This is a genomic window from Planctomycetia bacterium, assembly GCA_015075745.1.
Taxonomy (GTDB): domain Bacteria; phylum Planctomycetota; class Phycisphaerae; order UBA1845; family UTPLA1; genus UTPLA1.
The window spans coordinates 1-230,686 of the sequence record JABTTW010000001.1; the positions used below are offsets into that span (position 1 = coordinate 1).

The following is a 230,686-nucleotide window of genomic DNA, read 5'->3' on the forward strand; positions in this document are numbered from 1 at the left end:
GAGTCCGTTAGGCTTCCCGCATTGAACGCAATACGCTCCTTGGCAGCCACCGACTCGTCCACGAATAATTCAAACGGCAGGAGAGGCGGCCCGAACGGAGGCACGCTGCCGGGCACCAGGCCGGTCAATTCCATGAGCTCTTCCCGGGTCGCGAATCGCACTTTTTTGACGGCGCACAGCCTTCGTACGGCATCAGAATCCAGCTTGGCAGCAGCGCTCAGCACGAACAGCCTGAATACGTCGCCTGTCTTAATAAGCAGGGCCTTGCCGCCGATCCGAATGTCCTCTCCCCGGGCCTCGGCCGATGCCTCGGAGGTCAGCGTCGGCCCGTGAGAGGCTGTGCGGTAGGTCACGGCCTGCTCATCGAGAAGGCCACGGATTCTGTCGAACAACGACTCTCTCAACTCAGTCCCCGCAATCGAACCCGATCGACTCGCTTTATTCGCAGCGATAAAAGCACCGACTCGCGGAAATACGCAAACACGCGAACGTGATAATAAAGCAACATCAGCGGTAACAGCCATAATGTCTGGAGGGTAGACTTACCCTTTCGTGTCCGTTCGTTAAACCCGATGGCGGCAATCGAGGCTGCAATGAACACCAACGGAGTCCACCGGGCAGGTCCAGTCGTCAACGCCAAGGGAGCCGTGATGTATGCGAATAGGAGCGGCAGGATGTCGACTCGCGGTGGAAGGCGATACTTGTGCACGAGAAAGGCGGCGGCTTTTCCCCCGGCCAGGGCATGCCGAAAGAAACTCATCCGATCATAAGCGTGCACATGCATCACCGTTGCTTCCGGCACGACGCGCATTCGGCGTCCCTGAGCGCGAAACATGAGAAACAGGCTCTCTTCATCGCACACCGGTGAATCGACCGACTCGCCGCGCAACTGGGATCGCCATTGTCCGTCCTCATCGAACCCATGTCCTGCTAACAGGGCTCGGCGCACCGCCATATTGCCGCCTACCAGTCGCGGTGCATCGCCGCGTCCATGCACCCGGCAGGTGCCTGCGAGCGCCAGTTCATACACGTTTTCCGGCGGTGGCTCCGTGACGAGACCCGTCACGGCCGCGACATCGTCCGCGTCGAACCCGGCGACGAGTTTTTCCAGCCAATCCGCCTCGGCAATGCAGTCGCTGTCGAGGAATGCAACAATCTCGCCGCGGGCCTCCTTTATTCCGCGATTCCGGGCGGCGTTCGCGCCGGCGTGCCGCTCGTTACGCAGCCATCGCAGCCGAAGCGACGGTCGATCGTTCGAGAATGACGTCAGCATCTCAATGGTGTTGTCGGTCGAGCAGTCGTCGACGACGATGACCTCGAAGTCGGTGAAGGTCTGTTCCGCAAGTGCCGCCAGACATCGCGATAGAATCGTACGTCGATTACAGGTCGGGATGACAACACTGACCATCGGAATCTGATCCCTCGGCGGTGCGTCTACGATTGACCCCGCTGGTCGAAATGGCCGTGGAGCCGGCCGGCTTCTTTGACGATAATGAAAGCCGGCGATTCGGTAAACCGTTGCCACCCAATCGGCGCATCATGTAATCGGAGCAAACACGTGCATCGCCGATCCTACAGGCACTGGACCCCGCGATATCTCGTCGATCGACTTCGCCTGGAATTCTACGAGCGCCTTCATCCCGACCATCCCTGGCTGACGAAATCAGCAAACGCGATTCTGCAAAGCCAATTACAGAACGACTTTGTCGGCCTGGAATTCGGTTCGGGCCGCAGCACGCTGTGGCTGGCCCGCCGGGTTCGATTCCTGACCAGCATTGAACATGACCCGGTATGGTTCCAGAAAGTCTCCGCAATCCTCGCGGCGAATGATATCTCCAACGTCGCGCATCTGCTCAAGGAGGTCGATCGTTGCGAGCAGGAGGCCGCGACGACCGGCTACCTGCGAGTCCTCGATGACTTCGCCGCCGAAAGCCTCGACTTCGTCCTCGTCGACGGCGTGTACCGCGCGGCCTGTGCCAACGAAGCGATCGACAAACTCCGTCCCGGCAGAATGATGATCATCGACAACATAAACTGGTACCTCCCGTGCGACTCTCATGCTCCCAACAGCCGCCGGCCGGCACAAGGCCCGGTCAGCGATGATTGGGCTCGGTTTGAGCATCGCGTCTCGACATGGCGACGGGATTGGACGACCAGCGGCGTGACCGACACCGCGATTTTCTACAAACCCTGATTAACCAGCGACTCACGGCGCAGCCGATGCCGCGGACTCAGACAGGTCCAGCCGCGAAATTACCCACGGTCGCTGGAGCCAGTACTCCGCGACATGCCCGACCGTCCACTCGATCGGGCAATTCATGGGAAAGAAGAAAGTGACCCCGCGCTTCAGAAACAACTCCCGCCGTCGCGGCCACGGCGTCTGAGGCGCGATCATCTCCTGCACATCCTCAAATCTCGCCTGCATATCCGGCACGCCATTGCTGGCGCTGATCGAGACGACAACGTGGCAGTCATACACCTGTACCAGGTCCATGCCTTCCAACGGGTCGGCGATGATGATCGCGCCGGGCGGAACATGCGCCGCCAGAAAATCGCGCAATTGTCGCATCCGATATAGATAGCCGAGTCGTTCCTCGGCCGGTTTCGCCGCTGCTTTGATCGTCTCCGACCACGTGAGCGGCGACTCGTGTCGGGCGTAGAGCAATCCAGCAGGCAGTGCGAGGAGGCTAAGGAGCGAGCACAAGAACCGTCGCTTGATGAGCGGCTCGATGCGTAGTACGAATGCCGGAATAACCAGCGCGCAATACCCCACGATGAAAAATGCGTCCAGCCGCTCAACCACCCACGCCTCGCCCGCCTTTTGAATGAGAAACGAACAGACCAGCGGTATCACCAGCAGCAGCGCGCAGATTCCCATCGGGACCAGCACCACCCACGCCTCCCGCCTGCGCCCGCCCGAGACAATCAAAACGCCCGCGGCGGCAAACACCATAGCGCCGGGAACGCCGCCAAAGGCATCAAGCACCGCGGATGGGCTTCGCGTCAGCGTACCGTCTTCGCGCGTCACGAATCCCGCCGGCACGGGCGGCGCCGCTGCTCCGTCGGTAGGCGGAGCGCCCATCTTCGTCGTCCAGCGCGTGACCGCAACAAATGGCAGACCAACCAACAACGTCAAACCGATGACGACAAACCGTCGCCCGACAGGTTCCTTCCGCATCACAGCAAACATCCATCGTCCGGCAAAAAGTGGTCCAAGCGTCATGACCGCGAAGACCGAGTAAAGCCCGTGAGTCTGCCCCATGACCAGGGCCGCCGCCGCCATCTTGATCGCAATGTGATTGCCGCGTTGCGACTTAAGCGATTGAGCGGCGAATCCCAGCATCATCGGCAGGAGCCAGAAGGGCGCGAGTTGGTTCGGATAGATGGCCCACGAAGTCGGCCCGCGTGCCGCGACGCAGAACAACGCCGCGGTCCATGCAGCCCACCTGCTTCCAAAGACTCGCCACGCAAGATAATACGCGCCGGACGCGCAAAGAAGCTTGCCCCACGCCAAACTGACGAACCACGCGCCAAATGCATCCGTCCCGAAAAGCTTCGCGCAAGCAGCATACAAGGCGTGGATGATATTCGTGTGATACAGCGGGAAGAAAAACGGCTCCGCCATGTAGGGGTCGGTGTTGGACAAGCCGTGGTCCAGCAGGAATCGAATTCTCGCCAGGTGCACCTTGGCATCGCCCCCAAGAAAAGCCCCCATCCGCAGGCCGATGACCGCATCAGCAATGACGATGAGCGCCTCCAGGCGGATGACGCCAGCGCAAAGCCTGCCGATCTCCCGCCACGCGCCCCCACGACTCAGGTCAATGATCCCCCATGCGATCATTGCGACGATGACCGCGCAAAGCACGACAACCGGCGCATGCAGGACGTAGCACAAGATCGTTACCGGCGATAAGACCGCAAGCACCGCCAGGAATGACACGGCAATGACGCCGAGCAAACCCGCGTCGGCTTCCTCCCGGTCCACGCGACGCACAATCGCATAGCCCGGCAGGCAAAGCAGCGGCCAGAAGAGCAGCGAAAGATACATTTACGCACCGCTCCCCGTACGATGCGCCTTTGAGGTTAGCAAGTAGGCGACCACACCCTGCACCATGCCGATGCCCCGCCAGATCGACCTCAGGAAACCAATCGGAACAAACGCCAGGTATCGAACGTTCCGCATCCGCCCGAACAGTCGCATAGCCAGGGGCAGTTGAAGTGCGGCCAGTCCCCCGGCGAGCCCCACGGGTATCGTCCAATAGCGATCAGTCGCCAGCAGCGGCAGGCAGGCGAGCATCAAGATGGCCAGCGGCGGCTGCGCATGATCCACCCATGTGCTGTAGTCGTCGCCCATGGCCGTATGGCGATGGGCAATGTGCAGGAAAACTCGCCAGTAGCCATGATGCCGCTGAGAACGGAGATACCGCGACAGCCTTTTCGGATGAAAGTGCCGAACCAGCGAACGCGGCTCAAAGCGCAGTTCATTCCCCGCCGCCGCCACGCGATACGACAGTTCCGCATCCTCCGCACCCGGCGAACCGCGGCCGTTGAATCGGCCCTCGTCGAACCCCCCGACCTGCTCGAGCACATTGCGCCGATAAATGACGTTGAACCCCCCGAGAAAATTCACCCGTGACGACATACGTGCATGCCGCAGCATGATCTCCTCATGGATCACACAGGCCAACAGCGACTCTGGGCACATGTTGCCGTAACTGCCGCCGACACCGCCGACCCGCGGATCGGAAAGGTGCGGAAGGAGCAGGTCCAGCGCGTCCGGCCTCGCGACACAGTCCGAGTCAATAAACCAGACCAGCGGCGTCGTCGCCGCCCGCCAGCCGACGTTCCTCGCGGCGCCCGGGCCTCCGCCCGAACCGGTCAGGACCCTCACAGGGAATTCGCCCGCGATGCGAGCGCTCGCATCGGTCGAGTCGTCGTCGACGAAGATAATCTCCTGCAGATTACAGCGGCCCGCCTGCAAAATGGTGATGACGGCCTCAAGGCAGTCGTGCAACGTGCCTGCGCAATTTCGACCGGGAATGACAAGAGTGACAGCGTCTTCGTCCACCATGTACGGAATGTAATCAGTTCGCGGGGTCCTGCAATCGCGTGAGCGTCTCCAGGCTCCTGAGCGCGGGAACGTATTCGGGGTTGATGGCCAGCGATGCTCGATATGCGTCGATCGCCTCGGGAATCCGACCTTCTGTTTGCAGGGTCCAACCCAGACCGTAATAGGCGGCGAAATGCGACGGGTCGTTTCGAACGGCAGCGCGATAGGCGTCGATGGCATCAGGTCGGCGGCTCACCTTGGCGAGCGTGTTTGCCAGATTGAAGTATGCCTTCGCCATGACGGCAGGCGGCGTGGACGGCTTGGCCAACTGGATGCCGTCTTGATACTCGGCAATCGCCTCGTCGTGGCGGATCATGCGCGTCAGCGCATTGCCGGTGACGATATATGCCTCGATCTCCCCGGGGTCGATCGACTTCGCGGTGGCCAGTGCGTCAATGGCCTCCTGATCGCGCCCGGCCTCGTAATACCCGTTTCCCTGATTGAATGCCGTTGTCCACGACTCCGGCTGCAATTCCGCGACCTTGCCATACTCCTGCGCCGCCTCAAGGCTGCGACCTAGCTTGTGCAGCGTCTGCGCCAGGTTGGAGCGTGCCTTGGTATCGTTCGGCACGAGGCGAATCGCTGCCTCAAAATGCGGTATGGCCTTCTCGTATTCTCCCGATGCGTAGTATGCGACCCCAAGGTTGTTTCGCGCACGGGAATGCTCGGGAAAGCGGCTCACAACCGAAGACCACATGCCGATCGAATCGTGATAGTCCTGATTCCTTGAATAACTCCGCGCTCCGAGAGCTGCCGCGACGATAAGAAGCGTCCCGACGGCGATGGGTCGCGCGGCCGACGGAATTAAGAGGCCCGCCTGGCACAATCGCCCGAGAATCCATCGCGCTCCAATCACGAAGAGAACCGACACCGATGCCAGCGAAAGGTACATCCGGTGCTCGAAGATAACATCCTTAAGCGGAACGAAAGAAGAAGTCGGCAGAAGCACCAGAAAGAACCACACCAACACAAACCCCAGAGCCGGCCTCCGCAGGAACAGGACCACCGAGCTAACGAGGAGTGCAATGACGATGGTGATTGACCCGATCGCTTCGCCGGGTGAACTCACGACGGGCCATTGATAATCCAGGCACAGCGCATCCGGCCAAATGGCGAGACTGAGGTAATGAAGGATCACGCCGGGCTGGGTGAGCAGATATTGAGTCGGCGTCATGCCGGCAATAGAGAACCCGACAGTCTGTTTTGCATCAGGCTCGCCTGCGAACACGCCGTGAAAGACGCCTGTCCCCAAAAGGATGAGCCACGTCGCCCCAAGCGCCAGATGCAGCCATCCGCGCCGCCGCACAACGTCCCGCCAGCTGTCCGCCAAAAACGCGCGGTCATAGAGCACCGCCGCCGCCGGCGCAGTTACCATCACCGGTTTGCACACCATTCCCAATGCGCAGGCGGCGACCGTCGCAATCGCCCAGCCGGTCCGGCGCGCCGAGGTGGCAGAGCGAACCAGACAATAGAGCATCAGCAGGTAGAACAGCCCCACCATCGACTCGCTGCGCTGGATGATGTACGTCACACTTTCGGTCTGGATCGGGTGGACTCCCCACAGCAGTGCGATGGCAAATGCGGTCCATAGCGTGGAGTCTGGCGCACGCAGACTGTCGTTGGATGCCGGGTCGCCAACGCCTGAGGACTTGTTTTTGACGAGCGCGATGCTCCGCCGAACGAGACCGAATAGGACAAGTGTCGCCAGGACGTGAATGACGAGATTCACTGCATGGTATCCATGCGGCTCCAGTTGGCCGATGGCATGATTCAGCGCGAACGAAATATCGACCAGCGGGCGTGCCGAGTGAATCGCGTCACTAAAGGAGTACGAGCCCTTTGACTGCGAGGCCGCGACGATAAGGTTGTCGTCCAGCAGCATGGCCCCGTCAAAGCTGTTGACGTAGCAGGCGATGACTGCAAGCGCCAGCCCGACGGACGCGACGAGCTGCAGCCGTTTGCCGTCATTTACTGATTGAGACTGCAAGCCTTGATCCTCGCGCGGTCCCATCGACTTAGTCGATGCCATCATGCACGAGGAGTGTACGTCTCGTAACATGGATTTGCACCCCCAGGGCCCCACCACTTCGATGTGGATTCGCGCGTTTGGGTGCGGTAGCATCAGGTGCCGACTACTCACATGACGTTCGTCCGAGAATTGCAAGAACCATGCACAAGAATTCGGAGAATCCTGCCGGTCGCCGACCAGAAACGGGAGATGTCTCGGTCTTCGTCGTCGTCCCGGCCTACAACGAATCCGAAGTGGTCGGCCAGGTCGTCGAATCGCTCAAGCGAGACTACCCCAATGTAGTGGTCGTCGATGACGGCTCCACAGACCAAACGCGTGAAGCTGCCAAGGCCGCCGGTGCCATCGTCCTGCGCCACGTGATCAACCGGGGCCAGGGCGCGGCGATTCAGACCGGCATCGAGTTTTCTCTTCTTTCCGGTGCCAGCCACATCGTGACATTCGACGCCGACGGCCAGCACGATGTGGCGGACATCGCCCGGCTGCTGGAGCCCATTCTTCGGGGCGATTGCGAGATCGCGATGGGCTCGCGCTTTCTCGGCGAGGCGATCGATCTTCCCGCATCGAGACGGATGACCTTGAAGCTGGGCGTCCTCTTCACCAGATTCACCAGCGGCGTCAATCTGTCGGATGTTCACAACGGACTGCGTGCCTTCTCTCGAATGGCGGCCGAGCGAATCCACATCCGGCTCGACGGCATGGCCCACGCGAGCGAGCTGATCGATCTCATTCACCGCAGCGGTCTGCCCTACAGAGAAGTTCCCGTCACCATTCGCTATACCGAGTACTCGCGCGCAAAAGGGCAGTCCACCCGTGGCGCGTTACGAATCGCCTGGCATTATCTGCTCGGAAGGGTTGTACGATGAATGGATATCAAATCATCGCCGTCAGCATCCTCGGTCTGTTACTCCTGATCAGCCTCACGGCCATGTTCCGCGGCTGGGCCACGAGGCGTGAGGGCGCTGCATGGTCCGCGATTTTTCTCGCTGCGATCGTGGCCACCATCAGGCCGCAAATCACCCAGGACATCGCCAACGCCCTCGATATCGACCGCGGCGCGGACCTCGTCTTTTACTGCGGTGTCCTGGTCATGATGGTGGGCTTCTGGATGACCTACCTTCGCATGCGCCGTCTCCGCCGAGACGTCACGCTCCTGGTTCGCCACATCGCCATTCTCGAGGCACGCGGGTCGCTTGCCCCCGTTGATCGTCCATCGCCTGACGGCCCATAAGCCGGGAATCGCAGGTTTCCCATAAGCCTTGCCACGCTTCCCTTTTACATCTATATCTGTGCGTCGCGGTCGAGCGTTCGACCGCCTGTTTTGGCACTGGAACTCCATTCCATGACAACCGCCGCCATGAAGCCTCCCGCCGTTCAAACTCCCATCCCGCTGCTCGATCTCAAGGGGCAGTACGCTCCCATCCGAGAAGAGATACGCAGGGCCATCGACGCCGTCTGCGATTCTCAGCGTTTCATCGGCGGCCCTGAGGTGGTTGCCTGTGAGGAGGCCATCGCCGCCTACTGTGGCTGCAAGTACGCCATTGGAATGAGCAGCGGTACCGACGCGCTGTTGTGCAGCATGATGGCCATGGGCATCGGGCCGGGTGATGAGGTTGTCGTGCCGTCCTTCACCTTCTTCGCCACGGCCGGCTGCGTGAGCCGACTCGGCGCCAAGCCCGTCTTTGTCGATGTCGATCCTGACACCTGCAACACAACGGCGGACTACATCGCGAAGGCGATCACCCCGCGAACAAAGCTCATCATCCCGGTGCATCTCTTCGGCCAGTGCGCGGACATGGACCCGATTATGGCCCTGGGCAAGTCTCGCAATATCCCCGTCATGGAGGACGCCGCTCAGTCGATTGGCGCCACGTACAAGGGCAGGCAGGCTTGTTCGATGGGCGACGTCGGCACGCTCTCGTTTTTCCCCAGCAAAAATCTCGGCGCTTTTGGCGATGCCGGCATGGTTTGCACCAACAGGTCCGACCTCGCCGATCGCATCCGCATGTTCCGCGACCATGGCGCATCCCCGAAGTACTACCACAAGTGGATCGGCGGCAATTTCCGGCTCGATGCCCTCCAGGCCGCCGTGGTGCGGATCAAGCTGCAGTATCTGTCCGGCTGGTCGAAGCAGCGCGGCGAAAACGCCTGCCGATATGGTGGGCTCTTCGCGGGGAGCGTGGTTCGGCCGCCCGTCATCAATGAGTCGAACATCTCCATCTTCAATCAGTACTGCATTCGCGTGCCCCGGCGCGACGAGCTGCGCAAGCACCTCGACGCCCATGGCATCGGCAACGAAGTCTATTACCCCGTCCCGCTTCACATGCAGGAGTGTTTCGCCTCCCTGGGCGGCAAGCCCGGCGACTGTCCAAACGCCGAGGCGGCGGCCCGTGACATCCTGGCCATTCCGATTTACCCGGAGCTCACCACCGAGCAGCAGGAGCGCGTGGCGGCGACCATTCTCGATTTCTATAAGTCCGGGGCCTGAGGAGCTGCCTTGACGTTGACTGCCGGCTCGACGGTTGACCTGCTCAAGGCCTACTGCTGGCCGCTCGCGGTTGCGCTGGCCGTTACTCTCGCTGTCTGCCCTCTCGTGAAGCGCATCGCCATCAAGCTGGAACTTTACGATCGTCCCGATGGCGGCCTCAAGCCGCATCAGGTTCCAATTCCCTACCTCGGCGGTGTGGCCATGTACGTCGGCTGGGCCGCGGCCCTTGCGGTAACGTACGCATTGGTCCCCGAGGTGCGAAAGACGCTCCCGTGGATCATGATCGCCGGGACGGTTCTCATGCTCACCGGCCTGATTGACGACATCCGTCACCTCTCGCCAAAAGTCCGTTTGCTGATTCAGGCCGGCATGGCCGCCATGCTCGTCTACGGCGGCATCGGGCGTCACGTGTCACGAGCCCTGCTTGTGCCGATTCAATCCATTGCGCCGGACCTGTTTCTTTCCGAGCCGTTTGTCGCGGCGGTCAGCGTCGGCGTCTGCATATTTGCGCTGGCCGGCGCCATGAATGCGACCAATTTTATAGATGGTCTGGACGGCCTTTGCGGCGGCATCCTGGCCATTGCCTCCGTCGGGCTGGCCCTGGTGAGCCTCGTCGTGCATCGGCTGGACCCCTCGCATGATCCCAGCGCCGCCGTCCGCTTCGCCCTTTGCGCCGGCGTGCTCGGCGCGTGCCTTGGTTTCCTCCACTACAACTTCAATCCGGCGTCCATCTTCATGGGCGACAGCGGCTCGCTCCTGCTGGGCTTCAACGTGGCTGTGCTCCTGCTCCTGCTCGCCGAGCAGCCCCATCACGCCGGTTATGCGACATGGCGCTGGCTCGATGCAGGTCTGATCGTCTTTGCGTTTCCGGTTCTCGATACAGCCGTCGCAATCACGCGGCGATGGCTGCGCGGCCGTCCGCTGTTCGTCGGCGATCGCAGCCACCTGTACGATCAATTGCGCGATCGCGGCCTATCCGTGCGCCGGACCGTGTTGACCTGCTATGCGATCGGCCTCATCTTTGCATTGCTCGGTCCGGCCATCTCGCGTTTGCCGGCGATTCTCCTCTTCGCGGTCCTCATTGGGATTCCCTCGGCGGCCGGTATTCTCTGCAGGCAGTTCGGACTGCTCCGCGTGGACGACACGGCCTCACGTTCGGCGGCCGCCCGGCACGGTGATTCGCGCTCGGGGTTGTGACCCTCGCGGGTTTTGGGCTACAATCCGGCGGCCAGGGTCGGTGTTCCGATTGGGCTGCCCGCGGCGATCGGGCGAAAGGAAGCGCTGCCGTGACCAGCAATGTTGCCTCACTTCGCAGGCGTCTCTCCGAGAATTTCAAAAAGGTCAGGGATCGTATCTCCGCGGCCTGCGAGCGAGCCCGGCGCAGTCCCGACGACGTCCAACTCATCGCCGTTACCAAATCCGTTGATATTGAAGTCATCCGCCAGGTGCTTGAGCTCGGCACCATCGACATCGGCGAGAGCCGGCCCCAGCAGCTCAACCAGCGCGCCGGCATGATGCACGAATTCATCGAGCGTCGGGCCGTTCTGGGTGGGAGGAGAGAGGGCCCGCCCGCAAGGCCGCGCTGGCACATGATCGGCCACCTCCAGCGCAACAAGGTCAAGCTTGTCGTCCCCTGGGCGGAGATGATCCACAGCGTTGACAGCCTTCGTCTTGCCGAGGATCTCCATCTGCAGGCGACGAGGCTCGGCCGGGTCGTCGACATCCTATTGCAGGTGAACACCACCGGTGAACGCTCCAAGTTCGGCGTGGCCGTCGGCGCGGCGCCGCATCTGACTGAACACCTTGCCGCGTGGCCGGGCGTTCGACTGTGTGGTCTCATGACCATGGCTCCGCTCGATTCGACCCCCGAGGAACTTCGTCTGGCCTTTTCCCGGCTCAAGGACATCTTCGAAGACATGCGCGGCGACCGATATGTCGGACCGGCGTTTGAGCATCTATCCATGGGGATGAGTAACGATTTCGAGTACGCCATTGAGGCCGGCGCCACCATGGTTCGGATCGGCAGCCTCCTCTTCGAGGGGATGACATCTTCGGTTGCGGACAAGGATGATGACGACGAGTGAGTATTCTCGATCGCGATTTGTTTGAGCTCTGGCGTCTCCTTCTCGGCATCCTTTGCGGGACTTACGCCACCGTGGTAACGGCTCGATCTCTCTGGGGATGGGTCGTTCATCTTTCCGTTCCCGGCCGCCACACCACGGTCATGCGCAATTACGTCCTTGTCCTACTGCTTCGACTTCGACCGGGCCGATTCGCCGGCGAACTGCTTCAAATCGGCGGACTCTGTATGATCCTCATCATCCTCTTGCGATATCACGCCTGAGCCGATGCAATCCCCTTGTGCCGGGCGGTTTCCGGCATTGGAGAAACCTCCCGCATGTTGACCGTCCTCTGGTTCTGGCTCGGCTTGACGCTTGTGACCGGCATTGTCTGGTTGATCCGCCACATCCAACTCAGCAAGGCGGCCCGGGTGATGCCCCCGCTGGATTCGTCGATGTATCCGGGCAAGCCGGCGTCGACGCCCACTGTCAGCTTTCTCGTCGCCGCGAAGGACGAGGAAGCGAACATTGAGGCCTGCCTTCGCTCGATGGCCGAGCAGGACTATCCCCAGCTCGAACTCATCGCGGTCAACGATCGCAGCACCGACCAGACCGGACAAATCATGCAGCGCATCGCGGCCGAGACCGGGCGACTGACGGCGCTCAACGTCACGGCGATTCGCGACGGGTGGTTCGGCAAGAACAATGCGATGCGCGAGGGCGTCGAGTGTGCCACGGGTGAGTGGCTCTGCTTTACGGATGCGGACTGCGTGCAGGTTTCGCGTCGGTCACTTTCGATCGCCATGAGTTATGCCCTTGAAAAGAACGCCGATTTTCTGAGCGTGCTGCCGGCCCACGAGACGGGAAGCTTCATGGAGAGCGTGATCCAGCCGGCGTGCAGCGGGATCATGATGATCTGGTTCAACCCGCTGCGGGTGAACAATCCGCGTCGTAAGACGGCGTATGCCAATGGGGCTTTCATGCTCATGAAGCGCTCCTGTTACGAGGCCATCGGCGGCCACGACGCGGTCAAGACCGAGCTGAACGAAGACATGCACATGGCCCGCATCGCGAAGGAGCGCGGGCTGCGGCTGCGTGTCGTGTCCAACGTCGATCTGTACACGGTGCGGATGTACGACGGCTTCAAGCAGACCATCGCCGGGTGGAGCCGCATCTTTTTCGGCTGCTTCGGGACGCTGGGGCGGCTGGTGGCGACGGGGGCGGCGGTCTTCGTGTTCAGCCTGGTGCCGTGGATCAGCCTTGCGGCTGCGGCGGCGCTGGCGCCTGGGGCGAGCGGTGAGATGGCCGGGCCTTTGTCATCCGTCCTATGGGCTTCCATCGCGGTCTGTCTCCTGCAATGGTCCGTCATGTTTCGCTTTTATCGCCTCAACCGGCTGAACCCCGCCTACGCCATCGCCTATCCGATCGGCGCGGCGGTGGGGCTTTACGCCGTGTATGGGGCGATCCGCCGGCTGGGCGGGAAGCGCGCCATCACCTGGCGCGGCACCACCTACCGGAGCAACCGCCTTGACACAGTGCAGGCTGAAACGCGCCTCGAACAGCCGGTTGGGTGAGACACTTCGATTGACGCATTTTCTTCCTCGTTCGGCGCTATCCGGCGGCCGGGATTCTCCACAAGACCAAGGTGACAATAGGCGAAAAAAGGGGCCGAGGGACTGAGGGGCCAAGGTGTCGAGGGGTCGTGGATGAAGACAAGGGCGCTGATCGCGCGCAACTCTTGCAAAATTGAAGGTGACATACGGTGACACACGCGATTTTTTTCGTTTGCAACTCTTGTGGCGGGCATGTGTTGGGGCGCTTCGCATTTCCGGCGGTTTTGCGTGAAAACGCGCAAGGTGAAACACGACCGGTGTATGCCCGAACAGGCGCGGAAAGTCTCGGGGAATTTCGTTTGTAAGTCCTTGAAAAATGTGCCGGGAAGGTGACACAAGAAGGGGCCAAGGTGTCGAGGTGCCAAGGGGCCGAGAGTGATGCAAGGGGCTGCGGGGCCGAGGGACTTTTTCTTGCGTGTTCATCGCGAGCGTCTCTGCGGGGCGTGGATGGATTGAGCTCCATTCGTTAATCCTTGCTCCGCGCCCGCGCGGGAGGACGCCGTTCCGCTCGACCAAAGGGCCCAAGCGGCCTGGGTATTTCGCCCGGAGGGCGCACGATGGTTGCCAGTGACTTGAGTCACTGGTAAAAAGTCGCCTCTTTATTTCCCCGCCCGGAGGTCGGACGAGGCCAGCGATGCCGACCGCGTACACACAGAACTATTACCATCTCGTCTTCAGCACCAAGGGCCGGTCAAACTACATCAAGCTGGAACTGGAAGCGCGCTTGTACGCGTTCGTCGGCGGGATCGTCCGCGACCTGCGGTGTCAGCTTCTTGGCATCAACGGAATGCCCGACCACGTCCATCTGCTCATTCGCTACCGCGCGGACCTGTCGATTTCGGATTTGGTTCGCCACATCAAGGGGCGATCATCGAAATGGATACATGAGACCTTCCCCGCCTATGCCGATTTCTCGTGGCAGGAGGGTTACGGCGGTTTTACCGTCAGCCGGTCCGCCGTGCCGGAGGTTGAGGCCTACATCGCCCGACAAAAGGATCATCACCAGCGGCAGAGTTTCAATGACGAGTTTCTCGAACTCCTCTGGCGACACGGAATCGAGTTCGACGAGAATGAAGTCTTCCGGTGATCGTCGTCCGCCCTGCCGGGCGGTGGGGAAAAAAAGAAGGGGGTGGTGGTTGGGCTCGTTGACCAGTGGCTGAAGCCACTCGCTACCATCGTGCGCCCTACCGGGCGTGGGGCGTATTCGTTGGCTTGGATAGCCCATGAACTGCTGAGCGCGATCGCGCTTCAGACATTGTCCTGTTGTTCAATTGCGGCAGCGATGTGTCGGGCGAAGGATTGAAAGTCGCATGCCGCGATAATCCGCCTTGATGGGAGCCAGCCACTTTGTACGCCGACGATCCAATAGGCCATACCCTCCCGCCCGCGCCGGATCCCGAGCACCGGACCACCGCTCATTCCCCGTATATTTTGTCCAATTGCACTCCACATAGGAGAAGATTCACTTATGAGTAATCTTCCACAAAACCGGGGATTGGATGTACGCAATTCATCTGGAATATCTGTTACTTTTTCCAAGTGAATCACGTATGTAGTTTGTGTTAGCATAGTTGACCTGTCGCCGCATGCCTCAAGGGACACTGTATTTGCTGCGGTTCCGATCATCACATATGCCTCGAACTCGTCTGGCCAGGTTTTTTGAAAGTGTTCTTCTCCTATGGCTACCACGCCGTTTGCGGAGATCAGGTCAACATAGTTCTCACGCAATTGAATAAGGCCATAATCAAGCCCCTCTCCACGCAGACAGTATTTCGGCGCGTCATCGAACGCGAACGGTACAAAGTGCCGGTCGACTGCTTCCGTGGACCATCCATCCCAAAGTCGAAAACTGTCTATCTGAATCCCACTTCTTCGCTCTTCTTCGATCTCGTCCAGGACATGGCCAGCCGTAACAAGAAACCAATACCGCCTAGTTCGCATTACGAACGCGGAGCAAACGCATGCCTGAGCCAATCCACCTCGAGTTCGGCTGATTTCGGGAGAATGTGCGTAGTAGGAAAAATGAAATGTTTCACTCAAAGTGAGACAAATTGCCTTTCGGAATTAAGGATGGTTTCCTCTGCCTGGTAGGGCAGTCGTTTTTGTCGCAGTTTCAAGTTCTCCTGCTTTCGCAGTTCCCTGGCCGTTTTTAATTTCCGGCGTCGCTCGGCCAGGAGCGGCTCCGGATCACCTCGATAATAGTCCACCGGCCGCAGATAGTTCAGGCTGCTGTGCAGCCGGTGGTGATTGTAATGGTCGATGACGCCGTCGATGACAGCCTCGGCGGCGGCGAAGTCGGCAGTCTCCAGCACTTCCAACGCCTCATCAATCTTCTCGCCAATGGTCCGGTTGCACCGCTCGATTTCAGCATTGTCGGTCGGCGTGTGCGGCCGGATCAGATGATGTCCCACGTCCATGGCGTCCAGGGTCTGGGCGAACTCCCGGGCGATGTAGCAGGAGCCGTGGTCGCTCTGGATGGTCGGGCGAATACCGGCGGGAAGCTTTCCAATGGCCGTGGCCGCGGCGATCGCGACGCTGCGACCATCCATGAAGCGCAGGAGTTCGTGATGCACGATGTAGCGCGAATACACGTCCAGAAATGCCAGCAAGTAAAAGTTCCGCAGCCCAACCTTCACATAGCGGAGGTCGGTCTGCCACTGTTCGTTGGGTCGGGTCGGCCGGTCGCCCCGACCGACGCCTTTTCTCTTACCCCGGGGAACCCAGCGGCACACCAGATTCTCTTCACCCAGGACGCGATAGACCGTCGAGGGACTGAGCGCGACCACGTTTTCATCCAACATTTTCCAGGCCAATTCGCGGTGTCGCAGGTCTGCGTGGCTCAGGGCATAGTCGATGATCTTCTGCCGTTCACAGAGCAGAATTTCAAACAGCGACCCTGATGCAGCGCGGGCCGTCGGCGCGGAGGCCCCATCGCCGGCTCTGGTGAGCCATCGGTGGTAGGTGGCCGGGGCGATCTCCAGATGGCGGAGGATTCGCCGCAGGGGCCATCGGATGCGCTGCTTTGTCTGCGTCACCACTGCTTGCACCTCGCGCTGGAGTTCTGTCGGAAGCTGGGCATGGTCGCTTAGTCCGAGAGCGTTTTTTTTAGTTCGAGGTTCTCGGCGATCACCTCGGCGATGACGCTCTTCATCCGCGTATTCTCGGCGGCCATCTTTTCGATCTTGGGGTCCGGCCCACCGTCTTTGGTCTTGCGGGCGAAGACGCTGTCCGCCGACTTCATCAGGGCCTTGCGCCACTGATAGACCAGGTTGGGCGAGAGACCCTCGCGGCGGCAGATCTCCGCCAGCTTGGCGTCGGAGTTCATGGACTCCAGCACAATGCGGAGCTTGTCCGCCGGCTTCCAGCTACGACGTGGCTTACGATTGGACACGGTACGTTCCTCCGTGCGACCAAACCTGCTGCCCTCTCCAACAAGGCCTCCCCGCGGAGGGGAAGAAGCTCAAGGAGGGGGAGTCTGAGGGGGAACCTGCGAAGCTGGTTCTCCCTCAGGGGACTCGGAGCATCCATCACTATACCGGAAGTGCCGACTGTCTCATTTGGCGTGAAACACTACAGAAAACGGAACATAGTGGCGCTGAGCGAATAAGGCCGCACCGTTTATTTCATCAATTGAAATTGGCAGCATAGGGCACATATTACCAACCGGTGGTTCAATTGTCGTCGATGAAAGCGGTGCAATTTGAAGGGCTGGATAATTCGACCCAATTGGAAAATAGGCGACATGATGCAGTCTCTCGATTCCAAATCAAACACGCAGAAGGCGCGGACGCTGAGCAATAATTCATACATGGAGCCCAATCTGGCCAAAGCCCATGAGGTGCCGCGCGATGAACGAGAATTCACTGACCACGGGCCTGCGCCGCGCGGCTACGAGCCAGCGCCCTTTCAGGGCTGACAGGAATCCGCCTACAGCCTACCGCCTCATGCCCCGGGCCTTCCGAATTTCGACGTTTCGACGTTTCGATTTTTCGCCGTTTCCGCCCAAAAACCGCCGGAAAATCGAAGCGCCCCAACACGTGCCCGGGGCAGGATTTGCGAGCGATTCGCGAGGGCTTGTGTCACCTTATGTCACCTTCGATTATGCACGACTTGCGCGCGGCCATGGTGCTTGTCTTCACCCTGGACCCCTCTGCCCCTTTTTCCCCTTATGTCACCTTCGATTTCGCACGACTTGCGCGCGAGAAACGCAATTGTCTCCACCCTCGGCACCTTGGCCCCTCAGTCCCTCGACCCCTTTTTTCGCCTATTGTCACCTTCCATCCGCGGCCCTTCGTTCCGTTTGCACAGCGCCGGAAACTGCTATACTGCCGGTCCTTAGGAAGTTCGACGAGACGTGTTCACCCCACAGGCGGTCCTATGGCGAAGTTTGAACCCATCCTGCTGAAAAACCGCGGCGTCGAGGGAATTCGCACCCTGAAGACCTATCGCGAGCGCGGCGGATATGCCCGAGCCGAAAAGGCCCTCAAGAACTACAAGCCCGACGAGATTGTCGAGATCGTCAAGGCCAGCAATCTTCGCGGCCGCGGCGGCGCCGGCTTCCCGGCCGGCATGAAGTGGTCCTTTTTACCAGCCGACCGCAAGGTCACCTACCTGTGCATCAACGCCGACGAGTCCGAGCCGGGCACCTTCTGCAATCGCGTCCTGATGGAGGAAGACCCGCACCAGCTATTGGAAGGCATCATCATCGCCGGCTACGCGACGCGGACGACCGTCGCCTACATCTACATGCGCGTGGAGTTCCACGAGCAGTTCCACATCCTGCAAAAGGCCCTCGACGAGGCCTACGCCGCGGGCCTGTTCGGCAAGAACCTGTTCGGCACCGGCTACGACCTGGAGTGTTACATCCATCGCGGGGCCGGGGCCTACATCTGCGGCGAAGAGACCGGCCTGATCGAGAGCCTGGAGGGCAAGCGCGGTTGGCCGCGGATCAAGCCGCCGTTTCCGGCTATTGAAGGATTGTTCCATCGCCCCACCGTGGTCAACAACGTCGAGACGATCTGCTGCGTGCCGCACATCATCGAACGCGGCGCCGACTGGTTTAAGTCCATCGGTTGTGAAGGCTCGGCCGGCTCCAAGCTTTATACGGTGAGCGGCCCGGTCAAGCGGCCCGGTTGTTTTGAAGCGCCGCTGGGGCTGACCTGCCGCGAGCTGATCTTCGGCGACGACTACGGCGGGGGCATGGTCGACGGCAAGCGCATCAAGGGCTGCATTCCCGGCGGCTTGTCAGTGGGTGTCCTGACCGAGGCCGAGCTCGATTGCAAACTCGACTTCGACGACGTACGCAAATACGGCCTGCTCGGGCTGGGCACCGCCGGCGCGATCGTCATCCCGCACGATGCCGACATCCGGCAGGTCCTGGCCAACATCGCCCGATTTTACTCGTACGAAAGCTGCGGTCAGTGCACCCAGTGCCGAGAAGGCACCAGTTGGATGCACAAGATCGCCCTGCGCATCGCCCTGGGCGCGGGGCGCATCTCCGATCTCGACTTGATCTGCGAAGTGACCCGCAACATGGGCATGATGCCGGGGCTGTCGATCTGCGGTTTACCTGACGGAGCGGCGTTTCCGATTCGCACCATCGTCGAGAAGTTCCGCGACGAGTTCGAGCAGCACATCCGCCGCCAGGAACCCGGGCGCGTCGAGACCGTCCTCAAACGGCTGAACCCCTCGGTTTATGAACTGCCGATCCTCGGACAGTACGGCCACGCCGTCACGGGGTAGTCGTTGCGCGTCTGCCGTCGAGGACTTGCTGAACGTAGCCCGAGATGGTCGCCACCTTGGCCCGCCAGGTCTCTTTTCTCATCGCCGCCGCCCTCGCCTCGACGGCCTCGAGCGTGCTGGAAGTGACAGCGCGCTGGCACTCCGTGACGAAGTCCCCCGGGCTCCGGGCGATCCGAACCCAATCCCGATAAGCCTCCACCTCCGGCAGCGGCGTCGACACCACCGGCAATCCGGCGGCCAGATACTCGCGCAGCTTGATCGGGTTCACCGCGCGGGTGAGCTCGTTGGCCCGAAACGGAATCATGCCGACATCAAATCCGGCGGCATAAGCGGGAAGCCGGGCGTAAGGACGACGCCCGAGCATGTGTACATTCGGCAGCGCGGCAAGAACTCCCGTATCGACCAAAGACTCACCGATGAGAACAATCGACCACTCCGGCCGGGCACGCGCCACGCGCGCGATCAGGTCGAGATCGATCCAGTCCTGAATCATTCCCCAGAAACCGACAATCGGTCGCGGTAGCTGCGCGATGTCCGCCGGAACGGTCTGTTCCGATGCGGATGCGAAGTGATCGAAATCAACCCCGTGCGTCACCAGCACCGTCTCGTTGCAAAGGCCGCGCTTGGCGTCGTAAAGGGATTGAGAAGTGGTGATCGTCAGATCGGCGCGGCCGGCCAGCTCCGCCTCGGCGCGAAGAATCGCCGCCTTGTCGTAACCGGCGAACTCGCTGAACTCATCGACGCAGTAATAGACAAGGCACTCTTCATCGAAGCGCCCGGCGAGATAGTCGACATCCGGAGCAAAGCTCCACAGTTGCACCGGCGCGGAAGGCAGAGTCCGCAGCACGGCCCGAATCTGCCGGGTGAGCAGCTCCTTGTTGAGGTGCAGCGCCGCGCGACTGGCCGGCAGCGGGATAACGAGCGGCGTCACGACGGTGATGTTGTCGGCCACGCGGCGCGGCCCCCGTACAACCTGCGTGAGCTTTCCGGCGATCGCCCGCGCATCGGCCACGGCGACACGCGGACGGCGAGAACCGTGGTAGTTGACCCAGATGACGCGATTGCGCTCCGCGAGGAGTTTCATCACGTGATGTTTGCTGGTGGGGTCATACCACCAGTTACTGGCGATGCAGATGATGTTGCGATCGGCGATCATTCATTACCCGGAGTGCGAGGCGAATCGCGTTTCAATACGCCATTGAATACATCGACGCATTCCTCGGCGACCTGTTGCCATGTCCGCTTCCCCCCTGTCTCCGCAATTCGGGCGCGATCCCACGATCGGCTCAGGGCGTCGACGATGCAGGGCTCCAGTTCCGTGCCGGCCTGCTGGTTGACCAGTAGCCCGAGCGAGGGATCAACCACGATTTCACGGTTGCCGCCGACATCGGTGGCGACGACCGGGCAGCCGCAGGCCAGGGCCTCGGCAATCGCGTTGCACCAGCCCTCGGACCGACTGGCTAGGACGAACAGGTCGGCGGCATTGAGCATCATGGCCACCTGCTCGGGCGGGATTCGCCCGGCGAGCGTGATATGGTCGGCCATGTTGAGCGAGACGATCTGGCGATTGAGCCGCCATTCGTAGTCCGGCTCACCCGCCGAGCCGCCGACGAGAACGAGCCTGGCGTCGCCGATCTGACGTCGAACGGCCGGCCAGATTGAGACAAGCCGGTGGAATCCCTTTAGCTCCTGAAGATGTCCCACGGAGACGCAGACCTTCGCCCCGGCGGGCCAACCCAGGGCCATTCGTGCATGTGGGGCGGGCTGATTGTCGTCCTGATCCTGGTCGATACGGTGAAAAGCGGCGGAGTCGATTCCGTTGGGGATGACGGCGATGTCGAGCGGCCTGCCGGCGACCTCGTTCGCCAGGTCGGCCAGCGATTGGGAGACGGCGATCAAGGCGTCTGCGCCGTGCAGCATCTCGACGATCCGCTCACGCTTGCGATCGTCCTTTATCTGGCTGACCAACTTGCCACGCAGGGTACAGACGAACGGGATGCCCAGTCGCTTTGCCGCGCGAAAGGCCCCCACTCCATCGGGCCACTCGAAATGGGCATCAATGATTCCAATGGTGCGCTGATCCGTGATTTGATTCAGGGCGGAGACCAGGGCGGATTCATAGAATTTTGCGTCCCAGTGCTTGGCCAGCTTCGGAAAGTAGAACATGCGCGGCTGCCAAAGCGGCGGCTTTCGCGCGTTGTCTATCTCGGTCGGCACTTTCGTGGGGCGGATCAATGGAAACCACGGTTGCGGGGCGATGACGCACACGCGCGTCCTCTCGGCGATCGCCTGCAAACGACGCTCCACAAAAACACCGAGCGTCGGGTGTGCCGCGTTGGGGTAACAGAGCGTCGTGGAAACGACCAGCATGTCGGACAAGATAGTATCCGCGCCTCAAACCGCCAAGTTGCGCAAGTAGACAACGTAGGCAGCGTTTTTTTTGGAGCGGCGAGACAGATTTCGGCGGGTCGCTTATAATCCCGGCCTTCACACGATTCTTTAACTGCGCGTGTCTTGAGTTCTTTCGGGATTCGCACTGTTTGGAGTAACGAATTGATTCCGACGCGATGCATCAGGTCGCTCACATATCGTAGAACGGAGTTCACATCCGCCGGATCGCGCCGATTTCGCCAGAATGTCATGCCCGGCGCGATACTGAGACGCCTTTCGGATGTGACTTCGGGATTTGGCTTGTTGAGGAGCGTTCAAGAAAGTCTCAAATCCTGCATCGCTGCGGTCATTCTCCTTACATCCTTTTCGATTGCGTCCGGGCAGCAGCCGACCACGAACAGTTCGGTCACTCCGACGGCCCAGCCTGATGAAATCAGGGAACTGCCGCTTGAGTTGCGATACAAGACGGTCCCGAGCACGGAGGCGGAGATCGCCAAGGCCGTCGCTGAGGTCCGGGCCAGTTTAGAAGCGCTTGCCCCCACGACGCAGCCCGCCACGTCTCAGCCGACAACGCAGCCGGACGCCGACCCCGAATCTCAACTTGATGGGTGGCGCCTGGAGCATTGGTCGAGGATGCAAGAGTTCCTGGGGCAGCTTACGGAACTCGACACGCAAACGACGGCCCTCCGGCTCATGTCGCAAGACGAGGAGGTTCAGCGACTTACGGAGACGCTGGCCGAATACAAGCGCAAGCTTGGCGAGGTTGAGAGTCGCTCGCTGCCGGACGAAATCACCGATGACGATGTGGCCAAGGCGAAATCGGAATACGAGGAGTACAACCAGAGCATTGATGCGCTGAACGGCACGCTGACTCAACAGGAAACCTTGCTCCGCGAGGGATTCATCGCGCAGCGGGCAAAGATCAGCGAAGATCTCAAGGCGGCCGCCACACGACTTGAGAAACTCGAGACCACCTTCGAAGTGGATATGAAGGCGGCGGACACGGATCTGACTCGCAAGATCGTTGAGACCCGTCGCCGAACCGTTGCCGCCCGTGTCGCCGCGCTGGAAACGGCCCGGGCCGGGGTGGAATTGAAGGAGAAGCGGACCCAGCAGGAATTGGGTCAAAACAAGCTGAAGCGCGACGCGATGGCTCCCTTCGTGGTCGCGCTGCGCGAGCGAATGAATGCGCTGATTGAGGCCAAGAGTCGCAGCAGCGCGGACCGTCTTCGGGCGAGGATTGAAGACCCAACGGTTCCACCGCTTAAGAAGGTGTTCTATCAAATACAGTTGCTTCGCGATGAGACCATCGCGACGCTGCAAAAGGATTACGCCAACAACATCAAGGATCGGTTTCGGCAGAGCTCGCTCACCATGCGCGAGAGCATGGTCAATCGCGACAAGCAGTACTGGGAAGATTTTCGGGATTCACTTTCGCGACGCTCCTCCTCTGAAGTGCTGTCGGCCTACCAAGAAGCCGGCGGCGAGTTGAATCAGGCACAGCGCGATCTTTCGACGTTTCAAGGATTGCTGGATCTGAGTATTTCGGAAGGCCGTCATATCGAGCTGTTCAGCACGAGAGTCAACGACTCGTACCGGGAGCTATCCGCTGAATTTGACAAGCTCAAAGCGGACTCGATGGACGTCGAAACGATCAAGCGTCAGCAGGAAATCGACCAGGTTCGATTGGACCTCCGGAACGCGGTCGACGGAATCCTCAAGGAAGAGGAGGAACTCATCGATCGGCTTCGTACCGCGGTCACGCTTACACAGGAAAACGCTGCCCTTTGGGAGGAGGCCGAAAGCAAACTTTATTGGGTGCATCTGATCACACGAGGACCGACCATCGTTGACCCCGGTACCCTCAAGGCCGCCCGCGCCGAAGCGAAAGACCTCTTCGAGAGCCGACTCACCGGCAAGCTCGATGAGGTCAGCCGGTTGGTTCGGCGGCGGCTCGAAGTCATCACAATTGTCGATTGGCTGGTGCTGGCCCTTTCGATTTGCGCGTCTCTTTATCTCGGTGTCGCGGGAATCTCCCGCTGTCAGGCGTTGGTGAACCGCGGCCTTGGTGACGCTTCAGCCGGAGCCACATCCGAGGAATCGGCACAGGCGATGACCTTTGCCAGACGACTTCGCTACCATTGCGCCCGTGTGGCGAGGGCCATGCTGCCCGCGGTGATCATCTCCGTTCTGATCATCATATTTGCGTCGGCCATCGACCTGACCGGGGGGCCTTACAACCTCGCGCGAGCCATCGCCGTCATCATCAGCGGCACGGCCATCAGCTTTGGGATTCTCAATGGCGCGTTCAAGGCGCCGAAGCCACGTTATCGCCTGGTTCCGTGCAGCAGAACAGTTGCGCGACATTACCGTCGTAATGGATATGCCCTCGCCCTGCTCGCCCTTTTTCTGCTCGGTCCCGCCATCCTGCTTCGGGCGATGGAACTTGCGCCGTTGACGGTTGAGCTGCTCCCGGGTTGGTTTGTGTTTGTGGCGACTGCGCTGGCCATCGTTTTTCTGGTTCGACGGGAAACGGTGCTCAACGTCCTTCCACGTGCGGAGCGCGGGCGTCTCGCGGGCACGGTGACATTGCTTCGGGCCGCGCATCCGTTCCTCGTGCTGTTGTCGCTGGCGCTACTCGGCATGCACTTGATTGGGTATAAGGCCCTTGCGATTTACATCACGGTCGGACTTTCTTCAACCATTGCCCTGATTATTCTGGCGACACTCGTATATTACCTGACCGAGGAATTTTCCCGGTGGGCTGCAGATCATTTCGCCAAGATTCGCCCGACAACTCCGACTTCGGAGGAGCAGAGCGCAAAACCCGACGAGGCTCCAAGTCTTACGGAAGCAGCGTCCTCAGCGGACACGCAGAAGCAGCAATTGAAAACATCCGCCTTCACCCGAGCCTTCGTCGGCGTGGTCCGATGGCTGCTCGCGGCCGTAGTGATCGTCGCCTCTTTGAGCATTTGGGGCGTTCGCCCGTATGAATTAAAGCAGCTATTGGACCTGGAGTTGTGGAGTCAGGGTGATCAGAACGTCACGTTGTGGCGTGTGGTCGGCTCGCTGGCAGCACTGCTGCTGACGATCGTCTTTTCCCGCACACTGCGCCAAACGCTTAATTCTCAGTTTTATCCGCACCATCCGGCCATCGATCGCGGCGCCCAGGCGGCGATCAATACCCTCCTGCATTATGTGATGATTGTGATCGGCATCTATGTGGCGCTTCAGACTCTGCGGCTCGACTTCGGCGCGCTCGCGGTGCTTTTCGGCGGATTGGGTCTTGGAATCGGTCTCGGCCTTCAGCCGCTGATCGTGAATTTCATCAGCGGCCTTTTCATGCTCTTTGAGCGGCATGTCAAGGTTGGAGACGTTGTGATCGTCCATGACAAACTCGGCGAAGTCACCAAGGTCAGCATGAGGTCAACGACGATCCGTACGCCGGACGGGATTTACATGATTGTCCCCAACGGCGAGTTCATCAATCAGAAGGTCGAAAACTGGACGCTGTACAACAAACCGATCCGCGGCATCGTCGAGGTGGGCGTCGCCTACGCCGTCAATCCTCGCCGGGTCAAAGACCTTCTTCTCGAGATTGCCTTTGCCGAAGCGAAGGTGCTGATGGAACCGCCGCCGGACGCACACTTTACTAAATTCGGCGACAACAGTCTTAACTTTTCCCTTGCCTGCTGGTTTCCGAATCCGGCAGAACGCTGGGCCGGCATGCTTGCCTTGAGATATACGATTACGGAACGATTCCGAGAGGAAGGCATCGACATTCCGTTCCCGCAGCGCACGCTTAGCTTGATCAGCGGCGAACCTCTTCGGGTATCGATCTCGCCGCCTGCGCAGGACGCGAGAACGCAACCGTCATCGCCAAGTCCAACGACCGGGTCTTGATGTCGATCCCGATCGATATCAAGTTTGGGAAGCGCTTATCTATCGCGGCGAGCGCGTGAGTGCGGCCTAATTCTTTCGCTTCGAGGGTACCTTAGTTGCTCTTGGATTGGGAGATTTCGTAGATGGGGATCTTCTTGTCGTAAGACGCGAGCCTTTTTCGAAAAGTCGCAAGGGAAGTTGTCAGGCCGATTCTCGATGCCAGCTTAATGGCATCCTGCTGGATCTTGGAAGCACGAGAATAATTACCGGCAGTTGAATAGGCCGCGGCGAGGGTGTCGAGCAACTCGGGATCCCGGTATCCGGTGGATTCACATGCCTTCGTCGCCCAGGCGACGGCTTCTTCGCCATTCCTGGCCGACTCGTCATTCGGCGCTGCGAGTGCCCATGCAAGGGCATTGGCCAACAGGGGCGAATCAGGATTGTTCTTCAGGCCCTCACGGAGTAATTCCTGAGTCTCCTTGTAGCGTTTTGCGTCCATCAGATCGATCGCCCATGCGAGATAAGCCAACTCAAAACTGGGCGTGGCCGTCACTAATTGGCGCCATTCGGACGCCGCCGCCTGCTTGTCCCCGGCGGCACTGAGCGTTGAAGCCAGGATGTGGCGAACGCCGGGCGCGTCGGGGCTGGACATTGCGTGCTCGCGGAGGAGCGCGACGACCTTGGGCTCGCCATGCTTGTGATCGATCAAGCCGACCTGGGCAATCCGCTCGGCCTCGCGATAGGCGCCGTATGCCGCAAACCTGGCTGCGTTGGCGGCAATGAGTTCCAAGTGTGCCGCGCAGGCCTTTGATGCGTCGCTGATCCCGGCCGTTTCGAAGGCGTGGGCGAGCTCCGTCAATTGACTGAGCTGCAAATGCTGGCTGACTTGAGAGGTGGCGACTTCTGCGCGACGCTGATCGGCGAGCAGGCGGATCAGTTGCCAAACGTAGTCTCGCGGACCGGACTGATCCTTACCGGAAAGATCGCGCCAACGCCGGTACTCCTTGACGGCAACGTCATATTTCTTGATGCATACCATTGCCTGGGACAACCGCAGGTGCAACTCGGGGATGTTGGGCTGGGCTTTGACGAGCCCCTCGTAGTATCGGCCGGCATCCGAACACCGCCCCATCTGCAAGAGCAAGTGGCCGTACAACATGGACGCGCGGACATCATTGGCATTGCCGCTGAGGATGTCGCGGAGAAGCTGCTCGGCCTCGGAATAATTACCGAGGCGCGACAGGGCCTGGGCAAGATCGACGATAGTATTGAGGTGGTATGGGTTCTTTTCCAGTACGGCGCGGTATTCCTGCACCGCCTCGGCGAATCTTCCCTTTGCGGTGAGCAAGACCCCCAGGGCGTGACGAGTACTTACATCCGCGCTGTTGCGCTGCGTGGCGTTTCTCAGCAAGACGATTCCGTCGTCGATGCGACCGGCCCGCGAAAGCCGTTCCGCAAGCACCAGCAGGTCTTCTCCACCGGGCGCTTTTCCAAGCAGGTCCACCAGCAGAGGGTCGTTGGCCAGGGGCGCTTTGGCGCCGGCGCGCTCCAGCTCCAGAAAGCTCTCGGCGTGGGCATCCTCGCCGGTCGCCTTCAGTAGTCTCGCCATCGCGCCATTCGCCGCGGCGTAGTTCAGGCTCAGTCGCAACGACTGTGCCAGATGGGTGCGAGCGGCTGAATAATCCTTTGACGCCAGGGCGCATTCTCCGAGCCCCAGGTGAGCTCGGGCATCATTCGGCGATACTTCAATCGCGCGATGATAGAGGTCCTGTGCACGCGCCGGATCGCTGCTTCGCACGAGATCGGCGAGCTCGATCAGGATCGGCGCGTATTGGGGGTCCACCTTCAGCGCAGATTCAAAAGCGAGTTTCGCCAGGTCTTGATCGTAGGCCTCAAGGGCCGCCAAACCGAGGTAGTAGCACCAGCGAAGGGAACTCGGATCCAACTCTTTGGCTTTTTTGAAACATGGGATTGCGGCGAGATGGGAATCCGCGGCGTAATAGAGCATTCCCAATTCGCCCAGTAATTCGGGCTTATCTGGCGAGGCACACGCCGCGGTGTAGGCCGCCTCAATATCGGTACGAAGCGCGGCTGGAAGGCCGATGAGATCAATGCGCGGAATTTCTTTTGCCGCAGGTGAAAGCGTCTCGGGATCAGGAAGGGATACCTCCGCATTCGTATCCGGGCGCCTATCGGGCGGCTTGGGTACAGTGGACCGTGCCGGACTCGGATCATCGGAGACATCCTTGGGGACGGACCGGGGAACGACGGGAGCAGAATCCGTAGTCGAAGGGGCCGGCCGATCTTCATTTTGCACAACGTCCCTTGCTGAGCCGGTTTCGGCGGTATCCTGCGACTTGGCCGTACTGGGCGCCGCAACCGGGGCCTGCGATGCCTGGGGGGTGTCCGATTCCGGTACCTTTGAGCGATCGCAGGCGAGACCTGGCAATAGGAGGCCGATCGCCATTAACAATCGGCATTTGCTGATACATAAGGATTTACAAACTCTGGTCATTTGATACGCACCGCGAGGTACCCCCCAGACATCCGCCTAATCTGAAACAGGAAGCGATAATAACGTGTTACAACCAAAGCCGGAACGCCCCGGTGATCGGAAATCGTGCAATCCGCCTCTGGCCCCCCTTCCGGGCAGCCGGTCCCGGTTGGGACCTCAAAAACGCCCCTTTCGGGACGGCTGTGAAATTTTTTGGAAAAAGAGAAGAAAGCACTCGAAACCCTTGAACTGCACAGTTAGTTCTGTTAAGCTCGCTTTCTGCGTGGAGGAAGGTAGCGCAACGGCGCTCTTCATGCATTGAGCCGACGTTTCATAGCTTTGATCAGTTCTTGCTATTGGATCGTCCTCAAGACTCGAACGTCGTAGAAATTGATGCAAATGGCCTTTTGGCTGTATGTGCAGCATGGCTTTGCATGAAGTGGGAAGGACTGGGTCACTCGACATAGGAGTAAGGAAGATGCAGAAGAAGACGATCATTGGATTAGCTCTGGTAGGCGCGATCGCCCTAACCAGTGTTCCGGCGATGGCTGATGTTGTTTGCCCGGATCAGACACCGAAGGTTTACGTGGTTCGCCCGACCCCTTCGGTCACGATTCCTGACAACAACCCAGCGGGTGGTAACGTATCGATCATGGTTCCCAATGACGATCCGGCCTGTCCGTTGATCTGGGACCTCAACGTTGACGTCATCGTCCGCCACACTTGGCAGGGCGACCTCCGGCTCACGCTGACGGGGCCGGGCGGCCAGCAGGTCGTTCTCATGGATCGCCCTGGTTACTCGGGAAGCGGCTTCGGCTTCTCGAACAACAACCTCGGTAATCCGGCCGCGCAGACCCCGTTCATCTTCGACGATGAAGCGGCTCTGGTTTATGACACCGGTTCGGCCGGCACGAACGTCAACAACCCGGTCGGCAGCTGGCGCCCCGAGAACCCGCTGAGCGGTTTCGACCAGCTCCCGAAGGCCGGTCTGTGGACCCTGAACATCACCGACAATGCCGGTGGTGATACGGGCTTCATCGATCAGTTCTCGCTGCACTTCGTGAACAAGGTTCCCGAGCCGGCTTCGCTGGCCCTGCTTGGCTTCGGCGCTCTGGCCCTCATTCGCCGCCGCCGGTAAGTCGCTCGGTTGGAATCTGACGTCGGACTTGCTCTGACGTGACAATTCAGTAGCTATCAAGGCCTCGGTGGAAACCCACCGAGGCCTTTCTATTTCCTGAGTCTCGGATCCGGAGGGATCTCGGCGCCTGAAGCGACCCATTTGGCTCACCGGAGAGCCGTGCCCGGCCCTTGGCTTATCGGGGTGCTCTTTCGCGTCGGACTGACCTGTTGAATTCGCTCCTGCGGCGATGTGACGCTCTCCAAAGCGTTTTATGGCGATTAAGTGCCATGCACCGCCCGTTTCGACTCCAATTCAATCAAACGGCAAAGAGGCCCTGAATTGCTTTGGAGCATGCCGCTGTCTGGACCCGTCGGCCGTTCTGCGGCAGCGGCCCCCACGCAAAAAATCCGGCGCTATTCGCTTGCACTGATTGTCGACGGGCGGTATATTAGTTGACTGTTCAACTAATAGGTCTCATATGCCCGAGGAACACATCAGTACGAAGGAACGAATCGTCCTTGCGGCGAGGGAGCTTTTTCACACGCAGGGATACCACGCCACGAGCATGGCGGAGATTCTGAAGAAGGCGGAGGCCAACAGCGGGAGCCTTTACTACTACTTCAAATCCAAGAACGAGCTACTCCTGGCGGTGCTGGGGTGGTACGAGCAAATGCTCCATCCGATGGTCATGGACCCCGCGTTTGCCATTTCAGAGGACCCGATCGAGCGCGTGTTCGCGGTGCTGGCCGGATACCGGGAAATGCTGCTGATGACGGAATGCACCGTTGGATGCCCCATTGGCAATCTTGCGTTGGAACTGACTGAGTGCGAGCCGGAAGTCCGAGCCAAAATCGAATTGAATTTCTCCAATTGGTGCAAGGCGATCGAAAACTGTCTTCGGGAAGCGGCGGATCGGCTTCCGCGGGACATCGATTTCGAGCGGATGTCACGATTCGTCTTGACGGTGATGGAGGGCGGGATCATGCAGGCCCGCGGCCATCGCGATGTCAAGCGTTACGACGACTCTGTGGCACAGTTGCGGGATTACTTCGATCGCCTGCAAGCCAAAAGTGCGGCCTGAAACGTGTTCAAGAAGTGAGTGAGCCGGGCGACGGCGAAGCGGTCCGTCGGATGTAATCATGAAAGGGAAATGCGATGAGTCGGAAATCGATGAAGTGGCAACGCGTGGCGATCTGCCTCACGGGGATCGGGTGGTCGGCAGCCGCACAGGCCGGCGAGCCTCGAATGATCCGGAAGGATGTCGAGGTCAAAGGCACGGCGGAACAGGTCTTCAAACTATGGACGACGCCGGAGGGGATTGCCAAATTCTTCTCGCCCGAATCGAAAATCGAGCTGAGGCTCGGCGGGGCATATGACCTTTACATGAGCATGGAGGAGCCCGACAAGCAGGGGAAGCGCGGGGCCGAAGGTTCGCGGATATTGGGCTACATCGAAAACGAGATGCTGGCATTCGACTGGACGTTTCCCCCCGCCGTTGAGAGCCTTCGCTACGCCGGCGAGAAGACGCAGGTCGTGCTTCGCTTCATCGACCTGGGTAACGGCCGAGTTCGCGTCAAGCTCGTGCAGCACGGCTGGGGCGAGGGGGCCGAATGGGACAAGGGGTTTGAGTATTTCGACGCCGCGTGGGGCCATGTCCTTCGACAATTGAAGGAGTATAAGGACGCGAATCACTCGGCGGCGGACGCCTCGACAGCGAAGTCGAAGACATGGGATGACCGGCACGTGACGATCACTTCGACGGACAGCCCTATCAAGCGGCAGGAATTCGAGATGAACGTGCCGGTGGCGGTTGAGGATGTCTGGAACCTGCTGGCGACGACCGAAGGCTTCAAGATGCTCGGTGCGAAGGAGCCGCTGGTCGAATTGAAGCCCGGCGGGGCCTATTCGTTCTGGCCAGGGGCGCCGAACAAGGTCCTGTCTTTCATTCCCGGCGAGATGCTGTGCACGAGCGGCAGCGCGCCGCCCGAGTTTCCCAACGTGCGCAAGGGCGGCACTTGGAGCGCTTATTACTTCGAGTCCCTCGGGGCGGGCAAGACGAAGTTGCGCCTCTCATGCACCGGCTGGCGTCCCGGAGAGAAGGAATGGGACGACGCCTATGACTACTTCCTCAAGAACAACCCTGTGTTTCTGAACAGCGTGTATGGATTGCTGGTCAAGAACGCGGCACAAGCTAATTCGGCTAAGTGAACATGGAATCGTTTTGATTCCTTGCACGAAATGGATCGGGATGATGCGATGAAACGACAGCTTCTTCTCATTGGCACTATCACGTTCGCCGGACTCGTCGGCGGCCCGCTCCAGGTCAGTCATGCCGGTGATCCTGTCGGCAATGCGCTGCGAAGCGAGGGAATCGTCGATGCGCCGATCGAGGCCGTTTGGGATGCGTTCACCACGAAGGAAGGCATTGAGTCGTGGATGGTCCCGCACGCGGAGATTGACCTTCGCGTGGGCGGGAAGATGCGCACCACTTATGACCCGAATGGCGTGATCGGCGATGACAGCACAATTGAAAACACCATTCTCAGCTTCGATCCGCCGCACATGCTGTCGATCAAGGCGACCAAACCGCCGGCCAATTTCCCGATGAAGGAGGCGATCAAGAACATGTGGTCGGTGATCTATCTCGACCCCGTGGATTCGAAGCGAACGCGGATCACGGTCGTCGGCATGGGCTATGGCGACGACGAGGCCTCGCAGACACTTCGCAAGCACTTCGACGCGGGAAATACCTGGACGATCAATAAGTTGCAGGAGCGGTTTGGAAAGGCGCCCGCGACGCAGCCGGTCGACATCTCCGGCCTGCTGCCGGACAAGACTCACTTGCAGCGGCCGGTGTCTGCCTCGTCGGCGGCGAACTCACATGGGGCGGATGATGACCTGTTCGCTTCGTATCTGGCCCACATTGCAGCGGCGAGCGCCGCTCTTGTGGCAGGTCAGGTCGCGGAGGTCGATCGATGGCTCAGCAGCGCACCGTCTAGATTCCGTAACTGGGAATGGCGCTATCTCAAAGCGGCCATGGATCAGAGCGTCCGCACAAGTGTGGATCAGGGAGCGGCCGTCATGTCTGTGGCAATCAGCCCGGACGGCAAGCTGCTGGCCGAGGCGCTCGCGGATGGGACGACGATTCTGCGCGATGCCGAATCGTGGAAGGAGCTTCGCCGGGTCAAGACGAATGAGAAGTCACTTTGGCATGTCGCCTTCAGCCGGGACGGCCGGCGCATTGCCGCTTCATCGTCTGACGGGGCTGCTCGAGTCTATGAGGTTGAGACCGGGGAACTGGTTCGCGAGCTTAAGCACGAGAAGACGCAGGTGTACTCCGCGTCATTCAGCCCGGACGGCGAGCGACTGGCGACTTCCATGCTCAGCTATGTCAAGGTTTGGAACCTCGAGACCGGCGAGAAAATTCACACGCTCAAGGGACATGTCGAGCGTCCTCCGGTTCCGTGCGTGACGTACAGCCCGGACGGCAAGCTGCTTGCCTCGGCCTCGTGGGACAACAACGTGATTATCTGGGACGCCGAAACCGGAGCTGAGCTGCACAAGCTGGGTCCGGGCTACGGCGGCGCCAAGTACACGCCCTACAACGCCGTGGTCTTCAGCCCGGACGGGAAGGAGCTTTGCGCGTGCAGCGGGAACAAGGCGATCACGACATGGAGCGTGTCGGACAGTAAGCAGATCAACCAATGGGAGGCGCACGATCAGACGATCTACGCCGTAGCTTACAGCCGTGACGGGTCGCACATCGCGTCGACCGGGGCCGACGGGCGAATCAGGCTCTGGAATTCGAAGACCGGGGCGATTGAGTTTGAGGCGATCGGCCACCGCGACGTTGTCCGCTCTTTGGCGTTCGGCGCGGACGACCGAACGCTGGTATCTGCCGGGGCCGATCAGCGGATCAAGCAGTGGGCTATTAAGGACCAGCCGCCGTCCGCCATTAAGTGCGCCAAAGGTGTTTGGGGCTCTCCCTTCTGCACGGATGGGAAACGAATCGCGACCGCATCGTCGGATATGAGCGTAAGGGTCTGGGACCTGTCCAATGGGAAAGAACTGGCGTCGTTCATCAACCTGCCCGAGCAGGCGACGAGCGCCGCGTTCAGTCCGGACGGCAAGCGGCTGGCCGGTGTGACGAACGATCCGACGGTGCTCATCTGGAATCTTGAGACGCAGGAGCTGATTCACGAACTCAAGGGACATACAAAAGGAAATCCGTGCGTCATCTGGAATTCAAAAGGCGATCGCATCGCCACGGCGTCGTACGACGGCACGATTCGTGTGTGGGACCCGGATCGCGGAGAAACGATTCTCGTGATCGATAAGAAGGAGGCGGGATCGTACCGCATCGCATTCTCGCCCGACGACAGCTTGATCGCCGCCGCGGGCAATGACGGCATTGTTTATCTCTGGGATGCCAAGAGCGGCGAGGAGAAAGCGGCGATGAAAGGCCATTCGGCGAAATTGTTCTCAGTGTGCTTCAGCCGCGATGGTTTATTGCTGGCCTCTGCCGGAAACGACAGGGCTATCCGCATCTGGGATGTGAAGTCCCGGGAATGCCTGCACACGATGACAGGACACGCGCGAGAAATCTGCGGGCTGGCCTTCTCGGGGGACGGCTCTCGGCTGGGTTCAGCCTCATACGACCAGACGGTTCGACTTTGGGATGTGAGGCGAGGCGTCTGCGTTGCGAAGTTGATCGACTCGGGGGAATCCGCCTATGCGCTGGAATTCGGCCCGGACGGGACGCAACTGGCGGCAACTTTCGTGGATGGGACGGTTCGATTGCTGGACACGGTATCGACGGCCGATCGGCAGGCCGGTGGGAATGATGTGATTTCGGCGCGGACGTCGGGTCCATAGATTGCAAAGCCCTGGCGGACGAAGAGCGGAATCGGAAGTGACGAGTAAAGATTCTGAGGAGAATGCCATGAGCACAGTGAATCAAGGTAACGGAGCAATGGTCAAGTACACGGCGATCGGGACGGTGCTTCAGATCGCTATGGTCGTCGGCGGACACTACAACGAATTCATCCGCATGAACATTTTTGCCCCGGGCGGCATGGCGATCTCCATGCTCTTTGGCGCGCTGTGGGCGAAGTCCGCGGCGACATCGAAGGGCGGAGGATTCGTCGGCGGGGCAGTGGTCGGTGGGCTCTGCGCAATCATCGGCATCGCGGCATCCGTTGCGCTGGGCGACACGGAGGCGGCGGTGCTGGCCTTTGGAACACTCGGTTCGGCGGTCACGGGCGGGCTGGGCGGCCTGGCGGTCTTGGCGATTTCCGGAAAGCGTGCGGCCCCGGCAGCGTGACGCAATCCCGGCGCAATCATAGGATTCGCGGCGACGGTCGGTAATGCGTCATGCTGCTTACGATTCACCAGAGCGCTTCGGGAATTTGACGTGTTGGACGGCTAATGACTGTGCGTGAGCCTTGCATGGGACGCCGTCAAAATCGGGTTGCTAACTATGCGGCAGGTTGCATTGACCGGGATAAACCGTTGGGCGGCACGGAGTAAGCGCTTGTCGTGTTTTTACAATCGCTATGCCCGAGGAGTGTTGTTAGAATACCGGGCTCGGCGGGCAAGAAAACACCTGACATTTAGGAGACAAATCGGATGAAGACCAAATTGTAATTTCACTGTGATCGTCGCATCGGCGGTGGCGATGTTCAGTCAATCGGCGGTTTCCGAGGACAAGCCGGGCGGCGCGCCGGACCCGGAAATGATGAAGCAGATGATGGAAGGGATGAAGCGCTGGATCGAGACGACCAAGCCCGGCAAGCATCACAAGGTGCTCGATTCCCACGCTGGAACGTGGGACGTCACGTTCCGCATGTGGATGGACCCGTCGGCGCCGCCCATGGAGACGAAGGGCGTGTCCGAGGTGAAGTGGATCATGGGCAAGCGGTTCCTTCTCGAAGAATACAAGGGCGAGATGCTCATGCCTGATGAGACGGGCATGCAGATGAAGAAAGTCCCTTACGAAGGCATGGGCACGCTGGGGTACGACGTTTATCGCAACATGTACACTGGCACGTGGCTGTCGAATCTTCAGACAAACGTGCTGACCATGAACGGCAGCATGGAGCCGGGCAGCAAGGTACTTCGAATGTTCGGCGAGATGGATGAGCCGATGCTGAATGTCATCGGTCGAACGGTCAAGTATGTGACGACCATCAAAGACAAGGACACGCGGATGTTCGAGTGCTTCGATCTTCATGCCTCTGACACACACCGGGTCTTTGAGATCGAGTACAAGCGCAAGAAATAGGCAAACCGCGAAGGAGCCGACCTACGGGCAAGGACGCCTTGCATTTGAAACGATGAAGTTGCACAGAACCTATTTACATGAAAGGAAGAAACATGGCAGGCAAGGTAAACCCGATTCCAGAGGGATTTAACTCGGTCACGCCTCACATCGTCGTGAAGGGCGCCAAGGCGGCGATGGAGTTTTACAAGAAGGCCTTCGGCGCGGAGGAAGTCATGTGCATTCCCGCGCCGGACGGCTCGGTCATGCATGCCGAGATCCAACTTGGGAATTCGCGCGTCATGATCGCGGAAGAGAACCCGCAGATGGGCTGTCAGTCACCCAAGAGCCTCGGGGGCTCGCCGATCACGGTTCATCTTTACGTCAATGACGTCGATTCGGTGGTGAATCAGGCGGTGAAGGCGGGGGCAACGTCGGTCATGCCCATTACCGACATGTTCTGGGGCGACCGGTACGGCATGGTTACCGATCCGTTCGGTCACAAGTGGTCAGTGGCGACGCATACGGAAGACCTGACTCCGGAGCAGATCGGCGAGCGGATGGCCAAGGCCTTCGCCGGCGGCGGTTGCGGCGCATAAAACCGGACGAAAGTCCGACGATAACATTCAAAGCCCCGGGCAATCGCCTGGGGCTTTCTTTTGGCGCCTCGCCCCTACCGACGCAGAGCCCGGCGACGGCGGCGGCGCACAACGATTTGAGTACCGCGCTCAAAAATCGGTGGAAGACGAGGGACTGCTGACGTAGGCTTGTCCTGTGGCGAGGGCGAATGACACTCGTAGTGTTGCCGGGTAGCGAGATACGGGCATGGCGACAAGGTCGAATCAGAAATCCGCAAAGGCGCGACCCACGCAGCGCGAAATGCTCCGCGCATTCTCGCGCGGCGACGCATCGTACGACGGCATCTTCTTTACGGCCGTTCGAACCACCAGCATATTCTGCCGGCCCTCTTGCCCGGCGAAGAAGCCGCTTGCCAAGAATATTGAGTTCTTTGCGACTGCGAAGGATGCCCTGTTTGCCGGGTATCGTCCGTGCAAGCGATGCCGCCCGATGGACACCAACGGCCGTCCGCCGGAATGGGTGCGCAAGCTCTTCCTGCGTGTCGAGTCGCAGCCGGATGAGCGGATTCGCGATCAGGACCTTCGCGGCATGTCCATCGACCCCGCACGAGCCAGACGCTATTTCCAGGAGAATTACGGCATGACTTTTCAGGCGTACGATCGGGCCCGCAGACTGGGACGGGCATTCGCGGCGATTCGCGAAGGCGGCGATCTGACTGATGTCGCCATCGGGTCGGGCTTCGACTCCCCCAGCGGGTTCCGAGACGCGTATGTCCGGGCCTTCGGCAAGCCGCCGGGCCGCAGTCGAATGAGTACCAAGAATTGCATTGTCACGGCGATGATTGAGAGCCCGGTGGGTCCACTGCTTGCCGGGGCGACGGATTCGGCGGTGTGCCTTTTGGAGTTCTCCGATCGGCGGATGCTCGAGGCGCAGATGACGACGCTGCGAAAACGATTTGCGAGGCCGATCGTGCCGGGAAAGAATCGGTTGCTGACGACTCTACGGAGCGAGCTGGACCGGTATTTCGAGGGCACACTCAAGAAGTTTTCAGCACCGTTGGAGTACCCCGGAACGGCGTTTCAGTGCAAGGTATGGGGCGAGCTCCTGAAGATACCCTACGGTGAGACCATATCTTACGAAACGCTCGCGCGACGCGTCGGGAGCACAGGCGCACAGCGTGCGGTGGGCACGGCGAACGGCGCGAATCGCATCGCCATTATTATTCCGTGTCACCGGGTCGTGAATAAGGACGGGAAGCTCGGGGGATACGGCGGGGGCTTGTGGCGAAAGCAGCATCTTTTGGAATTGGAGAAGGCTGCCGTGGTCGGCCGTGAGCCCCTGCTCTTCGAATCTGCGATGGCAAAGGCCTGAAAAAAACGTCTTCCTATCGCCGCAAACCATCCCTGCTGAACCGCGCGCTGCCTGCGTTCGTAGCACTGAAAACCGGAGGCGAAATGCCCTTGTCTAGCGGTGCGCGATTCCATCGTGTGCACGATTCACGGAGTACAGCCATGTGCCCCCTTGGCGGCACTCGCAGACGTGCCCTATCATGGCATCAAGGTACGTCGTTGGCTTTTTCGTTGAAAGTGATGTGCTGATTTGATGACGGATTCAAGCGGCCTTCCCGCACCGCGCCTACTGAAGGTGATCCTGGCGTTTCTTGCCATTTATGTCATCTGGGGCTCCACCTACCTGGGGATCAAGTTCTGCCTGGAGACGATCGATTCGGTGTTTCTGATGCCGGGCGTTCGGTTCGCGACCGCGGGCGCCATTCTTTACGCGTGGGCGCGAAGGGGCTCGACAGCGCCGACGCTCCTTCACTGGCGGAATGCGACCATCATCGGCGGAGCGCTTCTATTCATCGCGAACGGGGCCGTGGTCTGGGCGGAGACGCGCGTTGCCAGCGGCCTGACGGCACTCCTGATCGCGGTTGTCCCGATGTGCATGGTCCTGATGAATTGGCTTCGCCGAGGCGGCAATCCGCCGACACCGATGGTCATCGCCGGACTGATTCTCGGTCTAATCGGGATCGGTGTGCTGACCGGGCCTGACAGTTTCGCGGGCGGCAAGCGCGTGGACCTTCTGGGCGCCGGGGGCTTGATGCTGGCGTGCGTTGTGTGGAGCGCAGGCTCGCTCTTCTCAAAGAATGCCGCACGGCCGAGCTCGCCTTACCTGACCGCGGCGATGCAGATGATCGCCGGGGGGGCGCTGCATCTGGTGACCGGCACGGTCGTCGGTGAGTGGTCGCGGGTGAACTTTGCGACGATCTCGCCCAAGTCCATTGCCGCGCTGATCTATCTGATCGTGTTCGGCTCGATCGTCGCATTCACGGCGTATATGTGGCTGATGCAGGTCAGCGACCCGGCGCGCGTGGCGACGTACGCTTACGTTAATCCAGTCGTCGCAGTGCTGCTCGGCTGGGGGTTTGCGGGCGAATCGCTGAGCGCGCGAACGTTCATCGCTACGGGGATCATCGTGACCGCTGTTGCATTCATCACGCGAGCGCAAGTTAAGAGGTCAACGAGCGATGCAGAGACGGTAAGTCCGAATGCCGCAGAATCGGTAGAGAGCAATAGATCAGAGTCCCGGGACATCGTCGCCTCCGCTGCGGCGTGCGCCAGTTCATGTGATTGATTTTCAGCTCCTGCGCCTGTTCCAGGCCGGATTGCGCTTGCGAATTCTCCAATTTCGACTAGAATCCGTATAGATAGAACTTTTTGACGCCCGCGCTTACGGCAATACATACGCCGATCGCCGGCAGACTGAATCACAGGGCTCGGATCGAATTCATTCGGGGTCAGGCCTGCCCTATATTTGTGCGACATCGTTGCCGGATCGCCATATGGCCATCAATAAGGCCGGTCGTTGAAGAGGGCTTGACCCATGAACCGATGAGGCTTCCGGCAGAGAGAAGCCAATTGGCCCGAAACACCGGAGTCGGACCATGACACAAATCCAATTACCGCAAGCCGGCGGCGGCATCCAGTCACCCCAACGGGTGAAGTATGTCCGCGACATCGACAAGATTCCAAACATTCCGTCGCGCGAGCGCGAGAAACTCAAGCGCGTGGCCGAGCGATATGTCTTTCGGGCCAACGATTATTACCTCGGCCTGATCAACTGGGACGATCCGGATGATCCGATCAAGCAGTTGATTATTCCCCGTGAAGAGGAATTGAGCGACTGGGGCAAGCTCGACGCCAGCAACGAGGCCGCCGTCACGATTACGCGGGGCGTACAGCACAAGTACCCGCACACGGTTTTGCTTCTATGTAACGAGGTGTGCGGGGCTTACTGCCGCTACTGTTTTCGCAAGCGGCTGTTCATGGATGAGAACGACGAGGTCACCAACGACGTCTCCGAAGGCATCCGCTACATTGCCTCGAATCCAAATGTCACGAATGTCCTCCTGACCGGCGGCGACCCCCTGCTGATGAGCACGCGCCGGCTGACGGAGATCATCGAGGCACTGCGGGCCATCGATCATGTGCGGATCATCCGTATCGGATCGAAGATGCCCGCGTTCGATCCCTGGCGTCTGACGAATGATGCCGCGCTGCAGGCACTCCTCCGAAAGCACTCCCTGCCAAGAAAGCGCATCTATCTGATGGCGCACTTCGATCACCCGCGTGAATTGACTGATGACGCGGTGAATGGGATCGACTGTTTTATCAAATGCGGCGTCATCTGCGTGAATCAGTGTCCGCTGATCAAAGGGATCAATGACGACCCGATGGTCCTGGCGGATATGTATCGCGAGCTTTCCTGGATCGGCTGCCCGCCCTATTACCTGTTCCAGGGCCGGCCGACGGCAGGCAATGAGCCATACGAAGTGCCGATCGTGCGCGGCTGGAACATCTTCCGCGAGGCGCTTCGACACGGCTCAGGGCTCGCGCGGCGTGCGCGTTATGTGATGTCACACGAGACCGGCAAGGTCGAGATCATGGCCGTGGACGAAAAGCATATATACCTGCGGTATCTGCGGGCCAAGGATGCGAGCAACCGCGGCAAGTACATGGTTTACCAGCGCAACGACGATGCCTATTGGCTTGATCAGCTTGAGCCGGCCGAGGGGATGGATGCGCCGCGATTCCCTCCGGAATCTATTCCGAGTGAAATGGACGGTCCTGAGTGACCCTGAGGAGACCTGACCCATGAAACCTCGAGAAGTCGCCAAATGGATCAGTGAAGAGCATTCCCATGTTAAAGAACAGATGTTTCAGCTTCGCAAGTCGCTCGCCATCCCGCCTGAGACGGGTCGCGCCGCCTGGCTTCCTGACCTGCGGAAGTGCTTTCAGCGACTGGCGACACATTTGAATCAACACATGGAGCTTGAAGAATCCGGCGGCTATATGCAGGAGATTCTTCAGCTCCGTCCTACGCTGACAAGAGAAGTTGAGCGGCTCTCCCACGAACACGTCGAGATGAGGCGGTTAATTGAGCAAATCGACGCGGCCCTGGGGGAGCTCGGACCGAAGGACGCGCTTTTGATTCGCCATGCCATCGCCCGCATCGGGATGTTTCTCGCCTATGTCGACCAGCATAAGACCGAGGAGGAACACCTCGTGATGGCGGTCTTCACGAACGATATCGGCGTGGGTGACTAGCCCATATGTCAGGCGGGCCGGTTTGGCGGCGATTCCTTCGATAGAGGCGTCGCCGAGCTGGCGCTGCCTAAAAAAATCCGGCCCACAGGATGCGTCGAGCGCGTTATCATTGTGCTCGGCAAGCGGTATACATCGACACCGCCCCGGAGAGTGCCCAGTTCATGGATAACGGAAAGCCGGTCAGCCTTAATCTGAACGTTCGCGGCATGGGCCAGTCGGCGACCTTAGCCATCAAAGACAAGTGTCGGGAGCTCCGCCGCCTGGGTCGATCGGTCTATGATTTCGGTTTGGGCCAGTCGCCATTTCCCGTGCCGCCGTCCGTGGTTGAGGCCTTGCGGCTCGCCGCGCCCGAGAAAGACTATCTTCCGGTCAAGGGACTGCCCACTCTTCGCGAGGCCGTCGCCGACTATCACCTTCGCAAAGATCAAATTGAGTTTCACCCGGACGACGTCATTGTCGGACCGGGCTCTAAGGAGCTGATGTTCATTCTTCAGCTCGTTTATTACGGCGAGATTCTGCTGGTTCCGCCATGCTGGGTATCGTATTGGCCGCAGGCTCGCATCATCGGTCGGCGCATCAGCCTGATCCACGCGTCGCATGCGGCACGATGGCGGCTGACTGCAGAGCAACTGGACAAATCGCTGGACATCGTCGGTGATGATCATCGGCCTCGCCTGCTCGTTCTCAACTATCCGAGTAATCCGACCGGTCAAACGTACTCGCCCGATGAATTGAAGGAAATCGCCGAGGTCTGTCGGAACTACAGCATCATCGTGCTTTCCGATGAGATTTACGGGCAACTGCACTTCAAGGGAGAGCATGTTTCGATCGGCCGATACTATCCCGAGGGCACGGTCGTTAGTTCGGGCCTCTCCAAGTGGTGTGGGGCGGGCGGCTGGCGGCTCGGGACATTTGCGTTTCCGAAGGACCTTTCCTGGCTGGTGAACGCCATCGCGGCGGTGGCCAGTGAAACTTATACCTCCGTCAGCGCACCCATCCAGTATGCCGCCGTGACGGCTTTTCATTGCGGCGTGGACATTGAGCGCTACCTCTGGCACGCCCGGAGATTGCTCGCAGAGATTGCTCGTCGCAGCGTCGCGATACTTCAGGATTCGGGCATCCAGGTCTTTGCGCCGGCTGGTGGGTTTTACCTTTGGCTGGACTTTTCCCGGGTCGCGGCCGAACTCGCCGAGCGCGGTATCAAGGACGGTACGACGCTCTGCGATCGCATTGTCGCCGAAACCGGCGTTGCCATTCTTCCCGGGGCAGCATTCGGCCGTGCGCGGTCGGACATGTCTGCGCGGCTCGCGTTTGTGGACTTCGATGGCGCCAAGGCCCTGGCGGCATCTGAGACGATTCCGCTGGATCAACCGCTTCCGGATGAGATGATCGAGCGGCAGTGCGGGCATCTCTTTGAGGGCATGCGCCGACTCGCCTCATGGACTCGCGAGGACGCCGCGGTCCCCGAGCCGACGGGCTCGACTTCTCGAGAAGCTCACTGATCACACCACCTGCCATGATCCGATCCACGGAGCATCGGGCTACTTCCCCTTCGGCCAGCGAATCGCGTTGCGTTCATTGATCTGGTAGATCAGCACGCGCCCTGCCTCAAGGAGTTGTTCCAGCGACTCCGCGATGAAGAGTACATCCTGGAACACGTCGATCCTAAACGGCTGGGCGATCACTTCGGCAAGTCGAAACGGCCTTCGCTCGACCTTGTCGGAAAGGCAGTGCGCCGCCTCGCCGGGTGATGAGAGCAAGCCCGACCCGAGCAGCCGGGTCTCGCCGCCCTCGCGGATGAGTCCAAACTCAATCGTGAACCAGAAAAGCCGGGTCATCTCGGTCAGATCCTGATCGGTGGTGATGGCGTCGTGAATATCGCCGAAGTGCTGCATGAGGCGACCGTATGCCGGGTCGGCCATGAGGGCCACGTGACCGAAGACATCGTGGAAGATGTCCGGTTCCTCGACGTAGTCCATGGAATCGGCGCTGCGGATGCCGATGGTCGTCGGGTAATTTCGATCCCGAAGACATTGGAAAAAATAGCGAGCATCGAGGTAGCCGGGCACAGCCGCGGCCCTCCAGCCGGTTATCGGGGCGATGCGGTCGTTGATGTCCGACAGTCGCGGGAGGCGTTGGAAGTCCAGCTTGATCTGGTCGAGTCCCCGGTAGAACTGTGAGCAGGCCTTGCCGCACAGAGCCGCCTCCTGCCGGCGACAAAGCGCCTGCCACACTTCGTGATTCTCGGGGGTGTATGAATCAGGGTCTTGCTGAATGAACAGGTTCTTGAGTTTCATAAGAGGATTTCCCTTGCTGGTTGTGGGTAATCAATGGCAATAAAAAAGCCCGCCGGACCGGGCGGGCTTACACGACTTGAAATGCGCGTCTCTGGTCTCTTACCAGACGGGTAGCCCGCCGGAATATCGTGGATAACGATAATAGAGATAGGACGCGTGGGAATTCATATCAGCCTACTCTAGCAAGCCGATATTTAGAATGTCAAGCTTTACAGCTATTACTTGGCGAGAATGTGTGCGAAGCGATACGATATTGGATTCGCCCGAATAAGAGAGGACCTGCTTGCGTAGCCTGCTTCTTGTCATTGCCCTGACGCTCCTGCTCGCACTACTTGCCCCCGCCCATCAGAGCGCTGGGCTTGAGGCACGCGTGACCTCCATGGCGTTGCCGGGACGATCCCAGGAGCCCGCAGTGCTGGCCACGATGTACCACCGTTTCGTGTCATCGGAAGAATACGGCGGGCTTTCAGGCGACGAGCGCATCTACTCCATCGGTACGGACCAATTCGAGGCGCAGCTTGCAGAACTTCGTCACTGCGGGATTCGCAGCTTGTCGCTAGCGGAGGTTCTCGATCACGCGACAGGCCGTATGCCCGTGACCGTTGCCTCGGTATTCTTAACGATTGATGACGGGAACCGAAGCGTATTGACGCTCGCCCAGCCGCTCCTGATGAAATACGGCATGAGGGCGACGCTGTTTATCACGACAGACGCGTCGGCATGTGTATTCGATCCGGACCGGCCGGATCAGGCCCGGTTGTCGCGCGAGGAAATCCAGCGGCTTGATCCGATGGTGTTTGATGTCGGCGCGCACGGCACCACACATCGCCCCTTGAGAGAGCTGACTGATTCAGAACTCATGGGGGAGTTAACGACTTCCCGGGGTAAGCTGGAGCGATGGCTCGGCAGGCCGGTTCGCAGCATGGCGGTTCCCGGAAACTGGTATGACGAACGGGTGCTGCAATTCGCCCGCAGTGCCGGGTACGAGGCTGTCTTTACGTCTGACAAGGGCCTGATTGTTGAAGGAAGTGATATGTATCGCCTTCCGAGGTTCACGGTCCAGGGGTACAAGAAACTGGAGGGGTTTCGGCGGTTGATCGCCCGAGCGATGAATGTCTCGTTGCCTGGAAACGACCAGTTATCCTCATCTTCTCAATGAACCTGCCCGTCATCCTTCCCAAGATTAAGACGCAGCAGTGGGGCTGCCATGGCTGCACGAATTGCTGCCGCGAGTTGGTCGTACATCTGACGCCGCGCGACCGGCGCGAGATTGACCGACAGGAATGGGGCGACAAGATTGCCGGTCCGGCCTATGTCAAACTGGGCGGCGAATACGTCCTGAATCATGCGCCCCACGGGGCCTGCGTCTTTCTCGATGAGGCCGGGAAGTGCCGCATTCACGCGGCCCATGGCTCGGAGGCCAAGCCCCTGGCCTGTCAGCTCTATCCCTTTTCGCTCCATCGCGCGGGAACGGCAATTCGGGCCAGTCTTCGATTTGACTGCCCATCAGCCGGACGGAATCAGGGCGACAAGATTTCCACGCATGGTCGAGAAGTGAAGCGCCTGGCGAGGGAGCTCGACGAAGCTGCACCGCTCATGTTCGCCGGTAGCCCCCCCGCTACGCTACTGAACAAAGATCGAACCCTCAGTTCAGCGGAGGAAGACGCCCTGTTGGAACGGCTCGACGAGTGGCTTCGAGATACCAACGTCCCGTTCGCCCGTCGACTGGTCGGTTTGGCGTCGATCACCGAGACGCTCGCCACTGCGAAGCTGGGCGGGTTCGACGAGGACCGGTTTGTCGAGTTGATGTCGCTCCTTTTCGACGACTTGCCGGCGGCTGTCGACGAGATCCACTCCGGTCCGCTGCCGCCCCCCACCGCAAGACAAATACGACTCCTGCGGATGACGATCTTCGCTCATTGCGAATTCCTTCGATTTGAACAGGCACGCCAGGGATTCTTCGCGAGCATTCGATATCGCTGGGGACAATTGGGTCGTGCGCGGAGATTCGCTTCCGGCGACGGCAAGATTCCCGGGCTCTGGGAGAAGTGCCGGAAAGTGCAACACGCCGACATTTCACCCTTGTCGAAGCTGCCGCTCCAGAAAGACGCTGACGAGCTGTTGACGCGGTATCTTCGCGCTCGGTTGGCGGGGCGTACGGCGTTCGGCGCGGGCTATTACGGTTTGAGTTTCATCGACGGGATGCGTGCCCTATTGCTGGCGATTTGCGGCGCTGGTTGGCTTGCGTCCTACGCGACCTTTCAGCGGGAGAAAAAAGTTCGCGACGTCGAGGATTTCGTGCGCGCTGTTGCCGTGGTAGACCGGAATGCGGGGCGCTCGCCGGAGTTGGGAGCACGGACGGCGATTCTACGCGGCCGATACCTATCGGCGGATCAGGGAATCATCCGACTCATTCTGGCCAACTTCCCATAGGAGAACCACGAGGTGCGACGAGCAGCGAGTGTGCGGTCGTTACTTCGACTTGGGTGACGAAGCAGCCCGATCTGCATCACGGGCGATCGTATCGGGGCTCGGCTGGGTCGGGGCGTAATCGGCGCGAAGCGCCTGAGTGATGATGATTTCGACGCGGCGGTTGGCGGATCGGCGCATGTCGTCAAAGGTCTGACTGACGACCGGCTCATAGGCTCCGGCGGTTGATAGGCGAAAGGCGCGTGGATCTACGCCTGCCTCGACGAGGCGATTTCTCACGGCCCGTGCCCTGGCGTATCCGAGGTCTAGCGGATCCTTGAAGCCGGAATCCAACGGAAGCGGTTCGTTGGTGGCGTGGCCGCGAATCTCGATTTTATTACTCTTTCCGATCAGCTCGGGGGCGATTTTGGTCAGGATGGCGTCGGCCTCCGGCTCAATTTTGGCACTGAAGGCGCCGAAGGCGATGGGGCCTCCGACGACGACCTCGACGCCATCTCGAACCGCCTTCACCCTCGAATACTTTCCATCTATTCCAGGCTCGTCGCTGAATCCCTCGTTCTTGGGTTTGTCAGGCGGAATCAGACTCTGAAGTCGTACCAGGAGTGACTTGAAATCGACCTCATCATCCGGGAACCAGCCCGTCTGACCGGGTGCGCCGAGGGCCTCGCGGATCGACTCGATCGCGGTCATGAACATCTTGTCCTGCTTGTCAAAGTTGGCGAACGCCGCGAGCAGAATGAAAAAGCAGAGCAGGAGCGTCATCATGTCGCCATATGTGACGACCCATTCCGGCGCGCCCTGAGGCGATTCTTTTTTCTTCAGTGCCATGGGTAATTCACTACGACGCCTTGGCGGCGTTCATGCGAGCTCGCTGCTTCGGTTCGAGGAATGCGGCCAGCTTCATTTCCAGCACGCGCGGGTTGTCGCCCGCCTGAATGCCGAGGATGCCGGCCTGCGCAATGGTCAGCGACATCATTTCGTGCGAGTGGCGAAGATTGAGCTTGTCGGCCATGGGCAGACACAGCATGTTGGCGAAGATGGCGCCGTAGAGAGTCGTCAAAATGGCGACGGCCATACCGGGACCGATGGCCTTGGGGTCGTCCATGTTCTGAAGCATGATGACCAGTCCGATGAGGGTACCGATCATGCCGTAGGCCGGGCCGTACTTGCCGAGCAGGTCGATCACCTGCTTGCCCTCGCCATGGCGCATGTCGATGGCGTCCATCTCGAATTGCAACAGCGTCTGGACGGTTGCGGCGTCGGTGCCGTCGACGATCATCTGAAGCCCATTTGCCACGAAGGGATCCTTGATCTGCTCGACTTGCGATTGCAGCGCGAGGATGCCTTCGCGACGGGCAGTCTCAGCGAGACCGACGAGCGTCTTGATGAGGACCTCGGACTGCTCAAGCTTCATGAAGAAGGCGTTCTTGAGAATGTGAATGCACGCCAGGAAGCGTTCCAATCTTACGGAAAGCAGCGTGGTGCTGATGCCTCCACCGATGACGAGGACGACCGAGGGCGTGTCCCAAAAGCCTGCGACATTTCCGCCGGTGCCGCTGACCAGCGACCATCCGAAGAGCCCCAGGCTCGCAATGAAGCCAATAAGTGTTGCAAGGTCCAAGGAACGCCCCCTCTAGGACTGATACGACGCAGGTGTCGTTTCTTTCGGCCGTGGACCTGTTGAACAAGTCCGCGGAATTGTGCTTCTAATCGGTCCATTCCCGTCTCAGGTAAAGCTTCGCCCTTGCGAGCCTGCGGGCGGGCTGTTCACTCAAACGGCCGACCGATAAACTGTCGCTGAATGCAAGACTGCCCAAATGACTCACCTCGCGCCCTGAGTTCACCCATAAATCGACCTTCGATGGCGGCGCTTCTTGCGCCAGTGGGCATCGTTCTTGTCGCGCTGGCGGTGAGGTTGCCGTTATTGGACGCGCCGGGATTCATGCACGATCAGGAGCAGTTCATCATCTGGGCATATGTGGCCCAGGAAGAAGGACTTTCGGGCGTTTACAACTTTGTCGAGACCACCGGCGGACCGAGGCGGCTTTCGAATTATCCGCCCGTTCAAATCTACATCTGTCGAGCTCTAGCCGCGTTATATCCAACTGTGGCAGGTCGGCCGCTTGATGCCGAGGTAATCACGAGCGTCAGCCAGCGGACTCGGACGACAGAGGCGCGGGCGGCGTACACGCTCTTCAAATGGCCGGCGGTGATGGCGGATGTGGCGTGCGCGTTACTCTTGTTTTACGGCATTCGCAGGCGTACGACGGTGTCGTTTGCGGCACTTGTCGGCCTGACATTTGCGCTGTTGCCGAATGTCTGGCACAATTCGGCCGTTTGGGGTGCAGTGGATTCATTACCAGTTGTGTTCTTACTAGCAGCGCTGGAATGCTTCACTCGGAAGCGCCCGGGATGGATGGGTGTTTTTGCCGCACTGGCGGTTCTTACCAAGCCACAGTCCACCATCTTTATCCCTGTCTTCATCATACTTGCTCTCAAGGACAATCCTTTGCATAGGGCACGATCGCTCGGCTCCGGAGCACTCGCGGCCCTGATCACTGCCTCGGTGATAGTTATTCCATTCCATGGGGCACTTGACGGGGTGTGGGATGCATATGTTGGCGCGCCCGGTTTTTATCCACTTACTCATCTGAATGGGTTTTCGGCGTGGTTCCTCGGCGCGCCGCTTCTTGAATCACACCTCCAGGATAACCTGTTGGAATACTACGTGCGCGACGACCTGGGATTGATCGCATCAATTACGGCGCGACAGTTGGGCCTGATTGCCTTCCTCGCCATCGGCAGCTTTGCCCTCTACCGACTCTGGGTCCGCGGCACCGACTCATGCGCCATGCGATGGTATGTGCCGATTATCCCGCTTGGCTTTTTTGTGTGCTCGACCCAGATGCATGAGCGTTACCTGTATCCCGTCGTTGCCATGTGGGCGTGGTCGGCGATGCCGACGTGGCGATGGTTGGGAGGGTTTTGCGCCGTGAGCTTTGCCGCGGCCGTCAATGTCCTTTGGGTCTGGATTGGCCCGTTCGACAACGAGGCAGTCCAGGGCTTGTCGCAAGCCCTGCATCGCCCCTGGCTCGGTATGTCGCCGGGGACGATCTGCGCCGGTCTGCTCGTCTGGATTTTGCTATGGATGGTAGTATGGGAAATTCGCCGTATGATGAAGCCTCGCGCGGCAGCGCCTGTGCCGGGCTGAACCCTGTCACACCATGATGCATAGAGCATTGACACTCCTGCAGGATGAATCACTTCGGCGGGAAGTCTTCAGGCACGCGGTGGAGGCATATCCGCGAGAATGCTGTGGAATGATCCACGACTCGGGCGAACCGCGAAAATGCGAGAATGCCATCGACCGGTTACATGCAAGGGATCCCGAATCATTTCCGAGGACCTCGGCCGACGGATATGCCTTCGACTTCGGCGACCTTCGTTTTCTCGTCGAGTCGTTGGCCTCGGCCGATCCTGTGCGGATTATCTATCACTCACATCCCGACGGTGACACGGCCTTCAGCGCGGCGGACCGGGAAGCGGCGATGCCCGACGGCATCGCGATTTATCCCCAACTGGCGCATTTGGTAGTTGCGGTAAGTCACGAAGGCGTGCGCGAAGCGAAGCTCTACGCCTACCTGGACGACGACTATCGCGAAGTGTTTCAGTGGCCCGCCGTTGGCGTCAGCCCTTGAGCAAGCCGGTTTCGTGGTTGAACTGCTCGATTTGCTTATCCCACTCGTGAACTTGGTCGAACGTCTCGGTCCAGAAGTCGGGATCCCACAAGCGACGCAGGTCTTCGACGCTCCGCTGCTGCTGCTCCACCCAGGTGAAGTATTTGAAGTTGTGCAGGGCCTTGCGGTCGAAGTAACTCAGTTCTCGGATGTGCTCCACCGCCGCGCCCCGCAGGTATCGCTCGTAGTGCCGGGCAGCGTGCATTTCGGTATATGCGCCGCGCTGCTGCCGGTATTCCTCCATTCGGCTGCCGTAAAGCTCCATCGAGTCCGTCAGGGGAACGAAGATGACGTCCCGCGCATCCATCTCGAACATCTTCGCCGCCTTGATCGCCGCGAGCATGTTGCAGATGCCGGAAATGCCGACCAGCGGCAACGATTTGATGACTTGTGTGGGAACGCCCTCCTTGCTGAGCAACTGCCGGCCCGCAGGCTCGTTAAAGAGTCGCATAAGCTCAATGCAGGCCTCGTCATCGATCGCGGCGATGACGTCTGTATTGCGCACGTTGTGAATCCACGGAATGTGCTTGTCGCCGATGCCTTCGATGCGGTGGCCGCCGAAGCCGCATTGCAGCAGAGTCGGACACTGCAACGCCTCGGTGGCGACGACGCGGATGCTTGGCGAAATCGTGCGGAGGAAGTCCCCCGCCGCGATCGTTCCCGCCGAGCCGGTCGAGGAGATGAAACCTGACAGGCGGTCGCGTGGTCCGGCGATGCGCCGAAAGACTTCTTCGATGATGCCGCCGGTGACGTGATAGTGCCAGCAGGCGTTTCCGAACTCCTCGAACTGGTTGAAGATGACGCAGTCCGGCCGGGTGCGCTTTATCTCCCAGCACTTGTCGTAGATTTCCTTGACGTTTGACTCGCAGCCGGGCGTGGCGATGACCTCTGCGCCGATCTTGTGCAGCCAGTCGAAGCGCTCGCGGCTCATCTCCTCCGGAAGGATGCCGACAGCGTGGCAGCCAAGCAGGGCGCAGTCGAAGGCTCCGCCGCGACAATAGTTGCCGGTGGACGGCCAGACGGCCTTCTGCGCCGTGATGTCGAATTCGCCGGACACCAGTCGCGGCGCGATGCAGCCGAAGGCCGCCCCGACCTTGTGGGCACCCGTCGGAAACCACTTGCCGACGATGCCGACCATGCGCGCGGGAACGCCGGTGAGGCTGGCGGGAAACTCGATCCAGTTGCCATCGTTGTAGAGGCCGCCCTTTTCGACCGGCTCGTTCTTCCAGGTAATGCGGAAGAGATTGATCGGGTCCACGTCCCAGAGGCCGACGCCCTTGAGGCGATCTTTGATCTTCTGTTGAATCTTTGCGGGATCGCGCATCTGGGCGAAGGTGGGAATGATGACACCGCGTTCGCGACAGCGGGCGATGGAATTCTTAAGGACGGCTTGGTTGGCTGGCATGGAGTCTTCCCCAACGATTCGAATTTATTAGAGTCAAGCCCAGTATTGGAGCGGATTGGTGAAGGATTGAAAAGAGCCGGACTACCGGCCGGGCCGCTGGGGCCATCCACCATGCTTGGCGACAAACCGCATCATGCTGCGGAAGTGATGCCACCCCGCGGCGGAAAGCGGATTGCCGCTGGAGCGGCGGTGGGCGTGGATGCACTCGATGCCAGGGGCGAGGACCACGCGCCGGCCGCTCTGCCACGTACGCAAACACAAGTCAACATCCTCAAAGTAGAGAAAGAACCGCTCGTCGAAGATTCCACCGGACTCGCAGTCCGCCCTTCGAAGAAACATCGCCCCGCCGAGGCCCCAATCGACATCGACCGGCTCCGAATTCGCCGGCAGCGAGGTGAGTTCCTCGCAAAGATACCGCCGAAAAAACTCAGGCCGCCAGCCGAGGGCGCGGAATGGGGATCGCGCGTACAGCACGACCAGCCAGGTGTAGAACCGCCGAACCGACGGCTGCACCCGACCATCGGCGTAAAAGAGTCGGGGCAAAACGATGCCGACATCCGGGTGAGACTTCAGCAGGGCTACAGCGGAATCGAGGGCATGTGCAGTCACCTGCAAGTCGGGATTGGCGAGCATGATGAACTCGCCCTTCGACGCGCGAAATGCACGATTGATCCCGGCGGCGAAGCCGGGATTGTCGGCATCAAGCACGGTGACGGCCAGATCGTTTCCCGGGAAGCTCAGATGCTGCGACGGCGAATTATTGGTGACGATCAACTCGATCGGCTCGGCGGACCGATGTGCGCGCAGCGACTCGACGAGTTGCGCGAGATCCTCGGCGGAGTGGTAATTCACGGTGAGCACGCTGATCATCGTGGGCCCCCACCACGCCGCCGCGAGCGCACGTGAAGTCCCCACCAGTCAGTTTCCAGTCGCGATGCAAGCTGTTCATCGCTGATCCGCGATAATTCAGAAATCGCGCGACGCTTCCTGAGGATGTGCCCGACCTGTGCGAATGATGCGAACTTGCCGCAGACGTACGCCGGGCCGACGCCCTGGATAATCTTGCGGCCGCACTGCAGGACAAGGAAAAGAATATGCGCGGGCAGGTATCGCCTGCGAAGTCGGCGTGGCATGTTTGCCCACCAGACAACCTCCGCGTTCCTCGCCGAGTTGAAGTGATATCGCCAGCCTCTGGGACTATACGACGAACTCAGGTGGTGATAGCAGATCGACTTCGGCGCGAAGACGCAGCGGTATCCGGCCCGGGTCAGGCGGAACCCGAGGTCGACGTCCTCGTAGTAGCTTTGAAATGATTCGTCGAGGAAGCCGACCTGCGCCACAACCCCCCGCCGGTAAAAGGCCGATACGCCCGATGGGCTGAACGCGTCGGGCGGCAGCCGCTCTGCGTCGGCGCGCGTACCAAGATGCCCCCGCTTCATGGCCCCGCCCACCACTGAATAGACATCGCCCGCCGTGTCGACGATGTCAGGCTCGCCGGCCAACAGGGTCAGCGACGCAACCGCTCCGACATCCGGCACATCGAATGGGCGAAGACCCTCGGCAAGCCAGTTTGGATCGAGGTGAGTGTCGTTGTTCAGCAGCACGACATACGGTGTCTTCGCGGCACGGAGGCCGACGTTGCACGTTCCGGCGAAGCCCCGATTCACCCGATTGACGAGAACCTGGACCGTCGGCCAGTTGGTGTGCAGATATTCGACGCTACCGTCGGAGGACGCGTCATCCACGACAATGGTCTCGAACCGCTTCTCCGCCTGATCGGCGAGGGACTGCATGAGTCGCGGCAGGAACGACAGGCCGTTGTAGTTTGGGATGATGACGGTGGCGATGGAGTCGGACATGGGTTCTTTGCTGCACGCCGTCCTGTACGAAAAGCCGGCAACGACCGGCATCGGCAATATAATGCCACCCGCGGCAGGATGCGATTACGAGGGCAGGTCCGACGCGCCGGCTGGAGATTCCACGATCTAGCCGTTAGATTCCTCGGTTATGGCGATACGCTGGATCATCGTGGGCCTCCTGACGGCCTGGGCCGCCGGCTGCACCGACTCCGACGGGAATCGCATCACCATGCAACAATGGTGGAATGGGGGATCGGCGTCTTCGGCTCCAACGTCAGAAGAGGCGGACTCGGCTCGTGCCGTGGGTGAGAGGTCGCCGGAGGAATCTCGCACCGCATCGGATTCAGACCAAGCCCGTCACAGCAAGGAAATGCCGACCAAATCGACGAAGTCCGCGCCACGGCGCCCCCCGCCCGGCGCGATCTTCGCCGATACTCTGCCGATTCATGGCGAGACGATTCGCGTCGGGGACATCCTCGAACCGATCCAGCCGAAACTGGAGAAGATGGCCACGGAGCTTCCCGCCCAGGCTTACTACCAGCGCGCGGCGGATATCGTGCGATTGCAGATCGTGGAAAACGTCGCCCAGCAGCTCATCTGGCGGCGGGCATCGGCCCAGATCAACGACGATATCAAGCCGCAATTGGAAAAGGCGATTGACAAGACTGAGAAGGACCGCATCAATCGCGAGTTTCAGGGAAGAGAGACGCTCTATGAGCAATTTCTCTCGAAACACGGTAAGACACGAACGGACGTGCGGGAGCGGCTTCGCAGGGCCATCGTGATTGACAGTTATCTGCGCGATCGGCTGCTTCCCATGGTACCGCAGCCCCGGCGCAGCGAGCTTCTGGAGTATTACGAGTCGCATCGTGCGGAATTCAGCAGGCCCGAACAACGTGAGATGTGGCTCATCGAAGTGCCGGTCGAGGCATTTCTTGACTTTCGCAAGCCAGTCTCACGCGCCGACGAGCAGGAAGCCACGCGGAAAGCGCGCGAGAAGATTGAACAGGCTGCTGCCGCCCTGGCGCGCGGCGACGCCTTCGACGTGGTCGCCCGGGAGTATTCCATGGGCCCGCACCGCGAGGACGGCGGGGCCTGGGGTTCCATCACCGCCGCTTCGGACAATTCGCGCAGCCCGCTTCAAGGAAGATGGGCCGAACCCTCGCGGAAGCTCTTTGAGCTTTCACCGGGCGGCACGAGTGAGATCGTCGAGGCGGACAAGTGCTTTTTCATCGTGCGCACGGGCGAGATCAAGCCGGGCAAAAACGCGTCGTTTCAGGAGGCCCAGCCGCACATCGTTGACAGCCTGAAGCAGCAGCGCTTCGCCCACCTTCGCGCCGACTTTCTTCAGAAGGAGCTGGACAGCGCGACGATTGGTTCGCTCGATGACTTCATGCGGATGGTGATGGACGCCATCCCACCGTCCACGGACAAGACGGCCCGACTCGAACGCGGCATGAAACGCTGACCGCCGCCAACTTTACCGCTTACGCCTGACCGAACAGCACGTCCTGCATGTCGTAAAGACCCGGTTGCTTCCCGGCGATCCACGCCGCCGCGCGGAGTGCGCCGCCGGCAAACGTATCGCGCGAATGAGCCGAATGACTGATTGAAATGGTCTCACCCAACGCCCCGAAAGAGATTGTGTGCTCGCCGACTGTGTCGCCGATTCGCAGGGCGTGCATGCCGATCTCGCCGGCCTTGCGCTCTCCGGTGTTTCCCTGTCTACCGTGCACCACATTACCAGGCTCTTTGCCCGCATCGGCGCGACCGGCTTTGACCGCGTCTCGGATCGCCAGCGCCGTGCCGCTGGGGGCATCCACCTTGAAGCGGTGATGGGCCTCGATGATCTCGATGTCGTACGAATCATCGAGCGCCGCGGCTGCCTGTCGAACGAGCCGAAGCATGAGGTTCACGCCCACGCTCATATTCGCGGCTTTGAGGATCGGGATGGATTTGGCTGCACTGCGGAGCTTTGACATCGCCGGTTCATCGTGCCCTGTCGTGCCAATTACGAGGGCTCGGCGAGTTTCCTGACAGACTCCAATCCACTGGATCGTTCCCGCCGGGCTGGAAAAATCGATTAACACGTCGAATTCTCCGGGCGGCGCGATCGTAATGGCAAGGCCCAACTGACCGATTCCCGCCAGTTCTCCAGCGTCGCGCCCGAGCAGGTCTGAGCCCGGCGATTCCAGGGCTCCGACCAAGTTGAATGCCGTATCCGCACAAGCCAGGGCGATGATACGCCGGCCCATTCTGCCGGCCGCGCCTGCTATTGCTATCTTCGTTGCCATTCGCCGCCTCCTGCGCTTTCGACTCGTCAATTAGGCGCGCTCTTCAATGATTGCGCAAATCGCCTCAAGATCGTCAGCGACCTTTATTGGCTGATTGGCCAGCCGCCCCAATTGTGCGCCGGCTGACTCGTCCTTCATGGTCAGACCGGTGTGGTAACCGACGGTCGCCCCCGGGTCCTTCAGGCCGTGGCCCGTCAGGATGCAAACCACGCGGGCATCCCGGTCAACGACGCCGCGAGAAACGAGTTGACGTAGGCCGGCAAGCGACGCGGCACTCGCTGGTTCACATCCATAGCCGCATCGTCCGATCCGGGCCTTTTCCTCGAGAATCTGCTCGTCCGACACCTCGCACACGATACCGTCCATGGCCTCGATGGCCCGCAGCGCCTTGGGAAGGTTCACCGGCCGCGCAATCTCAATGGCGGTCGCCACTGTCTGGGCCTTCTTCCCGGATTTGGTCAGTTCGTCGTAGAGTCCTTCGACGGCAGGTTGCTCCCAGTGGCCCCGATTCCACTTGAGGCCCCGGCGCGTAACCAGTTCGTTGAGTGTGTTAGCCCCCGTCGCATTAACGACGGCCAACTGCGGTATTCTGGTGATGAGTCCGAGTTCCTTGAGCTCAATGAATGCCTTGCCGAAAGCGCTGGTGTTCCCGAGGTTGCCGCCGGGAACAACGATCCAATCCGGCACATCCCAGCCCAGGCCTTCCAGGACGCGATACATGATCGCCTTCTGCCCTTCGAGGCGAAACGGATTGATTGAGTTCATCAGATAGAGCCCGAGCCGGTCGGCGACCTCGCGAATCCGCTTCATGCAGGCGTCGAAGTCGCCCTCGATCTGCAGGGTGAGCGCGCCGGAGTCGAGGGCCTGCGAGAGCTTGCCATAGGCGATTTTGCCGGCTCCCACGAAGACAATGGCGCGCATCGGTCGCCCGTCCGGAAGGCTCGTGAGCGCGGCGTACATGGCCAGGCTGGCGCTTGTATTCCCCGTGGAGGCGCAGGCCACGCGACCTCGTCCTAGACGGCGTGCCATCGTGAACGCCGCGGCCATGCCGTTGTCCTTGAAGCTGCCGGACGGATTCATGCCCTCGTATTGGAAAAAGACGCGACCGGCGGCGAGCGGCAGATCGAGCGCCGCGACCTTCGGAGCCTGAAGAAGCGTCTGACCCTCGCCAATGGTCACCAAATCCGCATCGCCCGCTAACGGGAGCAACTCGCGGAAACGCCAGACTCCCGAGAAATCAAGCGGCTGGTCCCGGCGAGCCCACCGCTCGGAAAAAAAACGGAGCGTTCCGGGAACTGGAAGTTTGTCCCAGTCATAAACGACGTCCAGCAACGATCCACAGGATCGGCAGGCGTATGCGACCTCATCGAGTGTGTACGTGGCCGCACACTCGGGCCGGATGCACCGGAGATGAGCAGTCTCGGTCATGGGAGCGATGTTATCCGCCCATCGCGACATTGTTTAGCCCTGATGCCCGACCTCGCAAAATGCACAGATATGGGAGGCAGACTCACGCCGTGCGACTTGAATGGTTGTGTGGAATTCCCATAGACTAGATCATGGCCTTGGACGGGTTCTCCGATTCAGGCCCGGTGAGAGGACGCCGAAGTCCATAGATTCACTGATTTTGGGACCGTCGGTCGATCTTTCAACAGGCCGAGCCGTCCGGAGTTAGCTCATGCGATGCCGATTGGCCCGTTTTCTTTCCGTCTGCTTCATATCCATTCTTGCCTGTAACGGAATTGCCACGGCCGAAAACGGTCCAATACTCGTGGACGGCGAACTGGTATATCCCGAGGGCGGGCATGTTCCGAGGTCCCTGACGGAAGCCGAGCAGCAATACATGGCGACTCATCCTTCGGCCGCCCCGCGCGCGGTCACACCGCCTCCGGAGGGCCCGATCCATTGTGTCGCCGAGTATGAGCCGATGGAAGGCATTCTGATCGCCTGGGAGAACGCCACCAACGGCATCGACACGATCCTGAAAAACATGGCGCTTCAGATCACCACCAACGCCGCTTCCGGCGGGGCGAAGGTCTATTGCGTCGTGGACACCGCAGGCGAACAGACTTCCGTGAACTCTGCTCTTTCCTCGTGGGGCGTCAACATGAGCAAGGTGTCGTTCGTCGTCCGCACGACCGACACCATCTGGATCCGCGATTACGGCCCGCGCTACATCTACCTCGGGCAGTGCCGAGCGATCATCGATCATGACTACAACCGCCCCAGGCCGAACGACGACGCCCTGCCGTCTTATTTCTCCTCCATCAAGAAGCATGCGTATTACGAACACCAGCTCATCCACGGCGGCGGCAATTATCACCTCGACGCCAACGACCGCTCGTATGCAACTGAGCTGATTTGGAACGAGAACCCCGGTCTGACGCATACACAGGTGCACGATATCTGGCAGGACTACCAGAACGTCGATACCCATATCTTCCCCCCCTTTCCGACCAGCATCGACTCGACGCAGCATCTTGACATGTGGATGCAGGTGATCGCAGACGACAAGGTCATCATCAGCGATTGGCCCAACAACGTCGGCTCTACGCAGGATGTGATTTGCGACAACGCCGCCACCTACATGGCCGGCCGGGGCTACACGGTCATTCGCGTCCCAGCCCGCAGCGTCAGCGGCACGCACTACACGTACACCAACGTCGTAATGTGCAACGATTTGGTCCTTGTCCCCTCCTACACGAACGCAACCGTCTCCCCGCACAATTCACAGGCGCTCGCGGCTTGGCAGTCGGCCCTGCCCGGCAAGACGATCGTGCAAATCAATTGTCAAGCCATCGTAACATTGGCCGGAGTGATGCACTGCATCGTCATGCACGTCCCGGTCAACCTCGGCGGCACGAACCCGACAGCCTATCTCCAGTCGCTGCGCGGTCCTGAAACGCTGACTCCCGGCCAGATGGCGGAAATCAAGTGGATCAGCGACGACGATGTCGGCGCTGTTGAGGCAGACATTCTGTTGTCAACGAACGGGGGCGCAAGCTACGACACCATCATCGCTTCGGCGACAGCGGACGACGGATCGTTCATGTGGACCGTGCCGAACGTCTATACGAATCAGGCGAGGATTCGCGTCGTCGTTCGCGATGCCGTTTTCAAGACGGGCCAAGACCAGAGCGAGGCAGACCTGATCATCGACGGCGCCGCCATGCCCGGCGACTTGAACTGTGATGTCGTTCTGGACTTGGACGACGTTCCGCCGTTTACGACGGCCTTGATCGACGCAGGGGCGTTTACCGAGTGCAATATCGACGCGGCGGACATGAACGGGGACACAAACTTCGACGGCGCCGACATCGCCCCGTTCGTGGACGCGCTGCTGGCCCCCTGATCGCGCAAACGATCAGTACGGTGGATGACAAGAGCAGGCGCCCTCGCCATCGTCGCAATTGACACTTTCAACTTCTGCAATGTTCGTTTCGAGCCACTGCGGTTCAGGAAATCTGATGAGCGGCGGCGACATGAGCCCGTCCGTAAACATCTGAATGTCGGCGCCATCAAGCAGACTATCGCCGTTTGCATCGAAGCTCAGTGCGTTCGGGCCAGGATCGAGCATCTCCGAGACGAAGGCGGCAACCATTGCGATCTCTGGGGGATTCTGAGGATCGCCGCCAACGCCCGGACCCAGCGTGAAGGGCTGCGAGTAAAGAGTCCCAAACTCGTTGGATATCTCGGCCCGCACATAGACGGCGGTTTCCGGCAGAGTAGTGAGGTTTAACACGGACGACTCGGACACCACGGCGCCGTTGCTGATCCACTTCACGGAGCCCGGCGTAGAGATCGTGATGATGCTCTGCGATTGAACGGAGATAGAATTGATAACGGGAAACTGGCGCTTGACGATACCGATGTCCTTTATGGCAAAAAAGGCGCCTCGTGTCAGGGCGTCCCGATACTCTTGCAGGCTCCAATCTCGCACCATGACAAGAGTCTTGCCGCTGTCTTTCACCTCGCGATATTGCCCATTGTTGTTCCATTGTGGGCCGTACCAATCGTTCGCCGCAATTCCCCAGATAAGCGTCGATCTGTTTTGCAATAGAGAGTCCCAAACCGAGAGAATTCTCGCGTTGCCGTTGTAGGTGCTCCCCCCACTGGCGTATGAATAAGCAAGGTAGGCACTGTATATCTCGATCCCGGAATACCCAGACAACGCATAGTAGTATGAGGGCGTTGGCAGGTTAATGGGGTGAGCAATGAATGCCATCCCACCATTGTTTCTGATCAGATCAATACATTCCTGAGCATTTGCATAGTGCCACGGCTCCCGTTGGGCGTAATAGGCGGGCTCCCACTTCGCGATGTAGGTCGTGAGAAACGGTGAGGTAATGTGGTCGTAGCCTACCTCCTCTGCATTTGGAATCAGCGTTCTTAAGTTTTGACATGTGGCAAGGAACGCCTCATCGGAATTGTAGTTGGGGAGATAGTCCGATAGAGGCCAACGCCTCCACTGCCAGGCGCTTCCCTGATAGGAGCCCAATACCCCCGAATAATGCATCACGCTTACCGCGTTATATCCAGCCGCGTCGTATGCTCGATAGTTCGATTCGGTCGTATAGACGTGGTCGTGCTGCTGCGACAGGGATCGATGGTTTTTCGTCCAATCCACGGCACCGTACGGATTATATGTAACGACCAAGTCAGCTTGCGCTGTCTGAAACATGTAGACCAAAACTCCAAACCCGATGGACCAAACAGCCAGACGCATGAAATCCTCCCTTGATTTCGTCCGTTTGAACTGACTCGTACCCGTCATTCGCGCGCTTGCGGCGCTTGTCTCGAACGTCGCTCAAGATGGGAAAGCCACTCGGCAACGCGACGGGCGCTCTCCGCCACCTTACCAGCTAATTCTCGGCTGGATCCGGGCTATTCTGCGTCCCCCGATGGGATGATTGGTGGATGGGGCGCGACGAGTCACCCGTTCGGGTGATGTTGAGCGGCATTGTCGCCGGGAGAATCCCGCCGAGCTGACCAAAGCCGTGCCAAGTCGACGCGCCTGTGCAGGCGAAGCTTACTTAGGATATGCGATAGATGCGTTTTGATGGTATTTTCGGATACAAACAACGCCTTGGCGATCTGGGAGTTGGTCAGTCCTTCGCTAACGAGCCGGGCTACCTCAAGCTCACGGGCGCTTAGTGGCGATTCGGGCGGCATGACCGCCGAATCAATGGCGGCGAGGTTTAACACCGTCCTGGTGAGGTGATCCGAGGCCGTCTGCTTGTCGACAAAAGCGTCCGCGCCGCATCGCCTGGCAATCTGCTCCGTGACATCAGCCGAGCCGGTAAAAACGACAATCTTGGCAGTCGCACACATCCCCTTCGTCGAAATAATGGTATCGGCCCCCTTCGAATCCGGCAGTCGAAGATCGAGGACGATGATATCCGGCGTTTGTTGCTGCAGGATGACTCGCAACTCCTGAAGACTGCGGGCGCGGCCCACGACCTCAATCTCGCGGGAGACCGCAAGTACCCTTTCGAGGGCTTCAATGACGATTGCATGATCATCCACGAGTATGACGCGGACAGTTCTCATCCCACTCCCTCGAATTCTGCCCGGAGGACCGCTCCGCGCGATTTGACAGGGCTAAATGATAACCGCCCTCCCTGCTGTTCAACAATCTGGGTCAGGCGAGACAGGCCGTGGCCATGCCGAACCGGCGCTGCGAACTTTGCCCCGTCGTCCGAAAGCGTGCAAATCGTTCGGCCATTCTCCTTGGTGATGTGAAGGATGATCTTGCGAGCCTTGGTCGCATGCTTCGCGACATTATTCAGCCCCTCGCGCACAAACATTTCAATGACGCGCCATCGCTCGTCCGACAGCTCCAAATCGGCGGCGATTTCAACGTCAGAATCCCCAAGCCATCGCTCCGACAGCACGGAACGAACGGCGTCCGGCCCGGGCGGCAGCGGATTACATAGAATCTCGGTGATCTCCCGAGCCTGCTTTCCCGCCACTCGAATCAAGTCCTTGATCTCTCGCAGCTCTCCTTCTGATGGATCGTTGGTGGCTGCGGCGTGCTGAATAATGGCGGCGGTCCTCAGGTCTATCGCCGCGAGAGTCTGCACATAGGTGTCATGGAGATGATCGGAAACACGGAGCCGTTCGGCGGCGGCGGCCGACCGAACCAGCGACTCCGAAAGATCGATTCTAAGAAGCGCAGAGGCAGCCCGATCGCAGCAAAGCCGCAAGACGGAATCCTCTGTACGCGCCAACGCCGATTGTCGCCAAACCCTCAGCGTCCCGAATGACCGGCCGCCCGCGCTGAGAACCACGGTGTCCTGCAGCGGTGACTGATCGATTTCGCCAAAATCGATGCTCTCGCCATCTGACAATGTTACGCTGGCCCCATCGGGGCGCAACCTCGCCATGATGACTTCCAACAGTGTCTCGCAAGCCGATCTCGGCGTCCTCGAATCTGAGAGCCTTCTGCCGATTTCCTCAAGTGAGGCCAGAATCAACGATTGCCTGGACTGATATGTTCCAATTGTTGAAAGGACGCCCGCAACACCAAACAAGAACCCCGTTCGCACGATAAAGATCGCTTTGTCGAGCGGTTCAGCCTGGGGAATAAAGGCAATCAGACAATGTGCCAGCAGTCCCAGGAGCGCCGTTGTCCAGGGCAACAATCGTTGACCGCTGGTTGCCGATGCGACGACAGCAATCACCAGCCAAAGCGTAAACGGACTCTGGTAACCTTCCGTGCCAAGGATGAGTCCTGCACCGAACAGTACATCAAGCACGGCCGCCGCACGGTACCACCTTTCAACGTCTAAATAGTCGGCCCTCAAGGCCAGATACATCAAACCCGCGTAGGCGACGAGCAGAACTGACGCCGATAGCGCCGACTTGTGTGAGGCAAGCGTCTGTAGCGCGGGAAGAGCCCAATCCAAAACAACGACGATAAGACTTGCCGCCGCAAGGAACAGGCGAACAATTGCCACATGAACGGCCATTGCCTGTTCTGCGGCGAGCCCGGATTGTGGTCTCGTATCCAAGTCAGAGACTCAACGGTTCAAGCCCTACGCGGCGCTCGCGCCTTCGTTTTCCGCGGAGAGGCTATTTCACGATGTGCCTATTCGCAAGTAATCCCTCGAACCGTCCTATGCAGGATTGAATTAAAGCGGCCCTTTTTCCCGACGCGTGCGAACGCCATTGCAGACCACATGTAATAGAGGACAATCGCCGATTATGCCGTCGCGTGAATGGACTCGGTTGCTTCCAGTCGCAGATTGCCGCCAGGGCTGCGCCCGATTCGTCGCCGTCGGCGACTTTGAACTTGCGGTCTTCAGGCTTTCAGACCCGGATCGATTTGTGGTCACGCCGAACAGTTGCCCGCACGCCGGCGGCAACCTCGCGGCAGGAGAGGTCGCGGATGGGAAAGTAACGTGCCCCTGGCATCATTGGGAATTCGACCTGGCATCCGGTCATTGCACCCTCTCCGAATCAGTCTCGCTGATTCGCTACGAGACCTGTATTGAAGATGGGGTGCTCTATGCAAAGCTTCCGGTCTGACCGAAGGCGGACGCGGAACCAGACGAAGGCGATGCGACTGCGGCTTTCGTCAATCTCCGGGACTGTCGTGTCGTCAGGACGCGGCCTTTGCTTCGCCGGCCGCCGTTGCATAGGCCTTGCTGCCCAGTTCGAGCGCGACGAGTTTCTTCTTGTCGCGTAGATAGAGCTTCGCTCCCACGAGCGTCGGCACGGTCCACGAGACGCGATCCAGCACTTTCGCCTGCGCAAGGATATCAAACTTTTCCGGCGTGGCCTCGACCAGTCCAAGCTTGCCGTCCTCGTCGAGCAGAATGAATTTGTCCCCCGCCATCAGCAGTGTGGACTTTGAGAAGCCACGCTTTCGATAAGCCATGTCGCCCGTCTTCGCATTCACCGCGAAAAAAAGGCCCGGCCCCTGCCCGCCGGTCGAGGTGTAGATGTAGTCGCCAACGCGGATCGCGTTGCTGTGATGCACGGCCACCTTTCGATTCGCCCAGACTTCCTCAACTTCAAACTTGCCGTCCTTTTTGGAAAGCTTGAGTCCCTTGCTGCCCGCAGTGTCGACCGAGGTAATGAAGACCATGTGATCGTCACCGATAATCGGCTGACAAATATTCTGGCCCCACCGATTCTTGTGCTCAAAGCTCCACAGCAGCTTCCCGTTCTTGGGGTTGATGGCGATCACTTCCGAAGCCATGAAGCAGACCAGATGCTCTTCACCATCGACCTTGATGAGCTTGGGGGAGGAATAACTGTTATCGAAGTCCAGCCCCTTCCAGACTTCCTTTCCCGTTTTCTTGTCAAAAGCGACGATCGAATGACCCTTGCCGCCGACGAGGGCGATCGCCGTGTCGCCATAGACAAAGACGCTCGACGAGTAACCGTGATTCAGGAAGTTACCCTTGTACTCTTCCCAGAGATCGTGCGACCACAGGATTTTCCCGTCTTTCATATTCAGGCAGTGCATCTTTCCCGATACACCAATCGTATAGATCCGATCACCGTCGATCGTCGGCGTGCCGCGCGGGCCTTCGCCGAATTCCCTGACATGCCCCTCGCGTGGCGGCGAGTCGTATCCCTGCTGCCAGATCGTCTTGCCGTCCTTCGAATTGATCGCCAAGACCGATTCCTTGTCGCCCTCGCGGCCCATGGTGTAGAGCACATCGCCATCCATGACGATACCGGAGTAACCCTCGCACAAGTCGCGGCTCCAAAGTTGCTTCGGTCCTTCGTCAGGCCACTCCATGGCCAGCGTTCCGCAACTCGCCTTGAAGTCCTGCGCCGGGCCGCCGAACTGGCCCCATTGTCCGTTCGCAGGGCTGGCCACCAACGCTACCGCTGTAAGTGCTCCCATGGAAATCAAAGTCTTCGTCGTCATTTGGATTCTCTCTTTATGGGTTGAAAATGCTTCGTGGGGCGGCCTCGGGCAACTTTAACCAGCTTCAGCGCCGCTGGTCCAATCGCCGTTATCGATCGCCAAACCCTCCGCTCCGGCTCGCAACTTCCACATGCTAAACGATTGGCCGGATCGCGCCTAACTCCCATACCCGACTGAATGGCGGTTTGCTGTGTCTTTCCTTCTTCAATCCTGTCAATACTTTGGATTAGTTGCCCGCCAGGACCGCGAAGAGTGATACCCCCATTGAGTCTGACCATTTTATCGTCCGACTTGACCAGCCCGGTATTCACGCCAAACTGCCCTCATGAGCGAAACCCCCGCAACCGCGTCCAACCGGCCCCTGGCCATCTTGCTGATCGTTTGCTTAACGGTCTGGCTGATTCGCAGCGGAGGCGGATGCGATCCCGCACTCTACGAGCAAAGCGTCAAGCCCGGCATCAACGCAGACTATGCCAACCCGGACATCCCCCAATGGATGGGCCGATTCGAAAGCGAAAGCCGGGAGATCTACAAAGCTCGGCATGAGATCGTCGGCGATTGCCGCATTGCTGAAGGCGATGTTTTGGCCGATATCGGCGCTGGAACGGGCCTATTTACCCTCCTGTTCGCCAGAGCCGTCGGTCAAGATGGAAAGGTGATGGCGGTCGACATCGTTCCCGAGTTTCTCGACCTCATCCAACAACGCGCAAGCGATGAGTCGATCACCAATGTGTCGACCGTTCTCTGTACAGAGCGATCGGTCGAGCTTCCACCCAACTCGATCGACCTCGCCTTCACCAGCGACACGTACCATCACTTCGAGTACCCGCGCAGCACGCTCGCCTCCATCTATCGGGCGTTGAAACCCGGTGGGGTATTCATTGTGATCGACTTCGAACGCATCGAAGGCAAGAGCCGAGACTGGATTCTTGGGCACGTCCGCGCCGGCCGGGAGACGGTGATTGATGAGATTACTTCAGCAGGATTCGAATTGGAGCAGTCCCCGCCGGCGCCATACCTCGCCGAGAACTATTTCCTTCGCTTCAAGAAGCCCTGAGATCCAGACTAGTAGATGCCAAATTAGCGAGTGGTCAGTCCGACCGCGCGCAGATCACCTGGAACGAGAGCTGTTCCAATTGAACGGCGAGATCGACGGCTGAAACCGCCACGTCAGCGGGCACATTCAGGTTCACTGGTGCGAAGTTGAGCAGCCCCTTCACGCCGGCGGCCACGAGCTTCTCGGCCACCGATTGAGCCGCTTCGGCCGGGACCGCCACGATCGCCAGCCGCACCTGACGCTCTTCCACGACTCGGCCGATTTCCTGCATGGAAAGAACCTGCAAGCCCGGCACGCCCGACACCGGCCTGCCGACCTTGGACGGGTCGTCATCGAAGACGGCTGACAACTTGAAGCCCTTGCGCGCGAAACCCCGATAGGCGGAGAGTGCCATGCCGAGGTTACCCGCTCCAACAAGAATGACGTTCCAGGTGCGATCTGTACCTAGGATGCGGCGTATTTCTGAAGTCAGCTCGTTGACGTCGTAGCCGATCCCCGGCTGGCCGAATTGCCCAAAATAGGCCAGGTCCTTGCGAATCTGCGTAGGAGTGACGCGCAATGCCGCGCCCAGCTGCTTGGACGAGACGGTTCGCTGATCGCTCGTCCGCATCGCCTCTAACTCACGGAGGTAGAGACTGAGTCGACGAACAGCCGGAGCTGGAATGCTGCTGGCTTTCATGAAGGACCCCACGGCGAGCAAGACTTTCGGGTGCCCGGCCTTCACGACTGATAATACTACTGCGGGCCCAATGACTCAAGCCGCCGGACTTTCGTCAATCGCCGTAACCCTAGGTTGGCAAACGTTTTTTGGCAGGCGAGCCCTTGACATGCCAAGCCGCCGCCTGATACGGTCTAATAGGCGGAAAACCGCAACGGCATCGCATCAATGGCGGTGCTCCGTTAAGATAACATGCCTGCAAGCGAACACGCCCTCAACGCCGGCAGACCGTCGACGCATCACGATGAGGGCCTGGCCCGGCGGCGGGATAATCATCAGGTAAAAGTAATGCACAAAGGCACATTCTCGCTCGCCATCGTCGGTCTATTCCTTGTCCTGCCGGGCACCGCCCTGGCACAGGACGCGCTCGAGAACATCATCAAGAGCAAGGACATCTCCCGCACCCAGGCGGCGACCATGGAGGCGGAAGTCGCCCTGCGATTTCGCCGGCTCATCGGTGCGAAGTCGACGGATAGCCGCGCAGATGCGCGAGATCGCATCACCAAGACCGCCCAGATCCCCGGCGCCAGCCCAGCGGGCCTTGCCACCTATGCAAGGACCTGCGCAAACGAGGCTGCCGGCCTTGTTTCGAGTGAGACGCTGGATCGCGCGACCGATGGCGTCATGGTCCTGTCTGCCCTCGACCATCCCGACACCGCCGACACGCTCGCCGACGCGCTCAAATCTTCCCACGCCGCAGTCAGGCTGATGGCCGCGCGCGTCATCGTGCAGTTGCACGACAAGCTCAAGGACGACGCCGGCCGCTGCCGATCGTTACTCTCCGCATTGGGTCGCGCCGGCGCTGCGGAGCAGGACGGCATTGCCCTCCGCGTCATTTATCAGGCGATCGACTTCAAAGCGAATGTGGCCTCCTTCAAGAACGGCGCGGAGAGCGCAGACGCTTTGGCAACGGTCCTCGCGGCACGCATCTCGCAACTTGAGTCCGGCGGTCGCGACGAAATGAATGAAGAGATCGCCGTTGACGCGGCAGTTCGGTGTTATCCCGATGCGAGCAAGTCTACTCAATCGAAGCTGATATCATTGATGTCGCGCCTGCTTGCGGTGGGCATTGAACGATTCTTCGCGACCGACACAGCCGCCGATTATCTCCCCACGCTCGACCGATTTTTGGGCCGCGTTGACGATGCCATTCGCAAAATGGCGGAAGCCTCGTCTTCGAATTCTCTCAAGGACTGCCCAAAGCTAAGACTCAGTCCACGATCTGTCGGAAGCAAGAAGCACCAGGAAGACGCCTTGAAAGTCCTGGACTGCATCTCCGCAGCCATCGCCGGCGATCCGTGGAACGCCAGATAGCCGATCATTCGGCCCAATCCTGACTCATCAAAATCGGGTTTCGACGCGTATCCAATCCTGTCTATAATCCATTCGCGATGTGGTTGGCGGTTCTTCATTCACCTGGCCCAACCCTTCCCATCTGCTCAGGGACTCGCCAATGATTAACACCAAGCACGTGACTGATCGTCGCACGCTTCGATTCAATTCCGTCGAGGACGTGCTGGCCGACATCGACAGAATTGTCGCCGCTGAAAAGGCCGCCAAGCTGCGCACCACAGGCAACTGGACCGCCGGACAGGCCATGGGCCACGTCGCCGAATGGATCAATTACGCCTACAAGGGCTATCCGATCGGTCCGCCGCCGTGGCTCATACGTGTCATCCTCGGCTTCCTCAAGAACAGGTATCTCCGCAAGGGCTTGCCAGCCGGCGTGATGATTCCGAAGGTCAAGAATGGCACATTCGCAACGGACAATTTGAGCATCGACGATGGCGCAACCCGGCTGCGCGAGGCCTTGAGACGTCTGAGCAGTGGCGAGCCTGCGAAATTCAAGAGCCCCGCGCTGGGAGACTTGCCCGATTCGGAGCGAATCGCCCTGAATCTTCGTCACGCCGAACTGCACCTCTCATTCCTGCATCTCCAGTAGCATCACCCGGTTCTTTGCAGACCGCGTCGCCATTGGAAAAAAACGACACTCACTTTCGTGTACACCCGTCATCACGTGTGGGTAGAATCAACGAAAGTCCTGGCGAGCTGAATGAACGATGCGTGGCGGCCCGTGACGCCGCCATTAACGCAGGAGAAAAAGCCATGAATCGGTATGCAGTCGTCTTAGCCTTGGTGGTATCAGTCTGCGCACTTTCACTGCTTCAAGCCGAGTCGCCCGCGAGAATGGCTGACCCGGGCGGCGACAAATCCAAAAAGGCCTTCGAGCATCTGAAGAAGCTCAGCGGCGACTGGGAAGGCAAGAGCACCAAGGGCTGGACCGAGCGAATCAGCTACCGCGTCATCGCCGGCGGATCGTGTCTCATGGACCTGTCCTACGGCGCGCATCCGAACGAGTGGATGGCGTCGATGATACACATGGACGGCGATCGACTGATGCTCACGCATTACTGCGTCGCCAAGAATCAGCCGCGACTCGTCGCCACCGAGATTGCGGACGACCTGAGCAGCATCACCTTCACCTACCTCGACGCCACCAATCTGCCATCGCGCGACAAAGGACACATGGACAAGTGTCTCATCCGGTTTGACGGGAAAGACAAGTTCTTCTCTCGCTGGACTTGGTACCAGGACAGCAAGGAAAGCTGGATGGAGGACATTGAGCATCGCCGTATCAAGGGCGAAGCGGCAAAGGACCCGCTTACTCCCTCGGATGCGGGCAAGTAGCCGCACAACTTGACGCAGGATTCGTCTGACGTACAACCATCGACATGTCAGACCAAAGCCAAGGCTCCCCGCTCTTTGTTCAAGAATCCGGCGACGAGTCCGGCGCCCCGATTCTATTCATTCACGGCTTCCCGCTTACCGGTCAAATGTGGGAGCCGGCCATCGCCCAGATGCCGGAAGAGTATCGTTGCATCATCCCCGACCTGCGCGGGCTGGGTGAGAGCGACGTATCCGGCAGGCCTTCCATGACAGCGTATGCGGACGACCTCGCCGGGCTTCTTGACGACATCGGCGAGAAGCGGCCGGTCGTGGTCGTGGCCTTGTCCATGGGCGGCTATGTCGCCTTTGAATTCTTCCGCCGGCATCGTGCCAGCACCAAGGCACTCGCCCTCATTGACACCCGCGCCAATGCCGATTCAGCCGAGGCTCGCGCCGGGCGCATGAAGATGATCGAGAGTGTGCGCACCTCTGGCAGCAAGGCCGTCGCAGACGCCATGATCAAAAAGCTCTTCGCCGCGAATGTTGATCCTGAGTTAAAGCAGGAATGGTACGAGATCATGTCCTCCCAGCCACCCGAGGGCGTCATCGGCGCGCTGCAGGCAATGGCCGATCGTCCCGATTCAACCCCCACCCTCGCCTCCATCGACTGTCCCACAGTGTTCATTTGCGGCGAGCACGATGTCATCACCCCGCCCGATGTCCATCGCGAAATGCACGCCGCCGTCCCCGGCTCCAGGCTGGAAATCGTCGCCGAATCGGGCCATTTGACCCCGCTGGAGCGAACCGACGAATTCACGAATATCCTCTGCGAATTCCTCGAAACGCTTGAATAAGGGCCTCCGTCACACAACGTGGAGATTTCCACGAGTCCCCCCTGCCCCAGCGCGCATATAAGAATGAACGAACGGCTCGTTCGCCGGGTACGGCCGTGCCCGGTTCGGATGAACGGACAGGCGCCTGAAGACTTAGCTGGACCCCCACAATCCAAAAAGAAACGGAGTTTCAAAATGCGAAAAATCGCAGCCACTCGCGCCGTCGCCGGTCTATTGATAATTGGCGCCCGCGCGATCGCTGGAGAGAAAAGCGCTGAGTGCAAGAGCACAAAGACCTGCTCCTCAAGCAAGCTCTGCTGCAAGAGTTCCTCTGGAGCAGCCTTGAGCATGCTGGCCCGACTTCCTGCTGATATACCCAAGATGCGCTGCGAAGGTCACGCCGGCCTTAAAGGAGCTTCAGAAGCGACACAAGGGCGAAAGGGTCCTGTTCGTGACCTTTGACGTGACTGCCGCGAGCCTCGCCGACACCATGAAGCTCGCCGACCAGCTCGGTATCAAGTGGGTCTTTGACGACCCCGGGCTGGAGACGGGCATGGTCAAGCTGGTCGACACCAAAGAGCACCGCGTTGTTCTTGCCGCTCTTGGCCAGAGCGAACTGTCCAGGCTGGAATCAGCCCTCCATCGCGAGATTTCGCCGGTTAAGAAGTAGCCTGCACGGGGGACCCATTCCATACCCCGACCTCGCAAATGCGCGTACAATTGACGGGCCATGCTTCGAATCGATCATGCCACGATCATCTGCCACCGCGCCGGCGTACCGGTCGTCCTGAACGATCAGAGCATTCTCATCGATGGGGGAATGATTACCGATGTTCGGCCTTCGAAGGAGATAGACTCGGCTGCATCCCCCCCGCCGGCCGAGGTGATCGACGCCTCACGACATCTCGTCATTCCCGGCCTTATCAACACGCATCACCATCTGTATCAATCCCTCACCCGCGGGCTCAAGAGCGTGCGGGACGCCCCGCTGTTCGGCTGGCTGACAGCACTCTATCAAAAGTGGAAGCATCTCGACTACGAGGCGGTCAAGCTGGCCAGCCAGATCAGCATCGCCGAGCTACTCCTGTCAGGCTGCACCACGACCAGCGACCACTTCTACATCTTCCCCCAGGGCACCGATGTCCGCATCGAGGCCGTGCTGGAGGCTGCCGAGTCGCTGGGCATGCGCATCCACGCCTGCCGGGGCAGCATGAGCGTTGGCCAATCTGCGGGCGGTCTGCCGCCGGACGTCTGCGTGCAGGATGAAAAGACCATCCTCGTGGACTCTCAGCGCGTGCTGGAACAATTTCATGATCCGAGGCCCGGCGCCATGCGCCGCATCGATCTGGCCCCATGTTCGCCGTTTTCCGTGAGCGAGGGCCTTTCGCGCGACACCGCCGCCCTGGCCCGCGAGCGCGGCGCCCTGCTGCACACCCACGCCGCCGAGACCCTTGACGAGGAGCGTTACTGCGTCGAGCGATTCAAAATGCGCCCCATCGAGTGGCTCGACAAGCTCGGATGGCTGGGCGCCGACGTCTATCTGGCCCACTGCGTTCATCTGTCCGACGGCGACATCCGCCGCATCGCGGACACCCATACCGGCGTGGCGCACTGCCCCTGCTCCAACATGCGCCTCGGCAGCGGGATTCCGCCGCTTCGTCGATTGCTCGCCGCCGGCGCTCGCGTGGGCCTCGGTGTGGACGGCAGCAGCAGCAACGACGGGAACCACCTCCTCGCGGAGGCGCGACAAGCGATGCTTCTTGCCCGGGTAGCCGGCGGCGCCGATGCCATGAGCGTGGCAGAGGCGTTCACGCTTCCGACTCTCGGCAGCGCCGCGGTGCTCAATCGCCCCGAACTCGGCAACATCGCCCGCGGCTCCTGCGCCGATCTCGCCATGTATCGCCGTGACGACATCGCACTCGCCGGCGCCGTCGAGCAGGATCCACTCGGCGCGCTTCTGCTCTGCCACGTCGCCCGCGCCGACCGAGTCTTCGTCCACGGCCGTACCGTTGTCCAGGACAGCCAGATCGCAACGTTCGATCTGCCCCGCCTCATCGATAACTTCAACAAGTTGGTCCACAGTCGGTTTACCGACTGAATCCCGCCTTCCGCGCGTTTCATGGCACGGCGGGCTCTCCGAACCTATACTCGCGTATTAACATGAAGGCCGGAATCGCCATCAAGAGTGCAACGAATCGCCGTTCACATCGTCCATCGCGCGCGGCATGGCTCGTGCTGGGCACGGTGCTTTCGATGAACTTCGTTTCCGCTCAGACTCCCCCCACGGAACCCCCAACAACAACGGAGAGCGGTATGACCACCACCACACACCCGCACACCAACCGCCTCGCCAACGCGACCAGCCCTTATCTGCTGCAGCATGCTCACAATCCCGTCGATTGGTACGAATGGGGCCCCGAGGCGCTGGACCGCTCCAGGAAGGAAGACAAGCCCATCTTCCTCTCCATCGGCTACTCCGCCTGCCACTGGTGCCACGTCATGGAGCGCGAGAGCTTCGAGAACGAAGAGATCGCCGCCGTCATGAACAAATACTTCATCTGCATCAAGGTGGACCGCGAAGAGCGCCCCGACCTCGACAACATTTACATGATGGCGACCCAGGTCTTCACCCGATCCGGCGGTTGGCCGATGTCCGTCTGGCTCACGCCGAAACTCGAGCCCTTCTACGCCGGCACATATTTCCCGCCGACATCGGCCTACAACCGCCCGGGCTTCAAAGAAGTCCTCGAATACCTGGCAAAGGCCTGGCGTGAGCAGCGAGAGGACATCACCAAACAAGCCAAGTCGCTGACCGACGCCGTTCACCAGCTCACAACCATCGAGCACGGCGACACGATCCCCCCGTTTGAAAAGGTCCTGGAGGCGGCCAACTTCCTCACTCGTGCGTTCGACCCGGTCAAGGGCGGCATGAGCGGCGGAGGCACCAACAAGTTTCCCCCGTCGATGGCCATGGACCTCATGCTCCGCGCCTATCACCACAGTCTCTCACAGGACAAGCCCAATGCGAAAATGCGCGAGCTCGTCGAGCTCACACTCGACAAGATGGCCTACGGCGGCATTTACGATCAACTCGCCGGTGGCTTTGCCAGATACTCGACCGACACCGACTGGCTCGTCCCGCATTTTGAAAAGATGCTCTACGATCAGGCCTTGGTCAGCGACATTTACCTGAAGGCTTATCAACTCTCCGGCAAGCCGCTCTACGCCCGCGTCGCCCGCGAGACGCTCGATTACGTCATCGCCGATCTGCAAAGCCCCGAAGGCGGCTATTACTCCTCGCGCGACGCTGACAGCGAGGGCGAAGAGGGCCGCTTTTGCGTCTGGTCCAAGCAGGAGGTCGATCGAGTCCTCGGCGAAAGCGATTCAAGGCTCTTTTGTGACTATTACGACGTCTCAGACTCCGGCAATTGGGAAGGTCACAACATTCTCAACGTGCCGCGACCTGCCGACGTTGTTGCCAAGTTGCACGGCGTCTCATCCGACGAGCTGGACACCCGACTTCAGTCCTGCCGAAAAAAGCTCCTCACCGTCCGCGCCCAGCGAGTGGCGCCCCATCTTGATGACAAGATACTGGCATCCTGGAACGGCCTGATGATCGCGAGCATGGCCCGCGGCTATCGCATCCTCGGCGATGATAAATACCGCGACTCCGCCTCAAAAGCGGCGGAATTCATCTTGTCTTCAATGATCAAGAATGACCGACTCCAGCGTTCCTATCGCAAGGGAAAATGCCACACGCCGGCATACCTTGACGATCATGCCTTCCTGATCGATGCACTGCTTAACCTTTATGAGTCGACCTTTGACGCGAAATGGCTCGATCAGGCTACCCGACTCAACGACGCCGTGATCAAACATTTCCGCGATGAACCGGGCGGCTACTTCTTCACCGCCGATGACGCCGAAGTGACGCTCGTCCGTACCAAGGATGCCAACGATGGAGCCATTCCGTCCGGCAACTCCGTGCAGATCATGAATCTCCTCCGCCTCGCCACGCTCCTCGACGACGGAAAACTTCGAAGCGAGGCCGAACAATCGCTCAGAGCATTCGGCAAACAAATAATCGACTCGCCATTTCGCAGTGAACGAATGCTCTGCGCCGTGGACTACTTTCACCGTCGTCCCAGAGAAGTGGCCATCATCGTCGCAAAGGGCGACGAGTCCGGCGGTCGGGCGCTCGTCGACGCCGTCTGGCAATCCTACATTCCCAATCTTGCCCTGGCTGGAGTAGAACCTGGCACGTCCGAATCCGTCGTAGCCAGAATACCCCTCCTTGCCGGCAAGAAGGCGCTCGATGGGAAATCCGCCGCCTACGTCTGCAAGGACTATGTTTGCAAGGCTCCCACGACCAGCCCGGAAAAGCTGCGGAGCGAACTCAGCCGATAGAATGAAAATACCCGCGAAGATGAAACCGTGCGGAGGCACATGACATGTTCACAATCGCCAGCCAATCGACGACCCTGAGACTTTGGCATTTTGCCGCTGCATCGTGGTTCGCGACCTGCCTGATCCTGCCGGTCCTCGCTCAACAGGAGCCGACTGGCGCAGCATCAGATCAGCCCAAGGAGAAGAAGGCCGCTGCCTCCACTCAACCGTCCGAACACGAAGAGATGGAGCCGCCCCGCGAGCCTTCGGCCTCTGATATTCTAAGAGCGCTCACCAAGCCGGAGGACGCGCCGCCCAAGCCCGTCATCCTCCCCACCCAGCCCGGTCAGACGATCGAGCGCAAGGAGATTGATCTGTCGGTCATCCCGCAAAACAGCGTGGCCCCCATCACGCCGCGACTGTACCCCGACGGCTACCGCATTGTGGATCGGCCGGGACGACTGGCCCGCGAAGGAGAGTACTACGTCTTCGCGTTTGAAAGCAGAGGCCAGGCCGAGGCGGAGTTGCCGATTCGACTCCTGCCGAACCGTCTGCTTGAGGACATGGAGATCGCATCAGCCGGCGGCACGAATCCGATTGTCTTTCTCATCAGCGGCGAGCTAACTGAATACCACGGAGTCAATTACCTGCTGGTCCAAAAGCTACTGACGCGCCCGAATCTCGGCAACTTGAAGTAATCAATTGCTTCCGCCTTCATACTCGCCAGGCCCCGAAAATACGACGCGGCTGCCGGCGCCTTTTGTCATCGCCGACGCCTCGCTTGTTCCTCACCAACAGGCATAGTAGGATGCCGCAAGCTTGGGCGAGATTACTCATTATCTAAGGCTGTACCACAATCGGCACTGGAACACGACTTGCTAGACGCATTGAGCATCAGCGTTGAGAGAACAGGCGTCCCATCCTCGCCGGGCGGTCCCGGCCGGACGCATGAAATCCCGGGAATAATTAGGTTGTGATGTGAAGGAGTGTCGTTCATGTCGGTGATGAATCCGTTTCAGATCGCTCAGCAACAACTCGACGAAGCCGCCAAGAAACTCGGCCTCGACCAGGCCACCCACGAGTTGCTGCGATGGCCCATGCGGGAATACCGCATGACCCTGCCGGTCAAGATGGACAATGGCCAAACCCGCATCTTTCACGCCTATCGCGTGCAATACAATTCTTCGCGCGGACCCACCAAGGGCGGCCTCCGCTGGCACCCTGACGAGACCATCGACACCGTCCGTGCCCTCGCTGCGTGGATGACGTGGAAGTGCGCCGTTGTAAACATCCCCCTTGGAGGCGGCAAGGGTGGCGTCACCTGCAACCCCAAGGAAATGAGCGAGGCCGAAAAGGAGCGCCTTGCTCGCGCATATATCCGGTCCGTCGGCCATGAGTTTGGCGTCCACCGCGATGTCCCCGCGCCGGACGTATACACCACGCCGCAGATCATGGCCTGGATGATGGATGAATATGAGGCCATGAAAGGTTACAGCCACCCCGGCATGATCACGGGCAAGCCGATCGCCCTCGGCGGATCGCAGGGACGCGGCGACGCCACCGCGCGCGGAGGCGTCTACGTCGTTCGCGAAGCGTGCAAGCAGATCAAACTCGACGCGACCAAGAGCACCTATGCCATTCAGGGATTCGGCAATGCCGGCCAGTTTGCCGCAACGCTCCATCCGGAGATTCTCGGCGGCGGAAAACTGATTGCCGTCAGTGACTCGCGCGGCGGCGTCATGAGCAAAAGCGGCATCGATCCGGCAGCCGTCGTCAAGTACAAGCTGGAAACGGGCAAGGTCGAGGGCTTCCCTGGAACCTCGCCGATCTCGAACAACGAACTGCTCGAACTCGAGGTTGACATCATGTACCCGGCCGCACTCGAAGGGGCGATCACCGCCGCCAACGCCGGGAAGATCAAGGCAAAAGTCCTCTGTGAACTCGCCAACGGCCCAACGACCCCCGAGGCCGATATGATCCTGCACAAGGCTGGCGTCCTCGTCCTCCCGGACTTCATGGCCAATGCCGGCGGCGTGACCGTCAGTTACTTCGAGCAGGTGCAGAACACCTACAACTACTATTGGTCGTTGGAAGATGTCCACCAGCAGCTCGATCGCCGCATGACCGATGCATTCAACTCAGTCTACTCCACCCGCGAGAAGGCGAAGGTCCACATGCGACTCGCGGCCTACATGGTCGCCGTGACGCGCGTCGCCGAGGCCTGCAAACTCCGCGGCTGGGTATAGTCGAATAGTTCGCTGCACGCACAAAAAGAGGGGTGGGCATTCGTTGCCCACCCCTTTTCATATCGCGGTGACGGCGCGCTATTCGAGAATCTCGATCGCATTTACGTCGGCGCTGGTGCCAATCCCCAGCGTGCTCAGGTCCATAAACGCCCTGTAGGAGCCGGCCGTCACCGTACCCAATGAGCTGGGCGTGAACTCAAACACATCTTCATCGTTACCCGATACTCCGGTAACCGCGAATGACCCGAGCGTCGAGAGCAGGATTTCTCCGGTTGAGACAGAACACGCGGCATCGACATCCTCATTGCTGCTCGTCGCGAGTTCCACATCGCTGCCGTCGAAGTAGTAGCTCCAGGTGCCGGTCGTCACCGAACCCAGCCTGGTCGGCGTGAAGGCAATTAGGTCTTCGTCCTGCAAGCTGCTCAGACCCGTGACACTCGGTGCATCAAGCGTCGAGATGACCAGTTGTCCACTCGCCGAGATGAACAAGGCATCGATATCTTCCGCGGTTGTAGTCAGCCCGACATCACTCCCATCAAAATAGAAGGTCCACGTACCCGCGGTACTGGCGCCCAGCGACGTAGGTGTGAACTGAACGATGTCCGAATCATCAATCGATGTACCGCTGGGACCGCCCGTCAGCCCTGCAAGCGTTCCGTCCACGTCAACGCTGATCAGGAGTTCGCCGCCGGGGAGTACCGTGAGCGCATCAATGGCAAAAGAAGACAATCCGACATCGCTCCCGTCGAAGTAAAGCGACCACGCGCCCGTGCCTGTGTCGTAGGCCACGATGTCTTCATTTGCGACCGTGCCGACGCCGGGAACCGTGGTATTGCCGAGGAACGAAATAAGCACCGTTACGCCGGCGGAAGGCGTCGCGAAGGCCTCGTTGCTGTCGGCGCTCTCATTGCTGGATGTGTCTATCGCCGTGACCACGTAATAATACGTGACGCCGTTGGTCACGGTCCCGTCGGCGTAGAGGCTGCCGACCACCAGTGAGACGTTCAATTTCGAATAGGGCCCGCCGCTCGCGGTCGCTCGGTAAACATTGTAACCGGCCAGGTCGCCTTCGGAATTGTCGCTCCAATCTAAATCCACAATCGCGTTCCCCGCGGTAGCGCCAAGTCCGCTTGGCGCCGCCGGGGGTGTCACATCGATACAAGACGGGTCGTTAAAAGTCTGGCCGCCGTTTGGCTGACCGGCGCTAGTGGTGGCCGGCGGCTGCCATGCAAAGTCGGAGTATTGCTTGCCGGTCCCTGTCAGTTGCAGCGACTGACCCACGGGAGTCGTGGTTAACTCACTCACGCCGATATCCACGGAGAGCATGCCCAGTGCCGGGCCGTCCGTGGCCGTGAACGCGCCTTCATAACTGATGAATTGGCGAACCGTGCTCGCGGTGTCGACCAGCGCGAGGCCGTCAGGCGAGCCGTTCTGCATCGCCGCAAAGCTGAAGCTCAGTGCCCCGATGCAGCTCTGCTGATCGGGAATAATTCCGGAGAGATTGACCGTGGCGTAAGTCGCGCCGCCGCTTCCGTTGTATCCGATGACGCGCCATCCAGTTAGATCGGTGCCGGCAGGACCGGCGATCTCAACGAACTCCCCGGTGTCAGTTCCATCATTGTCATAGTGAAACTCATTGATCCACGGACCCGATGTCCCGCCACCGCCTGAAGGCGTCGCCGAAGCCTGATTGCTGTTGCCGGATTCGTTGCTTGACGTGTCTACTGCCGTGACGACGTAATAGTACGTGGTGCCGTTGCTCGCCGTGTTGTCCGCGTAGGAACTCGTCGCGATAAGCGACACGTTGAGCTTTAAATGGGGGCCGCCGCTCGTTGTCGAGCGATAGACGTTATAGCCGCCGAGGTCTGACTCCAGGTTGTCGTTCCAATTGAGATTGACGACAGCGTTTCCACCGGTGGCGATCAACCCGGTCGGACCGGCAGGCGGCGTGGTGTCGCCGCTTCCGCATACGTTGTTCCAGATGCACTCAACCCACTCTGGGTGATCGATGAAGGGATTACGATTCCCTTGAAAGCTGAAGACCACGTCGTTGCGGCTCATCTCCTTGGCGTCCACTGGGTCCTGCTGATGCCACTGGAGAAGCACAGTGAGCATTCCCATGTACGCAACCGACTCATTCGCCCCCGTGTTCGACGCGGCAATCAGGGACTCGTTGTCGGTCAGAATCATGTCCGGCTCAGCCGCGCCGGTGATCCCATGGGTGCCGCCCTCGTATCGAAGATCAAGATAAAACAGGGCCCGCGCCACATCCCCGCGCCGTCCGATCCAGGTTTCCCACGTACCTGTTGTAAAGGAGCCCGTCGTCCAGTTCGAGTTACCGGGATAGACGCCGCTGCCGCCACCCTGTCCATTCGTCAGCAGCGTGATCTGTTCGGCGCAGGCGGCGCTGCAAAAGCGATAGGGCTTGTTGCTTCGACTGGAGTTGTAAGAGTCATCGGCGATGAACAGCGCGTGGCAGTCTGTGTAAGGATAATTCGTTGAGCCGTCATTGGGATAACCATACGAATTGGGCCAGGAGTGCTCACGATTGTAATTCGTATTGCCGGCCCCCACCTTGGCGTAGCTGGCATTCCTGTATATATCCAGAACGTTGGATGGATTGCTCGGATCCTCATCCGCCAACTCGAGGATATTCCAAGTGTCCGTGGACGAGGATGTGTATGGAAACCTCGTGTGATCGTCGATTATCGGGTGAAGTGTTGCGCGTAGCGTAGAACTATTCGTCGTGTCCACGGAACTGTAATAACCGGGCGGTGGATCAGCCGACGCCAAGTATGCAATCGACAATGTGACCATCATGACGGTAGCCGGCAAAATCCATCCCTCCGTCTTTACCGGTGCGTGTCGAGCTTTCGTCATCTCCATCGCGAAAAACTCCCTTTATGGGCCGGGGTGAGCCGCATCGCGGGCTGTTTCGCGCGGGACCACCCGTCCCACAAGGTTCGATCGATTCAGCCTCGCTTGAGGTGATTCTGCTAACCGCCCACCGCTTATTCAAGTAAAATCCTCGCTAATGAAGCAAGACAACCACCGATTTTTAGCGAGCGCTGCAAGAAACCGTACAATCGGTCGTTGTTCAATGTATCGGGCCGATCGGAGGGCCGACCATGCCTTCAAGTGGTGGGAAGAGTCCGTTGATGCTGATGACCCTTGCAGTGATTCTCATTGCGGGACCGGCACAGACTTTCGCCCAGGACAAGGTCCCGGACTTTAGCTACTCCCGTCCCCAGGGTGAACCACAGATGCTCAAGGCCCTCCCCCGGGAACGCCCGACCGTCCCGCAGGTCCGCTTCGGCAACTTTCGGCCCTTTAACGAAATCGACAATTTCATCCTCGCGCGCATCAAGGCGGAGAAGGTCAAGCCTGCGAAGCTCTGCGATGACTGGGACTTCGCGCGCCGCGCCAGCCTCGATCTGGTCGGTCTCATCCCCACCGCCACCGACCTCGAGCGATACTTCAAATGGAACGAGAAGGAGCGACGCTCCAAGTGGATTGATTTCCTTCTAAAGCAACCGCAGTACGCGGATCATTGGACCATTTTCTGGGGCGACCTTCTGCGGGAGCGCGATCGCGTCCGCGGTGCACCCAATGGCGCCCTGAAGCGTTTCATCCACCGCAGCCTCATCGAAAACCGTCCTTACGATCAGTGGGTTCAGGAGCTGATTACCGCCCAGGGCCCGGCCGACGAAAATGACGCGGCCGCCTACATCCTCAGAGACCGGGGAGACCCGGATGTCCTGACCGTCTCCGTCACCCAGAGTCTCCTGGGCATCCAGCTCAAGTGCGCCCAGTGCCACGACCACCCTACCGACTGGTGGACGCAAAAGCAGTTCCAGGGAATGGCAGGATTCTGGCATGGCAGCCGTCCGCGACCTTATCGCACGCAGGAAGTACGCGTCGGCGACCGGGTCGTCCCGATGCCCATCTTCCGGCTGGAGGACCGCGAGCGCCGGGCCGACGGCACCTTCATCACCGGAGCTGTCTCCGAGCTCGGTCGCGGTCGAAGAGCTCTCGCCGACCTCATCACTCGGCGCGATGACCCCTTCTTTGCGCGCGTCGCCGTCAATCGACTCTGGAACAAACTCATGGGCGCCGGCCTCGTAATGCCGGTCGATAATTTCAGCGCTCTCAATCCGCCCTCTCATTCCGAATTGCTCGACTGGCTGGCCCTCGAGTTTGTCGATCACAACTATGACCTCAGGCACATTCTTCGATCGATCGCCACCTCGCGGACTTATCAGCAGATGTCCGCACGCAAGGTGCCGAAACTCGTCAGGAAGGTCTCGGACAACGGCGACGAATCCGCTCGCGAGCCCGGCGCGATGTTCGAGATCATGCCGCTTCGTCGGATGAGCGCCGAGCAGATTCAGGACTCGATCCTCGCCGCCACCGGCAGATACCGAAGTCAGAACTGGCTTCGCGCATCCATCCTCAAGCCGTACCCTCCCCCGCCGCGCGACTTTCTCACTGTCTTCGGCGCCTCCGACCGCGAAACGCTTCTCCCCCGCCCCACCACCGGCAGTGTCCAGCAATCGCTCACACTCATGAACGGCGACTTCGTCAGCGCGGCCATCCGCATCCACCCCGATCATCCGCTCGTCTATTGGGATCGACAAAGCAGCCTCACAAGTGCGCAGCTCGTTGACGCACTCTTTGTCCAGTTCCTCACTCGGCTGCCAACGGTCAAGGAGCGACAATGGGCCTTGAACTACGTCGGCTTTGGTCAAAACGAATGGGCCTGGGAAGATCTGCAGTGGGCCCTGATCAACACCCGGGAGTTTCAGTACATTCGTTAACGCCAATGGGAAGCGTGCATCCATGAATTCATGCCGGGGCTGTGAGAGCTACCAGCGAATGACCCGCCGCCAGTGGCTGCGCTCCGCTGTCGGGGCTGCCGGCGGCGCGACCTTCCTCGGCCTTCTCGACCCGCGCATCCTCTACGCCGCACCGAAGAAGAAGCCTGACCGAGCCCAATCGGTCATTCTCCTCTGGATGGGCGGCGGCATGAGTCATCTCGACACCTTCGACCCTCAGCCCGGCTCAGAGTTCGGTGGCCCTTTCGAGGGTATCAAGACGACCGCCGACGGCGTCGTCATCTCTCAGCACCTTCCGCGGATCGCGAGTCAGTTCAAGCACCTCTCCCTCATTCGCAGCATGACCAGTAACGAATTCGATCATGACCGCGCGACGTACCTCATGCACACCGGCTATCAGGTGCTGCCGAGCATGAAGCACTCGACCCTCGGTTCCATCACCGCCAAGTATCTTGGCCCTTCGCCGCGCGATGCGAATCTTCCGCCGTATGTCTCGATCGGCATTGACTGGGCCGCGGGCTATCTGGGCCCGAAGTTCGCTCCCTACTACGTCGGCGCGGCGGAGCGCGCCAACGAGAACCTCGTCGTTCCGCAGGGCGTCGGCGAGCGCCGGTTCAACGACCGGTTGAAGCTGCTCAGCGAATTCGACCGCAGCTTCCGGGCGAAGTACCCCCGCCATCCTGTTCTCGACGGCTTCGCCGAACACTACAACGCCGCCCTGCTCATGATGCGGCCGCGCACCGCGAAGGTCTTCAACCTCGACGCCGAGCCGGATGCCGTGCGCGCTGCCTACGGCGAAACATCCGGATTCGGGCAGGGCTGCCTGCTGGCGCGGCGACTAGTGCAGTACGGCGTACGCTTTATCGAGGTTGCCCTTCCCGGATGGGACACGCATCAGGACAACTTTGAGACGGTCAAGGCCAAGAGCGGTGAACTGGACGTTGCCGTTTCCACACTCATCGAGGACCTTCGCGCCAAGGACCTTTGGGACCAGACCGTTGTCATCCTCACCAGTGAATTCGGCCGGACGCCGAACATCAACGGCAATCAGGGCCGCGATCACTGGCCGCGCGTCTGGAGCACCGTCATCGGCGGCGGCGGCCTTGTCGGCGGTCAGGTCATCGGGGCGAGCGATCGGGGCCATGAAGTGGCCGACCGGCCCATCCGCGTGGGCGAGCTGCACGCCACTATCTGCCAGGCACTCGACATCGACTGGACGCGATCCAACAAGTCGTCCGAAGGGCGGCCGTTTCGCGTGGTCAATGACCACTCGGCCGCACCCATCGCGGAGCTATTCGCCTGAGTCTGGCTCAAGATTGCCGCCTCCTCTTGTCCATTCCGCCTTGCTGTCGCCATTCGCTGCCCTCTGCTAACATCCTGCGTCCGCTGCCGCGTCCGCGGCGGCATGAATCTTGCACCGGGTATGGATGTGACCGACGAACTTGCCAAACTCACTCTTGCCGCCCTTTCGATCGGGTTCTTCCATACCCTGCTCGGACCGGATCACTATGTCCCCTTTGTCGCCATGGCCCGTATCGGGCGGTGGTCGCTTCCGAAGACGATTGTAGTCACGGTGCTTTGCGGGATCGGGCATGTCGGCAGCTCGGTGATCCTGGGTTTGATCGGCGTTGCGGCGGGGGTGGCGGTGTTCAAGCTGGAGACGATTGAGGCGGCGCGCGGGTCGATCGCGGGGTGGATGCTGCTGGCGTTCGGGCTGGCGTATTTCGTGTGGGGAATCTGGCGGGCGATTCGTAACCGGCCGCATACGCACCTTCACGCACACGAGAACGGCACGGTGCATGCGCACGAGCATACCCACGTATCCGAACACGTGCATGTCCATGGGGCGCATGGGCACGATCATGCGGCTGGCGGCGGGTCGATGACGCCGTGGCTGCTGTTCACCATCTTTCTATTCGGGCCGTGTGAGCCGTTGATACCGCTGCTCATGTATCCGGCGGCGAAGGCCAGCGTGTTCGGGGTCGTATGGATCACGGCCGTGTTCGCGATGGTGACGATCTGCACCATGACGGCGGTTGTGGCAGCGATGCACATGGGCATTTCATTTGTGCGGCTCGGGCGGGTCGAGCGATACGGCCATGCGGTGGCCGGGCTCGTCATTCTGGTGTGCGGGGCCGCCGTGAAGATGGGCCTTTAGCGGCGAGTGCAACATCGTTTGCACTGTCGATTCGCATGCCGGGTCGCGGGGCGTTTTTCAAGGCCACCCATGCCCTTTGATCGGTCTTGCTGATGCGCATCGGCCGGATGGCGATGACGGCCTTCAGCCAGACGAGGGTGGCGAACCTGACCCAGTCCGCCGCGTCGCTATAGAACGCGGGTTCGGCGTGGATGAGTCGATCGTGCGACTTCACCCAGCGGACGAGATCGGCGCCGGAGTCCGACGTCCGGGACTCGGCGCGCTCCACGACGGCGACGGCCAGGACGGGGCCGGACGACAGCTTGAACCAGAGCAGGTCGCCCTCGGCGACGGCCTGGTAGGGAGCGCGGCGGATGGCGGAGAGGCGGCACTCGATGCGCTTGTGACCTGAGAGCAGCAGCTTCAGGTATTGCTCGCGCACAACGACCAAATGATGCTGCATCCGTGCGACTCCGGACTTCGCTTTCGGCGAAGACCCCCTCCAACCCATTACTTCCTCGTCGCTATTCGTCGGTCGCGGCCACTTCGTCGAGGTATTTCTGGAACTCTCCCATCTTGTAGGAGATGAAGCAAAAAGCGTGATGCAGGGTGAGCCATTCGATGTCTGTCTCATCGCCTTCGGCCTCGTGGCGGAGCTCGTTGAGTTTAGCGAGTAGTTTTTCGGCTTTCATGGTTTGTGTCGTCCTGTTGGGGGCGTCGGTGAATTTCTTGTCGTCGGTGCGGAGTATCGCGGATCGCGCGGGCCGCGCCAACGGCGAGGGGCCGACCGGGGTTGGGGCCAGACACGCCCAAGTCCTGGAAAGTCGAAGGTGACATAGGGTGAAAAAGGGGCCAAGGGGCTGAGGGAAATGCAAAAAGGCGGCGGTACTGATTGGGTCGGCGGTTGGTTTTGAATGCGATCGGCATACGAATTTTCTGGTACCGCTTGCTGACGCGCGCGGCTCGGATTGGGGCGCGGCGAGCGCGCAAAACCAAGGTGACATAAGGTGACACAGCTGGATTTTTTCGATTGCAAGTGTTGTGGCGGGCATGTGTTGGGGCGGTTCGCAAATCCGGCGATTTTTGGATGACACAGGCCTGACACGAGCGGGGGTCAGGTGCTCAGAACGCGAAGGGGCTGGTTGGTTTGGATTGAACATCGCGCGCCGTCCTGCCGAGCAATTCTGGATCGATCTCCATTCGTCAATCCTTGCTCCACGTGCGCGCCGGACAAACGTCCGGGAGGGAATGGGGATCCGATCGCTTGAGTGCGAGAAAGGATTCTCACACTCGCCGAGTTTCGTCTCAAGCGATGCCGAGCGTTCCGCCGATCTGATTCGCCTCCGCGGTGTTAACGATCCGCTTGGTGATCACCGACTCCGACTAAGCTGTTTTTCATTCGGTCGTCTCGGTCCTGGGGGTCGGCGCTTCGTGCGGGCGGGACGCCCACGCTACCCCGGGCGCGGCAGGAACGCTACGACCGAACGAAATACGTTCTCATTCGAAAAGAGAGGGCTTTGTACCGCGACCGCGACCAGACACCATTTAGTCGTCTTCATCCTTCACTTTGTGTTTTGCATCGCCGGGATCATTCCGGTGTCCGTCTTTGTGTTCCGCCTCACTGAGCTGCAACGTGACGCCGAGGATCGGCAGCCGAGTGGTTTGGGTGGTCGGGTCGAAATCGCGGATGAGTCCGAATGCAAACGCCCCGGCGATGGCCAGGAAGCCGAGCGCGACGACCGGATGCGAGGAGCGAATCGCGTCACCAGGCTTGGCATTCTTTTGGCCGTGAATCATGCTGGCGATGATGTTCTCGCGTCGTCGAACGGTGTGAATCACGACGCCAAGGATGTGGACGATGACCATGCCAATCATGATGTACGCGAGGATCTCGTGCAGATCCTCCGCGCTCTCGCTACCTTGCCCGATCAGGATTCCCGTCGCGACGAGGGCGAGGACCAGGGCGAGCATGACGAAGATCGCATAAGCCGAGCCGGGGTTGTGTCCGATGTGCAGTTTGCCGGTGCGGGCCAGCACGCCCTTCATGTATTCGAGAACCGCGCGGGGCCCGAATATGAATGAACTGAATCGGGCGTAGCGCGTACCCACGAGTCCCCACACGACGCGCAGGCCGATCATCAGCGCAATCACCAAACCGATGATCGCGTGATACGGAAAGAGCTTGCTGTGTTCACCGAACCACAAGGCGATGACGGTCGCGGCAATGAAACCGCCGGCCAACAACCCGTGAAAAATTCGTGTTGGAAGATCCCAGATTAGAACGTTTCCATGGATCCGCTCACCGCGCGCGTCCGTGGCCCCGGTTGTGCTTTTCAATTCCGCCGTCGGATTTACAGTGTGGTTCGCTGTCGTTGACATCGTAAGGTGCTCCTTATGCATCCATTGGCTGGTAAACCCATGTTCGTTAGGCGCTTTTGCTCAACATGAATCGCGATCCACTCATGCCGCGAGCCATGTGCATTGCACGATGAGCGTCACCTCGGGGACATCTCCCTTGAGCAGGTGCAAGACGTGCAAATCGCCGCCGCAGATCGTGGTGTGCGTCATGCGCACAATGGCGTCAGTCGCGTTCTGAGGCCTGGGAGCAGCGACATCCTGCAAGGGCTTCTTTTCCGAGTCGAGATAAACGAGGACTTTGATGGTCTTTCTCCGCGTCGTCAAACCAGTTGCCAACCTGAAAAAAAAGCCGACGCGCTTGAGTGCCTTGGGGGCACCCGAACACGTCGGCATACTCGTTAATGGGCTTCCCGGAGTGTCCGAGCTGCCCTTTAATTAGTCATCCGATGCTTTCGTCGCGGCTCTTTGGGCGAGCTGTCGCAGGCCCGCCGAAGCTCCGCGCCTTGCTCTCAATTGTACTGCCCGGTTCAGTGCAAGCCAACGCGTGCTCGTTCAAAGCGCCGTTCGCCGGTCTGCATCGGGTCATTACGCCGCACTTCCAACGCCAAGAACCGAAATCGTACCGGGTAAAACGTCAGCATCCCAGAAAAGGCTGCCACTATTTCAGCGCGCCAGAAACAGCCTTGGCGCTATCAGGAATGCAGTTTCCTGGAATTCGCCCGAACGACAAATTGACCCATGGAGCGTTGAATCGATCGCTTCAGTCGAGCAAGCCACAATTCTGAAGAGAATCCGAAAAAGATAAGCGTCTCGCCGAAAAGATTGAGTTCGAGATCAGGTTTCGTTTTGAGATCGCCGTCCGGCGCGCGGTGAGCCCATTGCGCGGGGCTTCCCGCCTCCAGCCTGCCTATAGTAATCGCCTATAATCGTTGTAAGATGACGAGCCGCGTGCCTGTGAACGCGGTTGGCACGATCTTGGTGTGGATCGGATGACTAGGTGACGGGCAACCCGATTTGGGGGGCTCGGCAAAGAGTAAGCCGGCGTGGATGATTACCCAGGGGGTATTTCTTCACGTCGGCTTTTTTTTTGTCCCTCTGAAACGGACCGGAAAAAGCGATGCCCTCCAATACGCCGCCTGCTGCACACATCCTGACGATCAACGGCGGCTCGTCGAGCATTAAGTTCGCGTTGTTCGAGGAAGGCCAATCGCTGCCACGACTCCTTGAAGGAGTGATCAAGCGCATTGGCCTGTCCGACGCGAGCTTTCATGTGAAAGGCGTTGATCCGGCGGACAATTTGTCGCGGCGGCTGCGGGCGCCGGACCATGCGGCGGCGGTTGGCGCGCTGTTGGACTGGATCGAGGAGCGCATCGGTCGCGATGCATTGGCGGCAGTGGGTCATCGCGTGGTACATGGTGGACCGGCGTATCGCCAGCCGCAACGCATCACCGCGGAAATGCTTGAGGAGTTGCACCGGATCAGTCCATTTAGTCCTGAGCATCTGCCGGCGGGGATTCTGTTGATCGAGGCCATTCAGCGCCGATTTCCCGACTTGCCGCAAGTGGCGTGTTTCGACACGGCGTTTCACCACGATCTGCCGCGCGTTGCCCGATTGTTGCCCATCCCGCGCCGCTACGAGGCGCAAGGAGTTCGGCGGTACGGGTTTCACGGGCTGTCATATGCGTTTCTCATGAAGGAGCTGGCCCGCGTGGCCGGAACGAGCGCGGCGCACGGCAGGGTCGTCCTTGCCCATCTCGGCAACGGGGTGAGCCTGTCGGCGATGCATGACGGGAAGCCCATGGACACCAGTATGAGTTTCACCCCGACGGCCGGCACACCGATGAGCACTCGCTCGGGCGATCTCGATCCCGGACTGGTGTGGTATCTGGCGCGCACTGAAAAAATGAGTGCGAATCAATTCAACGAGATGGTCAACACTCAATCCGGGCTGCTCGGCGTATCGGAGACCAGTTCCGACATGCGCGACCTGCTCGATATTGAATCGCAGGACGTGCGGGCGGCCGAGGCGGTCGGGCTTTTCTGCTACCAGCTTAAGAAATGGATCGGCGCGTTCGCCGCGGCGCTGGGCGGACTGGACACGCTGGTGTTCGCGGGCGGCATCGGAGAGAACGCGCCCGTGATTCGCACGCGGATCTGCGATGGGCTAGGGTTCCTTGGAATCCACCTCGACGAGAAGCGAAACGCGGTGAACGACGGCGTGATTTCGGCGGCGACGGGCCGGGTTGCGGTTCGAGTCATTCGCACGGACGAAGAGCTGATCATTGCGCGCTTTGTGTGGCGTACACTCGGACCCGGCGTGGATCTTGGAAAAGAGAAGCCGGACCACGAGAGCAATTAACTGCATCCCCGATCGAATGTTCGGCAGGTGAATCATGAAATGGTCCTGGAAACTAGCAGAGTTTCGCGGCATTGGCGTTTATATGCATGCCACGTTTCTGATCTTGATTGGCTTTGTGATCCTGAGTCACTGGTCGGCGGGCCAGAGTTTTGGAAAAACGCTGGAGGGGGTGGTTTTCATCCTCGCCCTGTTCGTATGCGTCGTGCTGCACGAGTTTGGACATGCGCTGATGGCGGCTCATTACGGCATCAAGACACGAGATATCACGCTGCTGCCCATCGGCGGTGTCGCTCGTCTGGAGCGCATGCCGGAGAAGCCGGTGCAGGAGCTCTGGGTGGCGCTGGCCGGTCCGGCAGTCAATGTGGTTATAGCCGCGGGAATCTTTCTATGGATTCGTTTCACGGACGCGTTCGTGCCGCTGGAACAACTCAGTGTGACCGGCGGTTCTTTTCTTGAACGGATGATGGTGGTCAATGTGATCCTGGTCGTGTTCAATATGCTGCCGGCTTTCCCGATGGACGGCGGGCGCGTGCTGCGGGCCCTGCTGGCAACGAGGCTCGAATACGCGCGCGCCACGCAGATCGCCGCGAACATCGGTCAGGCGATGGCCTTGCTGTTTGCCTTTTTGGGGTTCTTCACCAATCCATTCCTGATTTTCATCGGACTCTTCGTGTGGATCGGCGCGGCTCAGGAAGCGAGCATGGCGACCATGAAGGCCGCTCTGGGGGGCATTCCCGTGAAGCGGGCCATGATGACTGAGTTTCGCTCGCTACAGCCGGGGGATGTTCTGCAACGAGCGATCGAACTCGTTCTGGCGACCCCGCAGCAGGACTTCCCGGTCATCGAAGACGCTCGCGTGGTCGGCATTCTTCCCAGTCGCGAGTTGATGGTCGCGCTGCAGCAGCGCGGGCCTGACGCGCGGGTGGAAGATGTGATGCGTCACGATTTTCTCTCGGTGGACGCGAACGACATGCTGGATGCCGCCCTCGCTCGAATACGCGCAGCCGAATGTTGCATGACAGCCCCTGTCATCCATCACGACGTACTGGTCGGACTTTTGACGGCGGAGAATGTCCGCGAGTTTTTGCTCATTGTTTCAGCGTTAGGGGAACGACGTGCCCAGAATGCGGCGGTAACATCATGAATACTAAAAAGAAGCCTCTCAGCCCGGAACTGGTAAACAGGATCGACGCGTACTGGCGCGCATCCAACTATCTTTCGGTCGGCCAGATCTATTTGCTCGAGAACCCGCTTCTGAGAGAAGCGCTCAAAAGAGAGCATATCAAGCCCCGGCTGCTCGGCCACTGGGGTACGTCTCCCGGGTTGAACATCATTTACGTCCACCTCAACCGGATCATAACTGAACACGATTTGAATATGATCTTCATCACCGGCCCCGGACACGGCGGGCCCTCGCCCGTCGCTCACGCTTACCTCGAAGGCACATACAGCGAAGTCTATCCTAATATCTCGCAAGACGAGAACGGGATGCAGCAACTTTTCAAGCAGTTCAGCTTCCCCGGCGGCATCCCGAGTCACGTCGCTCCGGAGACGCCCGGCAGCATTCACGAAGGCGGCGAGCTGGGGTACGCCTTGTCGCACGCCTTCGGGGCCGCGTTCGATAATCCCGACCTGATCGTCGCGGCGGTGGTCGGCGACGGAGAGGCCGAGACCGGGCCACTCGCCACAGGCTGGCACTCGAACAAGTTCCTCAATCCCGTGACCGATGGCGCGGTGCTGCCGATTTTGCACCTGAACGGATACAAGATCGCCAGCCCGACCATTCTGGCCCGCATCCCCAAGGCCGAATTGCAGAAGTTGTTAGAAGGTTACGGGTACAAGCCGTACTTCGTGGAGGGGAACGAGCCGGAGCCTGTCCATCAGCAGCTCGCCGCCGTCCTGGATACGGTGACGGCCGAGATTCGGCAGATATGGTTCAACGCCCGGACCAAGGGTGTCCAAGGCCGTCCCACCTGGCCGATGATCGTTCTCCGCACACCCAAGGGCTGGACGTGCCCGGCCGAAATCGACGGAAAGAAATGCGAGGACTATTGGCGGTCGCACCAGGTGCCGATGGGCGACATGGACAAGCCCGGGCACGTCGAGATTCTCGAAAAATGGATGCGCAGCTACCGTCCGGACGAGCTATTCGACGCGACTGGCAGACTCAGGCCGGAGATTGCAGAACTGGCCCCGAAGGGAGTGCGGCGGATGAGCGCCAATCCGCATGCCAACGGTGGACTGCTGCTCGAAGACCTGCGGATGCCCGACTACCGCACGTACGCGATCGAGGTGAACAGCCCCGGCGCCGCGATCGCCGAAGCGACGCGCGAAATGGGGAAATATCTCCGCGACGTCATGCGACTCAACCTGGCGAGTAAGAACTTTCGGATTGTCAGCCCGGATGAGAATAACTCTAACCGTTGGCAGGATGTGTTGGAGGTGACGAATCGGACCTGGGTGGCCGAGCGGTATGACTTCGACGACAAACTTTCTGCCGATGGACGAGTGATGGAGATGCTCTCCGAACACCAGTGCCAGGGGTGGCTGGAAGGCTATCTGCTCACCGGCCGGCACGGCTTTTTCTCTTGTTACGAGGCGTTCATTCATATCATCGACTCGATGTTCAACCAGCACGCCAAGTGGCTCAAGGTCTGCAACGACATTCCCTGGCGAAAACCGATTGCCTCACTCAACTACCTCCTGTCATCGCACGTCTGGCGGCAGGATCACAACGGTTTCTCGCATCAGGATCCGGGGTTTCTCGATCTTGTCGTCAACAAGAAGGCCGAGATTATCCGCATTTATTTGCCGCCGGACGCGAACACCCTGCTGAGCGTCACCGATCACTGTCTGCGGAGCCGCAACTACGTGAACGTGGTGGTGGCCGGGAAGCAGCCTTCGCCCCAGTGGTTGAACATGGATGAGGCCGCAAGGCACTGCGCAGCGGGGCTGGGCACCTGGGAATGGGCGTCGAACGACGACGGGGGCGAGCCTGACGTGGTGATGGGGTGTTGCGGAGACGTGCCGACGCAGGAGACGCTTGCGGCCGTGGATCTGATGCGCCGGTACTTGCCGGATGTGAAGGTGCGCGTCGTCAACGTCGTCAATTTGATGAAGCTGCAACCGCCGAGTGAACACCCGCACGGCCTGCCGGATGAGGAGTTCGATGCGATGTTCACAACCGACCGGCAGATCATCTTCGCGTTCCACGGATATCCAGCGCTGATTCACAAACTGACTTACCGCAGGACCAACCACAGGAACCTGCACGTTCGCGGATATAAAGAGGAGGGGACTACCACCACTCCGTTCGACATGGTGGTTTTGAACGATATGGATCGCTTTCACCTGGTTTGCGACGTGATCGACCGGGTTCCGGGACTCGCCGCCCGGACGGCCGACGTGAGACAAGCGATGCTGGACAAGCGAACCGAGAACACGCGTTACATCGCTGTGCATGGCGAAGATCTGCCGGAGATTCGGAATTGGAAGTGGGGCAACCAACCATGAAGGCAGAAGAGCCCGCCCATACAACCCGTTCGGCCCTGGAACAGCAGGCGCCGGAACACTGGGAAAACGAAGGCGGCGAGGTTTCCAGCGTCCAGCCCCAACGGGGACGAATGAGCATGCCCATCCAAGAAAGGCTGCGGACTCATCCAGGGGACGAGACGATGCCGGCGAATACCGGCGTGGTCGTCTCGGTGCGCGGCAGCGTCGTGGATATACGGTTCGATAGACAATTGCCGCCTATTTATTCGGTGCTGCACGCGGGGGCGGACAAGGAGATCGTCATCGAAGTGCTGTCACAGCTTGATGTGCATCGGGTGCGTGGCATCGCGCTGACCCCCACGCAGGGCCTCGCCCGCGGCGTCGCGGTGGAAGACACGGGCAGGCAGTTAACGGTGCCGGTGGGCAAGGGAATTCTATCGCGAATGTTCGACGTTTTCGGAAACACCATCGACCGAAAAGCGGCGCTGTCCGACGTCCAGTGGCGTTCTTTGCATCAGGCCCCTCCGCCGCTGGCGCGGCGCTCCACGAAGTCCGAGGTGTTTGAAACGGGGATCAAAGTCATCGATGTACTCGTGCCGCTGGAGCGCGGTGGCAAGGCAGGCCTTTTCGGCGGCGCGGGCGTGGGCAAGACCGTATTGCTCACCGAGATGATCCATAACATGGTCGGCCACCATGAGGGGGTGAGTTTGTTTTGCGGCATCGGCGAACGCTGTCGCGAGGGCGAGGAGCTTTATCGGGAGATGAAGGAAGCCGGCGTGCTGGCGCACATGGTGATGATCTTCGGCCAAATGAACGAGCCGCCGGGCAGTCGATTCCGGGTGGGCCACGCCGCAATGACGATGGCCGAGTATTTTCGCGACGACGAGCACCGTGACGTACTGCTGCTCATCGACAATATATTCCGCTTCATCCAGGCCGGCATGGAGGTGTCGGGCCTGATGGGACAAATGCCGTCGCGTCTGGGCTATCAGCCCACGATGGGCACGGAGCTTTCGGGGTTGGAGGAGCGGATCGCCAACACCGATACCGGCGCGATCACCTCAATCCAGGCGGTGTATGTGCCGGCGGATGATTTTACCGATCCGGCTGCGGTGCATACGTTCTCGCATCTCTCCGCGTCGATCGTGCTCTCGCGCAAGCGTGCCAGCGAAGGGCTTTTCCCGGCCATCGACCCGCTGCAATCGAGTTCCGAGATGGCCACGCCGGGCATCGTCGGCGAACGGCACTATAGCTTGGCGCAGGAAATCCGGCGGACGCTCGCGCAATACGCGGAACTCAAGGACATCATCGCCATGCTCGGCTTGGAACAACTGTCACCGGAAGACCGCAACGTGGTCGCCCGCGCTCGCCGGCTGGAACGCTTTCTCACCCAGCCGTTTTTCACAACCGAGCAGTTCACCGGCCTCAAGGGAAAGCTCGTCAGCCTCAATGAGGCTCTGGACGGCTGTGAGCGAATCCTGCGCGATGAATTCAAAGACTACCCGGAGAGCGCCCTTTACATGATCGGGACGATTGACGAGGCGAAGCGTAAAGCGAAAGGCGGTCCGCCCGCGACCTCAGCTACACCTGATTCACAAATCGAGCCCAAGGCAACCCCAGGTCCGCCGCCGATTCCAAGCCCACAGCCAGGTTCGAATCGCAGTTGAAGTCCGAGCCGCAACCTGCATCGGAGGTCGCACATGCCGTCGACACTCATGAAACTCAACGTTCTCCTGCCGTTCCGAATCTTCACCGAGACCACCGGCGTTTCGCGCATCGTCGCGGAGACGCGCGAGGGCTCGTTCGGACTCTTGCCAAACCGACTCGATTGCGCGGCGGCGCTTACGCCCGGGATTCTGATCTACGAAAACGAAGCCGAGGGCGAGGCTTACATCGCCGTGGATGAAGGGGTACTGATAAAGACCGGCCCTGATGTGCTCGTCTCGGTGCGCAACGCGATAGCCGGCATGGACCTCCGCAAACTTCGCGAGGCGGTGGAGAAGGAGTTCCTGGCCCTGGACGAGCACGAGCAAAGCGTGCGCTCGGTGATTGCGAGAATGGAGAGCGGTTTAATCCGCCGTATGGCGAGGTTTCACAGTGAATGACGAGCCCCTGAATCAGCCCTTGAAGCCGAAGCCGACGCTCAGTGAGGAGGTCGGTGCGAAGGCGACGCGCAAGCTTCGCGCGCAGCGCCATGTCACGCGCACGGTCTGGTTTGGCATGGGCATGATGGGACTGATCGGCTGGTCGGTGGCGATTCCGGCCTTGCTCGGCGCGGCCCTTGGTCTCTGGCTGGACAAACGCCGTCCAGAAAGCCATTCGTGGACGCTGATGCTGCTGGTCATCGGCCTGATGATCGGCTGTTGGAATGCCTGGCATTGGGTGGCCAAAGAGGACAAGGCGATGCGCGACGAACAGGAGGATGTCGATGAATGAAGCTGTGATTCTGGTGCTGGCGGGGGGTGCGGGAGTATTGCTCGGATTGGTATTTTTCGGCGGCCTTTGGTGGACGGTGCGAAGGGGTCTTTCGTCGAAACGGCCGGCGTTGTGGTTTTTCGGCAGCCTGTTGCTGCGAATGGGCATTGCCCTGGCTGGTTTTTATCTTATCGCGCACAGTCATTGGGAGAGGCTGCTGGTGTGCCTCCCTGGATTCGTCATGGCACGCGTTATCGTGACGCGGCTCACACGTGAGGCGGAAAAGCCAGTTGCCTTGGCAGGGGAGGCCAGCCATGCGCCTTAGTCCTGATGAGATCATCTTCTGGCAACACGGCGTTTTCAAACTCAACGCCACCATCGTGTTCACGTGGGGCCTGATGCTCGTGCTGACCGTCGGTTCCAAACTCATCACGCGCAGACTCTCGATCGGCTTGACACGTTCCCGGTGGCAGAATCTTCTGGAGATCGTCGTCACCGGCATCGAGCACCAAATCGAAGAGGTGGGCCTGAGTCAGCCGCGGAGATATCTCGGCTTTCTGGGCACGCTTTTCCTGTTCGTGGCACTGGCCAGCCTCTGCACTGTGATTCCCGGCTACGAGTCGCCGACGGGGTCGCTCTCGACCACGGCCGCACTGGCGCTGTGCGTGTTTGTGGCCGTTCCGTTCTACGGCATTGAGGAGCAAGGGGTGAGCAACTACCTCAAGTCCTACGTGAAGCCGACGTTCATCATGCTGCCGTTTAACGTCATCGGCGAGGTTTCGCGCACGCTGGCCCTGGCTGTCCGTCTGTTCGGCAACATGATGAGCGGGGCAATGATAATCGGTATCCTGCTCACTATTACGCCTTTCCTGTTCCCAATCGTCATGACGGCGCTCGGCCTGCTCACCGGCATGGTGCAGGCCTACATCTTCAGCATTCTGGCGGCGGTTTACATCGCGGCCGCCACGCGATTACGTACACATAAGACCGAACCTGATGCAGAACACTGACGCATGAACTACGACAACGAAAGGAAACACCATGGACAACATGACTATTGTCGCGGTGGCATCAATCGTCACCGCCGGTCTCACCACCGCTTTCGGCACGACGGCGCCAGCGCTGGGCGAAGGGCGCGCGGTCTCGACGGCACTGAGTTCACTGGCTCAGCAGCCCGATGCCGCAGCTACCATCACCCGGACCTTGTTCGTGGGCCTGGCGATGATCGAGTCCACGGCCATTTACTGTTTTGTGGTTTCGATGATTCTCATCTTCGCCAACCCGTTCTGGAATCACGTCATTGCCCAGGCCGCGGGAAAGTAAGTCATGCTCATCAACTGGTTCACTGTCAGTGCCCAGGTGGTCAACTTTCTCATCCTGGTGTGGTTGCTGAAGCGCTTTCTTTACAAGCCCATCCTCCATGCCATCGACGAGCGGGAGAAGCGCGTCGCCGCGGAACTCGCGGACGCCGATGCAAAGCGGGCCGAAGCCCAAAAGCAGCGCGACGAGTTCCAGCGTAAGAACGAGGAGTTCGAGCAGCAGCGCACCACGCTCCTCGGCAAGGCGACGGACGAGGCGAAAGCCGAACGTCAGCGGCTCTTCGACGAAGCGAGGCAGGCGGCCGATGCCCTGAGCGCCAAGCGACGGGAAGCGCTGAGAAACGACGCTCACCATCTTAATCAGACTATCACTCGCCTGACCCAGCAGGAAGTGTTTGCCATCGCGCGAAAGGCGCTGATGGACCTCGCCACGACGAGTCTGGAAGAACGCCTGGGCGAGGTGTTTACCCGCCGCTTGCGGGAGTTGGAGGGCAAGGCAAGAGAGAGCTTTGCCCGGGCTCTTAGGACATCGTCCGAGCCTGCGATCGTGCGGAGCGCGTTTGAACTGCCCGCGGAGCAACGCGTGGCGATACAGAATGCGCTGAACGAAACGTTCTCGGCTGAGATCCACGTCCGCTTTGCGACCGCGCCGGAGCTGGTCAGCGGGATCGAACTCACCGCTGATGGACAGAAGGTGTCTTGGAGCATTGCGGATTACCTCGCGTCACTGGAAAAGCGCGTCGGCGAACTGCTGAAAGAGCAGTCCAATCTCCATTCCAAGTCAGAAGCCAAGGCCGAGCCCAATCCGAAGTCCGGGACGAAACCCGCCGCTCCCGAGGAGGCCCAATGAGCGTGCCGGCCGATTCTCTGCAACGTGTCTTCGATCGTGCGTTCGATGACCTCAGGACGGGGCGCGAAGCCTTCGCGCCGCAACTGACGCCACGCGAGGTGGGCACGATCACCAGCATCTCCGCGGGCATCGCCCGGGTATCCGGTCTTCCCGGCGTGGGCTTTGAGGAACTTCTAGAGTTTCCCGGCGGTGTGTTCGGCATTGCATTCAATTTGGACGAGGACGAAATCGGCGTCGTGCTGCTGAGCGAATACTGGCACCTGCACGCAGGCGACGAAGTTGCGCGCACGGGGCGGGTCATGGACGTGGCCGTGGGCGACCGATTGCTGGGACGCGTCATTGATCCACTCGGCCGACCGCTCGATGATAATAGACCGGTGGCCGCGGGCGAGCGCCTGCCCATCGAACGCCCCGCCGCGCCCATCATGGACCGCGCGCCGGTCACCGTGCCGCTCCAGACCGGACTTAAAGTCATTGACGCGCTCATTCCCATCGGACGCGGCCAACGTGAGCTGATCCTCGGTGACCGGCAGACGGGCAAAACCGCTATCGCGATCGACACCATCCTTAATCAGCGTGGCCAGGATGTCCTGTGCGTCTATTGCGCCATTGGCCAGCGGGCGTCCGCCGTCGCGAAGGCCGTGGACATCTTCCGCGAAAAGGACGCGATGGATTACACCGTGGTGGTGGTCACCGAGGGCAACGACCCGCCGGGCCTCGCCTACATCGCACCCTACGCCGCCACCAGCATCGCGGAGCATTTCATGGAGGCAGGCCACGATGTGCTGATCGTTTACGACGATCTCACCCATCACGCCCGCGCCTATCGCGAGCTTTCTTTGTTGCTTCGTCGTCCGCCCGGTCGCGAGGCGTTCCCCGGCGACATCTTCTATATCCACTCGCGGCTGCTGGAGCGCGCAACGCACTTGCGCAAGGAACGCGGAGGCGGCTCGCTCACCGCGCTTCCCATCATCGAAACCGAGGCGGAAAACATTTCCGCCTACATTCCGACAAATCTGATCTCCATCACCGATGGGCAGCTCTATCTCTCGCCGTCCCTGTTCCAACTGGGCGTGCTGCCGGCGGTCGATGTCGGCAAATCCGTTTCGCGCGTTGGCGGTAATGCGCAGCGGGCGGCCTACCGCGCGGTGGCGGGCGACCTCAAGCTCGCCTACGCCCAGTTCGAGGAACTCGAAACCTTTTCCCGATTCGGCGCCCGCCTGGATGAGGACACCCGCAAGATCATCGAGCATGGAAATCGAATCCGCGCGTGCTTGAAGCAGCCGGAATTCGCCCCGGTGTCGGTGCCTGCGCAAATCACCGTCCTGCTGGCGTTGACCGCGGAACTCTTCGACGAGGTGCCGATTGACCGGATGACGAGCGCCGAGCACGCCGTGCGCGAGGCGGCGGCGAGCATCCCGGTGGCGGTGCGCGAGCGATTGGATACCGCCGACAAATTGAGCGACGAGGATCGCGAAACGATTATTGAAATCGCCCGCGAAGCGCTCGAGGAGTTCTTGCCCGAGCCCAGCTCCGAGTCTGAGCCTGGGCCGAAACCGCAGGAGGAGTGATGAGCGACACCACCGCAAGCCTGCGTCGCAAGATCGATGGGGCCGAAGACCTCCAATCCGTCGTCCGCACAATGAAGGCCCTCGCCGCCTCGAGTATCGGACAATACGAGCAATCGGTGCGCGCGTTGGCCGTCTACTATCGCACGGTCGAACTGGGGTTGAGCGTTTGCCTGCGGAAAAGCGGAGCGGCCTCTTTGATGGTCCAACGAGAAAGACAAACCGTTGCGGGCACCATTCGCGCGGTCGTGTTCGGTTCAGACCAGGGAATGGTGGGCCAGTTTAATGATGTGGTGGTCGATTATGCGGTCAATAAACTGGCGGGTCTGCCGGGCAAACTCGAGGTCTGGGTCGTCGGCGAGCGCGTTCATGCGCGCCTGGCTGACGCGGGTCTGCCGTTGATGGGACGCCTCAACGTGCCAAACTCCGTCAAGGCCATCACGCCGCTCGTCGGGCAGATTCTCGTGGAGAGCGGAAAACCCCACGGCCAGGGCGAAGTCACCGAACTGCATCTCATTTACAACTGCCGCGCGTCCGGGGCGGTTTATGCACCCGTCAGTCAACGTCTGCTGCCGCTTGGCGATGAATGGCGAAGCAAGCTAGTTGAACTTCCCTGGCCGACGAAAGCCTTGCCCGAGGTCGTGGGCGGCGACACCGCGACCCTGCGGGCGCTGATCCGCGAATATCTGTTCGTCTCTCTCTTTCGGGCGTGTGCCGAATCCCTGGCGAGCGAAAACGCCAGCCGACTGGCGGCGATGCAACGCGCCGACAAGAACATCGGCGAATTGCTGGAGGACCTCAACGTGACATTCCATCGTTCGCGCCAGAGCGCTATCGACGAGGAGCTGTTCGACGTGATTTCGGGCTTCGAAGCGCTGAGTGTCGAGAACAAGTAATGCGCGCTGTGAGCGCGATGGATTTTGTCGCGCAACGCAGATCGCATGCCGGGTCGAGATGATGAGCGACGCATTCCCAGGAAGGCCGGTTGGGCTACTGGTTTATCAAGTGCCGCGGCTGCGATGTGAGGATCGGTTATATGATCAATAAGTGTTGCGCGCGATTATCAACCACAGGTGATTCTTATGACGAATCGGCGCCCGGGCCTTTCAAAGGAGTTTGACCATGAAGCCGGTGATCAGGCTGTTCATATCGGGGCCGGCGTTGGTTACGACGGTACGGGGCTCCCAGGCGCGTCGCTTGCCGTACGGCGGTTACGGGTTTGTCCAATTGCACAACCAGGGCACTCCACGCTTGATTTCTCGGAGACAAAATGGCGAAAAGGAGAATTTCATGACCAGTCGTTTGGACGTCACGACGGGCCGACGAGTCCCGAGTTTGGATTCGCGCGGTGACGACGCGCTGCTGGGTTGGTAGTTGCCGTTGCGGCGTAGCTGGTCGGGTGAAAATCCGCCGGTCGAGGTTTCGCCGAGATTCCGCACGATTCCGCACACTGGGTCGGAGGTTTGAAAAGGCCCGTAGAGTGAAGATTTAGCGCGTTCGTTTATCGACGTGTTCCGCGGAGCAACTACCATCTTATACGGGCTCCGATGACCGGCGTGGAGTTTGTCGCTGCGGAGACGGCGTCACCGCAAGCCCATGAAATGAAATGATGGCATGATTGGACTTAAATTATGAGCATACGAAATCTTGATTCCATGTTTCGACCGCGATCGGTTGCCGTCATCGGGGCATCCAATCGACCGCTCAGCGTGGGCAACGTGGTCATGCGTAATCTGCTTCGCGGCGGGTTCAAAGGCGCCATTCTCCCGGTCAACCCCAGCGAACTGGCCGTCGCCGGGGTGCTCGTCTACAACGATGTCGCGAGTCTGCCGATTGTGCCCGACATGGCCGTCATCTGCACTCCTCCCCGGACGGTTCCGCAACTGATTCGCGAGCTCGGCGCGCGGGGTACGAAGAGCGTCGTGACGCTTTCGTCCGGACTTTCAAGAGAACGGAACGAGTCCGGCAAGACGCTTCAGGAGGAGATGCTCGAAAACGCCAAGCCTCATTTGCTGCGCATCCTCGGACCCAATTGCATCGGGCTGATCCTTCCGCATGTCGGGCTGAACGCATCATTCGCGCATGTCGAGGCGTTGCCGGGCAAAATTGCGCTCGTGTCCCAATCGGGCGCGCTTTGCACCTCGATTCTCGATTGGGCGCGATCCAATGACATCGGTTTTTCGTGTTTTGTGTCGCTCGGTGATATCGCCGACGTCGATTTCGGAGACGTACTCGATTATCTGGGAAGCGATGCGGAGACCAGCGCGATTCTGCTCTACATGGAGTCCATCGGCTCTGATGAAGCGCGCAAGTTCATGTCCGCGGCCCGAGCAGCCGCGCGCAACAAGCCGGTCATCGCCGTGAAATCGGGCCGGGTGGCCGAAGGGGCCAAAGCAGCCGCATCACATACCGGAGCACTGGCTGGGTCCGACGATGTATACGACGCAGCGCTGCGCCGAGCGGGCATACTTCGCGTATACGAAGTATCGGAGTTGTTCGATGCCGCGGAGACGCTGGCTCGCGCGCGCCCGATCAAGGGTGACCGCGTCGCGATCGTCACGAACGGCGGCGGCCCCGGCGTCCTGGCCACGGATGCGCTCGTTGAAGGCGGCGGGAGGCTCGCCGAATTCGGCCAGGATACGATGATCGCGCTCAACGGCATCCTGCCGGCAACCTGGTCGCATGGTAATCCGGTGGACATCATTGGTGACGCCACGGGCGAGCGCTATGCCAAGGCTCTCGACATCGTCCTAAAGGACTCCGGCGTCGACGCGGTTCTGGTTCTCAACGTCCCGACGGCCGTATCGTCCAGCGAAGAGGCAGCTCGTCATGTCGTGGAGGTCGTCGGCCACGCAATCACGCCGGTCCTGACGAGCTGGATGGGAAAAGACGGCGTCGCAAGAGCACGAGACGTGTTGCGTGCCGCGAACGTCCCAACGTACGAGGCGCCCCACGAAGCGGTCCGCGCATTCCTGCACATGGTCACCAACAAGCGAAACCATGAATCGCTGATGGAGGTTCCTCCGTCCGCTCCTCAGGAATTTACTCCGGACAAGGCAACAGCCGAGCGCATCATCCGCGAGGCCCTGTCCAGGGGAATCGAAATCCTAAGCGAGTTTGATGCGAAAGCCGTCCTGGCGGCGTACGGCGTCAATGTCGTGGAAACGCGAATCGCGAGTACCGCCGAGGACGCGGTGAAACATGCGGATGAGATCGGATATCCCATCGCCATCAAGATACTTTCACCCGATATCACTCACAAGTCCGATGTCGGCGGCGTCGCCTTGAATCTGGAAAGCCCCAACGATGTCGCCAACGCCGCAAAGATGATGCGCAAGCGGGCCGCGGAATTGCGCCCCGATGCGCAGATCGCCGGCTTTACGGTACAGCGCATGGTGCGGAGGCCGAGAGCGCACGAGTTGATCGTAGGTATGACGACAGACAGCATCTTTGGACCGGTCATTCTCTTTGGGCAGGGTGGGACGGCAGTCGAGGTCGTTGCCGATCGTTCGATGGCATTGCCACCGCTGAACATGACCCTGGCTCGCGACCTGGTCTCTCGGACGCGAGTGGCCAAGCTCTTGGGCGGGTATCGCGATCGACCGGCTGCCGACATGGACGCGATTTGCCTCACGTTGATGCAGACGGCTCAGCTTGTAGCGGATTTTCCTCAGATCGCCGAGCTGGACATCAATCCGCTGATCGCGGACGAAGATGGCGTTATCGCCGTGGACGCGCGAATTCGCGTGCTTCCCACCGACCTGCGCGGCCCGGAACGGTTCGCCATCAGGCCGTATCCCGCCGAATTGGAGGAGATGATTGAGCTGCGCGGGGGTCTGCGAATCCTGGCGCGCCCGATCCGTCCGGAGGACCAGCCCGCACATGAACAATTCGTCGCCAGGCTCACGCAAGAGGATATTCGCAATCGCTTTTTCGGCGTGATCCGACAGCTTCAGACATCGCAGATGGCGCGACTCACTCAAATCGACTATGACCGGGAAATGGCCTTTGTCGCGATGACGCTGGATGGATCATGTGAACGAGAGACGGTCGGCGTGGTGCGCATAATTGCCGATCCCGATAACATCACCGCGGAATTCGCGATCATTGTCCGATCCGATCTCAAAGGCCTCGGGCTTGGCGAGGCTTTGATGGAAAAGATGATTCGCTACTGCCAGGCTCGCGGAACCAGTGAACTGGCCGGCGAGGTTTTTCGCAACAATGAGGCCATGCTTGCGTTGATAGAGAAGCTGGGGTTTGAAATACAGGAAACCGATGATGAGACCGTGAAGGTTCGCCTGCGTCTGCGACCATAGAAATCAGATTGCATGACAGTCTTGGCGGGTCTGGCGTCGATGATGGTTTCGGGATCGTGGCCGGTGAGGGCTGCGATGGAACGGAATGGCCGGCGGGCTTCAAGGCGAAAGTGAATCATGTCTGCTCCGGCCACACGTCAAGATGCGCGGGAACGGATGCGAAAGGCGTTCGAGGGTGCATTGGATCAACTGATTTCGCCGGATGAATCGGTACCGTTGAAAGGATTGCGTTTCATTGATTTCGAGGATTAGGTGGAGGTCCTGGGTCGCGAGGCGTTGCCTGTGGCGTTGGAGGGCAACGCCGACGTAACGCATCCGGGCTGTTGTCGAAATTACGGATCGGCGCGAGTTTGTCTGGGAAAGAAAGCCCCAACCGGAGTAATTTTCGCCGCGGGGTGAGATGGCGCACTGAGGCGTCCGCCGAATTCCGCTCAGAACTGGTGAGAACATCGCAATGCAAAGGAACTTGGATTCACGCTTGCCCTGGTCTGCACTTATGCCGATGCCTATCATCTTTTGTTGATGGTCAGCGCCTCAAAGGCTTGGGAAAACGTCAAACAACTCCGCGTCGATAGCGCACAGGCGCGAACGATGGAATGTCACATTGAGGTCCTGCAGAAAGCTCTCCGCCGTGTCCCAAGTTTCTCGCTCGAAGACAAGAATCGCACAACCGTTTCCTCGCGTTTCAGGGTGACGGTTAGGATGTGTTAGATGACCAACAAGACCGCTGCATCCGATTCGGGCACGATCACCACCATGGGGACGTGGTGGGAGCGCAGCGCGCGACGGCTGTGGCTGGCGGTTCGGCTCGTCGCGGCGCTGGCCGCGCTTGTGGCGGCGGGATGGTGGTTCCTTCTTTCGCCGATCGTGGTCACAACCCACCCCGTCGAGACGGGGAACGTGACTGCGGAGGTGCTGGGCACCGGAACGCTGGAGGCCCGGGTGAGCGCGACGCTCGGGCCGAAGATGGCCGGGTTGATCGCACAGGTGGTCGTCGACCAGGGGGATATGGTCAAGACCGGCGACACGCTGATCGCGCTTGAAGACACGGACTTCAGACAACTGGTTGGCGTGGCCGAGGCGGACGTGGCCGCGGCGGCGGCGGGACTCGACCGGCTACAGGCCGACGCAAGGCGCGCGGAAGCGGTGCTGGTACAAGCGCGGCAGAACCACCAGCGAATTTCGGAACTCTATGCCGGGAATGTCGCGGCGATAGACGAGTACAACAAGGCCGTCGAAACCCTGTCGATCGCGGAGGCTGAGAGGAGTCGCGCCGACGCGGCCATCGTCGAGGGGACGAAGCGTTTGGCCGCGGCGGAGAGAACGCTAGGTTACCAGCGGGCGCGCCTGGACGACACGACCATTAAGGCGCCATTCGACGCGATGGTCGTACGGCGCGACCGAGATGCCGGGGACGTCGTCACTGCAGGCGCGTCGGTTCTGCAACTGGTCTCGCTCAACGAGATGTGGATCACCGCTTGGGTGGATGAGACCGAGTTGGCTCGTCTCGCCGAGGGTCAGATCGCGCGGGTGGTCTTTCGCTCCGAATCTGCGGCAGAGTATCCCGGCGACGTGGCCCGCGTGGGGCGCGAGGCCGACCGCGAAACGCGCGAGATCGTGGTGGACGTGCGTGTGGAAACGCTGCCGACGAACTGGGCCGTGGGGCAGCGTGCCGAGGTTTATATCCAGGTGGACCGCAAGCAGGGCGTCATCGTGCTCCCTGCCGGGCTGGTGCTGGTGCGCGACGGGAAGACGGGCGTCATGGTGGACGATGGCGGGAAGGCCCGCTGGCGCGAGATCGGCCTAGGCCTGCGAGGGCGCGAGTTAGTCGAAGTGACAAGTGGGTTGTCGCCGGGCACGGTGGTCGTCAGCCCGGCGGCGGGGGCCGGCAGTCCGCTGCGGGACGGGCGGAGGATCAAGACCCGATGAATCTGGCCGTCCGCGACATCCGCCACAACATAGGCCGCTTTATTCTCACGACCATTGGTGTGGGCATGCTCCTGATGGTCGTGATGGGCATGGGCGGCATTTATCGCGGCCTGGTCGATGATGCATTGGTCGTGACGCGCGGCGTCGGGGCCGACTTGTGGGTCGTTCAGCGTGACACGCGCGGGCCGTTCGCCGAGGTCTCCCGGCTGCCGCGCAACGTGGTCGATCGGGTGACGGCGGTGCCCGGCATGGTGGACGCGCGCGAGTTCGTGTACCACACGATCCAGCGTGAGCACGACGGCAAGGTGCTCCGCATGGCCGTGCTCGGCCTGGGCTGGCCCAATGACAAGGGCGAAGGCTTGCCGATTGTCGCCGGGCGGCCGCTGGCTCAGAACCACTACGAGATGATCGCCGACGAGACGCTTGGGTTGAGGTTGCACGAGAAGCTGCGGCTGGGGAAGGACACGTACGTGGTCGTCGGGATTACGCGATGGATGGTCTCTTCAGGCGGGGACGGGATCGCGTGCTTCACCAGCCGCGACGCTCAGGCGATTCAGTTCGACGAGCCGGGCGAGTCCGTCCGCCTGGAACGGCAGGCCCGCCAAGCTCGCGCGGGCGGGGTAGACCTCGGGCGCACGCAGCCCGCCGTCCTGGCGCGGGCCTCCGGTCCGTCGGGCAAGATTGTCGTTCTGCCGGGCCCGGCGATCAGCGCCGTGATCGCGCGGCTGGCTCCCGGGGCCGACTTGGACGCCGTGCAGCAGGTCATGGACGGTTGGAGCGATGTGTCGAGCTATACCGGGGCCGAGCAGGAAGAACTGCTTCTGAAGGGGAGCGTTGACCGCGCCCGCCGGCAGATCCTGCTCTTCCGGGTGCTGCTAACGATCATCTCCGCGGTTATCATGGCGCTGATCATTTATACGCTCACTCTCGACAAGCTCCATCCGATCGCGCTCCTGAAGCTCATCGGCGCTCCCAACCGCACGATTGTCGGGCTGATACTCCAGCAATCCCTCATCATGGGGACGCTGGCGTACGGCGTGGGGTACGTCATTGGGCTGCGGCTCTTCCCGATGTTCCCGCGGCGTGTGCTGGTGACGAATGACGATCTGCTCCGCGTGGCAGGAATCGTCTTTGTCATTTCGGTGTTGGCGAGTCTCCTGGGCATCTGGAAGGCAATGCGCGTCGCCCCCAACGAGGCCATCGGTTAGTCCGAACGGTTGCAGGATGTATTGAGAATGGGCGAGACAATGGCACTGGAGACCGAAGGGCTGACCAAGGTGTACGGCAGCGGGCACACCGAGGTAGTCGCGATGCGCGATGTGAGCATGAGCGTGCGTCAGGGAGAGGTGGTCGCCCTTCTCGGCCCGAGCGGCGCGGGTAAATCGACCTTCCTTCTGTGCGCCGGCCTCATCAACCTACCCACGCGCGGGCGCGTTACGATAGGCGGCAAGCCGGTCGTGGACAGCACGGGCGCCGTGGCGGATCTGCGCCGCTTTCGCCGCGAGAACATCGGCTTCATCTTCCAAAAATCCAACCTGATCCCATTTCTCAATGCCGTCGAGAACGTGCAGATCGTCGGCGAACTGATCGGTCGAACCCCGGCCGCGGCCCGCCGCCGCGCTATGCAATTGCTCAACGCGCTGGGTGTGGGGGCGCGGGCGCTCAACAGGCCTACCCAGCTCTCGGGAGGTGAACAGCAGCGCGTCACTGTCGCCCGCGCGCTGGCGAATCAGCCCAGCCTCATCCTGGCCGACGAACCCACCGCCGCCCTGGACAGCAAACGCGGGCGTCAGGTGATGGGACTGTTCCGCGATGTCGCCCATCAGCACGGCACGGGCGTGATCGTCGTGACCCACGACCATCGGGCCCTGGACGTTTTCGACACCGTCTATGAGATGGAGGACGGGGTGATTGGTCCCGCATCGCATGAACTATTGAGCTCCATCGCGAGTGCGCCTCCGGGTAATGAGAGTGGGGTTTCCCACGTTTCGTAGACACGAAGTCAAGAGAGTCTATGGCGCGGCTTCGTGGCCGGCCGGACTCCGGTAGCCCGGGCTCGAGCGCAGCCGCCACGCCGGCAACTGTTTCTGGTTGCGCATCAGCACGATGCCCGGCAAGGATTTGTGATTGCGCTCAGGGGGACTACCGAAGCATTACATCGTGGGTTTTCCGACAGCCGATCGTCAAAGTTTGACCTGGCCGCGGATTCCATAGACGACTGCCGTTTCGCGACCGCCGAAACCGTCAGCGGGGTCCACGATCACCTGCAGGTCGGGGGTGATGTGAAACCAGGGAGTGACTTCGATGCTGTAGAAAAGCTCGACGCCCTGCTCCCTGGTAATTCCAAGAACCGAACTGAGGTTGTTATCGGTGTGGGTGCAGTAGTATCCCGCGCCCCACGTATCGTTGTCGCGTCTTGGAATCGATCCCTTGCCGCCCAGACCGATGCTGTAGAACTCCTGAATGGGGTTTCCCTTGGTCGGCGCAAACCCGAAGCGTCCGAAGATTCCCCATCCCTGGGTGGGATCGTCCGCCTCGGTGTAAAGATATTGATCGAAATTGTAATAGAAGGCCCAATTGTCCGGGCGCGTATCGGGCTCCTCGGAGTCGAAGAGCACGTTGCCCAAATTCAATTTTCTAAATCGTCGCGGAAGCAGATTTCTACCCAGACGGGGCAACTCGATCCGCTGAACGGGCACTGGAAGGCGCGAATCGGAATCAAACTCCAGGAAGTCTCTTGACGTCCAGAGCCAGCCGAACTTCTGGTGTCCCGGCTTGTCGAACGGCTTCACCTTGAACGCATACTCCTGAGAGATAGTCGTCCAGTCGCGCCCGTGAAATGCAGTGTTGAAACCTGTCTTTGTGGCCGCGCCGTCCGGATCGTTGTCCAGAACAATAGTGGCGACTTCAAGCCAATCCGTCGGGATGAGAATCACGCCGGCCGCCATGGCGGTATAGGGCCCACCTGAAAAAAGGACAGGATTGACGTTAAAAGCCGTGTTCATGAACTGGGTCGTATGTGCGGCATCGCCGGCGAAGGTATTTCGGTCTCCCAGGGACGTCAGATCCAGCTTTCCCGCGATGATTGCGATTTTTTCGGAGAGGGCCTGCGTGATGTAGAACTCGGAAAGCGTGGTGATGCCCGGATCGCCCGGAACGGGCAGTAGCGACTTGAAGTTCGGCGACATCAGGGAGCCGGTATTGCCGTTGGCGCTTCGCCCGAACTGGGTCTCCCCGTGAAGGGTGATGAGGCCGCCCGGCCAAAGATTCATGCGCGCCGTGTCCAGCCGCAAGGTGTAATCCGCGGAACCGCCGTACTCAAAAGAGCCCTTCGTGTTCTTGCCCCCTCGCGCGTTCTGCTGCGTGAATTGAGTGACGTCCAGGTCGAACAGAATGCCGTGGTTGGCCAGCTCGGTCCGTGCCCCGCCCCAGTCCCCGGTCAGAACCGAACGACTCCAGAGGTCTCCCGTGTAATCGGGCAACTTGGGAATCAGAGACTGCAACGCCATGGGCTTCTCGCCCGCATCCGGCTCGGACTCGCTCGTTTTCGCGTTGCCTTCAGGCGGCTTAGCGTCGGGCGCGTCCGCCTTGTCCTGGCCCTGGGACGATTGAGTAAACAAAAAGCCGATGATCGTCACGACAAGTACACTTCGAAATCGAAACATGAGTTTCTCCTGAACCCAACATGCTCGCATTCTCAAGGCGACTCTCATTCACGCATCAATTTGTTTGATAGATCAAAAAGGGAAAATCCGTTTCCAATCGCGCTTCATGTCCACGACTACCCATCCACGCGAGGCGGCTTCGTCCAATGCCTTGTCCAATGTTCCCACGTGCGACTTGCGATCGTACGCCCATTCACGCTCGGCGTCCGTATGGTGGACGATGAGGCCGAACCGGGGATAAGTATTGCCGTCGCCATGATCCATCGTCGTCCACTGGAGCATTTGCAGGTCCCCGTCCGAGTTGCCGAAGGCCATGAGGGGCCGTCGCCCGATCTGCAAGTTGATGTTGATCGGTTTGCCCGTCTTGTCGTCAATGCTGCCGATTTCGGGCAACTTCACAAGGACCGGCTTGCCGGCGCGGAATTCGAACTTCGTCTTGCCGTTGGAGCCGATGATCTGCTCCGGCGGGATTCCATAGACGCGATCGGCCCAGGGGCGCATGAAATCCACTCCGCCACCGGAAACGATATATGTCTTGAATCCGTTCGCGCGGAGATAGGTCAGTAACTCAAACATGGGTTGGTAGATGCACTCGGTAAACGGCCGGTTGAAGCGCGGATGCTTCGCGGCGGCGGCCCAATCCTTGACCGTGCGCTCGAACTCAGCGACCGTCATGCCGGTATGAGTCGCCGCGACGATTTTGAGGATCGCCGGTTCGCCGCCTGCCAAGGCGCCCTTCACGTCACCCTTGAGCAGTGAGGCGAACGGCTCCTGATCCTTCCATTCCGGATGATGCGGCGCCAGCGCCTTTACGCGGTCCAGTGCGAAAAAGAGTTGGAAATACATCGGCTGCTCGGCCCAGAGCGTGCCGTCGTTGTCGAAGACGGCGATGCGTTCGGGAACCGGGACGAAACCCGACGACCCTTCGCGGGTGACCTTTCCGACAAAGCTCACAATGGCCTGCTTCGTCGGGCCGTCATTCCATAACGGCAAGGGATCCTGAGCGCCTGAAACGGGATTTACGCCTACGAAGATCAGCAGCGACGAAAGAGACAATCTTAGGTAAATCGATCGACGAAGCATAAATGATGTCTCCAGCCGGACGAATCGGCGGGCGGCCCGGGTGGACCGCCCGCCTCGGAGGTCACTTCGGTTATTGGCCTGGGCCTTTGCTTGCCGCTGCCGCCTGGTCCATCCTCTTTGCCATCTCCGCCTTGACGGCGTCCAGATTGAAGCTCGCGCCCCGCTGCATCGGCGGGTACTCGATGAAGGTCTGGATTTCTTTCGCCATCACCTGCTGGACGAACACGAATCGCCAGAATTGGAACTTGAACCAATCGAAGTATTGCTGCGATCCTTCCCTCGTACCGTTGTTGGGCCAGCCCATGCGCTCGAACGGATCGAGCCGCAGGTTGGTGATGTACGGTACGTCCGCATGGGTCTTCTCACCCAGCCAGCCCTGGGGCTGGTCGATGAAGCGAAACTTATAGTCGTCAATTCTCACGGCCCCGACGGTGCTCTCGCCGAGGTAGAAGATTTCATGGCGCGCGGACGGCCCCTTGCCGGTAATCATGTCCATCTGGTTGTAGCCATCCAGATGGTTCCTGTATGTCCGTTCGCCGATCTTCGCGCCCTTGAGCAAGTCGTCGGTTATGGTGGTGTTGCCGGCCGCGGCCAGGAAGGTGGGGAACCAGTCGAGACCGGACATGATGCCGTTTTGCACGGTGTCCGCCGGGACGTGTCCGGGCCAGCGCAGAATGCAGGGGACACGGAAGCCACCCTCCATGACCGTGCCCTTGCACTGCGCGAACGGCGTCGTTCCGCCGTCGGGCCAGGTGAAGAGTTCCGTGCCGTTGTCGGTGGTGAAGACGACGATGGTGTTGTCATCGACGCCCAGGTCCTTGAGCTTCTTCATGACCAGACCGATGTCGTCATCGAGCTGGGCCATGCCGGCTTCCTGTTCCGACCACCCATTTTCGCTGGTGCGCATCTTTTGGTACTTCTCCGACAGGTGCGTGACGATGTGCATGCGGGTCGGATTGAGCCAGCAGAAGAAGGGTTTGTTGTCCGCCTTGGCCCTTTCCATGAATTTGAGCGCAAGATCGCGAATTTCGTCATCGACGGTTTCCATCCGCTTGGGAAAGAGCGCTCCGGCGTCCTCGATCTTCTGCTTGCCGATCTTGCCCCATCGCGGCATCACCTTCGGGTCGTCTACGTCGGTGGCCCAGGAGTGAACCATGTTGCGCGGTCCGACTGTGTCCAGCAGCTCCTGCGGGTAGTTCGGGTGCGCAGGGTCTTCCATGGCGTCGAGGTGGTACAGGTAGCCGAAGAATTCGTCGAAGCCGTGCAACGTCGGCAGGAACTCATTCCGGTCTCCCAGGTGATTCTTGCCGAATTGCCCGGTTGCGTAGCCCTGCGCCTTGAGCGCGGTGGCAATCGTGCATGCCTCGGCGGGCATTCCGGTGGGTGCTCCTGCCTGACCGACGGTGGTCATACCGGTGCGGATCGGCAGTTGGCCCGTGATGAAGTTCGCGCGGCCCGCCGTACAACTCGCCTCGGCGTAGTAGTCGGTAAACAACATGCCTTCCTTGGCCAGCCGGTCCAAGTTTGGCGTTCGCCCTGCCATCATGCCGCGATGGTAGGCGCCGATGTTCCACATGCCGATGTCATCGCCCATGATGAACACGATGTTGGGCTTCGTTTGCTGGGCGTGGACGGCAGATTGTCCGATGGCCGCAATGACCAGCGCGGAGGCAGTCACACGACTGCAACAACCGCGCCAGAATCTCATACCAAATCTTTCCATCGTCAGTCTCCTTTATTTAGTTTTGCTTCTTACTACTTAGCTCTGTTTCAGACTTGTCCGTTTTGACGCACCGAAATCCGACATGCTGCGAGCCCGTGTCCGGCGGCATACCGCGGCGCGCGCTCGGGCGATAGCTCTCGCAATAGCTTGGATGACAAAGAAACGAGCCGCCCTTGATGACGCGCTCGACGCAATGCGGCACTTCGCGCACGGGATCATGCGAGGACTTCGGCCCGGTCGGATTGCAGCAGACGCCGGCCGCCTTCGCGGTTGCGTGCGTGTCGGCGCGGTACAGATCCGCGGTCCAGTTCCATACGTTGCCGCCCATGTCGTACAGGCCATATCCGTTCGGTGGAAACGCCTTCACCGGAGAGGCGCCCGCGAAACCGTCTTCGGCCGTGTTCTTGTGCGGAAACTGGCCATCGAACGTGTTGGCCATGAACTTGCCGGCGGGTCGAAATTCATTGCCCCAGGAATATCGCGTATTAGTCTTTGCCCCGCCGCGCGCCGCATACTCCCATTCGGCCTCGGTCGGCAGACGCTTTTCCGCCCACTTCGCATAGGACGCGGCATCATCCCACGAGACTTGCACGACGGGGCAGCCCTCCTTGCCCTTGATGTCGCTGTTGGGGCCCCGCGGGCGCCGCCAATTCGCGCCGGTCGTCCAAGTCCACCAGCCGGACATGTCGCGCAGATCAACCGCGTGATCCGGCGGCGTGAAGACGAGCGATCCGGGCCGCAGCATTTCATCTGACGGTTTCGGCGTGCCCGGGGGGACCTGCTTCTTGAGTTCCTCCCAATCGACCGGTTTTTCCGCCGTCGTAACGTAGCCGGTCGCTTTCACGAACTCGCGAAACTCAGCGTTGGTGACCGGCGTCGCGTCGATCCAGAAGCCGTCAACGCGGACTTTGTGAGCGGGCCGTTCATTGGGAAGGGAGAATTCGGAGTCTGTGCCCATCGTGAATTCGCCGCCGGGTATCCAGACCATTCCCGGCGGATCGGCGACCTGGGCGATTCCACTCATACATAGAATTGCGCAAACGACCATCGGTACCTGCTTCTCACGAACAACACGCTTCATGACATTCCCTCGAACGTGCTTCCCTGCACGGGTTCCTTCTGATCACGCTCCGCCTTTTCGACCGACTCGGCGATTGATCTTCCCTCCTGGCGCTTCGGCTTCGATTGGGCGGAAGGTTCTGCGCTCGCTCATGCATTGACGTCGGCGAAGTGCATCTCAACCATCACGGCACCGACTCGGCACGTAGTACCTTCAAAGGAGACGTATTCGGCGAGCGCTCGCCGCTGAAAACTCGATCGATGGAACGCCAGGTAAACTCGTCCGCGCCCGTGCGCTTCGAGAGAGTGAGACGATGAGCCGCCCCGCGATCACGTCCAACGATTGACTTTTTCTCAACGGGGTAATCCTCCGGCTTGAAGGCGCCCGCACCCATTGAGTTCGCGGACGAACTCGCGTCGCGGCAGTTGGAATCCAATGCGACTCGTCGCGGTAACGACATGCGCTCACCGACAGTCGCGGACTATATCGCCTGCCTCCGAAGGGCACAACGCTAAGTGGCACGCTGGGCGTCGGCCCCTCGACGCCCTCTCGGGCCGTTCATTGCGGCACTCCCCGGTCGATTGCTCAAGAACGCCTCTCGTTGTAGCATGGCAGCCGAATCGTCCAGCCCAGGAATGCTGTCCATACAAGTCGAAGGAAGCTCCGATGCGGAGAATGTGTTTGGACTTTGCCGCCTCGGGTGTGTTACTCGTTGCGTTTGCCGGCGTGGCAACGACAAGAGCGCGCGCCCATTCCCCCAATTACCGACAGGAAGAAACCCCTACGAAATCTACGCGGCAGGACGATGAACACGGCCCCATGTCGATTTCCGCGAACAGCGACGAACCCGCATCTGACGAAACGGAGCATTCCGCTCTGGGTGTGTCGGATTCCGAAGCACTGGCCAACAAGCTCGCCAACCCGGTCGCCGACCTCATCAGCATCCCCTTGCAAAGCAACTACATCATCGGCGGCGGACGCGATCTGCCGGAGAGGCAAGGCCCGTTGAGGAATCTCCGCCATCTGCCCGGTCCATTCGGGCGACAAGGTGAGAGATTTCTCGAAAGCCGCGCCGGGCGCATAGCATCACGGCTGCTCAGTCTGGGGAAGGGTGATAACCGCGACCAAGCATTCAAGTATCTCCTGAATGTTCAGCCGGTGATTCCGTTCACCCTGAATGAAGATTGGAATCTCATCAGTCGAACGATCCTACCGATCGTCGCTCAAAACGATGTCATCGGGACCACCAGCCAAGGCGGCATGGGTGACATCACGCAGAGTTTGTTCCTTTCACCCAAGAGCACGGAGCCGTTCATCTGGGGGGCGGGACCGGTGTTTCTCATTCCCACAGCCACCGACGATTCGCTCGGTTCGGAGCGCTGGGGGATGGGTCCGACCGGCGTTATCCTCAAGCAGAGCGGCCCCTGGACCGTCGGTGCATTAGCGAATCACATTTGGTCGTTTGCCCGTGACGACGGCCGCAAGGAAGTGAATAACACTTACCTCCAGCCGTTCATCAATTACACATTCAAGACGGCGACGAGTCTGACGTGTAACACGGAATCGACCTACGACTGGATCGACAACCAGTGGACCATTCCGCTTTATGCGGGCGTCGGTCAGATCGTCAAGATCGGCAAGCTCCCGGTCAGCTTGCAACTCGGCAGTCAATACTGGGTCGCCGGGCCGGAGACCGCTCCGGATTGGAGCATAAGATTCCAATTGGCGTTCTTGTTTCCGAAATTGGCGGAGAATTCTCCGCATCATAAATAGTTCCGAATTCCGAACGCAAAACGCACAAACACAAAGGAACACATCAATGCAATCGAATCCACTCGAAAGCATCAACAGAATCACCATTGCGCTCCTCGTAACTGTCATCGTTGCGATGATGACGGCGGCGGCGACGAATGCCCAGGAGACCAGCGGCGTTCCCGGCTCACCAAGCGCCACGACCACGATCAATGGGAAGCAGCTCCCGGCACCCGACCCGAAGTTCGGTGGAGTGATCAAGGGTGAAGCGCTCGAATCGAAACCCTGGTGGCCGCCGCGCGTGGTGCCGCCCAAGGACGCACCCAACGTATTGCTCATCATCACCGATGATTCCGGGTTCGGCGTTCCCAGCACCTTCGGCGGCGTGATCCCGACACCGGCGATGGATCGCGTGGCCAAGATGGGACTGCGCTACAACAATATCCACTCCACTGCCCTTTGCTCGCCGACGCGTGCTGCGCTGATCACCGGCCGCAACCACCACTCGGCCGGCTTCGGCGTGATCTCGGAGCAGTCCACGGGATTCCCCGGTTACAACAGCATCATTCCCACGGAAATGGCCACCATAGGCCGCATCCTGCTGGAAAACGGTTACGCGACCTCGTGGTTCGGAAAGGACCATAACACGCCGGTGTACACCGCCAGCCAGGTCGGGCCGTTTGATCGATGGCCGATCGGCCTGGGGTTCGAGTACTTCTACGGATTCGTCGGCGGCGACTCCAACCAGTGGCAGCCCAATCTGTTTCGCAATACCACGCAGATCTATCCCTTCAAGGGCAAGCCGGGATGGAACCTGGTCACCGGAATGGCCGATGACGCCGTTGAATACCTGAACCGCATCAACCAGACGGCTCCCAGCAAGCCATTCTTCGTTAAGTACGCGCCCGGCGCAACGCACGCACCGCATCATCCGACAAAGGAGTGGACGGACAAGATCAGCGCCATGCACTTGTTCGACAAGGGCTGGAACAAAGTGCGCGAGGAGATTTTCGAGAACCAGAAGCGCCTGGGGGTCATCCCCGCGAACACCGAGCTTGAGCCCTGGCCGACGGACGTGATCAAGAATTGGGACGATTGCACGCCCGACGAGAAAAAGCTCTTCATTCGGCAGGCCGATGTCTTCGCCGCTTTTGTGGCTTACAGCGACCACGAGATCGGCCGAGTGATCCAGACCATCGAGGACATGGGCAAGCTCGACAACACGCTTGTCATCTACATCAACGGCGACAACGGCACCAGCGCCGAAGGAGGCCCGCTCGGCACGCCCAACGAAGTCGCGTTCTTCAACGGGGTCAACATGATGCCCGTCGAAGAGCAGATGAAGTGGTATGACGTGTGGGGTACGGAGGAGACCTACAACCACATGTCGGCGGGCTGGTCGTGGGCCTTTGACACGCCCTTCACGTGGTTCAAGCAGAACGCCTCAAAGCTCGGCGGCATTCGCCAGGGCATGTGCATCTCGTGGCCGGCTCGAATCAAGGATGCCGGCGGTCTGCGCGAGCAATTCTGCCACGTGATCGATATCGTGCCGACGATTCTCGAGGCCAGCGGCATCTCCGCGCCGCAGTACGTGGATGGCATCAAACAGGCGCCGATCGAAGGCACGAGTCTGGCCTACACCTTTGACGCCGCCAACGCCAAAACACCTTCTCGGCACAAGACCCAGTATTTCGAGATGTTTGGTCAGTGGGCGTTGTATCACGAGGGTTGGCTGCTCAGTACCAAAGTCAACCGCGCGCCGTGGGAAGCCTTCGGCCCCGCCAATCCCGATCCGCTCAACAACCAGGTTCTCGAACTCTACGACCTGAACAAGGACTTCAGCCAGTCCCAGAACCTCGCCGAACAGTATCCGGACAAGGTGGAAGAGTTGAAGAAAATGTTCATCGATGAAGCAAGGAAGTATCAAGTCTTCCCGATGGATGCTTCGGTTGCGGCAAGAATCGTCGCCCCCCGGCCGAACATCACGGCCGGCCGCACCGAGTTTGTGTACACCCAGCCGATGGTCGGCCTGCCGCAAGGTGATTCTCCGGTGATTCTCAACAGCTCCTACACCATCACGGCGGACATCGAAGTTCCCGAGGGCGGCGCCGAGGGCATGATCCTGACCTCGGGCGGACGGTTTGCCGGCTACGGCTTCTATCTCCTGAAGGGCAAGCCCGTTTTCCTCTGGAACCTCATCGACTTGAAACGCATCAAGTGGGAAGGCCCCGAGGCGCTGAAGCCCGGGAAACATACGATCGAGTTCGACTTCAAATACGAAGGTCTGGGCGTGGGGACGCTCGCGTTCAACAACATGAGCGGGTTGGGCCGGGGCGGCAGCGGCACCCTCAAAGTGGACGGCAAGACCGTGGCAACCCAGACAATGGATAAGACGTTGCCCATGATTTTACAATGGGATGAGAGTTTCGACATCGGCTCCGACACCCTGACGGGCGTCAACGATGCGGACTATCAACCGCCATTCACATTCACCGGCAAGTTGAACAAGTTGACGGTGAAGGTGGACAGGCCGCAACTGTCGGAGGAGGACATCAAGAAACTCGCGGCCGCTCAGCGGAACAATAAGGTGAGCGAGTAGGCCAATTGGCGATTTTCGGCCAAGAGAATTGTACGACAGATGTACAATCCCGCAGGGCAATCATGACAATGGTGCTCAAGGAATAAACGCATGAACACTCAGATCAGATTCGCGATTGTTTTTTCCATCGCCACGATTCTCGCGCCGCACATGGGATCGGCCCAGGCCCCTTCTTCCGGGGGGAATCAGTCCGCCGCGGCCAAGCTTTCGAGCGCGGACCTGGACAACCTCGTTGCTCCGATCGCGCTTTATCCCGATGCGCTGTTGGCGCACGTCCTGCCGGCGTCGACCGCGCCGCTCGACGTGGTGCAGGCGGCTCGATACCTGAGCCAGCACGGCGGCAAGGTCGACAAGACGCCGGACAACAACTGGAACACCAGCGTCAAAGTGCTGATGCAATTCCCCGACGTGCTGGACAAGTTGAACGCCAACCTCGATTGGACTTCAGCGCTCGGCAATGCGGTCACCTCGCAAATGGACGACGTCATGAAGTCGATTCAACGGGTTCGTGCCCAGGCCCAGGCGGCCGGAAACCTCAATTCGAATGACAAACAGAATGTGGTGGTCCAGGGCGGCGCCATCGAGGTACTCCCTGCCGATCCCACGGTCATCTATGTGCCGACCTACAACCCGAGTACTGTCATCGTTCAACAGGACACGAGCTCGACAGCGGCTTATAGCACCGTCGCCTTCGCCACGGGCGTGGTCATCGGTGCGGCGCTGGCTGATGATCATTGCGACTGGTACGGCGGGGCGATCTATCACGGAGCTTATTACCGCGGCAGATACGCCTACGCCACGCCGTATCACAATTTTGATGACTACTGGCGAGACCGGGTTCATCGGCCGTTGAATCCACGGGGTGTTGCGGACCCCCGAGGACTTTACGATCCAAGGGGCATCGCCGATCCTCGAGGGAGATACGACCCTCGGGGTCCATATGATCCACGCGGCCGATACGATCCGCGCAGTGCGAGGCCAACGCCCTACACATCGCCGGGCTACGGCCGCGCCGGCGCCGGCGGCCAGGCGGGATTTGGCGGCGGCGCAGCGGGGCGCGGGGGATTTGGAGAATTCGGCGGCGGAAGTGAGGGCGGACGCGGATACGGCAGACGCGGATCCGGCGAGTTCGGGTCCGGTGGAAGGGGGCAAAGCGCGTTCGGAGGTCGCCAGGGCGGCTATTCTCAAACCCGATCGTCCAGCGAGCGCGGCCGTCAGAGTCTTTCGCAAGGGCGATCGTCTTCCGGTGGACGCTCATTTGGTTCCGGGAGTGGGCGCCGTGGCGGGTCCAGCATCTTCAGTGAGCGGGGAAGTTCGGGCGGAAGGCGTTCCGGTGGATTTGGTGGAGGTGGCCGACGCGGGGGTCGGCGATAGGCAGTTCAGTCATCCGTAGAAAAAAGAGGAGCTCATCATGTTTCGCAAAACGATCATCGTGCTCGTGATTGCGCCGGCGATCGGCTTTCATGCCGCCGGGCTATCCGCAGCCACGCCCCATGAATCCCAACAGGCGTTTGAGTCGCCGAAGGCCGCCGTTGACGGTCTTCTCAAGGCCTGCAAGGAGAATGACACGCCGTCGCTGATCCGGATATTCGGTCCTCGGCTGGAGAAGGCGCTGGGAACAATCGACGACGCCGAAGAGAAGCAGCATCGTCGCGAATTCTGGGAAGACGCGCAAGCTTATCTGACTCTGATCGAAAAGGGTTCCGATCGCGTCGAGTTGGTCGTGGGCAAGGAGCTTTGGGCATTTCCCATTCCGCTGGTAAAGCAGAGTCGGGGATGGGTGTTTGATACCGAGGAGGGCTTTGAGGAAATGCTCGCCCGCCGGGTCGGCGAGAACGAATTGAACGCCATCGAAGTTTGCCGAACATTTGTGATCGCCCAAGCCGAGTACGCCGCCGTGGACCGCGACGGTGACGAAGTTCTTGAATACGCGCCGCGCTTTGCCAGTACTCCCGGCAAACGGGACGGGCTCTATTGGAAAGTCGATCCGAATTCCGGTGATTCACTCAGCCCCCTGGGCGAGTTTCTGGCCAGGGCGGAAGCGCACACTTCGGATCGCAAACCCGGCGATCCCTACATGGGCTATTACTTCAAGATTCTGTCACGTCAGGGTCCCAACCCTCCGGGCGGAGAGTATGATTACGTCATCAACGGCAACATGATCGCAGGGTATGCCCTCATCGCCTGGCCCGCGGATTACGGCCACTCGGGCGTCATGGCCTTCGTTGTCAACCACCAGGGCAAGGTTTTCGAGAAGGACCTCGGCAAGGAGACGGTGAATCTCGTGCGGGACATGCACGAGTACAACCCGGACAAGAGTTGGAAGCTTGTGGAAAGGCCATAGACGCCCGTCCATTCGCCCTTAAATTGCGAAGGCATGGGGCAATGACGTCGCCAAAATGTCGTGGCTTTCATGTCTGGAGCGTCCTTCCCATGATCATGGACCTCCCGGCGAGCGTCTACTGGATCGATGGCTTTCACGAGGAATTCAACGGGAAGAACGGCTGCGGCGATCCCTGGAGCTCCAACGGCAGACGGTAGGTCGGCGTCATCGTGACACGGACGAATTCATCAACGTGAAACCGACGACGACGACATGCTCATTTTTCTTAGGGACTCAAGTCATGACATCGCATACAAAATGGATTGCGGCCGCGTTTTTGGGAATGATGGTGGCCGGCTGCGGCAATCCCGTGACCGACGCCGTCAAACTCGGGCTGCACGTCGTCGGAAAGGTCGTCGACGATGCCGAGGTGGATAAGCTTGGAGGAGAGCTGTTGGGGCAACCGCCGTCCCAAGCCGACGCCGTTCTTGGAGAAAAGATCGACGTCTACGCCGACGTGGACCACGACCGTGAATGGCGCGTCTACCCTGTGCCGGTCGATGTGCTCAACAATCATAGATACGTGGTGGAGACCACTGCCGACCAAATCGTGCTTGTCGAAAAGGTCGAATTGAACTCCGACAAACTCGATATCCCCCTTGAATTGGTCTACGACGAAAAGCTCAAGGGGAAAACAGCGGCCGAATGCGAGACCGCGCTCAAGATGGGCCCGCCCCTGATCGTACTGCGAAGCAAGTCGACGGGGCAGATGTTTCGGCTTTACGATGCGCGGTTGATCAAAGAGCTCCCCAAACCACATTACTTGGTAGTTCGGTTCGATGGAAGCGACCGGTGCGAAAAGGTCAAGTTTGCCGAGATAGCCGCCTCGGATTCCCAACCATAGGCTGCGAAAGAGAAGATGCGGTTCAGTATCAAGACCACGTTTACGTTTCTCTGTTTCGGACTGCTCTGTCCTGCCGGAAACGCCGCAGCTCAACCCGTTGCGATGCCCGTTACCCAGGTGTCGCCGACGACGACAAGTCAGCCCTTTCGACTCGGTCCACCTCAGAGCGACGGTCCCCTGGTGGTTCAAGCCAGTTTTAAGCTCCACAACATCAACGACATCGACGACGAGGCGCAGACGTTCGAATTCGAGGGCGTTCTCACTCTAAAGTGGCGCGACCCTCGGCAGGCCTTCGATCCGGCCGCGGCGGGAGTGGACGAGAAGATCTATCAGGGCAATTTCCAGTTTAACGAAGTTTCCCCAAGTTGGTTTCCCCAGGAAGTTCTCGTCAACGGTTCGGGCATGTACGAAAAGGACGGCGTTGTGCTTCGGGTGGAGCCGGACGGCACCCAAACTCTGATTCAGACGGTGGACGCTGTTGCGAAGTCGGAGTTCGACATGAGACGATTTCCTTATGATCGGCATCGTCTGGAGGCCGTTTTTGAATTACTGGGTTTGGACGACAGCGAGGTCGTGTTGAAAGCGGAGTCGGAGATTGTCTATCCGTCGGGCGACACCATTCGGGTGCCTCAGTGGATCTTCGGATCCATGGGCATGTCGACTCGGAGCCGTTCCGCCTCCTACGCCGGACGCAGCGGCGTCTCGTCCGCGTTCGTTTTGAGGTTCGATGTGGAAAGGGAGTCCTTTTTTATTGTGCGACTGGTTGTGTTTCCGTTGGCTGTGATCGCCCTGCTTTCCTTCTCAGTGTTCTGGATGGATCGGTCATCACTGGGCGATCGCATCAACGTCTCGTTCATCGGAATATTGACCGGCGTTGCCTACCAGATCGTCATGAGCGACATCCTGCCGCGCATTTCCTATTTCACGTTGATCACCGCTTTTTTGAACATCAGTTTCCTCACCATGTGCGCAACGGTGATAATCAATCTGGTCGTGGGAGCAATGGACCAGAAAGGCAGACACGACGTCGGAGACGGCATTGATCGCCGTTGTCGATGGATTTTTCCCGTCGTTTACTTCGGCCTAAATCTTCTTGCCACCGGGATTGCATTCACCTTTTATTAGGCCGGATAGCGCCGTTTGATCGGATTTCCGAATTGTCTTCGGCTGGTCGCGCCCATTCAATTCCGGTTTGCAGGGAGGAGGCGAAGGACAGCACATGGTTGCGTGTGTGCGCATCATTGCTCTTTCCAGGGCGCAACAATAAACTGAGGCCGCAGGAAACTGCTGTATCATCGGGGCGCAACCGGTTTCAGCGTCCGTCCATCGTATCGTCCTGAGAACGCCGACAGTTCGGCCTGGAGATGCGGCAAGTCGCGATGGTGCGGCGCCGGAAAATCAAAGGCTGCGTCAGATGTCCGTACGTTCCATGTTTTTGTTGATGTTCTGCGTGTTTACGATCCTGCTCGCCGGCGTGGTCTACTTCTCTTACGTTTCGACTAAGAACCAGGAGCATGTGGCAGCAAGCGAGATCCACCGATTGGATTCCTACAAGCTTGCGGACCTGTTGCGTCAAGGTTCCGACGATCTCACGCGGTTCGCCAGATCCTTCGTCGTGACTGCCGACCCCGTGTATGAACGTTTCTTTTACGACGTTTTAGCCATTCGTAACGGAACAAAACCGCGCCCGGAGAATTACGGAGGCGTCTACTGGGACATGACCATTGTGACCGGGGAGAAACCGGCCTCCGACGGCCCGCCCGTGTCACTGCATGAACTGTTGCTGACAGTGGGTCTTTCAGATAACGAATTGGCAAAGCTCGAGGAGTCCAGGGACCGTTCCGACTCACTGGCGCGACTCGAAGAGCGGGCAATGAACGCGGTGCACGGCCGATTCGATGACGGCACGGGAAAATTCACAGTGGTCGGAGAGCCGGACCTTGAGATGGCCCGGAAGATCATGTACGGAGCCGAGTATCACAAGGCCAAGGCCCGGATCATGGAGCCCATTGGCGAATTCATGTCCATGTTGGATGCTCGCACCGCCGTTGAAGTGCAAGCGCTCAGGGAGCAAGGGCGGCTCTATTCGAGATTGACGCTCGGCCTTGCGGCCCTGGCGATGGTGTTCGCCTTAAGTGCATTCTTCGTGATGTATCGGCGCGTCGTGATTCCGGTTCGAAAAATGGTTGCGGTCGCAGAGCAGGTGGAGGCGGGTCAATACGGCAAGCAAGTCGAGCACGCTTCTCCGGACGAACTGGGTGACCTTGCCCTTGCCTTCAACCACATGACCAGCGCTATCGAGCGGGATATTCACGAACGAGCGACACGCGAAGCGGCGCTGGCTGAAGCAAAGCAGGCTGCCGACGCCGCGAGCCAAGCCAAGGGCGACTTCCTGGCGAACATGAGCCACGAAATTCGCACGCCCATGAACGGCATCATCGGCATGACGGAGCTGGCGCTTGACACGGAACTCACGCGGGAACAGCGCGAGTACCTTAGTACGGTCAAATCCTCGGCCGACGCTCTGCTGTCACTGATCAACGACATCCTGGACTTTTCCAAGATCGAGGCGGGACGTCTCGAATTAGATCCGATCGATTTTGAGCTGCGCGACGCGCTGGCGGACATGCTCAACACATTGGCGATGCGCGCCCACAGCAAGGGCGTCGAGCTCGCGTATCACGTCGATTCCGATGTCCACGACGCGCTGGTCGGGGATGTGTACCGCTTGAGACAGATCATCGTGAATCTGGTGGGTAACGCCATCAAGTTCACCGAAAAGGGCGAGATCGTCGTAGGTGTCGAAACCGTGGAGCGCACCGAGAAAGAGATCACGCTGCACTTCTCGATCAAAGACACCGGTATCGGAATCCCCGCCGACAAAGTGGATGCCATTTTCAAGCCCTTCGAGCAGGCGGATGTATCCACGACGAGGAAGTACGGAGGCACCGGTCTCGGCCTGGCTATTTCCGTACAACTCGTCGAGATCATGGGCGGGCGGATCTGGGCCGAAAGCGAGCTTGGCGCAGGATCGACATTTCAGTTCACGGCCGTGTTTGGGCTGGGGACGCCCTCGCCGACTTCGGACGTGAAGCAGCGTCGCGAATTAGTCGACGGTTTGCCGGTGCTGGTGGTAGACGATAACACGACCAATCGGCGCATCCTTGAGGAGATGCTCAAGAACTGGCGCATGAAGCCGCATTGCGTGGACGGAGGCGAAGGCGCTTTGGCCGCGATGGATCGCGCCGCCCATGCGGGCGCTCGCTTTCGATTGATTCTCTCGGACATGCACATGCCGGGAATGGATGGATTCGACCTCTTCGAGCGCACGCGGTCGGCGCCCCAACACAAGGACTTGCCGTTCATTCTGCTGACCAGTGGTTCACGTTCGGGTGATGCAGCCCGGTGCAGGGAAATCGGTATTGCGGCGCATCTGCTGAAGCCGGTCAAACAGTCCATGCTGCTCAACGCAATCGTGACTGCCGTCGCGGGAAATGCGGCGACCGAGGAGCGTGCATCGCCGGCGCCATCGGCCCAATCCGCCGAAACCACAGGTTCGCTTCGCATATTGCTGGCTGAAGATAACGCAGTGAACCAGAAATTCGCCGTTCGCGTGATTCAGAAAGCCGGGCACTCGGTCATCGTGGCCAACAACGGCCGCGAAGCTGTCGATATCTGGCAGAAAGAAAACTTCGACGTCGTTCTGATGGATATTCAGATGCCGGAAATGGACGGGTTCAGCGCAACCGCCGCGATTCGCGATCTTGAAAAGAGCCGTGGTGCGACCGCTCGAACGCCGATCATTGCGATGACCGCTAATGCCATGAAGGGCGACCGCGAGCGATGCCTGGAAGCAGGGATGGATGGATACGTTTCCAAGCCCGTCAAGCGCGAATCCATGTTTGCTGAGATCGATCGGATCCTTGGACGATAGCGGTCCGTGTTCGGCAAGGGAAGGAGGAACAACCGTGAGTGAGATATTCGATCAGCAGTCCCTTCTGGACACCGTGGATGGAGACATCGAGTTTCTGGAAGAGACGGTTGGCATGCTCGACGAAGATGGACCTGCTTTGCTCGCCGAGGTTCAACGCGCCGCCTTGGCGCGGGATGCCGCGGCCCTTGTCGGACCGGCGCACGCACTCAAAAGCATGATGGGTAACTTCTGCGCCGCTCAGGCCCAGGAGGCCGCCCGCATTGTTGAGGCCATGGGGCGAGAAAATCGGCTCGACGACGTCGATGCCGCCGTGCAGGCGCTCCAGCTCGCCGCGGAACAACTGAATGAGGCGCTCAAAGCATTTCTGAAGGCCAACAAGCCATGAAAGTACTGATTGCCGAAGACGAGCGGATCACGAGGCGAAACCTCCAGCGGCAGCTTGAGTCGTGGGGCCACGAAGTGGTCGCTGTCGAGGATGGCGTCGCGGCGTGGGATCAGTTTCAGCAGGGAGAATTCGAAATCGTCGTGACGGATTGGGATATGCCCCGCCTCGATGGGCAGGAACTGATCAAACGCATTCGCGGCAGCGATCGTGTTTCCTACGCTTACCTCATCATGCTTACCGGCCGTTCTGAAAAAACCGATCTTGTGTCGGGCATGGAGGCAGGCGCAGATGACTTTCTGGCCAAGCCATTCGACAAGAATGAGCTGCGCGTTCGCCTGAGCGCCGGCGAGCGGATCATTCGGCTGGAGCGCACCCTGGCATCTCGTAACGAGGAGCTTTCCAATGCCAACGAGCGAATGAAGCGGGATCTGGAAGCCGCCGCCAGGGCGCAGCACGATCTACTTCCCAAGAAGCTTCCCGAATCGCTCAAGGCTAATTTTGCATGGTACTACAAGCCTTGCGACGAACTGGGAGGAGACATCCTGAATGTGCTGCCCCTCGACGAGGACCATGTCGCTTTGTACCTCATTGACGTGAGCGGTCATGGTGTTCCCGCGGCGCTCTTGTCAGTCACCTTGAGCAGAGTTCTGACCACGCGAGATCCCACGGCCTCAATCCTTGTCACGAAGGAGGAAGCGGGAGACGCACTCGTTGTAGCTTCGCCGCAAAGAGTCGCCGGACACCTGAATCGGCAATTCCCCATGGAGAGCAACTCCGGCCATTATTTCACGATGTCGTTCGCCGTTCTCGATACGAAGAAAAAGATGTTCCATTATATCAACGCGGGGCATCCCGAACCAGTGCTGATGCGGCGGGGAGAGGACCCCCGATTGTTGTCCGGTGGTAGTTTTCCGATTGGAATTGTCGCTGCCGCGGAGTATGAAGACGAGACCATTCAACTTGAGCCCGGTGATCGCCTCTGGTTTTATTCCGACGGCATCACCGAGGCAACGAATGATCGAGACGAAATGTTAAATATCGACGGACTGATTAAGATGCTTCGGAATCATCAGACAGGTTCACTGAGCGACGATCTGACTTCCTGCATCGACGAGTTCAGCCGCTGGTGCGGCCGCACGCAGTTCGGCGATGACGTATCAATGCTGGCTCTTGAATTGCCCCCGGCAGATTGAACCGAGTACTATGACAGCCCAGTTGAGCGATCGGAAAACCTGACCGAAGCCCTGCCGAAAACTGATTGAGATTCGAGATGGCCTTGTGGGTCATCCCGTGAGAACCATTCGACTTTGAGGAAACAATGAATATGAAAATACTATATCGTGTGAATGGCCTCTCCGGACGATTCCAAGTTGTCTGTCTGCTCGCGATGATGATGATCGTCGGATGCAGCCAGAACTTCGGAGGAACGCAAGACAACGCCCCGTCATCACATGGCGATGTCTACTATCTCGACGGCGCCGGAGGCGGCGGCGTCATCAGCAACTGGGGCCGCGGCGTCAGGTCCGGACTTGCCAGCGCCGGCTTCAACGGAGATTTCGTCGAGCCACATTGGGAAACCGGCATGGGCGTCTTCGCCGACCAGGTAGCGAGTGATGCTTACAAACGACAGAAGGCCGGTGAAGTGGCTGTAATGATTCGCGACGCCAAAGCGAAGTTTCCCGACGCTCCGATCACGTTGATGGGGCTTTCCGCGGGGACTGCCGTCGCGGTCTTCGCGCTTGAGGCGCTCCCGGTCGACTGCCAGGTCGACACCGTCGTGCTTCTCGGCGCATCGATTGGCAACGACTACGACCTCACTCGGGCCTTGCAGCGAGTCTCCGGCAGATTGTATGTATTCACATCCGAGAACGATGCCGTCCTGAACTTCGCCGTTCCCATGGCCGGCACGGCCGATCGAGAAGCCGGCGATGTACCGTCGGCCGGTCTTGATGGCTTCGTCGTGCCAGACGGGGCATCGATGACGACTCGGCGACTTTACTCTAGGGTTACAAATATCGCATGGCGTACTGAGTTTGAGCGGGACGCAGATTTCGGCGGACACACCGACACGACCCATCCGCAATTTGTCCGCGATCACATCGCTCCTCTGGTTTTACAGGATGGCCCGCAATACATGCATCCCAACTGGCGCGCGGGTCGTTAATGTGTTTTCGAAGCGATTCTCGAAGCCGACGAGCGCGATTGATCAGTATTTGATTGTCAGGGCATCGAGGCTTTTGGGTGCGATTGCAGTTCGGCGCGCCGATCCCTGGAGCAAGTCGCGGCATGTCTGAGTCTGAACTCCACGAATTGCAGACCGTCGAGCCCTCGCCACGTCCCCGGCGACTCAGAAAAGTCGCGCGGATCATTGGGGTCGCGGCGGCGTGTCTTGTTCTTGGCGGGCTGACGGGTTGGATGGGGCTCGCGGTTTATTACACGGACCTGCACGGCGCGCCGCCGCGCACCATGCGGGCCATATTGATTGTGGCAGCTTCGGTGGGTGTATTTCTTTTGACTCGCCTTCGCCGTTTGCGCTTCGCGCTTTTTGCATGCCTGTTCGCGGGCGTGGTGGCATGGTACTTTTCGTTCAGGCCGTCGCCGGAATTGGACTGGGCGACCGACGTTGCCGTATTGCCAACTGTCACGGTGAAAGGCGACCTCGCGCATTTCCAGAACATCCGTCACTTCGATTATCGCACCGATGCGGACTTCACCCCGAGATATTACGACAAGACGTTTGATATTACGAAGCTGCGCAGCATCGATTACATACTCTCCTATTGGGCGGGCCCAGCGATCGCACATGCCTTTGTCAGCTTCGGATTTGAGGACGATCAGTACCTGGCCGTATCAATCGAAACGCGCAAGGAAAAATCGGAGGACTACTCGGCGATACAAGGATTTTTTCGTCAGTACGAGTTGATCTACGTCGTTGCCGACGAACGAGACATCATCCGCGTTCGCACCAACTTTCGCGGAGAAGAAGTTTATCTCTTCCGCCTTCGAACGCCCCTCAAAAAGCTGCGGGCGGTCTTTCTGGACTACATTCGGACCATCGACTCGTTAGCCACGCGGCCGCGATTCTACAACGCGCTGACAGAGAACTGCACAACGAGTATCCTCGCGCACTTTCGCTGCGCTCCGCCTTATCCGCCGGCGAGCATTGACGTGCTGCTTAGCGGGTATTCGGCCCAATACGCTTACGACACGGGCGGGTTGGATACGAGCTTGCCTTTCGATGAGTTAAAGGCGCGCAGTAAAATCAATGGAGTCGCCCATACAGCCGGTCAAGGGCCTGAGTTTTCGAGACTCATTCGGAGCAATCTGCCCATGCCGCCGCCGAGAACGGATTTGCCCGAGTAACCAACGAGCAACGAGGATTCATTTATGACGACAAAAACAAGGCGCAACGCGACGACAGGAGTCAGATGTCACCTTCGGGCCGAGCGATCGATCCCCTGTAAGAATCGGGACAGGTCGCGCCGAATTGTGGGCGCTATGACGATCCTGTTCGTCGGCGGCTGCGGACCGAAGCTGATGCCGACACCCAACATCTACGTCGGCTCGACCAAGGACTGCCTGGATGACGTCCCGGAACCGTTTCGCAGCAACAAGGTGGAGTTGCTGTACGTCACTGACCGAAATCCGGTCAAGGCGGGCGATGGCCGGCTCTCCTACGGAGTCGAGCGGTCGAACTCAATTGGCTACGGTTTCTGCACCGTTTCGATCGGTAAGAATGTTTCATGGCCCGACCTGGTCAGCGACAGTCGAACGTCTTCGCGAAAACGTGACCTGACCCTTTCGTGCGTGGACATCCGCGAGATTGGGCGCTTACCGGATACGCCCGTTCCGCTCGTGCGAATCGACGGCGTTCTGCGGGATGACCCAACGGCGATGCAGGATGTGGCGGCGACGCGCGACGCCTTTTGCGATTGGATTTCGAAGCGTATTGCCTTCTCGCCCGACAAAAAGGAGGCATTTGTTCTCGTTCATGGATTCGCCAATTCGTTTGAAGACGCCGCTTTCGTCATGACAGGGCTATGGCACTTTCTGGGCCGCAAGGGCGTGCCGATCATCTACACCTGGCCGGCGGGCGGCAGCTATGCCTACGATCGTGAATCCGGAGAGTTCACTGTCTTTCATATGAAGCAGTTCCTGCGCGGCCTGGCTTCGTGTCCCAGCATCGAGAAGATTCATATCATCGCTCACAGCAGAGGGACGGACGTTGCCATGACCGCGCTTCGCGAACTCAATATCGAGTGTAAGGCGGCGGGGAAATCCGGAGGGGAGCAATTGAAGCTCGGAAACGTCGTGCTGGCCGCCGCAGACCTTGATCTGCAGGTGGTCCGGCAACGCATCTCCGCGGAACGGCTCCCATTAATGCCACAGAATATGACGGTGTATTCGTCAGTCACCGATCGCGCGATCGGTGCGGCCGATTGGTTGTTCGGCAGCCGTCGTCGCCTGGGCGACCTTCGCGCCTCAGACCTTACTCCACAAGAAAGGAAGAGCCTCTCCCACGCCATAAAGTTGCAATTGATTCAGGCATGCACGACCAACAATTTAATCGGACACGACTATTTTCACTCCAATCCGGCGGTCAGCTCCGATCTGATTCTCCTATTGCGCGACAACCGGCCGCCGGGCAAGGAGCATGGGCGCCCGCTGGAAAACATGTTCGAGGATTTCTGGGAGATTCACGATGGATATCCTTTATCAATGACGGCCAAATGAGTGTGAACGATCGCTCGTTCGCGACCGGCCCACGCTCTTACGCATGCTTCAATAGCATGCCGGTTTGAATGTCGCGATAGGATTCGAAATCGAGATTTGTACAATGGTTCAGGGAGGGTCATCCACCATTCACTGAGTTAGAAGCCACAAGTGGGCTTGCAAGCAGTACTAACCGATGTCGGCGCTGATGACCCGCAAGGTCTCGCCGGCCGGAAGATTTCTCGTGCATTGATCCGCCCGGTCTACGCACGGACGATCAGTGCGACGCTCTTATGACTTGGTTGATTGGAAACGACGAGCGTCGAGCATTGGATCTGGTTTGCATACCACAGAAGAACCTCGTTGATCTGATGCCATCGGCGCGGCGACATCTCGATCGCCGTGAAGTCGAAAGCGATGGACTTGGGAAGCAATCCCTTTCCAAGCACATCCAGCCGTTTCAAGAAGGCTCGAACGTCGCGGCGGGAGACCGAGGACTGAAGCGGCCTGACGTAGAGATGCCCGGCCTCGGAGAGAGAAAAGTACCAGGTATCGAGAAACTGCCTGATTTCAGTAAGCGAGGCACGCAGCGTGTCCGTGCGAAGCCAGGTATCAATCCGTTTCATCATGGCTACGGCATCTTGATCTAGGTAGATCGAACCAGGTGAACTCCGACGACGATGGATTCCGCAGCCAGGCGCCCCGGCTATCCGATCGCCCTACGACTGCAAGGCGAATCCTGCCGTCATCCACTTGCTCGACTCGACTGCGTGCACGATGACGAGCTGGCCGGGCAGAATCTCGCCGGTGCGCACCATCTGGTCCAGATGAACGAGTGTCGCTGCGCCGCCGACATAGCCGACTCGGGAACATCGAAACTGAATCTGGTCCTTGCTGATCCCGAGACGATCCAAAAACGCGGGAATATGCTCTTCATAGAGCTTTCGAGAAGGGATAGAAACGACATAGTGGTCGACTTTGTGTGGCGCTATCCCGAGCTTTTTCGTGAACCTCTCGAGTCCGCCTAGCAGCAGGGGTGCGGCCGAATGACTGACGGCGTTGAAATCCTGCCACAAATGATGTTTGCCGGCAGCGTAGAGCTCAGGAATCTGACAGGTGGTTTCGATCAAATCCGCTGCCGCGCCGCCGGCTGTCATGCCGGGCGGGCGACTGCCGCCGACCGACTCAACGAAGGTATCGATCAACAGCGGCGCCCCTCGTCTATTTTCGTCGGACGTGAGTACAACGGCCCCGGCCCCGTCGGCGAGTATCCAGCGGAGCGCGGCATTCACTTTGTTGACTTGCGATTGGTTGAAATAGCAGCTCCGCAGGTAGACCGAGGAAAGTTGAGCGTAGCAGACGAGCGCCGTCTTGTAGCGCCCTCTGGCGATCGCGTCAAAGGCGATCTGTACGCCTTTGCCGGTTCCGGAGCAGTTGGAGTGTATTTCCATCTCAGCACATGCATCGATGCCCAATCGCTCCTGCAGCAATGCACTGGTTGGCGGTGTGCTTTGGTCATAGGAGGGACAGGACATGACGATCAAATCGACTTCCTGCGGTCTGATGTCGGCCATCGCGAGCGCATTTCGGCACGCAACCTCGGCCATGCTTGCGAAGGTGTGCGTCAGCTTTCCGGTCTCCGGATCGACGGCGAAATGACGCGCGTTAATGCCGCTGCGTTCCAGCATCCGAGGACCCATGGCCTCGACGAAAGATCGCACCTTCGGCGGCGCGCCATCCAGTCGGCCGAGAACGTCTTCCAGGCGATCATTGGTTACTGGGCTGCCCGGCAGGAAGCTTCCGGTGCCGGCGAGGTGGACTGGTTGCGGTGGGTGCATGATTGACTCCGAGTTTATTTTGAATGTTTCATCACGCGTCACGTCCGAACCACGTGTTGTGAACTTCCATGAGGACCATGGGTGTCAAGAAAAAGGGAGGGAGAGACGCCCATTGTCGAGTTGACCACGGGACGCCTCCACCTCCTTAGGGGGGGCGACAAAGGGGAGAGTTCCTTTAAGCGTGTCGCCCACACCGCTCCCACCATCTTCTCAGTAGGCTGTTCGGTGAGTCAGCCGGGCGATTGGGTGGCCCAAGTTTCGGTGGAGTTGCAATTAGACGCCGGGCGTCGGGAAATTGGGCAGGAAGTCCTGAATCTGCTCCAGAAAATTACAACCCGCGGCCTGAAACGCCACGAATCCACCAGTTGCCATCAGCCACTTCTTCACACGTGAAAACTTCATAAACAAACTCCTTGAATTCCGCCGGCTCAGCCCGTCTTCCGCGACGCCGGGAACCAATCCCGACCTTGGTTTGCATCATTTCGCGGCATCCAGATTCACCGGGGCCGGAAGTAAACGCGACGGGGACTCATCTGATCCGCAAGAGAATTTCAGGAATTCCTGGCGGAGGCGGCGGCTGTTTATCGGAACCGATAGACGAGGCTAGACCTGAAGGGTGGGCTGTCGGTCCATGCGGGGAGGCCGAAGTGATTCGAGGACGCTCCAGGCGCACAGGCTCAGTACGCAGAGGATCGCAAGGAATCCGTATCCAGCGTACCAGGCGCCAAGCTGCGCGGTCAGCGGAAAGTTGGTCAGCAAGCAAAGGACGAAGAGGGCGATGATCAGGCTGAGGAGCCCCCATCGAACAACAAGATAAAGAGCGGTTGAAACGCATCCGACGGAGATCAAAAGCCACGCCGTAAACGGGTTCGATCCTGCGAGGGAATACATTGCCGAACAGATCAGCCAGGTCACGACAAGCGCGGCGCGGCGGTATGGGCCTGCGATGCGGGTTGCAAGCACGAGCAGGAACAAGACAACGAGGCTCTGGTAGATACTGTCTCGAATCGCGCTCAAGATGCCGGCCAACGCGAAACGGCTTCCAAACAAGTGGATGAACGTTCTGGCGGGAAATCGGCCGGACGATTCGGCGTTCCAACCCATCCAGCCAGGCAGTCGCTGTTCGAGATAGATCATCGCGGCCCAGAAGCATCCAAAGAGGCAGCCGATCAGAACATCGCGGCCGACGAAGGGATCGCGGATCTTGCCCAACAGGACCCGACTCCAGCAGCCAAGCGTCCTTGGCCAGAGTCTCCGCACTTGAGACTCGATTGCCAGGTAGAAGACGGAGACGATGAGCCCTTCGCAAAGCGCACTGATTGCGCCCGACGCCAAGGAATCGATCAACTCGTCGAAAGTGCTTACCTCAGGCATCGAAAGCTGGCTACCCACGAACCTCATGATCAGCACAAAGAGACCGAGCTTCGCTGCGCCAACGAAGTCTCCGCGATCGCGCGCCCCCTTCCATGCTCCCGGAATACCGACTGCAAGCAGGATCAGTAGAACGAGATTCCGCGTGGTACGCACAAATGTGTATCGTGACTCCGCGATGGATATCGGCGCGACCTCGCCTTGCTTTTCGGGTTCTTTCAGAATCGCAAACGATGAGACCCTGTCTCGCGTGCCGTCAATCTCGATTCTGGCGACGACGCTGGATTCGCCACAGGCTCGCCGCGCGCTAAAGGCCTTGTGAACTCCCCCGGCATAGTCCGCCCTGAGGATCGACGGTACCGAAACCAACGATTTTGGATCAAATCCTCCCAGCGCGCACAACCCCTCAAGTGTGAGCGGCGGCGTATCCGTCGGCGGGGCCTCACCGAGCGCCGCCTTGGATTGCATGAGAAGCGGCCTGCCCTGCCCGTCCAGAATGACCGTGGACACACCGCCCGTCTGCGATTCAAACCTGGCCGAGCTTGCGCCGAGCATGATAAAGGCAAGCGGGGCGCTGACGAGCGTGCGCAATCCCTCCTCGTCCCTGCGGTAGTAAAACAGCATTTGATCGGAGTCTTGCGCAGCCAGGCCGACTCGCGCGCCCAGGATAGACTGCACCGAGCCCACTATTTTGTCATCGGATGCGAGATAAATCCTTCTTTCTGAAATGCCACGAATCGAACCGCGGCCCGATTGGACAATGAGCTGCTCGCAGCGTTCTGTCAGCGCATCGGGAGACTTCGTGCCGCCATATGAGCTCAAAGGAGAATTCTCCAATCCGAGCAGCACCGCACTGACCAAAAGCGCGACCGTGGCCACCGCGACTTTCAAAATCGACGGGCGATCGGTGGGGCCGGTTGCGGCTGACTCCGCCAGCATCTCTCGAGTGGGAATCTGCCCGGCGGCGAGCGCTGCCGCCAATATGTCGCCTCCGGGTAGCGCCGCCGCGACAACCAGCGCGGAGGCTGGCCGCTCAGCGGGGTCCTTGCGCAGGCAGGCCATGATAACGGCTTCGACTTTCGGATCTATTTCGGGAACGATGGAAGAGGGCGCTACGGGCATGACGGACCGATGGAGCTGCGCGTACTCAACGACGTTTGCGGCATCAAATGCGCGCTGGCCGGTAAACATTTCGTAAAACACCAGGCCCAGTGAATAGATGTCACTTCGCTCGGTCACGGAGATTCCGGCGATCTGTTCCGGCGCCATGTATCGAGGCGTACCCGCGCAGATTTCACCGGACTGGACGTGTCCGATCATCGCCGCCAGCCCAAAATCGGTAATTCGGACGCGGCCCTCGTCGTCAATCATGATGTTCGCCGGCTTCAGGTCGCGATGGAGAACGCCGTGGATGTGCGCTGCCGCCAGGCCGGCACACGCCTGACGTGCAATGTCGATGGCCCTGTCTCCCGTCAGGCGGCCTACTCGTCGCAGGAGCGAGGCGAGATCCTCTCCGTCAACAAATTCCATGGAGATGAACGCCGAGCCATTTTCCTCGCCGAGATCGTGAACGCGACAGATATTCGGATGGCTGATCTCGCGAGAGAGATTCACCTCTCGTTCCACGCGCTGCCGCCATGCCGGGTCAATGACATGCAGCCGCGGGAGAAACTTCAAGGCCACCGGCTGGTGCAGCCGCACGTCTTCCGCCCGATAGACGCGCCCCATCGCGCCCTCGCCGAGCAGGGAGACAATCTTAAAACGACCGGCGACCATTGCACCGGTTTCAAACGTGGGCAATTCCGTGAGTCTCTGGGATTGGACCCTTACATTAACGCGGGCGCCGACTTCCCGCAGTTCTTCGATCGGAACATTGGGTTGCTTTCCCGGGATGACCGGCATGTGAAACGCCAGAAGGCGCTCGACCTCGCCGCGCAGACGATCGTCTCCGCGGCAAATCTCGGACACCCATTTCAATCTCTCACCGACTTGCAGCTCGCAAGCCTGGAGAAAAATTTCCTTGGCTCTACGATGTCGTTCCGCCGCCTCTTTCATTCATGGAACTCAATTGGGCACGAAGCCAGGCCTTGGCATGTGTCCAGTCGCCTTCAACCGTTCGTTTGGAGACCCCCAGGACTGAACAGATTTCCTCCATCGAGAGGCCCGCGAACAATCGCAATTCGACCACCTTCGCCTGCCGCTCATCCAGCTTGGCAAGAGTCTGGAGCGCATCGCGAAAATCGACGATATCGGTATCAAGAATCGCCAATTCGGAGACGACATGATCGAAGGCAACGCGGCGCCAATCCTTCCCGCCGCGCTTGGCCCGCTTTCTGGCGCGTGCGTGGTCGATCAGAATCCGTCGCATCGCTTCGGCAGAAACGGCGAAGAAGTGAGTCTTGCCCTGCCAATCTACTCGGGCCTGATCTACCAGACGAATAAACGCCTCGTGCACCAGGGCGGTCGGATCGAGGGTGTGCCCCTTCCTTTCGTGCCTCAGATAGTTGGCTGCCAAGCTGCGAAGCTCGGCGTAAACCAGCGGCAGAAGCTGTGCCGCGATGAGCGACGGGTCTCTGGTACCCGACGCGATCAGGATTTCCGTCGCTGGTGAGGACTTGTCTTGTGTCATGAATCCGCGGCAGGGCGACCAGTTATTGCCAATTCGCGGATTATCCGGTCACGCCGTCCGGAACACAAGCATACAGGGCGCAGCGTGGGCAGTCGCGAGTTGCTTCGGCAACGTCAGCAAAGGGCTGCCCATCGCGATGGTGCCGGCATCACTCGATGACCACGGAGATGCCGTTCAGCTTGACTGGCGGATGCTTTGAAGGCCTGGTGACCGACGATTGACGGCTCGGGCTGCTGAACTTGAAGGTTTGATTTTCCCGGCGACTCTTGCATTGCACAATGCGGCACTTCGTCTGGGTGGCCTTTGCAAAATTCTGGAACATTCGAACGACAATCTCCAAGTCGTCCGGGTGGGCTTCCACGCGATCGAAGTGGAAGACGACGACCCTGAATAAGTCGTTCTTGAATAGTCGCTGAGTCCGCTTCAGGATGGTGCAGAACTGCCGGAGACACAGTGCATGTCCTTGAGCTTGAATCCAAAGACAACCATTGTCCCATCCGGCCACATACCATCTTTCAATCAGCCTTTGTGCAATCTCGATTTCATGACCCCGACGATTATCAAATCTGCTGATCATGGCGATTCCCTTCTGTGGTCGGCAAAGAGACCTGAGAAATACGCTCGCGAGCCTTGTTTGCGTGTGCCGTTCATCCGCGACCGCTCTCGCACAACCTGGGCGGCTATACGCTCTGAAACGAACGCGACGAAGGGGCCCTGTATCCGCAAATAACATGCGCAGGCGACCTGTCGCCTCCGCAGTTAGTCATGTTCCACAGGGCGATCCCGACTCGGGATGACGACAATTGTTCCTGGGGCCGTGGACGCTCTTTACGCCGAACGCTTGTCCGGTCCGTTGATCAGGCCGAAGAGCATTTTGGCAATCGTCTCAAGCCTCTCTCGGAGAGCCAGGGCAGTTGCCTCCTCCACGAGTCCGCGCCGCCGGGCAATTTCGACGAGCGGTATGCATTCCTGCGCCGAGCCGCGAGCGATGGTGAAGAAGTTGCGACGGTCGGGCTTGGTGAAACGGCCGTTGCCCTCTGCGAGGTTGGTTGCAATTGACAACGCGGCGCGATTTAGTTGGTCAACAAGGAAGTAGTATCCGCGAGGGAACTTCTCGGTCAGACCGGCAACCTGGTCCGCGAAGTCCACGGCCTTCTGGTACACGTCCAATTTCTCGAACATGAAGGCCATGTGTGATATCCAAGGGGAATTGAGCAGGAGAGCAGGTGAACAGGAGACCGCAGGTGACGCGTCGACTTGGCCCGGACGCCCTTATTAGGGTTGGGGAGATTTTTCCCCTCTCCTGTTCTACTGTTCCACTTCTCACCTGCTCTATTGCCGCTACGCGGCAATCGGGGCGACAAGACACCAGTTGAACTTTTCTTGACTGGAATCCGCGTTTTTGACCCCGCCAACGCCGTTTGGCATCTTTGAGCCGATGCAAGGACGACGTTGACCCCTCGCGGCAGGTAGACGTCGGCATCGGCGCCCAGGAGTTGGTCATCTCTACGGGGCCGATGCAGCCTTGGCGATCGCTTGCTTCTGCTCCTCCGGGATCGTTGTACCGCATTCTGGACAACGATTGGATGACAGCCCGAAGAGCGAATAACCGCACTTCTCGCAATAGGGGCCGGGATTGCGTTGTCGCATGGACCGGGCCCGTCTCTTGTATATCAAGATGAATGTCGGAGCACTGAGGACGACAGAAACAAGCCACATGGGCAACGAGATAATAGAACAGTGCAAGCGAGCCACAGTCCAAGGATCCCCGCTCATCTGCCGAAGGTCGATCTGTACAAACCGCAAGTCGATTTGACCCGTCAGGGACAAATGGCGGCTGGATCCAGGAACTTCAGGCGAAAGCTCATTAATGATCCAACCGCTTGCTGGATCCGGTGTCCAGTTTGATCGGAAATACAGCAGGAAAGTCAACTGGCCATCGATTATCTCGCCGCCGAACTCAATCCGTCGAGCTAGTTCGTAGGTTAGTTGAAGGAAATTAAGTGAACCTGAGCACAAAATGGGCGTCCCAAACCTCACAGTTTGAGAGTAACTGAACACAGCCAACGCAATTGACGCCGCCGCAATTAACCCGAAGAAAAAAATCCCGACAGTGGATACGAGCCTCCTGTAGATGAGCTATAACCGAATTTCGTTGATGGTGGCGGGATAAAAAAAGGCGGCGTACTCTCGGGACTTGTTCGAGGTTCCGAGCCGCCCACGATGGGCAGAGGAGTACGCCGATGCAGGAGAGTAACGAGTCGATCGAGACGATTCCAGTCCCCAGCCGAGACGTTTTGACGGAGATTCTGCGGGACGGGGCCCAACGGCTCCTGGGCCAGGCGATCGAGGCGGAGGTCGATGGCTGGATCGAAGGGCACGCCGATCTGCGCGATCCGCAAGGCCGCCGGCAGGTGGTCAAGAACGGCCATCATCCCACCCGACCCTCGTCACCGGCGTCGGGCCGGTGGAGGTGACGCAGCCGCGGGTGTGGGACCGTCGGATCGTCGGCCGCGGCGAGGCCGGCGAAGCGTTGGATGCAAATGGCCAGGCCGTGGAGCGGTTCTGTTCGTCGATTTTGCCGCCGTACCTGCGGAAGACGAAGGCCATCGAGGAGTTGATCCCTGGCTGTACCTCAAGGGCATCAGCACCGGAGACTTCAGCGAGGCCCTGCAGGCGCTGGTCGGTCGGTCCCCAGGCGGCGGGGCTCAGCGCCACGACGATCACGCGTTTGATGACGAGTTGGCGGGACGAGTACCAGTCATGGAATCGCCGCTCCCTGGAAGGCAAGCACTACGTGTACCTCTGGGCGGATGGGATTCACTTCAACATCCGCCTGGAGGAAGACCGGCAGTGCATTCTGGTGCTGATGGGCGCGAGGGCGGACGGCCGCAAGGAGCTGATCGCGGTGGTCGACGGCCATCGCGAGAGCGAGCAGTCGTGGTATTCGCTGCTGCTGGACTGCCAACAACGGGGCATGACGATCGACCCGAAGCTGGCCACGGCGGACGGAGCAGCTGGCTTCTGGGCGGCGCTGCCGAAGGTCTATTCGACGACCCGGCGCGCGCTGCTGGGTGCACAAGACGGCCAACGTGTTGGACAAGATGCCCAAGCGGGTGCAGACCGGCGCGAGGCCAAGCTGCACGAGATCTGGATGGCGCCGACGCGGGAGAATGCGAACCAGGCGTTCGATCACTTCGTGGCCCACTACGCGGCCAAATACCCCGCGCGGCCGAGTGCCTGGTGAAGGATCGCGAGGTGCTGCTGACGTTCTACGACTTCCCGGCCGAGCACTGGCGGCACCTGCGGACGACGAATCCGATCGAAAGTACGTTCGCCACGGTGCGGCTGCGTCACCGCCGGACCAAAGGCAACGGCAGTCGGATCGCGTGTCTGGCAATGGTGTTCAAGCTGTGCGAGTCCGCCGCGAACCACTGGCGGCTGCTCAATGGCGCGACGCTGCTTCCCGATGTCATCGCCGGTGTGAAGTTCGTCAATGGAGAAAAGGCCGAGAGAAACGCCGCCTGATTACCGCGTCATCAACGAAATTTGACCATTACTCCCGGACACGTGCTAGTATTAACTCCAGGTGCAAAGCAACTAATGGGATGACAACTTGAGGGCACAGTGCCGTACGAACCTTGAGTAGTCTCGATACAACAGGTAGAAGCCCCATACCTTCCCGAAGGCCAGCCGCCAGGGGGCCCACTTTGGCAAATAGTGTCACACGTCGCTGTCAGTCCTGTTGGATCCTCTAGCGATAATGGGGACCCCCTTAACCCGCATATTTCATCAGTGATCTTCGAATGGTGATGGACGGAGTTTTTCGGCTTTGTGCGTGAGCGGAGGGATGAAGGTGGAGGTTGGGGCGCGCAGAGCCCCCTTACCCCCAAGCGGTGATCAGGTTGTTTTTCGGGTCATGATGGGGCGGGCGGGATCAGGCGGAGTCGTGGAACCAGGGATCGCCACAGGTCCTGCAGGGGGCAGCTGCTCGACAGTCGCAGTACGACGCGGCGCACGGAGACGACCACCCGCGCGGCGACCTTGAGGAGTTTCAGGCGAATGGTGTTCACCTGGGCCTCGGCCAGTTCGGTGCCGGCCAGGGCCGTGCGGCGCAGCGTTTCCACCAGGACGTAGGCCGCCGAGGACAACAGCAGCCGGAACTGATTGGCCAGGAAGGCGTGGCAACTGGTGCGATCGGCGAAGAGCCCGAGCTGCTGCTCCTTGATGCGGTTCTCCATGTCGCCGCGGGCCGTGTACAGACCGTCGTAGATATCGTTCGGCGTGCGGTCGGTCAGGTTGGTCACCACGAATCGAACGTTGGGCCCCTGAACCAGCCGCTCGGCCTTGACGATCACGCGCGCGGGGCGATCCCAGGTCTGCGCCGCGTACTCGATCTCGTGGAAGTTCCGCACCTTCTGCTGCGTGGTGGCGAACTGGGCCTCGGCCGCCTGCATGAAGGACTCGGCCGCTTTCTCCAGGACGGTGTTGCGGGCCAGGCCCAGCACGTACTTGACGCCGTGCCGGTCGCACCATTTCATCATTCGCCGGCGGCAGAAGCCGGAATCCCCGCGGACGATGATCCGCACCCCGGCCACGCCTGTCGCAAAGCTGCTGCACCAGCAGCTTCAGGATGGGCCAGGCGTGATGGGCCCCGTCGATGTTGCTGGGCCGCAGGTAGGAGACCAGCAGCCGCGAGCCGCAGAACACATACAGCGGTAGGAAGCAGTGGTGGTCGTAATAGCCGTGGAAGAAGCGGCCTTCCTGGTTGCCGTGGATCGGATCGTCGGTCGCGTCGAAGTCGAGGATCAATTCCTCCGGCGGCGATTCATAGGACGCGATGAACTGCTCCACCAGCACACGCGACATTCGTGCCAGGTCGCCGCGCGTGACGCGGTTCTCCAGCCGGCACAAGGTCGGACTGCTGGCCAGCGGCTCATCCGCGCTCGGCGGCCGCCCGGTCAGGACCGCCAGCACGGGATCGCTCCGCAGGGCTTGATGGTCGTTGAGATCTTCGTAGCCCATCGCAATGGCAAAGATGCGCTGGGCCAGCATGACCCGCTGGTCATGTTGAATCCGGGCCGGATCACGCGGGTCGTTGATGACCCCGGCCAGTTGATCGACCAGGCCCAGACGCCGCTCGACCTCCCGAAGCAGCAGACCCCCGGCGTCTGAGGTGAGCGTTCCGCCTGTGAAATCGGCCACGATTTTCTTGCGGCCGAGACTGGAAAAGAACATCGGTTTGCTGTTACAGTCTGTCACGAAAAAGCCTCCCTGCCTATGGACCGGAATGTTCTTACGAAACCCCAGTCTACAGGGCTTCGAGGCTTTTTCTATTCCTATTCAACGCCGACCTGATGAAATATTCGGGTTAAGTAGTCAAATAAATCCATTGGACGGCGGCGCATTGATACCGCCTGAAACTCAAGCAAGCTAGCTAGTTGCTTGTCATGCTTCAACCCCAACTGCGAATGACCAGCTCTGGTTGCAAAACTCGGTTCCTTCCAATTACTTAAATATCCAGCAGGATCTCTCGTCGTCCATCTTCCCGTGACCGGATCCGCGAACCGCGCCCGGTGGTGGTTGAGCATAAGCTTGCCTTCGGTGGCGGAGCTTTCGGTGTCGAGGGCGAAGTGAGGGATGCCCTGGAACATAAAGGGATTGCCCTGGTCGCTGAAGGCCTGCCGCGGGTCGACCGGCGGGCCTGCACCGCTCCAGTCGGAGTACTTGTTGTCGTAGAGGGTTTGATCGTTTGAATCGACGTCGCCGTCGTCGTCCATGTCTGCGCGCGGGTCCCAGATGGTGGCGTTCTTCGCCGCCGTGAAGCGCGTCGTGTCGGTCGAACTTAACTTGGTGTCGTCGTTCATGTCACCACGCCCGCAGGACTCGCGGATCCTCGGCCGGCCGTAGGAGTCGTAGGCGTACCGCTCGACGATGGCCCCGGCGCGGTCCAGGAGCAGACGCACATTATACCCTTGACATGCGAGTCGGGACAAACTGGATTCAAGACGCGCCTGTGGGTGCGACGCGGACCAAGAAAGGCCTCATCGAGACGTGGTCGGCGAAGGTGACCGATTTCTGATCGACGATGAGTTTCTCGAATGCGAAGGCCATGAGAGGAGAGAGTAGAGGGGAGACCGCAGGAGTCGGCAACGCCTGGGCGGCGGTCACTCCAATCGCGACCGCTACTTGCCTGCTCTACTTTCTCCTTTCTCCCTTCTCCTGCTCTATTGCCGCTACGCGGCGATTGAGCAGGAGAGCTGGTGAACAGGAGACCGCAGGTGACGAGTCGACTTGGCCCGGACGCCCTTATTAGGGTTGGGGAGATTTTTCCCCTCTCCTGTTCTACTGCTCCACTTCTCACCTGCTCTATTGCCGCTGCGCGGCAATCGGGGCGACTAGATTCGAACTAGCGACCTCCTGGTCCCAAACCAGGCGCTCTAACCAGACTGAGCTACGCCCCGGGGCTTCACGTTGTCGTGATGCGAATTCATCTTAGCACGGCCGACTGCCGTCAGGAAGACCCGTCGCGGGTGCTGGAACCATTTAACTCCAAAAGACACCGGCGATTAGCCGGCGCCACACCAAACCGAACGAGTACCCCATCGCGGCGTCGCGGGCGTGGTCGTGCAAATTCGTCACGTGGCCGTCACTTTTGCGATGGGGCAAACGGCGGCACAAAAAAAGCTACTGCCTCAGCCTCACTTGCCCTTGCCGTGGCACTGCTTGAACTTCTTGCCGCTGCCGCAGGGGCAGGGGTCGTTGCGGCCGACGCGCGGCTCGTCGCGGCGGATGGTCTCGACCTTCTGCTCGACATTCTGGGCCTGCATGGCGGCGGCTCGGTCGCGATCGGCCTGACCGGTGAAGCCCAGATTGGTCGCGTCGGCGTGCCGGACGGCGCCAATGTTGTACCTGCTGCGGGCGGCGCCTTCGTCGGAGAGCCGGGCCTTGAAGATGATGCCGGTGACGCGCTCGTCGATGCCGTCGCGCATCTCCTGGAACATCTGGAAACCTTCGCGCTTGTAGGCGATTTTCGGGTCCTGCTCGGCGTAACCGCGCAGGCCGATGGACTCCTTCAAGAGGTCGACCGCGTGCATGTGCTCCTTCCACGCCTGATCGTAAATCTGCAGCAGGACGAACCGCTCCAGCATGGTCAGCTCGCGACGGATGAGGTCGCGACCGAAGGTCTCCAGGGCCTCTCGCGGATCGGCGGCTGAGGCAAAGGCAATTTCGTCGAAGGCCGGGCCGAAGCGCTGGCGGCCCCATGCTTCGAGCTGCGCCTTGTCGGTCGGGGCGGCGTCAATCTCCGCCTTGAGCCGGCCGTTGGTGGCGAAGTCGCGATTGAGCTGGAAGAGTTCCTCGGCGACATCCTGCGCGGTCCGGCCGGTGATGTTGTCGACGGTCCAGCCGAGGCCGAACTTAAGATTCACCCATTGCGCGAGCGCATCGAGGGCGTAGGCGGAGTCGCCTCCTTCGCGAAGGATGGTGCGCTCCAGGACCCATTCGACGGGATAGCGCACCTCGCGCTCTTTGTAGGCGCTGCGGATGGCCTCGCGGAGCCGGGCGACCGTTGCGTCGTTGTCGAGGTCGGCGACTGTATCCAAGGCGATCTCGACGCCAAACTTCTGTCGGGCCCATTCGAGCAGCGACTTCTTGCCGAGGTTTTCGTCGTAGAAGCGCTCGATGGGGGCGAAGTCGGTGGCCTCGATCTTTTTCTCGCCGGCCTCGAGGAAGGCGGCCTGAATCTCTTCGGGCGACATCTGCCGCAGGTTGTTCTGCGAGATGGCGGCGCCGAAGCGCGTTTCGCCCCAGCGAGCCAGGCCGCGGATGTCCCACTGCGCCGGGTCCATGTCGGGGTCCATGTATTCGCCGACGGAAATGGAGATCTGATTCCGGGCCTCGTCGCGGGCGTCGGCCATGATGTTCCGCTCGGTACCGACGGCGTCGTGAATGTCGATGATCCTCGGATCGATCGTGCACTCCAGCGTGGCGCGGACCCAATCGACGATGCACCTGGCGTTGTAGTCCTTGGCGAGGAACTTCGCGGCCGCGGTGTCGAGCGTCGCGTCGAGCATGCGCCAGATGCGATCGACGAGGATCTTCGACTGCCCCGGCCGGCTGGCGCCGAGAATCTCCTGACGTTGCGAGTAGAACACCTGGCGCTGATGGTCCATGACCTCGTCGTATTCGAGCAGGTGCTTGCGCGAGCCGAAGTTTTTCTCTTCCACCTTCTTCTGGGCTCGCTCGATGCCCTTGTTGATGCTCTTGGCTTCAATGGCCATGCCTTCCTCGAAGCCCATGCGTTCGAGCATCTTGAGGGTCCATTCGCCCATGAACATGCGGAGCAGGTCGTCACCGAGCGAGAGGAAGAATCGACTGGAACCGGGATCACCCTGGCGACCCGAACGGCCGCGAAGCTGATTGTCGATGCGGCGAGACTCGTGCCTTTCGGTGCCGATGATGTGCAGGCCGCAGGGGACATTGAGCGGACAAACCTTGCGACCCAGGTCCGGGAAACGGGGGTCGACCTTGGGCTTCCAGCAGTGGGCGCAATTCGTCCTTGGATCGTAGTCGGGGCAGTTGATGCAGCACTTGGTCCCGATGACGCCGGACTCATTCCAGACGAACTGGCGCGCGTCGGCTCCGGGCGGGGCGCCGAGGTCGCCGACGCACTTGGGGTAGACGACCAATTGCTGGAGCTTGATGTCGGTGCCGCGGCCGGCCATGTTGGTGGCGATGGTCACGTTACCGACGAGCTCTTCGTCCTTGCCTTTCTTGCTTCCGCCGCCGCGCGGGTGGCGCTCGCCCGCCTTCTTGACGATCTCAGCTTCGCGGGCGTGCTGCTTGGCGTTGAGGACTTCGTGCTCGATGCCGTACTTGCGGGTGAGGGCGTTGGAGATCTTTTCGGAGTTTTCGATGGAGATGGTTCCGACAAGGACCGGACGGCCTCGCGCGAGGTCGCCCATCGCGTCGTCATAGGCCTCGGCCATGTACTTGCCGGTTCCGCCGTTCTTATCGTCGGTCCACTCGGCGAGGGCCTTGGTGATGAATTCGGTTGACTGACCCTGTCGCTGGAGAATGGGGAGCAGATTTCTGAGGATCGGTTCGAGGAGGAACGGATCGTTGGGGCGTCCCATGGAGTGGATGTCGTGGATTTCCTCGACGATCGCGTTGTACTTGTCTTCGACGGTTTTATAGATGCGATCGTGGGAGTCCTGGCGGTTGACCGGGCGATTGGTCGGAATGCTGACCACGTCCAGCTTGTAGATCTTCATGAACTCGTCGGCTTCGGTCATCGCCGTGCCGGTCATGCCGCTGATCTTGGTGTACAGCTTGAAGAAGTTCTGCAGGGTGATGGTCGCCAGGGTCTGCGTCTCTTCCTTGACCTTGACGCCTTCCTTGGCCTCGACAGCTTGATGAAGACCGTCGGACCACTGGCGGCCATGCATCAGGCGGCCGGTGAAGGAGTCGACGATGATGATCTCGCCGTCCTTGACGACATAGTCCACATCGCGCTCGTAGGTAACGTGACCGCGGACGGCATTCTCGATGAGGTGCGGCCATTCCATGTTCGCGCCGACGTAGAGCGAACCGACGCCGAGCTGTTCCTGGGCGAGGGTGATGCCGTCGTGAGTGATGGCGACGTGCTTGCGCTCCTTGGAGACGACGTAGTATTGCTTATGGCCGATGGCCTCGCCTTCGTCCTCTTTGATCCAAGTGGGATCGACCTTGAACTTGCGCATGGCATCGCCGAATTTGGGGAGCTCGGCCCATTCCTTCGGCGGCTTGTCGCCCCACTCCTTCAATCGGCGCGCGGTATCGGCGTTGGCCTGGGCCTGTTTGGCGATGAGCTGCCGGGCCACGGCATCGGCGGTGCGGTAGCGCGTGACATCGTCCTCAGCGGGACCGCTGATGATGAGTGGCGTGCGGGCCTCGTCGATGAGGATGGAGTCCACTTCGTCGATGATGGCAAAGTCGAGCGGCCCCTGCACCTGGTCCTCGACGGCGGTCTTCATGTTGTCGCGGAGGTAGTCGAAGCCGAATTCGTTGTTGGTGCCGTAGGTGATGTTACAGGCGTAGGCCTTGGCGCGGATGCCCTCTCGGCCGCCGGGGTCGACCTGCGACTGGATGTAGCCGACGGTGAGCCCCAGTAACTCGAAGACGGGCCGGGCAAACTCGGCGTCGCGCTGCACGAGGTAGTCGTTGACGGTGATGATGTGGACCTTGAGCCCCTGAAGGCACTTCAGGAAGGCGGCCAGGTGGCAGACGATCGTCTTACCTTCGCCGGTCTTCATTTCGGCGATCTTGCCTTCGTAAAGCACCATGCCGCCGATCAACTGGCAATCGAAATGCCGGTGATTCTGGGCTCGGCGCGATGCCTCGCGGTGCAGGGCGAAGGCCTCGGGGAGGATGGATTGATCAGACTCGCCGGCGGCGAAGCGCTCCTTCAGCTTGGCGGTGCGGTCGCGCAGGTCCTGGCTGTGCTCCACGCGCAGCTTCTGGATCGCGGCGGGACGCTCTTCTTCCGGGAGATCGGCGGGCAGCTTGGCGACTGCCGCGGCGATGCGGGCGTCGTAGTCGCCGCGCAGATCGCTCTCGAGCGCGTTGATTCGCGTCACAATGCGACCGTATGCCTTGAGGAGGCGGTCGTTGCGCGAGCCGAATACCTTGCGAAATCCTGTCCCAACAAAAGTCATGACGCCCATATGTGCACCCGGAAATATTCGGGAAGAATAGATTCAAAAAAGGCCGACGGAGAAAGTTCGAATCGATGCGGAATCGCGGAAGGGATCGTGCGAGCGCGTCTATGGGCCGTAGAGACCGCCGGAGCGGTAGGAGATGGAGAGCCTGCGGCGGCGGGACGCCTTGACGGAGTCGTCGATACGGGGCGAGTGTGATGCCGCGATTCGAAGCGGGACGCCTGCATCAGCGGTTCGCCGGCCCAGCCAGAGGAGCAGGGCGAGGGCGAGCGTCACGGCGCCGACGGAGCCGACGGTGATGGCGGCGTCGGCCGAAGAGACGAACTGAATGGCGGCGGGGACGCGGGCGTGGCGATGGCTGACGCGATCGGCGGAGACGAGATCGACGCCGATCAGGGCGACGGCTCCGACGAGAACACCGGCCAGGCCGACGCAGCGCATCGACTTGTCGGGTATCAGGCTCGTCGGGGTGGAATCCATGCCAATTCGTTTCAAGGCGGTCCTCGCGGCGGTGGTCGGTCGAGTCTTCTCAACCATCATCGACCGATGACGTCGTGATAGTCTAGCAGTCGGCTTTGACTTGGACAATGTCAAGGCTTTCCGGCTCTTAGCTCGATCCTGTGGGGCCAGTGTCGACCTGACGTCTCAAAGCACCGTCCAGAGCACGCCGGCGACGAGGCCGCCTAAGACCGGTGCGAAGAGCGCGGTGGCCCCGTGCATCAGGGCGAGCAGCAGGATCGCGATTCGGCGACTCGCGGATGGCGCCGTTCGCAGCTTGACGATGCCGCCGATCGTCGCGACTTGAAGCGATCCGCAACCCAGCAGAATGACGACGAACATGGTCACCATGGCCAAAGTCGGTTCGCCGCCGCTCCATTTCAGAAAGAGAAAGTAGAACGGCAACCCGGCCCCAATGAACAGCCAATGCGCCGTGGCATAGGCCGTGATGGCGTACCACGGGCCAAATTTCAGGCTTCCGTCATAGTGTGGACAGAGCAGCCAGAGGATCGCGGCAGAGAGCAGCGTCAGGCATACGAGCACAATGAGAATGACTGCGACGGTTAGCAGGCCGATGCCGAGCACGTCGTCGACGTCCACCGTCAGCACCAGATTCTTGCCGGAGCGAGAGACGGCCGCCCCGACCAGGACAGGCAAACAACTCAGCGCCGCCACGACCAACATGACGAGTATTTGAAACGATGCGGCGCGGGTGCGCTGCGGCTGGGCGCTGAACGCGAATGCGAATCGCCGGGCGTTGAAGAGGCAGACGGAAAGGGTGCGGCCGAATCGACGAAAGACGCTCATCGGTTCGGGGTCGTCCCAGGGTATCAGCGTGATCTGGTTGGCCTTCTGGGCCGCGAAGAGCGCCTCGCGATGAAAGATCCCCCCGCACTCGGGACAGCGCCCCGAATGAACGCCGGTGAGGTTGTAGTTGCAAAGGGGGCAGTAGATTTCTTCGTCGCTTACGGAGGGCTGCGGCCCGGCCATGGCAGTCGAATCGAGTTGCCGTCCAATGGAATCGGACATTGCTACCGGCTTTTTCGCTTCCGGGCCTTGCGCTTGTCCTTCTTGGTGGGCTGATACTTCGGCCGGGCCGGCGATTTGAAGGTCGGCATCTTCCCCCCGCCCATGGACATCTGCGCCATCTGCGAGCCGAATTTCATCCGGTCCATCATCGACAGGCCGGCCATGTGCTTCATCATGTCCCGGGCCTGGAGGAATTGCTTGCACAGGCCGCTGACATCCTCGGGGTCGGTCCCGCTGCCGCGGGCGATGCGTCGACGGCGCGAGGCATCGAGAATCTTGGGATTGGCGCGCTCAGTCAGGGTCATCGACTGGACGATGGCCTTCATGCGCACGATCTCGCCTTCGTCGATCTCCATGTCGGTGTCGCGCATCATGCCGCCGACGCCGGGGATCATCTTGAGCATGTCCTTGAGCGAGCGGCCCCCCATGACCTTTTCCATCTGGCCGATGAAGTCGTCCAGGGAGAGCTGGCCCTTCTTCATTTTGGCTTCAAGTCTGGCGGCTTCGTCGACATCGACCTGCTGCTGGGCGTGCTCGACCAGCGAGACGATGTCGCCCATGCCGAGGATGCGCCCGGCCATGCGCTCGGGGTGAAACTCTTCAAGGCGGTCGAGCTTCTCGCCGACGCCGATGAACTTGACCGGCTTGGAGGTGATGCTCTTGACCGAGAGGACCGCCCCACCGCGCGTGTCGGAGTCGAACTTGGTAAAGATGACGCCGTCGAGCTCCAGACGGTCGTTGAAGTGCTTGGCCGTCGTAACGGCGTCCTGGCCGGTCATCGCGTCGAGAACGAGATAGATCTGATGCGGCTGCACGGTCTGGGCGATGTTGGCGACTTCCTGCATCAAATCTTCGTCGATCGCCAATCGACCGGCGGTGTCGAGGATGACCACGTCCTTGAGCTGGCGCTGGGCGAGCATCACGCCGTTGCGGCAGACCTTGACCGGGTTCTGATGATCGCGCTCGGCGTGAACGGGAACGCCCAACTGTTGACCGAGAACTTCGAGCTGGTCGATGGCCGCGGGTCGCTTGAGGTCGGCCGCGACGAGGAGCGGCTTCTTGCCGCGGTCCAGGCAGTACTTGGCGAGCTTGCCGCAGGTCGTCGTCTTACCGGAACCCTGCAGGCCGGCCATCAGAATGATCGTGGGCGGATTCGCCACCCAGGGGATGCGCGAATCGACCGGGCCCATGAGCCCGATCAGCTCATCGTGGACGATCTTGACCATGACCTGTTCGGGGTGCAGGGTCTTGATGACCTCGGCGCCGATGGCCTTTTCGGTAACCTGAGCGCAGAATTTCTTCGCGACGTCGAGATGGACGTCCGCCTCGAGCAGCGCGGTGCGAACCTCGCGCATGATCTCGGTGATGTTTTCCTCGGTGATGCGGCCGCGGCCGCGCATCTTGCGGAAGACTTCGCTGAATCGATCAGAGAGTGCGTCAAACATAGGTCAACCATCTTAGCAAAGACTTTCGATTTCGTCGGAATGCGAACAGGCGGCGAATTTGAAACCAACTGAACCAGTCCCCTGACCCCCATCCAAAGTGGCGTTCGGCCCAGGAGTCACACCATGCCTCCCTTCTAATAGAGAAAGTGGAAACGCGGCTGGAGTCGGCTGAAGGCTCCGCGCGGGCTACCTGGGGGAGAACAGGCATTAGATTTCACATACATCCTTGTAAATACTAATCTTATGCGCATGCGTCTGCCATTCTGGCACCATTGCGGATTTTTACGCCCTATACTCCAAAACGCCTGTGTTTTGTGCCCCTTTACCTCCATCCCCAGCGGTAGGCGGCACTTGTAGACGAAGCGTTGGTGAAATTTGTTAACTAATTGTCTGGGCGAAGGTTATAGATATTCTAGCCCGTCTCAGAGTTTCGTTGACACTGCCGAATGCGTGTGATAGAGTCCCATTCGTCGATGGTATTCTAGTACGTCGGCCCCAATTTGAAGGCATTCGCCACGAATACGGCTGTTTAGCCGTGGCGCTCCTCCGGATCGAAACTCGGTTTTGATCCGGAGGTTATTTTTTGGGGGGACAGGTCGATCACTCGGTCCGCGCAAGACCACCCATTTTGTAAACCCCTGGCGTTCCCCGCCTTGAAGCCATCCTCATACACACGCTATCGTGACGCCCACTGCGATGACGAACACGACAACTGCCGCCCGTGGGATCTTTGCCGGCCGAGTCTTGCGCCGGCGCACGCTGTGTGACGAGCACTTCGAGCTGGCCATCTCGTTCGACCATTTTCCCGACGCGGCGCCCGGGCAATTCGTCCAGGTCTTGTGCCGCGATGCCTCGCCCGTTGCCGGCGACGTCGCATCTGCAATGCTGCGCCGCCCGTTCAGCATCGGCGGCCTGAGACGCGACTCGGCGACGGTTGAGATTGACCTGCTGGGCCGGGTGGTCGGGCCGGGAACGGCGTGGCTGGATCGTCGCAGACCGGGCGACGCGATCAGCGTGCTCGGTCCGCTCGGACGGCCGTTCATGGTGCCACCGGCTTCGCACCATGCGCTGCTCGTCGCGGGTGGAATCGGGCTGCCGCCGATCCGCTGGCAGGCGGAAATCCTTAGAAAAAACGGCGTTTCGTGCCACGCGATCTTCGGCGCGAGAGAGCGGCGATTCATCCCGCTGAGCCTCAGCAGCGCTCCGACAAGCGACGGCGAGATGACCTTATGCTCGGAAGAATTCGGTCGACTCGGCGTGCCGCTTGCCGTCACGACAGACGACGGTTCCATCGGTCTGCGCGGACAGGTGACCCATGCGATGGAGCGATTCTTCTTCCGCGTCGGTCAGACGACTCCGGTGGTCGTCTTCGCATGCGGTCCCAATCCGATGTTGCGCGCCGTGGCGTCGATGTGCATCGATCGGGGTGTGGCGTGTGAGCTCGCGATGGAGCGCGTGATGGCCTGCGGCATGGGAACGTGTCAGTCGTGCGTCGTTCCCGTGGTGGATCCGGCGCGGAAAGACGGGTGGCGGTATGCCCTGTGCTGCACGGAGGGACCGGTCTTTGCGGCAGAGGCGGTGAAGTGGAACTAGTCAGCAACCTTGCCACGCCAATCGCTCGAAACAAGTGACGAGATGGGTGGTGCCCCGAAAAATTTCATTCCAACAGGGAAAAAATTTCGAGCGGGTCGTCCAGAAAATGGTCGGGACCGGCGCTTTTGAGGAAAATTTTTTCCTGAAACCCCCAGGTCACGCTGACAGCGGTCATCCCGGCGTTACGCGCGGTCTGAATGTCCACGATGGAGTCGCCGACGAGCATGATATTCGCGGGGTCCATGCCGAACGTATCCGCGATGGACAGCGCGGCTTGCGGCGACGGTTTTTTTTCCGGTTCGGTGACGTAACCGCGGATTTCGACGAAGAACTTTTCCATTCCCAATTCGCTGACGACGCGTTGCGTCAACTCATGCGGCTTATTGGAAAGCACGGCCATCAGCGCACCCCGCGCTTTCAGTAAGTCAAGCATTTTCAATATGTTGCCGTACGGTCTCGTTTTGGCGACGCATCGCGCGCGGTATTGATCCGCGGCCATTGAAATGAATTTTTGGAGCTCGGCGTCGTCCGCATCCGGCCATGCGCGGCGACATAACGCGGGAAGTCCGTCACCGACCCAGCCGCGCACATCTTTGCGATCAACTTGCGCTCCGCCGACCGCGCTGCGTACTGCGTTGAGAGCGTCGGTCAGATCATCGAGGGAATCGACGAGCGTACCGTCGAGATCAAATATAATCGCGCGCGAACGGCTCAAGATCGTCGCCTCCGGGCTACCCTCGGAACGGATTCTGTCATGAGTTTCGCCCGTGCGCGCCGAAAAAACAAATATGGTCGCACGGAAAGTTTTTTGTTGACAAGTATTGAGGCGACTCTAGACTTTCCAACATTACATGAAAGGAGGTGACGCTGATGGCTAAGCGCAAGAAGAAAGCTGCTACGAAGAAGAAGGCTACCAAGAAGAAGCGGAAGAAGTAGTAGCCAACAGCCACCAAGCATGGGTTCCTAAAGCGGTCTCATTAAATTGAGACATTGACTTCGGAACCCGGGCCTTCGCTGAAGCGAGGGCTTACAAACCTAATGGAAGGTGCTCTTGCCACGGCGGCACCTTCCATATTTTTTTGCGCCGCAATCGCCGCAGCCGCCGCCCCCCTCGATCATCACTTCCCTTTCGATGGCATTTGGCCTTATCATTCCAGGGTCGCCCGTGAGTTTGGGCGGGCTGAGGGATCGCCATCGGCAATGGAATGCATCGCCATCATCAATCAGAAGGGCGGAGTCGGTAAGACTTCCACGACCGTTAACCTCGGCGCGGCGCTGGCCGAGCGAGGGCAACGCGTGCTGCTCATTGACCTCGATCCACAGGGCCACCTGACGACTCATCTGGGACTCGACGGCGAAGCGAAGGGCGCGGGCATCTACGAAGTCCTCACCACGGACATGCCGCTTGCTTCGGCAATCCACCTGCGCTCTCCCAACATCTCAATCGTTCCTGCACAAATTGATCTGGCCGCGGCGGAAATGGAACTGGTGAGCGTCGTCGGCCGCGAGGTGATCCTGCGCGACTTGATCTACGGCGCTGCGTGGCCGTTCGACATCGCCCTGATCGACTGCCCCCCATCGCTCGGCGTGTTGACGCTCAATGCCCTCGCCGCATCCACGCGCGTCCTGGTTCCTCTTCAACCCCACTTTCTCGCGCTGCAAGGCGTCGGCAAGCTGCTCGAAACAGTGAGCCTGGTGTCGCGACGGATCAATCCCGGTCTGACGGTCGCCGGCATGGTCATCACCATGTACGAGACGGGCACGCGTCTGTCGGGCGAAGTCATCGACGACTTGTCGGCCTTTCTGGAGTCGGCCAGGAATACGCCGGTCCCGTGGAGCGCCGCCAAGGTCTTTGATGCGAAGATCCGCCGCAATGTGAAGCTCGCGGAATCACCAAGCTATGGACAGTCCATATTTGAATATGCGCCCCGGAGCAACGGCGCGCTCGACTACCTGGCCCTTGCGGAAGAACTCGCGGTGATGCTCGCTGGTAACGTGGCGGCCGATCCAGTGGACGGTTCCGAAACGAGGCAATCGGCCCAGGCCGCCGTCGCGAATTATCGAGCCATGCCGACAGCGCCGACGACGGCCGCTGACAAGTTGCCCACGGAAGCGCTCCGCTGAGCAGTCCTCGTCAACATGGGACGGACATGGCCCCTGCCGCTTCGCCACAACGCCGTCAGGCAAGTCGCTTCGATCTTCGAACTCTGGTTTGGGCGCTTTGTCTGGCCGGTGCTTTTCTTGCGACCCATATGCCCCCTCCCGAAAAGCCTGCCCAGATGATCCTGAACGATAAGTTCCTTCATTTCATGGGGTTCTGTGCGCTCGGGATCGTCACCGTCTGGCGCGTTGTGGGCCCGACTTCCCGAATTTCCATCACGGTGTTGGCGGGATGGCTGGCGTTTCTCCTGGTCTATGCGGCGTTCGATGAGACCACTCAAGAACTTGTCGGAAGGGATAGTGAATTTGGTGACTGGCTTGCCGACGCCATCGGGGCGGTCGTAGGGATGAGCATTTGCGTGATGAGCGTCTGGTTTCGACGGGCTGACACCGCATGAACCGTTCTCATTGCATCATTGGGACCATTCGACGTGCCCGGCATTGGTCACGGATTGCGTGGCTCATCGCCTTGTGCGCCGTCGGAGCCGGTTGCGATGAGAACTCGGGAGAGTCCCGATCGCGGATCGAACCCACTCGCATCCTGTTTGTCGGCGAAGGGAAAGACGTCGCTTCCTGGCGGGTGATCGAGGCAACGACCAAGGCTTTTGGCGAAGCTCATCCCCATGTCACCGTGGAGGCTGTCGCGCCGCCCATTTCTTCTCCCGTGGGACAGAAAAACATCCTTGTCAGCCTGGCGGACCATGATGTGGATGCGATCTGTGTGATTCCAATCCAGCCCGATGCGCTGGGAGCGATCGTTTCGGAAATCGCCAACGGCGGAATACCGGTTGTCGTCGTGGGCCGCGATATCATCGGGTCGCGGCGCAGCGCTTATTGCGGGCCGTCGGAATCTGAACTTGGCGAAAAGACCGTCACGGCCTGCGGCATGGTATTGGAGAAGCGGTCGAAGACGCTCATGCTGCTCCATGCCGCCGGCGCTAATGAAAGGCAAGGCTTCAGGTATCGCGGGTTTCAGCACGAACTCCCCATGGCCGGCGGCGTTCATGTCGTTCGAGAAGTGGACTGCGGAGGCGATCCGGCCGAGGCCGTGCGACTCGCCAAATCGGAATCCCGCAAGTACCCCCGAATCGGCTGCTGGGCATTACTCGACGACTGGCCTCTGCGGTCGTTGCCGCCGCACGAGAGGCTTTTCGGATTGGGCATCACCATGGTCGTTTGCGATGCGGACCCGTCGCTGTGGCCGCGCATGGAGGACGGACAGATTCAGGCCATGGTCGGATACGATCTGCGCGAGGCGATTCGTGCGGGTTTGTCGATGGCCCTGCGACTGACCATGCCGGATGACCGGAGGTTCGTCACCGACGTTCACATCAAGGCGGAAGTCTTTACCGAGGCGAATTTGGCGCAGCTCAAGGCGAGATGGGCGCTCTGGGAACAGGGGAAGCGATCGCCCCAGGAATGACGGCCGAGCGCCGGCTATCGCGAACCGAGGAAGAACGTTCCGAAGGTTCGCAGCATGACAATCAAGTCCAGCTCGAGGGATGTGTGCTTCATGTAGTACAGATCGAGCTGGAGCTTTCGGCGGGCATCCGCGATCGTCGAACCGTAGGGATAATTGATCTGCGCCCAGCCGGTCAGGCCCGGCTTGATGAGGTGGCGCTCTTCGTAGTAGGGAATGATCGTCGAAAGCGGGACGACGAACTCGGGCCTTTCGGGTCTTGGGCCGACCAGCGACATATCGCCTTTGATGATGTTCCAGAGCTGGGGCAATTCGTCGAGCCTCATGCAGCGCAGGACGCGGCCCACTCTCGTGACGCGCGGGTCATTTGCCGTGGCCCACGTGGAACCGCCGGCTTCGGCATCGGGGATCATGGTTCGGAACTTATAAAGGGAAAACGTTCGCCCTCCCTGGCCGACGCGCGTCTGGGTGTAGAAGACCGGGCCCCGACTGGTCAGGCGGGTGGCCAGCGCGATGAGCAGCATCAACGGCAATGCCAGGATCAGCGCGGTCCCTGCAATGATGAAATCGAGCAGCCGCTTGACGATGGAGTGTTCCTGCCGGTGGCCCTTCAGGTCGGCCGCGAGGAACCATTGCGGCGTGATGTGCGAAACAGGGACTTCGCCGTAGGTGGATTCGTAAAACGTCGACTCGTCGGTCACGCGGCAACCAAGGTGCAGTCCCGCCAGCGCCGTCCGCTGAAACTTCGGGTTTCTCATGACGGTTTCGGCGACGACGATTTCGGCCACGTCGTGTTCGCGGCAGATCCTGTCGATGTCATCCACCTGGCCGACCACCGGGATATCGCAGACGCCGCTTGGGCTCGCGCCGCTTCGGTCGGTGTTCACGACGCCGACCAGTCGATAGCCGGGCACCGATCCGCGTCTGACTGAGCGAATGATCGAGCCGGTCAGTGGGCCCTGCCCGATGACGAGCAGGCCTCGTCGAACGTCAAGCACCGCCGCATGGCAAAGGAGTCGCACGGCGGACCCGGTGAGCAGAAACACGAAGGTTCCACAGGCGGCGGCTCTGCGGCTGAGATTCGAATACATGAACAGGTGCAGGACCAGCCAGGTGCCGAGCATCGCGAAGGTGACGGTGATGAGGCAGCGCACGACGATTCGAGATCGGACCCAGAGGGTGCTGGGCTCGTAGAGGCCGACCATGCTTCCGGCCAGGATGACGGAAATCGCCAGGACCACGTTGCCCACCCATAGCTGATATTGTGCAAGCAGGTTTGAAGACTCGCCCCACCAGACAAACAAGCTGTCGCCCAGAATCGTTCCACCGCAAACCAGCGCCATGTCCATGAGCATCCACACGATGCGCGGCAGGCTGAGCAAACAACCACCCAGCAGTGCGCGGCGAGACGGTCTCGACCTCGGCTCGGCAACGCGCGCCGGCGTCTGAGCGCGGCGGAATTCCAGGCTCGCTGCCAGATCAAATGGGAATGCGTTATGAGTCGTCACTTTGAGAGTTCCCCGACGGCCTTCGATTCTCGTAATGTCGTATCGGACTCCTCATGCCGCTCCGTGAGGCTGGAATGAAGTTTGCTTGCCGCGAAAGGCAATAGGGATGATTCGGAGCAGTTCGACCCGCGCAATTGTTGCCGAGTTCTGCCGCAACTCGCCGACTTTGATCAATTTGTCATCGGGGACACGCGAGAATCGGGCCATCCAGCGGCCGCTCGCCACTTTGACGCCGATATGCAATGGAGAAACCTCGCCCTACATAGCGGGGTATGTGCTGTCACGAACAGGAAGGCGCACGGAATGTCGCTTCGATCTGCGCGAAAAGCGGTCCGCAATGGCCGGCACGCATCATGGACGTGTCTGGCGATCGGGTTCCTTTTCGCCGGCGGCTGCGCAAGACCCGAGCAGGAATGCAGCGCGCCGCCGCTGGAGACGACGGCCGTCATGCCGGCCGACCTCGGCATTTCAGCGGACTCGGTCCAGTTGCCGGGGGAACATCCTCTGGATGCCACGCGCACGGTCGGGCGATTTCCCACGGGCCTCTCGGTCGCGCGAGTCGTCGCGATCGTTCAGGATTCCGGTGCGGGACGACGGCTTCGCCCGGGCGACATGCCGGTGGAGCGCGCCGCGTACTGGAACCAGGTGATGGACACGCTCCCGCCCATCCGCGAAGTGACGCAACTGCGCGATCTGGGCATCGACCCCCGCGGCGTCGAATACGGCGCGTTCCTCCGCGAATCATCGAACATCAACTGCAATCTGTGTCTGATCTATGGTCAGACCGAGGATGAGTCCGGCGAGACCGGGCTGGTCGGGGCGCTGTGGGATGTCAAAAAACGACAGCCGATCGCGGCCTATCGGGTGCCGATCGTGGTTGATACGGCTTCCATCGAGGATGAAGAGGACCCGGACGACCTGCGGCTGGCCTGGCAAACCGCCGAGGCGCAGGCTGAACTGGACATGCGCAACCTCGTGCGCGATTCCCTGTGGGGGCTCGTCGAATTTGATACCGCCGACACCACGACCCAGCCGAGTCCCTGGCGTGACGACGACCGGATCCTGCCGCGCGACCAGAATCCCTTCCGACGCCTGGAAGAACTTCTGAAGGACAAGAACTAAGCGATGATCCTTCGGGCAGACCCCACAACGGGCGTCGCGACGCCTCTTTCCAGTGAACCGCTCATCAACGCGATTCATCGCCGGCTGTTGGACTTCCTTCTGGCCGGCCTGACGTTCTTTCTCGTGTACGCATGTTTTGTGCCATTCGATTTCACAGCGCCCGTCGACCGGACGCACGACGCCTACTGGTACCTCGGGCTGCGACTGCGACCGATCAACCTGCCCGACATTCTCGCCAACATCTCGATCTACGTGCCGCTGGGCGTGATGGCGGGCGCCGTCCTGCGGCGTCGCGGAATGAGCCGAATCGCCACGATTCTGATTCTCCCCTTCTGTGGCGCGGCCCTGAGCCTGGCGGTGGAATACGGGCAGCACTTCGTGCGTTCGCGCGTGCCCTCCTGGGTGGATGTGTCATCGAACGTAATAGGCATCTCCGTAGGCGCTGCGCTCACCATCATATTTGAGGCGTGGATTCGACGGAGAGTCGCGGGTGCGATCGAAGAAGCGAGACGACACTGGTGGCAGGCCGTCTGCCGCATCGCGGTGTGTGCGGTCCTCGTCGTTTCACTGCGGCCCTACGACGTTGTCGTCGATTGCTACCACACGGCGGCCGAGGCCTATCGTCACGGCTCGGTCGATCCGACCCACCATTGGCAGTCGCTTGCCGGCCCGTCGGGTGAGACCGAGTGGAACCCGGCAGTCTGGACGCGGGCACAATGGGAGTACGCGCTGGACACCACCGTGGATGTCGCAACCTACGCCGTCATCGCCGCCATGGTGGTGCTGGGCCAATATCGCAATCGTCGAAGCGGCGCCGGCCTGCTCCTGTGGTCGGGATTCGTCACCGTCTCGCTCTCCGCCATGGTCACGGTCGTGCGCATCTTTCTGATCTCCTACGGCCTCGACACCGCCCACTTCTTCGCCAGCCTGATTGGGTGGCCCATCGGCGGCGCGGCCGGATTCATGATGGCGCGGCGGCGATTCAGGACGGCGGCGGGTCAGGCCACGAATCGACCGGCATGGGGCGCGGCCGCTGCCTGTGCAATGCTGGTTGTGGCGATGTACGAACTCGTTCCGTTCGACATTGCCCCAAACGGTTCTTCCGGCTTCAGCCGGCCCTGCCTCTTGCCGTTCTTCGCGCACTTTAACAGCCGCCCCAACGTCGCTCTTCTCGACATCAGCGGTGATCTGCTGCGGTACGCATTCTTCGGCGCAGGCATCGCCGTAATGCTGTGGGCGCGATTCGGCATCGGCGGATTGTCCGCACAAGACCCGCGGATATCGACATCCGGCAACAGGACATCGACCCCCACGCTGCGCTGGTGTAGTCAACTCGTCATCGCGATGTTCGGATCGGCCGGCGCGGCCGCGGCGTTTGAGACCCTGCACATGTGGATGCCCAGCAGGCAGTCGGACATCACCACCGTCTTCCTGGCGCTGTTCGGCTCATTCGCCGGCGCGGTAGCGGTGCGGTGGGTGATCGATGTTCGACGAGGCCTGGCCGTCGCCTTCGCCGATGACCTGCTTACGCATCAATTGATCGTGGGCGAGACCTACGAGCCGATTCCCACGCCTGCAGGCAAAAAGCAGGGAACCACCACGGCATCCAGCGTGGACAACGCTTCCGACGATTCGTAGCGAACTGCGGGGCTCGCGCCTGATAAAGAATATCAGCGCCTACTTGATCGACGAAATCAGCTTGCGGAAGACCGGCTCGTTCTCGCCGATCGTCTTCTTCGGGCCGACCGCCTTGAAGAACCATGACCCGCTGGGGGTCTCCACGATCGCCGCCAACAATCGGGCCTCGCCGTCAATCGGCTTACCCCCCGACTGAGCCATCATCGGATCGGAATACTTCCCGGCGACATCCAGCACCGTCACTTTCATGCCGGAGATCTCCGACTTCTCCACCTTCGCGGCATCATCGCCCACCGGGCTTCCATCCGCATTGGTAAAGAAGCTTCGCCATCGAGCGATGTTCATGTCCGTCGGACCGCCCTGTCCGGCCCCGAAGTGAAACACGATCATCTGGCCGTCCTGATCGTCGCCTGCGGCGCGGGGAATCAGATACTGGGCCACTCGCATGCTGCTGGTGACCTGCTCGGGCTTCCATTCGATGGGTTGATCCCAGTGAAGCGGCGCTGCCTCGGCGGCATCATCACCGACCGGCGGGTGCGACGGCGGCATGCCTTGCGCTGTCTGAGGCGCAGCGGTCTTGGCCGCGCCTTCAATCGGCGGGTGGCCGGGAGGCAGCGCGCTGCTCGTGCCCGCGGGCTTGTCCTTGCTCAGGAAGGCCCCCAGATCATCGCCGCCCTTGTCGCCGGTCGCGGCATCGGTTGCCTCTGTCGCAGGCTTTTCAGCGCTTTTGGCGGGCGGCGTTTCATTCTTCTCGCAGGCCCCCACCATCAACACGGTCGCCAAAGCACCTACAACCAGACCGCCAAACGTCTTAAGACTCATGGATCATGCTCCTTTGCTGACAATTGTGAGCGGACATCCTACTCGGAATCAATCCGCAAGACGATGCACGCGGGATTCGCCCCCTGATGCCCAATCATTCATGGCGCGACCCGCACGTTGATATCGCCGGATCGATCGACCGGGCCTCGCGGGCTGGAGAGCGGTCCACCACGTCGCAGGGGGTCGTGAAAATACAGAAAACGCCGCAGACCGTCCGCACCGTGACACGTGGTACAGAGATTCGGTGCGTTAAACGGCCGCAGAAGTAGCCGGGCGGCGCGGCGCTGCTGACGCGAACCCGCGGCCAGTCGGTCCGCTTCGTTACCGCTCATCGTTTGTCCGTGCGGCAGGTGGCAGGTCGCGCAGGCGATGCGACCGTCGGAACTAGCTCGCCCATTTTCGTCGTAGAGCGGCAGGCTCTCGCCGACCGGGAGCGACGCGATGGCCCTCATGACAATTCTCGGGTGACCGGCAATGACCGGCGGCTTCGCGGGACCATCGGCGCGATGGCACGCGGCGCAGTAACGATTCGCGGGATTCTTCGGCATCACCGGCGCCGTCAAATCGCGCGGCCAGAGCAAGCGATCGGAGAGCGTTGACTTGTTGGCGTGCATCGAATGGCACGGCCTGCATGATGCCGCATCGAAGCCGGCGCTCGTAAGGCCGGCCGTTCCGTGGGCGGTGAGCTGGATGTGCGATGTCTTGACATGGCACTGCTTGCACATGTCGACAGTCGTCTGGCCGTCGGCGATTCGCAGCAGGTGCGGATCGTGCTTGATCGACGCGTGCGGATTATGGCACGTCCGGCAACCGACGCCCCTGGTTCCCGCTTCATCCAGAATCGCGAGCGGCAGGTTCCCGTGATCCCTTCGCGGGTCCATTTTTTGCGAATGCGCGACCGCGGTGTCGCCTGTAGAACCCCAGGTCTCGGATGCATGGCACACGCGACAGCCGGCATCGGCTCCGACGCCTCCATCCGCGAATCTAAGAAGCCGCGTCTCTTCATCCCCGTGCGGCCGGTGGCACACCAGACAGCGGTCCTGTTTCGCCACGGATTCCTCGGGCCACGCCGTGGACGTCGTACGGTAATCGTGCGGACCGCCGACCAGGGCGTCGCTGTTCGCGTGACAATTCGAGCAGACGTCCGCCGCATGTCCGCGAAGGTAAGGCTTGAAGACCGGATCGTGCGGATTGTGGCAATCGACACAGTGCGTGCCCGGATGGTTCACCGGGCCCAGGATCTTGGCGCCGGCGCAGCGTCCTTCCTGATGGCAGGTGATGCACTTGCCGCCGCCGGGGTCCAGGGTGCTCGGCTCCGGCGCTCTCGCATATCGATGGAACATGTGACAGGCGCTGCACGGACCGCCGGAAGCAGGCGTCATGCCCAGGCGATTCTTCTCCTGCGGGAAATTCGTGCGCAGGTCGTGCGAGGAACCCAGCACGTTGGTCTTCTCTGAGTGGCAGCGAATGCAGAAGCGGCCGTCGGTCAGATCGTCGGCCAGCATGAAGCGCTCGCCCTTGCCGTGATGCAGCTTGTGGCAGGACAGACAGATGAGCCGCCCTTCGTCGCCGACTTTCGTCCCCAACTGGTGGATTGCCGTCAGTTGTTCGGAATTGACGGCGGGACTCAGCGGATGCTCGACGTGCGGCCCGTCGCGGAACATGCCCGGACGCATGCGATCGTGGCAGGTGAGGCAAAGCTGATTCGAGGTCGTCCCCATGACGAGCAGATGATCGACGGATGAGCCGTGCGGCGTATGGCAGACCTGACAGGTCAGCTCCCGAGGATTCGGCCCAACGCGAGCGCCGGCATCGACGAGTTTTTGCGGGATGACCCACGGCATACCGCCGACGGGATGGGTTCCGAATTCCGGCCCGCGTGTCATGTCCTGATGGCAACTGATGCAAAGCTCACTGGCCTGATTGGGAACGCGGAGGAAAACGGCCGTGCGAAAGTCGGCATCGAAGCGGCCGCCGGTATGGGCGGAATGACACGTCCGGCAGGCGATCTTTCCGCCGACCAGCGGCAGGTGGTTCGGCACTTTCATGTCTCTCGGCGGTTCGATGCCCGTCCGATGGCCGTGAGAGTCCCACACGCGATGACGCGAATCGACGACGGAGCCGTCGTGACAGGAGAGACAGGTCTCGCTTCGTCCGGCGGCAGGCTCTTCATCGCTCGTGGCCGGCGCGGCGGCAAGCGCGGTTGGCATGCCGCGCGAAAACGGTTCGATCCACTCGATGTGACAAACCGTGCAGGACCGCGCCTGGCCTCCGACAACGCTCGTGCGCCTGGCGGATGGCCTGGGGCGACTCTGGGCATCACCCCGATTGATCACAACGCGCGTCACTCGATTCGCCAGCAACTCAGTGACATAGAGCCGACCCTGCGCATCGAACGTGATCCCCATGGGAAATGCAAAGGTGAGCGGCCTTCCGTCGTTGCCGCGCAGCGCGTCGATCGGCGCGCCGTATTGGGTGAAGACCTGCACGACATTCAGCGTGCCGTCCGACACCCAGACGTTTCCATCCGCATCGGTCACAACGCCCTTGGGACGATACATCTGTCCCATGTCGATGCCATAGGCGCCGATGCTCTCCAGCGTCGCGCCGGCCGCCGAAAACGCGGCGATCCGGCCGTTCATGACGTCGGTGATCAAGACATCGCCCCCGGGATTCAGCGCGAGCATGAAGGGGTGGTACAACTGGCCGAGCGATTCGCCGCGTCGACCGACTCGAACCTGCCCGTCGTTTCCGAGGCTCCACCGGATGAGCCGATGATTGTCGTTGTCAGCCAGCCAAACGGTGTTGCCGTCCGCGGTGACGGCGATGTCGGTGACGTCCGCGGGATATTCATTCGCATCTGCGACGGGCGCCAGGACGCGGCCGGCAGAGCCATCGGGCTTCATCTGGATCGCCCGGTGATTTCCGCTGTCGGCAATCCAGAGTCCGCCGGTCGGGTGATAGTCCAGACCCAGGGGGTGCAGCAGAGACGAGCCGCCGATCTCGCGAATGTCCTCGATCCATTTGCCGTCAGCGCCGAAGCGCACGATCCGATTGTTGGCGCCATCGGCGACAAAGACGCTTCCGTCGGGCGCGATCGCCACATCAGTGGGCATCTGCAGGCCGGGAATTTCGGGGTGGATGAAATGAGACGGCGACGATCCGACGAATGGATCGTCCGCCTGTGCCGTCGACCCGGTCGCGGACCAGAATAGCAGCGAAGCGATCATGAGCCGACGAAGCAAACCCAGCCTGTCGTCGTGATCCATCAAAGCGGGGTACTCGCAATCGCTACTTGTCATGAAAGAAAGGTCGGGAATTCAGCCAGGACGCAGTCCGAATCGAATTATAGGTTGCGAACTGGCGCTGTCGAATGCACGATACGCTGCGGTAACTCTGGTTCGGCACGAGTCTTGCTGGGAACCGGCCATGTCAAATACCAAGCAGCAAAGTCCTAAGGGGAACTCAGAATCCAGTGACCCGGCAAATGCCGCGCCATCGTCGAAGAAGCTACCTCGACGATGGTTGCGAACGCTGGGGATTTTATCCCTAGCCGCGCTTGTCATGGGAGCAGTGACGATCGGAAGCGCGGAATACTACACGTCCCGGCCCAGTTTCTGCGGAACCTGTCACATCATGGACCCTTACTATCAGTCATGGTCGAATGATCTCCACGGGGCCAAGCTGGATGTCTGGTGTGTCGAGTGTCACTACGCGCCGGGCGAGCAGCACACAATCAATGCAAAGTTCAGGGGACTCTCGCAACTCGCGAGTTACTTCAGCGGGAGATACGGCGCGGGGCGACCACGGGCCCACGTCGATAACGCGAGCTGTATGCGATCGAGCTGCCACGGCGATGCGGCGCACATGGACAAGGTCTTTCTCATCGGCGAAATACGATCTGAGAAGCGAATCGTCTCCGGCCATGAAACAGAGATTCAACGATCGCCGACCGTGCGATTTGTTCATGGAAAGCACTTGCAGACTGATGCCAAAATGGCGGAGCTCAAGGCATCGCTCGCGGAATGTGAAAAGCGGCTGCGCAACCGGATGATCCCGGAGGCCGTGGCTGAAGTCTCGGCGGCTGCGCGGTCGGTCAAGCCCGCGGCCATACGATTGGCGACCATAAAGCAGGTTCTTCAGAAGCTAGGCGTGCCCGAGGCGACCGGAGACGCGATCCAGCTCATGGAGCTGGAACACAATATGCTCCGCCAAATGCAGTTGGCCGGACTGAGCTGTTCAGCCTGTCACACCTACGATGCGACCTCAAAACACCACTTTTCGGTGGACCAGCAGTCTTGCTTTGTCTGTCACTTCACCAACCAGGAGTTCAACCGCAATACCGGCGAATGCCTCAAGTGCCATGAGCCGCCGACCCGTAAGATCGCCATCCACGGCGCCACGCCCGCCGCCCTCGCCCGTCTGAGCAACACTCCGGCGCCCGCCGCGCCCGTGCTCATGGATCACCTGGATATCGTCAATCGCGGCATCGACTGCGAGAGCTGTCATGCGGATGTCATCAGCGGCGATGCGGTCGTCACCCGGCGCGACTGTGTTCATTGTCACGATCAGGAGCGATACCTGGAGGAGTTCGATCGACGCACGACCGCCGAGGTGGAAAAATACCACCGCGTTCATGTCGCCGGCCAACGAGCCAAGTGCTTTGACTGCCATCGCGCCATCGAGCACAAGCTCGTGGATGCGCTCCACGTGGGCACCAGCGAGGATTACCTCCAACCGGTCATCAATGATTGCCAGCACTGCCACGCCGGGCACCATTCCGAACAGGCCCAAATGCTCATGGGCATCGGGGGAAGCGGCGTCGCCCACGCCATGCCGAATGCAATGATCGGTTCCAGATTGAATTGCCGTGCGTGCCACTCACAGGAAGGCAGCGACTTCAAGGGCGCCGTTCTGGTCAAGGCGACCGAAACCACGTGCATCGCGTGCCACGGCGATGATTACAAGCGATTGTTCGAGCAGTGGCTCAGCGAACTGGACAACTCGGTCAAGGAAGTGGAAGCCTCGATCCATCGCGTCGATGCGCGAATCAAGGACGTCCGTGCGGCCGGCCAGACGGTTTCTCAGCGTATCGAGGACAAGGTGATACAGGCACGCACGAATCTGAACTTCGTCAAGGCAGGCAACGGCATTCACAACAAGAACTATGCGATGCAGCTCATGGACATCTCGATCCGCGATCTTGACGCGGCGATGGCGGAGTTGAGCCCGCAGTAAGCGTGAATACGTACGTCACTCTGAGCGACGGCTGGTCGGCGCCGGGGGCGGCAGCGGCTCGGGCCCGACAACTTCCGGCAGATGGAACGAGCGGCCGGCCGCGATGTGCTCGATCATGCGAAAGATGATGGGATTCACGAGCAAGTCGATCCTCGCCTCGGGATAACCGATTTGCGCGAAATCGATCAAGGATCCTTCACCACGATGGCAGTCCGTGCAGTTCAGCGCCTTCTCCCGGCGAAGCGGATGGACCGCCTTGAGCAACTTCTCCAGTTCGGCTCCGTCGGCTTGGTCCTTCGCGGCGAGATAAGCCACGATCGCGGCATCCGTGTTCGGGTGCCCCAGCAAGGGTTCCTCGGACGACTCGGTTCGAATCGCCAGTTTTACGCCGTACTCCCCCCGAAAGTGTTTGGGTAAGGTGTCCGCCGCCTCGTCAAGCAGCCTTTGAAAGGAATCGCTCGACGGATGTACGGCGGCAAAGTGATCGGCGAGACTGGCCAGCACCGGCAAGTCGTTTGCCGCCCGAGCCGCTCGCCGAAGCAGCGCGACCAAGCGTCTTTGATCCGCCTTCGTTGGATTGGCCCGTTGCCTCAGCGCCTTCTCCGACGTCAGCAGGTCAAAGGCCTGCAAGATCGCGGGCGAGGGCGCTGCAAGACCGGTTTCGAGATCATACCAGGTGAGAGGTCGAGGCGTCTGGGCAACATCAAAATGGCAAACGCCGCAGTGCATGCTCGTCGCGTGCATGTTCAGAAATGCCCGGACCTCTTTGCGTTTGGAATGGGGCATCGGGTTGTGGCAACCGCTCCTTGTGCAGTCGTTGAATCGGTCCGGCTGTATCCAACTGTCGAGGCGGTGATAGTGTGCCAGCGGCGAGCGCGGAAATTCCGCCGAGTCGATCGCGGCGAACTGCGTTCTCGATGCCGCCTGAACCGAGCGATCCAATCGCGTGGGCAGCCCCGTAATCTGGGCGGGCGGCCCCTCATCCGAGGCAAGTGACGAAATGAGATAACTGACGGCCATCCAGGTGAGCCAACTAATCAGAACGACCATCGCCACCGCATAGGCCCGCGGAATCGCCTCCCAAAGGAACCGCACCACGAGGCGAACAGCCCACCATGCCTGCCGAACCAGCGATTCGAGCTTTCGACTACTCATAGGTCGACTCGCGTTCTTCGGTAATGCCCATCTCCCGTGCGACCTGCTCGATCATCTCACCGTGCTCTTCCGCCAGCTTGGGCAGCGGCGTATTGCCGTCGATGGTCGCGGTGGATAACGGAAAGACCTTCGGCGAAAAGATGACGTTGTAAATGTGCAGGATTCCCACGTGAATAACCGCTAGAAACGCCTCGTAGGTGTGGGCGATCGTCGCCAGATTAAACGCCCGACCGGACAGAAAATGCGAACTGATCTGCTCGCCCCATAGAAGAATGCCCGTGATTCCCAACAGGGCCGTGCCCCAGAAGACCCCGAGGTATTCAAACTTCTCCGCCGGGCTGAATCGCCCGAAGGACGGCCTCTCCTTCCGTAGAAAGAGGAGATAAGCAAAAAGCTGAAACGTCTTCTTCACATCGGTCGGCGATATCCACATCGGCATTTCGAGCCAGGCCCTCTTCCAGCCCCCCTCGGCGGTTGCCTGTAACTCGCGGACACGTCGGCGGACCCCTATGAAAGCGCTTGCCATGTGCGCGAAGAAACCAACCACCAGCGCAATGCCGCACCAGTGATGCACCAGCCGGGCGTACTCAAGACCGCCGAAGATCGCGACCAACGGAGGCGCCCATGCCCGGTCAGCAAACTTCATCGGAAAGCCCGTGATCACCAGCGTCACAAATAGAAGGCTCAGCACCCAATGCTGGACGCGCTGACTGACGGTGAATCTCTTCAGGCGCGCAATGCCCGAGGGGGTGCTTATGATGCGCTTCGCCAGTCGATGGGTGCGCTCTTCACCATGGGCCTTGCGCCCGACGATCACCTGAAACAAATCGAGCAAAACCAGCACGGCCGACGGACCAAACGTCGTGATCGTCAGGAAAATAAACGTCGCCGCCAGGAAATACTCGATCGTCCCGTGCGCCGTGGGCAGGTTCAGGTGAACCGCCGTATCGGCAATCTGCTTATCGGCGCCCGGGTGGCACGTCGTGCTTCGGCACGAATCGGCGACATTGGCGGGATGAACGGAGGAAGCCGGGTCCTTCGGCGGCAGCATCAAATGGGCGTTCGAGCCGCTGCGGACATGGCAAGAGAGGCAATCGGCGGTCGAGAAATCACCGAGCAGGGCCGCCTTTCCGTGAAAACTTCGCAGGAAGCTCGCCACGGAATCCTTCATCTCCGTGTCGCGAAGCACCTGCGTGTCGCTGTGACAGACTGCGCACGCCTGGGCCATTTCCAGCGGCGTCCGTGCAGGCTGAAACCGCGAGGCAATGTGTCGAACGTAGTATTCGATATCCACGTCCACCTTGTCCGAATGGCAGACGTCGCATCGATCGAAAACCCGGCCGCTGATCTCATTGAAGTTCGGAATCGTCAATAGCGGGTCACGGAAGAGCGGCTCATCATGACAATAGAGGCACAACGATTGATTCTCGCCCAGCAGCGCTCCGCCGCTGAACGACAGCTTCGAGATCGCCTCGGCGCTGTGCGCGCTCTGCGCCAGCATCGGGAGAATGTTGTCATGGCTGAATCGCCGTTCAAGGCCGCCGGGATCGTTGAGGTGGCACGCTCTCGTGCAATTCACCGGGCTCACCGGCTCATGCGGAATGCTCGCAACCTCGGATCGCTCGTGACAGGCCGTGCAGGCCAACCGCGCATGCGGCCCCCGACGTGCCGCGGAATATCCCGGGTCCACAAAGAAAACGTGAACGCGATCCAGCGTCTCGTCGAATCGGCTCAGGCCGCGATAGCCGTGGCAAAGCAAACAGTTGTCCGGATCGTCAGCGTAAAGCGGGTTCGAGCCGAACACCGAGGCCAGAAACCCGATCGCCAGAATCATGCGCGCGATGCAGACGCCGACTGTCATGTGCAGTCGGCGCGTCAAAGAAAATTTGTTCGAATCCCGCACGGAGAGTCCTTGATTGCTCTGACGAAGACTTCTCATCAGGTCCCCGATACGCCTCAGCGCCGCCGCTTCAGTGCCTGAAGGCTTACATTCTCCGTACCACTTCTGTCAATCGGTGGGAATCCGCTCAATGCATTCACACCCGGCACGCCATGGCGATTTATGCCCCTATTTGGATAAATGCCGGCTTGGAGAGTTTTTCCACAAGCAAGACGGACATTTTCGGCACAGGCGATCAATGCGGTCACGAGAAATACCGAGGAACGCGAAAACCCACCCCAACAGTTGTAATCGGCGTTTTTTTCGCCTGTGGCATGATGCTTGCCGGATTTGGTACATGGCGACAAAGCCCATTTTGGCCGGTCGGCCGAATGAGAGGTCCAAAGTCGAGCAAATTGACGCGCTGCCTATTGCCAAGCGCGGCATACTTTTGGCAGACTCCCACTGGCTGTCAGGAAGACGTTGACCGGCAGGTGCCTTCAGACGAATCGAACAGACGCGAAAAGGAGTGAGAATCATGACTCAGAACCCGGCGCGGCGGAATAGATCGACGTTGATGGGACTTGGCGGCATTCTTGCCCTCTCCTGTTGCATGGGAGTCACCGGCACCATGTGTCCCTTCGGCGGCGGCTCCGTCGACAATCCACCCGGAAGCGGCAACAGCGGCTTGACCGGAAAATACGTGGGTGCAGAGCGATGCAGTCAGTGCCACGCCCGCATTCACCAGGACTGGAACGAAACGCTTCACGCCAACGCGCTGGTGACGCTCGAAGCAATCGGCCAGGGTAGCAATCCAGACTGCGTCGGCTGCCACACCGTCGGCTTCGGCGAAGAAGGCGGCTTCATCAGCAGAGCCCTCACCAATGCCCTCGCCGGTGTGCAGTGCGAAAGCTGCCACGGTCCAGGCGGAGAGCATGCCACGAATGTATCCGATGAGTCGCTTCGCCCGCCGAAGGATATTTCCGCCACCGTCTGCGGAAAGTGCCACACGGGTTCGCACCACCCGAACTTCGAACAGTGGCAGTCTTCCAAGCACGCGCTCGTTGAAGAAGATGTCGCAATGAGCTTCACCGCAGGCACCAGTCTCAACAATTGCGGTACCTGCCACTCCGGCGATTTTCGCTATATGTCCATCTTCGAAGGCGTCCCGCTTCAGGATGACTATCTGGCAGGCAAGACCCGCGAAGAGATGAACGGCATCACCTGCGTCATCTGCCACATGCCGCACAAGCGGACCGGCAACGCACCGTTTGCCGATGCCGGCCGCGACTATCAACTCAGGTTCCCCGAGGTTCGCTACCCCGTCGCCTCGAACACCATCGAAGACGCGACCAATCCCGAACGCTTCAACATCTGCGGCCAGTGCCACCGAAGCCGCGGTCGCGACTGGACCTCCACTTCACGCGGTCCGCACCACAGCGTGCAGGCGAATGTCTACGCGGGCGAGATGCCCATCCCGGCAGATGCGCCCCCGCTGACCCTCAGCGTCGGCTCGCCCCACTCACTGGTCCGCGAGCAGTGCGCTACCTGCCACATGTATCGCCAGGACTTCATGAGTGAAGTCGCTCCGGCCATCAGCGGACACAACTTTACCGTCAGCTTCGAGGGATGCGTCGATTCCGGCTGCCACCCGTCGGCCGCCAATGCCGAGTCGCTCAAGACCGTCCTGGAGAACTTCGTCACCGCAAAGCTCAACGGCATCAAGACGCGACTTGACACCTGGGCTACCTCAGCAGGCGGCGGAAACTTCCCGCAGGCGGATGACTGGGATTACAGTTGCTGCGGAGGTACCTCCAGCCAGTCCATGGTCCCGGACGCTATCAAAAAGGTTCGGTTCCTCTACTACTACACCCTTAACGACGGAAGCTACGGCCTCCACAACCCGACCTACGTGAAGAACATGATTGCCGAAGCGGAGGCCCTGCTCACCGGCATCGGCTTCTGATCCTCCGTCAGACCGGCCGCGAGCCCGTCCGCCCTTAGGACCAGGCTCCAACAATCTGACGGCGTCGGGCACTCGTCGCTCGACGCCGTCTCTCTATAATGCGGCCACCAGTCCAGTCGCAGCCTCGCCGGGAGCAAGATCGTGCGCTACCTGAAAACCGCTTTGATCGCGACGATCGGCTTGGCCGGCGCCATCTACTCACTGGGCGCCAATTGCATCCCCCCCATCGGCATCCCCCCCGGCACGCTGTCCATCTACAACAATACGACCGACCCAACCAATAAGAACGCCAACTTCGCCGGCAGCGCCGCCTGCAGCACCTGCCACTCCGACTACGCCGCCCTTCACGCCATCACCGGCCACGCCCACGCCCTGACGCGCGTTCAGGGTGCGGCGCCTTTGTTTCCCTTAGCGGGAGCCTTCGCCGGCGTTCCCAATCCTCCGGACGGATTTGCCTGGACCGACGTCTCCTATCTCCTCGGCGGCTACACCAAGAGCGCGCTCTTCTTCGGCACCGACGGAAACTACCTGACCACCGGCCTGACCGGCACAAACACCCAATGGGGCCTCGCCCTGCCGCACCTCGGCCACGCCGCTCAGTTCTTCGCGTACCTGCCCGATGCCGTCGCCCCCGTCCCGTTCGATTTTGACACGCTCCGCGCCTACGTCACCGGCGCCGTCGCTCAGGATCCGGCCAACCCAATGTTCCAGGAAAGCCGCCCCGGCTTTCTGGGCACGTGGAATGAAGCCGGCGTTCAATGCGAAGCCTGCCACGGGCCCGGCTCGAATCACATCCCGAGCTTTTTCCGTCGCGATCTCTTCGTCGATATCTCCAATCAGCAAACCTGCAAGACCTGCCACAGCCGCCCCGCCGGCACCGACAGCCTCGACATCCTCGCGTCCGGCGGCTTTATTCGCCCGCAATCCCAGTGGCAGGAACTCGCCGCCAGCGGAGGTCACGCCTCGTTCGCCTGCACCTTCTGCCACGACCCCCACCGCTCAATCGCCTACGACCGCGCCGCCGCCATCCGCAATGAGTGCGTCGCCTGTCATACTGACATGAACATGGCACTGCACGAGGGAAAGGTCTTCACCCGCCCCTCCGACGGCTACACCGAAACTCTCACCTGTATGAGCTGTCACATGCCCTTCGCCGTCACCACCGGGCCCTTCGCCGCCCCCACGGCCGTCGGCCCCCTCGCCCGCGTCGGCGACACGCGCTCGCACATCTTTCGCATCACGACGGACTCGGTCGACTTCTCGGGCTTCCTCACGCCCGACGGCTCAAAGGTGAAGCTCGACGCAAGTGGCAGGGCTGCCCTGTCGGTGGATTACGTCTGCCTCCGCTGCCACAACTCCCTCGCCCTGCCGACGCTATCCTTCAGCGTCGATCGCGCCAGCGAGATCGCCATCGGCGTTCATCGCGAATTCGACACGCCGTAAAGATCGCGGCCGCCGCAGCGCTGCTCTGCCGAAACTCCTCTGCGTCGCCCGATCGTCCCGGCTTTTGTTTTGCTCAAGCGGCTGTATGATGCCGACTGAGAATTAATCTCGCCGTGTTCGGGAGCCACAGAATTGACCCAATCGCGTTGGCCGAATGTGACGCTGATCCGACACCCCGTCGTGCAGGAGCAGCTCACCATTGCCCGGGACAAGAACACCAGCGTTGAACACTTTCGGCGGCTGGTCGGTCAGATTGCCCGGCTCATGGCCTTTGAGATCACCCGCGACTACCCCAGTATGCCGCGCACCGTGCAGACGCCGCTGGCCCCCTGCGAAGGGAGCAAGCTCGCCCGCGGCCTCACCCTCGTCCCCATCCTCCGCGCCGGCCTCGGCATGGTGGACGGCATTTTGGAACTCATCCCCACGGCGCGCGTCGGCCACGTCGGCATCTATCGCGACGAAGCGACGCTCAAACCAGTCACCTATTACAAGAAGCTGCCGCCCGACATCGCCGGGACCGACGTCATCGTCATCGACCCCATGCTCGCCACCGCCGGCTCGCTCAGTGCGTGCATTGACGTGTTGAAGGCGACCGGAGCGGTGAGCATCAAGGTGCTGTGCCTGGTCTCTTCGCCCGAAGGGATCGACGCCCTGCAAAAGCGCCACCCGGAGATTCCGATCTTCACCGCCGCCGTGGACGAAAAGCTCAACGAGCGCGGCTACATCGTCCCCGGCCTCGGCGACGCCGGCGACCGCATCTTCGGCACCGCCTGATCGCGTCGACCAACGCAACAAATCACAGTGTTGATCAAAAAAGGGACTTGGCATACGCTAGAGGCCTTGCTAACATAACCCTAACTTCACCTGATTTGTATTGGAAGAAAGCAGGACTGACGATGCCGACGCTGAACTTCAAGGGAAAAAGCGTCATCGAGACCTATCACCACACGGTGCCACACCACCGGCTGGAGTTCGACGCGAAGCTCTCGCTGCTGCCCAAGGGCGAAAAGCCGAGCCTGGAGGGCAACCTGATCATCGAGGGGGATAACCTCTTGGCGCTTAAGGCGCTGTTGCCAACCCACGCCGGGCGGGTGAAGTGCATCTACATCGACCCCCCGTACAACACGGGCAATGAGGGGTGGGTCTATAACGACAATCTGACACAACCGCAGTTCAGAGAGTGGATCGGACAGACTGTCGGGAAAGACGGAGAAGATGCCTGCCGCCACGATAAGTGGTGTTGCATGATGTATCCGCGGCTGATGTTGCTCAAGGAATTACTTCGGGATGATGGATCGATTTGGATCAGCATTGATGATAATGAAGTACACGCATTACGCATGTTGGCTGGAGCTATAACCGAATTTCGTTGATGGTGGCGGGATAAAAAAAGGCGGCGTACTCTCGGGACTTGTTCGAGGTTCCGAGCCGCCCACGATGGGCAGAGGAGTACGCCGATGCAGGAGAGTAACGAGTCGATCGAGACGATTCCAGTCCCCAGCCGAGACGTTTTGACGGAGATTCTGCGGGACGGGGCCCAACGGCTCCTGGGCCAGGCGATCGAGGCGGAGGTCGATGGCTGGATCGAAGGGCACGCCGATCTGCGCGATCCGCAAGGCCGCCGGCAGGTGGTCAAGAACGGCCATCATCCCACCCGGACCCTCGTCACCGGCGTCGGGCCGGTGGAGGTGACGCAGCCGCGGGTGTGGGACCGTCGGATCGTCGGCCGCGGCGAGGCCGGCGAAGCGTTGGATGCAAATGGCCAGGCCGTGGAGCGGTTCTGTTCGTCGATTTTGCCGCCGTACCTGCGGAAGACGAAGGCCATCGAGGAGTTGATCCCCTGGCTGTACCTCAAGGGCATCAGCACCGGAGACTTCAGCGAGGCCCTGCAGGCGCTGGTCGGTCCCCAGGCGGCGGGGCTCAGCGCCACGACGATCACGCGTTTGATGACGAGTTGGCAGGACGAGTACCAGTCATGGAATCGCCGCTCCCTGGAAGGCAAGCACTACGTGTACCTCTGGGCGGATGGGATTCACTTCAACATCCGCCTGGAGGAAGACCGGCAGTGCATTCTGGTGCTGATGGGCGCGAGGGCGGACGGCCGCAAGGAGCTGATCGCGGTGGTCGACGGCCATCGCGAGAGCGAGCAGTCGTGGTATTCGCTGCTGCTGGACTGCCAACAACGGGGCATGACGATCGACCCGAAGCTGGCCACGGCGGACGGAGCGCTGGGCTTCTGGGCGGCGCTGCCGAAGGTCTATTCGACGACCCGGGCGCAGCGCTGCTGGGTGCACAAGACGGCCAACGTGTTGGACAAGATGCCCAAGCGGGTGCAGACCGGCGCGAAGGCCAAGCTGCACGAGATCTGGATGGCGCCGACGCGGGAGAATGCGAACCAGGCGTTCGATCACTTCGTGGCCCACTACGCGGCCAAATACCCCGGCGCGGCCGAGTGCCTGGTGAAGGATCGCGAGGTGCTGCTGACGTTCTACGACTTCCCGGCCGAGCACTGGCGGCACCTGCGGACGACGAATCCGATCGAAAGTACGTTCGCCACGGTGCGGCTGCGTCACCGCCGGACCAAAGGCAACGGCAGTCGGATCGCGTGTCTGGCAATGGTGTTCAAGCTGTGCGAGTCCGCCGCGAACCACTGGCGGCTGCTCAATGGCGCGACGCTGCTTCCCGATGTCATCGCCGGTGTGAAGTTCGTCAATGGAGAAAAGGCCGAGAGAAACGCCGCCTGATTACCGCGTCATCAACGAAATTTGACCATTACTCCTGTTGGCTGACGAAGTCTTCGGTGCGCAGAACTTTGTCGCAAGCGTTGTATGGCAAAAGCGAACGTCTCCAGACATGCGTCTGATCGTGAGCGATGCCCATGAGTATGTTGTCGTGTACGCGAAAGACATTGGCAATTTGGCGTTAAATAGAATCCCGAAAACACCAGAGCAGATTGCACAATACAAGAATCCAGACAACGATCCTCGTGGACCATGGATTTCTTCTGATTATACAGCTCAAGGATTTCGGCCGAACCAAATGTATAAGATTAAGACGCCGGGCGGCACGGTTTACGAACCGCCTGCGGGTGTCTGCTGGAAAAACGTAGAATTAGTGTTTCGTAATCTCGTGCGCGAAGGGCGAATCTGGTTTGGCAAGGACGGAAACGCCATGCCACGTCGAAAGACTTATCTGAATGAATCTGAGGGAAACGCGCCTTGGACTTGGTGGGATAATGAGGAAGTTGGGCACACTCAAGAAGCAAAGAAAGAAATTGCCGAACTATTCGGCGACGGCGATGCTTTTCAAACCCCGAAGCCTGTGCGACTACTAGAACGTATCATTCAACTCGCAACTGACGACGAAGACTTAGTCCTTGACTCGTTCGCGGGCTCTGGCACGACTGGACACGCAGCCCTCTCGCTAAATGCGCAGGATGGCAAGTCGCGCCGCTTTGTGCTTGTTCAGCAACCGTTTGACAATAAAGAGGATGAAGCGAGCAAAAGGAATATCTCGCGATCTGTTACCGCTGAACGCATCCGATTGATATGTGCCGGGAAGAAGTCGAAGAAGAAGAAGAATGGGGGCACGAAGGCGGTAATCGGGAGTTTTAGCTATGCCTTCGTTGGTGCGCCTTTGTTTAGCGAGTACCGTGACCTCGGCAAGAAACTCCCGCCGTTCGAGGACCTTGCCAAGTACATCTTCTACACCGAGACAAGCCGCGAGATCGACCTGAAGGCGGTGGACGAGAAAACGGGCTTCGTCGGCTCAACGTCCGTCGCGGGCGGGACCAGCTATTACCTGCTCTATACGCCGAACAACCGCGAGGACCGCGAAGTGAGCCTGGCGTGGCTGGACGAGAACCTCAAGCGCGATAAGAACAAGACATGGGTGATCTACACGGAACGCATCTGGCTTCACCAGGAAGACCTGCGTCAATTTGAGCGCGAGCACGGCCGTCGGGTTCGAACAATGGTGGTGCCGTTTAACCTGAAGTAGCGCCACGGATGGAACTAAAGACCTACCAGCATCGAGTCATCGAAGAGGTGGAGCGCTACCTTGTCCGACTCGCCGCCGAGCGGGCCAGGGGAAATGCCCGCCACGCTGCGATGGACGCCTGGCGCGATTTAGGACTGGGAAAGTACGTCGACCGGCAAAACGGATTGGGCGAGGACCTGCCGACCTTTTGCATCAAGGTACCCACAGGCGGCGGCAAGACACTTCTGGCAACGCAGATTCTCGGCGCAATCCATCGCACAATTCATCGAGACCGCAACGGCGCGGGGCTGGTTCTATGGGTCGTGCCGTCCAGTCAGATTTACCGGGACACGCTTCGACGCCTTCGCGACCGAAATGATATGTACCGGATGATGCTGGAGCATGCCGTATCCCGGCGAATTGAGCTGTGGGAGAAGCATGAGATTGCAAGGCTGTCCCCTGCGAAACTCCGCGACTGCCTGAACATTCTCATTGTCCAGCTTGCCAGCACGAATCGGGAAACCAAGGAGCAACTGAAATTCTTCCGCGACTCGGGGGGCAACATCGTTCACCATTTTCCCGCGGAGGAAAATCCCGAGGCGCATCGGGCACTGAAGCAGGAAGTCCCCAATCTTGACATGATCGCGGATGACGCGGAGCGCGGGGAATGCCTAATCGCTACGTCTGTTGGAAATCTCGTTCGGTTGTGCAAGCCCATCGTGGTGCTTGACGAGGGTCACAAGGCCACGAGCCAATTGGCACGCGATACGATTGAGGGATTTAACGCTTCGGTCATCGTCGAGCTTTCCGCCACGCCACCCGGTGACGCCAACATCATCAGCCGCGTCTCGGGCGAGGAACTTCTCAGGGAAGAGATGATCAAGCTTCCGATGAATATCGCCTCGTCGGGCGTGAGCAACTGGAAGGATTTGTTAACGCGCGCCCGGGACAAACGGGGCGCTCTGGCTGAAAGCGCTGTCAAAAATGCAAAAAAAAGACCCGACCGCAGATTGATCCGACCTGTCGTGCTTGTTCAGGTCGAGCGTACGGGAGACGACCAACGAAATCAGAATCTCATCCACAGTGAAGACGTTCGCGAATACCTGATCGAGCGGTTAGACGTTGCGAAAGAGGCGGTGGCTGTTAAGACATCCGCCAAGGACGAACTCGTGGAGCACACCGACCTGCTGAGCGAAGGGTGCCCGATTGAATGGATCATCACTAAGAGTGCGCTCCAGGAGGGGTGGGACTGTCCGTTTGCATACATTCTCGTTTCGCTAAGCAAGACTGGGAGCGGGCAGGGCATGACGCAACTTGTGGGGCGAATCCTCCGCCAGCCGTTTCAGGAGCGGACATCATATGATGAGCTAAACGAGAGCTACGTTTATTGCCTGCATCAAACGTCGACCGACATCGCCCGGCAGGTAAAGGGCGCACTGGAAAAGGAGGGGTACGAGGGCGACCTGGAGGGCATGGTCCGCGAGGATGGCGGCAAGAAACCGGCGGACCAAAAGCGAAAGATCAAGATTCGGCGAGACTTCCTTGATTTCTATGGACGTGACTTTGACGGAAAAATCTATCTCCCCCACTTCTGCGTGAAGGAGAACGGGGGCTACGCTCGTTTAGATTACTTTCGCCATCTGGTCACTGAGGTCGACGACGATAAATTCGAGTATGGCTCCATCAACTGGCCGCTTTCAGACAAGATGAAAGAAGCGAAGGACCGATTCTATAAGATTACGCTCGGCTCGGACATTCAGAGACGGTATGAGACGGAGGCGGACCTTCTGGAATCTGACGAGCAGGTATGCGCTTGGCTGGTTGCGAGTCTGCGATTCGATTACCTGAGTTTTAAGCAGCTTAATCGAATCGTCGCACGAGTTTACGATTGCCTATGCAAGCCGGAATTGCAGCTTGCGGGTCGATTCGGACTCGTGAAGTTTGTGGTTCGGGATCATATCGAACGGTGGATTCAGGATCAGGTAGATAAGCAGACAGAGAAGGCGTTCGCGCGATTGTTCAATTCCGGAAAGCTGGTCTTCTATCTTGAGTGCGCAAAGTGCAGGTTTGCAATTCCACCGGAAATCGAGGTCCGCGCGACAAAGCGTTTGGTGCATGATAACGGTGACCAAATCGCCAAATCCTTGTTTGATTACGTGGAGCACGAGGCCCAAAACGAATACGAACGACAAGTTGCGCTTTGCCTTGACCGCGATGCCAATGTGCTTTGGTGGTACCGCAATCTCGTCGGCGCGGACCAATTCGCGATACAGGGATATCGCCGCAATCGCATTCATCCCGACTTTGTTTTGCAGAGCGGCAAGGACGGGAAGCCGATGCATCGAGTGATTGTCATTGAAAGCAAGGGAAAGCACCTCGCGGGGAATCTCGATACGACCTACAAGCGCAGTGTGGCGGAGTATTTCGAGAAAGTCGGCAAGAAAGTCACTTGGCAGCAACTTGGCGAGGGCTTTGCCGATCACGTGTTTCGATTCCAAATTCTGGATGAGGGTCAATCCGGAGGACGGGATTGGAAAGATGAACTTCAAGACATTCTGGAATCAAGCTGAGCTTACGGCCCTTCGATTCTGCGTTACTTCAAGTCTTTCCGCCGCAGGCGGCGGCCCGCTTTTTCTAACTCCGCGCGCACGCGGAGCAAGTATCCACAAATAGAGCCCAATCCAGGTGCACTTTGCGAAGGCAAACGAGATGAACAATTCAAACCTCAACAAAACCCGCAACCCCGCACCCGCGCTGTGTCACCTCCCCGGCACATTTTTCAAAGACTTACAAACGAACTTCCCCGAAACTTTCCGTGCTCATTCGGGCATACACCGGTCCTGTTTCACCTTGCCGTTTTTCACCAAAAACCGCCAAAAACTCGAACCGCCCCAACCCGCGCCCGCCACAAGTGTTGGCACAATTCCGCAAGGCCTTGTGTCACCTTATGTCACCTTCAGATTTGCAGCACTTACGCGCGAGCAACGAAGCGGCTTGCCGTTTGGCGATGGACGACCAGCAGCGCTGCCCCGTGTCGTTGCCCTTGCATGCCCCCGCGCCTCCTCGGCCTCACCGCGCCTCAAGCCCCAGGCCCCAGGCCCCTTTCACCAAAAACCATCCAAATCACGAACCGCCCCAACCCATGCCCGCCACAACACTTGCCAGCGAAAAAAATCGCGTGTGTCACTATATGTCACCTTCGATTTTGCAGCTCTTGCGCGCACCCGGAGCCCGGCCGAGCGCAAGAGCCAGGAGGATCTACGAATGCCCGCGCGCACCGCCCCCGCCCAAAGTCTTCATTTTTTTACTTTTTGGCGGTTTGACGTTTCCCCGTCGTCACCAATTGGTCTGGTCCTGCAGCTCCACGCCCGGCTCGAGGTGGAACTCGAATTGTTTCGGATCGACCGGAACATCAATCTGGATGTCGCTGATTTTTGTGACCTGCATGACATTGTCGAAGCGGTCGTAGTTGACCGTCTTGACCATGAGGGGAATGTCCTTGCGGAAGAAAGTGAGGGTCTTGAGTTGAAGCACTTCCTCGGTACTGATTTTGGCGGCGCGAATCACCCAGCAGTCCTTGCCGTCCACTTTCTCGTCCGGAAGGACCGTCAGGTCGTAATCCCGACGAAGAAAAAAGAAGAACTCCGGCGACGGGACCGAGGACTGCAACTTGTCGATCCGGGCCTTGTAGGCCTTCTTTTGACCTTTGTTCGTTCCGTACTGATACATGTACTCGCCGTCGCTCATCAGCGTCTGCGTCTCGGTGGTCTCCTCGTCCGCGCCGGCCCCGATCAGCTTCGTTTCAACGGTCATATCGATTCGGTAAAGCACTTTGTCGCCGTCGAATTGATAGGACATCGGTCCGTAGGTGTGGCTCTTAACCCAGGCCTCATTCTGCGAAGAGTCAAACTTGACATCGATCGTCGCCGTGAACGACTTGATTCGGCCGCGGAGGGCAAGGATTTTCTCTTCCAGCGAGTCGATCGTCTCCGCCTCGCCCGGTTGCGTCGAAGTCGCGGCCGCCTGCTCCGACGGTTGAGCCGGCGCATCGGCGGCGGCCTGACTCCCTTGGGTCGCTTCGGGCTGATGTGGCGCCGTCGAATCCGACTGAGCGCAGGCGGACAGAAACATCACTTGAGTCATCGCGGCAACAAGGAGCAGGTGCTTCATTGTTTACTCTCCAATTCCATTGGCCCTGATTCTCGCCCACTCGAGCGGGTAAGTCCACAGGAAAGGCATGCAGTTGGAGACAGCGGCGCATTATCGGGCACCGTGACGCGACCGGTTTGCATTGAATTGCGACGGTGCCATGGCGTAAAATGATCGCATGGCCGGTAGCGGCCAATTGAGCGAGGGGCCACGGACGGCGCGGCGCGGTCGCAACGATCGCGTCAGAGGGGGTCGCCGTGAAGCGCAAGGTGTTCGTCATTCTAATCGGCCTCACCACCGGCTGCGGTCCCGGCGGCGGTGGCGGTGGATCGGGCCTGCCCGCCGTGTTGCCGCTGCCGATCTTTCTGCCGGTGCCGGTCGGTCTGCTGAACGACACGCAGAGCCTGCTCGAAGGCCAGTGGGTCATCGCGGACTCCGCATCGGCGCGATCCTGCATCGTCATTCAGGAATCCCGCGTCTCCATCATCGACGTGAATTGCAGCAGCGACGGATCGGGCTTCGCCTCGCGCATCATCTCCGCGCCGCAGATCACGCGAGCCGGCGATGTGATCGTCCTGACGGTGACCTACAACCTGCGGTCAGACACATCCCGAAGGCTGCGACTCATCTTCACCGGCGTACTGCAGGATGACGGCACTTTCGTCGGAACCCGCCGCGACGAAGACCTCGTCGAGGAAACCGTCTTGCCCGAACGATTCGCCATAATGACACGTCCGTAATCCCCATCGTCCCAGAACGAATCTCCACATATGAAGACCAGCGCCCCTCCGTGCGCGGCCCGATTGCCGCCCCCGGGAATTGGGACGAAATAACGATATCAAGCCATGCAATAAAGGCGGCCGATTCATCGTTAATGCCCACATGGTCGCCCAAGCCACGGGAGGCACTGGGCCCCTGCCCGCCAGAGACTCATTCCATTCGAGGAGCCAGACAATGAACCGCATGTCAATGACGATGCTCGGCCTCGCGATCACCTCGATCTTGACGGTACTCGGTTGCAATGGCCAGTTCCCGCTCGGCCTCTTGGGCGGCACCGCCGCCAACCGTGACGTCCTGCCCGACGCCATCACCCTCGACATCAGCGAACTCGGCGATGAGGACACCAACGCAGCGAAGATGAAGGATGAGGAGGCGGCGCGCTGCACCGGCAACCCGGCCATCGATCGCACGCTGCGAGCCGGCATTGTCGTCACGCATGCCTTCCATCGCCTCGCGGACCGCGCCCTGGCGCTTGGCGCGAGGATTCGCAACGACATCGACGACCCGACGCAGACGCAGGTGGAAGGCACGTTCCCCGTTCTCGGCGGCACGACCGCGTACAAGGCGGACTTCGCGGCGTTTGACATCGACGGCGACGGCACGGCGGACGGCTCCGGAATGGCAAACGTCGAGCCGGTTGCGATTCGCATCTGGACGGACAGCGGCGCGGGCTATCAGCCCTTCATGTGCGCCCTGGTCACGACGCGGCCGACGACGTCCAACCTTGGCGCGGGAGAGTTCTTCACGATGCCTTCGGCGGCAATCCCCGACGCACCGGCCGATTTTTTCGTTCACGTGGTTTACGATCGCACCGACTCGGCGCACAAGTGGAACGAGGCCTTCACGACCGGCCACATGCGGCCTAACGTGAACACGTCGACGGCTCATCATCGCGTGGACGTCCGCACCAACGCCAGCGATCAGGTCGAGCGGACGATTCGGTCCACGTCCACCTTTTCGGAGCACCCACTGGGCTTCGCCGACTACTCATTCGCCGCACACTTCCGGCGCGGGGGCACGGCGGTGCTGCTGTCGGGCCTGTCCACCGGTGGCACGACGCAGGTTAACTTCAGCAATGCCTGTGTGGACATTTCCAGTTGCACGATCGACGCGGGCGGAACCGCGTGCTCCGATTTCGACACGCAGGACATGAGCTTCATCGATGCGGCCGCCGCGAGCCAACTGATGTTCCCGGCCGACTTTCCGAGTACGCCGACGTTCTGAACTTCGCCGTATCTGACAGAGTGACAAGCGCCCGGGTCGATTGACCCGCGCCTGGAGGGAGGGTGAGAGATGCGTTTGTGCCTCTTGCGTGCATTGCGCGCGACGGTGATATGCATCGGCGCCATGACATCCGGTCAGGTCGCTCTTGCCGGCGGCGCGAACAATCCGCCGATCCTGCTTACCGGGCCGGCCGCGACGCCGCTGAATCCCTATCAGGGCACGCCTGTTACTTTCTCAGTCGCCGCCGTTGATCCGGATGGCGATGCCCTCACCTTCGACTGGCACTTCGACGATGGACTTCATGCGACCGGTTCGGTCGTTTTGCACCGATTCGGGGCGATAAGCACATTCATTGTCACAGTGACGGTTTCGGACGGAAACGGCGGCACAGTCGTCGACAGCGTCAGCGTCGCGGTCGATGACTATCCGATCATGGATGCCGACATCGTGCCGCCGCGGGTCCCGGCGAACTGGACGACCGGGCCGAAGTCGGTCCTAGTGATGCTGGTGGATTTTCCGAATGCAGCGGCGATCGCGACCGTCCAACAGGCAACAAATATCATGAATCAGGCGGCGCTCTTCTTCGCCGAGAACTCCTACGGGCTGATGACGATCAGCTCAACGGTCACACCGATTCTGCACCTGCCGACGACGGCTGCTGATTATCCCATTGATCCACTCGATCCGGCGGTGGGCCGTGACAGTTTGCGGCGGCTGCATCTTGACGCGCGGAATGCGGCTCGCGCGGCGGGCTTCGACGTCGATGCGTTTGACCTTGACCTGACGTGGGAACCGAATGTGACCGGGGGCAACAGCGCCGCGAACGCAAATCGCGGGTCCAACATTGAAACGCCATTTGCGGGCACCATCGAGCACGAGATCGGACATAACCTCGGGTTGCGGCACGCCGATCAGTGGCGTCCCACTACAACGAACCCGCTTGGGCCGGGAACAGACATCAACTATGGCAACATGTTCGACGCCATGGGCGCTGCGCCGGTTTATTCCGGCTCTCACTTTACGACCTATGCCAAGCACCGCCTGCAATGGCTGCCGGATTCGGCCATCATCGACGTGACATCCAGCGGCGTGTATCGCATTCACGCGTTCGATCAGCCGAATCTCAATCCTGCTCAATTCAATGCGCTGCGGATCAACAAGGACATTCGCGACTACTGGGTCAGTTTTCGGCAGGCGATCCCCTCGAATCCATGGCTGATGAACGGTGTTGAGGTCTGCTGGAGCCCATTCGGTGGAACGGGCGGCCGGCCGGAGTTGATCGACACGACACCGGAGACCTTCAACAGCGGCTCCGCGCCTGACACAAGCGATTGTCCGCTGACGATCGGGAGGACGCTCGCCGACAACGTCGCCGGGATATTCATCACGCCTGTCGGCAAGGGCAGCACATCACCGGAGTCGATGGACGTGGTCGTAAACATCGGCAACTTCGCGGGCAATAGTCCGCCGACCCTGACCTCGATCAATCCGAGTCAGACGGCTGTGTCGCCCGGTGCGACGGTGCTGTTCAGCGCCTCGGCCTCCGACGTGGACAACGATGTACTCGCGTACCATTGGGATTGGGGCGACGGTGTCTTCGCGAGTGTGAACAGTCCCAACGCATCGCACACTTTCCAGGCTGTTGGGGAATACCGGGTGCGATGTATCGCGACGGACATGAAGGGCGGAACCGCGAGCAAGTCGGCGATTATCACCGTCGGGGCGCCGGGGACGTTTCGCATCAGCGGACAGGTGCTACGCAGTGGACAGCCGCTCGCGGACGTGAAGGTGTTCTCGTCCGCCAGCGTCTTTGCCATGACGGACAGCGATGGAACCTACACGATCGTAAGCATTCCAGCGGGGAACTATTCAATTTCGGCGAATAAGTTCGATCACGGGTTTTCGCCGAGCGGCTTTAGTAACCCGGTAGTTGTCGGGCCGTCGAATGCAACGGGCAAGAGCTTCAATGCCGTGCTCAACAACACCGCCGCCCCGGTGGTCGATTCCATTCCGGACCAGTTCACAGTCGAAGGCATCGCGACGACCAAGTTTTCGTTCACGGTGAGCGATGCCCAGACTCCTGCGGCCAACCTCATGATCACGCAGTCATCAAGCAACCCGGTTCTCGTTCCGCCGAAGAATGTCGCCAGCGGCACTCAGGGCGGAGATCGAACGGTGGCAGTCTTGCCCGAGCCGGATCAATTCGGGACCGCGACGATTTTGCTGACCGTTTCGGATGGAACCCTTGTCACGACAACCAGCTTCGACGTTACGGTTCTGGCCGTGAACGATCCGCCGCTCGCGGCCGCGGATGAATTCACGACTGTGGGGCCGCTCACAGTCACGAGCCCCGGGGTGCTGGCGAATGACTCCGATGTCGAGGGCGACTTTTTCTCGGCGGCCCTGACGGCGGGGCCGATTCATGGGAGCGTTGATCTCAGTACAGACGGCTCGTTTACCTACGCGCCAGACCCGCTGTTTGTCGGCGCCGACGCGTTCGCCTATACGGCCGAAGATGCCGATTCGTCGCTCCCGACCCAGGTGAGCATTGACGTTCCTTTTGCCCGACTGGACTTGAACATGGACAGCGTCGTCGACATTCTGGACGCCATGATTTTCGGCGACGCTCTGCTCGACCCGGCGGCCAATCCGAGCCTTGTGCCACGAGGCGACCTGACCGGCGACGGCGTCCTCGATGGACTGGATATTCAACGTTTTGTGGACGCCATCTTTAGCGCAGGCCCCTAGCCCGCATATTTCATCAGTGATCTTCGAATGGTGATGGACGGAGTTTTTCGGCTTTGTGCGTGAGCGGAGGGATGAAGGTGGAGGTTGGGGCGCGCAGAGCCCCCTTACCCCCAAGCGGTGATCAGGTTGTTTTTCGGGTCATGATGGGGCGGGCGGGATCAGGCGGAGTCGTGGAACCAGGGATCGCCACAGGTCCTGCAGGGGGCAGCTGCTCGACAGTCGCAGTACGACGCGGCGCACGGAGACGACCACCCGCGCGGCGACCTTGAAGAGTTTCAGGCGAATGGTGTTCACCTGGGCCTCGGCCAGTTCGGTGCCGGCCAGGGCCGTGCGGCGCAGCGTTTCCACCAGGACGTAGGCCGCCGAGGACAACAGCAGCCGGAACTGATTGGCCAGGAAGGCGTGGCAACTGGTGCGATCGGCGAAGAGCCCGAGCTGCTGCTCCTTGATGCGGTTCTCCATGTCGCCGCGGGCCGTGTACAGACCGTCGTAGATATCGTTCGGCGTGCGGTCGGTCAGGTTGGTCACCACGAATCGAACGTTGGGCCCCTGAACCAGCCGCTCGACTTCCCGAAGCAACAGACCCCCGGCGTCTGAGGTGAGCGTTCCGCCTGTGAAATCGGCCACGATTTTCTTGCGGCCGAGACTGGAAAAGAACATCGGTTTGCTGTTACAGTCTGTCACGAAAAAGCCTCCCTGCCTATGGACCGGAATGTTCTTAAGAAACCCCAGTCTACAAGGCTTCGAGGCTTTTTCTATTCCTATTCAACGCCGACCTGATGAAATATTCGGGCTAGCTTGTTGCGCCCGATATCTGACCTTTTGCCCTCTGGGGATTGGCGAGTTTGGAGAGGAAGGATCTGGGTAATTGGCGGAAATCCGTGCGCTTCGGATGCGTCTGGTGTGCCTCTATCCACATGAACCAAGGCCGGACGGCAGGACCTGATCATCCGGCCGTGCCTGCCCACGGACTCTGTCTGCACTTTTATTGCACTTCCCAAACCGGTACACTGTTACAAACGGTCAGGTCGGTGGGTGGACCGAATCGAGCCCCCCCTAACGTCACTACCCAGCATCACAACGGGCCAACCGATGCTCAGGGCGAGTTCTCGTCAGGAGCCGAATTCCTCAGACCGATAGGACCAGTGGAGAGCAGGACCGATCCTGTGGAGTGGGTGATTGGCACTACCGGTGCCGCCATGCTTTTTATTCCTACAACGGAGAGACACGTCCATGCAGCGTTTCGCGCTCAGCCTGTTGACGGTAGCGGTCTATTCAATACTTTCCACGGTGAGCCGGGCTGCCCAACCCGTCGCCCCCATCGAGATGGCCACGCAGTCGCTTGAGCCGACCGCGCTTCATCTTCGCGCCGGCAAAATTGACCTCGATGCGTCGCGATCCATTTCACGAGCGGGCCCGGCGGTGCTTTCGGGAGCGGGGCATTTCGTGGTTCAGTTGGATGGGGCGCTGACGCCCAATCGCGTGGAGGCACTGCGCGGCGTTGGTGTCGAACTCGGTCAGTACCTTCCGGCGAATGCTTATATCGTCAAGCTGCCCGCGGGCTACGACGTGACGGCGAAGTTCGGCGATGTGCCGTTCGTCCGCTGGGTCGGGCCTTTTGAGAAGTCGTGGAAGGTCGATCCTTCAATCGGCATGCGGGCGTTTGAGACCGATGAGCGGCAGATCATCGCGGCACGAGGGGACGCGGTGCTTACGGTTGCCCTGTTTGCCGGGGAGGACATGGAAAAGGCGCTGGCAGAGATTCAGCGGATTGCCGGTGTGATCGTTCGGGACGCCGTTGACAACGAACGCGGCGCGGCGATCGAGGTGGAAATGCCGCTGGTCGACCACGCAAAACTGGCGGACATCGCGGCGGTGCAGTGGGTGGAAGAGGCTCCGGAGATCGTCCTGCGAAACTCGACGAACAAATGGATTCTGCAGACCAACGTGCTGAATTCGACCACGGTCTGGGACCACGGCATTCACGGTGAGGGCCAGGTCGGCGGGCATATCGACGGCGGCGTGCGGCAGACGCACTGCTCATTTGCCGACCCGGGCGGAAATCCAATCGGTCCGAGCCATCGGAAAATCGTCGCCTACTTTGGAAGCACAGCGGCGGACTCTCACGGAACGCATACCGCGGGCACTTTCCTGGGTGATGAGGAGCCGATCAACGGGACGACGGCAAACCGCGGCATGGCGTACCTGGCGAAGATGGCGTTTACGAACCTCGGCACGGTGACGTCGTCGAATCTCAACTCCAAGCTGGTTCAAGATCATAACTCCGGTGCGAGCGTACACAGCAATAGTTGGGGAAACGACGGATCGAGGACGTACATCACCTGGTGCCGAGATATCGACCTTTTCACGTTCAATAACGAGGACGACGTGGTGTTGTTCGCCGTGACCAACGTGAATGCCGCGGTCTATCAGCCGGAGAACGCGAAGAATGTCATCGGCGTCGCGCTGACCAGCGATACGCCGAACCAGGGCAGCCAGTGCTCCAGCGTGGGGTTTGCCCCGACACAGGACGGCCGGCGCAAGCCGGAGCTGACCGCTCCGGGATGTTCCACACTTTCGAGCAGTTCCGGGAGCGCCTGCGGCTTCACCAGCAGCGGGTTTACCGGGAATTCGATGGCGTGCCCTGCGGTGGCCGGCGCGGCGCTTCTTGTCCGTCAGTATTTCATGGACGGATTTTATCCGAGCGGCGCGGCCGTGCCTGGCGACGGGTTTACGCCGACCGGTGCGCTGATTCGCGCGACGCTGACGAATTCGGCGGTCGATATGTCCGGGGTGTCCGGTTTTCCGGCGACGCGCGAGGGCTGGGGTCGCGTGCTGCTTGAGAATGCGCTCTATTTTGGGGGTGATGCAAGGAAGCTCATTGTGCTGGAGGACCTTCGCAATGCATCGGGGTTGACCACGGGGCAATCGCGCGAGTACACGGTGTTCGTCAATGACAACGCGGAGTCGCTCAAGCTCAGCCTGGTGTGGACGGAGAAGGAAGCCGCGGTCAACGCGAATCCGGCGTATATCAATAATCTCAACCTGACCGTGACCTCTCCGACGAGCCTCGTCTATCAGGGCAATGTGTTTGCCGGCGGGCAGTCGACAACAGGTGGATCCGCGGACCTGATCAACAATACCGAACAAGTGCTCATCAACACGCCGGAGTTGGGGACGTACACAGTGCGTGTGGATGCGGCGACTGTGAACACACCGGGCCCACAGGGCTACGCACTGGTGGCCACCGGCGACGTCAGTCCGTTCATTCCGCTGCCCACGATCGAGTCGATCACGCCGCCATCCGGTGAAGCCGATACGGTGGTGCAGATTACCGAGCTGTTGGGGACGAACTTTCAGACCAGCGGCATGACGTTTGTGAAGCTGACCCGCCCGGGTTACCCGGATATCGATGCGAAAAACGTCAACGTTGTCGACTCATCGCATATCACGTGCATGTTTGATCTATTCGGCGCGGAGGTCGGTTTCTGGGACGTGGATCTCAAAGATCCGGACAACAACTTGGCCAGCATGCCGGGCGGATTTGAAGTCACGGTCACGTGCACCAAAGGCGATGTGAACGACAACGGCTTCGTCGACGGGCTCGATCTTCAGAGATTTGTTGACCTGCTCGCCGGAGGTGCCGGGCTGGCGAGAGAAAAGTGCGCCGGAGACGTCGAGCTTGTTCCTGACAACGACGTCGATCAGGACGACGTGGCGCCCTTCGTCGATTGTCTGCTGGGCGGCGGATGCCCGTAGGACATGGCGACGATAAAGGTCAAGGGCGCGAGGCTGATCGCACCCGGGCGCTGCTAGTTCGCGGCCTGGAGCTTGACTTTCGCGGTCTGTTCCATGTTGTCGCGGATAAAGCGTACGGTCACGACTTCACCCGGTTTGTAGTTTTCAAGGGCTGCGCGGAGGTCATCGTATGAGGCCACCGGTGCGTCGTTGATCCCGACAATCAAGTCGCCCAGAAGAATGTGGCCGTCACGAGCCACTCGCGTGGGTCGCAGGCGAGCCTCGGCGGCGCCGGTTCCCTCCACGACCGACTCAATCAAGACGCCCTTAAGACCCCATGCACGAACGTAGTTATCTGGCACCATGGTGATGCCAAGGTAGGGCCGGATTACGCGGCCGTGGGCGATGAGCTGCGGAACGACTTCGTTAACTGTGTCGACCGGCACGGCGAAGCCGATTCCCGCGCTGGTGCCGGAGGGGCTGTAGATCATTGTGTTCATGCCGATGAGCCGGCCGGCGCTATCGAGAAGCGGCCCACCGGAGTTTCCCGGGTTGATGGCGGCGTCGGTCTGGATCACGCCGTCGATCGTTTGTCCCATCGGATTGCGGATGGATCGGCCGAGGGCACTGACGATGCCGGTCGTGAGCGTCTGATCGAATCCAAAGGGATTGCCGATGGCGAACACCTTCTGTCCGACCTGAAGATCGCTGGAGCGGCCGACCGGCACGGGTCGCAAGTCGCCCGCCGGCGCCTCGATGGCAAGGACGGCGATGTCATTGGACGGCTCGACCCCGACGAGTCTGGCCTTCCAACTCGACCGATCGGAGAGTCGGACGAGTACCTCCTCCGCGCCGCGAATGACGTGAAAATTTGTGACAATGTGGCCCTGCTCATCCCAGATGAACCCGGAGCCGGTGCCCTCTTCGGGAACTTCGAGGACACGAAACATCCCGATCGGCTCCCGACGGACGGCTTTGCTGGTGATATAGACGACCGACCTGGAGGAGGTCTGGAAAAGGTCGATGGTGGATTTCTCGTCACTGGCCAGTTCTCCCCGGGCGGTCACGATCCTGGGAGCTGCGTTGGACGAAACGCCTGCACCGCGAATCTGTCCGACCAGGAGCCAGCCACCGGCCAGGCCGAGCAGCACACCCCCGAGCAAGGGTAATCGACGGCTGGGCAAATGCACCTGCGTTGTTCCGTAGTCGTTTACGTTCAAGATGTCACCTCTACGTGCTTACGGCCTCATGCTATATGGGGCGCGATTCATCATGACTGACGGGGCAACAAGAGATAATACCCATTTATGCCAAATCCGGGTAAACCCGGCCATCGCGGGCGGAAAACTCACGTTCTGCAATTCGTGCCGGTGCGAATCCTGCGCCGGACTGGTTGCTTCAGCGAACACGTCCAATGGCCGATAAGTCGGAACGAGGACATGGCGAAGAAACCGGCCGCAATCGGCCCTGCGAAGGAGCGTACTCTTGAGCAAGCTCAACCTGATTATTCTAGTCATTTGCATGGCCACGGCAGCCGGGGTCGGCTGTGATACGTCGGCGACCTCCTACCTCGACGCCGGGGCGAACCTGAACATTCCGGACGGCATCGATCCGACGAACCCCAAAATTGAACGAACGACGATTTCGGTGGATTTCACCGACGTGAGAATCGTCCGAGTGGACATCCCCACCGGTCGGGTGTCGATTTCGCAGAGCCTCGACGGCAGTTCATCGCTGAGAGTTACAGAGACGATCATTCCCGACGGGATCAGTCGGGAGGCGATGGAGAAGCAACTGAGCGAATCGGTGGTGAAGGCCCAGCGGTCGTTTGTTGATAACACGCGGCTGGATATCAAGGCGAGCTATTCGCCGAGCCTGGCTTCGACCGACATTGCATTCGACATTCGGCTGGTTCTTCCGGCAGGGGCGAACATTGAAGTCTTTGCGGAGAATGCGCCGGTTGAGATCATCGACCTTGTCGGAAACGTTGAAATTCAGACGGCCAATGGGGCCGTGACGCTCGACAACATCGTCGGCAGCCTGGTTGCACGCACGAGCAACCGGCCGATCCAGGCCCGTTCCATTTCCGGAAATGTACAACTCACCACCTCGGAGGCGGCGGTTTCGGTTCGCCTGGAACCATCGATCACCGGCGCGATCAGCGTGACGACGACGAACGCTCCGATTCAGATGGCAATCGGGCGCAAGACTACGGCTGCACTTGACCTCACCAGCACGGGCGGCGTGATCTCCGCGGACCTGACGGGATTCCTCGTGTCCGACATCACCACCGGAGCCGGGTTTCTGCGCGGCGTTCTCAATGGCGGCGGCGGTCGGATTGAAGCTCGGACGACAACCGCCGCGATAGAATTCGTCGGCTTCTAGACGCATGGGGCGCACAATCTGCGCGGCTGGCTTCACCTCACGGAGCACCTTTTCGCCCATCTGGCGACGGAATGGTCGAACGGTCGATCAGTATTGATATGAATGCCCGATAGACCGAACGAATTTCCGACTTGAGAACCCCCATGGCTCATAAGCCGCCGTCCACCTATGGCCGCGCCGTTCGACAAACCCTGAACTGGCTCGTCACGAAAGAGTACGTCGATCAGCCCTCCAGCGCGCGGGGCGAGGCCCAGTATTTGCTTTGCCACGCCCAGCGTCTGCACGAATCGCTGACGCGACTTCCGCGGGCGGGCGAGAACAAGAAGTGCCTCGTGATCGGATCGTGGGGACTTGAGGTGCCCTATCTTGCGGGCGAGTTGGGATGGAGCGATGTCACCTGCCTTTGCGCGCCGACCAGTCGGGAAGGCGTTCGTCAGCGACGGGTTCGAAGGCATCCCAACGGCGACGCCCAGTATGGTTTTACGCTGATTGAGCACGACATTGAGAGCGGCTCCTGGCCGTTTGTTGATGGGGAGTTCGGCCTCTGCGTCTATTGGGGCTGCATGGAGCATCTGCGCAGCGATCCGGAATTCTCGCTCTACGAACTGAATCGCGTATCCGCTCCGGGGGCGACCGTCAGTCTTATCACCGACAACGCCATCAGCTTTCAGGCGACGCACTCCATGCTGCGCGGGCATCCGATGCCCATGCGAATTCACTGGCCCAGCTCCGAGGGACATTGGCGACTGTACACGCCGCCGGAAATCGGCGAACTGCTTGAGGGCACCGGCTGGCGGGTGGACGTCCTCACGTCGATTGTTCAGGACCCGCCAACTTACTGGAAGTGGTGGAAGCGCTGGCTGTTCAAGCGGTTGGTCGCCGATCAACGACGAGGATTTGGGCTTGCCGAGCCGTACTGGAACGCCTTTGTCCTTGCGCACGCCACGAAGACTGCGCCTGCCACTCGAAGCTATCCCAAGTGGCTCTACAAGGACGAGAAGATTCGCCAATTGAAGGTGGACATGCTTGAGATCGTTTCGCGCGAGCCGTCGCACGCACTGGCCGGATAGCGTCTTCGTATTTTCTTGCGAGTGATTCGAGCCGCAGATGCAGGCACACGGCGTTTTCCGAATACCTACCAAGGGCGGCGGGGTTCATAGGCGACCGGTTCCGACTGATCGCTAATGGCGCAGCCCACAAGTACCAGTTCCGGACTTGAGGTCGGCGTGATGCGAGCGATCCGCACGTTTCGTTCCAGCGGGGCCCACATGCCGTCGTCTTTGCGGCGAAGATGGAGTTCGTCGCCCGGGGTCAATGCGTGCAAAGCGTGCGTGAGAAAGCCGAGGCCCGAGGGCGAGTTGTCCACGGTCCATGCGCGGTGATCTTCGATGCGCCCGGGCCGCTTCCAGCGGATGACCTCGTCAGCTTCTGTGCGAATTTCTCTTCGTCGTTCCATTTGCTGGCCCCCGTCGTTTGTGACTCGTTTGCCTTGCTGCACCCATCGGTTCTCCAGACTGCCGGGCTTAGTCCGCTTTGCGAAGAATTCGCCGACTGTTTTCAAGAAAACTGTGCCAGGCCCCTGCGCGGATGAAAAGGGCATTGTTTGCGGACATTTGAATCGATCGGTACAGGTTGCTAGACTAAATCGAATGAAATGCCGGAAAGAAAGACGTACGTTAGCCGTTGAGCACCATGCCTTTACGCTGATCGAACTCCTCGTTGTTATTTCCATCATCGCGATCATCATCGCTCTGCTGCTGCCCGCCCTGTCCTCAGCGAGGCAAAGCGGCATCAGCAATGTGTGCCTGGCCAACCTGCGCACGCTTGGGCAGGGCCTGACGATGTATTCCACCGACCATCAAGACCAGCTTGTTCCCGGTCGACTGCCGAAGCTGAACAATGACAATTGGCGCGCACTGGTGAAGGGTGGCTGGAAGTATCGGCCGACTTTTCTGGCGATGATGGGAACCAACGTCAATCTGGCGGCGTTCGACGACCCGATGGCTTCGAAGAATACGATCGATCGATTTGGCGAGCCCGGCGATCAGCAGAACTACTCGAGCAAGGTCTATGTCTGCCCCGGCGTGCCGAACTGGACGGACGAGCGCAACGGGGCATATGGATATAATTACCAATTCCTCGGCAATTCACGAATCAGCGATTCCGCAGATCCAACTTCGTTCAAGAACTGGCCGGTCAGCGTCACGCGCATTCACGACACCTCACGCACCGTGGCGGTTGCAGACTGCATGGGCACCGCCGCCACCGTCGCCGCGAAGGACCGCGTACCCTACGAAAACAACGGCCGCAATCCACACGGGATGGGCAACGAGGGATTCAACCTCGATCCGCCGAGAATCGACCAGGCCCTGGGTGAGTCGGCAGGCTTTCCGGATGAGCGAACGGCCGCCGATCCCCGTCACCTCGGCAAGTCCGCCGTCCTGTTTGTCGACACGCATGCCTCCCTGGAACTGCCCGCGAACCTCGGATATCGCGTTCGTAACGACGGCAGCTATGCATTTGACGGAAACAACTCGTTGTGGTCAGGCACCGGACGCAATGAGGCGTGGATGCCGGGCTACGGTTTCTAATCATCAGACTCATCTGATGTTTGGAGTGCCGGGGACCCCCAGTCCCCGCATTCTCTCTCCGGCCCAGCAGAGCCAAAGCACCTGCCAATAATTCAGCCATGTGGCAGTCGAGCAGATCGATTGGGTTCCTATTCGACCTGTGTAGCTGATTCTGGCGCCACTTCGACGATCTGGCGCGCGGTGAGAAAAGCCAGATGCAGCCGGTGGACAGGCCGGCCCCAGGTCATTTCCACGGCATTGGCGTAGATGCGCAATTGGCCCGCGTATGCGGCGGCCCTTTGAGCCACACCTTCGCCTGTGACGCGATCGGTCTTGTAATCGAGGATTTCCAGACCATCGCCGGAATCGAACAGACAATCGACGATGCCGCGCACCAGCATGACATCCTGCCGATCGGCTTGCCTTGCCGCGGGATCGTAGCGGGCGGGATCCACGCCGATGACAAAGGGCCACTCGCGATGGACGATTACCCGCGAATCGCGAATTCGTCGGCCAAGATCGGTGGTGAAAAACCATGCCAGAGCCGCAAGATCAATCTGATCGCCTTCGACCTGAAGGAGATCGCCGGCCTGAATGATGGACGCGAGTTGATCCTGGAGATTTGCTTCATCGCAGGGCTGCGTCAGTTCGACGCGCTGGAGGAATTCGTGTGTCCATGTGCCGCGCTGGGTCTGGTCGATGGACGCCTCGGTGGATCGGAAAGACGGCGAGCGAAGTCGGCTTGCATCGATTTCACGCTTCGTACCCGCCCCCTGCGAGGAATGCCACGGGTGAGCCGGATCATCGGCATCCTCCAGAGCATTCCAGCGCCGCTTGAGCACGCTCGCGGCGGCCACGGCCGGCACGCGCGTCATGGCCTGGGCGGGATAGGTACTGGTCAGGCGGCGCTCGATGAGTTTGACCCATGCACCCGAATCGGCATCCGCGGCTGTTGCCGAAAAGTCGAGCTTGTCGAAGGCGGCGATCTTTTCCAGGCGGCTCGCGACGTCGGCTTTGACGGGCGGCTCCAGTTGCCAGCGCCCCATCTCCGCAGCGTCGTACACGCGCACGAAGAACCGCTCGTCACTGCCATTGTCCTTCGCATCAGCCCATGCCGAGGGGTGACAGGCGAGCGCCTGAGTCACCCAGTCGAGGGCGCTCGTGGCCGAACGCCGATCGGCCACCGACAACGGGCCGATGTGGCTTGCAAGCCGAGCTCGCCACTCGTCGATCCGGCTGAGGCGCTTTGTTCCTATCGCGATGAGGCGCTCTTTGGCGCGGGTCATCGCCACGTAGAGCACGCGAAGCTCCTCGGCGAGCGACTGTCGCTTGACGGCCTCGGCGACCATGCGGTGCGGCAACGACTCGTAGCGAATTCGCTTCTTGAGATCGACCGCCTCCATGCCGACACCCAACTCGCGATCGAACAAGATCGATCCACGACAATCGGATAGATTGAATCGCTTGCCCAATTCCGCCACGATGACGACGGGGTATTCCAGACCCTTGCTGCGGTGGATGGTCATGACTCGAACAACATCCTGCGGACCGGTCATGACTGATCCGGGCTCGAGGTCTTCGCCCATCGCGCGGACGCCGTCGATGAATTGGAGGAATCGCAGCAGCCCCTGCTTGCGAAACGAACCGAATTGGCGGGCGTATTCGTGAATGCGGATGAGATTCGCTCTTCGCTGAAGACCGTCTCGCAGACCGCTGACGTAGGCGAGGTAGCCGCTTTCTTCGTAGATATCCCAGATGGTCTCGGCGAGCGGGCGGTGCCGTGCCCTTTGGCGCCATTTGTCGATTTGATCGCGGATTCGCGCGAGTCGGGTCCGCAGAGCGGCATCTGCCCCGCTGTCCGCACAGGTCCAGACCGCTTCGCAGAAAGCGACGCCCGGCGGGCTGGCCTTGGGGCTTCGGCGAATCTCCACTAATTCGGAATCGTTCAGCGGGGTACCGAACAGCGGCGACCGCAAGATTGCGGCGAGTGGAATATCCTGCAAGGGGTTGTCGATGACGGCGAGGAGCGAGAGGACATCCTGCGCCTCCAGGGCCTCAAACAATCCACCGGACGTGTCGCTGAAGACCGGGATGCCGCAGCGAACGAGGGTGCGGATGAAAAGGCCTGCCCGGGCCTGCATGGAGCGCATGAGGATGACGATGTCGCCGTATTCATATCCCTGAGCGATACAATCCTTGATGCGTTCGGCGCAGACCATTGCCTCGCGCTCGATGCGGACGAGTTCGGCGGCGCCGGAATCCTCAGTCGCGTCTTCGGTGTCGTGCGCGTCGTCGCTCGCCGCCGAAGCGAAGTCTTCGAGCAGGTGCAGTTCCAACGGCGGGCCGACAGCGGGGCGGAAATCCGTTTCTTTGCGGCCGGGGCGGAGCTTCGCGGAATCGTCATAGGCAATCCCGCCCAGCTCCGGTGTCATCAGCCGCTCGAAGATAGCGTTGACGGCGTCCAGCAGGATCGGGCGGCTGCGAAAGTTGTCGGCCAGGTCGATCGCGACACCGCGACTCTCGGGCTTACCGGCGGCGGCAAGGAAGGCTGCCCTGCGATCGAGGAACAGCCGTGGCTCGGCGAGGCGGAAGCGATAAATGCTCTGCTTCACATCGCCGACAGTGAACATGTTTGCCGGGCGCGGGGCAATGGTCTCTCGACTAACGAGACGAAGAATCTCCGCCTGGACCGGATTGATGTCCTGAAACTCATCGACCAGGACATGCTCGAATTGGTCGCGCAGGCGCGCCGCGACGCCGTTGGCCTCATCCGCCAACAACGCGAGCGCGCGACGTTCCAGATCGGTGAAATCGAGGACGCCGAGTTCCGCCTTGGCCGCCTGATATCGGGCACGGAAATCGACCGCGAGCTGAAAGAGGAGTGCGACATTTGACCTTGTCCGGTCGATCCCTTCGCCCCAATCTGTAACCGAGAAACGGCCGAACGGCTTCTTGAGTCGAGTTTCGAAGAGATCTTTTTTGATCTTCCGCACGAGCTCCGCGGCGTCGATGAAGGCCTGTTTATCCACCTCCGACAGATCGTTGAACTTTTTGCCCTTGCGCGGCGGCGAAGGGAACTGAAAGTCGGGAATGAGCCGAAGGCAAAAGTCATCCACTTTCGCGGCATCGGGAATGGTCCCCAGACTCGACTGCCAACTCGCCAGCGCGGCGGCGTATTCTCGGAGACAATCGGCAGACGCGGTCGCAGAGGACGGCCAGTCGGAGAGCATGCGGATGTAGTCCGCGAGAAGTGTCGATTGGAGACTGAGTTCCTCCTGCAATTCGCCAAGAAGCCACTCCAGCCAGAATAACGAAAGTGCATCCCCAGACGAGCCCATCCGCTTGTTTGCCTGAGCGATCCAGGCCTGGGGGTCCGGCAACGAAGCGAGGAACTCATCCAATTGCTGAATGAGCTTCATCAGCAAGCGCTCGGAAGCCCCGCCATAGGCGCTGAGAAAATCGAAAAACGCCTCCGCATCAGCGTCCTTTTTGCCTTCGTAATCATCGAAGACCGCCTCTACTGCTTCCTGGCGCATGAGCCGTGCGTCGGCCGGATTGAGGATCGGCACCTGGGGGTCAAGGTCAGCCTGCGGGAAGAAACGCGCAAGAAGCCGGCGGCAGAAGGAGTGAAGCGTCGAAATATGGGCGGAGTCGAGCAGGGCTAGTTGACCCTGCAGCCGGGCGTGTGAGGGACTTCGCTCCAGACGACTCCGAAGGGCGGCGCCGATCCGACTTCGCATCTCGGCGGCCGCGGCATCGGTGAAGGTCACGACGAGCAGACGATCGACGCCGCACGGCCGCTTTTCATCGGCGATCAATCGCGCGCAGCGTTCGGCCAAAACGGCGGTCTTTCCGCTGCCGGCTGCCGCTGAAACGAGAATGCTGCCGCCCATGGCATCCAGCGCGGCCTGCTGTGATGGCGTCCAGCGAATCTCACTCATTTTCGCGACCCACCTTTTTGAAGACATCTTCTCGACTCATCGACTCCAGGCGGTTCAGATTTCGCGTGGCGTACTCGATGCGGCAGACGCCTCGGAATGCGCAGGTGCCGCATGGCGTCCAGGTGCCGAGCATCGCCGGTGTCACCGAGATGTCCCCGCCGATCCATCGGGACGCGAGCTCGCTCATCCGATTGCGCATGTGCTCTAGCAGCTCCGGCAGCTTGCCCGAGGGAATGGTGTCGGTGGCATCGAGGCTTCCCGGCGAGCCGTCCTTTTTGCGGTACACGAGGAATTTTTGGCTCCATCCTGTCTCGACCGTCGGGTCCAGCTCGTTGATCCAGTCGAAATCCACGACGCCGCGCGGACGAAAAGCCGACAGCGGCAAGGCGTCGCCCGACTCGACGTCCGAGGGGTGATCCACCTTCCTCAGACCAGCAAGCAGGGGAAGATAGAACGCACCGCCGGGCACGAGCTTTGCGCCCGCGAGTTTGTCGCCGTGATCGCGGATCACCAGCAGGTAGGAAAGCAACTGGAGGGCGAGGCCGTGATAGGCTTCGTCCAGCCTGAGGGATCGACCGAGCGACCGCTTGTAGTCAAAGACGACCGCCAGATTGGTGTCACCGACCTGAAGAACATCGACGCGATCCATCTTGCCGCGCAGCTCGATCGTCTTTCCATCTTTCGTCGTCAACAGGAGCGCGGGGAGTCCGTCTTCACCGGACATTCCGAAGGCTCGCTCGGTCGCGATCGGCTTGAGCTTCGACCCACCGAGGGAGAAACGCTCGCCTTCCTTGGCGACGGTCAACTCGCGTTCGCCACGGGCGATGGTCCGTTCGATCTTGCCGGAATCGAGTCGAATTTCCTCGGCATACCGGGGAACGGCCTGTTGGATGATCCTCGACAGGCTGCCGGCGATCTCGTCAGGAGAGGCCTCGCCAAGCGTCGTGCCCGACTCATTGAGTTCGTTGACGTATTGCTCCAAAACATCGTGATAGATTCTGCCGAGATCGAGACGGCTGAGCTCGTGCAGCGGTCGCGGCTCGAGACGCAGTCCGTAACCGACGAAATGTTGAAACGGGCATGCGGCGTAGGTCTCCAGCGCGGTGACGCTGATCCGATAGGGCTCCTTCCACAACAAGCGTCGCGCGGGCAGGGTCAAACTCGCATCGGGGCGGCGTCCCAAGGATCGCAGCGCGGCAGTCATCGTCGGATGCAATGACTCGCAATTGCGCGTCCATTCGTAAAGGGCATGCCACGAATCGGCCTCTGCCGGATCGAGCCGTCCTTCACCGGAAGCGCGCATGCGTTCCGAGATGTGGGAGGCCAGTCCTCCGACACTGCTGATGATCGCCGCATCCGGCGGCCACGAGCGCCCCTGAGGCAGCCAGTCGGCCGCGTCGATCACTTCTGCACCCGATGCAGCACACAGTGCAGGCATGAAAGGAGAGGCGCCAAGCGCCTTGCCCTCCTCGTCGGCCTGCGGATAACTCACCCAGAGAAACTCGCTGGGGCGGGTAAACGCGATATACGCCAGCATTCGCTCATCCAGAAGCCGGCTCGTCTGTTTCGCACCGAGGGCGACTCCGAATCGCTCAAGGCATGTTCGATGCTCGTCCGCAAAGATAGCCTCTTCCGCAATCCGCGCGGGAAACACCCCCTCCGAAAAACCGAGAACGAATACGGCGCGGACGGGCGGGTGACGGCTCCGTTCAATCGAGCTGACGAGCACCTGATCGATGGTCGAAGGAACCAGGCCGAGTGTGAAGTCGGCGAGGCCGGACTCGATGACCTCGCGGAATCTTGCGCCGCTCATCGGCTCGGCGCCGAGGGTGTCGGCGGCCTCGTCGAGCAGCTTGATGAGATCGTCCCAGACCTGATCGTGCTCTGCGGCTTCGTCGATTCGACCGCTCGTCGCTGCGATCTCGGCCCACCCCGCGATGGACTCGCGCACGGCGAAACGATCCATCACCTCCATCAGCCCTTCGAGCCGGTGCTGACACGTGGGACGCATTGCCCTGTCCTTATCGCCGGGTAGCCAATCGCCGAGACGCTCCGCGATCTTGCGCCTCGATTGGTTGATTTCGTTGAGAGACGCAATGCTTTCAGGCGTCCTTCGCGCATCAGAGCCTGCCGCGCGGACAGGATACGGCCAATCCGATTCCCACAGGGCCGCGGTCGAAAGTCCGTGGGCGAGGATGTAGTTCTCGATCGCGGCGGCCGCGTCATCTTCCAGACCGGAGAGCCCGCTTTTGAGGATGGTGAGGATGCACTGGTCGAACGGCGCGCCGCCGAGGATACCCAGGACGGCGCGGACGAATTGGACCAACGGATGATGAAAGGTCGGCCTGCGACGGTCGATGAAGTACGGGATGCCGCGTGCCGTCAGTGCGGACGATATGAGGTCGTGATACGGCGTCAAGTCGCGCACCACGATCGCCACGTCGCGATAGCGCAGCGGGGACGAATCGCGCTGGACCATATCGACGATCGCCGCGACGGCGGCCTCTACCTCCTCACGTCGATCAAGCACGCGAATCAGATGTACGCCGCTTTCACGCGATGACTCGACCGGCCGAGGATCGGCGCCTGAGGCCGAAACATGGAAGAAGCTGCGCTCGAGTCGGGCGAGTTGGGCAGTTCGGGAAAACCGGGGCAACGATTTGCCGCCCAAGATAACGGGCTCATCTGTATGCACGCCGGCATCGCGCGCCGCGCGGGCCAAGGCAAACCATGTACGTTCGGTTCTGGCAAAAAGAGAAAGGTCATCCGGCGCGGCGTCCAGATCGCCCACGCGTCGCATGCTCGGATCGAGGAGCAAGGCGACATCGACGTGTGCCGCCTGCGAGGCCAGCGCGACGATCATGCGGATCTGCTGCTGCGTCAGGCCAGCGAAACCGTCGATCCAGATTCGCGAGCCGTCGGGCCAATCGAGGCTCGATAGGCGCGACCGGGCCAGATCGAGGACCGCCTCGGGATCGACGCGCTGCGACCCCAGGTACTCCAGATAGGCGCGGAAAATGATCGCCATGTCGTGCAGGCGCGGGCTCGTTGGGTCGTTTTCGGTTTCCGCGGCTCGAGCGGCGCTTTCGAGGTGGTCCGGCGTGACGGCCTCCTGCAAGAGCTCGACGATTCCCGACGCGACGGTGGCGAGAAAGCCGGCGCGATCCGACACCTTTGAGAACTCTCGCAGCCTGCGGGAGTGACGGGCGATGATGTATCGCAGGGCCATTTGGCGACCAGTCGGCGTAATCAATGCGGGCGTGGGGCCGGATGACTCGTTGAAGATGCGATGAGCCAGTCGGCGGAAACTCAGGACGTCGCACCGTCCCAGCGCCGGGGGAGAAAGCATCGACAGCAGCGAACGCTCCATCTGCAAGCCGGCCTGCTCGGGAACGAGCATGATAAGCCGCGGGCCTTCGAGGCGACTGGACGTTAATTGGCGGCAAACTTCCGATTGGCAATAGTGCGTCTTGCCGCTTCCTGCCCGACCTGCTATGAGCCGCAGTGCCACCAGCTGCTCCCTGGAGGAATGAAGTTGCTTCGACGACCGCCTCGCACGACGAATGCCCGATGCTAGAATGTGCTCAGGCTGCTGCGCAGTCAAGAAAGGCCTGACGATTGATCCTTTCTCAGATCATTGCGAATGACTCGGCGCCGTCCGCGGGCCTGCCGGAGTGGATCACCTACTTCTTTCAATTCAAGTCGTACGCGGCATTGTTTCTCGCCGCGGCGATCGCCACGACCGCACTGACGCCGCTTTATATCCTTTATGCCCAAAGGCTGGGATGGGTCGATCGACCGGCCGGTCGCAAGCGGCACGAGCATGCGACGGCGACGATGGGCGGGCTGGTCGTCTTCGCCGTCGTCTTCGCCGGAACGCTGGTGGCGATGAACCTCGAAAACCTCGTCGGCGAGATGCTCCGCGCGCGCACGAGGCAGGTCTATGGCATCATCGCCTGTACCTGCGCGATGATCGCTCTGGGCGTGGTCGACGACCGGCACGCCGTGCGCCCGAAGGTCAAGCTGCTGGTGCAATCTGTTGTGGCACTTGCTGCCGTCCTCCTCGGCTTTCGCGTCGAGGCTGTAACGCTTCCAGGCTTTGACACACTCGTTTTGCCGGGGGTCATCGGCGGACTGCTCTCGCTGCTGTGGATCGTCGGCATCACCAATGCGATCAATCTGACCGATGGGCTCGACGGCCTCGCGGCGGGCATCTGCCTCTTGGCGGCGATGGTCAACGCCGTGGTGGCCATCTGGCTGGGCAATCATTACATGAGCGTGATGATGGTGCTGCTGGCGGGCTCGCTGCTTGGCTTCCTGCGGTGGAACTTCCATCCGGCTCGCGTATTTCTCGGGGATACGGGGTCGCTGGCGCTGGGGATGTTCCTTGCCCTGTCGTCTCTGCAATCCGCGCAGAAGGCGCACACCGTGGTGATGATCCTCGTGCCGCTCTTTGCCCTCGGGTACCCCATCTTCGATACGCTTCTGGCGATTGCTCGTCGCGTTTTTCGCGGCCAGCCGCTTTTCTCGTCGGATCGCGACCACATCCATCATCGTCTGCTGGATCGAGGCCGGACGCCGAGCGCCGCGGCGATCCAGATTTACATCGCCAGCGTTATTGTCTCGCTGGTCTGCATCGCGGCCATGACGGCCAACCACTTCGTGCTGGGGCTGATTGTGGTAGGTGTCCTGGTGATGGCACTTTTCTCCGCAAGGGTGCTGGGCTACCTCGAATGGGGCGGCTGGACGGCGCAATGGACCGGGCGGCAGGAGACGAAGATTCTGCATGCGGCTGCGCAATTGGCACGGTTGAAGATGGACGCGGGTGAAAGCGAGGATGATTTGGTTAACGCTCTTGGCACGCTGGCAACTGAAATGGACTGCGGACAGATTACGCTGACGAGCGGCCATCAAATATGCACGTGGCATCGCCATGAGAATGTGAACCCGGTCACTCCTGATCATGCACAAGTTCAATTGCTGGAGAAGCAACTCGGCGGCGACAGGATCCTCCGATTGTATTTCTCTCCGGAGAAAACCCCTATGGGAGAGCCGCTCACCCTGCTCGAAGAATTGTGCGAACGGCTTGATCGTCGTTTCTCCCACGACAAATCGGTTCGGCAGGCTGACCCCCAAACAACTACTTTGAACGACTGAATACTCTCGGTACGGGCGTCATGCCACAACATCGGCACATTCTGTTTCTCAACGAATTCTATCACCCCGATATCTGCGCCAGCGCTGTCGTAGCGGCGGATCATCTGCCGAAGATCGCGGCCCTGCGGCCGGACTGGAACGTGTCGATCATCTGCGGCGATCGGGCGTGGGATGATCCTTCGGTGACATATCCGGCTCGGGAAGTGATCGACGGCGTCCACGTTATTCGCGTTGACCGCCCTGCCGTCAGCCGAAAAAACCTGTTTCGCCGAGCCCTCGGCTTTGCAGCATTCGGGAGAAATGCGATCCGCGCGGCGCGCAGTCTGGGTGGAATCGACATCGTCGTCGGGACGACCGCCCCACCGCAAGGCGGCGACATCGCGCGCAAGATCGCCAAGGCCTGCGGCTGCCCCTACCTCTACAAGGTGCTGGATCTATACCCCGATCTGGCGGCGGCACTGGGCAAGTCACGGGCCAATGGTTTCATCCACCGGCGATGGCTGACGGCGGACACAAAAGCCATGCAGCAAGCGGCGGCCGTCGTCTGTATTGCCGAGCGCATGACGCGGCGCATCGCACAGACGCGCCCCGTCACCGGCGACAAGTTGCACACCATTCACGATGGCTACGATCCAAAGCGGCTTGCGACGACGACGGACAATTCATTTCGCGGGCAGCACGACCCCGACGGTCGCTTCGTGGTGCAATACGCGGGGAACATGGGCCTCTCGCATCCGTTCGATGCGATCCTCACCGCGGCGCAGCAGCTTGCGGCGGACGACCGTATCCGATTTCAGTTCATCGGCGACGGTCCACAGCGCGAGGCAATCCGACAGGGCCTGTCGCCCAACTCCGAACTGATTCCTTACCAGCCGGCGCATCTACTTGGCAGCATGCTCGCGTCGGCCGATGTCTGCCTGATCTCGCAGCACGACGCGATGTTTGACATGGCGCTGCCGTATAAGATCTACGCCATCCTCGCGGCAGGCAGGCCCGTCATCTTCATCGGCAACCGCCGCTCGGAAATCGTCGATTGGCTTGAATCATCCGGGGCCGGCATTTGCGTCTCACATGCTGACCCGTCGGCGCTGGTTGGGAGCATTCAGGCGCTACGCAATAATGACCAGAAACGTGCCGCGGCAGGCCGCGCGGCACGATCTCTTTTTGAGGCCCGGTTTGATTCAAACGCGGCGGCAAGGGCCTGGGTGGAACTTCTCGGGCGATGCTAGTGCGCGTTGCGGTCAGTGCGAAAGCACCCGGCCCGCAAGGAATGCAATTCGCTCGAACGCTGAGCAATTTTTCGCCATCGGCCCGCCGCTTCGACAATTGCGTGCCTCAGCGTTTCAATACCACGGATGACCGGACCGCTCCCCATCTCACGCCTGCGCATCTGGTCGCCGTCGATCCCCATGAAACAGAAGTTTCGCCATGCGGCGGCCGAGCGATCGACGTCTGAACCAGTCATTCTGGAGGTGGAACTTGCCGGGGGGCTCAAGGGCTACGGCGAGACGCACCCCCGAACCTACGTGACCGGCGAATCGCACGATGACATCCTGGCGGCCATTCGGGATGTCTTTGTCCCGATCCTGGTCGGCGCCCGCCCGCAGAACTTCGGCGAGGCGATCGAGCTGGCGGCGTCGCTCCCGATCCGGGATGCGACCGGGAGGGTCATCACGGCCACGCGCGCCGCCGTCGAGCTCGCCCTGCTGGATGCATACTCGAAGGCATTTGACAGGTCGATCGAATCCATCGCCGGATGGGTCAGCGAGACCGTGCTGGGACCACCGGGAAGCCGAAACACGGTTCGCTTCAGCGGCGTGATCTCCAGCGGCGACGCGGGACGATCGAGGTCGTCGCTACTCAAGATGTGGCTATACGGTCTGCGTGACTTCAAACTGAAAGTCGGCGACGACGAGGACGAGGAGCGCATCGCCGCCTGCGTCAAGGCACTTGGTCGTGGACTGCGACGGGGCCGAGCGACGCTGCGGTTGGACGCCAACGGGGCGTGGAAGCTCAACGAAGCGATCAGGCGGTTGCAGGAGTGGGAGTCGCTTCCGATTTCATCCATCGAGCAGCCGCTTGAAAAAGGCGACATCGAGTCTTGGGCCGCCCTGGCTCGACAGACGAACATGCCGCTGATGGCGGACGAATCCCTGGTCACGATGGAAGACGCCCAACTGCTGATCGCAAGGGGCGCGGCCTCGTGGTTCAACATTCGCATCAGCAAGAACGGCGGTCTCATCCCCTCGCTTCGGCTAGCCCTTCTGGCGAAGGAAAATCATGTAGACGTGCAAATGGGCTGCATGGTCGGCGAGACGAGCATCCTTTCGGCGGCGGGACGTTGGTTTCTTCAGCTTGTGCCAGATGTCGTATTCGCCGAGGGCAGCTTTGGAAAGTTCCTCCTTCGTGACGACGTTACCCGAAAACCGCTAAGGTTCGGTTACGGCGGAAGATGGCGCGCAATGGAGGGGCCCGGTCTGGGGGTTTGTGTGGACGAGTCGAAGCTCCTCGGGCTGTGCCGGCTGCCCCCGGTGATGCTGCCGTTTTGATTGTGGCCCGGCATCAGCGGGCCTGGTTGGTTCGCGTCCGGAAACAGTTCAATTCGACGACCCGTTTGCAAAGATCACGGGCAAATTCGCTGTGCGCCCCGGAATTGGCTCGTCCTCTGTTTGAATTAAGCCCTTGAGCGACATAGAGTAATGTAAGCCGCGACCGAAAACGATCCCGGCTAGATCTCTCGTCTGGAGGCCCATGGCGATCGACCCTAATCCAGTCGGTCAGAAAACCGGAACCGGCGCGGACACATATCTGGGCCGGGCGGTGGTCGATGCGCGCCTTGCCACGCCCGAGGAAGTCCAGGCTTGTCTTGCCAAGCAAAAGAAGCTCGCCGCCGCCGGGACTCCCATGCAACTGTCGGAGATTCTGGTCCGAGCCGGCATTGTGACGGCCAGTCAGATCAAGCGGATCGGAAGCCCGGCCGACGACTCGATGTCTCAGTCGTTGCAGCAGATTCCCGGCTTTCAGATCATGCAGAAGATCGGCGCCGGGGCAATGGCCAGTGTTTACAAGGCCAAGCAGCTCTCGCTGGACCGGATCGTTGCCATCAAGATCCTCCCGAAGCGACTCAGCGAAGATCCGGAATTCGTCAAGCGCTTCAACGCCGAAGGGCGTGCGGCGGCCAAGCTCAACCACAACAACATCGTGCAGGCCATCGACGTCGGCGAGTACGCCGGCTACCACTACTTCGTCATGGAGTTCGTGGACGGCCAGACCGTCTATGACGATCTCACCCGGAAGAAGGTCTATGACGAAAAGACGGCGCTTGACCTGATCATCCAGATCGCCCGAGCCCTTGAGCACTCGCACGAGAAGGGGTTCATCCACCGGGATGTGAAGCCCAAGAACATCATGATCACTAAGGACGGCACGGCGAAGCTCGCCGACATGGGCCTCGCCCGTCAGGCGGACGACGCCGAGGCCGCCGCAGCAGAGAAGGGCCGCGCCTTCGGTACCCCGTATTACATCTCTCCGGAACAGGTCCGGGGCGTTGGGGACGTCGATTTCCGAGCCGACATCTACTCCCTGGGCGCGACGCTCTATCACATGGTAACGGGCAAGGTGCCGTTTGAGGGGCCGACCCCGGCCGCCATCATGCAAAAACACCTCAAAGAGCCGCTGGTACCGCCGGACCACCTCAACCCGAAGCTATCGACGGGACTGGCCGAGGTGACCGAACGCATGATGGCCAAGGACCGCGACAAGCGGTACGCCAATACCCACGATCTTTTGACCGACCTTGAACGAGTGTCTCGCGGCGAAGCCCCGTTGCAGGCCCGAGAGAAATACGATGACAGTGTCCTGGAGACGCTTGCCTCGGGCCAAGAGGCTGAGTACGACGGGCAGGATTATTCAGGATACGCGCAGAACATGCCGGGTCGGGCGGGCGGTTCAATCAATTCAGGGCTTCTTGTCGGCGTCATTATTGAAGGCGTCGTTATTCTCATCCTCCTGCTAATACTGATACTCAGATAATCGGCGAGTCCATCCGCTCGACGGTCTCCCCCTCAGAATTCTGAAGGCGTTTTGGCGCGCGGGTTGCTAGTTGGGGCGTACGTTGTCATGCACGGAAGCGTACGCCGTGCGCAGTCCCTTCGACTCGAATAAGTGGATGGCGAAAAGAAAAAACATTTCGCCAATTTTTCGCTGGCGTTTCCCTGAGGCGATTGTTAGTATTCGCCCCGCCGCACAATTAAGCGCTCAGGGAGGTAATAATCACCAAAGCGCTTCTGATGCCTGACAAGGATGTCAGGCAACTCGAAACTACCAGCGTTCACCCCTTATCTTGGTCGGAACAAGGACGGACCTGGGCTCCATCGTCTACTGCCATCGATGCGCCCCGTGAACAAAGGAGTGTTTCATGAAGAATGCCCGCCCCGAGGTGGACGCACTGTGGAAGAAGTACCTGGGCAATCGCGCAATTAAGTTGCGTAATCGACTCATTGAGCACTACCGCCCGTTGGTGCATATGCAGGCCGCCCGCCTTTCTCAAAAGCTTCCGGCACAGATCAGCTACGACGAGATCTGCTCTGCTGGATACGACGGCCTCCTCGAGGCGGTTCAGGCTTATGATCCGAAACACAAGGCAAAATTTGAAACATTCTGCCAGCAGCGCATCCACGGCGCGGTCATGGACTGGCTTCGAGCATTAGACGGACAGTCCCGTACAGTGCGAAGCTTCGAGAAGCAGCGGATGCAAAACCGTGACGTGCTCGACTCCGCCCTGGGACGCCCCCCGACCGACGACGAGCTTTCTTCCCGCATGGGCATGAGCCGCGAACGCTACTCCGAGCTGTCTCGCCTCTCCCGTCTGGGCCACGAGGTCCATTTCTCAGCGGTCCAAAATGACGAAGACGGTCACCACCGCGGCTCGCCCGGCGGTTGGGACATCAGCGACATGCGCGCGGTGGATCCATCGACCAAGGTTTCCCGGGAGATGCTGACCGACTACATCACGCGGGGTCTCAATCGCGAGGAACGCCTTGTCCTGGTTCTCTATTACACCGAGAACCTCACGATGGCCGAGATCGGTCTGGTGCTCGACCTTTCCGAGTCACGAGTCAGTCAGATCCACAAAGATGTCATTGCCCGGCTCCGTCGACGCTTCAAAGACGAGGCCCGCGAGATGGTCGCCTGACCGACGCGCCGTTACCTTGAGGGTTACGTTCGGCTCGATTGCCGATGCCGGGCTCCTGGAATATCCTCCAGGGCATGTGGAAAGAGTACAGTCGAGAAACGCCGGGTCGTCCCCGTCTGGGGATTGTCTCTGCGGGGATTGCGCTTGCCGGGACTACCGCGCTGGCTTGGATCGTGACAGCGCAATCCAATCCGCTCGTTGCGGCGGAGCTGGCTCATTGGCCGATCAGGTTCAGCATCCCACAAGGCGCCGAGCAGATATTCCTCAATACGAGCGGCCAGGAGTCGTCACGGAACTTAGACTCCGGCGGCGAAGTCAGCTATCGAATCCCCATGAAGACCGGCGGCGGCAGTGAGCTGGAAGTCGCCTATGTGCGTCTGGAGGCAGGGACGACCATCAAGGAGGCCTGCGAGGAACTGGACGACACAAGCCAAGCTGAGCCGAGATCATTCGGTGAGTTTCACGGCATCGTGGTGCATGAGATGGTTACGGAGAAGACTACGTCCATCAGCGCGACCTGCATTGCGGTCCACCCGTCCGGATTAGTGGTCCGATTCAGGCTCACCGTTCTGCTCATGGATTTTTCGAGACTGCGCCTGCTGGATCAGATTCTAGACTCTGTGGAGATGGCCACGTCCACGGACTCATCGGCAGCATTCGTCATGATCCTTCTTTCCCATGCCTGACTAACGAGATACGATACCGTCCCATGATTTGTCTTTCACTCGTCCTACATTGCCTACTCATCGCTCAACAGCCTGCTCAGCCCCCGGTTGCCGGTGGCCCACTGGCCGACCCGATTGTTGACGGCAGCTATGGATTCTCGATTCAGCCGCCCTCGGATTGGCGCATTGTGCGGCAGCGCGTGCCGGAGCGCCGCGGTGTCACCCTCGTCAGGATGATCCACCCCATTTCAGCAGGCCAGGCCGAGGAAATTGTCGTCAAACAGACCACCACCACTCAGAGCGTGGCGATGGACGAAATGCTCAAGCAGGTCGCCCACAATCTGGAGCTGGAATTCAGCGGTCTTGAGGTTCAGTCTCAGCAGTTGCAACCGATCGCGGACAAGCCCGGGGCGATTCTGGCTGCGACCTTCTTTCGAGACGGCGTTCGTAAGCTCCGCCTCCAGGCCATCATCCGGCATAAGCCGCAGTCGTATTATGTGATCCTCTATGACGGACCTGCATCATCGAAGCAAACCAGTGAACCCCTGTTCAATCTGGTGGTTAATTCGTTCCGAATCATTGGCGGCGATTTAGAAGATCAACAACTGACGACGGCACTCGAAGAGGGAGAGTCGTTTCTCGGCTCGATCAAGCCCGATCAACTGAGGCGGGCGATCGTGCCCGAGGAAGCGCTTCAGTTCGAGTACAAGGGCAAGGTCATCGGTTTTGTCCTGTTGCGCCAGTCGGAAGATGTTCGCGACGGCAAGCCCGGCGTGGCCATGAAGGAGAGAGGGTGGACATTTGAGGCCGACGGGAACGCCCGCCGACTTCAGACCAACATGTTTCTCAGCTTTGACCTTTCGAGCGAGAGCTGGAAGACAAGCGTGACGACGCTGGTGCCGGAGCAACGGGATCGGCCGACCTATCTGGAAGTCACGCTGGAAGAGGGCCTGCGTGCGGGAGACATCCTGCTGAGCAATCAGTCCTATTCACTTAATCAGCCCGCCACGGAAAACCCGCCGACGAAACTGCCGGCTACTTACATCTCACGAATCCTCGCTCGGATGTTGCCGAGGCTCGTTTCGGAAATCTCCTCGCAGAAAATCCTGGCATTTGTCACCTTTGACCATTCGCGGGCGGGGCTCATCGCCAAGGTCGTGGATTTCAAAGGCAAGAGTGAGCTACCGACCGGGGCCGCCCGGGGACCGGTTTTTCGCGTCGAAGACCGTGAAGGGCTCGCCGCCAATCCATCGGCCATATTCCTCAACGAGAAGCGACAGGCCGTGCTCATCGAAGCGGGTGATCTGAAGATGACGCCGACCACCGCAGCGGCCATGGAAAAACAATTCGGCAGTCGTATCGTCGAGGCCGAGGCCCGAATGGCGGAGCTCGAAGCGAGCTACAACAAAGACGCCGAGCGATTCAATTCCCGAGGCAAGCGGTAGCGACCCTCAACCAAGTCCCTCTATAGCAGTAACATCGCATCGCCGTAGCTGAAGAAGCGGTAACGCTCGCGAATGGCCTCGGCGTATGCGGAGAGAATCGCCTCGCGTCCCGCGAAGGCCATCACCAGGGCCAGTAGCGTGCTTCCGGGTAAATGGAAATTTGTCACCAGGGCGTCAACCGCGCCAAACTTGTACGGCGGGTAGATCAGTATGTCAGTCCAGCCTGAGCGCTCAACTGTATTGGTCGCAGCCGACCCTACGCTTGCCGCGCATGTCTCAAGGACGCGAACGGCCGTCGTCCCTACGGCAAGAACCCGGTGGCCGCTCGATCGAGCACGGGCAATCCTGTCCGCAGACTCACCGGGCATCGTATACCACTCCCGGTGCATCGGATGATCGCCGAGGTCCGCGACCTCGACGGGTTGAAACGTACCGAGCCCAACGTGCAGCAGCACCTGCGCGATTGACACGCCGAGATTCTCCAGGCTGCCAAGAAGTTCATGCGTAAAGTGAAGCCCAGCCGTTGGGGCGGCGACTGAACCGGCCTCAGCCGCATAGACGGTCTGATACTGCTCTCGATCCAGGGCATCCGTCTCGCTGTCCGCAGCGCCGACGCGGCGAATGTACGGCGGCAGCGGCATCGAACCGATAGAGGCCAGCACCGTCTCGACAGGATCGGCCGGGGAGACTTCCACTTCGCACAGTCCGCGATCGATGTGCCGATGCCATGTCATCCGCCAGATCCCGCCGATGAGCGCCAGTTCCTCACCCGGCTTGAGCCGACCTGCCCCGGTCAACAGGACCTCCCAGCGACCGGGTGATTGCTCACGGACAAACAGCCCCGGCACCTTGCCACCGGTTGAACGTCGGGCCAAGAACCGGGCCGGAACGACCTTTGAACGGTTCAGGACCAAACAGTCTCCCGCTCGCAGGTACTCTGGCAGGTCTGAGAAATGGCGGTGGCTTATGCGGCCGGATGCTCGATCGAGCACCAGCATCCGAGCCTGATCGCGGCGCTCAAGCGGCGTCTGGGCGATCAGCTCGGCCGGCAGTTCGTAATGGAGCTGCGAAGTCTTGATGACGTTACTCCGAATTGATTGCTGCAAACCCGCCTGCGGGGATAAGCCTTACGACACTGACCGATAACGGCCCGCAAGAAACACGGAAAAACTTTACTCGGCCGTCGGAGAAATCATACAATGAAAGGTAGTCCGATTCCGAAGAGTAGGGAAGTAATCGCGTCCCTCTGCGTTTTTTCGCATGGCGTTAATGCGAGGAGGCAGTCAGCGGTGGCACCGACAACGCACGATAGTCCCGTTCGACGCTGGTTCGCCGCCTTGGTGGAGGCCAGCTTTCAGGAGCGCGTCGGCCTGAGCGATCCCGGCGTTCTCGATTACCTGACCGATCTCTTGACCGCCTTCATCCACACCGAGAAGCTCAGCCTCCTGGGCGATGGAAGCGGCCGAAAAGTGTCCGACGTGGCAGAGATGCTGACCGAGGCCCAATTCGGTGCTTCCGCTTCCGATGACGAGCGACGACGAAGTGTTTATCGCAACATCGGCGACGTGACACTCTTCTGGACCGGCGTCTATCCGGAGAATCTCCGACGCATGCACCGCCGGGCCGCACGAGATGACCTGCTCAGCTATCTTGAGCAAGGGAAACGCTCGTACTCGATTGCATCCGACCTTTCCACGGAAAATACCGAGCCGCCCGCACGACTCCTCACGTTCCTGAGTGACCAATTCGAGTTCTGCGTGTATGGACTGGGTCTGGTCCGACGGGAATGGGAACGCGGTCTGCCGGATGGGGTCGACTCCAAAAGGATCATCTGGAGCTAGTACCGGCGGCGAATGGTTCAACCGTGCCGGACTGGGGCCTGCGATGATTCATCTCTGATCGCCTTCGACGATTGCACGTGAAGCCACTATTCTGTGGGCATGGACCCCATCGCGTGGCCTGCGCCGCCGTCATCGCATGAGCAACTGGGCCGGTGGATTGAAGACACCTGCCGGTCAGCAAACCGCAGACGATCCGTTGCACGACGCAGCGCCACTATGTGGGCATGGGGCCGGCTCTTCACCTTTTCGATGATTCCGGGCGGGGCTTACCTCTATTTCGCGGCGGCGTTGCCCTGGGGCGCGGCGCTCGCTGTGTTCGGCGTCCTCTCTTTTTTCGTGGCGGTGCGGTTTCACGAGCGCGCAACCCGGGCGAAATTGTCCGCCGAGAATATCCTTCTAGTCCTTGAGGAATCGCGTCGCCGCATCACGGGTGAGCCGATCATCATTCGCAGTGGTGCGGAGCCCGGCGATCTGGCATTGTGGGCGTCGCTGTATGGGCAATCCGGCAGCGATGCCAGTCCCGATCGACTCAGCCCACAGGAGATTGACGATCTCGATCTCTTTGGTGAGCGGCTGAGCCTGTTCGGATTGCTCAATCGCGCATCCACGCCTGCCGGCGCGGCCAGACTCTCGCTGGGGCTGACCTCCGCGCCGATGGACAGCGCCGCGATTCAGCTTACACAGGCCGCCGTACAGGCAATGGCGATAGATCACGCGGCTCGCACGCAATTACTGGCTTCCGCCGCACCGATGCGGTCGATGGCCACTCAATTCGACAAGTTCTACAACACGATGCGCAAGGCGACGCCGCTCGAGTACGCGGGTACGGCAAGGGTAATTCGCTATTGGGGGCTTGCCGGCCCGACGGCCCTGCTGGTCAGCCTGGCCGACGCGTTGGGGTTGATCAATTCTGCCGTGGGCTGGTTTCCGCTGGTTGCGGTTCTCATTATAAACGCCATAGCGATTCCGAGCTTCCTGCGCGGCGTCAAGGAGCGGTTGCGGCCGTGGCTTGAACTGGAGCCGATCGTGGGCGCGATGCGGCGCTATGCTGAGGATGCGCGATCGATCCTTCCAGAATCTGTCCGTCTTAGGGAGCTGCGGACGGCTTTCGACGAATCACTCGCCCCCGGCGGGCTCGCTTCGCTTCACCGCCGCATTCCTTTCGTCTACCTCGGATTGGCGGGCGTGCTGCATACGATCATTGATGTCGTTTGCCTTTGGGATTTGCAGGTTTTGCTGCTCATCGAGCGATGCAGCCTGCGCGAACGCACGCGGATTCTTCAGGCTGTTTCCGCGGTCGGTGAGCTGGAGATGATCAGCAGCCTTGCGGCCTTCTCGGCGGAGCAGCCGAGTACATCCTGGCCGCAGATCGTCGACGGCCCGCCGCGCCTTACCGTTCGAGAGGGGCGCCATCCCCTCGTCGCCCATGAACGCGCCGTAGCGAACACGGCCATCCTCGGCGAAGGCGAGAACACCTGGCTCATTACCGGGTCGAACATGTCGGGCAAGTCCACGTTTCTGCGGATGCTGGGGACCAACGTGCTCCTGGCAAGGGCGGGTTCCGCGGTCTGTGCCGAGGACATGACGCTGACCCCTCTGAGAATTCTGACCGACCTGCGCATTCGCGATGATTTGGCGCGTCAGGAGAGTTACTTCCTGGCCGAGGTTCGACAGGTCAGGCGGATGGTCGAAGACGCACGGGCCGGCGTCCCCATACTGGCATTGATCGACGAGCCGTTTCGCGGAACGAACTCCGCCGAACGGGTAGCCGCGGCCGGGGCCGTGATCGGGTCTTTGATTCGCGGGAGCGGATTGCACCTGATCGCGACGCACGACGCGGCACTGGCAACCATTGCGGCGCGCGAAGGCGGGGCTAATTACCACTTCGAGGAACGATTCGAACAGAGTCAGATGGTATTTGACTATCGCATTCGGCCCGGACCGGCGCGAGGGCGAAATGCGCTGCGGGTGCTGGAGTCCGAGAATTACCCGGGCGACGTCATCGCTCGCGCGCGCGAGCTGGCAGCGGAACTCGGCGACAAGTCGCCGGCGTCGGAGGGCTAGGTGGCTTTCGGGCGATTCGCCGAAACATCACGTCACAGGTTAGAATGGGGCCACCTGTTGGTCGCGCGAGAAAGGCGAAATACCGATCACCAGAGCTGACGCGCCAACGCCGAGCCACGCATGATAGACTCCCACTGTCACCTCACGTCAAGAGAACTCCTTCCGCAGATCGGGGCGGTGCTGGTGCGAGCCGAGGCGGCCGGGGTCAAGGAGTTCGTCACCATCGCCGCCGACCTGGCCGACGCGGCAACGGCATTGGCACTCGCTGAGACGTACACTCAGGTCCACGTGGTTTGTGGCATCCATCCCCACCAGGCGGGCCAAGCAAGTGCGGACTGGGATCGGCGTCTGGCCGACCTGGTTGAGCGCAAGGATATCCACGCCGTCGGCGAAATGGGGCTGGATTATCATTACGACTTCGCCGACAGGCAGGTGCAGCGGCGGGTCTTCGAGCGGCAAATCGAGCTCGCGGCTGCGGCGAACAAACCCATCGTCATCCACTGCCGAGAGGCACACGCGGACGTGATGGCGGTACTGGCGCATTGTGGGCCGGCGCGAGATGTGGTATTTCATTGCTTCACCGGTACGCTGCGGGAGGCGGAGGAAATCCTCGTCCGGGGATACTGGATCTCGCTGACGGGAGTGGTCACATTCAAGCGCTCCGATGAACTCCGCCAGGTGGCGAAGCTGATCCCGGAGGAACGGCTGATGATCGAGACGGACAGCCCCTATCTATCGCCGGAACCTGTTCGCGGCGTTCGGCCCAACGAGCCGAGCCACCTTTCATATACGGCGGGTTGCATCGCACAGACGCGCGGCCTGACTGTCGAAGCATTGACAAGAATCACCACCGCGAACACGCGCAGATTTTTCAATCTGCCGGAGCGAACCTAGATGGCGCAGCATGGCATCGACACGGCCATCGGCCTGGACCTGGGCGGTACCGCTATCAAGGCAGGTCTCGTTGACCGGCACGGGGCCGTTTTGTTTACGCATACTGTGCCCACCGAGGCGGACGGAGGCCCGGACCACGTCATCGGTCGGATGGCGACGCTGATCACCAGGCTCGTCGATGAAGCAAAGGCGGCTTCGTACAGGGTGGCAGGCGTCGGCATCGGTGCGCCAGGCACGCTGAGCCGCAAGGACGGGATGGTCATCTCACCGCCGAACCTGCCGGGCTGGCAAAACGTGCCGGTAGTCAGGCTCATCAGCCAGGCGACCGGGCTACCCACCTTACTGGAAAACGATGCCAACAACGCGGCACTGGGCGAGTTTCACCGCGGCGTCGGGCGCGGCTGCTCGTATATGATCATGATGACCCTGGGCACGGGCATCGGCGGCGGCATTATTTTCGGAGGCAAGCTGTGGCGAGGGGCCTTTGAAAATGCCGGCGAGATCGGGCATACGATTCTGGTGCCGGGCGGAAGGAAATGCGGCTGCGGACAGCTTGGATGTCTGGAGGCGTACGCGTCCGCGCGGGCCACGGTCGCGCGGGCGCTTCAGCACATGGACGAGGGGGCTACTTCGTCACTGCGAACCATCCTGGGGTCCGGCGCGGAATTGACGACAAAGCATATTGTCGAGTCAATGACAAGCGGTGACGCTCTTGCGACCGACGTCTGGCGCGAAACCTGCCGTTACCTGGCCATCGCATGTATCAATCTGCAACACCTGCTCAATCCCGAGCGGATTGTGCTCGCAGGTGGGATGAGCAAGGCAGGTCCCGCGCTTCTTGACGTGGTCGTTGAGGAAATTGGACGACTGGCCTCGAAGTCGCTTGGCGATCCACCGGAGTTGCGCCTCGCGGAGTTGAGCAACGATGCGGGCTTCATCGGATCGGCGCTGAGTGTGTTTGAGAACGGCATCGCCGGCTGAATTGCACGATTCAAAAGTGTCGTTGGCCGGAGCTCCACAGAAGGATATGATGGCGGACGTCCTGCAACCGGCAGGCATGATTCGGGAGTATTGACGTGACGGAAGCCACCCCCCAGTCGAGCAAGGTTCTCATCGTTGATGACAATATGCAGAATCTGGAGCTGCTGGAGGCCTATCTGGAGGAGCTTCCCGGCGTGGTGACGATCCGCGCATCAAACGGGATGGAGGCCCTTCAATTGGTGGCCGCGCAGCAGCCCGACCTCATTCTGCTGGACATCATGATGCCCAAAATGAGCGGTTACGAGGTATGCAAGAAGATCAAGTCCGATCCGGCGACGCAGAGCATACCGGTCATCATGGTGACGGCCCTGCAGGACCTGTCCGATGTCGAACGGGGCGTCGAGGTGGGGACCAACGACTTTCTCACCAAGCCTGTGAATCGCATCGACCTGCTCGAACGGGTCAAAAGCCTGCTGCGGCTGCGCCACGCCGCGACAACCACGGCCCAATCAGCGGATTACCTCGACGGCATTGAAGAAGGCCGCGACAAGCATTGAGGCGGCGATTCGTCCACTGGATCGTCAACACGCCGAAAGCCGATGTTATCGCAGGCGACCTATGACGTACCTGCGAACCCTTCCGCACGATCGACAAGCCCCATGCGCCGTCCGCCAGGACGATCCGCCGATGCTGCACTGGCTGGCGCCGTCAACAATGGGCGGCGTCCTCAATGCCATGACCGTCGATCTTGAGGATTGGCCGATCGCTGTCCTGGGGACGGAACATGATATTACCGGGCGGGTCGTGGAAAACACCAAACGCGTCCTGCAATTACTAGCCTGGCACAACGTCCGGGCCACCTTTTTCGTCCTGACCAAAGTGGCCTTGCGCTTCCCGGAATTGATCCAGGAAGTCCATGCCGCCGGGCATGAAATCGCCTCCCATGGACACAGCCACGAACTGCTCACCCAGATCAGCCCCCGGCGGTTTGAGCAGGATGTCCGACTCAGCATTAAGATCCTGACCGACCTTGTCGGCGAGAGGCCGATCGGCTACCGCGCTCCGGCCTTCAGCATCGTCGAAGAGACGCGGTGGGCAGGGGCCATCCTGTCGGAACTCGGATTCAAATACAGTTCGAGCGTGTTTCCGATCCGGCACCCGCGGTACGGCATCCCCACCGCGCCTCGCGGCGTACATCGCTGGCCGGGGTGCGGCCTACTGGAGTGCCCTCCCGCGACGGTTCGGCTGATGGGCCGGAACTGGCCCGTTGCAGGGGGCGGCTATTTTCGGCTGATTCCCGGTGGCGCGATTCGCTGGGCGCTTCGACGGATGAATCGGGCGGGCATGCCGGCCGTCATATATCTACACCCGTATGAATTGGACGTTTCCGGAGTGAGCGAGCACGTCGCCGAAGGGGTTCAGGTCGAATCGCGCCGGCACTTGACCCAGGCGTTATTTCGCAGCCGGGTCGAGCCGCGCATGCACCGGCTGCTGGAGTCATTTTCGTTTCTGCCGCTTCGCGACCTGCTCCAGCACAAACTATGAGTCCGCCGCGATGGGCTGGCGGCTGATTGAAGTGCCGTCTCATCTGCCTTACCATGCGAAAGATGAGTTTGCGACGGATCGCCCCTCTCTTGTTGGTTCTTGCCTTGTTTCCCGCCTCCCGATTTGATTGTCGCCAAGGCGATGAGACTGCACCTGCCGAGCCGACGGTGGGAAAACTCGTTCCTGACGATATCGCCGCAAAACTGATTGAGAGCGGCTGGGACGAGCGCGTGGAGGGTGGTCTGGGACTCTGGGTTTCGGGGGCCCGACAGGAACTGATCGGTATACGAGGGGACCGGGTTGACTTTGTGTACCCGTGCTCGACGGCGGCCAAGGGGATGGGCAATCGAGAGAACTCGAACCAGACGCCGACCGGCTGGCACAAGATTGATGAAAAAATCGGCGGCAACTCGCCGTGGGGAACCATCTTCGTCGAGCGGAAGTCCAACGGGAAGACATGGGCAACCGATCAGGTCACCGAGAAAGACTACGTCCTGACCCGAATCATGTGGCTGCGCGGACTTGAGCCCGGAATCAACGCGGGGCCGGGCGTCGATTCGCACGATCGTTACATTTACATCCACGGCACGCCCGCGGAAGACAAGATCGGCACACCCGCCTCGATGGGCTGCATCCGCCTTCGCAACGACGACGTGATCACACTCTTCGATACCGTGGAGTCTGGGACTCCCGTCTTGATCACCGAGTGGTAACAGCGGCCTATTTGGTCGTTACCACGTATAGCGGACGGTGTAGTCCACCGTCTTTTCGCCCTCGGCCGGAACGACCACTTCGAAGTGAATCGTCCGCGCGTCGATCTTCTGAAACTCATCGCTCGACTTGGAAATCTCCCAGGTCGTCCAGCGGTAAAGATTCTCTTTGATGATGACCTTCTGATCTGCGTTCTTGTGATTGCGAATCTGGATTCGGAAGCTCTCAGTCATCGTCTTGCGGCCCGAGTCCATGTTGAAGTCGGTCTGGGTGCGCTCGCCCACGACATCAAAGGCCTGGCCAAGCTTGATCAGGACCTTTTCATCCTTCGGCGTATGATCGATGAGATCTTCGCCGATGAACTCGAGCGTGCCATCTGCATCGTCCTTCTTGTATACGCGGACTTTCCCCTTGGGCAGGGGCATGCCCATGTTGCTCTTCTTGTCGTTCTTGAATCGGACATAGACATCGACCTTGGGATTGGATTGGCCGCCGAGGCCGCGGTCGAGATTGGGCTGCGCCGTAAAGCTCCAGTAGGCCCCCATGGGGAGACCGTAATAGACGAGCACTTTCTCAACCGCAACATCACGGGCGGTGGGAAAAAGCGTAATTTGCTGGGTGGTGTTCGAAAGGATGTCCGTTCGGCGCGGGAGGGTGTAGAGGTGGTATTCGAAGAACGACTTTTCCTCGAATCCCTGGGAATCCTTCATCGCAAGTGATTCCATTTTTCCCGCCATTCCGCGGAACATTTGTTGTTCCGGCGCGATTCGCTGCACGTCACCGGCGATAAGCTTAAGTCTTGCGTTCTTGTAGGCCGCGCCGGACAGGTTCATGAGCGTGACCCATGCACCAACGTCCGCCTTGGTGTCCTCTGGATTCAGGAGCATGTTGTAGTCTGCCCGCCAAGTGATGCCGCCGGTTTGATAGGTGGTGCGCACGACGTGTTCGCCTGCCTCATCTGCCGAGACTTTCCAGACCAAAGTCGGTCGGGTGATAAGACCGCCGGGCAGTTCTCCAAGCTGAACCTGTTGACCCTGACCGGACAGGATGCGAACGCCGTTTGACGTGTTCAAGACCAGTTGCCCCTGAGTCGCGGAAAGCAGCGTGCCCTTGACCGTTTCGGACACATCGCCATGGGTGAGGATGACGGAGATCTCCCGGTCGATGTACTTCTCCATGACTTTGTCAGGGCTGACCAGATCGAATTGAAAGTTCTGCTCCATGACGCTCGTTGCGTCCGGGGTGGTCAGATCGAGAAAGCTCACGGTCGTCGGGTCGATGAATTGAGCGACATCGGTGAAACGCAGTTCATTCACTCCCGATTTCAAAGTGACCGTGCGTGCCTCCTTCACCACGCCGAAGCCGGGAACCTGCCAGGCAAACATCGGGTTGAAGCCCTGCCGCTGCTGGGCGATAAACTGCTGCGGATCGAACCCTGCGGGGTCCGCGGAGGAGTAAACCGTGACGGCGGGCCCCTCGTCGTCCGCGGCGACGGCTTTGTTGACGCCGCTCAGGCAAATAGCGGTCGAGAAAGCGACGCCAGAAATCAACCCGAACAGGCGATTGCGAATCATGTCAAATCTCCTTGAATAGCTTCTTCGTGAGCGGATCATATCGCTCTCGCACCTTGGACGCACGAGGCGACCGGGTAGTTCCCGAAATCTCGCTTTTGGAGTACCAGCGTCACGATGGAAATCGCTCGCTTGAATCGCACGGATTGCGCCGATAATGACACAGATGAACACCACACGCTTGCAGTGGATTGCTCGGGAACGAAAATAAAGAGCCAGGAATCTCCGTCTTAAACCGCACGGCTTGCACAGCCGGCGTTATTGAGGGTTGCACATGATCGTCGTTTTGAAGCCCGGTTCGAGCCAGAAGGATATTGACCACGTTTCGCAGTTAGTCCGCGAGCGCGGATTGAAAGATGTGGTCATCGTCGGAACGGACCGGACCGTGGTCGCCGCCGTCGGGGACGAGCGACTGGTTGACATGTCGGCCATTGAGAGCGCTCCCATGGTGGAGCGGCTGGTTCCGATTCTTGCCCCATACAAGGTGGCCAGCCGGGAAATACGCCCCGAGCCATCGGTCATCAATGCGGGCAGCGGCATGGAGGTGGGCGGTCGCAAGATCGCCGTCATTGCCGGTCCTTGCAGCGTGGAGTGCGAAACGCAACTGATGCGCGTGGCGCATGCGGTCAAGCAGGCCGGGGCGCACGGCCTTCGCGGCGGAGCATTCAAACCGCGAACCAATCCCTACGAATTCAAAGGGCTGGGGGAAGAGGGGCTGAAGCTGCTGGCAAAAGCCCGGGCAGAGACGGGTTTGGCGATCGTGACGGAAGTCATGAGCATCGACCAGGTTGACCTCGTCGCGGAATATGCCGACGTCCTGCAAATCGGCACGCGAAACATGCACAATTTCAATCTGCTGGTGGCAGCGGGACGCACGCGAAAGCCGGTCATGCTCAAGCGCGGCTGGAGCGCGACCCTGAATGAGTTTTTGCTGGCTGCCGAGTACATCATGAACGAGGGCAACAACGACGTGATCCTGTGCGAACGAGGCATTCGAACGCATGAGACTTACGTGAGAAACACACTTGCCCTGGGCATTATCCCCGCGATCAAGAGAGAGTCTCACCTGCCGATCGTCATTGATCCATCGCAGGGCACGGGACATGCATACATGGTCCCATCGATGAGCCGGGCGGCCATCGCGGCCGGGGCCGACGGTCTCATCATTGAAGTCCATGGCGATCCTGAGCACGCGTTGACGGATGGGGCCCAGTCGATCACGCCGGAGGTTTTTTCGAACCTGATGAGCGAACTTGACCCGATTTCGAAGGCGGTTGGGCGAACGGTCTAGTTGGTTTGCGCGAGGGAAGCAGGGGCATGCGAGACAGGAAGCAGATCGCCACATTGAGACGTTAATCGCGTGGAATACCGTTCGTCAGATGCCATCTAATTGATTATCTTACAACGCTTTACATCGTTCGACCAGCTCGGTCCCAGGATCGAGCGCGGGCGGTCGATCCGACGACCAACGGCAAAACGACGGCGTTTTCACTTCTCGGAGGGGCTTTGGCCGCCTATAATGGCCCAGAGGTTAGGAGCCTGCCGCGATCTCTCTGGGATTTTTCCGGGGAATAATATCTTGTTGTCGTCGGGTATAAAGATATAGTGAGGCGAGAGACGCACGCGGGACAAAGGCCGGGTGGCTAGGCGAGCAGCTGAGCCACAGGGGCCGAAGTTGGCGTTTTGGCAGTTGCGTGCAACCCCAGGGTGGTGGCATTCCAGAATTGTTCGATAAGCCGTATATCGAGAATTGCGAAGATTCGGCCGAACAGCCTTGAGCCGAGTATGAATAACGGAAGGAGTCCTTTGATGTTTCGTGAAAAGCGCCGTTCAAATGGTTTTACCCTGATCGAATTGCTGGTTGTGATTTCGATCATCGCCGTCCTTATCAGCATCTTGCTGCCGGCGCTCTCCAGCGCGGTCCAACAGGCCCGTAAGGTGAGCTGCCAGTCAGCCATGAGATCGTTGGGACAGACCGCTCAAACCTACGCAAGTGACGACCCGAACGGCATCATTGGACCGGTCCACTACAAGGCCTTCAATTTCATCTATGAGGGCTACGCCGAATACGGCGGCGGCCCGGGCACGATGCCCTACGTGAACTGGGGTGAAGAGTTTGATCCGCGAACCCGGCCGTTCAACAACCTGATGTACGGCGCTCGCGGTCTCGTTGCCAATACGGCGCCGGGAACCACTGGCGTTTTCAAGGAGTTTCAGTGCGCCGGCGACGATTTCGGCTGGCAGGCGTGGCCCGGCTTCGGCAGCAACCCGTTGGAGACCGAGACACCTTATTACAAGGGCAACGGTGTCGCCTGTCGCATGAACAACCTCCAGTTTGAAGGTAGTAGCTCTGGTGGTGGTGGCGTGGCGAATCCCTCAACGGTCGTGAATGTCGGAGTCTATGGGCGATCCGTTAACAAGGTTCCGGATACCTCTCAGGTCATGCACTTCTTTGAGACACGCGTTTTCCAGACGCTCTTTACAAATAACATCTGGGGCTTCATCACGCAGGGTGAGTTGAGCACGAATCACCGAAAGCTCGGCTTCCTGAATGTTGAATACGTTGACGGACACGTTAATTTTGCGGACTTCGGTGATGATACTTATTATCAGCACGCTCTGCCTGGCACATATGGCGGAGCACACACTGACGAAACGGACGCAAGAGGCTCGTGGGGTCGGTTCGATTGCTGGCCGTCGCCGCCCGTCCCGTTCTGATTGAATTTGTATTGCGTTAGGCCCCGACCCCGGTGTTTTGGCCAACGAGGTTTGCAGGGGGAGGTAGCGCGTGACGGATCGAGTGAGACTACTCTAACGCAGAGGAAATTGACGTGAAAAAGGTAATCGTCCCCATCGTATTAGTCGCAGGCATCGGATTAAGCATCTATCTGTGGAGCACGATGGACTCCGCGGATGCCGGCGACAAGAACGTCATGGGACAAACCGAAAAGTACACCTGCAACGCCTGTAAGCAGGAGTTCCAATTATCCGTGAGTGAGGCGCGCGACATGCTCCGGTCTCGCGGGGACATCTTTTGTCCTCATTGTGGAGCCGCCAGCGCCGCCAAGCATGGCGTAAAGGTGAACATGGGCGGACCCACGCTTGAAGGAGCAGATGAAGGCGACGAGGAACAGGCGGCCGAAGAAGGAAATAACGATCCCGCGCCGCCGAAGCCGAGTGGCGGCGCTCAGAGGATCAACTGATCCATCGATTTCGTCGCTTGCCCAATAGACCAGACACGCGGAGCCCTCCTCGGGCTCCGCTTTTTTTTGCGCCAACCCGCATGATGAGCTTCTCATAGGATCGAGGTCTAGGTAAAATGTTTTAGCTGGACCTTTAGTCTAAGAGTTGGACCTCATCAGCCTTTTCTGGGAGGAGCGGCCATGCACCGGTGCTTCAAACGGTCAGGTTCGCTCCTACCCATGGGCCTTTCCGCCCTTTGTCTGACACTTCTTTTCCCAGCCCACTCAGTTCGGGCCGAGCCGATTCAGATCGGCTTTCTCTGGCACATGCACCAACCGATCTACTACCCCTATGAGTCGCTCCTCGCGACCGATTCGAATAATCGCTACTCCTTTAGCGTGGTCGATGTCCATAACCAGCGGTTCGGCCCCTATTCGACCTGGCCGAAGGATGCCATCGTGACGGGCCAGTCGTTACCCCATCTCGGCGCGTCGGTGAGCTTTACCGGTTCATTGATTGAAAACCTCAACTCCCTTGCCGCGGCGGGAACAAACGGCGGCATGTGGACAAACTGGCAAACCGGCTACAACCAGGGCATCGCCGCTACGACGTCTCTCGGCAATCCGCGACTGGACCTTGTCGCTTTCGGCTACCACCACCCGCTGATGCCCCTGCTCGACGAGCAGGACATCCGCATGCAGATTCGTCTGCACAAGCATGTTTACGCCCAGACCTGGAGCGCGCAATCCAGCTATGCACGGGGAATGTTTCCGGCAGAGACGGCGTTTTCGACACGGATGATTCCGGCACTGGTCGCTGAGGGCATCGACTGGGTTCTGGTGGATAACATCCATTTCGATCGGGCCTGCGTGGGCTATCCGCACACCAACGCATCCTGCATCTACCCCCCGAACAAGGCCGATCAGGTGAACCCCGACCCTGCGGCAAACGGCGGCGCATGGGTGCAACTCAACAATCTCTGGGCGCCCAGCCGCGTCAGCGTGCCGTTCGGATATCGCCCTCATCGGGTGCAGCACGTCGATCCCTCGACCGGTTTCGCCACACAGATGACAGCAGTTCCCGCGGCTCGCTACGAGGGAAACGAAGACGGCCGCGGCGGATACGGGGCCTTTCTCTATGACCAGGTGATGGACGCCTACCTCTCTTACAACACCGATGCACAGCATCCGATGTTCGTCGTGCTGCATCACGATGGGGACAACTTCGGCGGCGGCAGCGATGCTTACTATCACAGTAACTTCCAGAGCATGGTGAACTGGGTGAGCGGCGATCCGAACTACGACGTCACCACCGTGCAGGACTATCTGGACCGTTTCCCGCCGGCCGGTTCAGATTTGATACACGTCGAAAGCGGCTCGTGGGCCGGAGCGGACTGCGGCGATCCGGAGTTCAAGAAATGGCTCGGAGATCCGAACGCATCCGGCTGGAGCCCGGATCGAAATAGCTGGGCCGTGTTGACGGCCGCGAAGAACCGCGTGTTCATGGCGGAATCGATTTCGCCGGCGGCCAGCATGCAGTCGGTGATGACCGGCTCGGGCTCGAACACCGAAAAGGCCTGGCACTTCCTGCTCGCCGGAGAGGCCAGCGACCACTGGTATTGGGACGGCAGCGGCGAACCGTGGGACAGCAACGTGACGCGGGCCTGCAATCAAGCGGTCGCGCATGCCGACGCGGTCATTGCGGGTCAGCCCGACATCGCCCCGCCGACCGTCTTCATCCCGCAGCGCGAGCCCTACAACCCGGGAGGTTTTGAATGGGCGGCAACACCGGAGCCCTCGGACTTCGAAGTCTGGACGTATGCTTACGACGTTTCCGGTTTGACGAGCGTCACGCTCCATTGGCGTCTTGATCTGGACGGTAACAATTCGCTGACATCCATCGACAACGAGACCTACGCGGGCGGCGCCGAAGTCGGTGCGTGGAACAGCCTGGCGATGGCCATCACCACTGAGCCTCCCCGTCCGGCGAACATCCTCGCCCCGACGCATCGCGCGACACGCTACGCGGCGATGATCGTCGGGCAGGAGAATGTGCTGCTCGATTACTATGTCGAAGCGTTGGACGGCGCGGGGAACTCGTTCAAATCGGACATCCAGCACGTCTATGTCGGAAGTTCCGTTCCGTCGGGCGGCGGCAATGTTGTCACCGTAACGCCCAACCCGCCTGTTGCCGGGCAGTCAGTGCTCATCCAATACGATCCCGCCGGGCGTCCTCTCGCCGGCTCGGCGCAAGTTAAGCTGCACTACGGATTCAACAATTGGAACCCCGTCATCAGCCCTGACCCGGGCATGACGTGGAACGCGGGCGAGGCGCTTTGGGAATTGAGCGTCGCGGTGCCGGCCGATGCGACTCAGCTCGACGTCGTGTTTAACAATGGGAGCGGCGCCTGGGACAACAACGGCGGTCAGGACTGGCACTTTGCCGTCACCGGAGGACAGCCCCAGCTTGCCTGGCAGATGGACGGTCAACTCGATGCCGACGCATCGCTCGTCGCGCAGAACGGCACAATGCACCTCTACGCCGGCGTGCGCGGGACAACGCTGTACGTGGCCGCCCCCGATGCCGGAGAGGGCAACGATCATTTCATCTTCGTGGCAGGCACGCCGGGTTCCCTGCGAGCTTCACCGTGGGCGAAGGCGGGCCAGGTCGCCAATTGGAGCGCTTTCCTCGCGGATGAGAATAACAACGACTACGAGGGCTGGTTTGACGCCATCGGTGCGACGCAGGCGACGACCGGATCCAACGGCGGATACCTGGAGGGCACGATTGATCTCGCCGGCCAGTTGGGGCAGGTTCCCGAAACGATCTATCTGGCATTCGGGGCATACGGCACTGCGGATGGCGGAGCATTGGCGGTCGGGCTGCAGGTTCCGGCCAGCATCAACGGCAACGGGACGCTCGACACCGGGGAGTACGCCGCGTTTCAGACCTTTCTGCGCGGGGACATCACCGCCGACTGGCGGGTTGATCAGTTCGACATTCCCGGGTTTGTCGAGGTACTGCTTGGAAATGACGTGAATGCCGCCCATATTCGGGCTGCCGACATGGACGCGACAAACGGGCCTGACGGGCAGGATATCGCGCTCTTCGTTCAGGCGATGGTGGATTGATCGACGTGCTGTTCCTCGCGCGCTTTCGCGGAAGCATATAGCGCGTCAATCACGTTCATGGTGGAAAGTCCATCATACATCGAGACCGCCGGCGGCCGGCTCGATAGGACCGCATCCGCAAAGTCCTCAAGGATGAGCCTGAAGCAGGGCGGCGTTTCACCTTCCTCCAGGGGCAAGTCGTCAGACCCGCGACGCTGCCAAAGCCGGTAGCGATCAGCCTGTTGCAGGCTGCCGTCGGCCAGAAACGTGCCCTCGCTGCCGTACACTTCGATACGCCCGCCGTAATGATGGAAGCAATACGAAAAATCCAACTGCCCTACCGCGCCGGACGCAAACTCGACTCGTGCGGTCAGCAGATCTTCGACACCGCGATGGAGATGCAGGTCGTAGCACCGGGCATCGACGCTTCGAATCGGGCCCATGGCGTGCAGGAGAATGTCCAGGACATGAGGCGCGAGGTCGATCGCCGCCCCACCGCCGGACAGCTCCGGGCTCAGCCGCCAGTTCTCAGCAAGCGAATACCAGAACCCCATCTGAGCACGAACGAAGTGAATTCGCCCGAGGCTGCCCTCGCGGATGAGCTTGATCAGCTTCTGGTTGACCGGGTGAAATCGCTGCTGGTGCATCAGGCCGAGCGTCTTGCCGCTTTGACGCGATGCCGAAATCATCGACAGGGCCTGCTGCGTACTTAAGGCCATCGGCTTATCGACGAGAACATGCCTGTCCGCCTGAAGGCACCGAATCGCCAACTCAGCATGGAAGGCGTTCGGCACGGCAATGTAAATGGCTTGAACCTTATCATCGGCCAATAGCGCGGAGACATCGTTGTAGGCGGCGCTCGCCCCGAACGACTCGGCGAATTGCCTCGCCTTCGATCCGTCACGCGAGCAGAACGCGACCAACTTTGCCCGGGCCGATGCAATCATCGCGGGGGCCACACGCTTCTCCACGACCCGGCCGCAACCGATGATCCCGATTCCCAGCGATTGAGTGGAGGTGGACATCATTTCGCGGAAGGCCGCAGGAAAAATCCCGGGCTACATCTCGCCTTTGAGCCTTCGTGTCATGAGCTCGCTCAAGGTGGCGATGACATCCTTGCCGTCGAAGAGAACGCCATAGACGGCCTCGGTGATGGGCATTTCAACGTCGTAGCGGCGCGCAAGCTGAAAGACGCTCTTCGTCGTCGGGATGCCCTCAATGACCGATGGCGTGGAGCCGATCACGTCCTCGACTTTTCTTCCTTGCCCGATGAGTTGCCCCGCCGAGCGATTGCGGCCAAGCGGCGAAACGCAGGTCGTCACCAGATCGCCCAGTCCCGCGAGACCGGCAAAGGTCTCGCGCTTGGCGCCCATGGCCACGCCGAGTCGCGTGATCTCGACCAGACCACGGGCGAGCAGTGCCGCTTTGGCGTTGTCGCCGGCCTTCAGACCGTCGACGATGCCGGCCGCGAGAGCGATGACGTTCTTTGTGGCGCCGGCCAACTCCACACCAAGCAGATCGTCATTGGTGTAGACACGAAACCATTGCGAGGACAGCGTTTCCTGGACGAGCGCCGCGAGGGAGGGATCGTCCGCGGCAGCCACCACGGTCGCCGGCAGGCATTGGGCCAGTTCCGCGGCAATGCTGGGACCGGAAAGGGACGCCACGGGTGACGGACCGACGACATCCTGAATGATCTGGCTGGGACGCAGGAGCGTCTCGTTCTCAATACCCTTGGCGACACCCGCGATCGGAGTGCCGCTCGGATAGGCGTGGGCAATGCTTGTCCATACACTTCGAATATACTGGCATGGCACGGCCGAGATGACGAGGCTTGCTCCGGCGAAGACGGCGACCGGATCGGTGGTAAATGAAACGCGCTCGGGGATTCGCAGGCCGGGAAGGTAGCGATGATTCTCCCGCGTGCTCTTCAGCGCTCCGATCTGATCGGGATTCCGCCCCCACATGCGAACGTGGATTCCGCGATCCGCGAGCATCACGCTGCACACGGTGGCCATTTGGCCGTCGCCGATCATGGCTACCTGCTCGACCATAGACGTCTATTAGAATCGCCGCATCAAGGACGGGCAACCAACGACACGACCGCAGCCTGGCGTGGCTGTAGTGGCGTTGGCGGCTAGATCTTCAACCACTTGAGGATGATTTGAGCATCGACGCCGCAAAGTGACTCAAACGCAAGGTTGGCGACGGACAATTCGGGCGATATGCCCAGCGAGACCGTCTTCATCCCGGCATCTTGAGCGAGTCGGATGGCTGATGCCGCATCCTCGAAAACGATGCAACCGGACGGCGGCACACCGAGCAAATCGGCTGCCAGGCGAAATCGCATTCGCCCAGCGGGGTCGCGCTCCTGATCGTTTCCGTCGACGATGCAATCCAGTTGGTCTGAAATGCCCAGTCGGGTGAGCACCAGCCTCGCGTTTCGGCTGGCCGAGACCGCTGCGATCTTAAGACCCAGTTCGCGGAGGCCCCGGATCAGCGGCCCCACGCCGGGAAGTACGTCGCTCGCCGTCAACGACTCGACGGCGGCAAGATAGTAGGCGTTCTTGCGGGCAAGCAGCTCTGCGAAGCGGGCCGGAGACACCTTGCGATCGCCGAGAATGTGGCGCAGTGAATTCTCACGCGAAAGGCCGCGAAGCGCGTCCTGCGCAACTGTATCGAACGGCAGACCCTCTTCGCCGGTTAATCGGGCCCATGCCGAAGTGTGAAATCTGGCGGTATCCGCGATGACCCCATCCACATCGAAAATGGCGGCCGCCGAGCTGATCGGCGTGCAAGGAGCCCGGACCGGGCCAGGGGGCGACGGGGCGATCCCTTTTCCCGACGATTCGGCGATCAGCGTAGTGGGCTCCATGAGTTTCTTATCGGCGGGCCATGCTCATATCGTGCGTTTCGCATGGTCCGTGTGCTCGGCCGGCCCCCGGCCTGTCAGCACCAAATGCACAGATTTTCTCGGCGAAATTGGTGATTGATGACTAATGGGGTAGAATTGAGGAAAGGAGAGGAAAAATGGCACCCGGTAGGCGACTCACCCTCGCGGCAGGCGTTGCGGCGATCATCGGCATCGGCGTTGTCCCCTCCCCCGCCGCGGCCCAGCGCAGGGCCATCTTTCAGGCGATACAGGCCGCCCAATCGAACCGGCGGCAGCCGACGCTTCTCGATCAGATGTTTTCCCGCAATCGCCCATGTTCGACAGGCCGGTGTATTTCGCGGCCCACAATTAACTTCACATACTTCTCAAACGGCACCCCCTACGATGGCTTCGCTGAGGCCTCGCGAATCGCTCGGTACAGCGACACCGGCTTTCAGAATAGCTCGGTCGGAGGCTTCAGTTCATCCAATGCCGCCAATTCATATGCGCCGGCCAACTATCAATTAGCCCCGCCGCCGGGCGTCGCACCCTCGACCCTCGGCGCTGCCCCGCTGTCTCACCAGCTTTCCACGTTTGTCGCCCCGTCGAGTCAGTCATTCAGTCCCGGGCCGGGGCAATACCAGAGTCCGGGCACCGGCGTACAACTCGGCGAGGCGTTGTGGCAACTCAAGAAAGCCCGCCAGTCTGGGGCGGTGATTGTCAACAGTGGTACAGGAGCGATGACCCTGCCGCCGACAGATATCTCGCCGCGGCTCACCAGTCGGCCGATGGTGGGCACGGTGGAATCGGCGCTGAAGAACGGTGCTTTTGCATTTCGCCGGGGTAATTACGGCCTTGCTCAAGTCGAATACCGCGAGGCGATGAACAGGGGTTGCACCGACGCGAGATCGCGTCTTGGCCTTGCCCTCGCGGAGTTCGCATTGGGGCATTACGAAGAGGCTGCGAATTTCGTTCAATCCGACCTGATCGCCTCTCCGTCACTCAATCGCTCGTCGCTCAGCGTGCGATCGGCATACCGACGACAGTCGGAATTTGACACCCACCTCCGGAGGCTCTTGCTGGTCCTCGAAGACCAGCCGGAAAACTCCGAGTATCTCCTGCTTGCCGGGTTTATGCAGTATTACTCCGGCGACAAGTCCGGGGGAATTGCCAACCTTAAGCGGTACGCGTCATCGGCAAACGCCGATGCCCGGATCGTGTCCTTTGTGCGGCAACTCGCCGCAACAGAGATTCCCTGATAGCCCGATTCTTCTCCCTGCCCGCCGCCTTGAGTGCACCGCGAATCTTCGCTAGGATTCTCACCGCCCTGGAGAGGTGTCCGAGTGGCTGAAGGAGCCGCATTCGAAATGCGGTCTGCGGGTAACTGCAGCGGGGGTTCGAATCCCTCCCTCTCCGATTCATCAAGTCGGTCAATCTGAGTAAGCCCAGCGTTCTGCTGGGATTACATTCATTCCGCATGCTGTTTCTTGAACCTCCTGGTGCACTAATGATGCGCACTTCGTTTACTCGGGAGTTTTCTGATGGTTACCGCAAGGTAAAAACGAAGCGCTCATCGTACGCGCATCGGGCGCGTCAGTGTGTATGAGCACCACGGCGCGCTTTGGATTTATTACACCGAGGCCCGAAAGAAACGAGTCTGGGTCGGGCCGGACTGGGATGAGGCCCTCAGAGTCGCGGGCGAAGTGAACGTCCAGCTTCTCGGCCAAAGTCATACGGTTTTTTCCTTCGAGCCGGTAAAGGTGAGTCAGCTTGTCCAACACTGGCTGGAGCATCATGAGCATGTGGTCCGGTGAGATGCCGCCACTTGACGACCCATCGGACGACGGCCTCGCAGACAAGCTCAGGCGTCGGCAAAAACTTGCGCGATCCGATTCCGGAATTGCGATGTCTCGCCAGGCCGGCCAGTCACTGGCTGCACAACTCTGGCGCGACGCAGGCGTGATCCGGTCTTCACGGCTTCGCATTGAGTTCATGCGCATAGCTCACCGCATTGGCATTGGACACATCACTTGTCCGAAGACCTTCCGGCACACATTCGCAACACTGATGCAGGACGCCAATTTAGATCCGTTGATCCGCCAGGAGCTGATGGGCCACGCCCACGGCAATGGTTGCAGTGCCAGTGGCCTGGGGATGACCAGCGTCTATACCCACACTCGGGCCGAAACCTGTCGCCGACAACTCGAGGCCGCATTGAATCTTATTCCAAACTTATCTAATCTCATTGAACCCCAGGGAATTTCGCCCCTGGTCATGCTCACTCATCCGCGAACTCAAACGGCTTCGGCCCCATGTCCAGCGGCCGGCGTCGGCCCACGTCGATCAGCAGGCCGATCGCCAGATAGTTCGCGAGTAACCCGCTGCCGCCCATGCTGACAAATGGAAGCGTCATGCCCGTGATGGGCATCAGCCCCACGGTCATGCCGATGTTGATGATCGCCTGCGCCGCAATGAGCACGCACACCCCCACGGCCAACAGCCGCCCCAAGGGGTCCGTCGTCATGGAAGCGATCGTCAGCCCCGACGCGACGATCACCAGGTAACACGCCAGCACACCCATGCAGCCGAAGAAACCCCACTGGTTGCCGAGCACGGCGAAGATGAAATCGTTGTGCTCCTCCGGCAAGAGGTGGTGCTTGAAGAACGCCCCCTCACTGAAGCCCTGCCCAAGTGCCCGCCCGCTGCCGAGAGCGATCTTCGACTGACTGAGTTGATACCCGGCGTTGAGCCGCCACTTGGCGTCTGAGTCGTCCTGCTTGATGAGCGAGCGAATCCGATCCCGCTGGTACTCGTTCATCAGCGGCGAGAAATAAAAGAGCGGCGCGGCGATGAGCCCCATCGCGATGATCGAGCCCAGATGCCGCAGCTTCGCCCCGGCGACGTAGAGCATGACAAAGAGCGTCGGCAAAAGAAGCAAGCTCGTGCCCAGGTCCGGTTCCTTGAGAATCAGCCCGAGCGGAATCAGCGTCAGCAGAAACGGCCCAAGCAGGCCGGACAGCGTACGATAGTTCGTGCGGAATCTCAGGTAATACGCCAGGGCCAGGATATAGACGAGCTTGGCGTATTCCGACACCTGAAAGCTGATCGGTCCCAGCTCAATCCAACGATAGGTATTGCGGCGTGCCCGGATGAGCGGTTCCATTGGGACCTTCTGCGCGACGATGAGCAGCACGAGCAGGACGAGAGTGACGCCGAAGAGCGTGTAGGACCATCGCCCGATTCGGCGATAGCCGAACATCTGAATGATGAGAACGCCGACGAGCCCCGCCCCGAGATAGGCCGACTGCCGGATTGTTTGCGACGCGGGACCTTCGCCTTCAACTTCGCCGGCGTAGACTCCCAGCAATCCGAGCGTGGTGAGCAGGACGGCCGACAGCAGAATGAGCCAGCCCAGCGGAGGAAAAAGCCTGAATAGCGCGGTCATCATCTCCGGGCGCTCATCTGCTCGCGAGTGAAGTCCGCGGTGAGGTATCCGCGCGGACTGGCCATCAATTCCTCGAAGACCGCCTTTGCCGCCGGGCCCGCCGTCGCCCCGCCGCCGCCGCCGTACTCGATGATGATCGCGAGTGCGATGCGAGGATTGTCTGCCGGCGCATAGCCTGTGAACCATGCGTGCGTGGGTACTTCGTCCTTACCGGCATCCTTCGGCGGCCAGGTCTCCGCGATCTCGCGCCGCTTGGGCTTGATGCCGGGATCGATGTTCAGAGCCTCGCGAGCCGCCTCGACGGTCGGCGCGACGACCACCACATCCTCGCCGCCGGGAAGCTCGAAGGTGTAACGTCGCTTGCTGACGCGCGGTACGCACTGGGCGCTACCCGTCTTGCCGCAGATGGCAAGCTGACTCATGTGAACGTGCTTGTAAGCGGTGCCGCCGTCCTCGTTGACACAGCGATACAGCCCGCGGCGCACGACCTCCCAGTCCTCGCGATTGATCCGGGGGATGGGCAGCTCCGGTCGCTCCCGGCCGTCGTTGGCGATCAGGGTTGGGTCGCGGTAAGCGCCGGCAGCCAGCGTGGCGAAGATGTTCGCCGCCTGCAATGGTGTCACCATGATCTCACCCTGGCCAATGGCGTAGTTGCGACCGTCCGCGATGCTGAAGGCTCCGCCCTTTCGATGCCGCCGAATCCAGTCCGCCGTGGGGATATTTCCGTCGCGCTCTTCGATGAGCCCGGTGCCGTGATCAGACGTCGCGTCGCCGATCTCGCCGCGGACAAACTGCCGATAGAAGTCGGTCAACCTCGCGGCCTGGAGCTTTTGTCCAAGACTGTAGAAGTAAACATTGCAGCTATGCTGGATGGCTGTCTCGGCAGTCATGTCGCCGTGTCCGGCCATCCCGCGCCAGTGCGTCCAGCAGTGCCACTTGGATGACCCGGGGATGAAGGCCCCGTCGCAGAAGACGCGACTCTGCGGACTCAGAATTTCCCATGAAAACGCCGCAAGCAGCGACACGGGCTTGATGATCGAGCCGGGCTGGTACTCCTCGCCCACGGCCCGAAACCGGAGCGGCACATGACGGCTGTCATCGCGCAACTTTGCATAATTCGTGGCCAGCTCCTCAGGGTCGAATCCCGGCACGCTCACCAGCGCCAGTATCTCGCGCGATGCCACATCAAGAATCACACAACTGGCCCCGGTCGCCGGCGGCTGGGCGGCAACCGTGTCGACCAGAATCTCGGTGACGCGTTGCTGAAGCTGCAGATCGACACTGAGCTGAACGTCGAGCCCGTCAATCGGAGGAGAGGTCTCGTGAATGCTTTTGTCGAGAAACCGCTCCTCAAATCCGCGCTTGCCGCGCAGCATCGCCTCGCCGAGTCGCTCGACGCCCGCTACGCCCACGAGGTCGCCCGGACGATAACACGCCAGCCAGTCGTCACCCTGTGGATCGTTCTTGATCAATTCGCTCGAAGCCTGGCCCAGGCGACCCAGGACATGGCAGAGCGATCGGGCCTCCGGCCGCCAAACCCGCCGCACCGACGGCTCGATCCGAACCAGGGGCAAATGCGATATTTCCAACTCGATGCGCGTGCGCACCTGCGGCGAGACATCTCGAATGATGGGGTGCGATTGATCCTCTTCGCGCAGGCGCAGCTTCTCAAGCGGCTCGTCAAAGCCCATGTCCTTTCGCCGGCGCCAGATGTGCATCCGCAGGTCTTCGACCGATCGGCAGATGGCATCGCGCCGCGAACGGAGCTCCGCCATGGGGATGCCGCTCACCTTCTCAAGCGTCAGCCACATCGCCGCGATCCTGCCGCGGACTTCCTGCTCCAACTCCCGGGCGTGAAGACCCGCCAGTGTGGGATCCTGTTGTTTGAGAATGGCGGCGACCTTCAGGAGAAATGGCTCACTGAGGCTGAGGGCCCCATAGTGGACCGTCACGTCATGCGCCGGCTCATCAGAAACGAGCACTTGCCCGAACCGATCGCGGATGTTGCCTCGCAGCGGAGGAAGGAACTGCTTGGGAGCCAGGAGCGAGTCTCGCTCCTTTTCGACGTACTTGTCCCCGTCCACGATCTGAATGTGATAGAGCCGCCAGACGATGATTAGGCAGCAGATGACCGG

174 protein-coding genes, 2 tRNA genes and 7 pseudogenes (1 of these 183 cut by a window edge) are annotated in these 230,686 nt (G+C 60.2%); 115 read left to right on the forward strand and 68 right to left on the reverse strand.

The window, feature by feature from the left end; translation table 11 throughout:
• Together HS101_00005 and HS101_00010 are read right to left on the reverse strand one after the other, a co-directional pair.
• A partial coding sequence (locus HS101_00005) for a hypothetical protein (GenBank protein MBE7504655.1) occupies positions 1-392 on the reverse strand: 392 nt, incomplete at its 3' end.
• Between the two features lie 8 nt (positions 393-400).
• Positions 401-1,408, reverse strand: a complete 1,008-nt coding sequence (locus HS101_00010; GenBank protein ID MBE7504656.1) for a glycosyltransferase — start codon at positions 1,406-1,408, stop codon at positions 401-403.
• 150 nt (positions 1,409-1,558) lie between these two features.
• On the opposite strand from HS101_00010, the gene HS101_00015 reads away from it, so the two are divergent.
• Positions 1,559-2,194 (forward strand): class I SAM-dependent methyltransferase, encoded by a 636-nt coding sequence (locus HS101_00015; GenBank protein ID MBE7504657.1) that lies wholly within the window; start codon positions 1,559-1,561, stop codon positions 2,192-2,194.
• A 12-nt stretch (positions 2,195-2,206) separates the two neighbouring features.
• On the opposite strand, the gene HS101_00020 is transcribed toward HS101_00015, so the two are convergent.
• Genes HS101_00020 through HS101_00030 form a run of 3 tightly spaced genes read right to left on the reverse strand, consistent with a single transcriptional unit; the run spans position 2,207 to position 7,097 of the window.
• Positions 2,207-4,048, reverse strand: coding sequence for a hypothetical protein (locus tag HS101_00020; protein MBE7504658.1), 1,842 nt, complete (start codon positions 4,046-4,048; stop codon positions 2,207-2,209).
• Positions 4,049-5,071 (reverse strand): glycosyltransferase, encoded by a 1,023-nt coding sequence (locus tag HS101_00025; protein MBE7504659.1) that lies wholly within the window; start codon positions 5,069-5,071, stop codon positions 4,049-4,051.
• Between the two features lie 13 nt (positions 5,072-5,084).
• Positions 5,085-7,097 carry a tetratricopeptide repeat protein gene (locus HS101_00030; protein ID MBE7504660.1) on the reverse strand — a complete coding sequence of 671 codons (2,013 nt, stop codon included), beginning with the start codon at positions 7,095-7,097 and terminating at the stop codon, positions 5,085-5,087.
• 182 nt (positions 7,098-7,279) lie between these two features.
• On the opposite strand from HS101_00030, the gene HS101_00035 reads away from it, so the two are divergent.
• From HS101_00035 to tnpA, 8 genes are all read left to right on the forward strand, one after another.
• Positions 7,280-8,002: a glycosyltransferase family 2 protein gene (locus tag HS101_00035; protein MBE7504661.1), complete on the forward strand. Its 723-nt coding sequence runs from the start codon at positions 7,280-7,282 to the stop codon at positions 8,000-8,002.
• Positions 7,999-8,367: a DUF2304 domain-containing protein gene (locus HS101_00040; GenBank protein MBE7504662.1), complete on the forward strand. Its 369-nt coding sequence runs from the start codon at positions 7,999-8,001 to the stop codon at positions 8,365-8,367. The genes HS101_00035 and HS101_00040 overlap by 4 nt, the downstream gene beginning before the upstream one ends.
• A 126-nt stretch (positions 8,368-8,493) precedes the next feature.
• Positions 8,494-9,624 carry a DegT/DnrJ/EryC1/StrS family aminotransferase gene (locus HS101_00045; GenBank protein MBE7504663.1) on the forward strand — a complete coding sequence of 377 codons (1,131 nt, stop codon included), beginning with the start codon at positions 8,494-8,496 and terminating at the stop codon, positions 9,622-9,624.
• A 9-nt stretch (positions 9,625-9,633) separates the two neighbouring features.
• On the forward strand, positions 9,634-10,821 hold the full coding sequence (locus HS101_00050; GenBank protein ID MBE7504664.1) for an undecaprenyl/decaprenyl-phosphate alpha-N-acetylglucosaminyl 1-phosphate transferase: 1,188 nt from the start codon (positions 9,634-9,636) through the stop codon (positions 10,819-10,821).
• Positions 10,822-10,910: 89 nt separating this feature from the next.
• Positions 10,911-11,708, forward strand: coding sequence for a YggS family pyridoxal phosphate-dependent enzyme (locus HS101_00055; protein MBE7504665.1), 798 nt, complete (start codon positions 10,911-10,913; stop codon positions 11,706-11,708).
• The gene (locus tag HS101_00060) at positions 11,705-11,968 is read left to right on the forward strand and encodes a hypothetical protein (GenBank protein ID MBE7504666.1); all 264 of its coding nucleotides are present in this window, start codon (positions 11,705-11,707) and stop codon (positions 11,966-11,968) included. Before HS101_00055 ends, HS101_00060 begins: the two co-directional genes overlap by 4 nt.
• 54 nt (positions 11,969-12,022) lie before the next feature.
• The gene (locus HS101_00065) at positions 12,023-13,258 is read left to right on the forward strand and encodes a glycosyltransferase (protein MBE7504667.1); all 1,236 of its coding nucleotides are present in this window, start codon (positions 12,023-12,025) and stop codon (positions 13,256-13,258) included.
• Positions 13,259-13,931: 673 nt separating this feature from the next.
• Entirely contained in the window at positions 13,932-14,384 is a 453-nt protein-coding gene (gene tnpA / locus HS101_00070) for an IS200/IS605 family transposase (protein MBE7504668.1), read from the forward strand.
• Between the two features lie 161 nt (positions 14,385-14,545).
• Here tnpA and HS101_00075 read toward each other — a convergent pair whose 3' ends face one another.
• The 3 genes from HS101_00075 to HS101_00085 form a co-directional block, all read right to left on the reverse strand.
• Positions 14,546-15,238, reverse strand: coding sequence for a hypothetical protein (locus tag HS101_00075; GenBank protein MBE7504669.1), 693 nt, complete (start codon positions 15,236-15,238; stop codon positions 14,546-14,548).
• Positions 15,239-15,333: 95 nt separating this feature from the next.
• Entirely contained in the window at positions 15,334-16,335 is a 1,002-nt protein-coding gene (locus tag HS101_00080) for a DDE-type integrase/transposase/recombinase (GenBank protein ID MBE7504670.1), read from the reverse strand.
• A gap of 47 nt (positions 16,336-16,382) precedes the next feature.
• Positions 16,383-16,688 (reverse strand): transposase, encoded by a 306-nt coding sequence (locus HS101_00085; GenBank protein MBE7504671.1) that lies wholly within the window; start codon positions 16,686-16,688, stop codon positions 16,383-16,385.
• 351 nt (positions 16,689-17,039) lie between these two features.
• Here HS101_00085 and HS101_00090 point away from each other — a divergent pair, with 351 nt between their 5' ends.
• Entirely contained in the window at positions 17,040-17,213 is a 174-nt protein-coding gene (locus tag HS101_00090) for a hypothetical protein (protein ID MBE7504672.1), read from the forward strand.
• Positions 17,214-17,674: 461 nt separating this feature from the next.
• Positions 17,675-19,039, forward strand: coding sequence for an NADH-quinone oxidoreductase subunit NuoF (gene nuoF, locus HS101_00095; protein ID MBE7504673.1), 1,365 nt, complete (start codon positions 17,675-17,677; stop codon positions 19,037-19,039).
• Here the strand turns inward: nuoF and HS101_00100 are convergent.
• Positions 19,029-20,195, reverse strand: a complete 1,167-nt coding sequence (locus HS101_00100) for a glycosyltransferase (GenBank protein ID MBE7504674.1) — start codon at positions 20,193-20,195, stop codon at positions 19,029-19,031. The two genes, nuoF and HS101_00100, sit on opposite strands and share 11 nt — an antisense overlap.
• Positions 20,192-21,418 carry a glycosyltransferase gene (locus HS101_00105; protein MBE7504675.1) on the reverse strand — a complete coding sequence of 409 codons (1,227 nt, stop codon included), beginning with the start codon at positions 21,416-21,418 and terminating at the stop codon, positions 20,192-20,194. Before HS101_00105 ends, HS101_00100 begins: the two co-directional genes overlap by 4 nt.
• Positions 21,419-21,733: 315 nt before the next feature.
• Between HS101_00105 and HS101_00110 the strand changes: the two genes are divergently transcribed.
• Complete coding sequence (locus HS101_00110) at positions 21,734-25,333, forward strand: mechanosensitive ion channel (GenBank protein MBE7504676.1); 3,600 nt, start codon at positions 21,734-21,736, stop codon at positions 25,331-25,333.
• 91 nt (positions 25,334-25,424) lie between these two features.
• Here the strand turns inward: HS101_00110 and HS101_00115 are convergent, their stop codons facing one another.
• Entirely contained in the window at positions 25,425-27,257 is a 1,833-nt protein-coding gene (locus tag HS101_00115) for a tetratricopeptide repeat protein (protein MBE7504677.1), read from the reverse strand.
• Positions 27,258-28,284: 1,027 nt separating this feature from the next.
• Here HS101_00115 and HS101_00120 point away from each other — a divergent pair.
• The 12 genes from HS101_00120 (at position 28,285) to HS101_00175 (ending at position 41,873) form a co-directional block, all read left to right on the forward strand.
• Entirely contained in the window at positions 28,285-28,944 is a 660-nt protein-coding gene (locus HS101_00120) for a proprotein convertase P-domain-containing protein (protein ID MBE7504678.1), read from the forward strand.
• 460 nt (positions 28,945-29,404) lie between these two features.
• Positions 29,405-30,007 (forward strand): TetR/AcrR family transcriptional regulator, encoded by a 603-nt coding sequence (locus tag HS101_00125; GenBank protein ID MBE7504679.1) that lies wholly within the window; start codon positions 29,405-29,407, stop codon positions 30,005-30,007.
• Positions 30,008-30,096: 89 nt separating this feature from the next.
• The gene (locus tag HS101_00130; GenBank protein MBE7504680.1) at positions 30,097-31,134 is read left to right on the forward strand and encodes an SRPBCC domain-containing protein; all 1,038 of its coding nucleotides are present in this window, start codon (positions 30,097-30,099) and stop codon (positions 31,132-31,134) included.
• Between the two features lie 48 nt (positions 31,135-31,182).
• Positions 31,183-33,801: an SRPBCC domain-containing protein gene (locus tag HS101_00135; GenBank protein ID MBE7504681.1), complete on the forward strand. Its 2,619-nt coding sequence runs from the start codon at positions 31,183-31,185 to the stop codon at positions 33,799-33,801.
• A 67-nt stretch (positions 33,802-33,868) separates the two neighbouring features.
• Positions 33,869-34,249, forward strand: coding sequence for a hypothetical protein (locus HS101_00140; protein ID MBE7504682.1), 381 nt, complete (start codon positions 33,869-33,871; stop codon positions 34,247-34,249).
• Between the two features lie 354 nt (positions 34,250-34,603).
• The gene (locus tag HS101_00145) at positions 34,604-35,209 is read left to right on the forward strand and encodes a DUF1579 family protein (GenBank protein MBE7504683.1); all 606 of its coding nucleotides are present in this window, start codon (positions 34,604-34,606) and stop codon (positions 35,207-35,209) included.
• Positions 35,210-35,301: 92 nt separating this feature from the next.
• Positions 35,302-35,784, forward strand: a complete 483-nt coding sequence (locus HS101_00150; GenBank protein MBE7504684.1) for a VOC family protein — start codon at positions 35,302-35,304, stop codon at positions 35,782-35,784.
• Between the two features lie 226 nt (positions 35,785-36,010).
• Positions 36,011-37,135, forward strand: coding sequence for a bifunctional transcriptional activator/DNA repair protein Ada (locus HS101_00155; GenBank protein MBE7504685.1), 1,125 nt, complete (start codon positions 36,011-36,013; stop codon positions 37,133-37,135).
• A gap of 228 nt (positions 37,136-37,363) precedes the next feature.
• The gene (locus HS101_00160; GenBank protein ID MBE7504686.1) at positions 37,364-38,398 is read left to right on the forward strand and encodes an EamA family transporter; all 1,035 of its coding nucleotides are present in this window, start codon (positions 37,364-37,366) and stop codon (positions 38,396-38,398) included.
• Between the two features lie 310 nt (positions 38,399-38,708).
• Positions 38,709-39,899 carry a 4Fe-4S cluster-binding domain-containing protein gene (locus HS101_00165; GenBank protein MBE7504687.1) on the forward strand — a complete coding sequence of 397 codons (1,191 nt, stop codon included), beginning with the start codon at positions 38,709-38,711 and terminating at the stop codon, positions 39,897-39,899.
• Positions 39,900-39,918: 19 nt separating this feature from the next.
• Entirely contained in the window at positions 39,919-40,371 is a 453-nt protein-coding gene (locus HS101_00170; GenBank protein ID MBE7504688.1) for a hemerythrin domain-containing protein, read from the forward strand.
• A gap of 161 nt (positions 40,372-40,532) precedes the next feature.
• Positions 40,533-41,873 (forward strand): aminotransferase class I/II-fold pyridoxal phosphate-dependent enzyme, encoded by a 1,341-nt coding sequence (locus HS101_00175; protein ID MBE7504689.1) that lies wholly within the window; start codon positions 40,533-40,535, stop codon positions 41,871-41,873.
• 39 nt (positions 41,874-41,912) lie between these two features.
• Here HS101_00175 and HS101_00180 read toward each other — a convergent pair whose 3' ends face one another.
• Positions 41,913-42,668 (reverse strand): phenylalanine 4-monooxygenase, encoded by a 756-nt coding sequence (locus HS101_00180; GenBank protein ID MBE7504690.1) that lies wholly within the window; start codon positions 42,666-42,668, stop codon positions 41,913-41,915.
• A 283-nt stretch (positions 42,669-42,951) separates the two neighbouring features.
• Between HS101_00180 and HS101_00185 the strand changes: the two genes are divergently transcribed.
• Positions 42,952-43,827, forward strand: a complete 876-nt coding sequence (locus HS101_00185; protein MBE7504691.1) for a polysaccharide deacetylase family protein — start codon at positions 42,952-42,954, stop codon at positions 43,825-43,827.
• Positions 43,824-45,101: a YkgJ family cysteine cluster protein gene (locus tag HS101_00190; protein MBE7504692.1), complete on the forward strand. Its 1,278-nt coding sequence runs from the start codon at positions 43,824-43,826 to the stop codon at positions 45,099-45,101. The genes HS101_00185 and HS101_00190 overlap by 4 nt, the downstream gene beginning before the upstream one ends.
• A 39-nt stretch (positions 45,102-45,140) precedes the next feature.
• On the opposite strand, the gene HS101_00195 is transcribed toward HS101_00190, so the two are convergent.
• Both HS101_00195 and HS101_00200 read right to left on the reverse strand, forming a co-directional pair.
• Positions 45,141-45,926 carry an OmpA family protein gene (locus tag HS101_00195; GenBank protein ID MBE7504693.1) on the reverse strand — a complete coding sequence of 262 codons (786 nt, stop codon included), beginning with the start codon at positions 45,924-45,926 and terminating at the stop codon, positions 45,141-45,143.
• A gap of 10 nt (positions 45,927-45,936) precedes the next feature.
• Positions 45,937-46,719: a MotA/TolQ/ExbB proton channel family protein gene (locus HS101_00200; GenBank protein ID MBE7504694.1), complete on the reverse strand. Its 783-nt coding sequence runs from the start codon at positions 46,717-46,719 to the stop codon at positions 45,937-45,939.
• A gap of 240 nt (positions 46,720-46,959) precedes the next feature.
• Here HS101_00200 and HS101_00205 point away from each other — a divergent pair, with 240 nt between their 5' ends.
• Positions 46,960-48,309 (forward strand): hypothetical protein, encoded by a 1,350-nt coding sequence (locus tag HS101_00205; protein MBE7504695.1) that lies wholly within the window; start codon positions 46,960-46,962, stop codon positions 48,307-48,309.
• A 28-nt stretch (positions 48,310-48,337) separates the two neighbouring features.
• On the forward strand, positions 48,338-48,796 hold the full coding sequence (locus tag HS101_00210) for a Mov34/MPN/PAD-1 family protein (protein MBE7504696.1): 459 nt from the start codon (positions 48,338-48,340) through the stop codon (positions 48,794-48,796).
• Here HS101_00210 and HS101_00215 read toward each other — a convergent pair.
• The 3 genes from HS101_00215 to HS101_00225 all read right to left on the reverse strand — a co-directional run bounded on the left by HS101_00215 (position 48,786) and on the right by HS101_00225 (position 52,099).
• Positions 48,786-50,240, reverse strand: a complete 1,455-nt coding sequence (locus tag HS101_00215) for a pyridoxal-phosphate dependent enzyme (protein MBE7504697.1) — start codon at positions 50,238-50,240, stop codon at positions 48,786-48,788. The two genes, HS101_00210 and HS101_00215, sit on opposite strands and share 11 nt — an antisense overlap.
• A gap of 81 nt (positions 50,241-50,321) precedes the next feature.
• Positions 50,322-51,155: a glycosyltransferase family 2 protein gene (locus HS101_00220; protein MBE7504698.1), complete on the reverse strand. Its 834-nt coding sequence runs from the start codon at positions 51,153-51,155 to the stop codon at positions 50,322-50,324.
• Positions 51,107-52,099: a glycosyltransferase family 2 protein gene (locus tag HS101_00225; protein MBE7504699.1), complete on the reverse strand. Its 993-nt coding sequence runs from the start codon at positions 52,097-52,099 to the stop codon at positions 51,107-51,109. The genes HS101_00220 and HS101_00225 overlap by 49 nt, the downstream gene beginning before the upstream one ends.
• A gap of 148 nt (positions 52,100-52,247) precedes the next feature.
• Here HS101_00225 and HS101_00230 point away from each other — a divergent pair, with 148 nt between their 5' ends.
• Positions 52,248-53,567 carry a peptidyl-prolyl cis-trans isomerase gene (locus tag HS101_00230; protein ID MBE7504700.1) on the forward strand — a complete coding sequence of 440 codons (1,320 nt, stop codon included), beginning with the start codon at positions 52,248-52,250 and terminating at the stop codon, positions 53,565-53,567.
• A 19-nt stretch (positions 53,568-53,586) separates the two neighbouring features.
• Here HS101_00230 and HS101_00235 read toward each other — a convergent pair whose 3' ends face one another.
• Both HS101_00235 and thrC read right to left on the reverse strand, forming a co-directional pair.
• The gene (locus tag HS101_00235; protein MBE7504701.1) at positions 53,587-54,393 is read right to left on the reverse strand and encodes a 4-hydroxy-tetrahydrodipicolinate reductase; all 807 of its coding nucleotides are present in this window, start codon (positions 54,391-54,393) and stop codon (positions 53,587-53,589) included.
• 30 nt (positions 54,394-54,423) lie between these two features.
• A complete protein-coding gene (thrC, locus tag HS101_00240; protein ID MBE7504702.1) occupies positions 54,424-55,851 on the reverse strand; it encodes a threonine synthase in 1,428 nt (475 codons plus the stop codon).
• 220 nt (positions 55,852-56,071) lie between these two features.
• On the opposite strand from thrC, the gene HS101_00245 reads away from it, so the two are divergent.
• Positions 56,072-57,745, forward strand: coding sequence for an agmatine deiminase family protein (locus tag HS101_00245; protein ID MBE7504703.1), 1,674 nt, complete (start codon positions 56,072-56,074; stop codon positions 57,743-57,745).
• 12 nt (positions 57,746-57,757) lie between these two features.
• Here the strand turns inward: HS101_00245 and HS101_00250 are convergent, their stop codons facing one another.
• The 3 genes from HS101_00250 to HS101_00260 form a co-directional block, all read right to left on the reverse strand.
• Positions 57,758-59,119 carry a hypothetical protein gene (locus HS101_00250; GenBank protein MBE7504704.1) on the reverse strand — a complete coding sequence of 454 codons (1,362 nt, stop codon included), beginning with the start codon at positions 59,117-59,119 and terminating at the stop codon, positions 57,758-57,760.
• Positions 59,120-59,325: 206 nt separating this feature from the next.
• Complete coding sequence (locus tag HS101_00255) at positions 59,326-59,943, reverse strand: response regulator transcription factor (GenBank protein ID MBE7504705.1); 618 nt, start codon at positions 59,941-59,943, stop codon at positions 59,326-59,328.
• Complete coding sequence (locus HS101_00260; protein MBE7504706.1) at positions 59,940-61,406, reverse strand: hypothetical protein; 1,467 nt, start codon at positions 61,404-61,406, stop codon at positions 59,940-59,942. Before HS101_00260 ends, HS101_00255 begins: the two co-directional genes overlap by 4 nt.
• A 217-nt stretch (positions 61,407-61,623) precedes the next feature.
• Between HS101_00260 and HS101_00265 the strand changes: the two genes are divergently transcribed.
• Complete coding sequence (locus tag HS101_00265; protein ID MBE7504707.1) at positions 61,624-61,923, forward strand: Rieske 2Fe-2S domain-containing protein; 300 nt, start codon at positions 61,624-61,626, stop codon at positions 61,921-61,923.
• 73 nt (positions 61,924-61,996) lie between these two features.
• On the opposite strand, the gene HS101_00270 is transcribed toward HS101_00265, so the two are convergent.
• Complete coding sequence (locus HS101_00270) at positions 61,997-63,280, reverse strand: PQQ-binding-like beta-propeller repeat protein (GenBank protein MBE7504708.1); 1,284 nt, start codon at positions 63,278-63,280, stop codon at positions 61,997-61,999.
• Positions 63,281-63,605: 325 nt separating this feature from the next.
• On the opposite strand from HS101_00270, the gene HS101_00275 reads away from it, so the two are divergent.
• A complete protein-coding gene (locus tag HS101_00275; GenBank protein MBE7504709.1) occupies positions 63,606-64,337 on the forward strand; it encodes a class I SAM-dependent methyltransferase in 732 nt (243 codons plus the stop codon).
• Between the two features lie 34 nt (positions 64,338-64,371).
• Here HS101_00275 and HS101_00280 read toward each other — a convergent pair whose 3' ends face one another.
• Entirely contained in the window at positions 64,372-65,016 is a 645-nt protein-coding gene (locus HS101_00280) for a redox-sensing transcriptional repressor Rex (GenBank protein MBE7504710.1), read from the reverse strand.
• A gap of 231 nt (positions 65,017-65,247) precedes the next feature.
• Between HS101_00280 and HS101_00285 the strand changes: the two genes are divergently transcribed.
• The 9 genes from HS101_00285 (at position 65,248) to HS101_00325 (ending at position 75,187) form a co-directional block, all read left to right on the forward strand.
• Entirely contained in the window at positions 65,248-66,369 is a 1,122-nt protein-coding gene (locus tag HS101_00285) for a hypothetical protein (protein MBE7504711.1), read from the forward strand.
• A gap of 139 nt (positions 66,370-66,508) precedes the next feature.
• Entirely contained in the window at positions 66,509-66,997 is a 489-nt protein-coding gene (locus HS101_00290) for a DUF1569 domain-containing protein (GenBank protein ID MBE7504712.1), read from the forward strand.
• 164 nt (positions 66,998-67,161) lie between these two features.
• Entirely contained in the window at positions 67,162-67,743 is a 582-nt protein-coding gene (locus HS101_00295) for a hypothetical protein (GenBank protein MBE7504713.1), read from the forward strand.
• 44 nt (positions 67,744-67,787) lie between these two features.
• Positions 67,788-68,576, forward strand: a complete 789-nt coding sequence (locus HS101_00300) for an alpha/beta fold hydrolase (protein ID MBE7504714.1) — start codon at positions 67,788-67,790, stop codon at positions 68,574-68,576.
• Positions 68,577-69,006: 430 nt separating this feature from the next.
• Entirely contained in the window at positions 69,007-69,225 is a 219-nt protein-coding gene (locus HS101_00305) for a hypothetical protein (GenBank protein ID MBE7504715.1), read from the forward strand.
• 60 nt (positions 69,226-69,285) lie between these two features.
• Complete coding sequence (locus HS101_00310) at positions 69,286-70,653, forward strand: 8-oxoguanine deaminase (GenBank protein ID MBE7504716.1); 1,368 nt, start codon at positions 69,286-69,288, stop codon at positions 70,651-70,653.
• Positions 70,654-70,868: 215 nt separating this feature from the next.
• Entirely contained in the window at positions 70,869-72,962 is a 2,094-nt protein-coding gene (locus HS101_00315) for a thioredoxin domain-containing protein (GenBank protein MBE7504717.1), read from the forward strand.
• Between the two features lie 44 nt (positions 72,963-73,006).
• Positions 73,007-73,639, forward strand: a complete 633-nt coding sequence (locus HS101_00320; GenBank protein MBE7504718.1) for a hypothetical protein — start codon at positions 73,007-73,009, stop codon at positions 73,637-73,639.
• 297 nt (positions 73,640-73,936) lie between these two features.
• The gene (locus tag HS101_00325) at positions 73,937-75,187 is read left to right on the forward strand and encodes a Glu/Leu/Phe/Val dehydrogenase (GenBank protein ID MBE7504719.1); all 1,251 of its coding nucleotides are present in this window, start codon (positions 73,937-73,939) and stop codon (positions 75,185-75,187) included.
• A 1,944-nt stretch (positions 75,188-77,131) separates the two neighbouring features.
• Here the strand turns inward: HS101_00325 and HS101_00330 are convergent.
• Positions 77,132-78,007, reverse strand: a pseudogene (locus HS101_00330) (endonuclease).
• Positions 78,008-78,315: 308 nt separating this feature from the next.
• Here HS101_00330 and HS101_00335 point away from each other — a divergent pair.
• The 3 genes from HS101_00335 to HS101_00345 all read left to right on the forward strand — a co-directional run bounded on the left by HS101_00335 (position 78,316) and on the right by HS101_00345 (position 82,180).
• On the forward strand, positions 78,316-80,004 hold the full coding sequence (locus tag HS101_00335; protein MBE7504720.1) for a DUF1553 domain-containing protein: 1,689 nt from the start codon (positions 78,316-78,318) through the stop codon (positions 80,002-80,004).
• Between the two features lie 22 nt (positions 80,005-80,026).
• A complete protein-coding gene (locus tag HS101_00340; GenBank protein ID MBE7504721.1) occupies positions 80,027-81,325 on the forward strand; it encodes a DUF1501 domain-containing protein in 1,299 nt (432 codons plus the stop codon).
• Positions 81,326-81,445: 120 nt separating this feature from the next.
• Entirely contained in the window at positions 81,446-82,180 is a 735-nt protein-coding gene (locus HS101_00345; GenBank protein MBE7504722.1) for a hypothetical protein, read from the forward strand.
• Here HS101_00345 and HS101_00350 read toward each other — a convergent pair.
• The 4 genes and pseudogenes from HS101_00350 to HS101_00365 all read right to left on the reverse strand — a co-directional run bounded on the left by HS101_00350 (position 82,140) and on the right by HS101_00365 (position 84,781).
• Positions 82,140-82,622, reverse strand: a complete 483-nt coding sequence (locus HS101_00350; protein MBE7504723.1) for an ASCH domain-containing protein — start codon at positions 82,620-82,622, stop codon at positions 82,140-82,142. The two genes, HS101_00345 and HS101_00350, sit on opposite strands and share 41 nt — an antisense overlap.
• 61 nt (positions 82,623-82,683) lie before the next feature.
• The gene (locus tag HS101_00355; protein MBE7504724.1) at positions 82,684-82,851 is read right to left on the reverse strand and encodes a hypothetical protein; all 168 of its coding nucleotides are present in this window, start codon (positions 82,849-82,851) and stop codon (positions 82,684-82,686) included.
• Between the two features lie 853 nt (positions 82,852-83,704).
• Positions 83,705-84,538: a cytochrome b/b6 domain-containing protein gene (locus HS101_00360; GenBank protein MBE7504725.1), complete on the reverse strand. Its 834-nt coding sequence runs from the start codon at positions 84,536-84,538 to the stop codon at positions 83,705-83,707.
• Between the two features lie 114 nt (positions 84,539-84,652).
• Positions 84,653-84,781 (reverse strand): annotated as a pseudogene (locus tag HS101_00365) (alcohol dehydrogenase).
• Between the two features lie 853 nt (positions 84,782-85,634).
• On the opposite strand from HS101_00365, the gene HS101_00370 reads away from it, so the two are divergent.
• The 16 genes from HS101_00370 to HS101_00445 all read left to right on the forward strand — a co-directional run bounded on the left by HS101_00370 (position 85,635) and on the right by HS101_00445 (position 104,759).
• On the forward strand, positions 85,635-86,876 hold the full coding sequence (locus tag HS101_00370; GenBank protein MBE7504726.1) for an acetate/propionate family kinase: 1,242 nt from the start codon (positions 85,635-85,637) through the stop codon (positions 86,874-86,876).
• A gap of 34 nt (positions 86,877-86,910) precedes the next feature.
• Entirely contained in the window at positions 86,911-88,020 is a 1,110-nt protein-coding gene (locus HS101_00375) for a site-2 protease family protein (GenBank protein MBE7504727.1), read from the forward strand.
• Entirely contained in the window at positions 88,017-90,389 is a 2,373-nt protein-coding gene (locus tag HS101_00380; GenBank protein ID MBE7504728.1) for a phosphoketolase family protein, read from the forward strand. Before HS101_00375 ends, HS101_00380 begins: the two co-directional genes overlap by 4 nt.
• A 161-nt stretch (positions 90,390-90,550) precedes the next feature.
• A complete protein-coding gene (locus tag HS101_00385; GenBank protein MBE7504729.1) occupies positions 90,551-92,035 on the forward strand; it encodes a F0F1 ATP synthase subunit beta in 1,485 nt (494 codons plus the stop codon).
• Positions 92,036-92,068: 33 nt separating this feature from the next.
• Positions 92,069-92,473 carry a F0F1 ATP synthase subunit epsilon gene (locus tag HS101_00390; GenBank protein MBE7504730.1) on the forward strand — a complete coding sequence of 135 codons (405 nt, stop codon included), beginning with the start codon at positions 92,069-92,071 and terminating at the stop codon, positions 92,471-92,473.
• The gene (locus tag HS101_00395; GenBank protein ID MBE7504731.1) at positions 92,466-92,804 is read left to right on the forward strand and encodes an AtpZ/AtpI family protein; all 339 of its coding nucleotides are present in this window, start codon (positions 92,466-92,468) and stop codon (positions 92,802-92,804) included. Before HS101_00390 ends, HS101_00395 begins: the two co-directional genes overlap by 8 nt.
• Positions 92,797-93,108 carry an ATP synthase subunit I gene (locus HS101_00400; protein MBE7504732.1) on the forward strand — a complete coding sequence of 104 codons (312 nt, stop codon included), beginning with the start codon at positions 92,797-92,799 and terminating at the stop codon, positions 93,106-93,108. Before HS101_00395 ends, HS101_00400 begins: the two co-directional genes overlap by 8 nt.
• Positions 93,098-93,793, forward strand: coding sequence for a F0F1 ATP synthase subunit A (locus HS101_00405; GenBank protein ID MBE7504733.1), 696 nt, complete (start codon positions 93,098-93,100; stop codon positions 93,791-93,793). Before HS101_00400 ends, HS101_00405 begins: the two co-directional genes overlap by 11 nt.
• A gap of 31 nt (positions 93,794-93,824) precedes the next feature.
• Complete coding sequence (locus tag HS101_00410) at positions 93,825-94,106, forward strand: F0F1 ATP synthase subunit C (protein MBE7504734.1); 282 nt, start codon at positions 93,825-93,827, stop codon at positions 94,104-94,106.
• A gap of 3 nt (positions 94,107-94,109) precedes the next feature.
• Positions 94,110-94,952, forward strand: coding sequence for a F0F1 ATP synthase subunit delta (locus HS101_00415; GenBank protein ID MBE7504735.1), 843 nt, complete (start codon positions 94,110-94,112; stop codon positions 94,950-94,952).
• Positions 94,949-96,523, forward strand: a complete 1,575-nt coding sequence (locus tag HS101_00420; protein MBE7504736.1) for an alternate F1F0 ATPase, F1 subunit alpha — start codon at positions 94,949-94,951, stop codon at positions 96,521-96,523. The genes HS101_00415 and HS101_00420 overlap by 4 nt, the downstream gene beginning before the upstream one ends.
• The gene (locus HS101_00425; GenBank protein MBE7504737.1) at positions 96,523-97,416 is read left to right on the forward strand and encodes a F0F1 ATP synthase subunit gamma; all 894 of its coding nucleotides are present in this window, start codon (positions 96,523-96,525) and stop codon (positions 97,414-97,416) included. Before HS101_00420 ends, HS101_00425 begins: the two co-directional genes overlap by 1 nt.
• A 735-nt stretch (positions 97,417-98,151) precedes the next feature.
• On the forward strand, positions 98,152-100,836 hold the full coding sequence (locus tag HS101_00430; GenBank protein MBE7504738.1) for a bifunctional acetate--CoA ligase family protein/GNAT family N-acetyltransferase: 2,685 nt from the start codon (positions 98,152-98,154) through the stop codon (positions 100,834-100,836).
• Between the two features lie 756 nt (positions 100,837-101,592).
• Positions 101,593-102,765, forward strand: a complete 1,173-nt coding sequence (locus HS101_00435; GenBank protein MBE7504739.1) for an efflux RND transporter periplasmic adaptor subunit — start codon at positions 101,593-101,595, stop codon at positions 102,763-102,765.
• Positions 102,762-103,973, forward strand: coding sequence for an ABC transporter permease (locus tag HS101_00440; GenBank protein MBE7504740.1), 1,212 nt, complete (start codon positions 102,762-102,764; stop codon positions 103,971-103,973). Before HS101_00435 ends, HS101_00440 begins: the two co-directional genes overlap by 4 nt.
• A gap of 39 nt (positions 103,974-104,012) precedes the next feature.
• Entirely contained in the window at positions 104,013-104,759 is a 747-nt protein-coding gene (locus tag HS101_00445; protein ID MBE7504741.1) for an ABC transporter ATP-binding protein, read from the forward strand.
• 189 nt (positions 104,760-104,948) lie between these two features.
• Here HS101_00445 and HS101_00450 read toward each other — a convergent pair whose 3' ends face one another.
• The 4 genes from HS101_00450 to HS101_00465 form a co-directional block, all read right to left on the reverse strand.
• Complete coding sequence (locus HS101_00450) at positions 104,949-106,430, reverse strand: carbohydrate porin (protein ID MBE7504742.1); 1,482 nt, start codon at positions 106,428-106,430, stop codon at positions 104,949-104,951.
• A 72-nt stretch (positions 106,431-106,502) separates the two neighbouring features.
• Complete coding sequence (locus tag HS101_00455; GenBank protein ID MBE7504743.1) at positions 106,503-107,513, reverse strand: haloacid dehalogenase-like hydrolase; 1,011 nt, start codon at positions 107,511-107,513, stop codon at positions 106,503-106,505.
• A gap of 70 nt (positions 107,514-107,583) precedes the next feature.
• Positions 107,584-109,221 (reverse strand): arylsulfatase, encoded by a 1,638-nt coding sequence (locus tag HS101_00460; GenBank protein MBE7504744.1) that lies wholly within the window; start codon positions 109,219-109,221, stop codon positions 107,584-107,586.
• A 31-nt stretch (positions 109,222-109,252) separates the two neighbouring features.
• The gene (locus tag HS101_00465) at positions 109,253-110,317 is read right to left on the reverse strand and encodes a formylglycine-generating enzyme family protein (GenBank protein ID MBE7504745.1); all 1,065 of its coding nucleotides are present in this window, start codon (positions 110,315-110,317) and stop codon (positions 109,253-109,255) included.
• Between the two features lie 798 nt (positions 110,318-111,115).
• Here HS101_00465 and HS101_00470 point away from each other — a divergent pair.
• The 12 genes from HS101_00470 (at position 111,116) to HS101_00525 (ending at position 126,927) form a co-directional block, all read left to right on the forward strand.
• Positions 111,116-112,069 carry a transporter gene (locus HS101_00470; protein ID MBE7504746.1) on the forward strand — a complete coding sequence of 318 codons (954 nt, stop codon included), beginning with the start codon at positions 111,116-111,118 and terminating at the stop codon, positions 112,067-112,069.
• Between the two features lie 46 nt (positions 112,070-112,115).
• A complete protein-coding gene (locus tag HS101_00475) occupies positions 112,116-114,647 on the forward strand; it encodes an arylsulfatase (protein MBE7504747.1) in 2,532 nt (843 codons plus the stop codon).
• Between the two features lie 90 nt (positions 114,648-114,737).
• Entirely contained in the window at positions 114,738-116,021 is a 1,284-nt protein-coding gene (locus HS101_00480; GenBank protein MBE7504748.1) for a DUF3300 domain-containing protein, read from the forward strand.
• Positions 116,022-116,058: 37 nt separating this feature from the next.
• On the forward strand, positions 116,059-116,991 hold the full coding sequence (locus HS101_00485) for a DUF2950 domain-containing protein (protein MBE7504749.1): 933 nt from the start codon (positions 116,059-116,061) through the stop codon (positions 116,989-116,991).
• Between the two features lie 280 nt (positions 116,992-117,271).
• A complete protein-coding gene (locus tag HS101_00490) occupies positions 117,272-117,874 on the forward strand; it encodes a hypothetical protein (protein MBE7504750.1) in 603 nt (200 codons plus the stop codon).
• 15 nt (positions 117,875-117,889) lie between these two features.
• Positions 117,890-118,999: a hypothetical protein gene (locus HS101_00495; protein ID MBE7504751.1), complete on the forward strand. Its 1,110-nt coding sequence runs from the start codon at positions 117,890-117,892 to the stop codon at positions 118,997-118,999.
• A gap of 289 nt (positions 119,000-119,288) precedes the next feature.
• Entirely contained in the window at positions 119,289-121,808 is a 2,520-nt protein-coding gene (locus HS101_00500; protein ID MBE7504752.1) for a response regulator, read from the forward strand.
• A gap of 34 nt (positions 121,809-121,842) precedes the next feature.
• A complete protein-coding gene (locus HS101_00505) occupies positions 121,843-122,193 on the forward strand; it encodes an Hpt domain-containing protein (GenBank protein MBE7504753.1) in 351 nt (116 codons plus the stop codon).
• Positions 122,190-123,386, forward strand: coding sequence for a SpoIIE family protein phosphatase (locus tag HS101_00510; protein MBE7504754.1), 1,197 nt, complete (start codon positions 122,190-122,192; stop codon positions 123,384-123,386). The genes HS101_00505 and HS101_00510 overlap by 4 nt, the downstream gene beginning before the upstream one ends.
• 131 nt (positions 123,387-123,517) lie before the next feature.
• On the forward strand, positions 123,518-124,357 hold the full coding sequence (locus tag HS101_00515) for a hypothetical protein (protein MBE7504755.1): 840 nt from the start codon (positions 123,518-123,520) through the stop codon (positions 124,355-124,357).
• Between the two features lie 122 nt (positions 124,358-124,479).
• Positions 124,480-125,556 (forward strand): DUF4105 domain-containing protein, encoded by a 1,077-nt coding sequence (locus HS101_00520; GenBank protein ID MBE7504756.1) that lies wholly within the window; start codon positions 124,480-124,482, stop codon positions 125,554-125,556.
• A gap of 135 nt (positions 125,557-125,691) precedes the next feature.
• Positions 125,692-126,927 carry an alpha/beta hydrolase gene (locus tag HS101_00525; GenBank protein ID MBE7504757.1) on the forward strand — a complete coding sequence of 412 codons (1,236 nt, stop codon included), beginning with the start codon at positions 125,692-125,694 and terminating at the stop codon, positions 126,925-126,927.
• 242 nt (positions 126,928-127,169) lie between these two features.
• Here HS101_00525 and HS101_00530 read toward each other — a convergent pair whose 3' ends face one another.
• The 6 genes from HS101_00530 to HS101_00555 form a co-directional block, all read right to left on the reverse strand.
• Positions 127,170-127,535, reverse strand: a complete 366-nt coding sequence (locus HS101_00530; protein MBE7504758.1) for a hypothetical protein — start codon at positions 127,533-127,535, stop codon at positions 127,170-127,172.
• Between the two features lie 90 nt (positions 127,536-127,625).
• Positions 127,626-128,744 carry a 3-oxoacyl-ACP synthase III family protein gene (locus HS101_00535; GenBank protein ID MBE7504759.1) on the reverse strand — a complete coding sequence of 373 codons (1,119 nt, stop codon included), beginning with the start codon at positions 128,742-128,744 and terminating at the stop codon, positions 127,626-127,628.
• A 603-nt stretch (positions 128,745-129,347) separates the two neighbouring features.
• The gene (locus tag HS101_00540; protein ID MBE7504760.1) at positions 129,348-132,083 is read right to left on the reverse strand and encodes a serine/threonine protein kinase; all 2,736 of its coding nucleotides are present in this window, start codon (positions 132,081-132,083) and stop codon (positions 129,348-129,350) included.
• A 58-nt stretch (positions 132,084-132,141) separates the two neighbouring features.
• The gene (locus tag HS101_00545; protein MBE7504761.1) at positions 132,142-132,744 is read right to left on the reverse strand and encodes a sigma-70 family RNA polymerase sigma factor; all 603 of its coding nucleotides are present in this window, start codon (positions 132,742-132,744) and stop codon (positions 132,142-132,144) included.
• A gap of 148 nt (positions 132,745-132,892) precedes the next feature.
• On the reverse strand, positions 132,893-133,321 hold the full coding sequence (locus tag HS101_00550; protein ID MBE7504762.1) for a hypothetical protein: 429 nt from the start codon (positions 133,319-133,321) through the stop codon (positions 132,893-132,895).
• Positions 133,322-133,572: 251 nt separating this feature from the next.
• Positions 133,573-133,935, reverse strand: coding sequence for a four helix bundle protein (locus HS101_00555; GenBank protein MBE7504763.1), 363 nt, complete (start codon positions 133,933-133,935; stop codon positions 133,573-133,575).
• A gap of 1,052 nt (positions 133,936-134,987) precedes the next feature.
• Here HS101_00555 and HS101_00560 point away from each other — a divergent pair.
• Positions 134,988-136,272, forward strand: a pseudogene (locus HS101_00560) (IS256 family transposase).
• Positions 136,273-136,661: 389 nt separating this feature from the next.
• Here HS101_00560 and HS101_00565 read toward each other — a convergent pair.
• The 10 genes and pseudogenes from HS101_00565 to ffh all read right to left on the reverse strand — a co-directional run bounded on the left by HS101_00565 (position 136,662) and on the right by ffh (position 146,416).
• Positions 136,662-137,982 (reverse strand): annotated as a pseudogene (locus HS101_00565) (IS1380 family transposase).
• Between the two features lie 101 nt (positions 137,983-138,083).
• Positions 138,084-138,611 carry a hypothetical protein gene (locus HS101_00570; protein ID MBE7504764.1) on the reverse strand — a complete coding sequence of 176 codons (528 nt, stop codon included), beginning with the start codon at positions 138,609-138,611 and terminating at the stop codon, positions 138,084-138,086.
• Between the two features lie 522 nt (positions 138,612-139,133).
• Positions 139,134-139,208, reverse strand: a tRNA-Pro gene (locus HS101_00575).
• Between the two features lie 237 nt (positions 139,209-139,445).
• Positions 139,446-139,748 carry an SEC-C domain-containing protein gene (locus HS101_00580; GenBank protein ID MBE7504765.1) on the reverse strand — a complete coding sequence of 101 codons (303 nt, stop codon included), beginning with the start codon at positions 139,746-139,748 and terminating at the stop codon, positions 139,446-139,448.
• Between the two features lie 1,032 nt (positions 139,749-140,780).
• Positions 140,781-141,470, reverse strand: a pseudogene (locus HS101_00585) (hypothetical protein).
• Positions 141,447-141,695 (reverse strand): annotated as a pseudogene (locus HS101_00590) (hypothetical protein). Before HS101_00590 ends, HS101_00585 begins: the two co-directional pseudogenes overlap by 24 nt.
• Positions 141,696-142,115: 420 nt before the next feature.
• Positions 142,116-143,450, reverse strand: a pseudogene (locus tag HS101_00595) (hypothetical protein).
• A 99-nt stretch (positions 143,451-143,549) separates the two neighbouring features.
• Positions 143,550-143,924, reverse strand: coding sequence for a hypothetical protein (locus HS101_00600; GenBank protein MBE7504766.1), 375 nt, complete (start codon positions 143,922-143,924; stop codon positions 143,550-143,552).
• A gap of 165 nt (positions 143,925-144,089) precedes the next feature.
• Positions 144,090-144,971, reverse strand: coding sequence for a hypothetical protein (locus tag HS101_00605; GenBank protein ID MBE7504767.1), 882 nt, complete (start codon positions 144,969-144,971; stop codon positions 144,090-144,092).
• Positions 144,972-144,973: 2 nt separating this feature from the next.
• Positions 144,974-146,416 (reverse strand): signal recognition particle protein, encoded by a 1,443-nt coding sequence (gene ffh, locus HS101_00610; GenBank protein MBE7504768.1) that lies wholly within the window; start codon positions 146,414-146,416, stop codon positions 144,974-144,976.
• Between the two features lie 696 nt (positions 146,417-147,112).
• Between ffh and HS101_00615 the strand changes: the two genes are divergently transcribed.
• On the forward strand, positions 147,113-148,009 hold the full coding sequence (locus HS101_00615; protein MBE7504769.1) for a dihydroorotate dehydrogenase electron transfer subunit: 897 nt from the start codon (positions 147,113-147,115) through the stop codon (positions 148,007-148,009).
• Positions 148,010-148,073: 64 nt separating this feature from the next.
• Here the strand turns inward: HS101_00615 and HS101_00620 are convergent, their stop codons facing one another.
• A complete protein-coding gene (locus HS101_00620) occupies positions 148,074-148,724 on the reverse strand; it encodes an HAD-IA family hydrolase (protein MBE7504770.1) in 651 nt (216 codons plus the stop codon).
• 485 nt (positions 148,725-149,209) lie between these two features.
• On the opposite strand from HS101_00620, the gene HS101_00625 reads away from it, so the two are divergent.
• Genes HS101_00625 through HS101_00635 form a run of 3 tightly spaced genes read left to right on the forward strand, consistent with a single transcriptional unit; the run spans position 149,210 to position 151,592 of the window.
• The gene (locus tag HS101_00625; GenBank protein ID MBE7504771.1) at positions 149,210-150,133 is read left to right on the forward strand and encodes a ParA family protein; all 924 of its coding nucleotides are present in this window, start codon (positions 149,210-149,212) and stop codon (positions 150,131-150,133) included.
• A gap of 26 nt (positions 150,134-150,159) precedes the next feature.
• Positions 150,160-150,567, forward strand: coding sequence for a VanZ family protein (gene vanZ / locus HS101_00630; protein MBE7504772.1), 408 nt, complete (start codon positions 150,160-150,162; stop codon positions 150,565-150,567).
• Entirely contained in the window at positions 150,564-151,592 is a 1,029-nt protein-coding gene (locus HS101_00635) for a substrate-binding domain-containing protein (GenBank protein MBE7504773.1), read from the forward strand. Before vanZ ends, HS101_00635 begins: the two co-directional genes overlap by 4 nt.
• A gap of 14 nt (positions 151,593-151,606) precedes the next feature.
• Here the strand turns inward: HS101_00635 and HS101_00640 are convergent, their stop codons facing one another.
• Positions 151,607-153,097 (reverse strand): sugar transferase, encoded by a 1,491-nt coding sequence (locus HS101_00640; GenBank protein MBE7504774.1) that lies wholly within the window; start codon positions 153,095-153,097, stop codon positions 151,607-151,609.
• Positions 153,098-153,400: 303 nt separating this feature from the next.
• On the opposite strand from HS101_00640, the gene HS101_00645 reads away from it, so the two are divergent.
• Together HS101_00645 and HS101_00650 are read left to right on the forward strand one after the other, a co-directional pair.
• A complete protein-coding gene (locus HS101_00645; GenBank protein ID MBE7504775.1) occupies positions 153,401-154,219 on the forward strand; it encodes a hypothetical protein in 819 nt (272 codons plus the stop codon).
• Between the two features lie 3 nt (positions 154,220-154,222).
• Positions 154,223-155,857, forward strand: coding sequence for a VanZ family protein (locus HS101_00650; protein ID MBE7504776.1), 1,635 nt, complete (start codon positions 154,223-154,225; stop codon positions 155,855-155,857).
• A 39-nt stretch (positions 155,858-155,896) separates the two neighbouring features.
• Here the strand turns inward: HS101_00650 and HS101_00655 are convergent, their stop codons facing one another.
• Both HS101_00655 and HS101_00660 read right to left on the reverse strand, forming a co-directional pair.
• The gene (locus tag HS101_00655; protein ID MBE7504777.1) at positions 155,897-156,679 is read right to left on the reverse strand and encodes a hypothetical protein; all 783 of its coding nucleotides are present in this window, start codon (positions 156,677-156,679) and stop codon (positions 155,897-155,899) included.
• Positions 156,680-156,777: 98 nt separating this feature from the next.
• The gene (locus HS101_00660; protein MBE7504778.1) at positions 156,778-159,981 is read right to left on the reverse strand and encodes a hypothetical protein; all 3,204 of its coding nucleotides are present in this window, start codon (positions 159,979-159,981) and stop codon (positions 156,778-156,780) included.
• 262 nt (positions 159,982-160,243) lie between these two features.
• On the opposite strand from HS101_00660, the gene HS101_00665 reads away from it, so the two are divergent.
• Entirely contained in the window at positions 160,244-161,917 is a 1,674-nt protein-coding gene (locus HS101_00665) for a NapC/NirT family cytochrome c (GenBank protein MBE7504779.1), read from the forward strand.
• A 15-nt stretch (positions 161,918-161,932) separates the two neighbouring features.
• On the opposite strand, the gene HS101_00670 is transcribed toward HS101_00665, so the two are convergent.
• Positions 161,933-163,072, reverse strand: a complete 1,140-nt coding sequence (locus HS101_00670; GenBank protein MBE7504780.1) for a hypothetical protein — start codon at positions 163,070-163,072, stop codon at positions 161,933-161,935.
• Positions 163,065-164,933, reverse strand: coding sequence for a cytochrome b/b6 domain-containing protein (locus HS101_00675; GenBank protein ID MBE7504781.1), 1,869 nt, complete (start codon positions 164,931-164,933; stop codon positions 163,065-163,067). The genes HS101_00670 and HS101_00675 overlap by 8 nt, the downstream gene beginning before the upstream one ends.
• 556 nt (positions 164,934-165,489) lie before the next feature.
• Here HS101_00675 and HS101_00680 point away from each other — a divergent pair.
• The 7 genes from HS101_00680 to HS101_00710 all read left to right on the forward strand — a co-directional run bounded on the left by HS101_00680 (position 165,490) and on the right by HS101_00710 (position 174,908).
• Entirely contained in the window at positions 165,490-166,917 is a 1,428-nt protein-coding gene (locus HS101_00680; protein ID MBE7504782.1) for a hypothetical protein, read from the forward strand.
• Between the two features lie 141 nt (positions 166,918-167,058).
• Positions 167,059-168,360: a hypothetical protein gene (locus tag HS101_00685; GenBank protein MBE7504783.1), complete on the forward strand. Its 1,302-nt coding sequence runs from the start codon at positions 167,059-167,061 to the stop codon at positions 168,358-168,360.
• 132 nt (positions 168,361-168,492) lie between these two features.
• On the forward strand, positions 168,493-169,134 hold the full coding sequence (upp, locus tag HS101_00690) for a uracil phosphoribosyltransferase (GenBank protein MBE7504784.1): 642 nt from the start codon (positions 168,493-168,495) through the stop codon (positions 169,132-169,134).
• 122 nt (positions 169,135-169,256) lie between these two features.
• Positions 169,257-169,733 (forward strand): site-specific DNA-methyltransferase, encoded by a 477-nt coding sequence (locus tag HS101_00695; protein ID MBE7504785.1) that lies wholly within the window; start codon positions 169,257-169,259, stop codon positions 169,731-169,733.
• An 84-nt stretch (positions 169,734-169,817) separates the two neighbouring features.
• A complete protein-coding gene (locus HS101_00700) occupies positions 169,818-171,104 on the forward strand; it encodes an IS256 family transposase (GenBank protein MBE7504786.1) in 1,287 nt (428 codons plus the stop codon).
• A 37-nt stretch (positions 171,105-171,141) separates the two neighbouring features.
• Positions 171,142-172,359: a hypothetical protein gene (locus HS101_00705; protein ID MBE7504787.1), complete on the forward strand. Its 1,218-nt coding sequence runs from the start codon at positions 171,142-171,144 to the stop codon at positions 172,357-172,359.
• An 8-nt stretch (positions 172,360-172,367) separates the two neighbouring features.
• Complete coding sequence (locus HS101_00710) at positions 172,368-174,908, forward strand: DEAD/DEAH box helicase family protein (protein MBE7504788.1); 2,541 nt, start codon at positions 172,368-172,370, stop codon at positions 174,906-174,908.
• A 766-nt stretch (positions 174,909-175,674) separates the two neighbouring features.
• Here HS101_00710 and HS101_00715 read toward each other — a convergent pair.
• Positions 175,675-176,508 (reverse strand): hypothetical protein, encoded by an 834-nt coding sequence (locus HS101_00715; GenBank protein MBE7504789.1) that lies wholly within the window; start codon positions 176,506-176,508, stop codon positions 175,675-175,677.
• A 236-nt stretch (positions 176,509-176,744) separates the two neighbouring features.
• On the opposite strand from HS101_00715, the gene HS101_00720 reads away from it, so the two are divergent.
• The 3 genes from HS101_00720 (at position 176,745) to HS101_00730 (ending at position 181,239) form a co-directional block, all read left to right on the forward strand.
• Positions 176,745-177,227 carry a hypothetical protein gene (locus HS101_00720; protein ID MBE7504790.1) on the forward strand — a complete coding sequence of 161 codons (483 nt, stop codon included), beginning with the start codon at positions 176,745-176,747 and terminating at the stop codon, positions 177,225-177,227.
• Positions 177,228-177,441: 214 nt separating this feature from the next.
• On the forward strand, positions 177,442-178,491 hold the full coding sequence (locus HS101_00725) for a hypothetical protein (protein MBE7504791.1): 1,050 nt from the start codon (positions 177,442-177,444) through the stop codon (positions 178,489-178,491).
• A 69-nt stretch (positions 178,492-178,560) separates the two neighbouring features.
• Positions 178,561-181,239 (forward strand): PKD domain-containing protein, encoded by a 2,679-nt coding sequence (locus tag HS101_00730; protein ID MBE7504792.1) that lies wholly within the window; start codon positions 178,561-178,563, stop codon positions 181,237-181,239.
• Positions 181,240-181,377: 138 nt separating this feature from the next.
• Here HS101_00730 and HS101_00735 read toward each other — a convergent pair whose 3' ends face one another.
• Positions 181,378-181,899, reverse strand: a complete 522-nt coding sequence (locus tag HS101_00735; GenBank protein ID MBE7504793.1) for a transposase — start codon at positions 181,897-181,899, stop codon at positions 181,378-181,380.
• A gap of 573 nt (positions 181,900-182,472) precedes the next feature.
• Between HS101_00735 and HS101_00740 the strand changes: the two genes are divergently transcribed.
• A complete protein-coding gene (locus HS101_00740; GenBank protein ID MBE7504794.1) occupies positions 182,473-184,998 on the forward strand; it encodes a S8 family serine peptidase in 2,526 nt (841 codons plus the stop codon).
• Between the two features lie 53 nt (positions 184,999-185,051).
• Here the strand turns inward: HS101_00740 and HS101_00745 are convergent, their stop codons facing one another.
• Positions 185,052-186,167: a trypsin-like peptidase domain-containing protein gene (locus HS101_00745; protein ID MBE7504795.1), complete on the reverse strand. Its 1,116-nt coding sequence runs from the start codon at positions 186,165-186,167 to the stop codon at positions 185,052-185,054.
• A 295-nt stretch (positions 186,168-186,462) separates the two neighbouring features.
• Here HS101_00745 and HS101_00750 point away from each other — a divergent pair, with 295 nt between their 5' ends.
• Both HS101_00750 and HS101_00755 read left to right on the forward strand, forming a co-directional pair.
• Positions 186,463-187,362, forward strand: coding sequence for a hypothetical protein (locus HS101_00750; protein MBE7504796.1), 900 nt, complete (start codon positions 186,463-186,465; stop codon positions 187,360-187,362).
• Between the two features lie 143 nt (positions 187,363-187,505).
• On the forward strand, positions 187,506-188,432 hold the full coding sequence (locus tag HS101_00755) for a hypothetical protein (GenBank protein ID MBE7504797.1): 927 nt from the start codon (positions 187,506-187,508) through the stop codon (positions 188,430-188,432).
• A 65-nt stretch (positions 188,433-188,497) separates the two neighbouring features.
• Here HS101_00755 and HS101_00760 read toward each other — a convergent pair whose 3' ends face one another.
• The gene (locus HS101_00760) at positions 188,498-188,818 is read right to left on the reverse strand and encodes a hypothetical protein (protein MBE7504798.1); all 321 of its coding nucleotides are present in this window, start codon (positions 188,816-188,818) and stop codon (positions 188,498-188,500) included.
• A gap of 193 nt (positions 188,819-189,011) precedes the next feature.
• On the opposite strand from HS101_00760, the gene HS101_00765 reads away from it, so the two are divergent.
• Entirely contained in the window at positions 189,012-189,953 is a 942-nt protein-coding gene (locus HS101_00765) for a prepilin-type N-terminal cleavage/methylation domain-containing protein (GenBank protein ID MBE7504799.1), read from the forward strand.
• 128 nt (positions 189,954-190,081) lie between these two features.
• On the opposite strand, the gene addA is transcribed toward HS101_00765, so the two are convergent.
• Complete coding sequence (gene addA, locus HS101_00770) at positions 190,082-193,873, reverse strand: helicase-exonuclease AddAB subunit AddA (protein MBE7504800.1); 3,792 nt, start codon at positions 193,871-193,873, stop codon at positions 190,082-190,084.
• Entirely contained in the window at positions 193,866-197,384 is a 3,519-nt protein-coding gene (locus tag HS101_00775) for a PD-(D/E)XK nuclease family protein (GenBank protein MBE7504801.1), read from the reverse strand. Before HS101_00775 ends, addA begins: the two co-directional genes overlap by 8 nt.
• 107 nt (positions 197,385-197,491) lie before the next feature.
• On the opposite strand from HS101_00775, the gene HS101_00780 reads away from it, so the two are divergent.
• The 7 genes from HS101_00780 (at position 197,492) to HS101_00810 (ending at position 206,334) form a co-directional block, all read left to right on the forward strand.
• Positions 197,492-199,030 (forward strand): undecaprenyl/decaprenyl-phosphate alpha-N-acetylglucosaminyl 1-phosphate transferase, encoded by a 1,539-nt coding sequence (locus HS101_00780; GenBank protein ID MBE7504802.1) that lies wholly within the window; start codon positions 197,492-197,494, stop codon positions 199,028-199,030.
• Positions 199,031-199,050: 20 nt separating this feature from the next.
• On the forward strand, positions 199,051-200,259 hold the full coding sequence (locus HS101_00785) for a glycosyltransferase family 4 protein (GenBank protein ID MBE7504803.1): 1,209 nt from the start codon (positions 199,051-199,053) through the stop codon (positions 200,257-200,259).
• A gap of 126 nt (positions 200,260-200,385) precedes the next feature.
• Positions 200,386-201,579 (forward strand): hypothetical protein, encoded by a 1,194-nt coding sequence (locus HS101_00790; GenBank protein MBE7504804.1) that lies wholly within the window; start codon positions 200,386-200,388, stop codon positions 201,577-201,579.
• A 202-nt stretch (positions 201,580-201,781) separates the two neighbouring features.
• Positions 201,782-203,062: a serine/threonine protein kinase gene (locus tag HS101_00795; GenBank protein MBE7504805.1), complete on the forward strand. Its 1,281-nt coding sequence runs from the start codon at positions 201,782-201,784 to the stop codon at positions 203,060-203,062.
• A 385-nt stretch (positions 203,063-203,447) separates the two neighbouring features.
• Positions 203,448-204,224, forward strand: coding sequence for a sigma-70 family RNA polymerase sigma factor (locus HS101_00800; protein ID MBE7504806.1), 777 nt, complete (start codon positions 203,448-203,450; stop codon positions 204,222-204,224).
• A 173-nt stretch (positions 204,225-204,397) separates the two neighbouring features.
• Positions 204,398-204,910: a hypothetical protein gene (locus HS101_00805; GenBank protein ID MBE7504807.1), complete on the forward strand. Its 513-nt coding sequence runs from the start codon at positions 204,398-204,400 to the stop codon at positions 204,908-204,910.
• A 23-nt stretch (positions 204,911-204,933) separates the two neighbouring features.
• Positions 204,934-206,334: a hypothetical protein gene (locus HS101_00810; GenBank protein ID MBE7504808.1), complete on the forward strand. Its 1,401-nt coding sequence runs from the start codon at positions 204,934-204,936 to the stop codon at positions 206,332-206,334.
• 20 nt (positions 206,335-206,354) lie between these two features.
• Here HS101_00810 and queA read toward each other — a convergent pair whose 3' ends face one another.
• On the reverse strand, positions 206,355-207,413 hold the full coding sequence (queA, locus tag HS101_00815) for a tRNA preQ1(34) S-adenosylmethionine ribosyltransferase-isomerase QueA (protein ID MBE7504809.1): 1,059 nt from the start codon (positions 207,411-207,413) through the stop codon (positions 206,355-206,357).
• Positions 207,414-207,623: 210 nt separating this feature from the next.
• Between queA and HS101_00820 the strand changes: the two genes are divergently transcribed.
• The 7 genes from HS101_00820 (at position 207,624) to HS101_00850 (ending at position 214,372) form a co-directional block, all read left to right on the forward strand.
• Positions 207,624-208,175, forward strand: a complete 552-nt coding sequence (locus HS101_00820; GenBank protein ID MBE7504810.1) for a hypothetical protein — start codon at positions 207,624-207,626, stop codon at positions 208,173-208,175.
• A gap of 216 nt (positions 208,176-208,391) precedes the next feature.
• Positions 208,392-210,239: a hypothetical protein gene (locus tag HS101_00825; protein ID MBE7504811.1), complete on the forward strand. Its 1,848-nt coding sequence runs from the start codon at positions 208,392-208,394 to the stop codon at positions 210,237-210,239.
• A gap of 120 nt (positions 210,240-210,359) precedes the next feature.
• The gene (locus tag HS101_00830; GenBank protein MBE7504812.1) at positions 210,360-211,133 is read left to right on the forward strand and encodes a TatD family hydrolase; all 774 of its coding nucleotides are present in this window, start codon (positions 210,360-210,362) and stop codon (positions 211,131-211,133) included.
• Positions 211,134-212,114: an ROK family protein gene (locus tag HS101_00835; GenBank protein ID MBE7504813.1), complete on the forward strand. Its 981-nt coding sequence runs from the start codon at positions 211,134-211,136 to the stop codon at positions 212,112-212,114.
• Positions 212,115-212,260: 146 nt separating this feature from the next.
• Entirely contained in the window at positions 212,261-212,671 is a 411-nt protein-coding gene (locus HS101_00840) for a response regulator (GenBank protein MBE7504814.1), read from the forward strand.
• Positions 212,672-212,732: 61 nt separating this feature from the next.
• Positions 212,733-213,659, forward strand: a complete 927-nt coding sequence (locus HS101_00845; GenBank protein ID MBE7504815.1) for a DUF3473 domain-containing protein — start codon at positions 212,733-212,735, stop codon at positions 213,657-213,659.
• Between the two features lie 167 nt (positions 213,660-213,826).
• Positions 213,827-214,372 (forward strand): L,D-transpeptidase, encoded by a 546-nt coding sequence (locus HS101_00850; GenBank protein ID MBE7504816.1) that lies wholly within the window; start codon positions 213,827-213,829, stop codon positions 214,370-214,372.
• Between the two features lie 18 nt (positions 214,373-214,390).
• Here the strand turns inward: HS101_00850 and HS101_00855 are convergent, their stop codons facing one another.
• Entirely contained in the window at positions 214,391-215,944 is a 1,554-nt protein-coding gene (locus HS101_00855) for a DUF4139 domain-containing protein (protein ID MBE7504817.1), read from the reverse strand.
• A gap of 271 nt (positions 215,945-216,215) precedes the next feature.
• On the opposite strand from HS101_00855, the gene aroF reads away from it, so the two are divergent.
• From aroF to HS101_00875, 4 genes are all read left to right on the forward strand, one after another.
• Positions 216,216-217,232, forward strand: a complete 1,017-nt coding sequence (gene aroF / locus HS101_00860; protein ID MBE7504818.1) for a 3-deoxy-7-phosphoheptulonate synthase — start codon at positions 216,216-216,218, stop codon at positions 217,230-217,232.
• A gap of 494 nt (positions 217,233-217,726) precedes the next feature.
• Positions 217,727-218,659 (forward strand): type II secretion system protein, encoded by a 933-nt coding sequence (locus HS101_00865; protein ID MBE7504819.1) that lies wholly within the window; start codon positions 217,727-217,729, stop codon positions 218,657-218,659.
• Between the two features lie 113 nt (positions 218,660-218,772).
• A complete protein-coding gene (locus HS101_00870; protein ID MBE7504820.1) occupies positions 218,773-219,144 on the forward strand; it encodes a hypothetical protein in 372 nt (123 codons plus the stop codon).
• A 180-nt stretch (positions 219,145-219,324) separates the two neighbouring features.
• Positions 219,325-222,255: a hypothetical protein gene (locus HS101_00875; GenBank protein MBE7504821.1), complete on the forward strand. Its 2,931-nt coding sequence runs from the start codon at positions 219,325-219,327 to the stop codon at positions 222,253-222,255.
• Here HS101_00875 and HS101_00880 read toward each other — a convergent pair.
• The 3 genes from HS101_00880 to HS101_00890 form a co-directional block, all read right to left on the reverse strand.
• Positions 222,237-223,259 carry a Gfo/Idh/MocA family oxidoreductase gene (locus tag HS101_00880; protein ID MBE7504822.1) on the reverse strand — a complete coding sequence of 341 codons (1,023 nt, stop codon included), beginning with the start codon at positions 223,257-223,259 and terminating at the stop codon, positions 222,237-222,239. The genes HS101_00875 and HS101_00880 overlap by 19 nt on opposite strands.
• Before the next feature lie 33 nt (positions 223,260-223,292).
• Positions 223,293-224,288 (reverse strand): NAD(P)-dependent glycerol-3-phosphate dehydrogenase, encoded by a 996-nt coding sequence (locus tag HS101_00885; protein MBE7504823.1) that lies wholly within the window; start codon positions 224,286-224,288, stop codon positions 223,293-223,295.
• An 83-nt stretch (positions 224,289-224,371) separates the two neighbouring features.
• A complete protein-coding gene (locus tag HS101_00890) occupies positions 224,372-225,109 on the reverse strand; it encodes an HAD-IA family hydrolase (GenBank protein MBE7504824.1) in 738 nt (245 codons plus the stop codon).
• Between the two features lie 155 nt (positions 225,110-225,264).
• Here HS101_00890 and HS101_00895 point away from each other — a divergent pair, with 155 nt between their 5' ends.
• From HS101_00895 to HS101_00905, 3 genes are all read left to right on the forward strand, one after another.
• Positions 225,265-226,365, forward strand: a complete 1,101-nt coding sequence (locus HS101_00895; GenBank protein MBE7504825.1) for a hypothetical protein — start codon at positions 225,265-225,267, stop codon at positions 226,363-226,365.
• Between the two features lie 70 nt (positions 226,366-226,435).
• Positions 226,436-226,522: transfer RNA gene (locus HS101_00900), tRNA-Ser, on the forward strand.
• 182 nt (positions 226,523-226,704) lie between these two features.
• Entirely contained in the window at positions 226,705-226,920 is a 216-nt protein-coding gene (locus HS101_00905) for a hypothetical protein (GenBank protein MBE7504826.1), read from the forward strand.
• 464 nt (positions 226,921-227,384) lie between these two features.
• On the opposite strand, the gene HS101_00910 is transcribed toward HS101_00905, so the two are convergent.
• Together HS101_00910 and HS101_00915 are read right to left on the reverse strand one after the other, a co-directional pair.
• Positions 227,385-228,554: a rod shape-determining protein RodA gene (locus HS101_00910; protein ID MBE7504827.1), complete on the reverse strand. Its 1,170-nt coding sequence runs from the start codon at positions 228,552-228,554 to the stop codon at positions 227,385-227,387.
• Positions 228,551-230,686: the 3' portion of a hypothetical protein gene (locus tag HS101_00915; protein ID MBE7504828.1), read on the reverse strand. The gene runs 36 nt beyond the window's last position; only the last 2,136 of its 2,172 coding nucleotides appear in the window; its start codon lies beyond the right edge, outside the window; it ends in the stop codon at positions 228,551-228,553. The genes HS101_00910 and HS101_00915 overlap by 4 nt, the downstream gene beginning before the upstream one ends.

What these genes read in the sequence shown, in the direction of transcription:
- HS101_00480 (MBE7504748.1), top strand. Translation starts at nt 114,738, where the DNA reads ATGAACACTCAGATCAGATTCGCGATTGTTTTTTCCATCGCCACGATT.
- HS101_00230 (MBE7504700.1), top strand. Translation starts at nt 52,248, where the DNA reads ATGGCGATACGCTGGATCATCGTGGGCCTCCTGACGGCCTGGGCCGCC.
- HS101_00605 (MBE7504767.1), bottom strand. Translation starts at nt 144,971, where the DNA reads ATGTCCGATTCCATTGGACGGCAACTCGATTCGACTGCCATGGCCGGG.
- thrC (MBE7504702.1), bottom strand. Translation starts at nt 55,851, where the DNA reads ATGTCGCGATGGGCGGATAACATCGCTCCCATGACCGAGACTGCTCAT.
- HS101_00170 (MBE7504688.1), top strand. Translation starts at nt 39,919, where the DNA reads ATGAAACCTCGAGAAGTCGCCAAATGGATCAGTGAAGAGCATTCCCAT.
- HS101_00225 (MBE7504699.1), bottom strand. Translation starts at nt 52,099, where the DNA reads ATGTCCGACTCCATCGCCACCGTCATCATCCCAAACTACAACGGCCTG.
- HS101_00550 (MBE7504762.1), bottom strand. Translation starts at nt 133,321, where the DNA reads ATGATCAGCAGATTTGATAATCGTCGGGGTCATGAAATCGAGATTGCA.
- HS101_00465 (MBE7504745.1), bottom strand. Translation starts at nt 110,317, where the DNA reads ATGAAGCGTGTTGTTCGTGAGAAGCAGGTACCGATGGTCGTTTGCGCA.
- HS101_00810 (MBE7504808.1), top strand. Translation starts at nt 204,934, where the DNA reads ATGATTTGTCTTTCACTCGTCCTACATTGCCTACTCATCGCTCAACAG.
- HS101_00650 (MBE7504776.1), top strand. Translation starts at nt 154,223, where the DNA reads ATGATCCTTCGGGCAGACCCCACAACGGGCGTCGCGACGCCTCTTTCC.
- HS101_00495 (MBE7504751.1), top strand. Translation starts at nt 117,890, where the DNA reads ATGCGGTTCAGTATCAAGACCACGTTTACGTTTCTCTGTTTCGGACTG.
- HS101_00290 (MBE7504712.1), top strand. Translation starts at nt 66,509, where the DNA reads ATGATTAACACCAAGCACGTGACTGATCGTCGCACGCTTCGATTCAAT.
- HS101_00065 (MBE7504667.1), top strand. Translation starts at nt 12,023, where the DNA reads ATGTTGACCGTCCTCTGGTTCTGGCTCGGCTTGACGCTTGTGACCGGC.
- HS101_00430 (MBE7504738.1), top strand. Translation starts at nt 98,152, where the DNA reads ATGAGCATACGAAATCTTGATTCCATGTTTCGACCGCGATCGGTTGCC.
- HS101_00485 (MBE7504749.1), top strand. Translation starts at nt 116,059, where the DNA reads ATGTTTCGCAAAACGATCATCGTGCTCGTGATTGCGCCGGCGATCGGC.
- HS101_00280 (MBE7504710.1), bottom strand. Translation starts at nt 65,016, where the DNA reads ATGAAAGCCAGCAGCATTCCAGCTCCGGCTGTTCGTCGACTCAGTCTC.
- HS101_00670 (MBE7504780.1), bottom strand. Translation starts at nt 163,072, where the DNA reads ATGAGTAGTCGAAAGCTCGAATCGCTGGTTCGGCAGGCATGGTGGGCT.
- HS101_00645 (MBE7504775.1), top strand. Translation starts at nt 153,401, where the DNA reads ATGTCGCTTCGATCTGCGCGAAAAGCGGTCCGCAATGGCCGGCACGCA.
- aroF (MBE7504818.1), top strand. Translation starts at nt 216,216, where the DNA reads ATGATCGTCGTTTTGAAGCCCGGTTCGAGCCAGAAGGATATTGACCAC.
- HS101_00150 (MBE7504684.1), top strand. Translation starts at nt 35,302, where the DNA reads ATGGCAGGCAAGGTAAACCCGATTCCAGAGGGATTTAACTCGGTCACG.
- HS101_00740 (MBE7504794.1), top strand. Translation starts at nt 182,473, where the DNA reads ATGCAGCGTTTCGCGCTCAGCCTGTTGACGGTAGCGGTCTATTCAATA.
- HS101_00460 (MBE7504744.1), bottom strand. Translation starts at nt 109,221, where the DNA reads ATGAGATTCTGGCGCGGTTGTTGCAGTCGTGTGACTGCCTCCGCGCTG.
- HS101_00195 (MBE7504693.1), bottom strand. Translation starts at nt 45,926, where the DNA reads ATGGCACTGAAGAAAAAAGAATCGCCTCAGGGCGCGCCGGAATGGGTC.
- HS101_00710 (MBE7504788.1), top strand. Translation starts at nt 172,368, where the DNA reads ATGGAACTAAAGACCTACCAGCATCGAGTCATCGAAGAGGTGGAGCGC.
- HS101_00155 (MBE7504685.1), top strand. Translation starts at nt 36,011, where the DNA reads ATGGCGACAAGGTCGAATCAGAAATCCGCAAAGGCGCGACCCACGCAG.
- HS101_00515 (MBE7504755.1), top strand. Translation starts at nt 123,518, where the DNA reads ATGAAAATACTATATCGTGTGAATGGCCTCTCCGGACGATTCCAAGTT.
- HS101_00410 (MBE7504734.1), top strand. Translation starts at nt 93,825, where the DNA reads ATGGACAACATGACTATTGTCGCGGTGGCATCAATCGTCACCGCCGGT.
- HS101_00830 (MBE7504812.1), top strand. Translation starts at nt 210,360, where the DNA reads ATGATAGACTCCCACTGTCACCTCACGTCAAGAGAACTCCTTCCGCAG.
- HS101_00020 (MBE7504658.1), bottom strand. Translation starts at nt 4,048, where the DNA reads ATGTATCTTTCGCTGCTCTTCTGGCCGCTGCTTTGCCTGCCGGGCTAT.
- HS101_00450 (MBE7504742.1), bottom strand. Translation starts at nt 106,430, where the DNA reads ATGTTTCGATTTCGAAGTGTACTTGTCGTGACGATCATCGGCTTTTTG.
- HS101_00400 (MBE7504732.1), top strand. Translation starts at nt 92,797, where the DNA reads ATGAATGAAGCTGTGATTCTGGTGCTGGCGGGGGGTGCGGGAGTATTG.
- HS101_00695 (MBE7504785.1), top strand. Translation starts at nt 169,257, where the DNA reads ATGCCGACGCTGAACTTCAAGGGAAAAAGCGTCATCGAGACCTATCAC.
- HS101_00270 (MBE7504708.1), bottom strand. Translation starts at nt 63,280, where the DNA reads ATGACGACGAAGACTTTGATTTCCATGGGAGCACTTACAGCGGTAGCG.
- HS101_00880 (MBE7504822.1), bottom strand. Translation starts at nt 223,259, where the DNA reads ATGTCCACCTCCACTCAATCGCTGGGAATCGGGATCATCGGTTGCGGC.
- addA (MBE7504800.1), bottom strand. Translation starts at nt 193,873, where the DNA reads ATGAGTGAGATTCGCTGGACGCCATCACAGCAGGCCGCGCTGGATGCC.
- HS101_00635 (MBE7504773.1), top strand. Translation starts at nt 150,564, where the DNA reads ATGAACCGTTCTCATTGCATCATTGGGACCATTCGACGTGCCCGGCAT.
- HS101_00835 (MBE7504813.1), top strand. Translation starts at nt 211,134, where the DNA reads ATGGCGCAGCATGGCATCGACACGGCCATCGGCCTGGACCTGGGCGGT.
- HS101_00235 (MBE7504701.1), bottom strand. Translation starts at nt 54,393, where the DNA reads ATGGCAACGAAGATAGCAATAGCAGGCGCGGCCGGCAGAATGGGCCGG.
- HS101_00525 (MBE7504757.1), top strand. Translation starts at nt 125,692, where the DNA reads ATGACGATCCTGTTCGTCGGCGGCTGCGGACCGAAGCTGATGCCGACA.
- HS101_00795 (MBE7504805.1), top strand. Translation starts at nt 201,782, where the DNA reads ATGGCGATCGACCCTAATCCAGTCGGTCAGAAAACCGGAACCGGCGCG.
- HS101_00275 (MBE7504709.1), top strand. Translation starts at nt 63,606, where the DNA reads ATGAGCGAAACCCCCGCAACCGCGTCCAACCGGCCCCTGGCCATCTTG.
- HS101_00035 (MBE7504661.1), top strand. Translation starts at nt 7,280, where the DNA reads ATGCACAAGAATTCGGAGAATCCTGCCGGTCGCCGACCAGAAACGGGA.
- HS101_00425 (MBE7504737.1), top strand. Translation starts at nt 96,523, where the DNA reads ATGAGCGACACCACCGCAAGCCTGCGTCGCAAGATCGATGGGGCCGAA.
- HS101_00100 (MBE7504674.1), bottom strand. Translation starts at nt 20,195, where the DNA reads ATGATCGCCGATCGCAACATCATCTGCATCGCCAGTAACTGGTGGTAT.
- HS101_00025 (MBE7504659.1), bottom strand. Translation starts at nt 5,071, where the DNA reads ATGGTGGACGAAGACGCTGTCACTCTTGTCATTCCCGGTCGAAATTGC.
- HS101_00785 (MBE7504803.1), top strand. Translation starts at nt 199,051, where the DNA reads ATGCCACAACATCGGCACATTCTGTTTCTCAACGAATTCTATCACCCC.
- HS101_00520 (MBE7504756.1), top strand. Translation starts at nt 124,480, where the DNA reads ATGTCTGAGTCTGAACTCCACGAATTGCAGACCGTCGAGCCCTCGCCA.
- HS101_00845 (MBE7504815.1), top strand. Translation starts at nt 212,733, where the DNA reads ATGACGTACCTGCGAACCCTTCCGCACGATCGACAAGCCCCATGCGCC.
- HS101_00375 (MBE7504727.1), top strand. Translation starts at nt 86,911, where the DNA reads ATGAAATGGTCCTGGAAACTAGCAGAGTTTCGCGGCATTGGCGTTTAT.
- HS101_00435 (MBE7504739.1), top strand. Translation starts at nt 101,593, where the DNA reads ATGGGGACGTGGTGGGAGCGCAGCGCGCGACGGCTGTGGCTGGCGGTT.
- HS101_00555 (MBE7504763.1), bottom strand. Translation starts at nt 133,935, where the DNA reads ATGGCCTTCATGTTCGAGAAATTGGACGTGTACCAGAAGGCCGTGGAC.
- HS101_00470 (MBE7504746.1), top strand. Translation starts at nt 111,116, where the DNA reads ATGTCGATTTCCGCGAACAGCGACGAACCCGCATCTGACGAAACGGAG.
- HS101_00385 (MBE7504729.1), top strand. Translation starts at nt 90,551, where the DNA reads ATGCCGGCGAATACCGGCGTGGTCGTCTCGGTGCGCGGCAGCGTCGTG.
- HS101_00735 (MBE7504793.1), bottom strand. Translation starts at nt 181,899, where the DNA reads ATGTTCTTTTCCAGTCTCGGCCGCAAGAAAATCGTGGCCGATTTCACA.
- HS101_00790 (MBE7504804.1), top strand. Translation starts at nt 200,386, where the DNA reads ATGACCGGACCGCTCCCCATCTCACGCCTGCGCATCTGGTCGCCGTCG.
- HS101_00310 (MBE7504716.1), top strand. Translation starts at nt 69,286, where the DNA reads ATGCTTCGAATCGATCATGCCACGATCATCTGCCACCGCGCCGGCGTA.
- HS101_00570 (MBE7504764.1), bottom strand. Translation starts at nt 138,611, where the DNA reads ATGAACGACGACACCAAGTTAAGTTCGACCGACACGACGCGCTTCACG.
- HS101_00380 (MBE7504728.1), top strand. Translation starts at nt 88,017, where the DNA reads ATGAATACTAAAAAGAAGCCTCTCAGCCCGGAACTGGTAAACAGGATC.
- HS101_00730 (MBE7504792.1), top strand. Translation starts at nt 178,561, where the DNA reads ATGCGTTTGTGCCTCTTGCGTGCATTGCGCGCGACGGTGATATGCATC.
- HS101_00660 (MBE7504778.1), bottom strand. Translation starts at nt 159,981, where the DNA reads ATGACAAGTAGCGATTGCGAGTACCCCGCTTTGATGGATCACGACGAC.
- HS101_00760 (MBE7504798.1), bottom strand. Translation starts at nt 188,818, where the DNA reads ATGGAACGACGAAGAGAAATTCGCACAGAAGCTGACGAGGTCATCCGC.
- HS101_00625 (MBE7504771.1), top strand. Translation starts at nt 149,210, where the DNA reads ATGGAATGCATCGCCATCATCAATCAGAAGGGCGGAGTCGGTAAGACT.
- HS101_00615 (MBE7504769.1), top strand. Translation starts at nt 147,113, where the DNA reads ATGACGAACACGACAACTGCCGCCCGTGGGATCTTTGCCGGCCGAGTC.
- HS101_00545 (MBE7504761.1), bottom strand. Translation starts at nt 132,744, where the DNA reads ATGACACAAGACAAGTCCTCACCAGCGACGGAAATCCTGATCGCGTCG.
- HS101_00010 (MBE7504656.1), bottom strand. Translation starts at nt 1,408, where the DNA reads ATGGTCAGTGTTGTCATCCCGACCTGTAATCGACGTACGATTCTATCG.
- HS101_00250 (MBE7504704.1), bottom strand. Translation starts at nt 59,119, where the DNA reads ATGCGTCTGGCTGTTTGGTCCATCGGGTTTGGAGTTTTGGTCTACATG.
- HS101_00300 (MBE7504714.1), top strand. Translation starts at nt 67,788, where the DNA reads ATGTCAGACCAAAGCCAAGGCTCCCCGCTCTTTGTTCAAGAATCCGGC.
- HS101_00755 (MBE7504797.1), top strand. Translation starts at nt 187,506, where the DNA reads ATGGCTCATAAGCCGCCGTCCACCTATGGCCGCGCCGTTCGACAAACC.
- HS101_00680 (MBE7504782.1), top strand. Translation starts at nt 165,490, where the DNA reads ATGACTCAGAACCCGGCGCGGCGGAATAGATCGACGTTGATGGGACTT.
- HS101_00655 (MBE7504777.1), bottom strand. Translation starts at nt 156,679, where the DNA reads ATGAGTCTTAAGACGTTTGGCGGTCTGGTTGTAGGTGCTTTGGCGACC.
- vanZ (MBE7504772.1), top strand. Translation starts at nt 150,160, where the DNA reads ATGGCCCCTGCCGCTTCGCCACAACGCCGTCAGGCAAGTCGCTTCGAT.
- HS101_00135 (MBE7504681.1), top strand. Translation starts at nt 31,183, where the DNA reads ATGAAACGACAGCTTCTTCTCATTGGCACTATCACGTTCGCCGGACTC.
- HS101_00325 (MBE7504719.1), top strand. Translation starts at nt 73,937, where the DNA reads ATGTCGGTGATGAATCCGTTTCAGATCGCTCAGCAACAACTCGACGAA.
- HS101_00355 (MBE7504724.1), bottom strand. Translation starts at nt 82,851, where the DNA reads ATGAAAGCCGAAAAACTACTCGCTAAACTCAACGAGCTCCGCCACGAG.
- HS101_00455 (MBE7504743.1), bottom strand. Translation starts at nt 107,513, where the DNA reads ATGCTTCGTCGATCGATTTACCTAAGATTGTCTCTTTCGTCGCTGCTG.
- HS101_00675 (MBE7504781.1), bottom strand. Translation starts at nt 164,933, where the DNA reads ATGACAGTCGGCGTCTGCATCGCGCGCATGATTCTGGCGATCGGGTTT.
- HS101_00140 (MBE7504682.1), top strand. Translation starts at nt 33,869, where the DNA reads ATGAGCACAGTGAATCAAGGTAACGGAGCAATGGTCAAGTACACGGCG.
- HS101_00535 (MBE7504759.1), bottom strand. Translation starts at nt 128,744, where the DNA reads ATGCACCCACCGCAACCAGTCCACCTCGCCGGCACCGGAAGCTTCCTG.
- HS101_00345 (MBE7504722.1), top strand. Translation starts at nt 81,446, where the DNA reads ATGGATGTGACCGACGAACTTGCCAAACTCACTCTTGCCGCCCTTTCG.
- HS101_00600 (MBE7504766.1), bottom strand. Translation starts at nt 143,924, where the DNA reads ATGGATTCCACCCCGACGAGCCTGATACCCGACAAGTCGATGCGCTGC.
- HS101_00475 (MBE7504747.1), top strand. Translation starts at nt 112,116, where the DNA reads ATGCAATCGAATCCACTCGAAAGCATCAACAGAATCACCATTGCGCTC.
- HS101_00580 (MBE7504765.1), bottom strand. Translation starts at nt 139,748, where the DNA reads ATGTTCCAGGAGATGCGCGACGGCATCGACGAGCGCGTCACCGGCATC.
- HS101_00895 (MBE7504825.1), top strand. Translation starts at nt 225,265, where the DNA reads ATGGCACCCGGTAGGCGACTCACCCTCGCGGCAGGCGTTGCGGCGATC.
- HS101_00490 (MBE7504750.1), top strand. Translation starts at nt 117,272, where the DNA reads ATGACATCGCATACAAAATGGATTGCGGCCGCGTTTTTGGGAATGATG.
- HS101_00040 (MBE7504662.1), top strand. Translation starts at nt 7,999, where the DNA reads ATGAATGGATATCAAATCATCGCCGTCAGCATCCTCGGTCTGTTACTC.
- HS101_00245 (MBE7504703.1), top strand. Translation starts at nt 56,072, where the DNA reads ATGCGATGCCGATTGGCCCGTTTTCTTTCCGTCTGCTTCATATCCATT.
- HS101_00500 (MBE7504752.1), top strand. Translation starts at nt 119,289, where the DNA reads ATGTCCGTACGTTCCATGTTTTTGTTGATGTTCTGCGTGTTTACGATC.
- HS101_00800 (MBE7504806.1), top strand. Translation starts at nt 203,448, where the DNA reads ATGAAGAATGCCCGCCCCGAGGTGGACGCACTGTGGAAGAAGTACCTG.
- HS101_00090 (MBE7504672.1), top strand. Translation starts at nt 17,040, where the DNA reads ATGATGCAGTCTCTCGATTCCAAATCAAACACGCAGAAGGCGCGGACG.
- HS101_00510 (MBE7504754.1), top strand. Translation starts at nt 122,190, where the DNA reads ATGAAAGTACTGATTGCCGAAGACGAGCGGATCACGAGGCGAAACCTC.
- HS101_00420 (MBE7504736.1), top strand. Translation starts at nt 94,949, where the DNA reads ATGAGCGTGCCGGCCGATTCTCTGCAACGTGTCTTCGATCGTGCGTTC.
- HS101_00910 (MBE7504827.1), bottom strand. Translation starts at nt 228,554, where the DNA reads ATGATGACCGCGCTATTCAGGCTTTTTCCTCCGCTGGGCTGGCTCATT.
- HS101_00825 (MBE7504811.1), top strand. Translation starts at nt 208,392, where the DNA reads ATGTGGGCATGGGGCCGGCTCTTCACCTTTTCGATGATTCCGGGCGGG.
- HS101_00700 (MBE7504786.1), top strand. Translation starts at nt 169,818, where the DNA reads ATGCAGGAGAGTAACGAGTCGATCGAGACGATTCCAGTCCCCAGCCGA.
- HS101_00285 (MBE7504711.1), top strand. Translation starts at nt 65,248, where the DNA reads ATGCCTGCAAGCGAACACGCCCTCAACGCCGGCAGACCGTCGACGCAT.
- HS101_00840 (MBE7504814.1), top strand. Translation starts at nt 212,261, where the DNA reads ATGCAGAATCTGGAGCTGCTGGAGGCCTATCTGGAGGAGCTTCCCGGC.
- HS101_00715 (MBE7504789.1), bottom strand. Translation starts at nt 176,508, where the DNA reads ATGAAGCACCTGCTCCTTGTTGCCGCGATGACTCAAGTGATGTTTCTG.
- HS101_00890 (MBE7504824.1), bottom strand. Translation starts at nt 225,109, where the DNA reads ATGGAGCCCACTACGCTGATCGCCGAATCGTCGGGAAAAGGGATCGCC.
- HS101_00340 (MBE7504721.1), top strand. Translation starts at nt 80,027, where the DNA reads ATGAATTCATGCCGGGGCTGTGAGAGCTACCAGCGAATGACCCGCCGC.
- HS101_00190 (MBE7504692.1), top strand. Translation starts at nt 43,824, where the DNA reads ATGAACCTGCCCGTCATCCTTCCCAAGATTAAGACGCAGCAGTGGGGC.
- HS101_00180 (MBE7504690.1), bottom strand. Translation starts at nt 42,668, where the DNA reads ATGAAACTCAAGAACCTGTTCATTCAGCAAGACCCTGATTCATACACC.
- HS101_00175 (MBE7504689.1), top strand. Translation starts at nt 40,533, where the DNA reads ATGGATAACGGAAAGCCGGTCAGCCTTAATCTGAACGTTCGCGGCATG.
- HS101_00665 (MBE7504779.1), top strand. Translation starts at nt 160,244, where the DNA reads ATGGGAGCAGTGACGATCGGAAGCGCGGAATACTACACGTCCCGGCCC.
- HS101_00215 (MBE7504697.1), bottom strand. Translation starts at nt 50,240, where the DNA reads ATGCCAGCCAACCAAGCCGTCCTTAAGAATTCCATCGCCCGCTGTCGC.
- HS101_00865 (MBE7504819.1), top strand. Translation starts at nt 217,727, where the DNA reads ATGAATAACGGAAGGAGTCCTTTGATGTTTCGTGAAAAGCGCCGTTCA.
- HS101_00855 (MBE7504817.1), bottom strand. Translation starts at nt 215,944, where the DNA reads ATGATTCGCAATCGCCTGTTCGGGTTGATTTCTGGCGTCGCTTTCTCG.
- HS101_00125 (MBE7504679.1), top strand. Translation starts at nt 29,405, where the DNA reads ATGCCCGAGGAACACATCAGTACGAAGGAACGAATCGTCCTTGCGGCG.
- HS101_00075 (MBE7504669.1), bottom strand. Translation starts at nt 15,238, where the DNA reads ATGCGAACTAGGCGGTATTGGTTTCTTGTTACGGCTGGCCATGTCCTG.
- HS101_00120 (MBE7504678.1), top strand. Translation starts at nt 28,285, where the DNA reads ATGCAGAAGAAGACGATCATTGGATTAGCTCTGGTAGGCGCGATCGCC.
- HS101_00415 (MBE7504735.1), top strand. Translation starts at nt 94,110, where the DNA reads ATGCTCATCAACTGGTTCACTGTCAGTGCCCAGGTGGTCAACTTTCTC.
- tnpA (MBE7504668.1), top strand. Translation starts at nt 13,932, where the DNA reads ATGCCGACCGCGTACACACAGAACTATTACCATCTCGTCTTCAGCACC.
- HS101_00315 (MBE7504717.1), top strand. Translation starts at nt 70,869, where the DNA reads ATGACCACCACCACACACCCGCACACCAACCGCCTCGCCAACGCGACC.
- HS101_00360 (MBE7504725.1), bottom strand. Translation starts at nt 84,538, where the DNA reads ATGTCAACGACAGCGAACCACACTGTAAATCCGACGGCGGAATTGAAA.
- HS101_00255 (MBE7504705.1), bottom strand. Translation starts at nt 59,943, where the DNA reads ATGAGAACTGTCCGCGTCATACTCGTGGATGATCATGCAATCGTCATT.
- HS101_00045 (MBE7504663.1), top strand. Translation starts at nt 8,494, where the DNA reads ATGAAGCCTCCCGCCGTTCAAACTCCCATCCCGCTGCTCGATCTCAAG.
- HS101_00370 (MBE7504726.1), top strand. Translation starts at nt 85,635, where the DNA reads ATGCCCTCCAATACGCCGCCTGCTGCACACATCCTGACGATCAACGGC.
- HS101_00390 (MBE7504730.1), top strand. Translation starts at nt 92,069, where the DNA reads ATGCCGTCGACACTCATGAAACTCAACGTTCTCCTGCCGTTCCGAATC.
- HS101_00350 (MBE7504723.1), bottom strand. Translation starts at nt 82,622, where the DNA reads ATGCAGCATCATTTGGTCGTTGTGCGCGAGCAATACCTGAAGCTGCTG.
- nuoF (MBE7504673.1), top strand. Translation starts at nt 17,675, where the DNA reads ATGGCGAAGTTTGAACCCATCCTGCTGAAAAACCGCGGCGTCGAGGGA.
- HS101_00320 (MBE7504718.1), top strand. Translation starts at nt 73,007, where the DNA reads ATGTTCACAATCGCCAGCCAATCGACGACCCTGAGACTTTGGCATTTT.
- HS101_00885 (MBE7504823.1), bottom strand. Translation starts at nt 224,288, where the DNA reads ATGGTCGAGCAGGTAGCCATGATCGGCGACGGCCAAATGGCCACCGTG.
- HS101_00725 (MBE7504791.1), top strand. Translation starts at nt 177,442, where the DNA reads ATGAACCGCATGTCAATGACGATGCTCGGCCTCGCGATCACCTCGATC.
- HS101_00445 (MBE7504741.1), top strand. Translation starts at nt 104,013, where the DNA reads ATGGCACTGGAGACCGAAGGGCTGACCAAGGTGTACGGCAGCGGGCAC.
- HS101_00130 (MBE7504680.1), top strand. Translation starts at nt 30,097, where the DNA reads ATGAAGTGGCAACGCGTGGCGATCTGCCTCACGGGGATCGGGTGGTCG.
- HS101_00405 (MBE7504733.1), top strand. Translation starts at nt 93,098, where the DNA reads ATGCGCCTTAGTCCTGATGAGATCATCTTCTGGCAACACGGCGTTTTC.
- HS101_00440 (MBE7504740.1), top strand. Translation starts at nt 102,762, where the DNA reads ATGAATCTGGCCGTCCGCGACATCCGCCACAACATAGGCCGCTTTATT.
- HS101_00875 (MBE7504821.1), top strand. Translation starts at nt 219,325, where the DNA reads ATGCACCGGTGCTTCAAACGGTCAGGTTCGCTCCTACCCATGGGCCTT.
- HS101_00295 (MBE7504713.1), top strand. Translation starts at nt 67,162, where the DNA reads ATGAATCGGTATGCAGTCGTCTTAGCCTTGGTGGTATCAGTCTGCGCA.
- HS101_00765 (MBE7504799.1), top strand. Translation starts at nt 189,012, where the DNA reads ATGAAATGCCGGAAAGAAAGACGTACGTTAGCCGTTGAGCACCATGCC.
- HS101_00145 (MBE7504683.1), top strand. Translation starts at nt 34,604, where the DNA reads ATGTTCAGTCAATCGGCGGTTTCCGAGGACAAGCCGGGCGGCGCGCCG.
- HS101_00335 (MBE7504720.1), top strand. Translation starts at nt 78,316, where the DNA reads ATGCCTTCAAGTGGTGGGAAGAGTCCGTTGATGCTGATGACCCTTGCA.
- ffh (MBE7504768.1), bottom strand. Translation starts at nt 146,416, where the DNA reads ATGTTTGACGCACTCTCTGATCGATTCAGCGAAGTCTTCCGCAAGATG.
- HS101_00530 (MBE7504758.1), bottom strand. Translation starts at nt 127,535, where the DNA reads ATGATGAAACGGATTGATACCTGGCTTCGCACGGACACGCTGCGTGCC.
- HS101_00205 (MBE7504695.1), top strand. Translation starts at nt 46,960, where the DNA reads ATGGCGGCGCTTCTTGCGCCAGTGGGCATCGTTCTTGTCGCGCTGGCG.
- HS101_00165 (MBE7504687.1), top strand. Translation starts at nt 38,709, where the DNA reads ATGACACAAATCCAATTACCGCAAGCCGGCGGCGGCATCCAGTCACCC.